The following is a 230686-nucleotide window of genomic DNA, read 5'->3' as shown; positions in this document are numbered from 1 at the left end:
TTGTAAATTTTCGATAATAGCTTGCTTCATACTGTCATCATCAGAAATTTTTTTGATAATAACAGGAATCTTATTTAATCCAGCTAATTTTGCTGCTTTTAAGCGCCTTTCTCCTGCAACCAAATCGTAGCCAAAAATATCAGATTTTCGAACAATAATGGGTTGAATTAAGCCATTTTCTTTAATAGATTGTGCTAACTCTTCCAATTCTTTAGTTTTAAATTGCAGTCGAGGTTGATAGGGATTTGGATTAATATCTTTAGTATTAAGATATTTTAATTGTTCAGTCATCATTTACTCCAATAATAAAAATAGAAGAGGTGGGATAAAAATCCTTCACTTAGATAAATTATCCCGCCCCTTCACAGTTGGTTAGAGACATTTAGGTTATCTCTATTATCTGCCTAATACTAAAAGTCAACGAAGTTGTCTTCATATCTCACCTCAAAGAATTTCTCGGACTTTTTGAACTTGCCGTACTCCAAGTATTGTTTTGTAAATTGTAGGCAGTTGTGATGTTATGGAGGACGAGATCAGTATTTGACAACGAACTAGTACTGTGGGCTAGGCAGAACATCTATACTAGCTGTCACTGGTTAATGTGGCGCTTAGAACCCATTAACTTTTCTACGTCTTAATCTATTTGATTTGTATTGACTATCAGTTATCATTTATAAAGAGCTGCTGTTTTATCTAAAAATAAGACTGGGATTATGGTTGTCCCAGACTTATTGTTGTATTGTATAGTTGTCCATTCTTAATGATTCAAATCTTGACTTGTTTTAGTTAATTGGATCTCAACTGTTTGTTTATCTTTTTCGCGATAGAAAGTGAGTTTAATTTTATCTCCCTTTTTGTGTTTGTAAAGAATACTTTGAAGATCGCTGATAGACGCTACCTTCTTCCCATCAATTTCTGTAATGACATCATATTTCTTCAGCTTCCCATCTGCTGGCATACCACTTTGTGTTGAAAGAACAACAATACCGCTTGTGACATCACTTGGTATTTTTAAAGTATCTCTTCCACTTGTTGAAGCTTCACTAAGATTAGCCATTGAAATACCAAGAGCGGGTCTAACAACTTCACCATTTTCTTCTAATTGATTAATAATAGAGACAACATCGTTTGAAGGAATTGCAAAGCCCATTCCTTCAACAGCAACGCCACTATTTGAGTTATTACTTGATGCAATTTTACTTGAATTGATACCAATAACTTGTCCTTTGATATTAATTAAAGCGCCACCAGAATTACCAGGGTTAATAGCTGCGTCTGTTTGAATAGCATTAGTTGAAATTGTTTCGCCATTTTCATTTTGTGAAGTTACTGTACGACTGAGACTTGAAACAATTCCTTCTGTTACAGAATTAGCATAATCACTGCCTAAAGGGCTACCAATAGCGATTGCTGGTTCTCCAACTTTTATTTTATCCGAATTAGCAAATTCAGCAACTGTCGTAACATACTTAGAAGAAATTTTAATAACAGCCAGATCAGAATAAGTATCAGAACCTACTAATTTACCGACAACTTTTTTACCATTAGCCATCATGATTTCTAACTTTTCTGCATCTTTAACGACATGATTGTTTGTAACTAAATAAGCACTATCGCCATCTTTTTTATAGATAACACCAGAACCTTCACCGTAGACTCCTAGACCATCCTCTGATTTATTTTTTTCTTGAGAACCGCTGTCATAATTGTAATAACTATTATCTGTTTTTTGATAATTGATGACAGATACAACTGTATTTTTGACATTTTTAACAGCCTTGGTAGTGTTAGATTTGGTATCATAAATGACATTACTAACAGTTGTTTTTCCATTGTTAGAAAACGATTTGTTACCAGTTATCCAATTAAAGGTAAGTGTTGATATGACCCCTAAAATAAAAGTTAAAAAAATAACTAAAAAAGGTATAAACCATTTTAAAAAAGGGTGAGATTTCGTATTATTCACTTTAAAGCCTCCAAAATTTATAATGACTAGTCTAAGTAATTTGACTTAATTATACCTTAAAATAATTAAAAAAGAAAGAATCCACAAGTTGTGGAAAACTTTCAGAAAATGTTGATTGCTATTTACAAAGAAGTATTTTTTAGAAAAATTTATGATTTAAAAAACTGTGGAAAAGTATATTAAAAAAGATGTTATAATAAATTATATGAAAGTCAAATTAATCACAGTTGGTAAATTAAAGGAAAAATATCTGAAAGATGGGATTGCTGAATATTGTAAACGTCTAAAGCGTTTTACTAAATTTGAACTGGAAGAATTACCCGATGAGAAAATTCCAAATAATGCTAGTCAAGCTCAAAATACTTATATTCTTGAAAAAGAGGGTCAGCGAATTCTTAATAAGATTTCTAATCGTGAGTTTGTTATTGTTTTAGCAATAGAAGGGAAGCAATTTTCTTCTGAGAAATTTAGCCAACTTTTATCTGCTACAATGTTGAAGGGATATTCTGATTTGACCTTCGTTATTGGAGGGAGTTTAGGATTATCACAGGAAGTTAAAAAAAGAGCTTCTATATTAATGAGCTTTGGGTTATTAACTCTTCCTCATCAGTTAATGCGTCTTGTTTTTGTAGAACAAATTTATCGAGCCTTTATGATTCAAGAGGGAAGCCCTTACCATAAATAAGGGAAAAAGGATCATTCTGAAATTATCAAACAGCATTAAGCATTAGTATTATGGTTTAGAAAAGTTTATAAAAGCTGATATTAATTGTGAATTACCCTAAAGTGAAAAAATCATGTTAAAATGATTTTTAAGAGGCTGGTTTTTGATTACGCCGTTTAGTAATTGACTAGCAATTGGTTATAAAAGAGCTATTGATTGGTCTTTACTATGATATTTTAAATTGATGATTGGATTCAACATTTATTAAGTATTAAGACTCATAAAGATGAGATAAATCGCTTATTTGCTTGTGAAACTAATAAATATCTTTAAAAAGTTTCACGTGAAACAAAAGGAGAAATTATGACAAAAGATTATCAAAATTTTGAAGGTTTAAGAGTAGCTATGCTTCTAACTTTTATGAGTGGTTTTATTGATGCTTATACATTTATTACACAAGGCGGGCGCTTTGCTAGCATGCAAACCGGAAATCTTCTGTATATGATGATGAAATTTGCAGATGGTCATTTTAAAGAAGCTTTTAGTTTTTTTATTCCGATTATTTTCTTTATTTTAGGACAATTTTTCTACTATTTTCTTAGAAAGTGGATTACACCTAAAAATTTAAGGTGGCATAAATCAAGTACTTATGTATTATTTATTTTATTATCTGTTATAGCTATTTTTAGTCCGATTTTACCCTCTATTTTTACGATTGCGGGATTAGCCTTTTTCGCTTCTATTCAACTAGCAACCTTCAAAAGAGTCAGAGGTTATCCTTATACTAATACTATGATGACTGGAAATATAAAAAATGCTGCTTATCTTTTTCTTAAGGGTAGTGTAGAAAAAAATGAGCAGATTAGAAAGCAGGCTTTTTATATTTTTATGGCTATTATTATGTTTATGATAGGCGTTTTACTATCAACTGTTATGTGCCGTTATTTAATCAAAAGTAGTTTATATTTTTTACTTTTGCCTATGTTAGCCTTAATTTATTTTTTAAATAAAGAAGAAGCCCTTTAGATGAGACTAAAAGACTTCTTTGATCCCAGCAGGATTCGAACCTGCGACCGTTCGCTTAGAAGGCGAATGCTCTATCCAGCTGAGCTATGAGACCTCATAACTCTATTATTCTAACAAAATTCATAGATGACTGTCAATCCTATTTTAAAGAACCTTGAGTTACTTTTATTATGTCCTGTTATAAATAAAAGTATAACTAAAAAACAAGTTAGTCTGACATGCTAGAGTTTCCCACTAAAAGTATAAAAAGTAAATAATATGTTTATTACCCATTATGTTATAGAAATATCTTACTTCTACCCTTCTGCTTTTGAAGGAGGATAAATTGAAATTTATTTAAAAAAGCAGACAAATATTATTATAATTTTTTGAAAAAAAGCTAGACAAATAAAAGATATTTGTTATAATAATAAGAGTGTTGATGAGACATCTATGGTCCGTTGGTCAAGGGGTTAAGACACCGCCTTTTCACGGCGGTAACACGGGTTCGAATCCCGTACGGACTATATATTCCGGCATAGCTCAGTTGGTAGTAGCGCATGACTGTTAATCATGATGTCGTAGGTTCGAGTCCTACTGCCGGAGTGATAAGACACTAATCTCGTAATAATATGGGATTTTAGATTGAAGAAAAGATCCATTGGATCTTTTCTTCAATCTTTTTTCTTTTCAAGATAAAAAACTCCTAGAAATACTGATACATCAATACTTCTAAGAGTTCTATTGTTTCCTCTTTTTGTAAAATTGACTGTTTTATAAAGTATGAGAGGTCTTATTTATATTCTGATCAATTATTTTAAATTAAATTTTTTGTAATAAAGTTGGTAAAATACAAAGAGAAAGATACCTAGACAGGTAAGAAGAATTCCTTGATATAGTCCTTGGGGCACAAAAGTCATTATAATCTTCCCACTACCTTTAGAAACATCAATTTTCATTAGTCCATTTTGTGCTTTAGATATTTTAATTGCTTTTCCATTTTGTTTAGCAAACCAACCTTTATCATATGGTAAAGTGTAAATCAAGGAAGTTCTCTTTTTGGCAACATAGGTAGTAAAAATTTTATTTTTCTTAGTTGTTGTTTTAACAGTTTGACTTTTTAATTGCTTTATACTTTTTTGATAGGCAGTTAAATCGAGAGCATAAATATGTGGTAAATCATAACTAACCGTTTTATTTTTTGGAAAACTAAGCTTAAATATTAATGTTTGAGTTTTTTTATAATTTCCTAAATTAAAAAGATAATAACTTTCGTCTATGATATAAGAACTTGTGTGCTTGTTAGTTGTTATAAAGACATTTTCGTCTTTATTATTAACTGTCAAGTTAGGAAGGCTGATATAAAGTTGACTATTTGCAGGACACTTTACAGTATAGTAAACTTGTGCCTTATTTCCTTTTGAACCATTAATAGTAACACGATTATCTAAAACTTGCATTCCGACACTTGAAATAATAGGGATTTCTTTGAAAAGTGTAAGATTTAGATCTGTCAATTCATTAACAAATTTTTGTTGATTATCAAGGGGATAAGAGTCAAACTTGACATCTTTGTAAATATGATTTGACATAAGTGCTAAAGGAAGAGAATAGAAGTTTTTGTAAAGTTGCAGCTTATTGTTTTTCTGTTTTAAATGGAATCCAAATTTATGAGGATTTTGATTATTAATATTGTATTTAATTGAAAAAAGACTATCCATCAAAATAGTATTATTAGGATAACTAATGGTAGAATGATTTCCTTGTGAATAGTAGCCTAGAGAATTCAATAATTGTGCTGATAAGTTATTTTTGACAGATGAGAACTGAGAAATGCTATTATAATTAAATTTCATACCATCATTGTAAGTTTGGGGAATTTGTTTTTCTGTTCGAAAAAATTCTAAGTTATCTTTTTTAGTTTTCTTAACATAGTTGTCAATTTCCTTTACATTATCTTCATAAACCTCTCTTGAAGGGAAATTCCAGTCAGTTTGAATTCCTTCAATTTGATAAAAAGTATTTAAAGCTATTTCAAAACTTGTAAAGATAAGTGTAAAGGAAATAATAACTTTATAAGAAACTAATTGATTAAAAAAAGTAAAAAGAATAATAAAATAACTAACTAAAAAGATAGTTGTTAATATAAAATTAACTTGTGTCAGATAATTATAATAGTCCTTGAATAAAAAAGTTGCTAAAAATCCTACTCCCAAGAAGGTAAAGGCTGGATAAAAATTTTTCAATTTTATATCCTTTATCCGAGTTAACGTTTCAGCTGCCATTATGACAATAACTAAGGAGAAAGCCCAAGAATAACGATGCAAAAACATATTAGGTGAATGCATTCCTTGCCAAAATAAATCAAGTGGTTGAAAGATAAAACTTGCAATAATAATAGCCAATAAAAGAAAATAAGCTACTTTAACTTGCCATTTTATAGATTTAACAAAGAAAAAAGTAATGGCAAAAATCAAGGGAAGTAAACCGATATAAATCGTTGGAATAGAGCCATATTTTGTCGTATCATAACTACCAAGAAGACTTTTAGCAAAAAAATCGAAATACCAAATGTCTGATGAAAATAGACTAATTTGTTCTGTTAATACTTCACCATGGCTCTTTAAATCAAGAAATGTTGGAAGCAGCATAAAAGCACTTGTCAGCGTTGCAAAGATTGATACGAGCACAAAATCACTTAATCGTTTCATTCTGTTTCTAATATCCCACGAGACTTGCGTAAAAAACCAAAGAGTTAAGAAAATAGCTGTCATGAAACCAAAATAGTAATTTTGAATAAATAAACAAGTAAGAGTTAGAAAATAAAGAAAAATCCCCCTTTTTTCTACTAAACGCTGTAAACCAAGCATAATAAGTGGTAGCAGGATAAAAACATCTAACCAATTGTTTAATTCTAACTGACTGCTAGTAAAGCTCATTAAAGCATAAGATGTTGACAGCATCAAAACGAGTGATTTAGAGATTTTAGTATAAATTTGCCCAAGACTGTAAAAAGCAGATAAACCTATTAGACCAAATTTGATTAAAGTGAAGAGATAAAAAGCATCTGCCATATTTTTTACATTAAAAAAGTAAGTAAAAGGTGTTAAAAAACTTCCCAAGTAATAACTTGTCAGAGCAAAAATATTAAAACCAAGCCCAGCCTTAAAAGAGTAAAACAAACTATCCGTTCCATGGAGAATATTACGAAAAAGAGCATCAAAAATCACATATTGATGAAAACCATCACTAGCTAAAATAGTTGTGCTACTCCCCCAATAAATATTTTTGGAGAATAGAACGAGAAACATTATAAAACTTGGTAGCAGAAAACTAAGACTATAGTAAAGAATACTTTGTTGGTGTTTTTTTATAAAAATTTTCATAGCAATTTAAAATGTAAAAATAAAAAGCGTTTCCGCTTTTTATTGCCAGAGTTGTGCTACTTTAGCCTGAACTTCTTCATTTTCAAGAAATTCATCATAAGTCTCATCAATACGATCAATGACACCATTTTTAGAGATAACCAAAATATGATTTGCTAATGTTTGGATAAATTCATGATCATGGCTAGCAAAAATAATAGATTCTTTGAAATCTTTAAGCCCATCATTTAAGCTTGAGATAGACTCTAAGTCTAAGTGATTAGTTGGATCGTCGAGTACCAGTACATTGGACTTGAGGAGCATAAGTTTAGCTAACATCACACGCACTTTTTCGCCACCTGATAGGACACTGACAGACTTGTTAACTTCATCACCAGAAAAAAGCATACGACCCAAGAACCCACGAAGAAAAGTATTATCATCATCTTCTTTGTTTGCAAACTGACGGATCCATTCAAGAATAGATTCTCCACTCGCAAAATCATTTGTATTGTCTTTAGGAAGATAGGATTGACTTGTTGTAACACCCCATTTAATGGTACCTTCATAGTCAATATCCCCCATAAGTGCACGAATAAGAGCTGTTGACTGAATATCATTTTGGGCAATAATAGCAGTTTTATCTCCAGAATTTAAAGTAAAACTGATATTGTCAAGAATGCTTTCACCATCAATTTTAACTGAAAGGTTTTCTACTGATAAAAGATCATTTCCAATTTCACGTTCCGCTTGAAACTTAATAAAGGGATACTTACGGCTTGAAGGTACAATTTCTTCTAACTCAATTTTATCAAGCATTTTTTTACGAGAAGTTGCTTGTTTTGATTTAGAAGCATTGGCTGAAAAGCGGGCAACAAATTCTTGTAATTCTTTGATTTTTTCTTCTGCTTTAGCATTACGGTCAGCTTGAAGTTTTGCTGCTAGTTCAGAAGATTCTTTCCAAAAATCATAATTACCCACATAGAGTTTAATTTTTCCAAAATCTAGATCAGCCATATGAGTGCAGACTTTATTGAGAAAATGGCGGTCGTGAGAGACTACAATAACAGTATTTTCAAAGTCTATTAAGAAATCCTCTAACCAATTGATAGATTGGATATCTAAACCATTGGTAGGTTCATCTAGTAAAAGAACATCTGGTTTACCAAAAAGTGCTTTAGCAAGTAACACTTTAACTTTATCACCGTTAGTGAGCTCACTCATGTTTTGATAGTGAAGTTCTTCAGGAATATTCAAATTTTGCAAGAGCTGAGAAGCTTCACTTTCAGCTTCCCAGCCATTTAATTCCGCAAACTGACCTTCAAGTTCAGCGGCGCGAACACCATCCTCATCTGAAAAATCAGGTTTCATATAGATAGCATCTTTTTCTTTCATGATGTTATAGAGATCTTGATTGCCCATAATAACAACATCAATAGCGCATTCTTCTTCGTAATCAAAATGATTTTGACGTAAAATAGATAAGCGTTCCTCTGGACCAAGAGAAACATGGCCTGTGGTAGGTTCAATATCACCTGATAGGATTTTTAAGAAAGTTGATTTTCCAGCACCATTAGCACCAATCAACCCATAAGTATTTCCCGCTGTAAATTTAATATTGACATTATCAAAAAGTTTACGATCGCTGAAACGCAGCGAAATATCTGATACAGTTAGCAATTTTCCACCTCATCTTTTAATACTCTTTCATTTTACAAGAAAACCCTTGATTTTTCAAACAGTTACCTAAGTTATCTATAGGATAAGAACAGAACTTAAACATGATTATTTTTTACTATTTTATTTCAAGGGTCAGTTAAAAATTATCCACTTAGTTAAGATTAGTTCATCCTTCAAAAGTTGATTAGAAATTGACATGTTTTTAGGATACTGGTACTGCTGACGTTATCGTATTGTTTGACAAAGAGACCAAGAGAATTCTACTTAGCATAGTTAATTGTGCTTATGTAATTTTAAAAAAAAGATGTAGGTATTTGTAAGTGGTTGCAGGACAATATGTATGCTTATCTCAAACTTATTAATTTTGTTTGTTCTGTTTGATGTTAAGAATTGTGTTATAATGAAGTAATCGTATTTCTAGGAGAGAACAAATATGTCAAAACCTATTATTTTAACAGGAGATCGACCAACAGGGAAATTACATTTGGGTCATTATGTTGGTAGTCTTAAAAATCGTGTCCTTTTACAAAATGAAAATAAATATGAAATGTTTGTTTTTTTAGCAGATCAACAAGCTCTCACAGATCATGCTAAAGAATCAGAAATTATTAAAGATTCTATTGCAAATGTTGCTCTTGATTATTTGTCAGTAGGTCTTGACCCTGAAAAGGTCACTATTTTTATCCAAAGTCAAATTCCGGAATTAGCTGAATTGACCATGTATTATATGAATTTAGTATCATTGGCTCGTTTGGAACGCAATCCAACTGTTAAAACTGAAATTGCTCAAAAAGGATTTGGCGAATCTATTCCAACAGGATTTTTAGTTTATCCTATTTCTCAAGCGGCTGATATTACAGCTTTTAAAGCAAATTATGTACCTGTTGGCAATGACCAAAAACCCATGATTGAACAAACGCGTGAAATTGTGCGTAGCTTTAATCATACTTATAAAACAAATTGTTTAGTAGAACCAGAAGGTATTTATCCTAAAAATGAGGCAGCTGGTCGTTTACCAGGTTTAGATGGTAATGCAAAGATGTCGAAATCACTTGGTAATGGTATTTTTCTTTCTGATGACGCTGATACCGTTCGTAAGAAAGTGATGAGCATGTACACAGATCCAAATCATATTCGTGTTGAAGATCCAGGCCAAATTGAAGGAAATATGGTTTTTCACTATCTTGATATTTTTGGACGTAAAGAAGACCAAACGGATATTGCAGCTATGAAAGAACATTATCAAAGTGGTGGACTTGGAGATGTTAAGACCAAACATTATCTTTTAGATATTCTTGAACGAGAATTAACACCAATACGTAGACGCCGTCTGGAGTATGAAAAAAATATGGATCAAGTTTTTGATATTTTAAAAAAAGGTAGTGAAACAGCACGTGAAACAGCTTCAGAAACCTTAAGTGGAGTTAAAAGGGCTATGGGAATTAATTATTTTTAGAATAGACCATTTGGGGGAGAACAGAAGACTAATGTTAATTAACTTCTGTTCTTTTTTGAAATTTTCTAGAATTCATTGACAAATGATTTTAGCGTGTTATTATAGTAACAATAAAAAGGCCAGTAGGCAAAATGTATAGAAAAGAGGATTATTTTAATGTCAAATTGGGACACCAAATTTTTGAAAAAAGGTTATACTTTTGATGATGTATTGCTTATTCCGGCTGAAAGCCATGTTCTTCCAAACGAAGTCAGTATGCAAACAAAATTAGCGAAAAATTTGACATTGAATATTCCAATTATTACTGCAGCTATGGATACTGTTACTGATAGTAAGATGGCTATTGCTATTGCGCGTGCAGGTGGTCTTGGTGTTGTTCATAAAAATATGTCAATCAAAGAACAAGCTGAAGAAGTTCGAAAAGTAAAACGCTCAGAAAATGGTGTTATTATTGATCCTTTCTTTTTGACACCAGAGCATAAGGTGTCTGAAGCCGAAGAATTGATGCAGCGTTATCGTATTAGTGGTGTTCCGGTCGTTGAAACCCTTGATAATCGTAAGTTAATTGGAATTATTACCAATCGTGATATGCGTTTTATTTCTGACTATGAAACCCCTATTTCAGAACATATGACTAGTGAAAAGTTGGTCACAGCTCCTGTGGGAACAGATCTTGAAACAGCTGAACGTATCTTACATGAGCACCGTATTGAAAAATTACCTTTGATTGATGAAAAAGGTCGCTTATCTGGTCTCATTACTATCAAAGATATCGAAAAAGTTATTGAATTTCCAAATGCAGCAAAAGATGAATTTGGCCGCCTTCTAGTTGCTGGTGCGGTTGGTGTCACATCAGATACTTTTGAACGTGCTGAAGCTCTCTTTGAAGCTGGAGCAGATGCTATCGTTATTGATACCGCTCATGGACATTCTGCAGGTGTACTTCGTAAGATTGCTGAAATTAGAGCTCATTTTCCAGATCGTACCTTGATTGCTGGCAATATTGCGACTGCTGAAGGAGCACGTGCCCTTTATGAAGCAGGTGTTGATGTCGTTAAGGTGGGTATTGGGCCTGGTTCAATTTGTACAACACGTGTAGTTGCTGGTGTTGGTGTTCCTCAAATTACAGCTATTTATGATGCAGCTAGTATTGCGCGTGAATATGGACGAACGATCATTGCTGATGGTGGTATCAAGTATTCAGGTGATATTGTTAAAGCCCTTGCTGCAGGTGGAAATGCTGTGATGCTTGGTTCAATGTTCGCTGGTACTGATGAAGCTCCAGGTGAAACAGAAATCTTTCAAGGTCGTAAATTTAAAACTTATCGTGGTATGGGATCAATTGCAGCTATGAAGAAAGGATCAAGCGATCGTTACTTCCAAGGGTCTATTAATGAAGCTAATAAACTTGTTCCAGAAGGTATTGAAGGGCGTGTAGCTTATAAGGGAGCTGCAGCTGATATTGTTTTTCAAATGCTTGGTGGCATTCGCTCTGGTATGGGTTATGTTGGTGCAGCTAATCTTAAAGAACTTCATGAAAATGCTCAATTTATTGAAATGTCAGGTGCTGGTTTGATTGAAAGTCACCCTCACGATGTTCAAATAACTAATGAAGCTCCAAATTATTCTGTACAATGATTTTAAGTAAAAAAACTAAAACAAAACTGTTTTAGTTTTTTTACTGTCAAGAATACATTTACAATATCTTTATTAAGAGATAGCTTATTTAAAAGTCTTAAGAGCTATTGATTGACAAAATCTTTTACTATAGAGTAAAAGACGTTGACAGTATTTTTACAATTATTCTGATAGCACTTTTCCTTGGTTGATAGTAAATAACTTTAGTTTCTTAGGGAGTTGTTGAAGATGTTCAAGGCTAGTTGTTGTTATAAAGGTCTGAACATTATCTTTGATGCCTTCTAAAAGTTTGATTTGTCTATAATTATCAAGTTCACTCATGACATCATCTAACAAGAGAATAGGATAATCCCCAGTGACTGTTTTTATAAGTTCAATCTCAGCCAGCTTTAAAGATAAAATAAGGCTGCGATGTTGTCCTTGACTACCAAAGTTAGCGTTCATTTGATTGATGAAAAAGGCTAAATCATCGCGGTGCGGACCAACACTGGTGTTCTTTTTGAAAATATCACCCTGCCGATTTTTTTGTAGCAGGTTTAAAAAGTTATCACGAATATTTTTTTTATGATCAAATTTAACAGAAGAAAGGTAGGAAATTTTTAAATGTTCCTGTTGATTTGAAATAGAGAAATGATATTTATCAGCTTCTTTAGTTAAATTTTGAATAAAATCAAGGCGATGCTCAATAACCTTACTACCATAATCTACCAATTGTTCATCTAGAACGAAAAGAAAATCAGTATCAACCTTCTTCTCTGATTTTAAATAGGCATTTCGTTGTTTAAGAACATGATTATAATTTGATAAATCAGATAAGTAAATAGGCTTGATTTGTCCTAAATCAATGTCAATAAACTTTCTTCTGAGACTTGGGGAGCCTTTTATTAGTTGAAGATCTTCTGGAGCAAAGAGAACAACAGTCATTGTTCCAATATAGTCTGAAAGTTTAGGTTGTTTGAGATAATTTATTTTTGTTGTTCGGCCTTTATTAGATAAGTTGATTTCCAGAGGAATTTTGCCATTGACACGATTAAGAAGGCCAGAAACATTTAATTCTTTTTGACCAAATTGAATAAGTTCTTTGTCAGATCGTGTTCGATGACTGCGGGTTAAAGATAAAAAATAAATAGCCTCTAGGAAATTGGTTTTTCCTTGAGCATTTTGTCCCACAAAAACATTAAGACTTTGGGAAAATTCAGATTCAATGGCTGTATAATTGCGATAATGTTTTAAATTAATTTTTTCTATCCACATAATTAAGTGCCAGGAAATTTAATAGTTTTTTTAGATTTGGTACTTGTTTTCTGTTTGCTTTGTTGTTTCTTCTTTTTGTTGAGTTTTTTGACAAAAGCTACCACTTGTTCTTTTTCAGCCAGATTTTTTAAGTAGTCTTCCCTTTCTTTTGAAGAAGGTTCAATAATAGTAATAATGATATCTAAATTTGGAATACTAATTTGGTCTCCTAGACGAAGTTTTTTGCCACGACGCGTTTCAGGTTGACCATTAAATAAGACCTCCGTATTGGCCAAATAAGATTTTATGGCTCCTCCACTTGGAATAACTCCCAAATTTTTTAAAAGAGCTTGTAATGTAATGTAGTCATTAAAGAGTTTATATTCCATAATTCCTCAACTTTCTCTTAGGATAATTATAGCATAAAATGATATAATTGAACGTAAAGGAAGACCTATGAAATTAGCCCAAGATGTGCAGTTACACTTGCTTAAAACAAGTCAATTTAAGACGAATCACATTACCTTTCGTTTTTCTGGTGAATTAGATAGTAAAACACTTGCTCGTCGTGTTTTAGTTGCTCAGATGTTGGCAACTGCTAATAATGTTTATCCAACATCTCAAACTTTTAGAGAAAAGTTGGCCAATTTATATGGTGCTCAGTTTTCGACCTGTATATCAAAAAAAGGAAAGGTTCATATTGTTGATATAGACATTTCTTTTGTATCTGATAAATTTATTTTGGAAGGAAAGTCAATCTTAGGAGAAATTATCCATTTCTTAAGAGCGGCACTTTTTAAACCTCTCATTTCAGTAGAGCATTATCAAAGTAAAAGTTTTGATCTTGAAAAAGAAAATTTAATGAGATATTTACAATCTGACAAAGAGGATTCTTTTTATTATAGTCACTTAGAGTTACAAAAACTCTTTTTTAAAGATGAAGTTCTAAAATATTCAAAATATGCTACTGCAGAGTTAGTAAGTGCTGAAAATTCCTATGCAACGTACCAAGAATTTCAAAAAATGTTAAAAGAAGATCAGATTGATATCTTTGTTTTGGGGGATTTCGATGAATATCAAGTTTTACAATCTATTGAAGAATTTCCCTTAGAAGATCGCCAAAAAACATTGATCTTTGATTACCAACAAGAATATTCGAAGATTGTTCAGGAAAAAGTTGAACAGCAAGAAAACCAACAGTCTATTTTACAACTAGGCTATCATTTTCCTATAGCTTATGGAGATCATAATTACTATGCCCTACTTGTTTTTAATGGTCTTTTAGGAGTTTTTCCTCATTCTAAATTATTTACTGAAGTTCGAGAAAAAAGAAGATTGGCTTATAATATTGGAAGTTATTTTGATATTTACACAGGTTTACTTCAAGTTTACACAGGTCTTGACAGTAACAAAAGACAACAGGCATTTCAGTTGATAACAAAGCAATTCAATGATTTAAAATTAGGCCGGTTTTCAAGCCATTTATTAGCTCAAACAAAAAAGATGTTAATAAACAATATGCAATTATTTGAGGACAACCCCAAAAATAGAATTGAAATGCATTATAATCATTGTGTTTTTGGAGATAAATGTTTAGAGCTGAAAGAATGGATTGACAGAATTGACAAAGTTAGTAAAGACGATATTGTCAAAGCAGCTAATCTCATTAAGTTACAGTCTATTTATTTTTTAGAAGGAGAGTAGTTTGGCAGCAACAAGATTAAAGAGACGAAAATTTCCAACTATTAATGAGGAATTTTACTATAATCAACTAGAAAATGGTATGACTGTTTTTTTGATACCTAAAGAATCATTTAAGGAAACACTTGCTGTAATGAGCAGTCGCTTTGGATCAATTGACACAAACTTCACAGTTAATGGTAAAAAGAAATCTTATTTAACAGGTATTGCTCACCTTTTAGAACATCAGTTATTTGAAATGAATAAACAAAAAGATGCTGCTTATGAATTTACAAAATTAGGTGCAGAAAGCAATGCTTACACAACTTTTGATAAAACAATTTATTACTTTTCAACAGCTGATAATATCAAGAAAAATTTAGATTTATTACAGGAGTTTACCAGTCAAATAAACTTTACAGATATGTCAATTGAAAAAGAAAAGAAAATCATAACTCAAGAATTTAATATGTATCAAGATGATTCTGATGATTATCTTTACCAAGTTATTTTATCTAAACTTTATCCTCAAACCTCTTTAGCAGAAGATATTACTGGGAATAGAGATAGTATTGATAAATTAACAAAAAATAACTTAGAGGAAAATTTTCATTATTTTTATCAACCTGAAAATTTAACTCTTTTAGTGGCAGGAGATTTTGATGTTAAAAGGGTTTATAAAGATATTGTTACTACTCAAAGGCAGTTACCAGACAGGCCCAAATTTGAAATCAAACGTTCTCCTTTAAAGTTACTACCAATAACTCCAACGAGTTCAATGCAAATGGATATTTCTATTTCAAAGTTAGCAGTAGGCTTTCGCTTTAATTTTATTAAGAAAAAACCGAAATCTTTGATAAAGGAAAGATTACTTTTAAAGCTCTTTTTTTTACTTTTGTTTGGTTGGACATCAGAGCACTATCAGCAATGGTATGAAGATAGAAAAATTGATGATTCTTTTGAATTAAAAATTGAAGTGTCAACTTCTTATCAATTTGTTGTCATTTTGCTTGACACTAAAGAGCCAATAGCAATGTCTAACAAGATTGGGCAAACAATTAAGAAGTTTAAGACAGATACCAATCTTTCTGCCTCACATTTACAAACAGTAAAAAAAGAGCTATATGGTGATTTTATTCGGAGTTTAGATTCACTTGAGGCTCTTTCTAGTCAATTTATAGATAATTTATGGGGAGAAGAAACTTATTTTGATTTTCCTACTGTTTTGCAAAATATAGAAATAAAAGATGTATTGGAATTTGGAGAAAAAATAACAAAGGAAATGCAGCTAACCGATTTTACATTATTTCCAAAATAAACAGAAAATCTATTTAAAATTTGTTATAATAAACAAGATTAGTATAGATAAAGGAACTGAGGTAAGGTAAATATGAACAAGATAGGTGATACTCTACGTGATGCTCGTATTGAAAAAAAATTGAGTTTTGATGATGTTGTAGATAAAACTGGAATTGCTCCTCACTATATACTGGCAATGGAGTTAGATCAACTTAAATTATTACCAGAAGGCAAAACAAATGAGTATTTAGAAAAATATGCTCATGCTGTTGGCTTAGATCCGGTTTCTATTATTCATGGTTATCGCAATCAGGAAATGAGCGATGAACTTATCCTACCTTCTTCTGCAGAATTGGCTGCTTCTTCAGATAGCAATATAGAAAAGAAAAATGAAGGAAAATCAATTGAAGAACCTCAAGAGTTAGCTATTGATAGTTTGGATGTTACTCAAAATATTACAGAAGAGACTCCCCAAATAGAAGATTTTAAGGTTGAATCAGAGGAGGCAAGTAAAAAAATAGAAAAAATACCATCTCGACTTAGTAAATATGATTATGATGAAGAACCGAAAAAGAAATTTCCATGGGCTTTAATTCTGCTAATTTTACTTGCTTTAACTATTATCAGTTATGTTGGATATGTGGTTTATAATCAGCTGCAAACTGATTCAAATAAGACCGAATTAAGTACCTCTACGAAAAAATCTAAGGATACTAAAAATGATGCCAATTCAACGACACAAAGTCAGACTAGCATAACAACAGACTTTGCTGATGGTGGAAATAATATCACCTTAAGTAATACTAATGGAAAAATAGAGGTTACCTTTACTTTGACAGGGGATGAGGAAAGTTGGGTTTCAGCAACTAACACTGCTGATGGAGAATCTGGAACAACTCTAACAGCAACAGATAAAACTTATACTGTTACTTTAGCAGAAGGTTCAACAACATCTATGCTGACAGTCGGATCACCTAGCGGTGTTGAAATTACGATCAATGGTCAAAAAGTGGATACTACAAACCTTGTTAATGCTGGTTTGACTAATATTAATTTGACAGTCCAATAAAGGAGTTTTGAATGGCTAAGAAGGAAAATATCCCTAATTTATTAACGTTAATCAGAATTTTATTAATTCCAGTCTTCTTGCTTTTAACTTCTCTGACTAGTAGTGTCACTTGGCATATTATTGCAGCCATTATTTTTGCTGTGGCAAGTTTAACTGACTATTTGGATGGTTACTTAGCACGTAAGTGGAAAGTTGTTACTAATTTTGGTAAATTCGCAGATCCGCTTGCTGATAAAATGTTAGTCATGAGTGCTTTTATCATACTTGTTGGTCTTAACTTAGCGCCAGCTTGGATTTCTGCTATCATTGTTTGTCGTGAATTAGCTGTAACAGGATTACGTTTACTTTTAGTTGAAACAGGTGGTGAAGTTTTGGCTGCTGCTATGCCAGGAAAAATTAAAACAGCTACTCAAATGTTTTCAATTATCTTATTGCTTTGCCATTTTGAATTTGTAGGAACTATTCTGCTTTACATAGCTCTCTTCTTTACGCTTTATTCAGGTTATGATTACTTCAAAGGAGCCGGCTTTCTTTTTAAGGATACCTTTAAATAAAAAATGACAGATAAAATAATTGAGTTAAAAAATGTTACTTTTCGCTATGATGAAAATCAAGAAAAACCAACCTTAAATAATATTTCGTTTCACGTGAAACATGGAGAATGGTTATCAATTATTGGCCATAATGGTAGTGGTAAATCAACAACAGTACGCTTAATTGACGGACTCTTAGAAGCTGAATCAGGACAAATTTTGATAGAAGGTCACAAACTATCAGAGGACAATGTTTGGGATATTCGCCATAAAATTAGTATGGTTTTTCAAAATCCTGACAATCAATTTGTTGGGGCAACTGTAGAAGATGATATTGCTTTTGGTCTTGAAAATAAAGGAATTCCTTTAAAAGAGATGAGAGAACGCGTTGTAGAAGCCTTGAATCTTGTTGATATGTCTGATTTCAAAACACGAGAACCAGCTAGATTATCAGGGGGTCAAAAGCAAAGGGTGGCTATTGCGGGTGCAGTGGCTATGCGTCCCAGCATTATCATTTTAGATGAGGCCACTAGTATGTTAGATCCAGAAGGTCGTTTAGAGTTAATTGGAACGATTCAAAAAATTCGTGAACAATATGGTATGACAGTCATTTCAATTACACATGATTTGGATGAGGTAACACTTAGTGATCGTGTTTTGGTGATGAAAAACGGACAAATTGAATCTAGCTCAAGTCCAAGAGAGCTCTTTTCGCGAGGAGATGAACTTTTAGATCTAGGGTTAGACATCCCTTTTACCTCAACTATTATAAAGGCATTGCGACAAATTGGCTTTACATTTGATAATCGTTATTTACTAGAAAAGGAACTGGAAGATAAGTTATGGGCATTAATCTCCAAGAAGTAAGTTACACTTATCAAGCGGGAACACCTTTTGAAGGTCGTGCCCTTTTTAACGTTAGTTTGGAGATTAAAGATGGCAGTTTTACAGCTTTTATTGGCCATACGGGTAGTGGCAAATCAACAATTATGCAATTGTTAAATGGACTGAATACACCAACTGAAGGAACAGTCCTTGTTGATGATGTTGCTATTAGGTCAGACTCTAAAAATAAAGATATTAAAAATATTCGTAAAAAAGTTGGTTTAGTCTTTCAATTTCCAGAAAGTCAACTTTTTGATGAAACAGTTTTAAAAGATGTTGCTTTTGGTCCACAAAATTTTGGTATTTCAAAAGAAGAAGCAGAAAAATTAGCACGGGAAAAACTAGCTATGGTAGGTATTTCTGAAGAGCTATTTGAAAAGAATCCTTTTGAATTATCTGGTGGGCAAATGCGTCGGGTAGCTATTGCTGGTATATTAGCAATGGAGCCTAGTATTCTCGTTTTGGATGAACCAACTGCTGGACTTGATCCTAAAGGACGGCGTGAACTAATGACCTTGTTTAAGGAGCTTCATCAAGGGGGAATGACTATTGTTTTAGTCACTCATTTGATGGATGATGTTTCTAATTATGCAGATTGGGTTTATGTCTTAGAAAAGGGACGAATTGTTCTATCTGGTAGTCCAAAATCAGTTTTTCAGGAAATTGAATTTCTGGAAAGTAAACAGTTGGGAGTTCCTAAAATTACCCAATTTGCCGCTCATTTGCGAGAAAGAGGAATAACTTTTGATGCTTTACCTATTACTTTAGAGGAATTTGTGGAGGCGATTAAGAATGGCTAATCTTATCCTTGGGCGATATATTCCAGGTGATTCTTTCGTTCATCGACTGGATCCGAGAAGTAAATTGTTATCAATGCTTATTTTCATTATTGTCGTTTTTTGGGCTAATAATGTTCTTACAAATCTTTTGATGTTCGTCTTTACGATGATTCTGGTCTTTCTATCACGCGTAAAAATTAGTTTTTTTCTAAAGGGATTGAGACCGATGATTGGTTTAATCCTCTTTACAACGCTTTTTCAAGTTCTTTTTACACAGAATGGCCATGTTTTATTTCATTTATGGATTATCAAAATAACTGATTCTGGTATTGGGCAGGCAGCTTTGATTTTTATGCGTTTTGTTTTAATCATTATTTTTTCAACGCTTTTAACTTTGACAACAACGCCACTCAGTTTAGCAGATGCAGTCGAATCACTTTTAAAACCTTTAGAACCCTTAAAAGTACCTGTTCATGAAATTGGTTTAATGCTATCATTAAGTTTACGATTTGTTCCAACCCTGATGGATGATACAACACGAATTATGAATGCTCAAAGAGCACGTGGTGTCGATTTTGGTGAAGGAAATTTGATACAAAAAATTAAATCTATCATTCCTATTTTAATTCCGCTTTTTGCATCTAGTTTTAAAAGGGCAGATGCTTTAGCAACAGCAATGGAAGCGCGTGGTTATCAAGGTGGTGCAGGACGTAGCAAATACCGTTTATTAAAATGGACTTATAAAGACAGCTTGGCTATTGTTGGTATTTGTTTGCTTGGTTTTATTTTATTTTTATTAAAAAAATGAGAAAATACTTCGATTCTATTAGAAGTCAATTTTTTTCAGATAAATAAGGAATTACTTTTCTTAAAAGGAAAAGAAGGCATTTACTTTTTCTAATCACAACTTAATTGTAATATTTTTAATACTACTCTAAAAAGCAAGTAATATAACTACTGTATCATGTATATATAATTTGTTTAAAGGAGTAACCAATGTCTATTAAAAATATTTTAGAAAACAAAACAACAACAATTAAAGTTAGTTTTGCAGGAATTGCAACAGCAGCTAGTTTAATTTTACCTATGGCAGTACAGGCAGAAACTACTTATACTGTGAAATCAGGAGATACTTTATCAGAGATTGCTTCAACACACGGAACAACTGTTGATAAACTTGCTAAGTTAAATAAAATTAATAATATCCATCTTATCCATGCTGGTCAAATTTTAGAATTAGATGCAGCAACAGAAGATACTGATGCAACGCCAGTACAAGAAAGTCAGATAAATGAAGCAGAAACCTCAGCATCTGCCAAAACTAGTCAAACGAGCGAAGTGACGACAACAGCACCGGTACAAGAAAGCCAAACAAGTGAAGTTATAACTTCAGCACCAGCTGAAACCAGTCAGACAAGCGAAGTGCCAACTGAAGCCAACCAAACAAATGAAGTAAGTTCAGCAGTATCGGTTGAAACCAGTCAAACGAGTGAGGCGACGACTTCAGCTCCAGTGGAAACTAGTCAGACAAGCGAAGCAACGACAGCGGAACCAACTGAGACCAAGACCAGCCAAACAAATGAAGTAGCAGCTTCAGCCGAAGAAAACCAAACAACATCTAATACTAGCGGTTTGAGCACATCTGATGCAGCTGCAAAAGAATTCATTGCTCAAAAAGAATCAGGTGGTAATTATAATGCTAAAAATGGCCAATATTATGGACGTTATCAATTGAGTGATTCTTACTTGAATGGTGATTTGTCAGAAGAAAATCAAGAACGTGTAGCAGATGCTTATGTATCAAGTCGTTATGGCTCATGGACTGCTGCTCAAGCTTTCTGGAATGCTAATGGTTGGTATTAAATAATTTTATAGATATAGGTGCAAAATACCCAAAATTTTAATATTTTGGGTATTTTTTATTTAATTTAAATGCCAATGTAATATTTTTAATATAAAAATAAAATGAAAGTAATATTTAATCGATATTATAGAAATTGAGGTAATGAAAGGAATTAAGTTTTATGTATAGTAGAGTCAAAAAATCGAAATTCAGAAAAATGCTGAAAAGTCAATTTTGGGTTTTACCTTTTTTTGTAGGGTTTGCCTCCTTTTTTACAGGTGAATCAGTTAATACAGAAGCACATATTAAAAAATCAGAATCTGTTCTTGCTCACACTGCACAAGCTCAAGAAGTAAGCCAAGATCAACAGACAACTTCCGCTGAACTGACCTCCGCTCCTTCAGAAGCAGCCTCTTCAGAAGCAATAACAGAGGTTGCAGCAACTGAACCAACTGATAATGTCAATTATAATACAGCTTATGCTTCTCAGGCAGCTCAAGTAGCTAATGTCAATCATAATGGTAATCTTGCTAATGGCAACACTGCTGGTGCAACTGGTTCAGAAGCAGCGGCTCAAATGGCAGCAGCAACTGGGGTTTCTCAGTCAACTTGGGAATATATTATTGCACGGGAATCAAATGGTCAAGTCACTGCAGCTAATGGTTCAGGAGCTTCAGGTCTCTTTCAAACAATGCCTGGTTGGGGTTCAACTGCAACAGTTCAAGATCAGGTTAATTCAGCTATCAATGCTTATAAAGCCCAAGGTTTATCAGCTTGGGGCATGTAATTTAGGAAAAGCACTTATTATAATCTGCACTCCAAAAGTTTTAGACATAAAATCTAACGGATGGGGTGCTTTTCTTATGAATATATGATATTTGATTTTCATGAGATGAAGAATATTATTTTTATCAATGCTTTGTCATATTATGGTATTTTATTTTATGTTATAATATGATTTGCGCTGATGCGCATTCAAAATCGACCTTCAAATCGATATTTGGATAACTAGACCCTTCAAGTCTATGTTAAAAAATAATTGAGCTTGAGCTAAGTCTTCAGAAAAAGACTATAGAAAATCCTGATTTTTTGGTATTTTCCTATTTTTTTGTTGGATTTTATGCACAAGTATCTTACATTTGATGGGGGAGGATTATCAATGACAGATAATTCAAAAACACGTGTCGTTGTTGGCATGAGTGGTGGTGTTGATTCGTCTGTAACGGCTCTGCTTTTAAAAGAACAAGGTTATGACGTGATTGGTGTCTTCATGAAAAACTGGGACGACACAGATGAATTTGGCGTTTGTACAGCTACAGAAGATTACAAAGATGTGGCTGCGGTAGCAGATCAGATTGGGATTCCTTATTATTCAGTCAATTTTGAAAAAGAGTATTGGGATCGTGTCTTCGAGTATTTCTTGGCAGAATATCGTGCAGGACGCACACCCAATCCAGATGTCATGTGTAACAAGGAAATTAAATTTAAAGCCTTTCTTGATTATGCCATGACCCTTGGTGCGGATTATGTGGCGACTGGACATTATGCGCAAGTGTCACGTGATGCAGACGGGACTGTCCATATGTTGCGCGGAGCAGATAATAACAAGGACCAAACTTATTTTTTAAGTCAGTTATCACAAGAACAGCTGCAAAAGGTAATGTTTCCTTTAGGTCATTTGCAAAAGCCGCGAGTTCGTGAAATTGCAGAAAAGGCAGGATTGGCAACAGCTAAGAAAAAAGACTCGACAGGAATATGCTTTATTGGTGAAAAGAATTTTAAAGAGTTTTTGAGTAACTATTTGCCGGCTCAAAAAGGTCGTATGATGACTATTGATGGTCGTGATATGGGAGAACATAATGGATTAATGTACTATACCATTGGTCAACGTGGCGGCATGGGAATTGGTGGGCAAAAAGGTGGAGATAATGCACCTTGGTTTGTTGTAGGGAAAGATTTGTCTCAAAATATTCTCTACGTTGGGCAAGGTTTCTATCATGACGCACTTATGTCAAACAGCTTGACAGCTAGTCAGGTTCATTTTACACAAAATATGCCAGATAAGTTTACACTAAATTGCACAGCTAAGTTTCGTTATCGTCAACCAGATAGTAAAGTAACTGTCAAGGTAAACGGTGATAAAGCAGAAGTTATTTTCGATGAACCTCAACGTGCTATCACACCTGGTCAAGCAGTTGTTTTCTATAATGGAGATGAATGTCTTGGTGGTGGTCTTATTGACAATGCCTATCAAGAAGAAAAAATTTGTCAGTATATCTAAATTGACAATATTGTCAATATACTAAAAATAGGGCCTACAAACAGATTGATAGGAGTTTGAAATGAAAATTGGTGTTATTCAAGCGAGTACAAGGACAGACCTCAATCAACTTCTTTTTGAGGCGGTCAAACAGGCAGCTGGAAATCAGCATGAAATTGTCAATTTTGGAGTCTTTCCGCAAGAAACTGAAAATTATTCCTATGTTGAAGTGGCTGTCATGATTAGTCTACTTATTGAAACTGGGGCTATTGATTTTATGGTTTCTGGTTGCTCGTCTGGTCAAGGAATGATGATGGCATGTAATAGTTTGCCTGGTTTACAAGCTGGTTTTATTCAGACACCACAGGATGCCTTTCTCTTTGGTCGTATCAATAATGGAAATGTTGCTTCACTTTCTCTGGGTTTAAATTTTGGTTGGGCTGGGGAGTTGAATTTGCAATATGCCTTAAATGAGTTATTTCATGGTGAATTCGGTATTGGTTATCCACCAGAAGTAGCTGAGCGAAAACGTGAAGAAGCACAACTTCTACTTACTTTAAATGATATAACTAAAAAAACATTTTTAGAAATTATTGATCAACTTGACGAAGCATTGCTTTTTAAGATTTTAAAAAGGAAAGATTTGACAGCTTATCTTTTTGAGCACGGGAGCAACTCTCTGCTATTAGAACGATTACAATTTTTTAGAAATTGACTTTTAAGATGAATTTGATAAAATAAATATAACAATAATCATGATGGTCAAAGCTCATGAGAATTGTTGGTCTTTTGACCTACAATTTTCGAGGGTTTTGGCTATTTTTGTGTTTGGGAGATAGAAATGACACACGAATTTACTGAAAACTATGATGTTATTGTCATCGGCGCTGGTCATGCTGGTGTGGAAGCCAGTCTTGCTACTAGTCGTATGGGCTGTAAGACTTTACTGGCAACTATTAATTTGGAAATGTTGGCTTTTATGCCTTGTAATCCTTCAATTGGTGGTTCTGCTAAGGGGATTGTCGTTCGTGAGATTGATGCTCTTGGCGGTGAGATGGGAAAGAATATTGATAAGTCCTATATTCAAATGCGAATGCTCAATACGGGTAAGGGTCCAGCAGTACGTGCTCTACGTGCACAGGCTGATAAGGCACTTTATGCTCGCAACATGAAACATACGGTTGAACAACAGGAAAACTTAACCTTACGTCAATCTATGATTGATGAAATTTTGGTTGAAGATGGTAAAGTTATTGGTGTTAGGACAGCGACGAATCAGAAATACAGCGCTCAGGCTGTCATTGTGACAACTGGTACGGCTTTGCGCGGTGAGATCATTTTAGGCGAATTAAAATATTCATCTGGGCCTAATAATAGTCTCGCTTCAGTAACTTTAGCAGATAATTTGAGAGATTTAGGTCTGGAGATTGGGCGCTTTAAAACGGGGACACCGCCACGAGTTAAGGCTAATTCTATTCATTATGATGAAACTGAAATTCAGCCCGGAGATAAGAAACCAAATCACTTCTCGTTTATGTCCAAAGATGAAGATTACCTTAAAGATCAGATCCCTTGTTGGCTGACCTATACCAATCAAAGTAGTCATGATATTATTAATAAAAATCTTTACAGAGCACCTATGTTTTCAGGTATTGTCAAGGGTGTAGGACCACGTTATTGTCCTTCTATTGAGGATAAGATTGTCCGTTTTGCTGACAAAGATCGTCATCAGCTTTTTTTAGAGCCTGAAGGACGTGAAACAGAAGAAGTCTACATTCAAGGTCTGTCAACGAGTTTGCCAGAAGATGTTCAAAAAGATGTGGTTCATTCGATTAAAGGACTGGAGAATGCTGAAATGATGCGGACTGGCTATGCCATTGAATATGATATTGTCCTTCCTCATCAATTGCGGGCGACTCTGGAAACCAAAAAAATCTCAGGACTATTTACGGCTGGTCAAACAAATGGGACGTCTGGTTATGAAGAAGCCGCTGGTCAAGGAATTGTCGCTGGTATCAATGCTGCCCTTAAGATTCAAGGAAAACCAGAATTGATTCTCAAACGTAGTGATGCTTATATTGGAGTTATGATTGATGACTTGGTCACGAAAGGAACCCTTGAACCTTATCGTTTACTAACATCGCGTGCGGAGTATCGTTTAATCTTACGTCATGACAATGCAGATTTACGCTTGACAGAAATTGGTCATCAGGTTGGTCTAGTGAATGAAGAACGCTATATGCGCTTCCAAATCCGTAAAAATCAATTTGACAATGAGTTGACAAGGTTGTCAAGTATAAAATTAAAACCAGTTGCTGAAATAAATAAACGTATTGAAGAACTTGGCTTTAAGCCCTTGACAGATGCTTTGACAGCAAAAGAATTTATGCGTCGACCAGAAATCAACTATGCCATTGCAACAAGTTTTGTTGGGCCTGCGGCGGAAAGCTTAGATGAGAAGGTCATTGAACTTCTAGAAACTGAAATCAAATACGAGGGATACATTAATAAAGCCCTAGATCAAGTCGCAAAAATGAAGCGAATGGAAGAAAAACGAATTCCTAAGAATATCGATTGGGATGCCATTGATTCTATTGCGACCGAAGCACGTCAGAAATTTAAGAAAATCAACCCAGAAACTATTGGTCAAGCTAGCCGTATTTCTGGTGTGAATCCAGCTGATATATCAATTCTTATGGTCTATCTTGAAGGAAAGAATAGAAGTCGTACAAGATAAAATGAAAAGAATTCCTCTTTGTTCCTTCTATATTTTATAAGAGTTTTATGATATAATTAGGGCTTAAGAGGTTTAGATAATGAAAAGATTTCGTTTTGCCACTAGCCATTTAATCATGATTGGAATGATTTTGTTTGGAATTTTGGCTATTAGTGCGCGTGTTTTTCCAGATTCACCACTGTTAATGTTTATTATTTTTTTGACCTGTGCAGCTGTAATCATACTGCTTTACTATCAAAAGAATATTTATGAAATTTCTGAATTAGAGCAGATTGAACTCTTAAATAGCCAAACTGAAGGTAAGCTGATTACTATGCTTGATCAGATGCCAGTAGGTGTTATTCAATTTGATCCTGAAACAGATAAAATTGAGTGGTTTAATCCTTTTGCAGAGTTAATTTTCACGAAAGAAGATGGTGAATTTGATGGTGAATTTATCAGCAGTGTCATTAAAAATAGAAAAGAAGGTTCTGTTGATCAAACGATGGAAGTTGGGGAGAATAAATATTCTGTTGATATAGATTTAGACAATGGTATTTTTTACTTTTTCAATTTATCCAGAGAAAGTGAGAATCAAAGGCAAGGATTAGATTTACAGCCTGTCATTGGTATTATATCTATTGATAATTATGATGATACGATTGAGTCTTTAGCAGATGCAGATGTTTCACAAATTAATGGTTTTATTGCTAATTTTATTTCTGAATTTGCTCAAAGTAGGGAAATTTTCTATCGCCGTGTTAATATGGATCGTTTTTATTTCTTTACAGATTATAGTGTCTTAGATCAACTCATTCAAGATAAATTTGAGGTGTTAGAACAATTTAGAAAAGAGGCTCAAGAGCGCCACCTTCCTTTAACTTTAAGTATGGGGATTTCTTATGGCAATGCAAATCATAGTCAAATTGGACAAATCGCTTTGAAGAATTTGAATATTGCTCTTGTCCGTGGTGGCGACCAAGCTGTTATCCGTGAAAATGACGAACATAAGAAACTGCTTTATTTTGGTGGAGGAACAGTTTCAACTATTAAGCGTTCACGTACTAGGACACGCGCTATGATGACTGCTATTTCTGATAAAATTAAAACAGTAGATAGTGTCTTTGTTGTAGGACATAAAAATCTTGATATGGACGCTTTGGGAGCTTCAGTTGGGATGCAGGCTTTCGCAAACAATATCATTGAACATGCTGCTTATGCTGTCTATGATGAAGATAGTATGAGTCATGATGTAGCAAGAGCTGTCAATCGTTTAAAGGAAGATGGGCATACTCAACTTTTAACAGTCAAAGAGGCTATAGAACAAGTAAGTGATAATTCTCTTCTTGTTATGGTGGATCATTCTAAATTGCAGCTAACGTTGTCAAGAGAGCTTTACAATAAGTTTACAGAAGTTATTGTGATTGATCACCACAGAAGAGATGATGATTTTCCAGAAAATGCTATTTTAACCTTTATTGAGAGTGGAGCAAGCAGTGCTAGTGAATTAGTAACAGAGCTCTTACAGTTCCAAAATGGGAAATACCATCTCAATAAAATTCAAGCTAGTATTGTTATGGCTGGGATTATGCTTGATACAAAAAGTTTCTCGACTCGTGTAACAAGCCGAACCTTTGATGTAGCCAGCTATTTACGTACGCTTGGCAGTGATAATGTTGAAATTCAAAATATTTCAGCTCTTGATTTTGATGAATACCGTTTAATTAATGAACTTATTTTACGTGGCGATCGTATTTTACCAAATGTTGTTGTTGCTACAGGAGCAGATGATATCAGTTATTCCAATGTTATTGCTAGCAAGGCTGCTGATACTATGTTAAATATGGCTGGGATTGAGGCTACCTTTGTTATTACTAGAAATGATGAAAGAACAGTTTGTATATCTGCACGGAGTCGCAATAAAATTAATGTTCAACGGATTATGGAAGAAATGGGAGGCGGCGGCCACTTCAACTTAGCAGCCTGTCAATTAAAAGGTACAAGTGTTAAAGAAGCCCGCAAACTCTTATTAGAAAAGATCAAAGAAGAATTTACAGGAAACGAGGAAGCTTAAGATGAAAGTTATTTTTTTAGCAGATGTCAAAGGTAAAGGTAAGAGAGGGGAAGTAAAAGAAGTTTCTACAGGTTATGCTCAGAATTTTTTAATCAAGAAAAATTTGGCTAAGGAAGCCACAAAACAAGCTATTAATGAGTTAAAGGGAAAGCAAAAATCTGAAGAAAAAGCTCAAGCCGAACTTTTAGCTGAGGCTAAAGCAGTTAAAGTTAAACTTGAACAAGAATCAACGCTTGTTCAATTCAGTGAAAAGGTTGGTCCAGATGGTCGTACTTTTGGTTCTATTACAAGTAAAAAAATTTCTGAAGAATTGAACAAACAATTTGGGATCAAACTGGATAAACGTTATATTAAATTAGATCATCCGATTCGAACAATTGGTTTAATTGAAATTCCTGTAAAACTTCACAAAGATATTGATGGCATCATTAAACTTCAAATTAAAGAAGCTTAAATGAGTTAGGAGGTGAAATTGTGCCAGAGACCTCAGAATTACGAGTACAGCCTCAAGATTTAATTGCGGAACAATCTGTTTTAGGTTCTGTTTTTATATCACCAGAGAAATTGATTGCTGTTCGGGAATATATTGATCCTGAAGATTTTTATAAATATGCTCATCGTGTTATTTTTAAAGCGATGATTAGTCTTAGTGATCAAAACGATGCCATTGATGCAACAACAGTTCGTGCTATTCTTGATAATCAAGGAGATCTTCAGAATATTGGTGGAATTTCCTATCTGGTTGAATTGGTTAATAGCGTGCCAACCAGTGCTAATGCTGAGTATTATGCTAAAATTGTAGCTGAAAAGGCTATGCTTCGGCGGATTATTTCACGCTTGACAGAAGCTGTTAATCAAGCTTACGAAGGCGCAATAAACTCTGAAGATATTATTTCAGGTGCGGAAAAAGCCCTGATTGATGTTAATGAGCGCAGTAATCGTAGTGGATTTCGTAAAATTTCAGATGTTCTTGCTGTCAATTATGAAAATTTAGAAGTTCGTTCTCAGCAAATAACAGATGTTACAGGACTGGCTACTGGTTTTCGGGATCTTGATAAGATTACAACAGGTTTACACCCAGATCAACTTATTATTTTAGCTGCTAGGCCAGCGGTAGGTAAGACGGCTTTTGTTCTTAATATTGCCCAAAATGTTGGCACTAAAATGAATCGTCCTGTTGCTATTTTTTCTCTAGAAATGGGAGCTGAAAGTCTAGTTGATCGTATGCTGGCTTCAGAAGGAATGGTTGATGCCCATAATTTACGAACAGGTCAGTTAACCGAACAGGATTGGCAAAATATAACGCTTGCGCAAGGGACTCTAGCTGATGCACCAATTTATATTGATGACACTCCGGGAATCAAGGTTACAGAGATTAGGGCACGTGCTCGAAAATTAGATCAGGAACTAGAGAAAGGATTAGGATTAATTGTCATTGACTACTTGCAATTAATCACAGGCACACGACCTGAAAATCGCCAACAAGAAGTTTCTGATATTTCGCGTCAGTTAAAAATTCTTGCTAAGGAACTTGGAGTTCCTGTCATTGCTCTTAGTCAGCTATCTCGTGGTGTTGAGCAGCGTCAAGATAAAAGACCTGTTCTTTCTGATATCCGTGAGTCGGGGTCTATAGAACAAGATGCTGATATTGTAGCCTTTCTTTATCGTGATGATTATTACGATAGAGGAGATAAAGATGAAGGGCAAGAACAATTGGTAGATAATACAATAGAGGTTATCTTGGAAAAAAATCGTGCTGGTGCTCGAGGAACAGTAAAATTAATGTTCCAAAAAGAATATAATAAATTTTCTAGTATTGCCCAATTTGAAGAGAGATAGGAGAAAAGAAACAATGAGTGACGCATTTGCAGATGTTGCCAAAATGAAAAAAATAAAAGAAGATATTAAGGCTCATGAAGGTCAAGAAGTTGAATTGACCCTTGAAAATGGGCGTAAGCGTGAAAAAAATAAAATTGGTCGTTTAATTGAAGTCTATTCATCTTTATTTATTGTAGAATACAAGGATAAAGCTTCTGTTCCGGGTGAGATTGATAATACTTATGTAGAATCATACACTTATTCAGATATTCTGACTGAGAAAACATTAATACGTTATTTTGATTAGTTTCAATAAATGAAATAAAATGTCTGCCCTTGAAAATGAACAAGAAATAATGTATGGCACAGTATATCTCGTTCTTAAAAAAGCTGAGATACATTCCTATGAAAAGTTTGGCTTTACAAAGCCTTTTTTCTATGTTACAATACTTTTTGTGTGAAATAGCAGCAGGAGAGTATGGAGCTCGTCAACAGGTGTCTTAGGATAAAGTAACCTTAGCTGTTTAGGCGAAGGGCATCTGCACGAATCAGGATTCTTCAAGTGACTATTTCCTCAATTATATTATTTTTTATAGGAGGACATGATATGTCACGTTATACAGGACCATCATGGAAAAAATCACGTCGCCTTGGCTTGTCTCTTACAGGCACAGGTAAAGAATTAGCACGTCGTAACTACGTGCCAGGTCAACATGGACCAAACAACCGCAGCAAACTTTCAGAATATGGTTTGCAATTAGCTGAGAAACAAAAGCTTCGTTTCTCATATGGACTTGGTGAAAAACAATTCCGTAATCTCTTTGTTCAAGCAACTAAAATTAAAGGTGGAATCCTTGGTTACAACTTTATGCTTCTTCTTGAACGCCGTCTTGACAATGTTGTTTACCGTCTTGGTTTAGCAACGACTCGTCGTCAAGCTCGTCAATTTGTAAATCACGGTCATATTCTTGTTGATGGTAAACGTGTTGATATTCCATCATACCGCGTTGAAGTTGGTCAAGTGATTTCAGTTCGTGAAAAATCAGCTAAAGTACCAGCTATTCTTGAAGCTGTTGAATCTGTAGTAGGACGTCCAGCATTCGTATCCTTTGATGCTGACAAACTTGAAGGTTCATTGACACGTCTTCCAGAACGTGATGAAATCAACCCAGAAATTAACGAAGCCCTTGTCGTTGAATTTTATAACAAAATGCTTTAATTCATTTATTTTATTCAAAAAGCCATTTCAAATGGCTTTTTTTAATGCATCATTTTAATAATGAAATTGGTCATTTGCCTAGGACTTTCTATCTTTCCTCGAGCAATCCACATTTGACAGACACCAAATAAAGCGTTAGTAACATACATAGTTCCATATTCTTTTTCGACATCTGTCAGTTTTTTATTGTGAAAGCTATTTTGAATAGTAATAGAAAGACCATATTGTAAATCTTGCGTAATTAGGATTTTAAATTTATTTTTAAGAAATTCTTGAATTTCTTTAGTGCCATTTTCTGAAAGTAAAGCAGCAAATAAGGGCTCTCGGTTAAGGAATTCAAATACTTCTAAAATAGCGCCTTCTTGGTTAGCTGAATTCTTATCAAAAATATATTCTAATTTACTAAAAAGTGTTTGTTGATAGATATCGATCATCTCATATTTATCTTTATAATGAGTATAAAAACCACTGCGACTGATATGAGCTGCTTTTGCTAGTTCAGTCGTTGTGATATCATTAAAATTTTCTCTCTCTAATAAATGTGCCATGGCTTTTTCAAGAGCTTGCTTTGTTTTTTCTTTTTTTGTGTTTTTCATCTTAAAGTCTCCTTTTGCACAAAATTATACACAGTGTCTAAAAATAGTTTTTTAATCTTGTCAAATAGATAATAACTAGTATAATTTATTATATCAAATATTTAGACAGAATGTATAAAAAAGGAGAAAGAATGTTAACGGAATTAAAAGCGGTTTTAAAAAAGCCTATGCTTTGGATTACGATGGTAGGAGTAGCCCTTGTCCCTGCCCTATATAATATTATTTTTTTGAGTTCTATGTGGGATCCTTATGGCAAAGTATCTGATTTACCTGTTGCAGTTGTTAATAAAGATAAAACGGCAACTTATGAAGGAAAGAAGATGACTATCGGTAAGGACATGACTGATAATATGGTTCATAATAAAAGTTTGGATTATCATTTTGTTGATAGCGAAAAAGCTCAAAAGGGACTTGAAAAAGGTGATTACTATATGATAATCACTTTACCAGAAGATCTTTCTCAAAATGCAGCTAGTGTTTTAACAGATGAGCCTAAAAAACTCACGATTCCTTACCAAACGTCTAAAGGACATAGTTTTGTTGCCTCCAAAATGAGTGAAACTGCTGCTAAGACTTTAAAAGAGTCTGTATCGAAAAACATTACAAGTTCTTACACCAAATCACTTTTTAAGAGTATGTCAACCCTAAAAACAGGTCTTGGCAGTGCGGCTAATGCTAGTCAAAAAATAGCGGTTGGTTCAAAACAGTTAGAAAATGGCAGTCAAGTGATGACTGATAATCTGAATTTACTTTCAAATTCAAGTCAAACATTTGCTCAAGGGACTAATACCTTATATTCGGGCTTAACAGCTTATACGGGAGGTGTCGGTCAGCTTTCTGCAGGTTTAAATAATTTAAACAATGGTTTGACAGCTTATACAAATGGAGTTGGTCAGTTAGCAAATGGCAGCAGCCAACTGAGCAATCAATCTCAGAAGCTTCTAGGAGGTGTTGCGCAATTAGGGAGTGGTTCTACTTCTATTCAACAATTGGTTAATGCTAGTAGTCAGTTGAATCAAGGACTTATTAAGCTGTCAACAGCAACAGGTCTTTCTGAAGAACAAGTTCAACAGTTTAGCTCATTGATTAATCAGTTGGGAACTTTGAATCAAAGTATTCAAAATTACAGTGATAATGGGACAGCAACGACTGCAAACAGTCCTGATCTTAGTACTTATCTATCTGCCATTACAACAGCAGCTCAAGCAATTGTTAATTCAGGAAATACAAGTACAAACCAGCAAACAACAACTAATCAGTCTAATGCATTGGCTGCGGTTCAAGCTACAGGTGCTTATCAAAGATTATCCGCTGAGGATCAATCAGAGATCGCTGCAGCTTTGGCCAACACTGGTAGTTCAACAACAACTACAGGTGCTGATGCAAACGCAGTGTCACAAGCCCAAGCTATCCTAAACAATGTCCAAAGTATTCAAAGTGCCTTATCTACTGTACAGACAACAACTGCTAATACACCAACAAGCCCATCAGCCAGCTTGACTCAAATTAAAAATACAGCTAATTCTGTATTACCTAGTGCAGCAACTTCCTTGACAACTTTGTCAAGTGGTTTGACACAAGCAAAAACAGCTCTTGATTCGCAAGTAGTCCCTGTCAGCACAGCCCTTGCTAATGGTACGGCTCAATTAGGCTCTACTTTTTCAACAGGCGCCAATTCCTTGATGACAGGAGTAGGCCAATACACTAATGCAGTTGATATTCTTAATGCAGGAGCTAATACTTTGGCCGCTAAAAATAACCAGATAACAGATGGTACAAGTCAATTGGTAAATGGTGCCAATCAATTAAATAGCAACTCTGGACAATTAACGAAAGGGACTGCACAGTTAGCAAATGGTGCTAATCAAATAGAGACAGGAGCTGGCAAATTGGCTGCAGGTGGAGAAAGTTTAACGGCAGGCTTGACAACTTTGTCAAGTGGTAGTGGAGAACTGTCGAAAGCATTGTCAACTGCTAAAAATAAATTATCATTAGTAGCAGTTGACAATGATAATGCTAAGACTTTGTCAAGTCCTGTCACTATCAAGCATACAGATAAAGATAATGTCAAAACAAATGGTGTTGGAATGGCTCCTTATATGATGTCAGCAGCTTTAATGGTAATGGCAATTTCAACCAATACTATCTTTAGAGCAGCTCTTTCTGGTAAGCAGGCTAAAACCTTACGAGAATGGATAGATCAAAAGTTAGCAGTCAATGGCTTGATTGCTGTTACTGGAGCTATTATTCTCTATTTTGGTGTTCATATTATTGGTTTATCAGCTAATTTTGAACTAAAAACTTTAGGATTAATTATTCTTACCAGTATCACTTTTATGGTCTTAGTGACAACTTTGGTAACTTGGCATGATAAATTTGGCTCTTTTGCTGCCTTAATTTTACTTTTACTACAATTAGGTTCCAGTGCAGGAACCTATCCCTTAGCTGTTACAGGTAAGTTTTTCCAAGTTGTCAATCCTTATTTACCAATGAGTTATTCGGTTTCTGGTTTACGAGAAACCATTTCTATGGCTGGTACAATTGGTAATCAACTACTAGCGCTGAGTTTATTTTTCCTTACTTTTGCTGCTTTAGGATTGCTAATCGCTCGAAGGAGGATTAGGTCTATCAAAGTAGCCTAAAAATTACTTTCTGTTACTTTTGTTTTTATTGGAGTCCTTCATCTCCATAGTAGGCAATATCTACTGCAGAGATGATAGGACTTTTTCTTTCGTTTCGAACTAAAGTTTTTAACACTAAGAAAAAAAATCACAAAAAAGTTTATGTTTGGTTTGAGTTTGGGAGATTTTTCAGATTTTAAATGAAATATCATTTTAATTTGAAGGAAGGTCTTCTTGTTTACTTAAAAATCGAAGATAAGAGTATAAAATGAATAAGACTAATATGCTAGCTAGTAATTCCTCTAGTTTAACTAATAACTGAAATAGAGGCTGTTGTAAATGCAGATAAGAACCTGCTGAATGAAGAGCAGTAGCAGAGATAGCAAAGGGAAAGGTAAAAGCTGAAAAGCCAGGATTAAACTCTCTTTTGAGAAGTACAGGAAGCTGAAGCACAACAAAAAAGTAAAGTAATTGGGAGGCTAAAAGCAAAAGCCAAACAAAATTAGTATTAGGGCTTTGTTCGGGAGAAAATGTCTTTAAATAGCCAGCCAATAAAAGAGACAAAGGAGCACAAAATGTGCAAATATTCGGTTTTGCTGTCTCAGGTAAACCAATACAATAGGCTTTAATAGTCATCAAAGGTAAAATCAGCAAAGTTAAAAGGAGACAAGTCCAAAAGATGATTTGACCCAAAATATATTGTCCACTGATGGGTGCTGTTAAGGTTGCTACTGCAATTCCAACGTATAAAACTGACCAAGATGGAAAAACATGTTCCCAATGAAAAGGGATGACGAACTTAATTGTAAAATAAGCAATCAGTCCTGCGTTGCCTAGAAAAGCGAGCCACCAAATCGTCAGGCTAATAAGAGTAACCCAATCTTCTAAAAAAGGAAAAGTTTGGATATAGCCTGCCAACAGCATACCTGACATAAAAAAGGTCGGAAAAATAGAAGCGATTAAAGGATGCTTTATTTGTTCTAAAGCTTGAGATAAATTTTTTAAAATACTGAGTATTAAAAACAGGTAGAGTAAGAGCGCTATAATACTTAGTAAATGCCGTAGAGAAGGATGATATAGTTTTAATAAATTACCTAGAGCAAACAATCCCAAAGTTAGTCCTGACATAACAAGGGGAGGGTTTCTGAAAATTTTCATCTCTATAAAGCTCCTTTTTTACTTATTTATCATCTTTATTCTATCATAAAATCTATTTACCTCTCTCGTAATTCTTGAACGAAGAAGAAACCTTTTTTACAAAAATGATAACTATCGAGTATTAGGCATTGAAAAAAATGTCTATTTATGGGAAAATATAGCAAATGACTTTAGTAAAGGAGCAGACAATGCGAGATGATATTAAAATAAATGACCGAGCTGCAGCGATTGGCGACCAACTGATTGAAAAACTTGAAAAAATTTATGATCCAGAGATTGAATTGGATATTTACAATCTTGGTTTGATTTATGAAATTGATTTAGATGAAGAAGGCTTCTGCAAGTTAGTTATTACATTTACTGAAGTCAATTGCGGTTGTGTTGATACTCTGCCTGCGGAAATTATTGATTCCCTGTCAGAGATAGAAGGGATCAATAAGGTTGGTGTTGAGGTTGTTTGGTCACCAGCTTGGAAGATGACACGGATTAGTCGATTTGGCAGAATAGCATTGGGAATCAGCCCTAAATAATAAATAAAAACTCTCAAAAAACTGCAATATGCAATAACTGTTTTTTTGAGAGTTTTTATTTTATCAAGCGAAAGAAAAAGATTAAAGAAAAGAGTGTTTAAATTAAACTTTTTCTTCAATCCAAATACTGATTCAAGCGGTCTTTTTCATGTTTGATTTCATTTTTTGACAGTTTCTTCAGGCTTCCAAAAGTCTGTTACGGCTCCCCTAGAAGCAGAAGAAACGATGTGAGCATATTTGCCAAGGACACCGCGTGAATAGAGCGGTGGCAATTCAATGGTCTCTTGGCGATGTTTTAACTCTTCATCGGAGATATCAAAGTGTAATTCCTTAGTGTCTTGGTCAATAGTGACTATGTCTCCTGTTTGCAGGTAGGCGATTGGACCGCCATCTTGTGCTTCAGGAGCGATATGACCAACGACAAGACCATAAGTACCACCTGAGAAGCGGCCATCTGTCAGAAGGGCAACTTTTTCACCTTGCCCTTTACCAACAATCATTGATGAAAGGGAAAGCATTTCAGGCATACCAGGACCGCCCTTTGGTCCTACAAAACGTACGACAACAACATCACCATCAACAATATCATCATTCAAGACAGCTTCAATGGCTTCTTCTTCAGAATTAAAGACCTTAGCAGGACCGACATGACGACGCACTTTTACGCCAGAAACTTTGGCAACGGCACCGTCTGGAGCCAAGTTACCATGGAGAATAATGAGCGGACCATCTTCACGTTTAGGATTTTCAAGCGGCATAATAACCTTTTGACCAGGTGTTAAATCATCAAAGGCCTTCAAGTTTTCAGCGACTGTTTTGCCAGTACAAGTGATACGGTCACCATGAAGGAAGCCATTTTTAAGGAGATATTTCATAACTGCTGGAACCCCTCCGACCTTGTAAAGGTCTTGGAATACATATTGACCAGAAGGTTTCAAATCAGCCAAATGAGGAACTTTTTCTTGGAAAGTATTGAAATCATCAAGTGTCAATTCCACATTAGCAGCATGGGCAATAGCTAAGAGGTGAAGGGTTGAGTTGGTTGAACCTCCCAGAGCCATAGTTACAGTAATAGCATCTTCAAAAGCTTCACGCGTTAAAATGTCAGAAGGTTTTAAGCCCATTTCGAGCATTTTGACAACAGCGCGACCAGCTTCTTCAATATCTGCTTTCTTTTCTGCGGATTCAGCCGGGTGAGAAGATGAACCCGGAAGGCTGAGTCCCAAAACTTCAATAGCTGTCGCCATTGTGTTAGCAGTATACATACCACCGCAGCCTCCAGGCCCGGGACAAGCATTACATTCCAAAGCTTTAACTTCTTCTTTGGTCATATCGCCGTGGTTCCAATGGCCGACACCTTCAAAGACAGAGACTAAATCGATATCTTTGCCGTCTAAATTACCAGGTGCAATTGTTCCGCCGTAAGCAAAAATGGCTGGGATATCCATGTTAGCCATAGCGATAACAGAACCGGGCATGTTTTTATCACAACCGCCAATGGCTACAAAAGCATCCGCATTATGACCTCCCATGGCTGCTTCAATAGAATCTGCAATAATATCACGAGATGTCAAGGAGAAACGCATTCCTTGGGTTCCCATGGCGATTCCATCAGAAACCGTGATTGTTCCGAACTGAACTGGCCAAGCACCAGCTTCCTTAACACCGACTTTGGCTAGTTTACCAAAGTCATGTAAGTGGATATTACAAGGTGTGTTTTCAGCCCAAGTTGAAATGACACCGACGATAGGTTTTTCAAAGTCTTCATCTTGCATACCAGTTGCACGCAGCATAGCACGATTAGGTGATTTAACCATTGAATCGTAAACAGAACTACGATTTCTTAAGTCTTTAAGAGTTTTTTTGTCAGTCATTTGACCGCTTCCTTTCATCACATCATATAATCATTCAATGTAGAAATTTTACACACCATCATTATAGCACAAATAATCCTTGTCATCATTATAATTATTGTAAAATTCTATCAATTTCTAATCATAATGGGAAATATCTATCAATGATAGCAAAATCTCCTAGACTCTGATTGAATCTAAGAGATTAACAGCTTAAAACTTTTTGGTTAGTTTATTGTTTGGGAATGAAAACTAAATGTTCATTGACAAAGGCATCAAATCCGAGATTGCTGAGCTCACGACCATAACCTGAATTTTTAATACCGCCAAATGGAACTTCTGGATAGGAAGACCAACCGGAATTGATAAAGGTCATTCCTGTTTCGATTTTAGCAGCAACAGCTTTTGCGTGTTCAAGGTCTTTAGAGAAAACTGTACCACCAAGTCCGTAACTAGAATCATTGGCTAAGGCAATAGCTTCTTCTTCTGTATCAACTTTGTAAATGGAAGCTACTGGACCAAAAATTTCTTGATTGTAGATTGGATTTTCCTTGGTAATATCGGTCAAAACGGTTGGAAAGACAAAGTTTCCTGGATGGTCAATTGGTTTATTACCGTAAACCACACGTGCTCCGTTGTCAGCAGCTAACTTGATTTGACCAAGAACTTCTTCCTTAGCTTCAGCTGATGACAAGGGCGCAAGCGTTGTTTCAGGATCCATCGGGTCACCCCACTTGGCTGTTTTGAAGGTTTCAACAACCATATCAAGAAATTTCTTGTAGTTTTCTTCACCAACAACAATGAAACGTTTGGAAGATGTACAGACTTGACCTGCATTGTAAAGGCGTGCAAAGAAAATAGTATCTTTTAAGAGTTCAAAGTCAGCATCTTCCAAAATGAGAAAAGCATCATTACCGCCGAGTTCAAGAGCAGATTTCTTAAGATTTGCTCCCGCTTCAGCAGCAATAGAAGCACCACCACGTTCAGAACCGGTTAAGGCCACCCCTTGAATACGAGGATCAGCAATAGCCTTGTTAACTTGGTCATAAGTAAGGAAAAGATTCTTAAATGAACCTTCAGGAGCGCCTGCTTCTTTAACCAAATTCTCAAAAGCCTGAGCAGAAGCAGGACAGATAGATGCGTGTTTCAAAACCGTTGGGTTGCCAATCATAAAATTAGGAGCAAAAACACGCATAATTTGATAGAATGGGAAGTTCCATGGTTCGACCATAAAGAGCACACCAACTGCTTGCTTAATGTAATAGGCATCACCATGAATAGGTTCAAATGCTTTTGGTTCTAAAAATTCTTCAGCCTTATCAGCAAAATAGTCAGCGATTTCTGCACACAGTTCAACCTCACCTTTAGCTTCTGTAAAGAGTTTTCCCATGTCCTTGGTCATGACTTCGGCGTATTTATCCACATCGCGACGAAGGATATCCGCAACTTTATGCAATTGAGCTTTACGCTCCTCTAAGCCTCCTTCAGCACGCCATTTTTTATAAAGCGCATGTCCAGTAACCAATGCTTTTTCCAAATCGGCATCGCTATTATTAGCAAATTCCTTCAAAACTTCATTAGTATAGGGATAAGTTGTCTTATAGGCCATAATTTTTCCTCCATTTTTCAGTTAAATTAATTATAGCATTTTTGAAACCGATTTCAAGGATTAAACTTATTTCATCCGCCTCTGCTTGCTTTGTTAAAGAACTACTTTAACACTATTTATGCCATTATAGCTAGTTATTAAGGCTATTTTATGATAGGATATTAAAAAGCTAGAATGGAGAAACAATGATTTTAAGTAACTTTGATGATGCAAAAAAAGCGATTATTAATCCAGAAGATTTAGTCGCAGCCATTACGGATTTCCCTGAAATAGTAGTATCTTGCTTTGCCAGAGCAACCTTCAAACGCATGTTAAAACGTTATAAATATCGCTTATTGACAAAAACTTCTGTGGCTAATCTTGATATTCCTATTTATGAACTTGATTATCATGGTCGTAAGTTGGCCGTTTTGGAAGACCTAGTTGCCATGGGAATGAAGAAGCTGATTCTTTTTGGAACATGTGGTATTTTGGAGGAACAGGTTAAGGAAACGTCTATTATTGTTCCGACAATTGCTGTACGCGATGAAGGAACCAGTTTTCATTATGCCCCAGCACAAAATGAAATCTCAGCTAATGACAGAACTTTAGCAAAATTTTTGACCTATTTACAAGCTGAAAATATCTCTTTTTCAAAAGGGAAAGTTTGGACAACTGATGGCATTTATCGTGAAATGATTACCAAGATGAAAGCTCGTAAACAAGAAGGTTGTCTAGCGGTTGATATGGAATGTTCGGCAGTCGCTGCTTGGGGACAATTTAGAGAAATTGCTGTCTGTCAGTTCTTTTATGCTGCAGATCATCTATCAGAAGAAAGATGGCATCCGAGGTCTTTAGGCAATGAAGCCGATTTAGATGAGAAAGATAAAATTGCTGAAATTGCTTTAAATTTTTCAACTTATCTTTGAGAAGTTTGAATTCTAAAGGAAGGTTTAACCTATAAATAAAGCTTTCCCCACTGATTAATTTGTTTTAAAAGGGGCATGAGGCTTTTACCTTTGCTTGAGAGTTGATGATATTTGACATGTAGTGGTAGGGTTTGAAAATCTACTTTTTCAACTAGTTCGTTTGTGATTAAAATATCTAAGGAACGTGTTAACATAATGGTAGTGATTCCGTTAACTTCCCTTTTTAATTGGTTAAAGCGAATGGACTGGTATTTGTTAATAACCCAGAGAACATTTAAGCGCCACTTCCCACCAACAACCTCCATAACCTGTGATATTTTACAATTCTAACCTTTATTACTGTTCAATGTTTTCTCTTTTTTGGCTTTATTGAAAAGTATACAATTATTGATTGTTGTTAAAAATGTTGCCATCTTTTTAACAACCAGATTGTTGATAAGATGATTGCCATTGACAAGGGTATTGGCTTTATACCTTGTCCAAAATAAGTACAGAGTATTTGCATCAGTCCAATAATTACTCCGCTGTATTTCCAAAGAGGATGGGGTAATAATCCGGACCATGAAATTATGAATAGTCCTAGTAAGATGTCACATAAATGCCAAGTTGCATAAATTTCGGCTAAAGTTGTCTGAAGGTTGTCACCTATGACGACAGATAAACCATTGATAGGATAGATAAGTCTGCCAGTTTCTACTACTATTAATAGCCATGATATTAATAATAGTGTAAAATTTGTCATTAGAAGTCCTGTTAGTATTTTTTTATTTTGAAAATATCGTTTGCGTATACTATAAAAAGTGCATCCAAAAAGGATAGTTGAGAGCATGAGTAATTCGTCCATGGCCATCAATAAACTTCTATGTTGATTTATGGTTTGGTGTAAGGAGTTTGTCAACTTTAGTTGTAAGCTGAAATATAAAAAGCCAAACCGAATCACCATATATAACAGAATACCAGCAAGAAACGCCCATGAGACTAGACAATCATCTCTATTTTGTTTAAAGATCTGATTTTTCATATTTTTCTCCTTTGTCAGCTTATTGTTGCTAAATCATCTAAAATATTAATTGACTAGTTACAAAAATGTGCCTACTATACAAGTCATTTTGTTAGTATTATACTATATATAATCGCTTGAATAAAGTTGCAGGAATGTTGTGGAAGTCAAGTTTTTCAGTCTCAGTTTTTTCAAGCAATTTTTATTTTTAAAAGGAGAAAATTATGTTTATCATCAATCTTACCTATCAAAAGAATCTAATAGAAGTTGAAAAACACCTTGAAGCTCATATTCAATTTTTGGATACATATTATGCTTCTGGTTATTTCATCGCTTCGGGCAGAAAAAATCCTCGAACAGGTGGTATCATCTTAGCAAAAGCTGCTGATTTGGCAGAAATTGAGAGAATTATTAGTGAAGATCCTTTTAAGATCAATGAGATTGCAAACTATGATATCATAGAATTTTGTCCGACGAAATTGTCAAAAGCTTTTGAAAAAGTCTTAAAGTAACCATCTTCATGTTATAATAAAGATTATGCTATCAAAAAAATTTAAACAAGTTATGGAAACAGATACCATTGCAACAGCCAAGGCTTTATTAGGAATGCAATTGTGTCTGGATGGTAAGCCCTTAGGGAGAATTGTTGAAACAGAAGCTTATTTAGGGAGCAAAGACAGTGCTTGTCATAGCGCAAATGATCGCAGAACTCCTAAAAATGAAGCCATGTATTTAGCGGCGGGGCATTGGTATGTTTATCAAATTTATGGACATCAAATGTTGAATTTAGTGACTAAGCCTCAAAATGTAGCTGAAGCCGTTTTGATTCGAGCACTTGAAACAGCTGACGGTCATTTATTAGCCAATGGACCTGGTAAACTGACAAAATTTGCGGGCATTGATAAAAGCTTTAATGGTGATTCTTTACAAGACTCTAGGCTGAGTTTACAAGAGGATTTATCACCCCAGCGTATTGAAGAACGTTCTCGCATTGGTGTGACTTGTACTGATGAGTGGAAAGATGCGCTGCTTTGTTTTTATGTTAGGGGAAATCAACATGTTTCAAAGATAGCTAAAAAAAGCCTCTTAACGGACAAAGAGACTTGGAAATCTTAATAAGATTTAATGATTAGTTTTTAAAAATTGCCTGCAAAAATCTTCTGCCTTTTAAGAGACAGAAGGTTTTTTAGTATTCCATTTATTGGTTAGTTGATATACCTTTGGGTTCTAGATAGCGTTGAATAATGCCAAGAATCAAATCAGAGACAACAGCCATAAAAGCAGTTGGTATAGAACCAGCCAAAATAATAGCACCGCCGTTAGTGGCATTGGTACCACGGATAATGATATCTCCGAGACCACCGCCACCAACAAAGGCGCCAATGGCTGTTATTCCTACAGCAACGACCAGAGCGTTGCGAATGCCGGCCATAATAACTGACAAAGATAAAGGCAGCTCAACCATCAATAATTGCTGTCTATTAGTCATTCCCATTCCTTTAGCAGCATCAACGAGATCACCATCAACATTTTTAATACCGGTATAGGTATTACCGATAATAGGCAGTAAAGAATATAAGAATACTGTTGCAATGACTGTTTTAGTGCCTAAGCCAAGTCCTAGCATGATAATAGAAATCATGGCTAGAGAGGGAATCGTTTGAATGACATTAGCAGCTCCCATGACAACCCCTTTGAGTTTCCCTCTTTTAGCAATTAGTATGCCCATTGGAATACCAACAAGAGCAGCAAGGAGTACACCATAAATGGATATTAAGAAATGCCGTAAAAATTGTGCCAAGACATAGGTACTATTATGGTTGAAATAATAAATTAATTGCTGTGCCATACTCATATGACTCATTAGTTATCACCCTTTCGGAAATAATCATGTTTTTTCAGAAATTGATGAGCAACTACTGATGGTTCAAGTAATTGGTCATCGACTTGATAGTTCAGTTTTTGCATGGTTTTAAGGTCAATCTTACCATCTAAACGGTGTAATAAGGTCTTTAGTTTTGGATATTTTCTTAAGATACGATTATTCACAACCATTGAGGCATCATAAGGAGGGAAGAAATGTTTATTATCTTCCAGTATTGTAAGATCGTAACTCTGAATACGACCATCTGTAGAATAGCCTAAAACGACCTGCATTTTATTATTTTCAACAGCATCATAGACAAGGCCAATCTGCATGGGGTAAATATGTTTAAATGAAAAACCATAAGCACGACTGAAATCTTTATAACCATCACCGACACGTTTCATCCAAGTGCTATCAACACCGGCTTTAGCTGTTGTTGATATCTTTTGTAAATCGGAAAAAGTCTTGAGATGATTTTGTTGAGCAAACTTGCTGGTGACCATGAAAGCATAGGTATCAGCAAAGCCATAACTTGGGAACCAAGTTTGGTCAAAGCGTTTGGCAAATGCCTTTTTGACAATTTTAGCGGCTTTAGTGTGATCCTTTTCAGCAGATAAATTGAGTGTGCCTGTTAAATCAGTTCCTGTATAACGAGTAGCTGCAATGTCTGCATCATTTCGTATCAAAGCTTGATGCACAACATTTGTAGAACCAAGGTTAGATACCAAGGTTGTTTTATAACCTAATTCGTGATTGATCAATTCACTGATCATATTGGCCATAATACTGGATTCTGTCGTACTCATGGCCGCAATTTTAATGTTGCCCGAAGTATTAGTGTTAGTTTTGGCCTTATTATTAGAATGACAACTTGTGAGCATAAGTATAGGAATCATCAAAGTAATGATTAAAAAATAAGTTATTTTTTTCATCTTATAAACTCCTCTTTTGTCGTGGTGTTAAATAATTTTCAAGGCGTCCTAGAAGATAGTCAACGATGAGAGAAAGGAGGATAACTGGAATTGTTCCACCGATAATAAGAGACGGTTGGAACAGACTTAAGCCGCTGAAAATCAAGTCTCCAAGCCCGCCTGCTCCAATATAAGAGGCTAAAGTTGCCCAAGCAATGACATAGATAGCTGATAATCTAATCCCTGTCATAATGACAGGAACTGCCAAAGGAAGCTCAACTTGAAAAATAGATTGGATTGGTTTCATTCCCATTCCCTTGGCACTGTCTTTTAAGATAGGATCCACATTGTTCATTCCGATATAGGTATTTCTCATGATTGGCAATAAAGAATAAACAAACAAAGCAATAATGGCTGGGGTTCTTCCGATGCCAAAAAAGGGAATCATGATAGCTAACAGAGCCAAACTGGGAATTGTCTGCAAGATACTGGCGATACCAATGAAAATTTTTGCTAATTTAGGAAATCTTGTCAAAGCCACTCCTATTGGAACAGCAACAATGATTCCAAGACAAAGTGCAATGGCGGAGATATAAATTTGCTCCCATGTTTTTATGAGCAGCTCACCACCATATTGTGCTAGAAATTCGCTCATAATGTTTCCTCCGTATCTTGATTGCCCCAAATAATATCATAAAGCATATCTACCAGAGATGATCGCGTCACGATTCCCTTTAAATGCCATTCTTTATCAATAACCGGTACATATTTAAGTCCGCGTTTTAAGATACGATGGGCTGTGTCGCGCAGCAGTTGATCTTCTTCCAAGTAGAAACTGATTTTATTTAAGATATCGGCAACAACAAGGTTTTGTTTGTAGTTATTATTTAAGGATTCAACATCAATCATGCCGAGTAGTTTATTATCCTTATCTGTAACTAAAAGAGAGTCAACACGTTTTTGACGCATGAGTGAGATAGCATCATTGAGAGATTTATCAGGTGCAATGGAAACGGGGTCTTTTAGCATGATGTTTTTAACCGGCGTTACATCAGCGCGTGCTTGAATGAGTCGGTCTTCACCAATCATCTTTTTAACAAATGCGGTTGCGGGGTGGCGTAACAATTCGGTCGGATTGGCTTGTTGAACCATATGACCTTTATCCATAACGACAATCTTGGTTGCTAGCTTTAGGGCTTCGTCTATATCATGAGTGACCAAGACAATCGTTTTTCCTGTTTTTTCTTGTAAAGATTTCACCAAATCTTGAAGCCCTTCGCGGGTGATAGGATCCAAAGCACCAAAAGGTTCATCCATCAAAATAATGTCTTGATCAGCAGCTAGAGCTCTGACAACACCAATACGCTGTTGTTGCCCGCCTGACAATTCGTAAGGGTAGCGATCCAAGAAATCTTCAGGCAATTCAACAAGCTTTATAAGTTCTTTGGCTTTAGCTTTTTTCTTATCTTCTGACCATTTTAATAATTTCGGAACCAGAGTAATATTCTCATAAATTGTCATATGTGGCATGAGACCGATATTTTGAATAACATAACCAATCTTGCGCCTGAGTTGAACAGGGTTGAGATCAGAAATTTCTTCCCCCTTGATAAAAATTTTCCCATTGCTTGGTTTTAACATACGGTTAATCATGCGTAGAATTGTTGTTTTACCGGATCCGCTGGTACCAATCAAGCAGACAAATTCACCTGCCATAATTTTTAAATTGATATGCTTAACAGCAACATTATCTCCATAAATTTTGTTAACCTCTTTAAATTCAATAACTGGATCTTTATCCATACTTTCCTCCTCAAGCATTCAAGTCTATTTTAATCTAAATAATATATAAAACTTAGAAAATTCTCTATTGCTTAATAGTATATCAAGTTTATATTACAAAAATAAGACAATCGTAATCTTATCAAACAACAGACACCTAGAAAGTGTACAAAAAGGCAATTATTGTATTCAATGCAATGAGTCGCAGAAGTACTATAGTAGGCAAGGTGAAGTCAATAACGTATAATCAGGAAAAGGCTGTCCGACTTTTTCTTACGGCAGACTTAAAAGGACTTTTCCTTGAACAGATTGCTTTGATAAAACAACAGTAAATTATCAAGAATAAAGCCTCACTAAGATGTTATCTCGGATCCTAATGAGGGTAATTTTTGTTTTCATAGACACTGTCAAGCAAGGTAAGTGTAGGCTTATTTTAGACTATCCGCATCAAATGCAGTTGCTGAAAAAAGAATCAGTGTTTAAACAGCGGCTCACTCAATTTAAAGTCGAAATCATTGATGTCTACTAATCCAACAATTTTATCACTATAGTATAATTCGATTAGAAAATCAGCCATTTCTTTACTAGTATGATAGGTGGTAAAATACTTGTCATAATCATAACTATCTGTATCAGCAGCAACCTGTCCAAATTCGCTTTTTGTTGCAGCAGGAGCCAAAACTTTGGCTTTTAAAGGACAGTGATTGGCTGCCAATTCCAGAGCCAGTCCTTCTGTGAAGGCACTGACGTAGAATTCACTGGCACAGTAAGTTACAGCATTTTTGACTAACATATAACCGCCTCTAGAAGAAAGATTAATCAACTGAGTACCTTCTACATTTTTATAGTCCTTTACATAAAGACTGGATAAAATAGTCAAGGACTCGATATTGAGATGAAGCATTTTAGTGATTTTATCAAGGTTTTGATGATCCACACTATCATAATTACCAAAACCAGCATTATTAATCCAAGTTAAGATCTGATACGATTTTAATTCCTGATAAAGTTTAAAGGCATTCTCGGAAATAGAAAGGTCGACTGATTTGACAACAATATCCAGCTTTGGGAAACTGAGAAGAAGCTCCTCTTTGAGTTTCTCTAATCGCTCCTGACGTCTGGCGACTAGAATAAGATTGTTTTCTAAACTTGCAAATGCTTTTGCAGTTTCTAAGCCGATACCAGAACTCGCTCCAGTAATACAAACGTAATTTTTTGAATACATCATATGTTCAAATACCTCCTTTTAAGATATAATGACTATAACATCTAGAGCGAACTAGAGGTCAAGCTTAAAGGAGAAATTATGCATTATTCCATTGGAAAATTTTCAAAATTAACGCGTCTTAGCGTTCATACTCTGAGGTACTATGAAAATGAAGGCTTATTGAGACCGCAAAGAGATGGCAGCAATAGGAGGTATTACAATGAAAGTGATTATCAATGGCTGCTCTTCATCTTACGCTTGAAAGCTGTTGGTATGCCCATAAAAGAAATAAAACATTATTCAGATCTTCGAGAAAAAGGGGAAAGTACTTATTTGGAGAGACTAATCCTTTTAGAGCATCATTTGCAGGTTTTAGACAATAATATTGCTGATTTATTGGACAACAGAGAAAAATTAATTGAAAAGATACATTTTTATCAAGAGAAGTTAACTTTGAAAAAAGACTTAAATTGATACATAATCGGTTTGAGTTCATAAGTTTTCAATACATCGCAGTTTAAAAAGTTTGTATGTTATAATACATCGCAAATAAAGTGTAAGGATATAATGCTATGAAATTCTATATCATTCGCCATGCAAAAGTTAATATGCGGTGGCCTAAAAAGTGTACTTCGGATGAATTTAATCAAGCCTGTAAAAAATATGATGGAGCAGATATTGTTGCTTTTCAAGGTTCCTTAGAGTTGCCCGTCTCTAATATATATACCAGTGAACTTATCCGAACCAAGCAAACAGCTCAGCAACTGTTTCCCTTGCAGTCTTATCAGATAGATAAAAGGCTCAATGAAGTTCCTTTAAAAGCAGCCTTTTCTTCTAAGATAAAGCTGCCCTTGATCTTTTGGAATATTCTAGGTAGATTGCAGTGGCTCTTTAATTCTAGTAAACAAGAAGGAATCAAAGCCAGCAAGGAAAGAGCAGAAAAGTTTTGTGATGATTTAATTTATAAGGGCGAAAATGCTATCCTTATCACTCATGGTTTTTTTATGATAACTCTATTAAAAGAATTGAAAAAGAGAGGGTTCATTGTAAAAGATAATGGCTTCAATTTTGACAATTTGCGAGTAATAGAAGTAAAAAAAGACTGTTAGTTTATTAATTTAGGAATAGATGCATCATGCTTTTGCGGCAATCCGGCTATAAGTTGAAATATTGTAGGTATTAAAAACTATCTTTAGTTTAGTATTTACATTAATTTTAAAAATGTTATAGTGGAAGTGTCATGTTGATTACTATTTTTTAAGGAGGTAAAATGATGAAAGAAAAGACACGTTTTAAACTGCACAAGGTTAAAAAGCAGTGGGTGGCGATTGCCGTGACTAGTCTAGCTCTAGCTGCGATATTGTCAGGAGCTCACTTGACTCAGGCTGAGGAACAATCCGGCGGCGGTACTGACAGTAAGCCAAGACTGACAGCAACTGTACAGGAAAGCTCAGAACAACCAATTACAGAAGCTCCAGCAGCTGATTCATCTGTAGAAAATAACAGTGCTAACGCTGTTAAAAGTTCTGAAACAGCAGAGGCAGCTGAAGTATCCGATGGAGGCAGAGCCAGCCAAACTGAAGCAGTAACAAACCAAACAAACTCTGGAGAGCACCATCCAGCAGAAAAAGCGACAGCCGTTTCTGGAGAAGCTCAGTCAGTGCAAAATGCTCCATCAGAAAATGCTGCCCAGCAGGAAACGGCTAAAACCGAGCCAGCGACTGCTGCAGAAAATAATAACGCTGCCCCGACCAATAGTTTCTTTGAAAAAGATGGTAAATGGTACTACAAAAAGGCCGATGGACAGCTGGCAACTGGTTGGCAGACAATTGATGGAAAGCAGCTCTATTTCAACCAAGATGGTAGTCAGGTCAAAGGAGAAATTCATGTGGAGACAGGGGATCAAATCATTTATCATCCTGTTTTCATAAGTGATTCACCTTCAGTTTTGGAAGTCAATAAGATTTACTACTTTGATCCTGATAGTGGTGAACTCTGGAAGGATCGTTTTGTCTATTCTAGTTATGCAGATCCCCTCCATTATGAAAATATTAAACATGAAGGCTGGTTCTATCTTGGAGAAGATGGAAAGGCTGCTATCGGCTGGAGAACTATTGGCGGCAAAAAATACTATTTTGACACTAATGGTGTTCAAGTCAAAGGAAAGCTAATTAGTACAGATGGCAATTATAATCTAATTAGCCAGAAGTATGGCAAGAAATCTTTCCTAGATCCTGACACCGGTGAAGCTTGGACTAATCGTTTTGTCAATGCAAAGTATTATTTCTACAACTTTGCAGGATACGTCTCTACGACAGACTGGTTCTATATGGGAGCCGATGGTATCGGCGTGACCGACTGGCAAAAGATCGATGGTATGGATTACTATTTCGAACCTTCCAGTGGTATTCAGGTTAAAGGCGACATTGCTGAGCGTGATGGCAAGGTCTATTATTTAGATGAAGACAGTGGACAAGTTGTTAAGAATCGTTTTGGCACAACACCTGCCGAGCGTATCAGTACAGTTGAGGCTCGTTTCCCTAAAACTTATTATTTTGGAGCGGACGGCAGCCGCAAAGATCTAACTGGTTGGCAGATTATTGATGGTAAAACTTATTACTTTAAGGATGATCACAGCATAAAAGCAAAGTCAGAGTATAGTCAAATTGGTGGTTCTGTGCCTGATGACGGTTTTGCAGAGATTGATGGTGATGGTTACTTTTTTGATACTCAAGGTCAATTCGTAACGAATAGATTTGTCAGAAAATACGACTACAGTAATATTTGGTATTATTATGGAAGCGATGGCAAACGTGTATCAGGCTGGCAAACTATCGACGGTAAGCGCTACTACTTTAGCCAAGATGAAAAGACAAAGGGCCGTCAAATTAAAGGACAAACCATCACTATCGATGGTAAAGAATATACTTTTGACAAAGACAGCGGTGAGGTTATTAATAGTAACTAGTCGTAAATCCCAATGGCATACAAAAACGAGCAGGTTTCATACTCTGTTCGTTTTTTCGCCTTAAAACTTATATATTTATAAATCGTCAATAAAGCGTTTATTAGAAAACGGTGAATACACCAAGCGTTAGACTGTTATCAATTAATGGGAAAATCTAACTCTTTTTAATATTCCATGAGTTTCTTAATTTTTTATTGTATGTCATCGTATGGCACCTTATTTAACAATCAAAAAAAGATTGCCTTCGAAGTTCCTTCATTTGTCGGTATTGCAGCCATGCAGCCTATTGTCAAAGAGTGGGCTGGTAAACGTTCCATTGTTCTCAGCCACTTGGACAAAGGTGTCTTGGTTTTTGATAAAGAATTGTCTCAAATAGCTTAAAAAAAAACGGTAAACTGAACTATGATAGAAGCAATAGCCTTTCCCAAAGTAAAGAAAAGTTGAAGAAAGCAATAGATAGATATGGCAACAAAGCCACCTATCTTTTGGCTGGTCAGCCTAATGATGTTGAGGCGATGAAAAAGTTTCTTGTTGAGAATAAAGGAATTGAGATTAAGCAAATCAAATTGGATAGATTTAAAGGATTGAAATAATGATTAGTGAAAAGAAGATATGTCAGAAACACTTTTAGATAATCTTTTAGATCGTATAAAAGTATCATTGAAAAAGAATAATTTTAAAAAAGGATTTCAGCATAAATTCAGCTGAAGTCCTTTTTATTTTGTTTTATTAGTCATTTTAAATGGTGTTAGTTCTTTTAAACTGAGAATAACTAGAACGATTGTAATTCCCCAGCCAATTCGGGTAGCCAATAATAGATTATTTGACCAAAGGTTTAAGCAAGTTGATCCAATGGCTGAACCAGCTGAAATAGCAATGTTTTGTACCATTCGTTGCAATGCTCCTGTGCTACCTTGCATTTTCATAGGACTAGCTAGCATAATACTAGCCATATTAGCGGGCTGAAAGTATCCTCCGCCAATACCATAAATAAATAATCCTAAAGTTAAGAATAAATAGGGCCAGCTAGGCGTGAGAAGTAGGAGGAAAATTAAGGATAAAATAATGATACCCAAACCAATATGGCTAAATGATTTATTTTTACTGCCATCATTGATTTTACCAGATATTCTTGAAAAAAGAACCAGACCTGCAGGTGCTCCTAGTACAAGAAAGCCTGTCTGCCCCACTCCTAAATGATATAATTGTTCAAAAATGAAGGGTGGAAGTAAGAATATCATTGCAGAGGCAAAACCAAAAGCGACCGTTTGAAAAAGATAAGAAAGTACTCGAGGATTCTCGCTCAGCCCCTTGACATTGACAAGAGCACTCTCTTTGCTGCATTCAAGACGGTAAAACCAAATCCCGATCAAGAAACTAATGATGATCAAAATAAGACTGATACCTAATAGGTGAGGCTTACTGAGTAAGGATAGTCCTAAGAGAAGACAAACCAACATAGAAGCATTGAGAACTGTTCCAAGAGAATCTAATGTCCACTCACTAGTTTGTTCGGAGACTTTAGTAAGGAGATAGTGATTACAAATGATGACAATAAGAGCAAAGGGAACATTAATCCAGAAAATAAAGCGCCAGAGATTTAAAGAAAGTAGTATGCCTCCTAAGGAAGGACCGAGGACAGGTCCTAAGCCAATCATAACTCCTAAAATACTAATAGCACTGTTTTTGCGGTCTTCGGAAACTAAAGTGGTAATCAGAGCTGCTGAAGTAGCTTGCAAAGCCGCCGCTCCCATTCCTTGAATAATCCGGCCAGTAATGAGCCAGCCAATACTATTAGCAAATCCACAAAATAAGGAGCTCAGTCCAAAAAGTACAAATCCTAAGTAGGAAATCTTTAACTTTCCAAATTTATCGCTTAATACTCCTAAAGGTAAGATAGAGATGGCTAATGCTAAAGTATATCCAGTTATTGTAAAAGAGGCAATGTTAGTTGTGGTTTGAAATTGTCCCCTCAAAAAGGATAATGCAACATTGATAATACCTGTATCAAGGGTGGATAATAACATTCCCATACCTGCGATAACTGTTATAAAAAAATCTTGTAAACGTTTCGTCATTTTTATCCCTTCTTTCATCTCAGATTATGATACAATGAAGGAAATCAATAATCAATCAATCTTAAAAATATCGAATCGTTTGGAGGGATAACATTTGGCGATTACCATTCAATTTAGCAATTATGCTCTGAAAACAGATGAAACGTTGACACAAAGAATACAATTTGTATATTCTCCTTTAAATGAACTGTTTAGAAGTTTACATGTCTTATTAAATCCACGTCATCATGGAACTAATATTGACTGGGTGATTAGGATACAAAATAAACTTACTAAGGAATTTTATGAAAATCTTCATTACTTTCAACTCTTTTATGAACTTGGTGTTTCTCCTATTTTGCTTTGCGATTTTCGTTATCATGCGACAACGATTGAAGAAGAGATACAAAATCTAAAGAAATTTCTTGATGAGTTATCTACTGCTCAGTTAATTGAGCATCTGGAAAAAGTGATAAGTGATCGAGAAAATTCCTTTATTCCGACATTAGCAAGGGGATTAGAATGGAAGAATTTTTCTTTGAATAAGGATAATCAGTTACTTAGTGACTTGAGGAAGGATGCCTCTAGTGTTTATCAACATCTTTTTTCTTTTGTTGATTGGTACCGACAAGAAATATTTGATGAAACTTGGAAAAGCAAAGATATTCAACGAAAACTTTTAACAGAAATCCAGCATCAAGCTTCCTTTTTAAGGGAAAGTGGTTTTAAAGCGATGTTTAACCATCTGCAAATTGACCGCATTCATTGGCGAAAGGACAGACTAGTCATTATTAAGCCGTTTAATAAAGATATTCAGTTAAAGGATAGTGATTCTATTATGTTATTACCAAGTTATTTTATTTGGCCTCATCTGTTTGTTGAATCTTTCAACCAAGGAATTGCTGTTACCTATGATATTACAGAGCAGCCAAGTTACTATAACGCTACACCGGAAAATTTGATTACCATTTTTAAAGCTTTAAGTGACCCTGTTCGTTTACAAATTATGAATTATGTTATTGATAAACCAAGTACAACACAATCTTTGGCTTAAATTTTAGTGATGAGTAATTCCAGTGTATCCAGACATCTGCAAATTTTAAAGGAGGCTAATTTATTAACAACAACAAAAGCTAAAAAATTCGTTCTTTATGAGCCAACACAGCTCATTACACAACTTATGCCAAATTTCTACCATTTCTTTAAAAATTGAGGTTTTAGTCATTAAAAAGTGGTGAATGACTATATCAACGTCACAAATTATCTCAGTTTTATCAGCTAATCGTTTTCTCACTCAAAGTGAGATTGTTTTTTTAAAAGCTAGTCCTGAAATAGTCTTATTTAACTTTTACGGACGAATTTATTATGAATTAAATAATAATGCCCCCATCAAAGAGCAAGGAAGACTAGTCATTGAAAAACTGTCTAGGTATCCTCAAGCAATTAAGCTTGGCAAATCACGGACATGTTTGCCATTTAGCAGGAAAAGTAGGGGTTACAATATTTGAGTAGTTTATTCAAATAAATTAATGAAACAAGAATCTTCTATCAACTGCTCTTTGACGCAAGCAGGGATTAATGCTATGCAGCAATGGCTGGGATGTCAACTGAGTCCCAATATAAAATTATGTTTAGATTTTTCCGAAAGAAAGTTTCATGTTGGCGGAGCATCAGGAGAAAAGATATTAGAAAAACTAATCCATGAGAGAAAATGTCAATTAACTCAAAATAGGCAGATTGTTTTAAAAATTGACTTAAATAATTTAATGAAGGATTTTTATAAGTAAATCTCTATCAATTTTTATTTAAATTTATGATTTATTGTGGAAGTATTGTGTTGTGCCAATTTTTTGATTTTTAATCAATAAAAGACGCTCTAGTTTTTATGGTTGACTAGAGCGTTTTTATTTGATTATCCGATTCAATTTCAATTTCAATTTTTGTTCTAAAAGGTAGAGCTTCAATCGACTTTTCCTGCAATCTTACTGATACTGAAAGCTCATCTTTCAAAAATCGCATAAAACCAAAGTCTTCAGCATGTGCTGAAATGTATTGAATCCTTATTTAACTTCAGTAAAAATCACGTGTTTACGCAATTTTGGTGAGTATTTTTTTAATTGAAGACGGTCTGGAGTGTTGCGTTTGTTTTTTGAAGTAAGGTACAAGCGTTCACCAGATTCTTTATGTTCAAGTGTAATATTTACGCGCATGGTATCTCCCTTCTGTTATTTCGCAGCGTTAGCTTTGGCGATTTTACGTCCTTTATAGTATCCTTTGAGGGATACGCGGTGAGAACGTGAGTAATCCCCGGTAGTTTCGTCAAATTTCACAGTTGGAGCTGTCAAATTATAGTGTGTGCGACGTTTGTTTTTTTTCGCTTTTGAAGTGCGACGTGCAGGTACTGCCATTTTTTCTTTCCTCCGTAAGATATAAAGGGCTTTTTAGCCCGTATTCATTTTTTGGGTTAATATGACTTGCGTCAACTTTAATAGTATATCAAAAGATTCTTGTAAAGTAAAGTTACTTGACAGATTTTTTATTTCTTAAGATGGAAGGAATAGCTGGAAATGATGATATCTTGGTTCCATCTGAGATAATATTTGAGACGGAGATTCATTTGATTATGCAGCAGAGTTTGCCAAGGCTTACGCGGAACGAATTGTGGTATTAGTACGGTTAGAGTGCTGTTATGAGCTTTTGCTTTCTGACTGGCTGCATTAACATAATTAACTGTTGGCTTAATGATATCACGGTAATCAGAGTAAACATTGACAAAGGTGATATTTGGGAAAAACTGTTTAAACTCTTCTTCAACTTCATGATCTTTGCTAAGTGTTTCTGTTGTTGAGACATGCAAAGCGATAACATCTTTACTGAGGGAATGTGCATAATTAACAGCTCCAATAGTAGCCTGTGTCATATTGCCGACGAGTACAAGGACTTTATTGTCAGAATAGCAGACGGCTTTATTTTTATCAGTAATACGCAGCTGCTCTGCGACACTATTGTAGTGGCTTTTTATTTTGTGGAACATGGCAATTAAAATAGCAATAATCGGGAAGAAAGGCCAAATATCATGCAGACGGAAGATCAAGAGAATCAAAATAATAGCATAGCAAATGATGGCACCAACGACATTTGCCAAAGCCTGTTTGAAAAAGTTTTTTTCTTTAAGGTTTTTCCAATAAATGATCATTCCTGTCTGTGCTAATGCAAAGGGGATAAAAACACCGATAGTATAAAGCGGTATCAGACGTTCAGTGGAACCGTTAAAAATAAAGAGTAAGCAAATAGCACCAATAGCTAATGTTAAAATACCATTAGAATACCCTAGACGAGCTCCCTTTTCCAAATAAAGATGAGGCATGTATTTGTTCTTTGCCATATTATAAGAAAGAATCGGAAAAGCTGAAAATCCAGTATTAGCAGCGACTGCTAAGATAAGGGCTGTTGCAATTTGGAAAAGATAAAAGAATACTTGTCCGATGAAGCTGTGGCCGAAAACTTTCTGAGCTATTTGTGCTAAGATAGTTACGTTATGATTGGGGATAATACCGAGCCAATAGTTGAGAAAAGTGATTCCGATAAACATAGCTCCGAGAATAGCAGACATCATGGTTAACGTTTTAACCGCATTTTTTGCTTTTGGTTTTTTAAAAAAAGGGACGGCGTTTGAAATGGCTTCAACTCCGGTCAAAGAAGCAGAACCGCTAGTAAAAGCACGCAGCAGCAAGACTAAAGTCAGGCCTGATATGGGCTGTCCAATATGAGCTGTTGCGGTGTAAGTGAGATTTCCAGTAACGATTTGGAAAAGTCCACAGATTAGTAAAAAGAGAATGGATATAATGAAAAAATAAACAGGGACAAAAAGTGCCGTAGCTGATTCACGCAGACCGCGTAGATTCATAAGCATTAAAATAAGAACCAAAACAATTGAAATTTCAAGATTGCTATCTTTAAATGCTGGGAAGGCTGACGTGATAGCATCTGCTCCAGATGAGACTGACACGGCAACTGTCAGCATATAATCAATCAGCAGACTCCCGCCTGCTAAGAGCCCCATAGAAGGAGACAGATTGTCTGATGATACCATGTAAGCACCACCGCCATTAGGGTAGGCGTGAATAATCTGACTGTAAGAAATTGTTAAACTAATCAATAAAACGAGTACTCCAATGCCAATTGGCAAAGACCACCAAATAGCTCCTTCTGATAAAGCTATCAAAACTAAAATAACTTGCTCGGGTCCGTAAGCGATAGATGATAAAGCATCGCTTGACAACATAGCCAATGCTTGCAATTTTGTTAATGCATGGCTATCTCCTTCTAATTCAGATTTTAAGGGTTCCCCTAATAGTAAAGTTTTTAAAGTTTTAAACACTTTTTTCCTCCTGAAATTTTATCAATAAGGCATTATAGCTCTATTTCTAAGGAAAATCAATACATTAATTTATTTTTAATAGACATTTTATAAAAAAGAAAGTAAAGCATTTTGGCTGTCTGCTCTGTTGTTTTTGTGGTAAAATAGAACAGAAATAGAAGTAAGGAATATAAGAAAGGATTCAAATTTGGCTTGAAGTCTGTGCAAAAGGATTCATTATTTTGTATATTAAAGATATATTATTGTAATGACACCTTTGCTTTGACTGTTAAATGCCTTTTTATATCATAATATGACATTACAAAAACCAAAAGGAACACAAGATATTCTGCCTCAAGAGACAGTTAAATGGCAGTATGTCGAAAACATTGCGCGTAAAACTTTTAAAAAATATCATTACGGTGAAATTAGAACGCCCATGTTTGAACACTATGAGGTCATTAGTCGTTCTGTTGGTGATACGACAGATATTGTAACAAAGGAAATGTATGATTTCCATGATAAGGGAGATCGTCACATCACACTACGCCCAGAAGGAACAGCTCCTGTTGTTCGTTCTTATGTGGAAAACAAACTTTTTGCGCCCGAGGTACAAAAACCTGTTAAAGTTTTTTATATTGGTTCCATGTTTCGCTATGAGCGGCCTCAGGCAGGACGCTTACGTGAATTTCATCAGTTAGGAGTTGAATGTTTTGGCTCTAACAATCCTGCCATTGATGCAGAAACCATTGCCATGGCTTATCAGCTTTTCAACGAGCTAGGTATCAAAGATGTCACTTTGCACCTTAATAGTTTAGGAAATAAAGAGAGTCGCAAGGCTTATCGTCAGGCTTTGATTGATTATCTGATCCCTATGAAAGACAAACTGTCCAAAGATTCACAGCGCCGCTTAGAAGAAAATCCCTTGCGGGTACTAGATTCTAAAGAAAAAGAAGATAAAGAAGCTGTTGAAAATGCACCGTCTATCTTAGATTATTTGGATGATGACTCACAAGCGCATTTTCAGGGTGTACGTGATATGTTAGAGGTACTTGACATTCCTTATGTTATTGATACCAATATGGTTCGTGGTCTTGACTATTATAACCACACGATTTTTGAATTTATTACTCAAGTTGATAAAAGTGAATTAACGCTTTGCGCTGGCGGTCGGTATGACAGTCTTGTCGAATACTTTGGTGGTCCTGCGACAGCTGGATTCGGATTTGGTCTTGGTTTGGAGCGACTTTTATTGGTTATTGACAAACAAAAGATTAATCTGCCAGTAGATAACAGTTTAGATGTCTATATAGCTGTACTTGGTGCAGCTGCTAATAGTACGGCTTTAGAACTTATTCAAGCTATTCGTAAACAAGGTTTTTCGGCAGAACGTGATTATCTTGGTCGTAAAATTAAAGCACAATTTAAATCGGCAGATGTTTTTAAAACGAAATTGATCATGACTTTAGGTGAGAGTGAAGTTGAAACTGGACAAGTTGCAGTTAAAAATAACTTCACACGACAAGAAATTGCTGTTAGTTTTGAGGAAATTAAAACAGATTTTGCTAGTGTTTTTAAACAATTAGGTTCAGACAGACCATAGAGCAATCCTGCTTAACCTTAAAAAGGCAGCTAAGGCTGGAAATATAATGTTGATAAACTCTTAAACTTGCTGTTGTGTCAGTATTTTTAAGAGTTTTTATTTTAGCTGGTTAAAAAGCTTGAAATCCTTTAATTATGCTTACTATTTTTCAGTGAAGCCACTTTTATTTAACGGTTTTTGTGCTAAAATAGATAGGGAAATAAAGTTAGAGAAAGGGAGTTATTATGAAACGTTCTATGTATGCTGGTGCTGTGCGTTCAGAACACATCGGACAAGAGTTAACCCTTAAAGGCTGGGTGGCTCGCCGGCGTGATTTAGGAGGTCTTATTTTTATTGATTTGCGCGATCGCGAAGGCATTGTGCAACTAGTCATTAATCCTAAAACTGCCAGTAATACTGTTGTTAAAAGTGCTGAAAGCTTGCGGAGTGAGTATGTTATCGAAGTGACAGGGATGATTGTGGAGCGTGATCAAGCTAATGATAATTTACCAACGGGTTGCGTCGAAATGCAGGTGACGCAGTTAACGATTTTAAATGCTTCACAAACACCGCCCTTTGAAATTAAGGATAAAATTGAGGTCAATGATGACACACGTTTGCGTTATCGTTACCTCGATCTTCGTCGTCCAGAAATGCTGAAAAATTTTAAGTTACGTGCTAAGGTCACACATGTTATCCGCAATTATCTGGATGATTTGGATTTCATAGATGTTGAGACACCTATGCTTGCCAAGTCAACACCAGAAGGAGCACGTGATTATTTAGTACCAAGCCGTATGAGTCGAGGGCATTTTTATGCTCTTCCTCAAAGTCCGCAGATTACCAAACAGCTTTTAATGAATGCAGGTTTTGATCGTTATTACCAAATTGTCAAATGTTTTCGTGATGAAGACTTACGTGGAGACCGTCAACCTGAATTTACACAAGTTGATTTGGAAACTTCCTTTTTATCTGAACAAGAAATTCAAGAAATCACAGAAAGATTGATTGCATGTGTCATGAAGGAAGTCAAGGGCATAGAGTTGCAATTACCACTTCCCCAAATATCTTATGATACAGCAATGAACAATTATGGTTCTGATAAACCGGATACTCGCTTTGAAATGACTTTACAGGACTTGACAGATCTTGTAAAGAATATTGATTTCAAAGTATTCTCACAGGCTCCTGCTGTAAAAGCTATTGTTGCTAAAAATGCTGCAAATAGCTATTCTCGCAAAGCAATTGATAAGTTGACAGATATTGTAAAGCCATTTGGTGCAAAGGGTCTTGCTTGGGTTAAATATAATGATGGCAAAATAGGTGGTCCTATTGCTAAGTTTTTGACAACTATTGAAGATGAGTTGATAGAACGTTTACAGCTTGAAGCAAATGATTTAGTGTTTTTTGTAGCAGATGATCTTGAAATAGCAAATGGTAGTCTTGGTGCTCTGCGTAACCACTTGGCAAAAGAACTAAACCTTATAGACCATTCGAAATTTAATTTCTTATGGGTTGTGGATTGGCCAATGTTTGAATGGTCTGAGGAAGAAAATCGCTATACAAGTGCTCACCATCCTTTCACTTTACCGCAAGAAGATACGGTTGCTGAACTTGAAGGTGATCTCAGCAAGGTTCGTGCTGTTGCATATGACATTGTTCTTAATGGTTATGAGCTTGGCGGGGGTAGTCTTCGTATCAATCAGAGAGAGACACAAGAACGTATGTTCAAGGCGCTTGGATTTACAAAAGAAAGCGCTCAAAAACAATTTGGCTTTTTACTGGAAGCTATGGATTATGGTTTTCCGCCTCATGGAGGACTAGCGCTTGGATTGGATCGATTTGTTATGCTTTTAGCAGGAAAAGAGAATATTCGTGAAGTGATTGCCTTTCCTAAGAATAATAAAGCTTCAGATCCAATGACACAAGCCCCAAGTTTAGTTTCTGATAAACAACTTGATGAGCTTTATTTGCAAGTAAACAAGAATGCAGTAAAGAACAATGAACAAGAATAAATTTACCCTCATTTTTAAGCATCGTATAAAGAATTTAGCGAAACGCTATCAGGTCATTAATGTCCTGTCCTCTATTTCAAGAGAGAAATATGGCGAGCGTATTTCTGGCTCTATTATTTATGCTTTGTTGTCATCTATTGCTGTTAATTTTTTCTTTCAGCCTGGGAATGTCTATGCCAGTGGTGCCACAGGTTTAGCTCAGATTGTCTCGACTCTGTCTGTTAAGTATTTTGGATTGGCTATTCCTGTTTCAGTAACTTTTTATGCTATCAATATACCCCTTTTGATTATAGCTTGGTATATGATTGGTCATAAATTTACTGTTTTTACTTTTATTACAGTAACTTTGAGCTCTCTCTTTATTCAGTTCATTCCTCAAATGACCTTAACACCCGATCCGATGATGAATGCCATTTTTGGTGGTTTGGTTATGGGAACGGGAATAGGTTTTGCCCTTCGCAATAATGTGTCTAGTGGTGGTACTGATATTATCAGTCTTTTGGTTCGTAAGAAAACAGGCCGTAAAGTTGGTACAGTTTCTCTGATTGTCAATATTTTGATTATGATAATTGCAGGAATGACTTTTGGTTGGCAGTATGCTCTTTATTCTATGGTGACCATTTTTGTATCCAGTCAGATGACTGATGCTGTTTTTGTTAAACAAAAGAAAATGCAGGCAATGATTGTCACTAGCAGGCCTGATCGAGTTATTCGGATGATTCATCATAAATTACACCGTGGTGTTACCATTATCAATGATGCTGAAGGAACTTACAATCATGAACATAAAGCTATTCTTGTTACTATTATCACACGTGCTGAATTTAATGACTTCAAATATATTATGAAGAAGACTGATAAAAATGCTTTTGTTTCTGTAGCAGATAATGTTAATATTATTGGCCGTTTTGTTGAAGAAGATTAAATATTAATGTCGATAATTTAAGGAGATACAATGAAAATAGATTATACTCTTCGTCTAAAAAATTTTATTTTTATTGCCTTAGGTGTAGCCATTTATGCTTTTGGTTTTGTCAATTTTAATATGACAAATCATATTGCTGAGGGAGGTATGGCCGGTTTAACTTTAGTTTTTCATGCCCTCTTTGGTATCAATCCAACTTATACTGGCTATCTATTTAACTTGCCTTTACTGTTGTTTGGAATTTATTTTTTTGGTCGCAAAATGATGGTTTACACCATTTATGGAACAACGTTGATGTATTTTTTTGTCTATATCTTTCAAAAAATCCCTCTTTATATTGATTTACAGCATGATTATCTAGTCGTCGCTTTAGTGGCTGGTATCTGTGCAGGTATTGGTAATGGAATTGTTTTTCGTTATGGGGGGACTACCGGCGGTTCAGATATTATTGCTCGTGTTATGGAGGATAAGTATGGTATTCAATTGGGTCAGGCTTTATTAATTTTTGATATTTTTGTTATGCTCTTATCTTTGACTTATGTCTCCATTCCTCAAATGATGTATGCTCTGATTGCTAGCTTTATGTTCAGTCAAGTGGTTATTTTAGTCCAAAATGGTGGCTATTCTGTTCGAGGAGTCTTGATCATTACTGATAAGCATGAAGAAGTGGCTGAAGCCATTCTTGAAGAACTCAATCGAGGCGCTACTTATTTAAAAGGTCAAGGTGCTTATTCAGGTAAAGAAAAAAATGTTCTATATGTTGCTTTAAATCCTACAGATGTTAGGTTATTAAAGGAAATGATGGAAAAACTTGATCCAGATGCCTTCATTTCGATTTTAAATGTTGAAGAAATTATTAGTCCTGACTTTATTGTTAGTAAGCGTGAACGCAAACTAGCCTATAAATAGAAAAAATAAGCTGTTGGAATATATATTCCAACAGCTTATTATAATGCTTACATTTCATTAGGTGCCTCAACACCCAGAAGGGCTAAGGCTTCTTTGAGAACAGTTGCGGTGGCATAACTAAGTGCAAGACGACTGTCACGTTCAGGGCTATCATCAAGAATGCGTGTGTGTGCATAATATTTGTTAAAGCTTTGTGCTAAGTGAATAGCAAATCTAGCGATAAGGGAGGGCTCAAAATTATCAGCTGCTTTAACGATGGTATTTGGAAAATCCTGAATGAGTTTAATAATCTCCCAACTTTCAGTGTCATTTAACTGATAGTTTTCTGCTGCCTGAGGCTGAAAATCAGCTTTTCTAAGGATAGATTGAATACGGGCATGAGCATATTGAACATAAGGACCTGTTTCGCCTTCAAAAGAGACCATAGCTTCAAGATCAAAATCATAGCCATTTGTTCGGTCTGTTTTAAGGTCATAGAATTTTATCGCTCCTACACCAACAGCATGGGCAACGGCTTCTTTATTAACTAAATCAGGGTTTTTAGTATCAATTTGCGCTAAAGAGCGTTTGACAGCTTCGGCAATTGTTGGCTCAAGTAAGATAACATTTCCTTTGCGGGTGGATAATTTTTGACCATTTTTAGTAACAAGGCCAAAAGAGACATGCTGGATATCTTTACTCCAAGCATAGCCCATTTCAGCTAATACAGCTTTTAATTGCTTGAAATGAGCAGTTTGTTCCTGACCGACAACATAGATAGCTTTAGCAAAGTCATAGGTACGTTTGCGATAAATGGCTGCTGCCAAATCGCGGGTAATATAGAGAGTAGCACCATCAGATTTCTTAATAAGAGCAGGGTGTTCAATGCCGTATTTTTCAAGGTTAACAACTTGAGCTCCTTTAGATTCTTCTAAAAGTCCCTTCTCGGCTAGTAATTGGACAACCTCTTCCATTTTATCATTGTAAAAAGCTTCACCATTGTAGCTATCAAAATCTATACCAAGCTCAGCATAAAGACGATTGAATTCCATTAAGCTTTCATCGCGGAACCATTGCCAAAGTGCAAGGGCTTCCTCATCATTGTTTTCGAGTTTACGGAACCATTCGCGAGCTTCTTCATCAAGTTCTGGATGGTTTTTAGTTTCAGCATTAATCCGAACATAGAGCTTTAAAAGTTCATCAATAGGATGGGATCTAACTGCTTCTTCACTGCCCCATTTTTTATAGGCAACAATAAGCATGCCAAACTGTTTGCCCCAGTCACCCAAGTGATTGATTTTAACGGTCTCATAGCCTAATTTTTGGAAAATATTAGATAAAGCATCGCCGATAACAGTGGAGCGTAGATGTCCAATAGAAAAAGGTTTAGCAATATTAGGACTAGAAAGATCAATAACAATATTGCGGCCTTGACCAATGGCTGCTTGAGCGTAATCTTCCCTTTTTTTAATGACTTCTTTTAATACTTGAGCTGAGATTTCTGACTTATTAAGAAAAAAATTAATATAAGGGCCGACAGCTTCGACCTTCTCAAAATAGCTATTATTAATTTGACCGACAAGTTCACTGGCAATGATTTGCGGAGCTTTGCGCATCGTTTTAGCTAAACTAAATGTTGGAAAAGCTAAATCTCCCATACTAGATTTCTTGGGTTTTTCCAGTAAATTTAAAATAGTTTCCTGCTCTAAAGCAGGAACGATTGCTGCAATTTCTTTTGCAATTAATCTGTTATGATTCATTTTTGTTTCTCCTAAATATAATTAATAAAGTGTTTATGGTATGAGTTGAAAATTTTAGATAATGAGTAAACAGGTTATTATAAAAATAGCTTAATAAATTTTATTCATTGCTGAAAAAGAACGGAGGAGTATACTGGCATAGATGGTCAAAACATTTAAGTGCTGTTTCCTTATCTTTACAAATAATAAGACAGGTATCATCACCACAAACTGTTGCTGTAATTTCAACTAACTGCATGGAATCTAGTATTGAGCCAAATGATTGGGTTAGACCCGGCAGTGTTTTCAATATCACTTGGTTTTGGACAGGCTTTAACATAACTAAAGCATCTTCCATATAAAATCGCAGCCTTTCTTCCCAATGGGTTGGAGAAATTTTATGAACCTTATATTGGGAGTGCTTGCCGGATGTTTTAATTAAATGTAACTCTTTAATATCTCTTGAAAGTGTAGCCTGTGTGACTACGACTCCATTTTTTAAGAGTTCAGATTGTCATTTTTGTTAAGTATTAATCTTTTTTTCAGAGATTAAAGAGAGAATTAATTTATGTCGGACTTCTTTTTTATTCAATTAATTCTGCCTCCTTATGTCATAAAACAGCCACTCCATTTTATTATATCATACAATATTGAATTGTTAAGACAAATATTGGCAATCTGTTAACCCACAGAAAAAGGATAGGTTTTTAATTTGCTCACGCTTAAAAACAAGTTATAATAAAGAAAAAGGAGATTGTTTTATATGCCAAAATTTATTGTTTCAGATTCATTTTGAGAATTGTTTCCACAAGCTAAAATTGGTATTGTCTTATTAAAAAAATTTCAATCTCAGAAACGATCACCAAAACCTATTATCGAATTACTTAAGGAAAGTAGTGAGCTGGCTAAGACTTACCTCGTTGAAGGTAACTTTAGTGATAATGTGGAAATACAGGTTTATAGAAAAGCTTATCAAAGATTTAAAACTAAAAAGAGCATATTCGAGTATTGAAGCATTACTAAAACGGGTCAGCAACAACAAACTGATAGGCAGTATAAATCCTTTAGTAGATATTTATAACGCTGCAAGTTTACTTACTAGTTGGAGCGGAGGACAGTGAACCTTTTGAAGTTGATTTGAGATTAGAAATGACAGAAGGTGGGGATAATTTTATTTAATTGAGAACTCGAGAAACTCTCTACTCTAGCTGGTGAATTATGCTATAGAGATGATAAAGGTGCTGTTTGTAGATATCTTAATTGGAGAGATGGCGAACGCATCATGATTATAATAAAACTAAAAATGCGTTTATTGTTATTGAATTATTGGATAGTGAGAAAATAACAGGTTTGCAGTCTGTATTAGATTTTATTGAGAATAACCGCTCAGAAATATTCAAAGGGTAGCAGCAACCAAACGATACTGGATAAAGTGCATCCATATTTAATGATTAATTAATAATAAGCTTGATAACAACGATAAGGAGAGTGATAAGATGTTAATATCTAAAAATGATTACCAAATGTTGCGAAATTTATAGTATTTTCAGTATTTGTCTATAGATCGCTTTGACCAATTAATGGAAGTGACGCGTTTAAGAAAAGCACCTAAAAATCATATTTTATTTTTTAAAGGAGATAATCGATATAGATTATCTGGTTATGTGAAGTTAGAAGATACGGATAGCTCCGGTTCTTTTTTATATACTGATTATATGAAGCATAATACAATGTTTCCATATGGCGGTATGTTTTTAAAAAAAATTTATGATTTTTCAGTAAGAGCTATTACTGATATTGAATACTTTTATATTCCTGTTGATTTATATGAGTCCTTTGTGGCTACTAACAGCGCACAAATAAAAATTTTATGTCAAAAGCTGTCGCGCTTATTAAGGCTTCACGAAATCCGTTTAAGAAATGTCGTCACTTCAAGGCACCAAAACATTCGGAGAAACCTTTCATGCGTTTGCCGTGTTTTGTTTATCTTATCAGTAGAACTATGTTAAAGAATTATGTTATAATGGACTAAATCATACTTATAGAGTTGAGAATATTTAGATTGTCAGAGTAAAAAGCTGTTCTGAAAGTAATATACCCTTTACGTTTTTCAATTATCTAATAGTTAAATCACTCATACAGCTTCGTATTGTGATCAAGCTAGGACATCTCATTGAGATATCATCAATAGGATAGTACCAGATACATTTTAAAGCAACATATCACATATTTTAAAGTATAAAAATCAATTGGGCTCTTATTTAAGAGTGCTTGATAATGTAAGTGGTTCATTTAGATGATTTCTGCATTTTTTCACTTGCAGTATAAGCTAAATGAACTTTTTTGTTAAAAAGAAATCATCATATTATTGAAGTATAGTATAAAAAATATATGTAGGAATTGTTATGAATAAATTATCACGTCAAAATAAAATAAAACAAATCATACGCTCAAAACATATAGGTACTCAAGAAGAATTGAAGCATCAACTTGAATTAGAAAAAGTTTTTGTTACTCAGGCGACATTATCACGAGATATGCGAGAATTAGGTCTTTTTAAATCACGTGATAAAGAAGGATACCTATATTATGAAATACCAGAAAATGGTTCGACTATTTTTACGCCTGCTGCGCTTTATTATATTAAGAAGGTTTTCCGAACAGATGCGCTTTTAGTTTTTCATACCAACTTGGGAGAGGCAGATGTTTTGGCAAATTTGATTGATTCGGAGTCTCATTCTGAAATTCTTGGAACTGTTGCTGGTGCAGATACCCTTTTGGTTATTTGTAAAAATGAAGAAATTGCCAGCCAGTTAGAAAGCGATGTTCTTTCAAACTTATGAGCCCATTTGAAGAAGCCTTAAATCAGTTAATAGAGCTTTTGCAGGAACATGACAGTGTGCAAGCTTTTCAAGCTGTTGAAAAAAAGATTAAAGCCTTACCGGAGTTAAAGAAAGTAGCACATGATATGAAAGGCTATCAACAAGACGCTGTTCTTTTTCAAAGGATTGAAAAAAGTAAAGCTCAAAAAGAAGCTGATCAAAAGGCGCAAAAAATGGGAGAGAGTTTGGATAAGCTTCCCATTGTCCAAGATTATCGAGCCAAAATGCAGGATGCCAGCGATCTTTTACAATATGTAACCAAGACTCTAGAAGAGAAAATAAATGAGGAGTTAGGAAATGACTAAGGAAAAACTCTCTCCAGGAATGCAGCAGTATTTGGATATCAAAAAAGACTATCCAGATGCTTTTTTGCTTTTCCGCATGGGAGATTTTTATGAACTATTTTATGATGATGCTATCAAGGCCGCTCAAATTTTAGAAATTAGCTTAACAAGTCGTAATAAAAATGCTGACAATCCTATTCCGATGGCTGGTGTCCCTTATCATTCAGCTCAACAGTATATTGATGTTTTGATTGATTTGGGTTATAAGGTTGCCATTGCTGAGCAGATGGAAGACCCTAAAAAAGCTGTTGGCGTTGTCAAACGTGAAGTGGTTCAAGTGATTACCCCGGGTACTGTTGTTGATTCAACTAAGCCAGACAGTGCTAATAATTTTTTAGTCTCTCTGGATACTGATGGCAGTCAGTTTGGCCTTTCTTACATGGATTTATCTACTGGGGAATTTTATGCGACAACATTAGCAGATTTGCCAGCAGTGAGAAGCGAAGTCCTCAATCTCAAGGCGCGTGAATTAGTTATTGGTTTTGAACTGAGTGAGAATGAAGAACAGCTTTTTCGTAAGCAGATGAACCTGCTCTTATCTTTTGAAAAAACTGTCTATGACGATGTACATTTATTGGATGATCAATTAAAAGCAATAGAACTTGCTGCAGCTGGCAAACTCTTGCAATATGTTCATAACACACAAAAACGTGAGTTGAGTCATTTGCAAAAGTTGGTGCATTATGAAATTAAAGATTACTTGCAGATGGCTTATGCTACAAAATCTAGCTTGGATCTGTTAGAAAATGCCAGAAGCGGGAAAAAACATGGCAGTCTCTACTGGCTTTTAGATGAGACAAAAACAGCTATGGGGACACGCCTTTTGCGAACTTGGATTGATCGTCCTTTGGTCAGTTCAAGCCTTATCAGTGAACGTCAAGATATTATTCAGACTTTTCTAGATCACTTTTTTGAGCGCAGTGATCTTAGTGACAGCTTAAAAGGTGTTTATGATATTGAACGTTTGGCCAGCCGTGTTTCATTTGGGAAGGCCAATCCTAAGGATTTATTGCAATTGGGTCAGACCTTAAGTCAAGTTCCTGTCATTAAGACTATTCTTGAAAGTTTTGCCAGTTCTAGTTTGGAAAGCCTAATTAATCAAATTGATACTCTTCCAGAATTGGAAGCATTGATTCGTTCGGCTATTGACTCTAATGCACCTATAACTATTACAGAAGGCGGTATGATTCGAGAGGGGTTTGATGAAACTTTAGATAAGTATCGAACGGTAATGCGCGAAGGGACGAGTTGGATTGCTGACATTGAGACTAAGGAACGTCAGAAAAGCGGCATCTCAACCTTGAAGATTGATTATAACAAAAAAGACGGTTATTATTTCCATGTCACCAACTCTAATTTGTCTTTAGTACCAGATTACTTCTTTAGAAAGGCAACGCTTAAAAATTCTGAGCGCTTTGGGACATCAGAGCTTGCAAAAATTGAAGGTGAAATGTTAGAAGCGCGTGAAGAATCAGCCAATTTAGAATATGATATTTTCATGCGTATCAGATCACAGGTTGAATCTTATATTGAGCGTCTTCAAAATCTGGCCAAGAGTCTAGCAACTGTTGATGTTTTGCAAAGTTTAGCAGTAGTAGCTGAGAATAATCATTATGTCAGACCTTCTTTTAATCATCAGCAGGAAATCAGTATTGAAAATGGTCGCCATGCTGTTGTTGAGAAGGTTATGGGAAGCCAAGAATATATTCCCAATACTATCAATTTTGACCAAAAGACTAGTATTCAACTGATTACTGGACCTAATATGAGCGGTAAGTCAACTTACATGCGGCAATTAGCTCTGACAGTTATTATGGCTCAATTAGGTTCTTTTGTAGCAGCTGATTCAGCTGATTTGCCGATTTTTGATGCTATTTTTACACGTATTGGTGCTGCAGATGATTTAATTTCAGGGCAGTCTACCTTTATGGTAGAGATGATGGAAGCCAATCATGCTATCAAGGCAGCGACACCTAATTCACTCATTTTATTTGATGAATTAGGACGTGGTACAGCAACTTATGATGGTATGGCTTTAGCACAGGCTATTATTGAGTATATTCATAATAAAGTTGGGGCTAAAACGCTATTTGCTACCCATTATCATGAGTTGACAGACTTGTCAACTAGATTGACAAGTCTTGTCAATGTACATGTTGCTACTCTTGAAAAAGATGGAGAGGTCACTTTTCTTCATAAAATTGCTGATGGACCAGCTGATAAATCTTATGGAATCCATGTTGCTAAAATTGCCGGCTTGCCTAAAGATTTACTTAATCGAGCTGATCACATATTAGTTGATTTAGAAAAAATGAGTGCAGCTGTCTCAGTCAATCTTAAAAACGAGACCAAAGAAAGCCAACCTGTGGAAGAGCAGTTGTCACTTTTTGCTATTGATAATAATTATGAAGAATTAATCAAAAAATTGAAACAGTTGGACCTTACCAATTTAACACCAAGAGAATCCATGAATGCCTTATTTGATTTGAAGGAACTATTATAAATGGCTCGTGTCAACTGTAGTGGGTGACTTATAGTGACAGTCAAAAGAGGACCTCTTAGTCTTCTCTTTTGTGATGTTCAAAATGAGGAAAATTCGTTTTTTAAAATTGTCCAAGTTCCTAAATCCAAAGGCATTGGCTTTGATATCTTTGATGAGCTTGTTGGTTGCTTCAAGTCTGGCATTTGAATAGGAAAGCTGGATGGTGTTGATGAGGTGTTTCTTGTAACGAAGAAAGGTGTTCAGAGTCGTTCTGAAGGTCTGATTGAGATGTGGCTATTATCGACAAGTTTTTAAAAAGCTGTCACACAAGCCTCATAGAATTCCGCAGACAAGCATCGATTTGAATGGTACAACGAGCACTCCAATCGGCCAACTTAGAAAATAGATTTAGGACTTTTGAAACCTTTCCGAGGAAAACTTGACACAAACAGAGTAATCTCAATTAAGATTGCTCTTTTAATTTATGGTATAATAAACACAATTTTAGTGAGGTGACTTATGTCAAAAATTATTGAACTGCCAGAAGTTTTAGCCAATCAAATTGCTGCTGGAGAGGTTATTGAAAGACCAGCTAGTGTCGTAAAAGAACTAGTTGAGAATGCTATTGACGCTGATAGCAGCCAAATTACAATAGAAATTGAAGAATCAGGACTGAAAAAAATTCAAGTGACTGATAATGGTCAAGGAATAGAACAAGCGGATGTAATTATGAGCTTACGTCGTCATGCAACTAGTAAGATTAAAAAACAATCCGATCTTTTTAGAATTAGGACCTTAGGTTTTAGAGGTGAGGCCCTTCCATCAATTGCTTCTATTAGCAGACTAACATTAAAAACAGCAACAAAAGGGGAAATATATGGCACTTTATTAATCGCAAATGGAGGTAAAATTGAAAAAGAAGAAGCCATTAGTACCCCTATTGGAACCAAAGTGAGTGTTGAAAATCTTTTCTTCAATACCCCTGCTCGCCTTAAATATATGAAAAGTTTGCAGGCAGAGCTTGCTCATATTATTGATGTCATTAACCGTCTTAGCTTGGCGCATCCCGAAATTGCTTTCACGCTTATTAATGATGGCCGTGAATTAACAAAGACGTCAGGTAAAGGCGATCTGCGTCAAGCTTTAGCGGGTATTTATGGGGTAACCACTGCTAAAAAAATGGTCGAAATTTCAAATGCAGATCTTGATTTTGAGGTATCTGGTTATATTAGTTTGCCTGAATTAACACGAGCTAATCGCAATTATATTACCATTCTTATTAATGGGCGTTATATCAAAAATTTTTTGCTCAATCGCGCTATTCTTGATGGTTATGGTTCAAAATTAATGGTGGGACGTTTTCCAATTGCTGTTATTGATATTCAGATTGACCCTTATTTAGCAGATGTTAATGTTCATCCAACTAAGCAGGAAGTTCGCATTTCTAAAGAAAAAGAGTTAATGAATCTCATTAGTTCGGCAATTGCAGATAGTTTAAGAGAACAAGAGTTAATTCCTGATGCTTTGGAAAATCTTGCTAAAACTAGCACAAACAAGAAACAAAAGTTTGAACAAACACAACTTCCTCTTAAACAATCAAATCTTTACTATGATAAGACTCAAAATGACTTCTTTCTCAAAGAAACGACAGTTTCAGAAGCATCAAGCGAGTTTACAGTAGTTGATAAAGCTGTAAATATTACTGATAATGTATCAGGACATAGCAGTGTAAAATATGCTCAACGTCAAATGAGAACTTGTGAAAACAAAGAGCATCCAAGTCTTACTATGACAAATAAGCAACAAAAGCGACAGCTTAGTAGAATTGTTGAAAGTCTAGAAAATGAAGAAAAGTCAACTTTTCCTGAGTTAGAATATTTTGGTCAAATGCATGGAACTTACCTCTTTGCTCAAGGTGAAGGGGGGCTTTATATCATAGATCAACATGCTGCTCAAGAACGTGTTAAATATGAATATTATCGTGATAAAATTGGAGAAGTAGACAATAGTTTACAGCAGCTTTTAGTACCTTATCTTTTTGAATTTCCTGCTAATGATTTTATGACCTTACAAGAAAAAATGAGCATTTTAAATGAGGTTGGAGTTCACTTAGAAAACTATGGAGAGAATACTTTCATTTTGAGAGAACATCCTATTTGGTTACAGGAAAAAGAAATTGAATCAGCCGTTTATGAGATGTGTGACATGTTGCTGTTGACAAATGAAGTCTCCATTAAGAAATATCGAGCGGAATTAGCTATTATGATGTCTTGCAAGCGTTCTATCAAGGCTAATCATACTTTGGATGATTATTCTGCCAGAAATCTCTTAATTCAATTATCACAGTGCAAAAATCCTTACAACTGTCCTCATGGACGTCCTGTGCTTGTGAATTTCACAAAAGCTGATATGGAAAAGATGTTTCGTCGCATTCAGGAAAACCATACTAGTTTGAGAGAATTAGGGAAATACTGAGATAAAGCTAGATTACTTATTTATGCTGTAAAGAATATGTCAATATATTGTAAACTTTTTTGGGGGTAAGTAAATGGCAAGTTCTTTTTACTTATTAGTAGATCAGCAAGTCAATATTTGTAACTGATTTTTCCTTTCGTATTAATTTGTGCTATACTATTATGCAATAAAGGGAGAAATGATGTACGATTATATTAAAGGTAATTTAACCAAAATTACAGCTAAATATATTGTTTTAGAAGCTGGCGGTTTGGGTTATGTAATTAATGTTGCCAATCCTTATAGTTTTTCTAATCAGATAAATCAAGCTATTCAAATTTATATTCACCATGTTGTCCGTGAAGATGCCCATCTTCTTTATGGTTTTCATACTGAGGATGAAAAGGCGGTTTTTCTTAATCTTATCTCTGTTTCAGGAATCGGTCCAACTTCAGCATTAGCTATTATTGCGGCTGATGATAATGAAGGTTTGGTTAAAGCTATTGACCACAGTGATGTAAACTATTTGATGAAATTCCCTAAAATTGGGAAGAAAACAGCTCAACAAATGGTGCTTGATTTAGCAGGTAAATTTGTAGATATTAATGAAGTCTCAACTGATAAAAGCAAAGTGAGCACTATTAATAATAATCAAGAACTTGAAGAGGCGGTTGAAGCACTTTTGGCTCTTGGTTACAAAACAAATGAACTTAAGAAGATAGAAAAATTTTTTGAAGGAACGACTGATACGGCAGAAAATTATATTAAATCTGCTCTAAAAATGTTGATGAAATAGTAGTTTTAGAGTATCTGTATCAATCTGCTCGTTTGAGAATAGATAATTTATAAAAACTCTATGTATATGAAGGGAATAATAATGGAGCGTTGCAGTTGGGTAAAAGAAAGCAATCCTTTGTATGTTGTTTATCATGATGAGGAATGGGGGAAGCCATTGCATGATGAGCAAAGATTATTCGAATTACTGTGTTTAGAAACTTATCAAGCTGGACTTTCTTGGGAAACTATTCTCAACAAACGTGAGGCTTTTAAATCTGTTTTTCATCATTATGAAATTGATAAAGTAGCTGCTATGTCTGATGAAGCATTGGAAGAGATTTTAAAAAATCCGAAGGTTGTTCGTAATCGCAGAAAAGTTTATGCAACACGTCATAACGCACAGGCGTTTTTAGCTATACAGAAAACATTTGGAAGTTTTGATCATTATCTTTGGTCTTGGGTGAACTTTACACCAATTGACAATTTTGTCAAGAACTGTCAAAGTATACCTGCTCAAACGAATTTATCAGCAAGGCTTGCTAAGGATTTAAAAAAGAAGGGCTTTAAATTTGTTGGTCCTGTTTGCATTTATTCTTATTTACAGGCAGCAGGTTTAATTAATGATCACGAAGTTGATTGTGATTTTAACCCTAAAAAATAAGACATTTTCACTAAGAGGCTTAACTAGCTCAATTTATTTGACAAACCAGTTCTGCTGTCCATTATTTGAAAACCCCTCTAAAAAATTTAGAGGGATTTGTGCTATAATATGGTCAATCTTTTACGAATATAATATTGAGGAGGTTAGAATGAAATCTGAGATCATTGCTGTTGGAACAGAAATTTTAACAGGACAAATTGTTAATACTAATAGTCAATTTTTATCAGAAAAATTCGCAGAATTAGGAATTGATGTTTATTTTCAAACAGCAGTTGGTGATAATGAAGAACGCCTTTTATCTGTTTTGAAAATTGCAAAGGAACGTAGTGATTTAATTGTACTTTGCGGTGGTTTGGGACCAACAGAAGATGATTTAACAAAACAAACCCTAGCAAAATTTTTGAAAAGAGAATTGGTATTTGATAAAACAGCTCAAGAACGTCTAGATGAATTTTTTGCATCACGTCCAACATCTATGCGCACACCAAATAATGAATGTCAGGCGCAGATTATAGCAGGAAGTCAGCCTTTATCTAATAAAACAGGCTTAGCAGTTGGGGGGCTTTTGGAGGCAGATGGAGTGACTTATGTTGTATTACCTGGTCCGCCTAGCGAATTGAAGCCTATGGTTAACAAAGAGTTACTCCCTTATTTATCAAAAACTTCTAAGAAGCTTTATTCTCGTGTGTTACGCTTTTTTGGTATTGGTGAGAGTCATCTAGTGACCTTGTTGCATGACTTAATAGCGGAGCAAACAGATCCCACAATTGCTCCTTATGCTAAGACAGGCGAGGTAACAATACGTTTATCAACAAAAGCCCATAGGCAGAAAGAAGCAGATAGTAAGTTAGATAAGTTGGAAAAGAAAATTGTAACTATTGATAACTTGGCTGATTATTTTTATGGTTATGGTGAAGAAAATTCATTACCACAGGTTGTATTTGATCTGCTTAAGGAAAAGGGTAAAACGATTACAGCAGCTGAAAGTTTAACAGCAGGCCTTTTTCAGGCAAGATTAGCAGATTTTGCAGGAGCATCTGATATCTTTAAGGGAGGTTTTATAACTTACAGTATAGAAGAGAAGGCTAGAATGCTAGGTATTCCCTTTGAAGATCTCCAACTTCATGGGGTTGTTAGTGCTTTTACTGCTGAAAAGATGGCAGAGCGCTCCCGCCAGCTGACTCAAGCAGATTTGGCTATTTCTTTAACAGGAGTTGCAGGTCCGGATAGCTTAGAAGGTCAGCCGGCAGGGACAGTTTTTATCGGTTTGTCAAGTTCCAAAAGAACAATGGCAATCAAAGTGTTAATTGGCGGACGCAGTCGGTCTGATGTGCGTTATATCGCTGTTTTACATGCTTTTAATTTAGTACGTCAAACTTTATTATCTCATAAAAATTTAGTATAATGAAAAGACGGCTTTAAAACATAGAATAGGAGAAAAAGATTGGCCAAAAGAATAAAAAAGACAGAAGAAATAACGAAAAAATTTGGTGATGAGCGTAAGAAAGCTCTTGATGATGCTTTGAAAAACATCGAAAAAGATTTTGGTAAAGGTGCAGTTATGCGTCTGGGTGAACGCGCTGAACAAAAGGTTCAGGTGATGAGTTCAGGAAGTCTGGCTCTTGATATTGCTCTTGGGGCAGGCGGTTATCCAAAAGGGCGTATCGTTGAGATTTACGGGCCAGAATCTTCTGGTAAGACAACTGTCGCTCTTCATGCTGTTGCTCAGGCGCAAAAAGATGGCGGTATTGCCGCTTTCATTGATGCAGAACATGCCCTTGATCCAGCCTATGCTGCTGCTCTTGGCGTTAATATTGATGAGCTTTTGCTTTCACAACCAGATTCAGGAGAACAGGGTCTTGAAATTGCAGGGAAATTGATTGATTCTGGCGCTGTTGATTTAGTTGTTGTTGACTCAGTGGCAGCTTTAGTACCACGTGCGGAGATTGACGGAGATATTGGTGATAGTCATGTTGGCTTACAAGCACGCATGATGAGTCAAGCGATGCGTAAATTATCAGCTTCAATCAATAAAACAAAAACCATTGCCATTTTTATTAATCAATTGCGGGAAAAAGTTGGTATTATGTTTGGTAATCCAGAAACAACCCCTGGCGGGCGTGCCTTGAAGTTTTATTCTTCTGTGCGTCTTGATGTCCGTGGCAATACTCAAATTAAAGGAACCGGGGAACAAAAAGACAGCAATATTGGTAAAGAGACCAAAATTAAAGTTGTTAAAAATAAAGTTGCTCCACCATTTAAGGAAGCTTTTGTAGAAATTATATATGGTGAAGGCATTTCTCGTACAGGTGAATTAGTTAAGATTGCCAGTGATTTGGGAATTATCCAAAAAGCTGGAGCTTGGTACTCTTATAATGGTGAAAAAATTGGGCAAGGTTCTGAAAATGCTAAAAAATTCCTAGCTGATAATCCAGAAATTTTTGATGACATCGATCATAAAGTGCGTGTTCAATATGGTTTAATTGAGGAAGATAATACTGAAGAAAAACAGTCTTCTAAAGAAAAAGAAACTGATGAGAAAGCTGACAAAAACCTTGTTTTAGAGCTGGATGATACAATTGAGCTTGAAGATTAAATAAAAATAGGTCCCAAGACCGACTCTTTATTTAATAAGCTATGCTAAGATAATATTATCCTGTAAGGAAAGAGAGATTTAAACATGATTAAAATTTATACAATTTCAAGCTGTACAAGCTGTAAGAAAGCGAAAACATGGCTTAATGCTCATCAACTCCCTTATAAAGAACAAAACTTAGCAAAAGATCCTTTAAGTAAAGAAGAAATTTTAAATATCCTTTCAAAAACAGAAAATGGAATTGAAAGCATTGTATCCTCTAAAAACCGCTATGCTAAGGCTCTCCATTGCAATATTGATGACTTGAGTGTCAATGAAGTTATTGATCTCATTCAAGAAAATCCGCGAATTTTAAAAAGTCCGATTTTAATTGATGACAAGCGTCTTCAGATAGGTTATAAGGAAGATGATATTCGAGCTTTTTTACCGCGTTCTATTCGTAATGTTGAAAACACAGCAGCTCGTTTACGGGCAGCTTTATAAGAATGTTCGAAGTAATGAAAAGTCATTTTATTAACATCAAATATTTCGTTCGAAAAACTCTAAGGATATTGCCATGTTCCCCAATCGTTGTTAGATAACTAAATCGGCAATTAGGGAATATGGTAATTTTATTGTTGTCGCGTTTTGAGATGTTATGTGATGACTAGAAGTTTATCTTGTGATTAAGTTTTTCACTTCTTGCTTAATTTTCCTTTAATATGCTATACTGAATAATAAGGAGAATAAGAATATGAAAAGAAGTGATAAGACAAAGATAGAAAAAAGGTTGGCTCCCTTTTGGCTATATTTTAAACTTATAACAGCATTAGGACTGATAGTCTCTTTGATTGTGCTTTATTTGCATTCGTCTCAATGGTTGTTCATTGTTCCCATTGCTTATTTGTTTGGTCTTTTACTGTTGCTCTCACGAACAAAATTAGAGGGTTGGCCCTTGGTCTTACTCAGCTTTGTTAGATATGTTATTATCTTTTTTACTTTTACTTATGGTGCTTTTGTTATTCTAGATGTTAAACAAGGCGTTGGTATAAAGGAAGCATTAACGGCTCCTTATCGTCTGTCTCTTCTCGTTTTTGAACCTACGATGCCTTTTTCAGGTATTTTAGTTGGAATAGTTATACTTTTGTTCTTTCTTTTTGCTTATAGAAAAAGAAAGTAACTTAAGCTTGTACTATAACTATAGTATGATGTTGAAAGGGGCTTGTCAGTCTGATACGCAGACTCCTTAGCTTATTAAGTTAAGGTGAGTAATTTTTTACGATTAACACGAGAATCATTTAATCTTATGTTAAGCAGCAGAAGAGAGAGAAAAATTTTAGTTTAAGGGAAGTCAAAAAGTTTAATCACCAAATAGATAATAATCCTGATATTCACAAACTAATAATACAAATGCTAGAGAAAATTTTGTGGGACTTTTCTTTACTTAATGAGATAACTGTTTGCCATCAAACTTGCATCTGCCTAATATTAAAACTAAAACAATTCAAAGATTATATTTGATGCAGCTTCTTATTGATTTTTTGAATGTTTTTTTTATTTTCAAAATAGCAGAATAAGTAAATGAGGATATAAATAATAGAAACCAAAAGGAAAGAAAAAACGAAATATTTCCGAGTCATGTAAAACCAGTGTAAATAAGATCCGGCTAAGAGAAGTGGTAGGACAATGAATAAATAGTGAATCAAGCTTGTGGTTAGTAGACTGAGTTTTTCATTTTTAAAGAGGCTGCTAGCAAATCCTTGTAAAACGCCTAGAAGAGCAAAAATGAAAAGTTGGACTGCTGTTGCCTGTGAAACTGATGAAAAAAGTTGAACAAAACTTGGGACACCAAGTGGATTACTATTTGGGAAAAAGAAGATGGCTATGAAATAATTCATTAAAGAACCGATTCCTATACCAATAAAACTGTAAGTAATAATCTGTTTGAGTATTTTCATGATGTGCCTCCATTAAAGATTTAATTGTTCTTTGAAGCGTTTCAAACTTCGCCTAGCCACGAAACTGACTGTTCCATTTTTGAAAGTCACTTCAATGCTGCCTCGGATGGTTAAATTCAATTGTTTAATATATTTGATATTGATGATTTCACCTTGGGAGATACGAATAAAAGGTGTTCCTAATTCTTGCTCAAAAAAGTAGAGTCTTTGTTTAGCTAAATAGGTATCGGTTGGTGTTTGAATTAAGACCTGTTTGTTTTCCGTGAAAATACGAATCACTTTTTCTAGTGGGATAAACTCTAAGCATTTATTTTTGTAACCATAAACGATATTAGGTCTTTGTTGAATAAAATCAATCACCCTCTGCGTTTGTTTATCAATATGACGTGTATAGATTTGGAGTAAGGGTTCCTTAAAGTTTGAATCCTTGATAATTTTTAATTTCATCAGTTATCATCCTTTCTTGATTTTAGTATATAGAATTTTGTGGGGAGTAACCAGACTTTTTGGATAAGCGGTACTTAATTTAAGATAAGTGGTTCTTCTTCTTGTGAAAATGCTTAAAATAAGATATAATGTAACATGATATTCCCTATGAGAAAGAAGGTGTTATTATGGGATTTACAGATGAAACGGTCCGTTTTAACCTTGACGATGGTAATAAGAAGGAAATTAGCGAAACCTTGACTCATGTCTATCGTTCTTTGGAAGAAAAAGGTTATAATCCAATCAATCAAATTGTGGGTTATGTCTTAAGTGGGGATCCTGCTTATGTGCCTCGCTATAATGACGCTCGAAATCAAATTCGAAAATATGAACGTGACGAAATTGTTGAAGAATTAGTGCGTTACTATTTGCAAGGGAATGGGATTGATTTAAAATGAGAATAATAGGACTGGATGTTGGTTCCAAAACAGTTGGTGTTGCTGTTAGTGACCCACTGGGGTTTACAGCACAGGGTCTTGAAATTATTCCTATTAATGAGGCTAAAGGAGAGTTTGGCTTTGATCGTCTAGCTGATTTGGTTAAGGACTACAAGGTTGAAAAGTTTGTAGTTGGTTTACCTAAAAATATGAATAATACAAGTGGTCCGCGTGTTGAGGCTAGTCAGGCTTATGGTAAGAAAATCAAAGAACTTTTCGATTTACCTGTTGAATATCAGGATGAACGTTTGACGACTGTTCAAGCTGAACGAATGCTAGTTGAGCAGGCTGATGTTAGTCGCGGTAAGCGAAAAAAGGTTATTGATAAGTTGGCTGCTCAGCTGATTTTGCAAAATTATTTGGATCGTATGTTTTAAAAGGCTTTAAGTTATACATTATTGTAGCTTATTGTCATAATTTTGAATAACTTATTAGAATGTGCAAACAGGAGGCAACTATGTCACATAATCATGAACAAGAGCATGATCTTATCACGCTTGTTGATGAACAGGGAAATGAAACTTTGTTCGAAGTTCTTTTGACTATTGATGGTAAAGAGGAATTTGGAAAAAATTATGTTCTCTTGGTTCCAGCGGGTGCTGAAGAAGATGCTGATGGTCAAATTGAAATTCAGGCCTATTCGTTTACTGAAAATGAAGATGGAACAGAAGGGGCTCTTCAACCTATTCCAGAAGATGCTGATGCTGAATGGATTATGATCGAAGAAGTCTTTAATAGTTTTTTAGATGAAGATTGATAGAAATGTCTGATAATCAGGCTTTTTCTTTTTGCCTTATTTACGAATAAATAAATAAGGGTGATATCATGAAAACAAAAGAAAGCTTAACACAGCAAGAAAAAAAGTTTTTGAAAGACTATGACAGGAAGTCTCTGCATCATTTTAGAGATATTTTAACTTATTGCTTTATCTTGGATAAATTGACTAATAAGTAGATTTTGTTATACTTTTAATAGGACATTTCAAGGAGAATGGGTTTGGATAAAAGACAAAACAATTATCGGAGAGAAACAACTAAAAAAACAAATGCTAACACTCACTTGAGTGCTGACCAAAACGCAGTTGAAGTGAGTTCTTTACATCGTTTTTATATCGTCATGTTTAGTATTTTTGTCAGTTTTTTTAGTGTGGCCATGCCCTTTTTTACTGATTTTGGCAATGCTCTTCAATCTCAAAATCTTTATACAGGTTTTATGATGACGCAAAATCATTTGCCCTATAGTGATATTTTTTCAACAGGCGGCTTTCTTTACTACGCGGTAATTGCACTTAGTTATCTTTTAGGAGGTAGTATTTGGCTGGTTTTAGTCCAGTTTGCTAGTTTTTACTTTTCGGGTATCTATCTTTATAAGATTGTTTATCATATGACTGGCAAAGAAGAGGTGACGATTAATACTATATTGCTCTTTTATTTGGCTAATTTTGCTCTGGGTTTTGGAGGGCTGTATCCTGTTCAATTTGCTATGCCTTTTGTGTTCTTGTCCCTTTGGTTTTTAACCAAATATTTTGTAGGTTTGACAAGAGATGAAGGATTTATTATTTATGGCTTGACAGGAGCATTAGCTTATTTAATCGAACCACGGACTCTTTTCTTTTGGTTGGTGTCTTTAGTAATTATCTGTATCTATAATGTGAAGCATCATCAGCATGCTCGTGGATTCTATCAGTTTCTTTGTATTGTTTTTGGTGGTATCCTAGTATTTTATATTTTGGGCTATTTTGTTTTAAATATGCAAATTCTGTCATCCTATATCGCTCAAGCTGGAACTTACTACTTTACTCATTTTGCTCTTGGGAAAGATGATATTTTACTGACAATTCTCTTTCAAATTTTTATTCTCTTTGCTTCAGGTTTACTGATGGGTGCTTTAACTTTTTTCAATCATATCAAGCGTGAAAATGATCGCGATGACTTGATTAAATCTATTGTCTTTTTAAGTTTTGTTTTTAGTTTGATTTTTATTTTATTATCACAGAGTTTTGCAACCTATCAATTTTTGCTGCTTTTACCTTTTGGTCTTGTCTTGACTGGTCTTTATCTTGATGATGAATATAAGGAATCTTTAAAGCGTAAATCACGTCGGCGAAAACAACATAGACGTCTATCGCATAAAGTTTTTGATCTTTTTTTACTTAGGCATTTCTACCTTCCTTGTCTTTTATTTGCTTATGGTTTAGCTCAGCCTAGTATTCACTACATTTTTTCTTATCATTTAAATCAGGAACGTGCTCAAATTGCTGATTATATTAGAGAAAATACAGATGAAAAAACAAGAATTTATGCATGGGATTCCAGTGCAAAAATTTACTTTGACGCTAGTCGGCGCTCTAGTGCACAATTCCCTTTGCCAATGGTTAATACGGCTAAACAATCAAATCGTAAAGCATTAGAAGATGAGCTTTTACAAAATGAAGCTACTTATGTTGCTGTTAATGAGAAATCGAAGCAATTCCCATCGGTTTTAAAACAGAATTTTTCAAATAATTATAAAGTTGTTTCCTTAAAGAATAGTTCAGATTTTACAGTTTATCAGAGAAAATAGGTTTTATATCAATATATTGTGTCTAAATTTTTTTTTACCACAATATATTGATTTTTTTCTTTCTTGTGTTATAATAGCTTCTGTAAGGAGAAAGACGTATGATTGCACTTGAGAAAGAAAATATTTTTGTAAAACCAGATGTCATCGTGATTAAACGTGATGGACGTCACGTTGCTTTTGATAAGGATAAAATTTATCAGGCTATTGTCAGGGCAAGTAATCAAGTGACAGAATTAACACCTTTTATTGAAGCAAAATTATCAGGTATTGCTGATCGTGTTGTCGCTGAGATTTATGAACGTTTTACTGAAAATATTAAAATTTATGAAATTCAAAATATTGTAGAGCATGAGCTGCTGCAGGCTGGAGAGTACGTTATCGCTCAGGAATATATTAATTACCGTGCGAAACGTGATTTTGAGCGTTCTCAGGCAACGGATATCAACTTTACCATTGATAAATTAATTAACAAGGATCAAGCTGTTGTTAACGAGAACGCCAACAAAGACAGTGATGTTTTCAATACACAGCGTGATTTAACAGCTGGTATTGTTGGAAAATCAATTGGGCTTAAAATGCTGCCAGAACATGTTGCCAATGCTCATCTTAAAGGAGATATTCATTTTCATGATTTGGACTACAGTCCTTATACACCAATGACTAACTGCTGCTTGATTGATTTTAAAGGTATGCTGCATTCGGGTTTTAAGATTGGTAATGCTGAGGTTGAAAGTCCTAAATCTATTCAAACAGCGACAGCTCAAATTTCACAAATTATTGCGAATGTCGCTTCCAGTCAGTATGGTGGCTGTTCAGCAGATCGTATTGATGAAACTTTAGCTCCTTATGCAGAATTAAATTATCAAAAGCATTTAAAAGATGCTGAAAAATGGGTCAGTGAAGATAAGCGTGAAGATTATGCGCGTGAAAAGACAAAAAAAGATATTTACGATGCTATGCAAAGTCTAGAGTATGAAATTAACACACTCTTCACATCAAATGGTCAAACACCTTTTACATCGCTTGGTTTTGGTCTTGGTAAGGATTGGTTTGAACGCGAGATTCAAAAAGCGATTCTTAACATCCGTATTAAAGGATTGGGCAGTGAACATCGTACCGCAATTTTTCCTAAATTAATTTTTACTTTGAAACGCGGATTGAACTTAGAACCAGAAACGCCCAACTATGATATTAAGAAACTAGCGCTTGAATGTGCTACTAAGCGTATGTATCCTGACATGCTGTCTTATGAAAAAATTATTGAATTAACAGGCTCGTTCAAGGTTCCTATGGGCTGCCGTTCTTTCCTTCAAGGATGGAAGGATGAAAATGGCGTTGAAGTTAATTCAGGTCGTATGAATCTTGGAGTTGTTACGGTTAATTTACCTCGTATTGCCCTTGAGTCAAATGGGAATATTGATAAGTTTTGGGATATCTTTAAGGAAAAAATGGCTATTGCTAAAGATGCCCTAGTTTATCGTGTTGAACGTGTCAAGGAGGCAACGCCGGCTAATGCTCCGATTCTTTATCAGTATGGAGCTTTTGGTAAGCGTCTTGGCAAGGATGATTCTGTTGATGAACTTTTTAAAGAACGTCGCGCCACTGTTTCACTTGGATATATTGGACTTTATGAAGTAGCGACAGTCTTCTATGGCGGTAACTGGGAATCAAATCCTGTTGCTAAGGATTTTACCATTGATATTGTTCGTCAAATGAAGGATCTTTGTGGCAAGTGGTCAAATGAATACGATTATCATTTTTCGGTTTATTCAACACCATCTGAAAGTTTAACGGATCGTTTCTGCCGTTTGGATACTGAAAAGTTTGGTATCATCAAAGATATCACTGATAAAGAATATTATACGAATTCTTTCCACTATGATGTTCGCAAAAATCCAACACCGTTTGAAAAGTTAGATTTTGAAAAAGACTATCCGGATGCAGGTGCCACAGGTGGTTTCATTCATTACTGTGAATACCCTGTTCTTCAACAAAATCCAAAAGCACTTGAAGCGGTGTGGGATTATGCTTATGATCGTGTCGGTTATCTGGGAACAAATACACCAATTGATCATTGCTATAAGTGTGATTTTGAAGGCGATTTTACACCGACAGAACGTGGTTTTATGTGCCCAAATTGTGGCAATACAGACCCTAAAACTGCTGATGTTGTTAAGAGAACGTGTGGTTATCTTGGCAACCCACAGGCTCGTCCAATGGTGAATGGCCGCCATAAGGAAATCTCAGCACGTGTCAAACACATGAATGGTTCAACCATTAAAAATCCGGGGCACAAGGCATAGGTTGTCCTAAAGGGAATAACATTATCTTTTGAAGCAAAGTCCGGTTGCATTTCAACTGGACTTTTATCTCACTTTCGTTTTTCAGAAGGGTAACCATGGGAAAATATCAATTAGATTATAAAGGAATGCAGCAAGTAGAAAGATTTCATGAGAAGCATTCGAATGTTAAGGATGATAAAAAAGCACGTGTGCAGGCTTTGTTGAAAAAAGTTAGAAAGAAAAAATAGATTTTTCAGCATAAAGAATTGAAGGGGATTCTTATGTTAAAATTACGTAGACCGACTTTAGGAGATAAAGAAGCCATTTTGGATATGATGGTAGAGTTTGAACAATTGCAAACAGCTCATGACGGTGGCTTTTGGGGAAAAACTGACTGTGATTGTTTTGATTATGATCAATGGCTGCAAAACAACCTAGATAAGGAGATGGGACTTAAACTGCCTAAAAATTTTGTACCTGCGATTCAATTCGTGTCATTTGATGATAGTGGCAGGGCAATAGGTTTTTTACATATTCGTTTGCGTCTCAACAATTTTTTAGTTAGTTGCGGTGGTCACATTGGTTATTCTATTCGTCCATCGGCGCGTGGTAAAGGCTATGCTAAAGAGCAGTTGCGCTTGGGCTTATTGGAAGCTAAAGCTAAGAATATTAAAAAAGTACTGATCACCTGTCATAATGATAATGCAGCTAGTCGGGCGGTTATTTTGGCTAATGGTGGTGTTTTAGAAGATATCAGAAATCAGATAGAGCGCTATTGGATAGATTTGGAGGGGAAGGATGACTTGGAACACACCGAAACCAGGAGAGTGGAAGAGTGAAGAACTAAGTAAGGGACGTATTATTGATTATAAGGCCTTTAATTTTGTTGATGGAGAAGGCGTGCGTAATTCTCTTTATGTAGCAGGTTGCATGTTTCATTGTGAAGGCTGTTATAATGTTGCAACTTGGTCTTTTGATGCAGGAATTCCTTATACACAGGAATTGGAAGAACAGATTATGGAAGATTTAGCACAGCCTTATGTTCAAGGTTTAACGCTTTTAGGCGGAGAACCCTTTTTGAATACGGGTATTCTTTTGCCTTTACTAAAAAGGATTCGTAAAGAGCTTCCGGAGAAAGATATTTGGTCTTGGACAGGCTATACTTGGGAAGAATTAATGCTGGAAACTCCTGATAAATTAGAAATGCTTAATTTGCTTGATATTTTGGTGGATGGACGTTTTGATAAATCCAAGAAAAATCTAATGCTGCAATTCCGAGGTTCTTCCAATCAACGTATCATTGATGTGCCAAAATCGCTAGCTTCAGGTCAAGTTGTGATTTGGGATAAACTCAATGATGGCAAACAAACCTATGAACAAATTGACAGAGATGGACTGATATAGAAAGAAAAAATCCTCCTAAACTTTGATCAAAGGAGTTGCAGTTTAGAAGGGCTTATTTTGTTTATATGATGATAGAATTTAACATTCATTTACTCTGCTTTATAAAAATCAATTTTAAGGGTTCCGATAGGTTATCCTGGTAGCTAAAACCGTTAAAACTGATTGTTTTCAGCTCATCTACCGTTTTTGTTTGTTGTTGAATGACCTGTGTTAAAAAGGCTCCGCGTGCTTTTTTGGAAATAGTGGAATGAGATTTTAACTGACCGTTTTGATTTTCCAAAAATCTAAGAGTTATCAATTGATTTCGTAATTTTGGTGAAAAAACAGCTTCAAATTCACTAGATAACAGTGACACAATACTAGGATTGTCCAAAACAAAGTTATCATAAGTTTTGCGCCAGTAGTTCTTTAGAGATTCTCCCTTGATTTTTACTTTAGTATTGAAGTCAAGGCGATGGGGAACAATGGGTTTCAGGGCAGGAATAATACCATAAAGCGCTGATGTGATAAAAACTTTCTCTTTAAGAAAGGCTTTTTCTTCTACAGTCAAATGCTGGCGCTTGATATGCCGATACATGAGTCCATTAAATAAGTAGAGAGCAGGGTAGGCAAGAGCCTCCCCGTTTTTTATGTCTTGCCATTTTAGTAGTTCTGTTTGAGCTATTTGCGGACTGACCTTGTAGCTCTTTTCGAGCTCTTCAATAGATAAGGCGTTCATATGATTAACAAGAATTTGACTTTTCTGAGATAAGTGCTGGGGATAAGGCTTGTTATCCTCTTTTATTTCTTTAGCAGTGGGAATTAAAAATTTCATCATTAAACATCCTTTTAAACGGTGTGTTAAATAAAAAGTAAGAGACTAACAGCCATGATAAGCATACCAGAAATAACTCCATAGATTGCAAGGTGATGTTTACCATACTCTTCTGCTGCTGGCAGTAACTCGTCTAGAGAAATAAAGACCATAATACCAGCAACAGCAGAAAAGATAGCCCCATAGACAATATTATTCATAATAGGCATAAGGAGAAACCAGCCAATAATGGCTCCTAAAGGTTCAGCTAGACCAGATAGAAAAGAATAAGTAAAGGCTTTTTTCTTAGAACCTGTTGCCTGATAAATCGGAACGGATACGGCAATTCCCTCAGGAATATTATGAATAGCAATGGCGATGACAATTGGAATAGCAACACTGGCATCTTGTAAACCAGAAATGAAAGTCGCCAGTCCTTCTGGGAAATTATGAATCCCAATAGCAATGGCTGTCATAAGCCCCATACGCATTAGTTTAGTTGGCTTTTGGTCTTCTTCTTCAATAGTTTTAATCTCGTGGGGATTCTCTTCAGATGGAATCAATTTATCAATAATAGCAATTAAAAGCATGCCTCCAAAAAAAGCTAAAACAGTTAACCAAGAGCCACTTTTTTTATCCATGGCTTTAGTCAAAATGGTTTGAGCTGTTGGAAAAATCTCAATCATAGAAACGTAAATCATGACACCGGCGGAAAACCCCAAACTAACAGATAAAAAAGTTTTATTCGTATGTTTGGTGACAAAAGCAATTAAACTACCAATTCCGGTCGAGAGTCCAGCAAGAGCAGTAAGTATAAAGGCAGTAAATAAATGTTGAGACATCAATAATGGTTCCTTCTGATTTGTACTAATGTTTTTATTATAATATGAACACCCTTATTCATCAATGAAAATTATTGTTTGTACAAGGCTAACCTTTAAGGTGCTGACTGACAAAGAGCTAAACGTTATTAATGCTTTTTAGAAATCAAAATGATAGGTTGTTGTACTGATGATACTAGCTTTATTGACTTTATTCCTAGCTCCAAAAGTATAGGAATTTTTTTGAGCTTGCCTTATCCAATATGTCTTTAGGCAGTTGTGCCGTGAGGAGGTGAAAGCGATACACATTTCGTTGACGAACTAGTAAGGTCTTTAACCAAGTCTTCTTAGAACGTGATACAGAAAACTCAGTGTCGGCAGATTTTCTTAAGCTATTGCCTAGACTATTTTTGAGTATAAGAATGAACACGATTGTTAGCTTGTAAGTTCGTTAGTGATATTTGTTGTTTTCAAATAGTCTAAAAGGTAGGTGAGAGATATAGGTATTTTAAGGCAGAATTTTAAAAGCCTCGAAAAGTCTTTTAAATTGTGGTAAAATACAATTGATTGCTGTCATTTTTGGCTTTAAGATAATTAATAAGCAGATAATTATTGGGAAGGATTTGTATGAAACTGTCAATCGTCGTCGCTTTTTATAATGAAGAAAAAATGATTGAGAAGACCCACAGTGAAATTTCCAAACAGCTGCAGTTAATGCAGCCAGATACTATTGATGAGTATGAGTTGGTTTATATCAATGATGGTAGTAAAGATAAAACCTTAAGTTTAATGAAACAGATGGCTCAAAACGATCATCATGTACGGTTTATCAGTTTTAGTCGTAACTTTGGTCGTGAAGGAGCTATTTTATCAGGACTAAAGTATGCAACTGGTGATGCTGTTATGTTGATGGATGGCGATTTGCAGCACCCTCCTGCTCTCATTCCAAGCTTTGTTGCAGCTTTTAAGGAAGGTTATGATGTTGTCAGCGGTCAGCGTGACCGTAAGGGAGAACCTAAACAAAGCACTTTTTTTGCAAGGTTGTTTTACCGTTTTGCTAATCATTTGATGGATGTGCAGTTAACAGATGGCATTTCTGAGTTCAAACTTTTTAGCCGTAAGGCGGTTGATACTATTTTAGCCTTACCTGAGTATAATCGTTTTTCTAAAGGAATTTTTTCATGGATTGGTTTCAAAGAAAAGATTATCCCTTATCAAAATCAAGTTCGTGAAGCAGGAGAAAGTAAATTTGGTTTTAGGCGTTCCATGAATTATGCTTTTCAAGGAATCATTTCTTTCAATGATAAACCTTTACGTATCTGTATTCAGTTTGGGCTAGCCTGCGTTGGCTTTGCTCTCTTATATCTTTTAGTGATGTTTATTGCTTATTTTGTGAAGCCAGAAATTTTAGTCAGCGGTTATTTTACAACTTTAGCAGCTATTATTCTTTTTAGTGGTGTACAGTTGATTTCCATAGGTGTTCTGGGTGAATATATTGGGAAAATTTATTATGAAGTGAAACGGCGGCCGCATTATATTGTAGATGAAACAAATATTAAGAAAGCGAAAGAGGATTTAGTGGGATGAGACATTCAAGAAAACAAGAAAGCCAAAGATCATCTTTTAAGAAAGCTGGGAAATTTAAGGTTCTTCTAGCAAGTACCTTGCTTCCAATGATGATTATGTTGGTTGTCTGGTATTTTATGGATACGTTTCCTTTTGGAAGAAATACTTTAATGGCAGTTGACTTTGGACAGCAGTATATCGGTCTTTATGGCTTTTTGAAGGCAACGGTTTTAACGGGTGATTGGTCAGGACTCTTTTATTCTTTTTCTAAGTCTATTGGCGGTGCTATGATTGGGATTTGGGGCTTCAATTTAATTAGTCCTTTTAATCTTTTTTATATTTTATTTCCTTTGACGCAGTTTAAATGGGCAGTCTTTTTAACCATCTGGTTACGCTATGGAGCGATGGGCTTGAGTTTTGCTTATCTACTCGTAAAACGTTACAAGGCGCTCTCTTATAATCCTTGGCTAGTTCCTCTTATGGCAACGGCCTATGCTCTTTCAGGTATGATTGTCTCTTATCAGATGAATCCTATCTTTTATGATGCGATGATCATGCTTCCTTTAGTTATTATTAGTCTTGAAGAGTTGATAGATGGTAGGAAACCGTTTAAATACATTATAGTGTTGGCTCTGACCATGCTTTTGCATTTTTATATGGGCTACATGATTTGTTTGTTCGTTGCCCTTTATACTTGTTATTATGCAGCATCGAAGTTGGCAGAAATCGGTGATTGGAAGATCAAAATAACTGCTTTCTTTAAACCTGTTTTACGTGTGATTTGCTATTCAATTTTGGCAATTACTTCAGTGTTCTTCCTGCTCTATCCTATCTTTTTAAATCTGTTACGCAGTAAAGGTGCTTACGATAATCCTTTAACTTTTAGCTTTGCTCTCCAAATTAATCCTTTTGATATCTTATCAAAATTGATGATAGGTGGTTTTGACAATGAATCCTCTTGGTCAGCGGGGCCCAATTTACCTAATATTTATGTTGGGGCGCTTGCTTTGGTCGGCTTTTTCCTTTATTTTGTTCAGGCTAAAGCGCACAAATATAGCAAGGTTGTTGCTGCTTTTATTAGTCTTCTTTTCTTTGTTTCTATTGTTAATGAATTTGCTAATAAAATTTGGCATATGGGACAAAATCCAGCAGGTTTCTTTTATCGTTTCTCATGGATTTTATCTTTCTTTATGGTTCTTTTGGCTTACCAAGCTCTTAGAGAAAGGAAGTATCTGGGCTGGAAAGGTCTTATAGTAGGGATTATCTTGAGCTTTGCTTCGGCTTATTATGTTATCAGTCATGATTATACCTATATCGCGAAAAAACAACCTAAGATAGTGACAGATTTTGTGACTTCACATGAAGCTTTCATACTTCTTTTAGTCTTTGTTTTTTTCGCTGGTCTCGCTGTTTATGCTTGGAAGCGGCTTGACCAATACAAAGAAGCTCGTTTGTGTGCGATTGCTGCTAGTTTATTAGCTATTCCAGTCTCGCTTTATTTGTTAAATAAGGGTCTCTTATTGACACAAGTTTGCCTTACTCTCTTAACTTGGCTTTTTGTTTTGATTTATCTGGCTCTTCGTCCTAAAAGCAAGCTTGTCTGGTCTCTTCTAGCCCTTGTTACGGTGCTTGAGTTGGGCTACAATGCCTACCTTTCTCAAGTGACTCTGGGCTATGCTGATGCTTATAAATTTACGGATGTCACTAAGAGTATGAAAGAATTATCAGATGTCATCAAGAAGAAAAATAAGGCAGGATTTTACCGTGTAGGCTCTAGTTTTCTCTATTCTAAAAACGATCCTTTCTTGGTTTCCTATCCCGGTTTAAGTACCTTTAGCTCCAATATGGAAAAATCAACTATTAATCTGTTTAACTCGATGGGAGATGTTGGTGGTAATGCAGCAACCTTTTATGCCAACGGAACGGCTTTAACAGATGCTCTTTACAGCGTTCGTTACTATATTGATCGTAAAGATTACAGTGCAACGGACATTGAAAAACACCCTAACTGGCAGTTCTTCAATCGAAATGCGACACGTTCAGATCTTAAAGAGTATTACAAACCTATTTATGAGAATAAACGCTTTATCATTTATGAAAATCCTGATGTCCTCTCACCAGCCTTTGGAACAAATACCTTGACACATAATATTAAGTTTGGGATTAATAATCCTGTTTCTAATCAAAATATTATTCTCTCTTCAATGTCTGGCAAGAAGCAAAAGTATTTTGAATATATCGGTATTCCTAAAATTGAGTTGATTAATATGCAGGAAGTTAATGAAAATGGGCACCGTATTTTCAAACGAATTGATAAAAAACAAGCTGGTACGATTAGGATTACCTTTACACCGCAAACGGATGATACTTATTATTTCCAAGCTCCTTATAGTTTACGCAAATCAATGGGAAATGTTTCCATTATGCTCAATAATCAATGGTATCATTACTCACAAAGCTATGATCAAGTACAGCTTTGGAATTTAACCAGTAAGACACCAAATCAAGAGATGGTTTTACAGCTGCAAACTTCGCAAGATGATCAGCTTGACTTGACTAACATGGCCCTTGTCAGAGCTAATCAGACAGCTATTAAAAAAGTTATCGATGACCGCTTAAAACAAGATATGACAGTGACTAAGTGGACAAATACCTTAATTAAAGGACATGTTCAAATTACAGATAAAAGCAATGTCATGATGACCAGTATTCCTTATAATCCGGGTTGGACAGTGAAAGTAGACGGTAAAAAAGTCAAGACTGATGAGGCTTGGGGAAGTTTATTATCCTTTCCAATTACAAGTGGCAAACATCGTATTGAAATGTCCTTTATGCCTCAAGGTTTTGTTGTGGGAATTGCTGTTTCAGTGATTTCTGTTGCCCTTACTATTTTGTTAAAGTGGCAGGATTCTAGATCAGAAAAAAGAAGTTCTATTTCTTAAGAAGGGTTTTTGCTAGAAAAGAGGAACTATTGTAATGACGAAAATTCTAGTAACAGGGGGCGCTGGTTATCTGGGTTCTCATACTTGTGTTGAATTATTAAACCAAGATTATCGGCTTGTTGTTGTGGATAATTTGCTGCATTCTAGTTTCAAAAGTTTAACAGCCATTAAAGAGATTACTGGCAAAGACTTTACTTTTTATCAGGCAGATATTAGAGATAAGAAAAGTCTTGAAGCCATTTTTGAAAAGGAAGCCATTACTGCGGTCATCCATTTCGCAGGACTTAAAATTGTGAATGAATCTACTTCTATTCCGCTTGATTATTATGCTAACAATTTTTCGGGAACCATTACACTCTTACAAGTTATGCAGCAGTTTTCCTGTAAAAATTTTATCTTTTCATCCTCAGCCAGCGTTTATGGAAATAAAGCACCTGCTCCAGTTTCAGAAGAGGCGCCACGTTCGGTGATGACCCCTTATGGTCGTACAAAGATGATGATTGAAGATGTGTTAATGGATGTGTCTGTTTCAGATAGTGCTTGGAATATTGTCATTTTGCGCTATTTTAACCCCATTGGTGCTCACAGTTCAGGTGAGTTAGGCGAAGATCCTCAAGGTTTGCCAACTAATCTTTTACCTTATATAAGCCAAGTTGCTCTTGGAAAATTAGATAGGGTGCGGGTTTTTGGTGGTGATTATGATACCAAAGATGGGACTGGTATTCGTGATTATATTCATGTTGTCGATCTTGCTAGAGGCCATGTTGCAGCTTTACAAAAACTAATTGCTGGTTCGGGTCTTTCAATTTATAATCTAGGAACTGGAAAAGGAACTTCTGTTTTAGAGCTTATTCAAGAAATGGGAGAAATTGTTGGACATCCCATTCCTTATCAAATCGTTGGCAGGCGTGCAGGAGATATTGCTGTTTCTTATGCTGATGTTTCTAAAGCTGAGAAAGAGCTGAATTGGCATGCCCAATATGATTTAAAACGGATGTGCCAAGACTCTTGGCGCTGGCAAAAAAAGTACCCTAATGGATTTAGAGAGTAAAAAAGTCGGGATAGGTAATGCTGATTTATCGGTAGCTATTCCGATTTTATGATATACAGTTAGAGGTACATTAACAAAGCTTTTGAATTATGTTACAATGAAAACGATTAGTGAAAGTAAACTGGAGATGTGATGGTATCAAGAGAAGAAAAAGACAACAAGGCAGTAAATGAAAGAACTCAAGATATGAGGCAGGAACCTTTGGAACATTTCAGTCGCAGTCGTGCGCATCGTTCACAAGCGCGTCATCGGGAGACTGTTGCTTCTGAAAAAGAAGAGCAAAAGAATACAGAAAAGGATCCTTTTAAGAATACCTTAGGATTTTTGGCTGCTTTCTGCCTGCCTATGTTAGTGATGGCAGTCGTTTTTGCTGTCATGAAGCTTTATCCTTTTGGTAAGGAAACTTTGATGAGCGGTGATTATACTTTACAATACATCCCCCTTTATCGTGCCTTAGGACATGCTTTTAGACATATGGATATTGGTGCTCTCTTTTGGTCTTGGTACAAAGGGGTTGGTGGTGTGATGCCATCTGTTTGGGGCTTCAACAGTCTCAGTCCCTTTAGTCTAGCTATTGGTTTGGCACCTGCTAAATATCTTAATTTATCAGTTTTTCTGGTAACCTTGCTGCGCCAAGGTTTTTCTGGTCTTAGCTTCTATTATTTCCTTCACAAACGTTATGAAGCCCATTGTCACCGTTTATTGGCTGTCTGTATAGCTGCTATCTATGGTTTGAGCGGTTTTCTTATTGTTAATCAGGTCAATCCTAATTTCTTAGATAATATTATTCTTTTACCGCTTTTGCTGATTGGTGTGGAAAAAATTCTAGATGGCAAAGTCAGTATCAAGTATACCTTGGTTTTGGCTCTTATGTTTGTGGTTCAATTTTACACGGCTTATATGGCCTGTATCTTTGTTATTTTCTACAGCTTTTATTATATCCTAGCTCAAAAATCAGCTTTTCTTTTTAAAGCAAAGCAGTTGCTGCGTTTGCTAATCTATTCTCTTTTGGGAATAGGTTTGAGTGCGATTTGGCTTTTACCGGTTTTTTATTCTCTCTTAGATACAAAGGCTGCAGGCGGAGAGGTTGATCCTTGGGCTTTTACGTTTCTTTATAATCCCATCAGACTTTTAATTAAGTTCTTTCCCGGTGCGGCCAGTGGTGAAGAATGGGGAGATTTTACTGCTCTGCCTAATTTTTATGTTGGTGTTCTTGGCTTTCTTGGCTTGTTTAATTTCTTTTTCACTAAGGGCATCGCTTTACGTAAGAAAATCAGCGGTCTCTTATTATTGATCTTTCTTGTTTTAGCTTTTTCGAATGCAGCTGCTATCCGTTTTTGGCATATGGGACAAATGCCGGTTGGTTTTTACTACCGTAATGCTTGGCTGTTGAGTCCTGTTTTCTTAATCTTAACTTATCAAGCTTTGCAAAAGGTAAAATCTTGGAGTCGTCTGCAAATGATTGCGACTTTCGTCCTTGCTCTTTTGGCCAATGTTTATGTTTATTTTGCTGTTAAGGAAAAAACTTACACTTTGGTCACCGTTTGGCAGGAATTGGGCATGATCATTACTTTAATTTTACTCTTGTTCTTGATTTGGTTCCAACTGTCTAAGTCCTGGCAGCTTGCTTTTGTTATTTTAGTAAGCATGGTTGATATGGGGATCAATGCTAAAATAACGATTGACAGAAATTTATGGCATAGCCCAAGCTCTGTTTTGGCTGCTGAAAGTAAGCAGGAGGCGTTTTACAAAAACTTGAAGCTGCCTAAATCAGGTTTGGCACGTCTTGAAAAAAGCAGTGCCAATACTTGGAATGATTCTCTGACTTATAATTATTATGGTGTTAACCATTTTACATCTAGTGTTGAATATAAGAATTTAGAATTTTTAGGAAGACTTGGTCTGCCTTCTTCAACAGCTATTTCCATGTATGTTGGCGGTACGCCCTTAACAGATGCTTTGGTTAATTTACGTTATTATGTGGATAATGCTACTTGGACTTACTCTGCCAGAAAAGATTTGTCTAATTATTATCATCCTATTCAAACTCTGGGAAATGCTAAACTGTTAGAAAATACTTCTGTTTTTGGCTTGGGTTTTTCGGGTGATGGTGCTATGCTAAGGGAAAAATTAGATAAGGAAGATGTTGTTGCTAATCAAAATCAGATTTATCATGGTCTTTCGGACAATCTTGAAAATCTTTTTGATCCTTATCAAGCAGCTAATCTGTCTTTAGATAATGTTGCTTTGGCTGATGATGCTAATGGACAGCAAATTTATAAACGTCAGTCTTCAGACCGTCCGGGTACTATCCGTTTGACTTGGACACCACAGGATAATAATTCATATTATTTGTATTCTTCACAAATTCATTCGACAGATTTAAATCATCTTAAATTCACTTTGAATGGGCAAGCTTACACGGTTTTTGATCGTTACCGTAACCCACAGCTTTGGAGCCTTGCTTCCAACAGCAAAGACCAAGAACAAACCTTTGAAATCAGTTTAACAGATAATAGTTCTCTTAACTTAACAGGTTTGCAACTCTATCGCTTCAATGACGATAGTTTCACAAATTTCGTGAAGCAAGGTCATATTGCTAAATGGAATCCTGAAAAAGTAACTTCACTATCTCTTTCAGGAGAAGTAAAACAAGTTTCAGGTAAGAATTATTTATTTACTTCTATTCCTTATAATGCTGGCTGGCACGTAAAAGTAGATGGCAAAACGGTCAAAACGCAGGAAGTTTGGAATGCTATGTTAGCCTTTAAGCTGCCGTCAGGTAAACATCAGATAAAACTTTATTATATCCCACAAGGACTTATCTATGGCAGCCTTATTACCTTACTTTCTTTAATATTTGTCATTAGTATTTTAAGAAAAAGTCGTCAATTAAGAAAAAAGCAGGAAGAAGAAAGAGAACCTATTTAAAAAGAAATCTTGGTAAAGGTGATGATTCATCAAAAATGCTTATTTTAGAAAATTCAAGGAAAGATAAATTCTCTTATGTCTCAACAAAAAATCGGCGTTTTACTGGTTAACTTAGGGACACCTGAGTATCCAACTGCGCCAGCCATTCGTAAATTTCTCAAACCCTTTTTAGCGGATTCCCGAGTTATTGACTATCCTAAATTTTTATGGAAGCCTATCTTGTATAGCTTTATCCTTCCCTTTCGTCTCAGGAAAGTAAAACCTCTTTACCAACATGTTTGGACAAATGAAGGTTCCCCTCTTTATGCCAATACCATCGGTCAAGAAAAAGCTCTACAAGCTCATTTTGATCAGAGTGAACATGGGGTTTTAGTTAGAGCTACTATGGCTTACAGTAAGCCTTCTATTTCAGATGTGGTTGATGAATTTCTAAAGGAAAAAGTAGCTAAAATGATTGTTTTACCACTTTTTCCACAATATTCCTCAACAACAACGGCCGCCATTTTTGACGCCTTTGCCCAATCTTTGAAAAAGAAAAAAGATATACCTCCTTTTGACTTTATTCATCACTATTATGAAAGACCTTCCTATATTCAAGCTCTGGCCCAGACTATACGCTTACAGGAAAATGAGCACCTGCTCTTTTCCTTTCATGGCATTCCGCAAAGATATGTGATAGAAGGGGATTATTATACAGAGCACTGCCAGCAGACAGCTCAATTAATTGCGGTTGCTGCTGGCTTATCTGAGGAGCAATGGCAGGTATCCTATCAATCACGTTTTGGACCTGAGGAGTGGACGCGTCCTTATACCGATGAAACCCTTATTCAGCTTCCTAAGCAAGGCAAGAAAAAGCTTGCTGTTATTTGTCCGGGTTTTGCTGCTGATTGTTTGGAAACGTTGGAAGAAATTGATATAACCAATCGTAAGCATTTTATGGCTGCTGGAGGACAAGCTTACCGTTATATCCCAGCTTTAAATGCTAGTCCTGCCCATATTCAGTTATTGGCAGAACTGATTTCAGAAAGATTGTAAGAAAATTAAACAGACCTGAGATGATTTTTTCAGGTCTGTTTATTATTTATGCGACTTTTAGGTTCTGACTGGTGATATGATCTTATGGTTTAATCACCCACCCATTTGACTTGACAAATGGCCAGATTTTACTTAAAGAGCAGTGCTGCCCTCAAACAGTTGGACAAAAAAAGCAACTGTTTAAGAGCACTTATTTTGGCTCTGCATTTTTTATTTGAAATAAAGGTATTTTGAATTTGGGGTCATGTAGTAAAGGTCGCTATCACCATTAAAGATAAGCTGTACTTTGCCACCTTGATAACTAAATAAGACGTAATGAGAGCTGTTGTTTATTTTAGTAGTTTGAGCTAGATCAACAGCAACAGCATAGAAAGCTTTGCCCTGTTCTTCTGTCAGGCTTCCACTATTGATAAGCTCATTTATATTTTCTAATTCTTTTTCCTTAAAACCATTTTGAATAGCATTTTGGTCTGTTGAAATACTATCTGGCTTGCCTAAAATTTTTTTAACCTTATCTTGGTTATAACCTTTGAAGTCTGAAATCTGAGCTTCAAAACCATCGTTTTCATTGGAGTAGTAAACTTTGGCATCTCCTGTAGCATAAATTTTGTCTGTCTTAGCATGGTTAGCGTCTTTTGGAAGTCCTTTAGCTTTTTTAGATGAACCCGAGTTTTGGGCTTCAGTGGACTTTTCTGTTTTTGCGTTGCTTGAGGAGCTTTCGCTTTGCTCTTTCTTAAATTTAGAATGTTCCTTAGCGATTTTTTCTTGGATTTTATCCGTATCAATCTTGGAATGCGATTGGCAAGCTACTAAAATCAGAGACATTGATAAAGTCAGTAAAATAAGGATCTTTCTTTTCTTCATATTACCCTCCTAGTAATTATCATTATATCACGACATAGTTGTAATATATAGATGAATTGCTATATCTGTTAGGCATAAGTCCTAATCAAATCCAAAACTTCCTTATATTCTTCCTCAAAAAAACTATTTTTATTCCAAACAAAGGTGAAATCATGATAAACGGGAAACTCCTCCAACTTTAATTCTATTAAACTGCCTTCTTCCAGCTCCTTTTGAACAACACTGCGATAGAAAAAGGAGATTCCTAAATTACGACTAACGAGTTGTTTAATCGTGTTTAAATTACTGATTTCACTGACCTTTTGAAAATCTGACTTAGCCAAGTTTTTTTCTTTCAAAATAGTATCTAAAACTTCGCGCGTGCCAGACCCTTCTTCACGAATGATTAAGGGTTCTGCTAGTAAGTCAGTTAAGCCTAGCTTTTGATTTTTCAGGGGACAAGCAGGAGAAGCCACTGCAATAAAAGGTTCATGTTTATAAATGGAACTGTCGTATTGTTCTTGAGAAAAGAAGCCTTCAATAACAGCAAAGTCAATCTCTCCTCGGTCAATTTCTCCCAGTAATTTTTGAGTGTTAGCGATGCTCATTTTCAATTCTAAACGTGGATGACTTATCATCAGTTGAGCTAAGGACTCTGTCAGAACGTATTCTCCAATAGTCATTGTAGCACCAAAGTGCAGCTGAGTTATTGTTTCATGAACTCTTTGTTTAAAATGCTTAATATCATTAGTCATGGATGTCAGCATCAAAAAAAGTTTCTGCCCTTCGGCAGTCATTTGACATTGCTTGCCTTTAAAAAGAAATAAAGAACAAGCGTACTCAGCTTCCAAAGCCTTAATGTGTTTGGTAACTGCTGGTTGTGTAATGTGTAAGTCCTGAGCTGCTTTGGTAAAATTCAAGGTTTCACAAACTTTAATAAAAGTCTTAACACGATAGTCTAGCATAAGATAGCATTCCTTTTTATTATTGTATCATAATAAATCATAATTTTACATTATGGTGTAAAATCAGTATAATAAGAACATCATTTAGTGATAAGGAGATTGAAATGTCGCTTAAATTTCAAAAATTATCAGGACTTGTTCTCTGTTTCTTAATTGCTCTGCCAGCTTGGTTTTTAGGACAAAGTTTTCCTCTTGTTGGGGCACCGGTTTTTGCCATCTTTTTAGGAATGTTGCTCGCTATTTTTTATAAAAATCGTGAGCATACAGAAGCTGGCATTGCTTTTACGTCTAAATATATTTTGCAATTTGCCGTTGTTTTGCTCGGTTTTGGCTTGAATTTGTCACAGGTTTTAACAGTCGGCAAAACATCCTTACCCATTATCGTAGCAACGATTAGTTCTTCCTTGCTTTTGGCTTTCCTATTACAAAAATGGTTCAAACTGGATGTCAATACAGCAACTTTGGTTGGAGTCGGTTCTTCCATTTGTGGCGGCTCCGCTATTGCAGCAACAGCACCTGTTATTCAAGCAGATGGTGATGAAATTGCCCAGTCCATTTCAGTGATTTTTCTTTTTAATATTTTAGCTGCTTTAATTTTTCCAACCTTAGGAGATATGATTGGCTTGTCCAACCATGGCTTTGCCCTTTTTGCAGGAACAGCAGTCAATGATACTTCATCCGTTACTGCAACAGCAGCAGCTTGGGATGGACTGCATCATTCGAACACATTGGATGGAGCAACCATTGTTAAATTGACACGAACATTGGCTATTATTCCTATTACCTTAGGTTTGTCTTTTTATCAAGTTTATAAGACTAAAAAAGTAGGGAAAAATCAACAACATACAGTCAAATTAAAGAAGGTCTTTCCTATGTTTATTCTTTACTTTATTTTGGCTTCTATTATCACAACTATTTTAACAGCTTTAGGAGTCAATCCTATTTTCTTCACTCCTTTGAAAACTCTGTCTAAGTTTTGTATTGTCATGGCCATGGGAGCTATTGGCTTAAATACTAATATTGTTAAGCTGGTTAAAACCGGCGGTCAGGCTATTGTGCTTGGCGCTTCCTGCTGGATAGTTATCACCTTGGTTAGTCTTGGGATGCAACATCTCTTAGGCATTTGGTGATGGATAAGTGAGCTAAAACTTAAGTCTTGATCGGTATTTGGACATTTCCTTACATTTTCATGTGAATAAATAAAAACGCTTGAGAAAACTATAAATTAAAAGATAAGAAAACCCTTCGTAAACCAGAAACGAAGGATTTTTCAAGTTCTATTATTGAGATTTATATGTTTACCTTTTATTATCAACAACGTATTGCATTTCTAAATGTGGTTGTGATAATTGATAAGGACTTTCAAAGGTTTCTAAGATTAAAAATTCATTGATAGACTCCTTTTGATGCAGTTCTTTTATTTTTGGTTGAATGCGGTCTTTGGTTAGGTGTTGAGCATGAATATGACGATGATTGAGGCATAGACTTAAAAAATTTGTCTTATCTTCTTGACATTCTTTGATTTTAATAGCAATAAAGCTGTTTACTTGTTGATCATCATACTTAAAATAACAGCCAACGCGGTCATCAAAAGTCATTTGACATTTTTCAATCTCGGCCAGAGCACACCTAACAGCTTCATAATATTTTGCTGACAGCATTTCCCCTGTAAAAGGCAGCAGAAAATAGTCTTTATTTCCTTGTTCAATATGCAGATTTGTTGTTTTATCAAGCTTTTGGGAGAAGTTGATTTGCTCAGAAAAGAAGCGAAGATAGCGCTCATCAGACTGCAGCTGTCTTTCTTTTTCCTCAATTTTAAGCTGAGCTTCCTTTAAAATAGCATTCATATCAATGCTGCCATCATCTAAAATGTAATGAGTAAATTGTTTTAAAGGCAGACCATAATTAGCACAAATTTTAATCATGTTCACATAAGGAATGTGAGCATAAGAATAATAGCGATAACCATTTTGTTTATCTATAGCAGTCGGATTTAAAATTCCGATTTTTTCATAATAACGTAATGCTTTGACATGAAGACCTGAAAACTTAGCCAGTTGTCCAATTGTTAATAACTGTTGCGTTTTTTTCACAAATAGCTTGACCTTCCCTTTAAGGTATAGTTTATAGTTAAACTATAACAAGGTTTGCTAAAAAATGCAATGATTTCAAATGTCTAGGGAATTCCATGTTAAGTATAAGGTCTCAAATCTTCCGAGTGGCAGGAACATTAACGTTTCTACCACTTTTTTCATGACGGGAAGTCTCGTTTAGGGCTCACTTTGCTCGATGATAAAAAGTAATAAACCTGAAATCTGCAGCGCTAAAAAATTTTTTACCTTGAAAAATAGATTTATCTATATTCTAATCGTTGTATTGAAAAAAGCTCATCATAACTAAACTATATCGTTATGGTTATGTCATGACCTTCATTTTTATATTGCTTTTGCAATATTAACATTAACCTCCTAAACTTGAAGAGAATTTTAGCAGATAGGACGATTATTATAAAAAAGCAAAACGTTATTGTCATTTTAAATTGCCGCTATGTTACGTAGCAAATGCTTTAAAACGCCTAATACAACGACATTTTGCTCTTTGTCATCTTTCATAATATTTTAATTTCATCACTTACCTTGCATTCTATTACATCACTTAAAAGCACAAAATGTAACGGAAAGTAGCGAAAAATATTAGTAAAGTCAATAAATTTTGACAGTTTACATCTTAATATAATGTTATACTCAAAAAGCTATTATAAATTAAAGGTAGGTTCTTATTATGGATAAACAAACTATTATCTCAGCTCGCCATTTAAAAAAATGTTTTGGGAAAGGCGATAGTATGCAAACAATCTATTCCGACTTAGATATTAATATCTATAAAGGTGATTTTACAGTTATTATGGGATCCTCAGGAGCAGGTAAATCTACTCTAATGTACTCTCTTTCAGGTATGGATAAACCAGATTCCGGACAAATTATGTTTGATGGTGAGGATATAACACAATTAACAAGCGATCAACTTGCTAAATTTCGAAGGAAACAATGTGGGTTTGTCTTTCAGCAAATCTATTTAATGAATCAATTAAGTCTGATGGATAATGTCATTACGGCTGGAATACTGACAAGTAAACACCGCAAAGAGGTTGTTAAGAGGGCCGAAGAACTTTTTTCACTGGTTAATCTCCCTAAACAGACACAAGAAAAGCTGCCATCTTTAATTTCGGGTGGTGAAGCACAGCGAGCCGGCATTGTTCGAGCAGTCATTAATACTCCTAATGTACTATTTGCAGATGAACCAACAGGGGCTTTAAATTCCGCCAATTCAAAAGCTGTACTTGATGTTTTTTCTTCACTGCACAATAGAGGGCAGAGTATTGTCATGGTTACACATGATAAAGAGTCTGCTCTTCGAGGGAACCGCATTGTTTATGTAAAAGATGGTCAAATATCTGGTGAATGCAATCTTGATGATCATACTGCCCCGCTTAAGCGTAAAGCAACATTTGAAACATTTCTCTTAGAAATGGGGTGGTAAAATGAGACTTGCTATTCAAAATCTTAGGAAACATAAAAAACAATATGTTTCTTTCGGGATTATGCTATTTATTGCAGCATTTATCATCAATATTGCCCTTGTTCTTAATTCTCAAAATTCGGATGCTTATGATAAGCAATTCAAAAAGCTCAAAACTGCAGATATCAACATTCTTATTCCACTTGCGCAGGATCATGACAATCTGTTAAACGAAATAGACAATTTAAAGGATATTATTCTCACAGAAAGGCATGAAGGCCTATATTCAAAAGCAACAATTCATGACTTTGCCGGAACGAACTTTGAAATGAACACTGTTTTTTACAGGATTACTGACAAAAGAGATATCAATCTGCTGAATGTATCCAATACTGTTAAAAATTCTAAAGAGACTATTTATATCCCAGAATATGTATCAAAGCTGGGAGGATTCTCTACCGGTAATACGATGACTTATTCTATAGGTAAGCGAAACTATTCCTTTTCTGTTGGTGGCACTGTCAGCGAAATGGAGTATGGGAACTATGGTACAAATCTAATTGGCGCTTACTTATCAAAGAAGACTTATAAAACACTAGTTTCAAAACACAGATCCGATCTTGTTGCTGAATATTCCGTAAAATTAAAAAATAATGCTAATCTAGATACTGTAAAAAAACGTATCAGTTCACTACTTGCTGACAAGAAAATAGCACTGCTGACTATCAATAATCGCAAAACCACCAAACAAGCGCGGTCTATGATTTCCAATCTTTTAATTGCTATTTTTATTGTTATTGCATCTATTATCTTTTTAATTAGCTTATTTCTAAGCAGTTTCCGAATTCGAAATCATATCGAAAATGAACTGATTAATATGGGGGTCTTAAAAGCCACGGGATATACCAGTTCAAATATTATCATGTCAGAAATTATCCCTTATATATTGACAGCAGCCTTTGCCAGCATAGCTGGAACTCTCATTTCTTATACCGTTCTGCCATCAATTGCTGATTTCTTGGCAACCCAATCAGGCTTTTCCTTTACACCCGTTTTTGATTGGTCTGCTATTTTACTCAGCACAGGTATTATGATTATAGTCACCGGAGTTTGCACTTATTTTTGTGCTAGAAAAATTCGCAGGCTAGAGCCTATTAATGCTATCAGAGGAATTGATCACAAACGCACAACTAAAAATCATTTCCCATTGGCAACGTCTAAATTCAGTGCTAAATTTTCACTTATATTGAAACAAATTTTTGCATCATTAGGGCAAAATGTATTGCTTTTCATACTGACTTTTGGCATTATGACCTTATTGGCCTTTTCGGGAACCTTGCTTTATAATGTCAATTTTAAACCTGACAATTTTTTAAAAACTATTTCAGATGAGATGCCATCTGCAATCTTTACCGTTAACAACCAAGATGATCTAAAGCAACTGAAAACCACTCTCCAAAATAATGATAAGGTTAAAAAGGTTTTGGGTTATACTTCTGTTTCCTTAAATTATGCAAATGGTGCTATAACTTCTTTTGTATCTGAAGACTTTTCACGTGTTAACAATAATATAGTATATAAAGGTAAAAACCCCGTAAAAAGCGATGAAGTTGCCGTTGGAAGTGCTCTGTCTAAGCAATATAAAATTGGCAGTAAGATAAAAATTACCAATGATAACCGGAGTTATAACTATACTGTGACAGGCTACATTCAAAGTATAAACAACCAAGGAATCGTTTGTGAGCTAACTGATGTTGGATATCAAAAAATTAGTCAAACGACGCCAAAAAGCCTTAATGTTTATCTGAAAAAAGGGACATCGGCGAAAGATCTGATTAAAAAATACAAAGAGAAATTTCCAAATATGACGTCGGTTAACTATGAACAGCTCTTAGCAAATAGCAGCAAAATGTATGGTGGTATTGTTTCGTCAGTCACTGTCATCATTTTCATTATCGCAGCTTTGGTCATATTATTAGTGATGTACATCATTATCAATGCTCTAATTACTACTCGAAAACAGGAATTTGGTATTTATAAAGCCTTAGGTTGGTCAAATAGACAGCTCATCTTGCAATTAGCTCTTAGTTTTACTCCTATTATTTCAATAGCGGCAATCTTTTCTGCAATAATTGATCTTAATCTGGTGCCGATAATGAATAATGCAGTTTGGAGCATGCTAGGAGCTAATAAGAATCATTTTGAAGTATCATTGGCTGTCTTATTAGCTTTTGCTTTTATGCTTATTATCATTAATTTTATTATCAGCGTTATTCTTGCAAGACCAATAAGAAAAATCAATCCTTATTCTCTTTTGAAAGAATAAGTACACTACAGATGAGTTCCTGTTAAAGAATCTTCTAAAAGTTTAAACAAAAGAGATTTTAAACTCAAAAAATCAAAGCTAAATGAGCAAAGAACTACAGACTGTATTTTTACGGCAAAGTATGTTAAGTAATTTGTTTGGGTTTTGAAAACAGTTCCAAAAGAAAGGATAATCTGAAAGCCCTATATGCAAAAACAATACTATTCTAGTATTAAAGGAGAATTAATGACTGGTTTTATATTTGGTTTATTTGTTCTTCCGGGTTATGCCCTTTCTTCCTTTGAAACGGTAACAGCCTATCCATTTTATGTACTTCAATTAATGCTGTTTTCTGTTTTTATCGCATTTGTTATGAATCAGACACGTGGCAATGTACTATTCTTTGTTTTCTGCTTTTGGTTGGTTGCATCAGGCAGTAAACTTCAATTTTATAATTTTATAATGGGAGTGCAGATTTTAGAAATAGGATTTTTTCTTATCATTGTTATCGGAATGTACCTCTACTATCGACTTGTTAAAAATAAAGATTTAAATACCTATGCCCTGTGTCTTTTCCCAGATTTTCTTGAAAATTAAAGGAGACTTCCATGAGTGAGATGTTTTATGCAATCGGTGAAAGCAAATGTCCAATTCAAATTATTATGTTTCCTTATTTAGGAGGAAGTGGGACCTCTGTCATGTCCCTAGCTAATGAAATCTGTGCGAAAATCCCTGTTGATATTAGAGTTGCTTTTCCGCCGGGACATGTAGGATCTGATTATGCACTTTGCGATAATTCTGTCCAGCTGATTGATTTATACTATAAAAACCTCATCACTATTTTGAAAAAAGATAGTATACTTTTTGGTCATAGTATGGGTGGAACAATTGCATATTTTTTGGCTAAGAAAATAGCAGAGAAAAATCCTGAGTTGACTCCGAAGAAATTGATATTTTCAGCAGCGGCAGCGCCGGATCATATGAAAAACAAACGATTGTCGGATAAGGAAAATGAGATTATCTTCAAAGAAATCAAGAGAATCGGAACCATGCCAAAAGAATTGACAGACAATCAGGAATTAGTGGATTACTTTGCGTCAATACTGAGGGCTGACTATAAGATTCTTGAAGAAATATCAGAAATTGAAGTACAGAAAATTGATATTCCTACCTTTTTCATCATGTGCCATAAAGACAGTCTAACTTCATGTCAAACTATTTTGAAGTGGAAGGATTATCTTGATTCGAAAATAAGTTTTTACATGATGCCTGCTGATGCAGGGCATATGTATTTGAAAAAGTATAAAGAGGTAGTAGCCGACAAAATAGTGAGTTTTTTAGATTTAAATTCGGAGGAAGAAAATGATCAGTAAAAGTAGATTTAAGTATTTTTTAGTAATATGGGTAGGACAATTAATTTCCAGTATCGGAAGCGGACTTACTTCTTTTGGCTTGAATGTTTACGTCTTTGAAAAAACAGGCAGTGCTTTATCCTGTTCCTTAGTCACTTTATGTGCATTCTTTCCCTTAGTTTTCTTTACTCCTATTTCGGGAACAATTGCTGATAAGTTTAGCAGGGCTAAATTAATGTTAATAGGAGATTTCTTTTCTGCTATGTGCTTAGGAGGCATGTTTATAATGATTAGCATGGGAATAAATAATATTCCTGCAGTCTGTATCTGGGTATTTCTGAGTTCATGTTTTGCGGCTATACTTGATCCAGCCTATAAAGCAGTCGTGACAGATTTACTGACACCAGAAGAATACTCCAAAGCTGGCGGACTTGTTCAGCTAGCATCATCGGCTAAATTTCTCCTATCACCGATATTTGCCGGTTTGATTTATCAAATTTTTGGTATTTATCTAATATTAATAATAGATATGTGTACTTTCTTTACAACCTTATTTACCGTAGCCTATTCAGGCAAGGTGATGAATGAATGCCAAAAAATTAAAGATTCAAAAGTGCAAGTTATAAAAGACATTGTTGAAGGTTATAAAGAATTGACTCAGACTAAAGGAATAAAATTACTGCTAATCTTGTCTATTGTAATTACATTTTATGTAGGTATTATAGAGACGATGATAAAACCCATGTTATTGGAACTAACTGATTCTTCTACACTAGGTGTCATACTATCTCTCAGTGCCATTGGAATGCTCATTTCAAGCTTGGTGCTAGGTGTGAAGGGAATCAAAAAGAATTACCTTAAGGCCCTTTCATTATCATTTTTATTCATGGGCATCACGATAGCTGTTATTGGCTGCACGACGAACATCATATGGATAGCTGTTATTGCTTTTCTGTTCTTTTTAACAATTCCTGTCTCAAATGTATGTCTAGATGTATTAATGAGATGTAATATCAGTAAAGATACTCAAGGGAGAGCTTGGGGATTAATTTCCTTTATTTCTCAGCTTGGCTATATTATTGCATATGCTATTTCTGGAGTGTTGGCAGACTACGTTTTTAATCCTTTATTATATAAAAATGGAGCTTTAGCGGATTCAGTCGGGAAAATCCTAGGAACAGGATCTGAAAGAGGAATTGCGCTGATGCTTGTGATTTGCGGTATTTCCATGGTTATTCTAAGCCCGCTTCTTAAAAGCGGTAAGAGTTTAAAACAGATGGAAACAAACTGCCTTGACTATAATGTGGAGGACTAAAAGATATATGAAAAGAAGAATTATCTGGAAGGAACTACGAAAAGGTAAAATTATCTGCATCACACTGATTGTTTTCATTGCAATGGCTTCTGGACTATTTGCATCAGCAACAAATCTTTTATATTCACTAAATAACTCACTTAATACATTTAGTGCGACAGCAAAGACTTCACATCTCTTGCAAATGCATTCTGGAAATTTAGATGCGAATGCTGTCAAGGAATTTGCCAAAAATAATAACTCTGTTGAAAAATATGAGATTGTTAATATGTTAAATATTGCTGGCGAAGATTTGTACATTAATAGTGATGGAAGTAGTGAAAGCAAAAGTGTCATAGATTGCGCCTTGGTGGCACAGAACAGTCAATTCGATTTTCTGCTAAATTCAAAAAACAACATCGCTTCTGTTAAAGAAGGTCAAGCGCTTGTTCCAGTATATTATAAGATTAAATACAATCTTAGAATTGGAGATCCCATTAAGATAAAAGTCGGAAGTGACTATATTACCTTTAAAATCGCAGATTTTGTTAAGGATTCTGAGATGAATTCCTCGTTTGTCTCATCAAAGCGTATATTGGTCAATCGGAAGGACTGGAACCAAGTGGCCCGTAAGACTGGAACGTTAGAATATTTAATAGAGTTTCGTATAAAAGATACGAATGATATTGATGCTGTTGAAACAGCTTATCGGGACGCAAAATTGCCTTCCAGTGGGGCCACTATTACGTATTCCGAGATGAAACTTTTAAATGCTCTGACAGATATACTGACAGCCTCCCTGCTGATAGTAGTTGTAGTATTCCTGGTTATTATCTCAGTGCTTTGTGTGAGATTTGCGATGCTATCGAGTATCAATCAGGACTATATGGATATCGCTATCATGCAAGGATTGGGAATTCCTAATAAGTATATAGAGAGTATTTACTTCATCAAGTACTCATTAATTACTGTGATTGGCTGTACCATCGGATATCTGGTATCTTTCAAATTAACTCCGGTAGTAGAACAGAACCTTGAACTATATATGGGTGTTGCCGATAAAGGAATTGTTGATTATGGTCTCCAAATATTAGCGATTGCCTGTATAGGCTGCGCTATTGTTCTATTATGCCAAAAGAGTATCAAAAGAATTGAGAAAGTTAATACTATCAAAGCGCTGCAAGATAATAATGAAATTTCCAGCGATAAAGTCATCAAGCGTCCTTCATTATTTGGAAGAGGCGGTGCTTGGGCTAATTTTAAACTAGGCATTAAATACCTGCTAAGTTATAAGAAGCCTTATATTGTTCTTCTTCTTATCTTTACGTCTCTAGCTTTTCTAGTTTTACTACCTGTTCAGATTACGAGCACTTTTAAATCAAATCAGTTTACGTCTTATATGGGAGTAGCTTCATCTGATCTCAGAGTTGATTTTCAGCAAGGTGGGGTTGCTGAGAACGCTGTAAAGTCAGCTCTTGCTAATGATGATAATATTACTGATTATCAAATTTTCAATACTTACTTGGCTAAAACTGACAACTCTGATGGCAAACCAGTAACAGTAAATTTTGAAACGGGTGATTATTCAATTTTCTCTTTATCTTGTATAACGGGAAGCCTTCCGAAAGAGACAAATCAAGTAGCGGTCTCCTACTTGCTAGCCAACGATTTAGGCGTTAAAGTTGGTGATAAGATTACTTTCACAATATCAGATCACACATACACTTATAAAGTAAGTGGTATCTATCAAGATATTACAAACGGCGGGAAAAGTGCTAAGTCTATTGGCAGCATTTCAAATGCCAATGTCAGCAGAAGTGTTGTTAACGTTAACGTTTCATCAGAAAAGAAAAAACAGTCAGTAGAAGACAAATTAAAATCTGATTTTCAGGCTGGAAAAGTAACAGATATTTCTGAATATGTTAATCAAAGCATGGGGGATATCATTGCACAGTTTAGTCTAATTACCATGATAACTATCATCATTGCAATTTTGGTTACTATATTGACAATTACTATATTTATGAGAACTTTGATTGTCAGATACAAAGCAGATATTGCTGTTATGAAAGCTCTTGGTTATAAAAACAATGATATCAGATCTCAGTACAGAACACGTATAATCATTCCGCTGATTATTGGATTAATCATTGGTTCTGTCTTGGTACTTATAGCAGGGCAGCCTTTAGTAAGTGTATTTGCATCATCTTTGGGAGCTCCTCAGATAGTCTTTATCAGCAATCCGTTTATCGTTTATGGTTTGTTCCCAATAAGTATTTTAGTTGTAGCGATAGTTACTATATATCTATCTAGCAATCTGCTAAATGGCATAAAACTTACTCAAAAATAGTGTAAAGGAAGATAATAATGAGAACAATATTAAGTGTTAAAAAATTAAGGAAACAGTTTGATGATGGCAAGCAAAAGATAACAAATGTTCTTAATGATATCAGTTTTGATGTTGAAGAAGCAGATTTTATAGCAATTATGGGACCTTCTGGTTCAGGAAAGTCAACATTACTCTATAATATTAGCGGTATGGATCAGCCTTCAAGCGGTGATGTCATTCTTGAAGAAAAAAATATCGGTGAATTAAGTCAGGTAGAACTGGCAAATATAAGATTGCGTAAATTTGGCTACGTTTTCCAACAACCGCATTTAATCAATTCTTTAACAGTAAGAGAAAACATCATATTAGCAGCTTCTGTACTCAATAAGCAGGTAGATGCGACTATTGCTGATAAAGCAAATGAATTGATGAAACTAACTGGAATTATTGAGTTAGCAGATAGGAATACGATGTCTTTATCTGGCGGGCAAGCACAAAGAGTTAGTATATGCCGTAGTTTTATGAATGATCCTAAACTAGTTTTTGCGGATGAACCCACGGGGTCACTAAACTCTAAGTCTTCAGAAGAAATCATGGATTTATTTGTTGACATTAATCATAAAGGAAGTACTATCATGCTTGTTACGCATGACCCCTTAGTAGCTGCAAAGGCTAATCAAGTCTGGTTTTTACTAGATGGAGTCATCTACCAAAAAGAGTTTCTCGGACCGTGGGATAAATCACAGATGTCCATTATTAATAGAAAAAATAAGATTAATGACATTATGTCTGAGATAGAGATTTAAATAGACAGGAGGCGATAAGAATGAAGCCGAAAATAGGAATTATAGGTGCAGGTGTAATGGGAAAAGGCGTTGCGGAGCGTTTTGCTAACTATGGTTATCAAGTCATTATCCTTGATAATGATGATAAAGTAGCAAGCAAGGTGATTTCCGACATTACAAGAAGTATAAAAATGAAAAAAATGTTTGATAAAACCTTGAATGAAGATGATATTATAGCAAATATTAAAGTGGCAAGAGACTATTCAGATTTCAAAATGGTTGATTTTATAGTTGAAAATATTGTTGAACAAGAAGAAGCCAAAAAATCGGTTTATAAACAAGTAGACGAAGTGGTTGCTGGAAATTGTATTTACTTAGCAAATACTTCATGTATACCGATTACAAGGTTAGGTTCTTATACCAAAAGATCAGATAAGGTAATTGGCGTTCACTTTATGAATCCAGTTCCAGTAAAAAACTTTGCGGAAGTTATTTTGGGCTGCCAAACATCAAAGGATACACAAGAGAAAGTTTTTGAATTATTAACTCATGTTGGAATTGAGTTTGAAGCCATTCATGACAGTGCAGGTTTTGTATCTAACCGATTGTCACATTTATTTATGAATGAAGCGGCTTTTCTAGTATATGAAGGTGTAGCCGAGCCTAAACAGATTGATAACATTTTTAAAAAAGCATTCGGTCATAAAATGGGACCGTTAGAAACCGCAGAAAACGATTTGATTTACGGACCGAATTAATTTTGAAGAAAATTAGTTTCCGAACAAGTCTAGTCTTTGTTTCCTCCGAAAGGAGTTACTGTCATGAAATGCAGCAGTAAAGCCTATCTTCAGTTAAATCTGGTTCTTATTTTTCTTGTCTTCTTTTGGTTTTTGACCAGTCTTTTCTTTAAAAATCCTATCTTCTGATCCAAGAAAAGGAACATTTCCGAAAACTCTTTTGGGCAGAGAGGTGGGGAAAATAGCTTTTGCTCTTGTTTCAGTTTCTTGCTGGATCTGGTGCTGGGGATTTTCAACCTCATTTTGGCAAGAGTCCCCATTAGCCTGTCGACCCTCTTTCAGTTTTTCAGTCTTTCTCAATGTTGTGCGGGCAGGTGTTTTTGAAGAAGTGGCCTTTAGACTGTTTTTTATGTCTGTCCTTATCCGTATTACTAAAAAGGAAACTTTTTCAAAGTGAAGAATCTCTTGGTATACAGTATTCTGACCTTGCCTCATACCCTGCTTCATTTCATCTTAGGAAACATTGATACCCTTTGAAAATCAAACTTTGACTGTGTTAAACTTCGATTTTCTTAGTATGATTTAGCCAGTGTGCTTGTCCTTAGCCTCCTCTTTGGTTTGCTTTTACTATCCTGTTTCGGAAATGGAGCCTGCTTAGTGCCATGATTGTCCATGCACTTGTTGATTTGATTCGCTTTGTTTTTTTTTAGGATTTTTAGGAAATTTAAATAAAAATATAAATGGCAACTCTTTGACTATTTGAGAAAACTATCATAAAATGACAGAGGAAGATAAAAAAGAGAAAAGCCTTGGAATTAGAAGTATTTGTCGGATAAGAAAAAAGTGAACTTTCCATGATTGAAGTGGCGCGCTATTCTTGAGTAACGGGGTCGCAACATGAAATGTATTTTAGCAATCTTGTAAATGAAATCCAGAACTATCTTGAAAAGTCAAACAGTGACATTCAGGAAGCTCTGTCTCTCTTTTAATATAGACGGCAGTTTCATTCCGCTGGAAGACAATAAATGGGGGCTGTGTTCTTGGTATACTATTGACGAAGAAATCGACGACGTTGAGAGCGAAGAGGAAAAAGAATAAGCTAGATTAAGGAGCGAAGCTGGAGGTTTTGCTCTTTTCTCAAAAACTGAGCCACAAGGAAGCCATTATTAGAAAAAGGAGAGCTAATTGTCTTGAAAAATCTAAATACGCAAAAATCCATGGAGCTAGGGGAGCTTTATCGAGAACTGAGAATAGCCAGAGGTCTGAAACTCAAAGATGTTGTTAGGGATAATCTATCTCTATCTCAGCTGTCTAGGTTTGAAAATGGGCAGACTATGCTGTCAGCTGATCGTATGCTGTTGGCTATTTCTGGTATCCATATGAGTTTTGCAGAATTTGGTCATGCTCTTAATAATTACAAGGAAACGCCTTATTTTGCTGCAGGTAAAAAGATTATGGAATTATATGGAAAGCAGGATGTAGAAGGTCTGAAAGGTTTGCTTGAGGAATATAAGAATTATGAAAGCCGTGAAATATATAACCGTCTGAACCTCTTGGTCATTAAGGATTGTATCCATTCTTTGGAGAGTTCTTATACTATTGATCAAGAAGAAATCAATTTGTTGACCAAATATCTTTATGATATTGAAGAATGGACGGAGTATGAACTCTATCTTTTTGGTAATACGCTAACGCTTTTATCGACAGAAGATCTTCTTTTCTTAGGGAAGGCCTTTGTAGAGCGAGACAAGTTTTATCGCTCCATTCCTAGTCATGATAATGCGGCTAAGCTGGCCTTGTTGAATATCATATCTGTTCTATTGGAACGGAAACAGACCTATTATGTCAGTTATTTTATGGAAATTTTAGAGAAATTGCTAACTCACCAAGACATGTATTTTATCGCCATATTGAATTTCTTTAAATTGGTTATCAAATGTACAAAGGGAGAGAAGCAGGCGGACCAAGAATTGGAAGATTTTCTTTCGGCCTTGGAGCTAATAGGCAACCCAGCATTGGTAGAGACTTTAAAAGCCAAACAGAAACAATTGCTGTCTGCTTAGGATTAAACCAATAAAAACACCCTAACGAGTTTATCGATAAACTCGTTAGGGTGTTTTTATTCTGTTCAAAATATCGGTTCTTATAGCCACATACAGCCGACTAAAATTAATTATCGTCTTCCAGACTGTCTGAGGTAGAGCAGGAAAGGTTTTTCTTGTATTCATCTAAGTGAAATAAGAAGATCTTTTTAAAATGGTGACAAAAAGACGATTTTTAAGAATGAAATAAACATATAATCAATCCCTTTTCTATCTATAAGTTTGATGTACTCATTATAGCATCAAAATATTAGCGATAAGCAGAATTGTAAATTTGCAATTTAAAATAAAATAAGCTGCAGATTTGGAAAAAAACGAAAATAGTAAAAATGTGATGTAAAATAAGCAATAATAACTAAAAACAAGATGATGTAATTAATTGGGGAATGACATCAGGGTTGCGCTATTTAACAGAAGCCACCCCAATGGCTTTAGTTGCAGCTAAAATGGCAAAAGAAAATGCCAAGGTAGAAGATCTAGTTCCTGAACGTAGCGGAGTTGTCGTCGCCACGAACCTTTCCTCAATGTCAACGATTGTGGATTTTAGTTCCACGTTTGCCCCTGCTTTAAATATAGCAAAAGGGACTTTGGCTTTTCTGTGGTTTGGCTTGTTGGGTTTAAATATGTTGAAAAAAAGCAAGCGGGATTTTGAAAGTCCAGAGTAATTGCTGGCGAAGAAGAGAATACATCATCTCGCTGGCTGGAAGCAGTCATTTTATGCAAGGGATAGCTGTCTTGGGCTGAAGTTGCCCGCGCTAGAACTTAAAAAGTCTGTGGATACAGCTAACAAAATCGTTAATTAATATTACACAAAAATGTTTAAAGAGAAATATAATGCTTTTATCATTTAGTTTAGATTATGCTACTATTGATACAGACATGTTTACAGGGATGTGTCGCTAAATAAAATAAAAGGAGTGTGCCATGACAGAAGCGCTATTAGAAGCTAAATCAATCAGTAAAAAATATGAGGACAGGTATGTCCTGCAGAATACGGACCTAAAAATTGATCATCAGCAGTTTGTAGCAATCTTGGGTCACAGCGGCTCAGGAAAGTCAACTATGCTTAATATCTTATCGTCTCTACTGAAACCAAGTTCTGGACAGGTCTTATACAAAGGAAAGGAGATAGGTCAGCTGAGCAAATCGGCAGTGGCTAAGTTTAGGAGAGAAGACATTGGTTTGGTCTTTCAGCACTATATGTTAATTCCTAATCTAACAGTGGAGGAGAACATTCAGATGGGTAGCAAGTATGCCCTTGAGGCAGCAGACCTAGAAGAATTGGTCTCTCTACTGGGAATTGAGAAACTTTTGAACAAATATCCTCATCAGCTGTCGGGCGGTGAGCAACAGAGGGTCTGCATTGCCAGAGCCGTTATCAAGAAACCGGCTGTCTTATTTTGTGATGAGGCGACGGGCGCTCTGGACAGCGAAAACAGTAAGAACATTATTGTTTTATTGCATGCTATCAAGCAAACCTACGGAACCAGTATCCTTTTTACGACACATAATCGAGAAATTGCGAGAACAGCTGACCGAATACTGCTCTTAGAAGATGGCCGTATTGTTAGGGACGACATGAATAGGGAGAAGCTGTCGCCGGATCAAATGAGTTGGGAGATTTAATATGGGGTTGCTATTTAAATATCTATTCAGAGACTTTTTGGCCAAGAGGACTATGGTGTCTATTCTATCTCTGATTATAATCTTCACTTCCTTTATGTACTTCTTCGTTCATTTCGCGAGTGATGCCAATTTACTTCGCTTAGGTGGAGAGCAATTATCAGGCAATGAGGCTAATTATTTCACAGCTTTGAAAAGTAATCAACTCTTAATCAGAAACATTACTGTCGCCATGGTAGCCATCTTCTCCCTAATTTTATTCTTATTCATCAGAGGGACGCTTCAAAGAAATCGAGTGCAGCTAGCCCAGCTGATGTCCCTTGGCTTTTCTTTCTCCAGTGTGCTGGCAATCTATGGTCTATTAATCAGCGGATTGTCCTTGGTCAGTTCATTGCTTGGATTAGTCTTGGGTTTCTGGGGGTCTGACATCCTTCTTTCTGCTAATAGCTAGACCTACCTAGTTCAAGGATTGAGTAAAGGGCTTTCTCTGCAGTCAATTATGACAGGAACCCTCTTCCTAAGCCTTTTCCTAGGAGCTATTGTCTATCTGGCAGGACTGACAGTGAGAAAGACAGATGTTGCTCTAATGATGAAACAGACAGACGGTAAAGCCATCCGTCCTGGTTTGATAGAGAAGATCATTCAAAAGCTACCGATGAAGCATAAGTTTAAATTTAAGCTGACTTTAAATCATTTCAGCACCTTAGGTCTCTTGTTGATTGCTATCGTTACGTTTAGTATCATGTTTGTCTTAAGTCTGTCTCTAACCTTTAGCTCTTCTAAAATCCTTGAATCCCAGAAGAACGGCCGGCACTATTCTTATGATATCAGCTATGATAACTACCAAAAGGAAGAGGTTAACCTTGCTTCAGATTCTGTAACTTATCTTAAATATGATGTTGACCTAATGATTAAAGGCGAAGCTATAGCTTATCAAGCCCTTTCATTTACCAGTCAAAATGACTTATTTCAGCTGATTGACAGTAAGGGAGAAATGCTAGATCCCACTCAGGGGGTCTATGTAAACCCTGAGTTGCGGGAGAATTATGGACTTAAAGTTGGGGATACTCTAGAGCTAAGAGTAAAGGGAAAGCGACATCAGATAAAGATAGCTGGATTTGCGGAGAATGCCGATTTAAAGACAATATATATTCCAAGAGACCAGGCATCAGCTATGGTAAATGAAGCTGATGATCGTTTTAATGGCAGATTGACCAATCAGTCTCAAGAAAAAGGTGAAGGAAAAGTTCGCTCCCTAGAGGAAAAATTATCCGATGTCCAAAGAAGTCAGACTTCTAACAGAGCAAGTGCCATTATTAACCAAAGTATCGGTGTCATAACGGGTTGCCTATTGATTTATCTAGCCGTGTTTATCGGCTTGAATGGGAATATTCAGACCCTATTAATGTTCGATTTGCTAGGATATGAGGAGAGAGAGGTCTACCGTATCCTGCTTAACCCCTACATTGTGATAAGCAATCTGCTTTTCTTCCTCACTCTGCCTGTGGCTATCTATGCTGCAAGAAATATACAGATTATGACTTCTCTTCAGACAGGGGACTATATGCCATTCCAGCTCAACTGGATTACCTTTGTTTATATGTTTGCCATCTTAAATGTCCTCATTTTAGTCATCAGATTTTTATTTATTCGAAAGGTTAAAAAAATCAGGGATGATAATCGACAGGCAGAATTCTTATCAGAATGGTGAGAAGCTGTATGAAGATTTTTAAGATAAGGAGTCAGAAGCCTTTAGAAGACAGAATGTTTTTCTCCCTTCTGGAACTGATTGAGGAAGAGGACCGAAAACAGATTTTACGTTATCAATTTTGGCAAGATCGTCAGCGGTCGCTTCTGGGGCATCTCTTGTCTAGGTACGCAATTATACAGGAATATGCTCTGACCAATAAAGAGATCCAGATTAGGAGACATGCTTATGGAAAACCATACATAAAAGACTATAGTCAGATTCATTACAATATTTCTCATTCAGGGGAATGGGTAGTGGTAGCTATCGGAAAGTCACCAATTGGAATAGATGTTGAAAATAGAAGAGAAGATTGGGATTTGATTGGCGAACGAGTTTTTTCTGAATCTGAAAAATACTGGAGTCAAAATAGCTATAAAAGAAAAGCTATCTTATGGACTATAAAAGAGGCTTATGTAAAATATCTAGGTATAGGTCTTAGCAAAAGTCTGAACTCTTTTTCAATAGATATAAAAAGGAAAATCATCACAGAAGTTCAAAAACCATTCCAAACTAGTTTTGATTACTTTGTTCTGGATAACGACTATGTCTGTTCAGAATGCGGATATACTAAAGGTGCTTATTATAGCAGAAAAGTTTGTCAAGCTGAACTAGATACTTTCATTACATCAGTTTTAGATATTTCTTATTAAATTATCAAAAACGTATTCAAATTTGCAAAATAATCAACTGCTTTTATCAAGTAATCTTTGAAGGCTCAATCCGTTCATAATAAAATTGGCTGACCTGCTCCGTTACGTACTTGGTGATAGGTTGTTAATTTCTGAATTTGTGGCAAAGTTATCTGTATATTGTGATTTGCATAGATAAAATAGATTATAACCAAGTAGCCTTACAGAGAGATTGTTTTCCTTGTTAAATATATTTGTGATAATATGGTTTTCTAAATGATAAATAGTTTCTTTTAGATTCTGGTACAGTTGGTTTATAGGAATTATATTTTACCTCCTATGATGAGTTTCTCTTACTAATTAATAGCAACATAATTCTACTCATAAAAAAGTTCCCTGTTTTATTCAAAGAAATTCTGACTTTCTGAATTTAAGCAAAATAAAAAAGCGTAGACATTTGGAACTACACACATTCAAATCTATTCAAGTGCCTAGTCGTAAACCAGATTTTAAGAAAGCGCGTAAAGCTTAAAATATTAATCAATATAATTAGAACAATGTTTCAAGATATTCAAGAGTTATCTCTTGGATGTCTTTTTTTGATTGAGTTTGAACAGTTTCACTGAGCATTTCCCTAATTTTTCTCTGTTCCATTTATTACTAGGTTATAAGCAATTTTACCAGCTGTTAAGTTGATTGTCTCAGGAATATTCATATATACTCTAGTGCTCGTGGCACTAATTAATTTTAAATATAGACCATAATTAGCACAAATTTTAATCATGTTCACATAAGGAATGTGAACATAAGAATAATAGCGATAACCATTTTGTTTATCTATAGCAGTCGGGTTTAAAATTCCGATTTTTTCATAATAACGTAATGCTTTGACATGAAGACCTGAAAACTTAGCCAATTGTCCAATTGTTAATAACTGTTGCGTTTTTTTCACAAATAGCTTGACCTTCCCTTTAAGGTATAGTTTATAGTTAAACTATAACAAGGTTTGCTAAAAAATGCAATGATTTCTGTATTGGAAAGGAGCCAATCATGTCTAAAGGTGATAAACAAAAGAAAAGGCTTCAAAAAAATGACTTGGCTTTCAATATGCCAGTAACCTTTTTCTTTTTAGGGTTAATATTATTTATTGCGGGACTTTTGCCCAATTTTACTCCTGAGGTCAAAAATAGTCTAACTATCTTGGCCTTGCTGACTGCTGGTTATCATGTTATCTGGGAGGGTGTTGAAGACACTGTTGAGCAATCCAAAAAAGCCAACTGTTTTGTTCCTAACACGCATATATTGATGGCGTTGGCAGCTTTAGGTGCTGTTTTATTGGGAGAAACAACAGAAGCAGCTCTTCTTATCTTCATCTTTGCTGGTGCACACTTTTTAGAAAAGTATGTTGAAGGTTGTAGTCAACGTGAAATCACAAAACTATTAGAGCTTAATCCAACAGAAGCCAGACGTTTGACAAATACCAATGAAATTGAAATGATTTCTGTTGATCAGCTTAAGATTGGGGACTGTGTTCAGGTTTTAAATGGCGGACAGGTGCCAGCGGATGGAAAAATTCTAGAAGGATACACTAGCATTGACGAATCAACGATTACTGGAGAATCCATTCCATACGAAAAAACAGTTGGTGATGAAGTTTATGCCTCAACGATTAATGGATCTGGAACGATTATTGTAGAAGTCAGCAAAGACAGTTCACAGACTGTATTTGCCAAAATTTTACAGTTAGTTGAAGCTTCTCAGGGTCATTTTTCACCTGCTGCTAAGCGTCTTAATCGCTTTGAACCCATTTATGTTAGCATTGTTCTCCTCGCTTTTATTGGTTTACTTATTTCAGGACCTTTATTTTGGAATTGGGCTTGGACAAAAACAATTTCGATTAGTTTGACTTTTTTAGTATCAGCTTCTCCTTGTGCCTTGGCAGTATCAGTCATCCCAGCAACATTAGCTGGCATTTCAAATTTAGCACGGCAAGGTGTCTTATTTAAAGGTGGCTGTTTCCTTTCTGATTTAACGGCTATCAAAATGATTGCCTTTGATAAAACAGGGACTTTGACAGAAGGGAAACCAAAAGTGGTCACTAGTCAATTTCTTCTTTCTGATATTTCCAAAGAAAAATTCGAAGCAGTCTTAGTAGCTATGGAAAGTCAATCCAATCATCCATTGGCAACTGCTATTGTAAATTATTTCAATCCTGAGCCCTCACAGAAAAGATTGAATATCAGTGTTGAGCACTACTTAGGGCAGGGACTTCTGGCAACCTATGATGGTTTATCGTTCAAGATTGGAAAGCCTCAATTATTTCATCAAGTTGATAAGCACTGGTTAGAAAAAAAAGAAAAAGAGGAAGCTAATGGGAGGACTGTTGTTTTTGTTGCTCTCAATGAAACAGTTGTTGGATTCATTTCCATTCAAGACAGACCACAAGCTAATGCTGTGAAAGCTATTAATTATTTTAAAGCTGCTGGTGTCAAAACGCTGATGCTTACTGGTGATGCCAAGGCAGCGGGACAGGCTGTTGGGCGTGAATTAGGAATTGATGAGGTCGTCACTAATGTTTTGCCAGAACAAAAAGCAAAAATCATTGCGAAATATCAAAGTCAATATGGACTGACCGCCATGTTGGGAGACGGTGTTAATGATGCTCCTGCCCTAGCTACAACGGATCTAGGAATTGCTATGGGAGATGGCACCGATATTGCTATAGAGACAGCTGATATCGTCCTGATGAAAAATGATTTAACCAAGTTAGTCAAAGCTCATAAACTATCCAAACGTTTACAAATTATTACCCGACAAAATATCAGCTTTGCTCTATTTGTGATTGTCCTTCTCATCAATCTTACTTTCTTTGGACATCTTTCAATGGTTACCAGTGTGACCCTACATGAAGGTTCTACCCTAATTGTTTTGTTTAACAGCCTCAGACTTTTACTAGATTACCATTAAAATTGTTGGTAGGAACGCATTTTAAAAAGAAAAAGCCCACACTGAGGGGCTTTTTCTTTTTTTTATAGCTATCCTCCCTGTAGGGCTCGAACCTACGACCCATGGATTAAGAGTCCACTGCTCTACCAACTGAGCTAAGGAAGGAAAATGCTGTATTGGCACCGATGATTCACGTTTTGTATTGAACCCGCACGCTTAAGCAGGTGGGCAACTCGCTCTGACTTTAGTTGCTTCCGCGTGAAACGGCCTGCATACTGTCAGAAGACTTTTGTTTCCCGATAATACAAAAAAATAGTCGGTCAACACTTAGATGTGAATTCGTATGCCACAGCAATTCTTCTTTAAATATGATACCATAATGTTAAAAAAATTCAAGTTAAAAATCCATTTTTTATAAAGGGCATCATTATGAAAGTTTATCAATCTTGTCTTTGTTAGCCCCCAGTGCCCGTTCGTATTTACCTGTTTCATTGGCAGTAAAATAGTGAGCTCCTTTGAGTTTGTCTGGTAAATATTGCTGCTTAACCCATTTTTCCGGATAGGCATGCGGGTAGAGATAATCTTGGGCATTGCCCAATTCTTTACTGCCAGTGTAATGACCATCACGTAAGTGGCGAGGAATAGGGATCGTGCCGCTTTTATGAAGATCTGCAATGGCCTTGTCCATAGCAACATAAGCGGAATTAGACTTAGGTGAGAGTGCTAAATCAATAACAACATTGGCAATTAAAATGCGGGCTTCAGGAAAACCAATTTTTTGGGCTGCTTCCAGCGCTGTCACTGTATGAATCTGTGCATCAGGATTGGCTAAGCCGATATCTTCGTAAGCAATAATGGTTAAACGTCTAGCTAGACTTGGCAGATCACCAGCTTCGATTAATCTGGCAGCATAGTGAAGGCTGGCATTGACATCTGAACCGCGAATAGATTTTTGTAAGGCGGACAAGACATCATAGTGGCCATCACCATCCTTGTCCATGGTAATGTAGCTGCGCTGTAGGCTGTTTTCAACAGTGTCTAAGGTGATGTGGCGACTACCATTGTCATCTGGCTGGGTGGACATGATGGCTAAATCAAGAGAATTATAGGCAGAGCGCAAGTCGCCATTGGTGGCTTGCGCAATGAAGTCAAGAGCATCATCATCTAATTTGACTTCAAAATCAAAGCCGCGCTCTGTATCTGTCAGAGCTGCTTGCATAGCTTTTTTGATATCCTCATTTGATAATGGCTCTAACTCAAAAATCTGAACACGCGAGCGAATGGCAGGGGTGACAGAGAAAAAGGGATTTTCAGTGGTTGCGCCAATCATGATAATTTGTCCGTTTTCCAACAAGGGGAGAAGAAAATCTTGCTTAGTTTTATCTAGACGATGAATTTCATCTAGGAGCAAGACCAAACCACCTGAAAATTTAGCTTCTTCAGCAATTTCCTGCAGGCGTTTTTTAGTGTCGGTTGTTGCATTGAAGGTACGAAAGGCAAATTTGGTTGTACCAGCGATGGCAGAAGCGATTGAGGTTTTTCCAATTCCGGGAGGGCCATAAAGAATCATGGAAGACAGACGGTTAGCAGTGACCATTCGCGAAATAATCTTGCCTTGACCGACTAGATGCTTTTGTCCGATAACTTCAGAGATATCTCGAGGGCGCATACGAAGTGCGAGGTTATTTGGCATAGGCAGCCTCCAAATCATAGCTGTAGATGAGGTCGTCAACATATTGTCCCTTGAGGAAAAATTGTTTTGTTAAACGTGCTTCTAAATCAAAACCTAATTTTTTATAAAAAAGGACAGCTTCTTGGTTGGAGCTTAAGACATGGATTAAAACCTTTTGATAATCGCTTTTGACTTCATTTAAAAAGATTTGGACTAAAGCTCTCCCAATCCCCTTCCTACGCTCTTTCTCAGCAACAGCAATACCAAATGTCACAATATGTTGACCGCTGGGAAAGGGGTAGAGAGAACTGTAATCAAGAACACCAACAATCTTATCTTTTATTTTAGCAACTAAAAAATGAGTGTTGCTCTCAAACTTCTGAATGATTTGATCCTTACTAGCAACGGGTAGGGGGACTGGTGTATTTTGCTCGGACCAAGTCTTATTCTCCAGTTCAACAACTTGATCAATATCGCTCAGCGTCATAGGGCTTATTTTCATTTTCTTTGCTCCTCTAAGTCTGTTAAGGTTATTGTAACACAAATTTGGTAAAAGTTTGCTAACAGGCATGTACATTGTGACAAGATGACTCGTCGCCTTGCGATGAAAATGCTATAATAGAAGAAAAAGATTTTAGGTAGGATGATTATGTCCAAGTATGGTTTTTTATCAGTGTTGAAAGAAGAAATGGATAAGCATTTTCATTACGACTATGCTCTAGATTGGAATAAGAAAAATCATGCAGTGGAGTTGAGCTTTGTGCTGGAGGTTCAGAACGCTGACAGCGTGGAAACCATTGATGACAAGGGCGAGGTGAGCAATGAGGACATCATTTTTGAGGACTATGTGCTGTTTTACAATCCTGCCAAGTCTAAGTTTGATGCAGATGACTATCTGGTAACTGTTCCTTATGATCCCAAGAAGGGGCTGTCGCGTGAGTACTTAGCCTATTTTGCCCAAACCCTCAATGATGTAGCAATCCAAGGTCTTGATGACCTCATGGATTTCCTGACCGACGAGACTGCCACCGACTTTAGCCTTGAGTGGGACACTGAAACCTTTGACAATGGTAGAGCAGAGTTGGAAGAAACAGAGTATTACGGGTATCCGAGGTATTGATAGGAGAGCAATATGAAGAAAAATTTGAAACGTTTTTATGCCCTTGTTTTAGGGTTTATTATTGGCTGTCTTTTTGTTAGTATCTTGATTTTTATTGGTTATTACCACGCCAATGCGATCTCGGTAAAATCCTATACTGTAACCTTTTTAGGTCTGCCACTGTATGACATTGTACTAAATGATAAGATTTATGCAGGAACAGCAATTGGTTCCAACATTGGAACTCTTTGTAGCTTCTTTGCTTTCGTTGCTTTAATGATCGAAGAAGTCTGGCTGCGTTTGGTGAGAAGAAGACAAAAATGCTCGTGATAATGGTGTAGCATAGTTGGCAAAAAGAGATTGTTAGATAACTAAAAGATCAAAGTATTAGAGGCACATTCAAAATTACACGTCTAAGGCGATTGTTCAAAGTTTGCATACAAAGTTATTACTCATTTATGGTGAATTTTTTAGATAATAGTTTAGCTTACACCGATAATCGTTTTGTGTTCCTCATCGTCTAAAGCAACTATCAAAAAGAAAAAAAGGAAAAACAAAATGGACAAATGGCAAGAATTAACCATCACAGTCAATCGTGAGGCAGAAGAAGCGGCCTCCAATATTTTAATCGAATATGGCAGTCAGGGTGTGGCCATTGATGATAGTGCGGACTACCTTGGTAAGGTTGGTAAGTATGGCGAAGTTTTTCCAGAGGTGGAACAAGTGGAAATGGTTACCATTACTGCCTACTATCCTGAATCTGCTGATATGACAGTCATTACCGCACAGGTCAATGAGCGCTTAGCAGAATTAACCGATTTTGGTTTGCAGACGGGTGCTGTTCAGTTATCAACACAAGAGCTGGTTGAAGAAGATTGGGCAGAGAATTGGAAGAAGTACTACGAACCTACTCGTATCACCCATGACTTGACTATTGTGCCAAGCTGGACTGATTATGAAGCCCAAGCAGGTGAGAAAATCATCAAACTTGACCCCGGCATGGCTTTCGGCACAGGTACCCATCCGACAACAAAGATGAGCCTCTTTGCTTTGGAGCAAGTCTTGCGAGGTGGCGAAACGGTTATTGATGTCGGTACTGGAAGTGGGGTACTTTCCGTTGCTAGCTCACTTCTGGGTGCCAAGGAGATCTTCGCTTACGACTTAGATGATGTAGCGGTGTGCGTGGCTCAAGAAAATATTGATCTCAATGTTGGGACTGAAAACATTCATGTGACAGCGGGTGATCTACTCAAGGGTGTTGCGATTGAAGCGGACGTTATTGTAGCTAACATTTTGGCAGATATACTGGTCAATCTGACGGATGATGCCTATCGTCTTGTTAAGGACGAGGGTTATCTCATCATGTCCGGTATTATTTCAGAAAAATTAGATATGGTTCTTGAAGCGGCTCACAGCGCAGGCTTTTTCCTTGAAACCCACATGATTCAAGGCGAATGGAATGCCCTTGTCTTCAAGAAAACCGATGCTATTTCAGGCGTGATTGGAGGATAAATGCAGCAGTATTTTGTAAATGGCAAAGCTGACAAGCTGGTCACGATTACCGATAAGGATACTATCAAGCATATGTTTAATGTCATGCGCTTGACTGAGGATGACGAAGTGGTGCTGGTTTTTGATGATGGGATCAAACGTTTGGCGCGTGTGACCAATGTCCAAGAACACACTTTTGAAATTGTAGATGAGCTATCTGACAATGTGGAATTACCTGTCCAAGTCGTTATCGCTTCAGGATTCCCCAAAGGAGATAAATTGGAATTTCTTGCCCAAAAGACGACTGAGCTGGGTGCGTATGCTCTCTGGGCCTTTCCAGCTGATTGGTCTGTCGTTAAATGGGATAGTAAAAAATTGCTCAAAAAAGCCGATAAGCTGACTAAGATTGCCCAAGGAGCGGCTGAACAGTCCAAACGCAATATCATTCCGCAAGTCAAATTTTTTGAGAAAAAGTCTGACTTTCTGACTCAGTTGGCCGTATTTAATAAAATCTTCGTTGCCTATGAAGAATCTGCTAAAATCGGTGAAAGCGCAGCTCTGGCGCGTGAACTAGCACAACTGAGCGCAGACCAGCAAATTCTTTTCATTTTCGGTCCGGAAGGCGGCCTTTCACCAGCGGAGATAGCAGCCTTTGAGAAAGCTGGGGCTGTTAAAGTTGGACTAGGTCCCCGCATCATGCGAACAGAAACAGCTCCGTTGTTTGCTTTAAGCAGTATTAGTTATGTTCTGGAATTAGCAAAATAAGTAGGAATTGCTATCTGTTATAGTATCCTCAAGGGTAAAGTTAAATAGAATGAAAATTATAATGGCTGCAATAAAAAATGTTGCTAAATTAGCAGGAATTTCACCTTCTACTACATCCCGTGCTTTACATGACATGATTAGTCAGACAACAAAGGAGCGCGTGCGTCAGGCAATGAAAGAACTTAATTATTCTCCTAATTACTCCGCTCAAATGTGGTTAAAAAGCAAACCAATATTGTTGGAATTATTCTGCCTGTTCGTAAAAATCAAGAGATTTAGCTCTCACAATCATTTCAGGAGAGAACTTCTGCTTAAGGTAATGCAGGATTTGATTTTCTCCTGTGTTTCTTTATCATAAGTCACAGGCTTTACAGATTGCTTACGGTTAGTGTTGTAGGGATGTTGAGCATAGTCGGCTGTCAGCTTGGTACATCTTTTCAAACTTTCCGCTACGTCTTTGTTGTATGATTAAGCCACGTTTGATTTCGTTATGAATCGTTTGCAGAGCTTTCTTAAAAGTTTGGCAATAGCACCATTGCTTTTTCCAGCCTTCAATTAATTGAAGTTCCGTTATTGTCAAGTGTCCTCCTTTTGAGCTATAACGGTTTTGCATCTCAGAGTTTTTCTAATGTGGTTGTGATGAATAACATTATATCTCTCTGAGGTGTTTTTTAATATCTTCAAATGGCTAATTCATTTTAGAATTTTCAACTGCCTATTTTTTTGTTTATTTTCTTAAATTTTTTTTAAAATGCTCTTTACAAAATAAAAAATCATGATATAATAGAACCATAAAATGCAAACGTTTGCATGAAAAAGATGTTTGCTGGGAGGTAAAAATGAAAAATTATAAACAACTTTTTAGCTTCGAATTTTGGCAAAAATTCGGAAAATGTTTAATGGTTGTTATTGCTGTTATGCCTGCAGCAGGTTTGATGGTTTCTATTGGGAATTCATTAGCCTTGATTGACCCTAAGTCAACCCTTTTAGTGACTGTTGCTAATATCATTGCCCAAATTGGTTGGGGTGTTATCAACAACCTTCATATTTTATTTGCTGTGGCTATCGGGGGTAGCTGGGCTAAGGAACGTGCAGGTGGAGCTTTCGCTGCAGCCCTTGCCTTTATTTTGATTAACCTTATTACTGGTAACTTTTATGGCATATCGCTTGAGATGATTGCGGATAAAACAAGTTATGTGCACAATATCTTTGGCGGTAAGATGCACGTTGCTGATTACTTTATCAATGTACTTGGCCAACCTGCCTTGAACATGGGAGTTTTCGTTGGTATTATCTCTGGTTTCGTTGGCGCAACAGCTTATAACAAGTATTATAATTTCCGTAAACTTCCAGATGTTTTATCGTTCTTTAACGGAAAACGCTTTGTACCTTTTGTCGTTATTGTTCGTTCAACAATTGTTGCTTTAATTCTTTCTGTATTTTGGCCAATTGTACAATCTGGTATTAATGGTTTTGGTATGTGGATTGCTTCTTCACAACATACCGCACCGTTTCTTGCACCATTCCTTTATGGTACTTTAGAACGTTTACTGTTGCCATTTGGTTTACACCATATGTTAACGATTCCAATGAATTATACCCAACTCGGTGGTACTTATGTTGTCTTGACAGGTGCTCAAGCAGGAAAACATGTGCTTGGACAAGATCCACTTTGGTTAGCTTGGGTGCAAGACCTTATCCATCTTAAAGGTGCAGGTCATATGTCTCAATACCATCACTTGTTAACATCTGTAACTCCTGCTCGTTTCAAGGTAGGACAAATGATTGGTTCATCAGGTATTCTTATGGGACTTACATTGGCGATGTACCGCAATGTTGACCCAGATAAAAAAGAAAAATATAAAGGGATGTTCCTTTCAGCAGCTGTTGCCGTATTCTTAACAGGGGTAACAGAACCACTTGAATACATGTTTATGTTTGCAGCTTTACCGCTCTATCTTGTTTACGCTGTTGTTCAAGGTTTGGCCTTTGCATCAGCCGATTTGATTCACCTTCGTGTGCATTCATTTGGTAATATTGAGTTTCTGACGAGAACGCCAATGGCTATCAAAGCCGGTTTAGCTATGGATATTGTCAACTTTATCGTTGTTTCAGTTGTCTTTGGTGTTGCTATGTACTTCATTACCAACTTTATGATTAAGAAGTTTAATTTGGCAACTTCAGGACGTAATGGCAATTATGATACAGGTGACGATGCTTCTGACGAAACAGCTTCAAATAGTAATGCAGGAACAGCAAATGCTAATTCACAAATTGTAAAAATTATCAATCTTTTAGGTGGTAAAGAAAATATCTCTGATGTTGATGCTTGTATGACCCGCCTGCGTATTACTGTGACCGATGTTGCTAAAGTGGGTGATGAAGCTGCTTGGAAAAAAGCAGGAGCTATGGGCTTAATTGTCAAAGGCAATGGTGTTCAAGCCGTTTATGGTCCTAAGGCAGATGTCCTTAAATCTGATATTCAGGATTTATTAGATTCAGGAGTGGACATTCCTAAGACAGATATTACAGCTCCAGAAGAAGATAAGACAGCAGATGTCAGCTTCAAAGGAGTTACAGAAGAAGTAGCAACTGTGGCAGATGGTCAAGTACTTCCAATTACACAAGTACATGACCCAGTCTTCTCACAAAAAATGATGGGTGATGGTTTCGCTGTTGAGCCAGAAAATGGCAATATCTACTCTCCAGTAGCTGGTTTAGTAACTAGTGTCTTCCCAACCAAACATGCTCTTGGTCTTTTAACGGATGATGGACTTGAAGTTTTAGTTCATGTCGGTTTAGATACTGTTGCTCTTAATGGAGCTCCATTCTCTGCTAAGGTGAAAGATGGCCAACGTGTTGCATTAGGAGACTTACTTCTAGTTGCTGATTTGGAAGCTATCAAATCTGCAGATCGTGAAACAACTGTTATTGTTGCCTTTACAAATACAGCAGAACTTAAGTCTGTAACGCTTGAGAAAACAGGTCAACAAGCTGCTAAAACAGTTGTCGCCAAAGTAGAACTTTAAAAAGATTAAAAAGGAGTAGGCTAGAATCTAAAAAGTCTTTGCTTGAGATTCTAGATTCCGCTCCTTTTCTTGATTGATAAAGGAGGAACAATGGTTAAGTTATTAACAATCAATAGCCATAGTTGGATGGAAGAAGACCCACAAAAGAAATTAGAGATTTTAGGAAAAACAATTCTTGAAAATGATTATGATGTTATTTGCGTTCAAGAGGTGAATCAGCTTTTGCATTCAGAACCTGCTAAAGATTTGCCTAATTATTGTCAGGTGGCAGGAACTCCAGCCATTCATAAGGACAATTATGCTCTACAATTGGTGACTTTTTTATTGGAACAAGAGAGAGTTTATTATTGGTCTTGGGCTTATAATCATATCGGCTATGATCGTTTTCAAGAAGGCGTAGCTATTTTATCCAAAACACCGCTTGTCAGTCAGGGGATCCTCATATCAGATGTAGATGATGAGCATGACTACCATACGAGACGGGCTCTTTTAGGAAAAACGAAAATTGATCAGGAGGATATCGCTATTGTCAGTCTTCATATGTCTTGGTGGAACAAGGGGTTTCAAGGAGAATGGAACAAATTGGAAAGAGCACTGTCCAACCTAAAGCTTCCCTTACTTTTAATGGGGGATTTTAACAACCCTTATGAAAATGAAGGGTATCAAGCAATTCTAAAAAGTTCACTGAAGTTACAAGATAGCCACCAGTCAGCTAAAATTACTTATGGCAAAGCCACTATCCAAAAGGAAATTGATGGTTGGCAAGGCAATCAAGAAGCCCTCAAAGTTGATTATGTTTTCCTAAGTTCAGATTGGCAGGTGGAAAAATCAGAAGTTATTTTTGATGGGAAACATTACCCAATGATTAGTGATCACTGTGGTTTAGCCTGCCAAGCAAATTTGAATAAATAAGCAAAGACTCCTTATCTGTCAAAGATAGGAGCTTTTTTATTTGACGACTAAAAGTTTAGCTGCTAAGCGTATCATCAGGTATTCTCCCTTTTTCTTTTTAACCTAAAGTGTTAGAATAGGAATAAGATATTTTTAGAGAGGCAAAAGATGGCGAAAGATGCAAATTTAACAGGTCAAGAGGTTATTGATATCTGCTCAATGTATATGAATAAAGCAGATATTGCCTTTGTTCAAAAAGCTTTAGATTATGCCACGGAATGCCATAGCGGTCAATTTCGTAAGTCAGGGGAACCTTATATTATTCATCCTATTCAGGTTGCAGGAATTTTAGCCGACTTACATTTGGATGCTATTACAGTTTCCTGTGGCTTTTTGCATGATGTCATTGAAGATACCGAAGCAACTTTAGATCATTTAGAAGCGAAATTTGGCAGTGATGTTAAGAATATTGTTGATGGTGTCACAAAGCTAGGGAAAGTTGAGTATAAATCGCATGAAGAGCAGCTAGCAGAAAATCACCGTAAGATGTTGATGGCTATGTCCAAAGATATTCGTGTCATTCTGGTTAAATTAGCTGACCGTCTTCATAATATGCGGACGCTGAGGCATTTACGCAAGGATAAGCAAGAACGTATTTCACGCGAAACCATGGAAATTTATGCTCCCTTGGCGCATCGGCTGGGGATTAGTCGCATCAAATGGGAATTAGAAGATTTAGCTTTTCGTTATCTTAATGAAGTTGAATTTTATAAAATTTCGCATTTAATGAACGAAAAGCGTCGTGAACGTGAAGCATTAGTTGATGATATTGTTGATAAAATTAAAGCTTATACTGAAGAGCAGGGCTTACATGGTGAGATTTACGGACGTCCCAAACACATTTATTCCATTTATCGGAAGATGCGTGATAAGAAGAAACGTTTTGATCAAATTTATGATTTGATCGCTATTCGTTGTATTTTGGATACACAAAGTGATGTTTATGCCATGCTGGGTTATATTCATGAGCTTTGGCGTCCTATGCCCGGTCGTTTTAAGGACTATATTGCTAACCCTAAAGCAAATGGTTACCAATCCATTCATACAACTGTTTATGGACCCAAAGGGCCAATTGAAGTACAAATTCGGACGCATGAAATGCATCAAGTGGCTGAATATGGGGTAGCAGCTCACTGGGCTTATAAAAAGGGAATCAAAGGTAAGGTTAACAGTCAAGAATCAGCTCTAGGAATGAACTGGATTAAGGAACTTGTTGAGTTGCAAGACGCTTCCAATGGCAATGCGGTTGACTTTGTTGATTCTGTCAAAGAAGATATCTTTGCAGAGCGTATTTATGTTTTCACACCTAATGGTGCTGTTCAAGAATTGCCTAAGGATTCTGGTCCTATTGACTTTGCCTATGCCATTCATACACAGGTTGGAGAAAAAGCAACAGGCGCTAAAGTTAATGGTCGCATGGTCCCTTTAACAGCTAAGCTCAAAACAGGTGATGTGGTTGAAATCATCACAAATTCCAATTCTTTTGGTCCCAGCCGTGACTGGATTAATATTGTTAAGACCAATAAAGCTCGTAATAAAATTCGTCAATTTTTTAAAAACCAAGATAAGGAACTCTCTATCACAAAAGGCCGTGATTTGCTGGTTGATTATTTTCAAGAGCAGGGCTATGTGGCCAATAAATATTTGGATAGAAAACATATAGAGGCTGTTTTGAATCGTCTCAACTACCGTAATGAAGGAGCTCTTTATGCGGCTGTCGGTTTTGGTGAATTGTCGCCTGTTACCGTCTTTAATAAATTGACAGAAAAAGAACGCCGTGAACAAGAACGTGCCAAAGCTAAAGCGGAGGCTGAGGAACTTATGAAGGGCGGTGAAGTTAAGCACGACAATAAAAAAGAAGTCCTTAAGGTTAAAAGTGAAGGCGGTGTTATTGTCCAAGGTTCTTCTGGTCTCTTGATGCGGATTGCTAAGTGCTGTAACCCTGTCCCAGGCGATCCTATTGAAGGCTATATTACCAAAGGTCGTGGCGTTGCTATTCATCGTGCTGACTGTCATAATATTAAGAGTCAAGAAGGTTATGAAGAGCGTTTGATTGATGTCGAATGGGAAGATGATTATTCCACCAAGGAATATATGGCAGAAATTGATATTTATGGTCTCAACCGTGCCGGTCTCTTAAATGATGTTCTGCAAATCTTATCGAATCAAACAAAGAATATCTCAACGGTCAATGCCCAGCCAACTAAGGATATGAAATTTGCCAATATCCATGTGACTTTTGGCATCCCTAACTTAACCGTTTTAACAGCTGTTGTTGATAAAATTAAGGTCATTCCAGATGTTTATTCTGTTAAAAGGACAAATGGGTAAGTGCTGATGAAAATTGTCATTCAACGCGTTATGAAAGCCAGTCTGACTGTTGAAGGTAAGAGCAGGGCTTCCATTAACCAAGGCCTAGTCTTATTAGTCGGGATAGGTCCAGATGATGTTCAAGAAGACCTAACTTATGCTGTTCGGAAAATTACTAATATGAGAATTTTTTCGGATGAAGAAGGGAAGATGAACCTTTCCGTTCGAGACATTAAGGGGGAGGTTCTTTCTGTGTCTCAATTTACTCTCTTTGCTAATACGAAAAAGGGGAACCGTCCGGCCTTCACAGGAGCAGCGCAAGCGGATTTAGCCAGTTATTTGTATGATCAATTTAACCAAGAGCTAGCTCAGTTTGTTCCTGTTCAAACAGGAATATTTGGCTCTGATATGCAGGTATCTCTTACTAATGATGGCCCTGTGACGATTCTATTGGATACAAAAAATAAAGAGTAGACTTGTTCAGAAATAGCCACTGCGTCAGACTATTATGGCTATTTTATATGACAATCTCAGGATTTCTTATTCGTAATCTGATAGATTCACACTATTTTGTGGATAATTGCACAGCAATCATAGAAGTTTATCTCACTTTCATTGGCCTTTAAAAGTCTTCTTACAGTGACCATTTGATGCATTCAATCTTGCTTATCATCAATAATCTTATATGAAAAAGTTTGGAAATTTTTCATGAAACTCTCATTGAAATTTTGTAATATTTTTGATAAAATACAAATTTATATTGTTAATATTAATATTATATGACAAAATGAATACTTGGAGTTAAAAAATGAAAAAGAATGAGCAAAAAATGATTAAGATGTTTTTATCCTCTGTTGTAACCATACTGCTTTTTACAAATGGTATGGCAGTATTGGCTGATGATAGTTCAACAGACATGACAGGTATGAGCGATGTAACTCAAAAGGCGCCTGCTGAGGATATGGAACAGTCAAATAGGCAAACGGCTGAACCAGCTATTAGGTCAGCTGAAACGGTGGATTCGACCATTAACTCTTTTCAAGAGACAGACCTTAAGGTGCAAGAGAAGGAGGATGCTGCGGCTGCAGTACAGACAGAACCGGCGTCAATAGATTCTAATGAACAGGGACAATCGGTCTCTGCAAATACTAACACACAATCTCAAGCGAAGAAACTTTCTAACAATTCCCATCAGGAGCCAATGCAAATGGCATCTGCCGCCAATAAAGAAAGGGTTGTGCTAGAAACTGCACAGAATCAAAAGAATGGCAACATGATAAATCTGACAACAGATAAAGCAGTCTACCAGGCGGGAGAGGCTGTTCATTTGAACCTTACTTTAAACAATACAACATCTTTAGCCCAAAATATTACAGCTACTGCTGAGGTTTATTCCCTTGAAAATAAATTAAAGACACTTCAGTATACGAAGTATCTTCTGCCTAATGAAAGTTATACAACTCAAAAAGGTGAATTCGTTATTCCTGCAAACTCCTTAGCTAATAATCGCGGTTATCTTTTGAAGGTTAACATATCAGATAGCCAAAATAATATTTTAGAGCAGGGCAATCGGGCTATTGCGGTTGAGGATGACTGGCGTACCTTTCCGCGTTATGCTGCTATTGGAGGATCTCAAAAAGACAATAACAGTGTCTTGACTAAGAACTTACCAGATTATTATCGCGAATTAGAGCAGATGAAAAATATGAACATTAATTCCTATTTCTTCTATGATGTTTATAAGTCTGCTACAAATCCTTTCCCTAATGTTCCTAAGTTTGATCAGTCTTGGAATTGGTGGAGCCATTCGCAGGTTGAAACAGATGCTGTTAAAGCCTTGGTCAATCGTGTCCATCAAACTGGCGCTGTTGCCATGCTCTATAATATGATTTTAGCACAGAATGCTAATGAAACGGCTGTTTTACCAGATACTGAGTACATCTATAATTATGAGACTGGTGGTTATGGTCAAAATGGTCAGGTCATGACTTACTCTATTGATGATAAGCCGCTGCAATATTATTACAATCCTTTGAGTAAAAGTTGGCAAAATTATATTTCTAATGCCATGGCTCAAGCTATGAAAAATGGCGGTTTTGATGGCTGGCAGGGAGATACAATTGGAGATAATCGTGTTCTTTCCCATAACCAAAAGGACAGTCGAGATATTGCTCATTCCTTTATGTTATCTGATGTCTATGCTGAATTTCTCAATAAAATGAAGGAAAAACTGCCTCAGTATTATTTAACACTCAATGATGTTAATGGTGAAAATATCAGCAAACTCGCCAACAGCAAACAAGATGTGATTTACAATGAATTATGGCCTTTTGGAACTTCAGCTTTGGGGAACCGTCCCCAAGAAAGTTATGGTGACTTGAAAGCTCGTGTTGATCAAGTTCGCCAAGCGACAGGGAAATCTTTGATTGTCGGAGCTTATATGGAAGAGCCTAAATTTGATGATAATAGGATTCCTCTCAATGGTGCAGCGCGTGACGTTTTAGCTTCAGCAACTTACCAAACAGATGCGGTTCTGCTGACAACTGCGGCCATTGCGGCAGCAGGAGGATATCACATGTCTCTGGCTGCTCTGGCTAATCCTAATGATGGGGGTGGTGTCGGTGTCTTAGAAACAGCTTATTATCCAACACAAAGCCTCAAGGTTTCGAAAGAGCTCAATCGTAAAAACTATCATTACCAACAATTTATTACGGCTTATGAAAATCTTTTGCGTGATAAAGTTGAAAATGATTCTGCTGAACCTCAGACTTTCACTGCTAACGGTCGGCAGCTATCGCAAGATGCTTTGGGGATCAATGGCGATCAGGTTTGGACTTATGCCAAAAAGGGAAACGATTTCAGAACGATTCAATTGCTCAACCTTATGGGAATTACATCCGACTGGAAAAATGAAGATGGTTATGAAAATAATAAAACACCTGATGAGCAAACCAATTTATTGGTTACTTATCCTTTGACTGGTGTGTCTATGGCAGAGGCTGATCGAATAGCTAAACAAGTCTATCTGACGTCACCAGATGATTGGCTGCAATCTAGTATGATTTCTCTAGCGACTCAGGTAAAAACGAATGAGAATGGCGATCCTGTTCTTTATATTCAAGTGCCAAGACTGACGCTTTGGGATATGATTTATATTAATGAAACCATTAAACCAGAAACGCCTAAAGTTCCAGAACAGCCCCAACATCCTGCTAGGACACTTGAACCAGCAATTCCGCAAACTCCAGAAGCAGTCAACCCTCTCCCAGTAGCTAATAAGCAGGCAGTAGATGAAAATAAAAATGAGATTGTTTCAGCCTTAACCGGTGAAGAAAATGACTTGCAGTTGCCAACTCTTTCCAAACAATCATTGCCAATCTCCCAAGCAGAGTTACCGCAAACAGGAGATAACAATGAAACGCGCTCCAATCTCCTCAAAGTGATAGGTGCTGGTGCGCTTCTAATCGGCGCTGCAGGATTATTAAGCTTGATAAAGGGTAGAAAAAAAGATTGATTGTAATAGTGCGATAGTTTCATTGTAAGTTTTATTATGTGACAAGAAACCTCAGATAATTGTATCTGAGGTTTTTGCATATCACAAATTAATCACTCGATTATTCTCTTTTAGAAAACGCACAATATTAACTTTCAACTCTTTAAAATCATCTTGAAAAGCAGCAATCTTAATCGTTTTTTCTAGCCACTTTAAATGAGGTGTCCGACTGATAGCCATTCATAGACAGAAAAAAGATGCAATACAAGCAGTGCTGTGCACTTGTTAGCATTGTAAAATAGGTGCTTTTTGATAATTATTTATCCAGATGATAGCCTCTTTTTATTTTGTACTTTCCTTGTTGTCTTAATCACGATGCCGTCTGGCAAAGTCAACAAAACGGAACTTTTCCAGTTTGTGCCGGCTTTCAGTGAATTGAAATTGCTGCTGATTACTGAGATAAACTTTAGATTTAACCGAAACGACATGATTTTCAGAATCCAAATCAAGCAAAATTTTATCTTTTTGCGATACTTGATCTATGGTAATAATCTTTTGAGCATAGGCAATGTCCAGCTTAAGTTGATTTTCAAGATAATCATAGATAGAATGTTCAGCGATTTCTCTGGTCATATGAGGAATCAATGCTTTATCCAAATAATCCGTATCTAAAATGGAAGCAACGCCGTCTATTACGCGCTGTCTTGTAATGCGCCAGACAAGACCTTTATTTTCAAAACCGGTTAGTTTGGTGAGTTTCTCATCAACAATCAGTTTATCAATAGCAATAACATTTGTCTTGACATTCATCTGCAATTGTTTAACCAATTCTTGATAGCTGGTTAGTTGAGAAACAGGAAAGTTAATGCGCTCACGCTTGATAATTTGGGATCCTCTTCCCTGTACTGTTTTAATAAAACCTGCCTTAGTCAAGAGCTGTAAAGCCTTTCTAACAGTATCTCGGCTGCTGGCATAGATCTGGCTAAGTTCCATTTCAGGGGGAAGATAGTCACCCATTTGATAGTGTCCTTTGAGAATATCTTCTTCTAGTTTTTTAAAAATAATTTCATATTTTTTCATAAGCAATTCAATCTAATTTGTCTAAAAAAATGCATACAACTGACCTTATTTTAACAAAAATTGCGCTTTTTTTCTATGGACAACTTGCCAACAAATTTGTAATCGTTTACAATGAAAAAGTAAACATACTGTTATCATATTAAAGGAGGACTAGGTTAACCTAGGAAAAATTTATGGGAAAATTTGAAAAAGATGCCAAGGTATTACTAGATGCTATTGGCGGCAAAGAAAATGTTTCTGCTGTTACACATTGTGCAACACGTATGCGCTTTGTTTTAAATGATGAAAGTAAAGCCGATGTTAAGACAATTGAAGCTATTCCGGCTGTAAAGGGAACTTTTACCAATGCGGGGCAATTCCAAATTATTATTGGGAATGATGTTCCTTTGTTTTATAATGATTTTACAGCTGTTTCAGGTATTGAAGGGGTCTCTAAGGAAACCGCTAAGTCGGCTGCTAAAAGCCATCAGAATCCTATTCAGCGTGTGATGACTCTGTTAGCAGAAATTTTCACCCCTATTATCCCAGCTATCATTGTTGGGGGGCTGATTCTTGGATTTCGTAATGTCATTGATCAGGTTCAATGGGGATTTCTAGATGGACAAACAATCGCACAGCATTCACAATTTTGGAGTGGTATCAGTTCATTTCTATGGCTGCCGGGCGAAGCCATCTTCCAATTTTTACCTGTAGGTATTGTTTGGTCTGTCAGCCGTAAGATGGGAACGAGTCAAATTTTAGGTATTGTACTTGGAATTTGTTTGGTTTCACCGCAGCTGCTGAATGCCTATAATGTAGCTAGTACACCCGCAGCTGAAATCGCTAAAAAATGGGTTTGGGATTTTGGTTTCTTTACGGTGAGACGTATTGGTTATCAAGGGCAAGTTATCCCAGCTTTACTAGCTGGACTTTCTCTTTCGTATCTTGAGATCTTTTGGCGCAAGAAAATTCCAGAAGTGGTTTCCATGATTTTTGTTCCCTTTTTATCTCTTATCCCAGCATTGATTTTAGCCCATACTGTTCTGGGGCCAATTGGCTGGACTATTGGACAATGGATTTCAACAATTGTATATGCAGGTCTAACCGGTCCTGTTAAGTGGCTTTTTGGAGCTATCTTTGGAGCTCTCTATGCGCCATTTGTTATCACTGGTCTACATCATATGACTAATGCTATTGATACGCAATTAGTAGCAGATACAGGAGGTACAGGACTATGGCCAATGATTGCTCTTTCTAATATTGCTCAAGGATCAGCAGTATTTGCTTATTATCTTATGAACCGTCATGAAGAACGTGAAGCACAAGTTTCACTTCCAGCCACTATCTCAGCTTATCTTGGTGTGACAGAACCAGCACTTTTTGGGGTGAATATCAAATATGTTTATCCTCTTGTAGCTGGAATGATTGGCTCTTCTATTGCAGGCTTCCTTTCAGTCACATTTAACGTAACAGCTAATGCTATTGGTATTGGTGGTCTTCCAGGAATTTTGTCTATCAAAGTTAAATATATGCTTCCATTTTTCATCATTATGTTAGTGGCTATCGCAGTTCCTATGGTTTTAACAGTTTTCTTCCGTAGGATTAACTTTCTCACTAAATCTGAAGATGAAGCTCATCAAGAAAAAACAGAAACTGCTGAAATATCAGCATCAGAAAAGACTAATGAACCTGCTGTAGGAACAACGTTTGAGATTAAAAGTCCTTTAAAGGGTCAAGTCAAACCTTTGTCTGAAGCGGTTGATCCTGTTTTTGCCCAAGGTGTCATGGGACAAGGTGTTTTGATTGATCCAAGTGAAGGTCTCTTAACGTCTCCTGTTAATGGTGTGGTTTCTGTTCTCTTTCCAACAAAACATGCTATTGGTCTTGTAACAGATCAAGGACTTGAATTATTGATCCATATTGGTATGGACACGGTCAATCTGGAAGGAAAAGGTTTTGAAACATATGTCAAACAAGGAGATACGATCAAGGTCGGAGACAAATTGATTCGTTTTGATATTGATGCTATCCATCAGGCAGATTATACTACAGAGACACCTGTTATTGTCACCAATCAAAATGACTACCAGCCTGATGTCGTTGGAAACCTTCCTCGTGAAATTGAACGCGGTGAGGTCCTCTTAACAGCAAGCAAAATATAGGATCAATTATTGTAAGGAGAATAAAATGACATTAGACAAAAGGAAAGTTGTCTATCAAATTTATCCCAAATCGTATAAAGACACAAGTGGAAATGGGGTCGGAGATCTTCAGGGAATTATTGAAAAATTACCTTATTTAGAAGAATTGGGAATTGATGTCATCTGGCTCAATCCATTCTATCCCAGTCCCCAGCGTGACAATGGCTATGATGTGTCTGACTATACTGCTGTGAATCCTTTATTTGGGAGCATGGCCGATTTTGAAGAACTATCGCGTAAAGGAAGAGAGCATGGCATTGAGATCATGCTGGACATGGTTCTTAATCACTGTTCCACAGAACATGAGTGGTTCCAAAAGGCCTTGGCTGGAGATAAGTATTATCAGGATTTCTTTATTTTAAGAGACAGGCCTACTGACTGGGTTTCTAAATTCGGGGGCAATGCTTGGGCACCTTTTGGAGAGACAGGGAAGTATTACCTGCATCTGTATGATGTCACGCAGGCTGATTTAAATTGGCGCAATCCTCACGTTCGTGAGGAACTGTTTAAGGTGGTCAATTTCTGGCGCAACAGGGGAGTCAAGGGCTTTCGCTTTGATGTTATCAATGTGATTGGGAAAGACGAGGTCCTAAAGGATAATCCTCATTTTGATGGGAAACCTGAATATACAGACCGTCCCATTAATCATGATTATTTAAAAATGCTCAATAAAGCCAGCTTTGGTCAGGATGAAAATGGTATGACTGTTGGCGAGATGAGTTTTACAGACATTCCTAACTGCATACAATACAGCAATCCTAACAATCATGAGTTGGATATGGTCTTTAATTTTCATCATCTTAAAGTGGATTATGAAAATGGTCAAAAATGGACACGCAAAACGTTTGATTTTGAAGAACTGAAACATCTCTTTCATACTTGGGGTGAAGGGATGAGTCAAGGTAACGGCTGGTCTGCTCTCTTTTGGAATAATCACGATCAGCCACGAGCGCTTAATCGCTTTGTTGATATTAAGCAGTTTCGCAATGAAGGAGCGACCATGCTTGCAGCCTCGATTCATTTATCTCGTGGTACGCCCTATATTTATATGGGGGAAGAAATTGGCATGATTGATCCAGACTATGATTCTATGGCTGATTATGTTGATGTGGAAAGCCTGAATGCCTATCAAGAATTAATAGATAAAGGCAAATCTTCTGAGGAAGCCTTTCACATTATTCGAGCCAAATCGCGTGATAATGCACGTACCCCTATGCAATGGGATGCTAGCAATAATGCAGGTTTTTCAACTGGCAGGCCGTGGCTGAAGGTTGGAAAGAGCTATCCGCAAATCAATGTGGCTAATGAAAAACAAGGTAAGATCTTTCCTTTTTATCAAAAATTGATTCGTTTGCGAAAAGAAATGCCGCTAATTGCTCAAGGCAGTTATCAAGCAGCTTTGACAGACAGTGATAAAATCTATGCCTTTGAACGAGAGTACGAAGGCCAAAAGCTGCTGGTTCTCAATAATTTCTTTGCTGAAACAGTTGAGCTAGACTTGCCTTCCCTTTATCAAACAGGGACCGTTCTCATTAGTAATTACAATGATGTTATCTTAGATAAACGGATTTCCTTAAAACCCTATCAGACAGTAGCGATTTTAGCAGAAGTCTGATAAGAATCTATTACTATAAGGAGGAATAAAAGGAAGCTTATGGAGTCAATGTCATTAAGTTAATCTAAGTTGATAACATTGCCCTACTACAGTCGTTTATAATTCAGCTCCGCTTTATATTCCTGCTATTGTTTATCTTGGCAATAAAGTTTATGAATCTCTTCGTAAAGATTTTGATTTGCCTTCAAATAAAGCAGAAGCAAAGAAAACGATAGCAGATATTAAGAGTGATCAAAGGTAATTTACGGGAAACGTTATTAGAATTACAACACAAAAAGATTGGCTAAACAACATTGCTCGTAATTTAGGTGCAGTTTATTTAGGCAAAGAACATATTATTATCAATTCTGGGGGTCATGATTTGCAGGGTATTGTAAATGATATGAAGCAAGTTGCTAATGTGAAGGCATTGGTTAGTATCTAGCAAAGAAAAAAACTTCAAAGTCCGACACTGCTTAAATCGGACTTTTTTGTTACAATAGAAAGCGTATAGAAATGGAGAATAGTTATGGTACGTTTACAAGATGATTTTTATAACGCAGTCAATGGTCAGTGGGAAGAGGCAGCGGTCATTCCTGATGATAAACCACGGACGGGTGGCTTTTCTGACTTGGCTGATGATATTGAAGATTTAATGTTAGAAACTACTGACAAGTGGCTGGATGGGAAAGATGTTCCTGATGATAGTATTTTACAAAATTTTGTGAAGTTTCATCGTCAGGTGGCGGACTATGATGCGCGTGAAGAGGTGGGTGTTAAGCCAGTGCTGCCTCTCATTGAAGAATATAAGAGTTTAACTTCTTTTGCTGATTTTGCTTCCAACATAGCCACTTATGAAATGGCTGGCAAGCCTAATGAGCTTCCTTTTGGTGTGGCACCGGATTTTATGAATGCACAAATGAATGTGCTTTGGGCCGAGGCTCCAAATCTTATTTTACCAGATACCACTTATTATGCTGAAGGTAACGACAAAGGTAAGGAACTGCTTGCTAAGTGGCGTACGATGCAAGAGGAACTTTTGCCTAAGTTTGGTTTTGAAGAAGCAGAAATTAAAGATCTTCTAGATAAGGTGCTTACTTTAGATGCCAAATTGGCTCAATATGTTCTTTCCAGTGAGGAATCATCAGAATATGTGAAGCTTTACCATCCTTATGATTGGGCTGATTTTACCAAATTAACGCCAGAACTGCCTTTAGATGCGATTTTTACACAGATTTTAGGTCAAAAACCTGATAAAGTTATCGTTCCTGAAGAGCGTTTTTGGACAAATTTTGCAGCTGAATTTTATTCAGAAAAAAATTGGCCTTTCTTAAAAGCTACCTTAGTTTTAGCTGCAGCAAGTTCTTATAATGCTTACCTGACAGATGATATTCGTATCCTTTCAGGAAGCTATAATCGTGCTCTTTCAGGGACACCTCAAGCTATGGATAAGAAAAAAGCCGCTTTTTATCTGGCTCAGGGCCCTTATAATCAAGCACTCGGTCTTTGGTACGCTGGCGAGAAATTTTCTCCTGAAGCAAAGAAAGATGTGGAAGCTAAAGTGGCAACTATGATTGAGGTTTATAAAGAACGTTTGCATAAGACGGACTGGTTGGCTCAAGAAACGCGTAATAAGGCTATTACCAAACTCAATGTCATAACGCCTCATATTGGTTATCCAGAACAATTACCCAAGACTTATGCTCAAAAGATTATTGACGACAATCTCAATCTAGTGGAAAATGCTCAAAATTTGGCTAAAATCTCAATTGCCTATAATTGGAGCAAGTGGAATCAACCAGTTGATCGCAGTGAATGGCATATGCCAGCTCACATGGTTAATGCTTACTATGATCCGCAGCAAAATCAAATTGTCTTTCCAGCGGCTATTTTGCAGGCACCATTTTATTCATTGGAGCAATCTTCATCTGCTAATTACGGTGGCATTGGTGCTGTCATTGCCCATGAAATCTCTCACGCTTTTGATACGAATGGCGCTTCCTTTGATGAAAATGGCAGTCTTAACAACTGGTGGACTGATGAAGATTATGCGGCTTTTAAAAAGCGTACAGACAGAGTTGTTGAACAGTTTGAAGGACTTGATTCTTATGGTGCTAAGGTCAACGGTCAGCTAACTGTTTCGGAAAATGTGGCTGATCTTGGTGGCCTTGCCTGTGCTCTTGAAGCTGCCAAACGTGAAGCAGATTTTTCTGTCCGTGATTTCTTTATTAATTTTGCAACGATCTGGCGCATGAAAGCACGCGACGAATATATGCAAATGCTAGCAAGTATTGACGTTCATGCTCCAGCTAAATGGCGGACCAATGTTACAGTTACCAACTTTGACGAATTCCACCAAGAATTTGCGGTTAAAGAAGGTGATGGCATGTGGCGTGATGAAGATAAACGTGTTATTATTTGGTAGATATCTAGTTTATATTTATGATGTGTTAACTCGCTTTATTATATTAAAAATCTAAAATAAAACGCTTGAAAATTTTAATTCAAGCGTTTTTTCATTGACACTAGATAACCGATTAGACAAAATTTGTTCTAATTCAATCTTAATTTATGTTGTTTTAAATTGAATAGCTCTGGAAATGGTATCAATAGTGACCTTAGCGCCGATAGTAAAGGTAAACAAAGGCTGTGTATGAGCAAAATCAAGGTCATACATGACTGGAATTTGTTTTAGAACAGGATGTTTATCAAGGATGAAATGCCAAATTTTCTCGGTCATTTGACACTCTTTTGGAAAACGTCCAAAAATAATGGCTTGAGGATTAGAGTAGGTTTGTAGGACAGCAGCTAAATGGCGAGAAATTTCGGTAGGATTTTCTTCTTCAGATCCCTCTAAGAAAAGGATATAATTTTCAGGATTAGGAGCAAATTCAGTTCCACGTAGAAGACCAAAGGTGGCTAAATGGCCGCCGATGGCTATCCCTTCAGCCTTGCCATTATTATAAATTTTCCATTCTGTAGGCATAAAATGACGTGGTTGGCTAGGATCGTACCAAGGGTCGCTGGACCATTTATCACTAGGGACTAAGTTGTAAATGTGTCTAGTAACGGCATTTAGCCACATTCTGCTTTGATAGTCCTGACCTTCTTCCATCTTAAAACTAGAGTAAGACGGTCCCATGTAAGTTTCCATTCCAGTTTTGGCATAAATCGCATTTAAAAGAGCCGTTGTATCTGAATAACCACAGATAATTTTAGGGTGACTTTTAATGAGTTTATAGTCCAAATAAGGTAAGATTTCATTAGCATTAAAACCACCGATTGTTGAGAGAATGGCATTGACATGTTCTTCTCTGAAAGCGTCATGAATATCAGAAACACGGCTGGCGATAGAACTGGAATTGAGCAGATCATTTTCCATATAGTTATTAGAAAAAGAAACTGTAAAGCCTAACTTTTCAAGTCTTCTCTTAGCCGATAAATTGGCATTGAATCCACCTAAACTTTCAATAGAATTTGATGGACTAAGCACTCTGATATGATCACCATATGTTAGTTTTTTCATTCATCTTTCCTCCCCATAAGTAATCCCCTAAATGTGACATTTTTTCTAGGTTATTGTTAGCAATGTTTTTCAACAGTATTAAAAGGTCTCTATACAGATTCAAGAAAATCTTCTTTTAAGGCTTTCCTTAGATGATAAGAACAGTAGCGACTTCTTTTGAAATTCCATACCTAAGATTTGAAACTCTTCCAAGTGGCAGAAACATCAACGGTTCTGTCACCTTTTCTCACAGCGAGAAGCCTCTTTTAAAGCTTATTCCGTTCGTTAATAAAAGAAATAATCTTGAATTCTGTAGAGCTTAAAATAGGCTTGTTTACAGTAACATCTTTCTATTACTTATTTTATCATTTTGATTACTGTTTGAGGACAAAAATAACAATTATTTTAAAATATTTCGTTTCGATACAAAAAATCCCCTAGTTGGACTAGGAGATTTTTTACAAAAGGCGGTAGACGGATTTGAACCGACGATCAAGCTTTTGCAGAGCCGTGCCTTACCACTTGGCTATACCGCCATAACATTCCTTATTTTACCTTAAAAAATCAGTCAGGTCAAGTTTTTTCCTATCACTACCGTCTTAATTGCTGATAGGGTAAATGCGGTTATAATTATACAGGTAAAAAACCAGATAAAATCTAAAATAAGCATTTTTAATTTTTATAATGTGCTATAATATTAGAAGTTAATTCTTGAACAAGATGCGGATAAGGAAATCGATTGAAAGGTTGGCAATCATCTGCATAAAAATTATAAAGTTATGAAGAGAATGTTACAGCGATCCAATGGAGAAAAATGATAAAAGATTTTCGGTTACGTTTTTTAGATAATTTAAAAAGCAATAAAGAAATTAAAAATTCAAGTAACGATTCCAATGACAATTCTTTAATGCTTAGCAGTTATTTATCATATAGTATTGTTTTTTTAATCTATGCCATAATAATAACTTATATATCATATATTTCTATAAACCGCGGTAGCTGGATGTATGATTATTCGTTTCATATGTCTAGAATAGTCGGCTTAGCTCAATCTCTAAAAAATGGAGACTGGCTCCCTAATTTAAATTATGTAATAGCTAATAACTCTGGCTATGCTGTAACCATGTTTTATGGGAATTGGCAGCTTTATATTCCGGCCCTTGTATTTTTAGCAACAAAAACGGCCACGTTTGCATACTCAGTGTATGCTTTTCTGCTCATCTACAGTTCCTCTCTGACAGGTTTTTATTCCTTATATCAGATGAGTAAAAGTAAAAAGCGAGCTTTTATTTTTGCCTTGATACTGCCTATTACCATACCATTTTTTGGATATGGGATGGTGGCTGCTATTCCTTTGATACCATTATTATTTTATAGCCTGTATAAGGTCATATATAGTGAACGCTACAATCCTATGTTGCTAGCGGCAGTTATATCTTTGCTCATTCAAACACATGTGATATCAACAATAGTGCTAGGAATTGCTTCTGCTATATTTGTATTATTAAATAGTAACCAGCTAACACGACAAAAACTTTTTTCATTCTCCTTGTCTTTAGTTATAGGTCTTATTATGACTAGTGGCTATATTTTTCAATATGTAGAGCAAACTCAATCTCAAACTTTTTTTGTATCTTGGATAATAAGAGATTTTCCATTTCCAGCTAAGATTTTAATGCTTCCAAATAGTGTTGGAGATGCTATTATCAACTATCAATTTCCAATTGCTATAGTTATTATCGTTATAGGATTGGTATCTAGTTTTTGGATTAAAAGCGTTTCTCGAAAGCTTATTTTGATGTCACTCTTATTGCTTTTCTCAACCACTACATTAATTCCGTGGAAAATATTAAAGTATAGTTTTTTAGGTGTTTTTCAATATACAAATAGATTGGTGTATTTTCTTCCAATATACGTCTTGATGGCAGCGTGTATTTCTTTTAATAAATACCTTGTTATTTCAATCTGTATCTTTCAATTTGGTTATTATATAGTAACACAGCCTTATAAATATAGTTATGAAGAATATCGAGAAAGTATAGAATATTTAAAAAACACCAATACCTTTGCTGTAAAGGCATTTAAAAATCCGCTTCAGCTATCTTATGATACTAGTGGAGATGAATATCTCAACCTTTCTGTCAATCATGATGATATGCGAAATGGTTTAAGCCTCAATCAGTTTCTTTATAATCAGCAGGAGGTAGTTATTGAGAATGTTCGGCAAAAATATAATGATTTAGAATTTGATGTTTCGCTTAAAAGCAATCAACCTCAGACAATTGTTGTACCGAGAATTTGGTATAAGGGTTATAAAGCGTACTATAGCGACAAAGCTGTCGGAACACAGCCTAAAATAATCTATCAAAAATTATCGAAAGAAGAGCTAGCTCAATATTCTAAGGCCAAAAAACCTAAGGTGACAGAAAAAGCCTTATATAATGGTTTTGCTACGATTTCTGTATCACATTCAGGACATGTTCAAATAGCTTACAAAAAGACATTTGTACAGTGTATTGGATACACTATAGAAATTCTAGCTTGGCTTCCTAGGAAGGTTCGACAGCAATTATGGATGGTTTTATCTAAAATAGGAGAAACTATCATCCTATGTTCGAAGAAAATCAGACAGTATGTTGATGAAAATCTAAAGCAAAAAATAAGCTAATAAAAAAGTATTTAATCTGTATGCAGTAATAATAAACGGACTTGTCAAAATTCAATTTTTTTGTTATGCTAATAGAGCTGTGTAAGCAGCAAATACTCATCTTAGATGAATTGTGATCTCGTTGCCTTTTGGGTTAGATTGCAAGTTGAAGTCTGAGAGAGGCAAAAAAACATAAAAGGAGAAATACTCATGGCAGTTATTTCAATGAAACAACTCCTCGAGGCTGGTGTGCACTTTGGTCACCAAACGCGTCGTTGGAATCCTAAGATGGCTAAGTACATCTTCACAGAACGTAATGGAATTCACGTTATTGACCTTCAACAAACTGTAAAATTAGCTGATCAAGCTTACGACTTCGTTCGTGATGCTGCAGCAAATGATGCTGTTATCTTGTTTGTTGGTACGAAAAAACAAGCTTCTGAAGCGATTAAAGAAGAGGCAGAACGTGCTGGTCAATACTATATCAACCACCGCTGGTTGGGTGGGACTTTGACAAACTGGGATACAATTCAAAAACGTATCGCACGTTTGAAAGAAATCAAACAAATGGAAGTTGATGGTATTTTTGATGTTCTTCCTAAAAAAGAAGTTGCTCTTCTTAATAAGCAACGTGCGCGTCTTGAAAAATTCTTGGGTGGTATCGAAGATATGCCTCGTATTCCAGATATTATCTACATCGTTGATCCGCACAAAGAACAAATTGCAGTTAAAGAAGCTAAGAAACTTGGAATTCCAGTTGTCGCTATGGTTGATACTAATGCTGATCCAGACGATATTGATGTTATTATCCCAGCAAATGACGATGCGATCCGCGCCGTTAAATTGATTACCAGCAAATTAGCTGATGCTGTGATTGAAGGTCGTCAAGGTGAAGACAGTGTTGAAGCTGTTGAAGCAGAACTTGCAGCTGGAGAAACACAAGCAGATTCAATTGAAGAAATTGTTGAAGTTGTTGAAGGCGCAAACGAAAATTAATGATTGAAAAAATCCTAAAGGGCAGGGCTAAGCCCTCCCTTTTTATTAAAATTTGGAGGAATTATCATGGCAAATATTACTGCAGCTCTTGTTAAGGAATTGCGTGAAAAAACTGGTGCTGGTGTCATGGACGCCAAAAAAGCCTTGGTTGAAGTTGAAGGCGATATGGAAAAAGCAGTTGAACTTCTTCGCGAAAAAGGTATGGCCAAAGCAGCTAAAAAAGCTGACCGTGTTGCCGCTGAAGGTTTAACAAGTGTTTATGTTGATGGCAATGTTGCCGCTATTGTGGAAGTTAATGCCGAAACCGATTTTGTTGCTAAAAATGCTCAATTTGTTGACTTAGTCAATGAAACAGCTAAAGTTATCGCTGAAGGTAAACCTGCTAACAATGAAGAAGCCCTTGCTTTAAAAACAGCAGCTGGAGATACTTTAGAGGCTGCTTATGTCAATGCAACAGCAACCATTGGAGAAAAAATTTCTTTCCGCCGTTTTGCTCTTGTTGAAAAAGCTGATAAACAAGTTTTCGGTGCCTACCAGCATAATGGTGGTAAGATTGGCGTTGTCACGGTCCTTGAAGGTGAAAATACGGATGAAGCTCTTGCCAAACAACTTGCCATGCATGTTGCTGCAATGAACCCAAGTGTTCTTTCATACAAAGAATTGAGCGAAGAATTTATTCATGATGAATTGGCTCAAATGAACCATAAAATTGAACAAGATAATGAAAGCCGCGCTATGGTTGATAAACCAGCTCTTCCGCTTCTTAAATACGGTTCACAAGGTCAATTAACTGATGAAGTCGTTGCTCAAGCTGAAGAAGATATCAAGGCAGAGCTTAAAGCTGAAGGCAAACCTGAAAAAATTTGGGATAAAATCATTCCTGGTAAAATGGCTCGCTTCTTCTTGGACAATACGAAGGTTGACCAACAATATACTTTGTTATCACAAGTTTACATTATGGATGACAGTAAGACTGTTGAAGCTTATATGGAATCCGTAAATGGGAAAGTGATTAGCTTTGTTCGTTTTGAGGTCGGCGAAGGTATTGAAAAAGCAGCTAACGATTTTGAAAATGAAGTTGCTGCAACCATGGCAGCTGCTCTTAATAAATAAAATAAAAAGCGACTTTTTGAACAGTACTCCAAAGTTAGAATGTTGTCTCTAACATTAGAGTGCTGTTACTGAAAGTCGTTTTTATTGTACTGTTTTAAACTTTTAAAGATTTAAATTCTTTATACTTTGTTGTAAAGTACATGGTAGACTTTTTATCCAAAATATGAATCAGTAAACGACATATTTTTTAAAACTAGATTTCCTTTGGCTTTCCAAAAAAACAAATTTTCGATATAATAAGGTCAGTTATAGTCAAAGTGACTGGGAAGGAGTTGGAAGCATGACGTCAAAAAATACTTCAGACAGTATTGAAGAATATATTAAAAAAATCTTAGCACAGTCGGGCTTCGCGGAAATCAAAAGAAGTGTTCTGGCAGATAATTTTAGTGTTGTTCCCAGTCAGATTAATTATGTCATTAAGACGCGTTTCACAGAGAGCCGTGGTTATGCCGTTGAGAGCAAACGTGGTGGTGGCGGTTATATTAGGATTGCTAAAATCCGTTTTTCAGACCAACACCAGATGCTCAATGATTTAGAAGCGACTATTGGTGAACAAATTAGCGAGCAAGTTTTTACAGATATTATTCAACTTCTCTTTGATGAGAAAATTATTAGCGAGCGTGAAGGGAATATTATTTTGGCGAGTTCAGGAGATGATGTTCTTGGAGAAGAGAGCTCTCGAATTCGTGCCCGTATGCTTCGCAAAATATTACAACGTTTAGATAGAAAAGGATACCATCTATGACCGATTACTCATTAAAAATGCAGGAAGTCTTTCGATTGGCGCAGTTTGAAGCAGCTCGTTTTGAAAGTTCCTATTTAGAAAGCTGGCATGTCCTTCTTGCAATGGTAGAGATTGATTCCTCAGTGGCTGGTTTAAGTTTTGCGGAGTTTGAAGCAGATGTCCGTTTTGAGGATTATCAGGCTGCTGCTATTTTGGCGATTGGTAAAAAGCCTAAGTCCTCGAGTAATGATATTATGCTTTTAGAGCAATCACATGCTTTAAAACGAACCCTAGCAGAGGCCGCTGCTATTAGTCAGGTGACACACGCTAAAGAAGTCGGCACAGAACATGTTCTCTTTGCTATGTTACTGAATCCTAATCTTTTGGCGACTCGCATTTTAGAATTAGTTGGTTTTCACGCCAAAGATGATGGAGAGTCCATCCGTCTTTTGGATCTGCGAAAAGTGATTGAACGTTATGCTGGCTTTTCCAAAGAGGACATTAAGGCCATCTTTGAAATGCGTAAACCTAAAAAGGTCAAAAATAGCAGCAGCTTTTCTGATTTAATGAAGCCACCTAGCGTTACAGGTGAACTAGCTGATTTTACACGGGATTTGACGGAGTTGGCAAGACAAGGTCGTTTAGAACCTGTTATTGGCCGTGAACAAGAAATTTCACGGATGGTTCAAATTTTAAGCCGTAAGACAAAAAATAACCCTGTTTTAGTTGGCGATGCTGGTGTTGGGAAGACGGCCTTGGCTTACGGCCTTGCTCAACGTATTGTGGATAGTGCCGTTCCTTTTGAATTGGCAGATATGAAAGTACTAGAGCTCGATATGATGAGTGTTGTTGCAGGGACTCGTTTTCGTGGCGATTTTGAGGAACGAATGAATCAAATTATTGCAGACATTGAAGCAGATGGTCACATTGTCCTCTTCATTGATGAGCTGCATACCATTATGGGTTCAGGAAGTGGTATTGATAGTACGCTGGATGCTGCTAATATTCTTAAACCAGCTTTAGCGCGCGGCAGTCTTAGAACGATTGGAGCGACTACTCAAGAGGAGTATCAAAAGCATATTGAAAAAGATGCTGCTCTTTCTCGCCGTTTTGCTAAGGTAACTATTGAAGAACCAAGTGAAGAAGAAGCTTATCAGATCTTGCTTGGTTTAAAGAAGAGTTATGAAACTTATCATCATGTTATTATTTCTGATGCAGCCGTAATGGCGGCAGTCAAAGGAGCACATCGTTATTTAAGTGGTAAAAATTTACCTGATTCGGCTATCGATCTTTTAGATGAAGCTAGTGCAACTGTTCAAGGCTTAGTGAAAAAAAAGGCACCAGCTTATTTGACAGATTTAGATCATGCTCTTATCACTAACGATTACCAATTAGCTAAGCGTTTGCTGAAAAAGGAGAAGAAGCCTCTACTTAAAAAACGAGCTGAAGTCAAGGAAGAAGATATCCTAGCTACTCTCAGCAAACTTTCAGGCATCCCTGTCAAAAAATTAACACAGGCTGACAGTAAAAAGTACCTTAATCTCGAAAGGGAATTACATAAGCGTGTAATTGGTCAAGACGATGCGGTGTCCAGTATCAGCCGTGCTATTCGCCGCAATCAATCCGGAATTCGGGTTGGCAAACGTCCCATTGGCTCTTTCATGTTTTTGGGGCCGACAGGTGTTGGTAAAACAGAGCTTGCTAAGGCTTTGGCAGAAGTGCTTTTTGATGATGAGTCAGCTCTTATTCGTTTTGACATGAGCGAATATATGGAAAAATTTGCAGCTTCTCGCCTTAATGGAGCTCCTCCGGGCTATGTGGGGTATGAAGAAGGCGGTGAGTTGACGGAAAAGGTTCGTAACAAACCTTACTCTGTTCTTCTTTTTGATGAGGTGGAAAAAGCTCATCCAGATATTTTCAATATCTTACTTCAAGTACTTGATGATGGTGTTTTGACAGATAGCCGTGGTCGCAAAGTTGATTTTTCAAATACGATTATTATCATGACCTCTAATTTGGGTGCGACTGCGCTTCGTGATGATAAAACCGTTGGTTTTGGAGCTAAAAGCTTTTCCCAGGATTATAAGGCCATGGAAAGTCGTATTTTAGAGGAATTAAAAAAGGTTTACCGACCTGAATTTATTAATCGTATTGATGAAAAAGTTGTCTTTCATAACCTTGGTCAAGAAGACATACGCCATGTTGTTAAAATTATGGTTGCTCCATTGATTGCCCATTTGGCTGATCAGGGGATTACACTTAAGTTTCAGCCTTCAGCTTTGAAACATTTAGCTCTGGCAGGTTATGATGCTGAAATGGGGGCACGTCCTTTGCGTCGGACACTTCAGACAGAAGTGGAAGATAAGTTAGCAGAGCTTATTCTTTCGGGAAAACTAGCTAGTGGACAGACTCTGAAAATAGGTATTCAAAAAGAAAAATTAAAATTTGATATTGTATAATTATCTAGTCTATTTTTCATAAATTTGTTAGCTCGCTTTACCCTACTTCAGTGTCCCCAATATTAAAAGATTATAAAAAAATATCTCTTGTTTTTTGGTTCAAGAGATATTTTTAATTTCAGCTTAATCTAATATGTGAATTTGTTTTTATGTCATGAAAATGAGATGAAATTTATGAAAAAACGATTTTTTCATAAATAAAGTTTCTAAAAATTAACATAAATGATATCGTGTTTGTTATAAATTAGGATTATAATGTAACAATAATAAAAAAGGAGGTTTGCTAATGGAAACTAAAGTTAGAAAAAAGATGTATAAGAAAGGGAAATTTTGGGTGGTAGCCACCATCACGACTGCTATGCTGACTGGAATTGGGCTCTCTTCTGTTCAGGCAGATGAAGCCAATTCAACTCAAGTTTCTTCAGAATTGGCTGAAAGAAGTCAGGTTCAAGAAAATACAACTGCTTCATCATCAGCAGCAGAAAATCAGGCTAAGACTGAAGTTCAAGAAACACCATCAACAAATCCCGCAGCTGCTACTGTTGAGAACACTGATCAAACAACTAAGGTGATAACAGATAATGCTGCTGTTGAATCAAAAGCAAGTAAAACTAAGGATCAAGCAGCTACCGTAACTAAAACAGCAGCTAGTACACCGGAAGTAGGTCAAACAAATGAAAAGGCTAAGGCAACTAAAGAAGCTGACATAACTACGCCAAAGAATACAATAGATGAATACGGCCTAACAGAACAGGCTCGTAAGATTGCTACTGAAGCTGGTATTAATTTAAGCAGTTTGACACAAAAGCAAGTTGAAGCATTAAATAAAGTTAAATTAACGAGTGATGCTCAAACGGGTCATCAAATGACCTATCAAGAATTTGACAAGATTGCTCAAACGTTGATAGCTCAAGATGAACGCTATGCTATCCCTTATTTTAATGCAAAAGCAATCAAAAATATGAAGGCGGCTACAACGCGTGATGCCCAAACGGGTCAAATAGCTGATTTGGATGTTTGGGATTCTTGGCCAGTTCAGGATGCTAAGACTGGTGAAGTTATTAATTGGAATGGTTATCAGCTTGTTGTTGCTATGATGGGCATTCCAAATACTAATGATAATCATATTTATCTTCTTTATAATAAATATGGAGATAATAATTTTGATCATTGGAAAAATGCAGGTTCTATCTTTGGTTATAATGAAACACCCCTAACTCAAGAATGGTCAGGTTCAGCTACCGTAAATGAAGATGGAAGTTTGCAGTTATTCTACACCAAGGTTGATACTAGTGACAAAAACAGTAACAATCAACGTTTAGCAACAGCGACTGTAAATCTTGGCTTTGATGACCAAGATGTTAGAATTCTTTCTGTTGAAAATGATAAAGTTTTAACGCCTGAAGGCGGTGATGGCTATCATTATCAAAGTTATCAACAATGGCGTTCAACCTTTACAGGTGCTGATAATATTGCTATGCGTGATCCACATGTCATTGAAGATGAGAATGGAGATCGCTATCTTGTCTTTGAGGCTAGTACAGGTACAGAGAATTATCAAGGTGAAGATCAGATTTACAACTTTACTAACTATGGCGGCAGCTCTGCTTATAATGTTAAAAGTCTTTTTAGATTTTTAGATGATCAAGATATGTATAACCGTGCAAGCTGGGCCAATGCAGCTATTGGTATTTTAAAACTTAAGGGCGATAAAAAAACACCTGAGGTAGATCAATTTTACACGCCTTTACTAAGTTCAACAATGGTTTCGGATGAACTCGAGCGACCCAATGTGGTTAAATTAGGAGATAAGTACTATCTTTTTACAGCTTCACGTCTTAATCACGGAAGTAACAACGATGCTTGGAATAAAGCAAATGAAGTTGTTGGTGATAATGTCGTTATGCTAGGTTATGTTTCTGATCAATTGACTAACGGCTACAAACCCTTAAATAATAGTGGTGTGGTTTTAACAGCTTCAGTTCCAGCAGATTGGCGAACGGCGACTTACTCTTATTATGCTGTTCCAGTAGCTGGATCATCTGATACCCTGTTAATGACGGCTTATATGACCAATCGTAATGAAGTCGCAGGTAAAGGTAAGAATTCAACCTGGGCACCTAGTTTTCTGATTCAGGTTTTACCAGATGGGACTACAAAAGTCTTAGCAGAAATGACACAACAGGGTGATTGGATTTGGGATGAACCAAGTCGCACGACAGACACTGTTGGCACGCTGGATACAGCCTATCTTCCAGGTGAAAATGATGGTTATATTGATTGGAATGTTATTGGTGGCTACGGTTTGAAGCCACATACACCGGGACAATATCAACCAACTGTTCCATCAACACCAATTCATACAGATGACATTATTTCTTTTGAAGTCTCTTTTGATGGTCATCTCGTTATTAAACCTGTCAAAGTAAATAATGACTCCGCTGGTCGAATTGACCAATCAAGGAATTCAGGTGGGTCTCTTAATGTTGCCTTTAATGTCTCTGCGGGCGGAAATATTTCTGTCAAACCTTCTCAAAAATCGATTAATAACACAAAAGAAACAAAGAAAGCTCATCATGTTTCAACAGAAAAGAAACAGAAAAAAGGAAATTCTTTCTTTGCAGCTTTATTAGCTCTTTTCAGTGCTTTCTGTGTAAGCATTGGTTTTAAATAAAGCATTTCTTTATATATACAAAACAAAAGACTTTATAATATCTGAAGTGGGTGAACTCCTTTCTGATGATTTATAGAGTCTTTTTGATTGCATGAAAAAAACCTCATAGTTTAGATCTTTTGTCTAACTTGTGAGGTGTAACTCAGTAAATTCTTTTGTACTTTTTATTATTCAAGTTTACGCAGAGTCATTAGCCTTCAAGGGGGATAAAATTTCCTACAATTAATCCAATGATTCGAGGATTTTCATCATAAGGAGCAAATTTATCAGCGTATTTCTTGTTGAGAGAAACAAGACGAAGGCCCGTTTCTTCACGGTAGACCTTTTTTATATAGGTTTGTCCATCCCAATCAATCGCATAAATGGCGCCATCATAATCAAATCCTGTTTGTTTAATAAGGGCAACTTCACCATTGAGAAAAATAGGTTCCATTGAATCTCCAAAGATCCAAGACGCAAAATCGTGATCAATTTCTTCGTCATAAAAAACGGTATCAAAATTGCCATCACCAAAATAGGAATAGCCTGTGCCTGCTGATAATTTTTCGTAAACTCTGTAGGGATAACGTTTATTTTTCATTAGATTCCTTTCCTTATCTTGTTGTTCTAGTAAATGCTGTGAGTATTTTAAGGTTTTAGTTTTATTGCTTTCATTCAAACGGGTATAAATTTCGACAATATCGTGCTGTGATAAAAAGTAAGCAGAATCAACCTTTAATAAGTGAGCCAATTTATCTAAGTTTTTTTGATTTGGTTTTGTTTTGCCAATTTCCCAGTTAAAATAAGAAGGTCGGCTAATTCCTAATTTATCAGCTGTTTGTGCTTGCGAAAGACCAAGTTTTTTTCGTCTTTCTTTTAATTTTTGACTTGAAAACATATACTCCTCATAATTAGTTTATAAACTAATTATGAGTTTATCATTTTTAACTAGTAAAAGCAAGTAAGAATGACTTTTATTTATATCATTGTTTTTGTCTGATTAACACTTTAAATTGAAATTCAGAGTTTTTTATAAAAAACGTCGAAATGGCCTTGCAATAAAAAGGTTTATTTGTTATACTGATTTGGTGCTGTAAAAATCAGCCTTTAGCTTTGATACAAGAGGTTGCGATACGCTCGGTTGCATTGCCACGCAAAAGCCTGTCGGTTTTCTTGTGGAGCTAGCCTATTATTTTAAATAGACGAGAGGAGAAAAGATGGCAAACAAAAAAATCCGTATCCGTTTGAAAGCTTACGAACACCGTACACTTGACACAGCGGCAGAAAAAATCGTAGAAACAGCGACTCGTACAGGTGCAAGCGTTGCTGGTCCTGTACCACTTCCTACTGAACGCAGTCTTTACACAGTTATTCGTGCGACTCATAAATACAAAGATTCTCGCGAACAATTTGAAATGCGTACTCACAAACGTCTGATTGATATTGTGAACCCAACGCAAAAGACAGTTGATGCGCTTATGAAGCTTGATCTTCCAAGTGGTGTAAACGTAGAGATTAAACTTTAATCAAATATTAAGAACCAGTTCAAACGGAATTGAACACGGGCTAAACTCTACGTAAAAAAAGATAAAATCGCCTAGGCTTGTCGAGCCGTCATCGATTTTCCTATTTTCACATTGAGTTTGACGCTCTTAGTATCTTGATTTTGAGCACAAAAAACGCTCGTTAAAAACTTTTTTGAGCATAAAAAACGCTCATAAAAAACTTTTTAAATAATTTAAGTAAAGGAAATATTTTCTCATGACAAAAGGAATCTTAGGGAAAAAAGTGGGAATGACTCAAATCTTCACTGAATCTGGTGAATTTATCCCTGTTACTGTCATCGAAGCAACTCCAAATGTTGTGCTTCAAGTTAAGACTGTTGAAACAGACGGTTACGAAGCAGTTCAAGTTGGTTTTGATGATAAACGTGAAGTATTGAGCAACAAACCTGCCAAAGGCCATGTGGCAAAAGCCGACACAGCTCCTAAGCGCTTCATTCGTGAATTTAAAAACATTGAAGGCTTAGAAGTTGGACAAGAAATTACAGTCGAACAATTCGAGGCTGGTGATGTTGTTGATGTTACTGGTACAACTAAAGGTAAAGGTTTCCAAGGTGCCATTAAACGCCATGGTCAGTCACGTGGCCCTATGGCTCATGGTTCTCGTTATCACCGCCGTCCAGGTTCAATGGGACCTGTAGCACCTAACCGTGTATTCAAAGGTAAAAACCTTGCTGGACGTATGGGAGGTAACCGCGTAACGATTCAAAACCTTGAAATCGTTCAAGTTGTTCCAGAAAAAAATGTTATCCTTATCAAGGGTAATGTGCCAGGTGCTAAGAAATCTCTTATCATCATCAAATCAGCAGTTAAAGCTGCTAAATAATAAAGAAAGGGGAAATCAGTTAACATGGCAAACGTAAAACTATTTGACCAAACTGGTAAAGAAGCTGGTGAAGTAACACTTAACGACGCTATCTTCGGTATCGAACCAAATGAATCGGTAGTATTTGATGTTATTATTAGCCAACGTGCTAATCTTCGCCAAGGTACTCACGCGGTTAAAAATCGTTCAGCAGTATCAGGTGGTGGACGTAAACCATGGCGTCAAAAAGGAACTGGACGTGCACGTCAAGGTTCTATCCGTGCACCGCAATGGCGTGGTGGTGGTGTTGTTTTTGGACCAACTCCACGTTCATATGGCTATAAACTTCCACAAAAAGTTCGCCGTCTCGCCTTAAAGTCAGTTTATTCAGCAAAAGTTGCTGATGAAAAATTTGTAGCTGTAGATGCTCTTTCTTTTGAAGCTCCAAAGACCAAAGAATTTGCTACAGTACTTGCTGCACTTAATGTTGATTCAAAAGTACTTGTTATTCTTGAAGAAGGTAATCAAGCTGCTGAGTTGTCAGCTCGTAATCTTCCAAATGTCAAGGTTGCTACCGCAGCAACTGCAAGTGTTCTTGATATCGTAAACAGCGACAAACTTCTTGTTACTAAAGAAGCAATCTCTAATATCGAGGAGGTTCTTGCATAATGAATTTGTACGATGTAATCAAAAAACCTGTTGTTACTGAAAAATCAATGCATGCTCTTGAAGAAGGTAAGTATACATTTGAGGTTGACACTCGCGCTCATAAACTTTTAATTAAACAAGCTGTTGAAGCGGCCTTTGATGGTGTCAAAGTGGCAAGTGTCCGTACAGTAAACGTAAAACCAAAGCAAAAGCGCGTTGGCCGTTATACAGGTTTTACAAGCAAAACGAAAAAAGCTATCATCACTCTTACAGCTGATTCTAAGACAATTGACTTGTTTGCAGCTGCTGAGGCAGAATAATCTAAGGAGGAAATAACGTGGGTATTAAAGTTTACAAACCAACGACAAATGGCCGTCGTAATATGACTTCTTTGGATTTCGCTGAAATTACTACAAGCACACCTGAGAAATCATTACTTGTTTCATTAAAAAACAAGGCTGGCCGTAACAATAACGGTCGCATTACTGTTCGTCATCAAGGCGGCGGACATAAACGCCATTACCGTCTAATTGATTTCAAACGTAATAAAGATGGCGTTGAGGCGGTTGTTAAGACTATTGAATACGATCCAAATCGTTCGGCTAACATTGCGCTTATTCACTATACGGATGGTGTAAAATCCTATATTGTTGCTCCGAAAGGTCTTGAAGTAGGCCAACGTATCATTTCAGGCTCCGAAGCTGATATCAAAGTGGGGAACGCTCTTCCGCTTGCTAATATTCCAGTTGGTACATTCATTCATAACATTGAATTGAAACCGGGTAAGGGTGCTGAACTTATTCGGGCAGCTGGAGCTTCTGCTCAAGTGCTTGGACAAGAAGGCAAGTATATTCTTGTTCGTTTGCAATCAGGTGAAGTTCGTATGGTTCTTGGTACTTGTCGTGCTACAGTTGGTGTTGTTGGAAATGAACAACATGGGCTTGTTAATCTTGGGAAAGCAGGACGCAGCCGTTGGAAGGGTATTCGCCCGACAGTCCGTGGTTCTGTAATGAACCCTAACGATCACCCACACGGTGGGGGTGAAGGTAAGGCACCGGTTGGACGTAAAGCGCCATCTACTCCTTGGGGTAAACCTGCGCTTGGTCTTAAAACACGTAACAAGAAAGCTAAATCTAACAAACTTATTATTCGTCGTCGTAACGAAAAATAGGTTAATCACTTAAAAAATTTAAACATCCGCCAGCTCGGTAATCTGTATTTCTAATACAGATAGGCCGCTGTGGTACTATATTTAAAGGAGAAAATTACAAAATGGGACGTAGTCTTAAAAAAGGCCCTTTCGTTGATGAGCATTTGATGAAAAAAATCGAGGCTCAAGCTAATGACGAAAAGAAAAAAGTAATTAAAACTTGGTCACGTCGTTCAACGATTTTTCCAAGTTTCATTGGATACACAATCGCAGTTTATGACGGACGTAAACATGTTCCTGTTTACATTCAAGAGGACATGGTAGGTCACAAGCTTGGTGAGTTTGCACCAACTCGTACTTACAAAGGTCATGCAACTGATGATAAGAAAACACGTCGTTAATTAGGAGGAGGACACAATGGCAGAAATTACTTCAGCTAAAGCAATGGCTCGTACAGTCCGTGTTTCACCTCGTAAAACACGTCTTGTGCTTGATCTTATTCGTGGTAAGAACGTTGCTGACGCAATCGCAATCTTGAAATTCACTCCAAACAAAGCTGCTCGTATTGTTGAGAAAACTCTTAACTCTGCTGTCGCAAATGCAGAAAATAACTTTGGTTTGGAAAAAGCTAATTTGGTCGTATCTGAAACTTTCGCAAACGAAGGACCAACGATGAAACGTTTCCGTCCGCGTGCGAAGGGTTCAGCTTCACCAATCAATAAACGTACAACTCACGTTACTGTAGTTGTAGAAGAAAAATAAGGAGGTAAAATCGTGGGTCAAAAAGTACATCCAATTGGTATGCGTGTCGGTATCATTCGTGATTGGGATGCAAAATGGTATGCTGAAAAAGAATACGCGGATTACCTTCATGAAGATCTCGCAATCCGTAAATTCATTCAAAAAGAGTTGGCTGACGCCGCAGTTTCAACTATTGAAATTGAACGTGCAGTCAATAAGGTAAATGTTTCCCTTCATACTGCAAAACCTGGTATGGTTATCGGTAAAGGCGGAGCAAATGTCGATGCTCTTCGTGCTCAACTTAACAAATTGACTGGAAAACAAGTTCACATTAATATTGTTGAGATCAAATCACCAGATCTTGATGCTCACCTTGTTGGTGAAAATATTGCTCGTCAGCTTGAGCAACGTGTTGCTTTCCGTCGTGCTCAAAAGCAAGCAATCCAACGTACTATGCGTGCAGGAGCTAAAGGAATTAAAACTCAAGTATCGGGTCGTTTAAATGGTGCGGACATCGCACGTAGCGAAGGATATTCAGAAGGAACTGTTCCACTTCACACACTTCGTGCGGATATCGATTATGCTTGGGAAGAAGCTGATACGACTTATGGTAAGCTTGGTGTTAAAGTTTGGATTTACCGTGGCGAAATTCTTCCAGCTCGTAAAAACACTAAAGGAGGGAAATAACAAATGTTAGTACCTAAACGTGTTAAACATCGTCGTGAATTCCGTGGAAAAATGCGTGGTGAAGCTAAAGGCGGTAAGGAAGTAGCTTTTGGAGAATATGGTCTGCAAGCTACAACTAGTCACTGGATTACTAATCGTCAAATTGAGGCTGCTCGTATCGCTATGACGCGTTATATGAAACGTGGTGGTAAAGTTTGGATTAAAATCTTTCCTCATAAGTCCTACACTGCTAAGGCCATCGGTGTACGTATGGGATCTGGGAAAGGTGCTCCAGAAGGCTGGGTCGCACCAGTTAAGCGTGGAAAAATCATGTTTGAAATTGCTGATGTTCCAGAAGAAGTTGCCCGTGAAGCTCTTCGCCTTGCAAGCCACAAATTACCAGTTAAAACTAAATTCGTAAAACGTGAAGCAGAATAAGGAGAAAACATGAAACTTCAAGAAATTAAAGATTTTGTTAAAGAGCTTCGTGGTCTTTCTCAAGAAGAACTTGCTAAGAAAGAAAACGAACTTAAGAAAGAACTTTTCGATCTTCGTTTCCAAGCTGCAGCAGGTCAACTTGATCAAACTGCCCGTTTGAACGAAGTGAAAAAGCAAATTGCACGTGTTAAAACCGTGCAAGCAGAAACGAAAGAATAGATTGGGAAAGGAAAAATCTAATGGAACGTAAACAACGTAGAACGCTAGTTGGTCGTGTTGTGTCTGATAAAATGGACAAAACAATCACAGTTGTAGTTGAAACTAAACGTAACCACCCAGTCTATGGTAAACGTATTAACTACTCAAAGAAATATAAGGCTCATGATGAAAACAATACTGCAAAAGCAGGCGATATTGTTCGTATCATGGAAACTCGTCCGCTTTCAGCAACAAAACGTTTTCGTCTTGTTGAAGTGGTTGAAGAAGCTGTCATTATTTAATTAAGCCTGAAAGGAGAAAAACTTAAATGATTCAATCAGAAAGTCGTTTAAAAGTCGCTGACAACAGTGGTGCCCGCGAAATCCTGACTATCAAAGTTCTTGGCGGTTCAGGTCGTAAATTTGCGAACATCGGTGATGTTATCGTTGCTTCAGTAAAACAAGCTACTCCTGGTGGTGCGGTTAAAAAAGGTGATGTGGTGAAAGCCGTTATTGTTCGTACTAAATCAGGTGCTCGTCGTGCTGATGGTTCATACATCAAATTTGATGAGAATGCAGCTGTTATTATCCGTGATGATAAAACACCTCGCGGAACTCGTATCTTTGGTCCTGTTGCTCGTGAATTGCGTGAAGGTAACTTCATGAAGATCGTGTCACTAGCGCCAGAAGTACTTTAATTTAAAACTCACAAACAATAGTACTCAAAAAATCAACGTTAGACAAATCAGAGTGACAAAGGCCTAACTAAGGTTCAGTGAGAAGCTCTAACGATAGATGTGAGTATAGTCCCCTGGTTTTGTCAGGGTGCCTCAGGGCGTAAGAAAGAATAGGAGAAAATCTTAATGTTTGTAAAAAAAGGCGATAAAGTTCGCGTTATTGCTGGAAAGGACAAAGGTGTTGAAGCTGTAGTTCTTAAAGCTTTTCCGAAAATTAATAAAGTTGTTGTTGAAGGTGTGGCCATTGTTAAAAAACACCAAAAACCTAACAATGAGAACCCTCAAGGTGCTATCGTAGAAAAGGAAGCACCTATCCACGTATCAAACGTACAAGTTCTTGATAAAAATGGAGTTGCGGGTCGTGTTGGCTATAAAGTTGTTGATGGTAAAAAAGTTCGCTACAACAAAAAATCAGGCGAAGTACTTGATTAATCACGAAGGAAAGGAGAAGTATAATGGCAAATCGCTTAAAAGAAAAATATCTTAATGAAGTAGTTCCTGCATTGACAGAAAAATTTAATTACACATCTGTAATGGCCGTTCCTAAGGTTGATAAAATCGTCCTTAACATGGGTGTTGGTGATGCTGTGTCAAATGCAAAAAATCTTGAAAAAGCAGCTGCTGAATTAGCGCTTATTTCAGGTCAAAAACCACTTATTACTAAAGCTAAGAAATCAATCGCCGGCTTCCGTCTTCGTGAAGGTGTTGCTATCGGTGCGAAGGTTACTCTTCGCGGACAACGCATGTATGAATTCTTAGACAAATTGGTGACAGTTTCACTTCCACGTGTCCGTGACTTCCATGGTGTCCCAACAAAATCATTTGATGGACGCGGTAATTACACACTTGGTGTGAAAGAACAATTGATCTTCCCAGAAATCAATTTTGATAATGTTGATAAAGTCCGTGGTCTTGATATTGTTATCGTTACAACTGCTAACACTGATGAAGAATCGCGTGAATTGCTGACAGGCCTTGGAATGCCTTTCGCAAAATAATAAGGAGGTTTAAATTGGCTAAAAAATCTATGGTTGCTAAGAGCAAACGCCCAGCAAAATTCTCTACGCAAGCTTACACTCGTTGTGAAAAATGCGGTCGACCACACTCTGTTTACCGCAAGTTTAAACTTTGTCGTGTTTGCTTCCGTGAATTAGCATACAAAGGACAAATTCCGGGCGTAACAAAAGCTTCTTGGTAGTTTGAAAAGAGTTTTCAGCTTTTTTCAAACTTATCGGTGAGCACTAGCGAGCCAAGACTGATACTTTTTGTTAAGGTGAAAAGATTGATAAGTGGTTAGCTTATCAATCAAGAAAGGTTTTGAACCTATAGGCTCAAACATTAGTCATGAAACGCTGTAGACGGCTGCTGATGTCTTTTGTCATTCTAAAAAGTATCAAAAGAAAAATAACTAGCAAGTGAATGATTCAAACTACTAGTAAAAGGAGAAAAAATTAATGGTTATGACTGATCCGATTGCAGACTTCTTAACTCGTATTCGTAATGCTAATCAAGCAAATCACAGCGTAGTTGAAGCTCCTGCATCAAACATCAAAAGAGGAATTGCTGAAATCCTTAAGCGTGAAGGTTTTGTAAAAGATGTTGAAGTTATTGAAGATGACAAGCAGGGTATTATCCGTATCTTTCTTAAATATGGTCAAAATGGTGAAAGAGTTATCACTGGCTTAAAACGTATTTCAAAACCGGGTCTTCGTGTCTATACAAAACGCGAAGATGTTCCAAAAGTTCTCAATGGGCTTGGGATTGCAATTATTTCAACTTCTGAAGGTCTTTTGACTGATAGAGAAGCCCGTCAAAAAAATATTGGCGGAGAAGTTATTGCTTACGTTTGGTAATATTAAGATACAAAGCTTGTAAAGAACAAAGCAAATTAGGAAGTTGGAGCAGTTTGTTTACAAAAAAAGTCCACTTATCTATTTTGCACAGTTCTCAGAGCGTGTTCAGTTTAACTATTAAACTAAATAGTTATTTAATATCATTGAAGAACTAATTGAATACGGGTAAAATACTGTGTTTAAATCAACGTAGTTTAATTTGAACAGTATCTTGAAAACGTAATAGATAAACAACTATACTCATTTGAACATAGGTTAAAACCTGTGTGAAAAAGATAAATTTTCCTAGAAACCTGTGTTTCTTCGTCAAGTTATCTATTTTCACTTTGGTTTTTGACTCCTTTGTATCATGAGTACCCCGTGAAAACTAGTCGCTCAGGCGGCTTGATAATTTAACAGGAGAAGAATAAATATGTCACGTATTGGTAATAAAGTAATCACGTTGCCTGCTGGTGTAGAAGTCACTAATAAAGATAATGTTGTTACTGTAAAAGGCCCTAAAGGAGAGCTTACACGTGAGTTCCCAAAAGTTATTGAAATTAAAATTGAAGGAACAGAAGTAACACTTCATCGTCCAAATGATTCCAAAGAAATGAAAACAATCCATGGTACAGCTCGTGCTAACTTAAACAATATGGTTATTGGTGTTTCTGAAGGGTTCAAAAAGGAACTTGAAATGCGTGGGGTTGGTTACCGTGCTCAACTTCAAGGGAAGAAACTTGTTCTTTCAGTCGGTAAATCTCATCCAGATGAAGTTGAGGCTCCAGAAGGTATTACGTTTGAAGTACCAACTGCTACAGCCATCGTTGTTAATGGAATTAATAAAGAGGTTGTTGGTCAGACAGCAGCTTATATTCGTGGTCTTCGTGTTCCAGAACCTTATAAAGGTAAGGGAATTCGTTACGCTGGTGAGTATGTACGCCGTAAAGAAGGTAAAACAGGTAAATAAGATTGATCTAATAATGTTTGTCTATTTTACAAACACTATTAGATCATCCCTGTCAATTTGACAATTATAAAATTTAAGAGGTGAAAATTGTGATTTCGAAACCAGATAAAAATAAAATCCGCCAAAAACGCCATCGTCGTGTTCGCGGAAAACTCTCTGGAACTGCTGATCGCCCACGTTTGAACATTTTCCGTTCTAATACAGGCATCTACGCTCAAGTGATTGATGACGTAGCGGGTGTAACGCTCGCAAGTGCTTCAACTCTTGACAAAGAAGTTTCAAAAGGGACTAAAACTGAACAAGCCGTTGTTGTTGGTAAACTCGTTGCTGAACGCGCAGTAGCTAAAGGTATTTCTGAAGTGGTGTTTGACCGCGGTGGATATCTCTATCACGGACGTGTTAAGGCCTTGGCTGATGCAGCTCGTGAAAACGGATTGAAATTCTAATAGGGAGGACACTTAATAATGGCATTTAAAGATAATGCAGTAGAACTTGAAGAACGCGTTGTTGCGATTAACCGTGTTACAAAAGTTGTTAAGGGTGGACGTCGTCTTCGCTTTGCTGCTCTTGTAGTTGTTGGTGATCGTAATGGCCGTGTTGGTTTTGGTACTGGTAAAGCTCAAGAAGTACCAGAAGCTATTCGTAAAGCAGTAGAAGCTGCTAAGAAAAACATGATTGAGGTACCAATGGTTGGCACAACAATTCCTCACGAAGTTCGTTCAGAATTTGGTGGTGCTCGTGTCTTGTTGAAGCCAGCAGTAGAAGGTGCTGGGGTTGCTGCTGGCGGTGCTGTTCGTGCTGTTGTTGAATTAGCCGGTGTAGCAGATATTACATCAAAATCATTAGGTTCAAATACTCCAATCAACATTGTTCGTGCAACTGTTGAAGGATTGAAACAGCTTAAACGTGCTGAAGAAGTCGCTTCACTTCGCGGTGTTTCAGTCTCTGATTTGGCATAAGAAAGGAGAAGTCATGGCACAGATTAAAATTACTTTGACTAAGTCTCCAATCGGTCGCATTCCTGCACAACGTAAAACAGTTGTTGCCCTTGGACTTGGTAAATTAAATAGTTCAGTTATCAAAGAAGATAATGCCGCTATTCGTGGTATGGTTAATGCAGTTTCACATTTGGTAACTGTAGAAGATGTCAAGTAAGCAGAAAGTTAATTGAGTCTTGCAAGTAAGATGGATTAATAGGTGCTTGAGCGAATAAGCTCTTTGCAAATCCTGAAAGCTTGATTTTTTGACACAGTTGCTTTCTTGAAAGGTAGGCAAGACTGATTCATCAGTAGATAATCAGTAGCTTATATCTTATAGGTTTAAGTCGCTTTGTGTCTGACACTTGGCGACTTAAAAGTAATAAACATTAGTATAGGCGAGTTTTTATAGGGAACACCTTTTCCCTTATAAAGGCGCTAGCATTTTACAAATAAGGAGAAACTATAAAATGAAACTTCATGAACTTAAACCTGCTCAAGGTTCTCGTAAAACTCGTAACCGTGTGGGTCGTGGCTCATCTTCTGGTAATGGTAAGACTGCAGGTCGTGGACAAAAAGGGCAAAAAGCTCGTAGTGGAGGTAATATCCGTTCGGGCTTTGAAGGTGGACAAACGCCACTCTTTCGTCGTCTTCCAAAACGCGGTTTTACTAATATCAATGCTAAAGAGTATGCATTGGTTAATCTTGATCAGTTAAATGTCTTTGAAGATGGTGCAGAAGTAACACCAGTTGTTCTTGTTGAAACTGGTATCGTAAAAGCTGAAAAATCAGGAATTAAAATTCTTGGTAATGGCGAATTAACTAAAAAATTAACTGTTAAGGCAGCTAAATTCTCAAAATCTGCTGAAGCAGCCATCATTGCTAAAGGTGGTTCAATCGAGGTGATCTAATGTTTTTTAGACTTTTAAAAGACGCCCTAAAGGTGAAAAGTGTTAGAAAAAAGATTTTCTTTACTATTTTTATCATCTTTGTATTTCGTGTTGGTACACACATTACCGTACCAGGCATCAATGCTAAAAGTCTTGAACAACTAAGTGATCTACCATTTTTAAATATGCTTAACCTTGTTAGTGGTAATGCTATGAGTAACTTTTCCGTTTTTTCCATGGGGGTTAGTCCTTATATTACCGCTTCCATTGTTGTTCAACTTTTACAAATGGATATTTTACCTAAGTTTGTTGAATGGGGAAAACAAGGGGAAGTCGGGCGTCGTAAGCTGAATCAAGCAACGCGCTATATTTCACTAGTCCTTGCTTTTTTCCAATCTATTGGTATTACAGCAGGATTTAGTGCTCTATCAAGTGTTTCTCTTGTGAAGACACCAAATGTCCAGACATTTCTTTTAATTGGTGCTATTTTAACCGCAGGAAGTGTGGTTGTAACTTGGCTAGGAGATCAGATTTCGGATAAAGGTTTTGGTAATGGTGTTTCAATGATCATCTTTGCGGGGATTATTTCATCTATACCAGGGACTATCAAATCCGTTTATGAAGATTATTTTGTCAATATCCGTTCAAGCGAAATGAAGAATTCCCTTATTTTTGTGGGACTTTTGATTTTAGCTAGTCTCATCATTATTTTCTTTACAACTTTTGTTCAACAAGCAGAATATAAGATTCCAATTCAATATACTAAGTTGGCGCAAGGTGCTCCGACGAATTCTTATCTTCCTTTGAAGATAAATCCAGCTGGAGTTATTCCTGTTATTTTTGCAAGTTCTATTACAACTATTCCAAGTACTATCTTGCCATTTTTCCAACATGGTCGCGATATTCCTTGGATGACAACCTTGCAAGAATGGCTTTCTTATACTAATCCAACAGGAATGGCAGTTTATGCTGTTCTCATTGTACTTTTCTCATTCTTTTATACTTTTGTGCAAGTCAATCCTGAAAAGACAGCAGAGAATTTACAAAAAAATGCTTCTTATATTCCTAGTGTTCGACCTGGTCGTGAAACAGAGGAATACCTTTCATCGCTTCTGAAAAAATTGGCAACGATTGGTTCCATTTTCTTGGCCTTTGTTGCTTTGAGTCCAATTGTAGCTCAACAACAATTTGATTTGTCATCAAGTGTTGCTTTAGGAGGTACCAGTCTGTTAATTGTTATTTCTACAGGCATTGAAGGAATGAAGCAATTGGAAGGCTATCTGTTGAAGAGAAAATATGTTGGTTTTATGAATGTTACAGAATAGAATATAAAGCGATAGAATTTCTTAAACTTTGTAGTAAGGCGTTATCAAGCGCAGAAGTTATTATTTTTACAAGAAAGAATTTCTATAAAAGTAATGGCTATGCGGGGGTAGGACAGTAAATTCAATGATTTAATTTCTTTGGGTTTTGGTCTTACTCCCTTCTATTTTGTTTTTTAATAAGTTTGCCAATCTGGTAGATTTATTTAAAAATAAAATTAAGGAGAATATCATGAATCTTTTAATCATGGGATTGCCAGGTGCTGGCAAAGGGACTCAGGCAGCTAAGATTGTTGAAAAATTTGGCCTTGCTCATATTTCAACGGGAGATATGTTTCGTGCAGCTATGGCTAACCAAACAGAAATGGGAACCTTGGCAAAGAGTTTTATTGATAAGGGAGAGCTTGTTCCTGATGAAGTAACCAATGGTATTGTTAAAGAGCGTCTTTCAGAATCAGATATTACTAAAAAAGGTTTCTTGCTAGATGGCTATCCACGTACCATTGAACAAGCTCATGCTTTGGATGAGATTTTATCAAAACTTAATCTTAAGCTAGATGGCGTTATCAATATTGATGTTGATCCAGCTTGTTTGGTGGAGCGTTTGAGTGGTCGTATTATCAATCGTAAGACAGGTGAAACTTATCATAAAGTCTTTAACCCACCAGCAGATTATAATGAAGATGATTATTATCAACGTGAAGATGATAAACCGGAAACAGTAAAACGTCGCTTAGATGTCAACATTGCTCAAGGGCATCCAATAATTGAATACTATCGTAATAAAGGTCTTGTTTATGATATTGAAGGAAATCAAGATATCAATTTAGTTTTTGAGACAATTGCTAAAGTTTTAGCAAATTTGTCATAAATTCCTGTCACCGTGCTTGATTTTTATTGCAAAGAGTGATAAAATAAGCTAGTCTGGCTTATAATTGTTACCTCTGTGCTCAGAGGACATCAAATCGAAATTTAGGGGGTACTTTTGCGTGGCAAAAGAAGATGTGATTGAAATTGAAGGTAAAGTTGTCGAAACAATGCCAAATGCAATGTTTACAGTTGAATTGGAAAATGGACACCAAATTTTGGCAACCGTATCTGGAAAAATTCGGAAAAACTATATTCGTATTTTAGTAGGAGATAAGGTTACTGTCGAAATGAGTCCGTATGATTTAACACGTGGACGTATCACATACCGCTTTAAATAATCGAAATAAATGGAGGGATTAAAACATGAAGGTAAGACCATCTGTTAAACCAATTTGCGAATATTGTAAGGTTATTCGTCGTAACGGTCGTGTTATGGTAATTTGTCCTACAAATCCAAAACACAAACAACGCCAAGGATAAAAAGTAGAAAGGAGAAAAAATGGCTCGTATTGCTGGAGTTGATATTCCAAATGACAAACGTGTAGTCGTATCACTTACTTATGTATATGGTATCGGTTTGCCAACTTCTAAAAAAATTCTTGCAGCAGCAGGTGTTTCTGAGGATATCCGTGTCAAAGATTTAACATCTGATCAAGAAGATGCTATTCGTCGTGAAGTTGATGCAATCAAGGTTGAAGGAGATCTTCGTCGTGAAGTTAACTTGAATATTAAACGGTTGATGGAAATTGGTTCATATCGCGGAATCCGTCATCGTCGTGGACTTCCTGTCCGTGGACAAAATACCAAAAACAATGCTCGCACTCGCAAGGGTAAAGCTGTAGCGATTGCAGGTAAGAAAAAATAAAATAGGAGGTAAAAAAATTGGCTAAACCAACACGTAAACGTCGTGTCAAGAAAAATATTGAATCTGGTATTGCCCATATTCACGCAACATTTAATAACACTATTGTTATGATTACAGATGTGCATGGTAACGCTCTTGCATGGTCATCAGCTGGTGCTCTTGGATTCAAAGGTTCACGTAAATCTACTCCATTTGCTGCTCAAATGGCTGCAGAAGCCGCTGCTAAGTCTGCACAAGAACACGGTCTTAAAACAGTTGAAGTTACTGTAAAAGGTCCAGGTTCAGGTCGTGAGTCTGCTATTCGTGCGCTTGCCGCTGCTGGTCTTGAAGTAACGTCAATTCGTGATGTGACTCCTGTACCACATAATGGTGCTCGTCCTCCAAAACGTCGTCGTGTATAATCATAAGTTAATAGTACACAGGATTGTTTTAGAGGGGTAAAATAGATGATTGAGTTTGAAAAACCAATAATAACAAAAATTGATGAAAATAAAGATTACGGCAGATTTGTCATTGAACCACTTGAACGTGGCTATGGTACAACTCTAGGGAATTCCCTTCGTCGTGTGCTGTTGTCTTCACTTCCGGGTGCAGCTGTTACATCAATTAAGATTGATGGAGTACTACACGAATTTGATACTATCCCAGGTGTACGCGAGGATGTTATGCAAATCATCCTTAATATAAAAGGACTTGCTGTAAAATCTTATGTCGAAGAAGAAAAGATTGTTGAATTAGATGTTGAAGGACCTGCAGAAATTACTGCTGGAGATATTTTAACAGACAGTGATATTGAAATAGTTAATCCTGATCATTATCTCTTTACTATTGCTGAAGGTGCTAATTTAAAAGCAACCATGACTGTTGCAACTAATCGTGGTTATGTTCCAGCAGAGAAAAATAAAAGAGATGATGCACCAGTTGGGACGCTCGCGATAGATTCTATCTATACGCCAGTTAAAAAAGTTAATTATCAAGTTGAGCCAGCTCGTGTGGGCAGCAATGATAACTTTGATAAATTAACAATTGAAATTATGACCAATGGCACAATTATTCCTGAGGATGCTCTTGGGTTATCTGCTCGTGTTTTGATTGAGCATTTAAATCTTTTTACTGATTTAACCGAGGTAGCCAAGGCGACTGATGTCATGAAAGAAACAGAACAAGTTTCTGATGAGAAAGTACTTGATCGTACGATTGAGGAACTTGATTTATCAGTGCGTTCTTATAACTGTCTTAAACGCGCTGGTATTAATACAGTCTATGATTTAACTGAAAAGTCTGAATCTGAAATGATGAAAGTTAGAAATCTTGGACGTAAAAGTCTTGAAGAAGTTAAAGTAAAGCTTGCAGATCTTGGTTTAGGCTTGAAAAATGATAAATAATAATACAGGGAGGAAATAATGGCTTACCGTAAACTAGGACGTACTAGCTCGCAGCGTAAAGCAATGTTTCGTGATTTGACGACTGATCTTCTTATCAACGAATCTATTGTGACAACAGAAGCTCGTGCAAAGGAAATCCGTAAAACAGTTGAAAAAATGATTACTCTTGGTAAACGTGGCGATCTTCATGCTCGTCGTCAAGCAGCAGCATTTGTTCGTAACGAAATTGCATCTGAAAGTTATGATGAAGCTAAAGATGAATACACATCAACAACTGCTCTTCAAAAGCTTTTTTCAGAAATTGCACCGCGTTATGCAGAACGTAATGGTGGTTATACACGTATTCTTAAAACTGAACCACGTCGTGGTGATGCTGCCCCAATGGCAATTATTGAATTAGTATAAGATCATCAATTTTGTTGAGTGTTATGATGTTGGAATTATAATAATTCTTAGTCTAGCTCTGGTCTACCACTAGGAGAGGCTCCTAGTGGAACACTCATCATGTTGAAAAAGACAGCGTTTATTTAGGAAATACTTTTAATAGTAGAAGCATTTCCTAAATAAACGCTTTTTGATTTTTTTACAAAATTTGCTATAATTGTTTCAAATATTTTAGGAGAAAAGGGTATGGCTAAAGCAGTAGACTTATTAAAAAAGCGCTATCTTGATAATATTCAAGATAAACCAGAGTCTTATATAGGAGTTGAATTAGAGTTTCCAATAGTTAATTTAAGCCATCAGGCAACTGATATAACAGTAACAAAATCTGTAATGTTTCATCTTAAGGAATCTCTATTTTTTGAAGTGGAAAGATATGATCAGGATGGTTGCCCTGTGCAATTGATTGATAGAAAATCAGAGGATAGAATTCTTTTTGAAGTTTCTTATAATACAATAGAATTTGCTTTTGGGAAAGCAAAAAAGATTCAGGATATTGAAGAACGCTTTAATCAATATATGAAAGTCATACAAGCCTTTCTCAAACCTTACAACCATGCTATACAGGGATTTGGAGTGCATCCTTATTGGTATTTAAATGATAATAGAGCTGTTAAATTACCTCGTTATCAAATGCTTTTAAATTTCTTGGCTTTATCGGGAAATAAAAAAGATTCTTTTTTTCATGGTTTTCCTCAATACGGTTCTTTTATTTGTGGCAATCAAGTACAATTAGATGTCAGCAAGAGCAATTATTTAAGAGTTATCAACGCTTTTAATAAGATTGAAGCTGTGAAAGCTTACCTTTTTGCTAACTCAGAATTTTGGGGACAAAATTGGTCAACTAAAATTTCACGAGATATTTTTTGGGAAAATTCTATGCATGGGGTTTTTGAAGAGAATGTCGGTGTTAATAAGATATCTTTTGAAACAGAAGAAGATTTTTTTAATTATCTTGCCAATTCAGCTCTTTTTACAGCCGAAAGAGAAACAGAAATCCTCTATTTTGAACCCATTCGTGTAAAAGATTATTTGGGACAGGAAGAAATCTCAGCTTGGGATTTAAGTGGTCAACAGCACTATATTCTTCCAGATGAGGCAGATTTTGCTAATCATAGAAGCTATCAATATCAAAATTTAACAAAACGGGGGACTGTTGAGTTTAGAAGCGTCTGCACGCAACCACTGGAGAAAACCTTTGTTCCTATTGCTTTTCACGTTGGGCTTTTGGAGAACTTAGATGAATTAGAGAAGCTTCTTGAAAAAAGTGATTTTCTGCAATTTTATAATCATGATTATAAATTCATCAGACGGCAATTCTCGCAAAAAGTTATCACTCAAGAAGCCAAGAGGTTCATCAGTGTATTTTCGGAGGCAGTGCTAGAGTGTTGCGAAAGGGGACTAAAAAGGCGTGGTTTAGGGGAAGAGAGGTATATAAAGGAAATAAAACAGAAAAAAAGCGAGAAAAGCTATTGACAAAGGGGGGAAGAGCTGGTAGAATAAAGAAGTTGTCTCAGAAAGAGGCAGAGCCCTTTGAAAACTGAACAAGAAGACGAACCAACCAAAGTGCAGGGTGACATAAAGAAATGTGACCTGTCAAAGAACGAAACATAAATCTGTCAGTGGACAGTAATGAGAAAGAACTCAAACGATTAAATGAGAGTTTGATCCTGGCTCAGGACGAACGCTGGCGGCGTGCCTAATACATGCAAGTGGGACGCAAGGGAACACACTGTGCTTGCACACCGTGTTTTCTTGAGTCGCGAACGGGTGAGTAACGCGTAGGTAACCTGCCTATTAGCGGGGGATAACTATTGGAAACGATAGCTAATACCGCATAATATTAATTATTGCATGATAATTGATTGAAAGATGCAAGCGCATCACTAGTAGATGGACCTGCGTTGTATTAGCTAGTTGGTAAGGTAAGAGCTTACCAAGGCGACGATACATAGCCGACCTGAGAGGGTGATCGGCCACACTGGGACTGAGACACGGCCCAGACTCCTACGGGAGGCAGCAGTAGGGAATCTTCGGCAATGGACGAAAGTCTGACCGAGCAACGCCGCGTGAGTGAAGAAGGTTTTCGGATCGTAAAGCTCTGTTGTAAGTCAAGAACGTGTGTGAGAGTGGAAAGTTCACACAGTGACGGTAGCTTACCAGAAAGGGACGGCTAACTACGTGCCAGCAGCCGCGGTAATACGTAGGTCCCGAGCGTTGTCCGGATTTATTGGGCGTAAAGGGAGCGCAGGCGGTCAGGAAAGTCTGGAGTAAAAGGCTATGGCTCAACCATAGTGTGCTCTGGAAACTGTCTGACTTGAGTGCAGAAGGGGAGAGTGGAATTCCATGTGTAGCGGTGAAATGCGTAGATATATGGAGGAACACCAGTGGCGAAAGCGGCTCTCTGGTCTGTCACTGACGCTGAGGCTCGAAAGCGTGGGTAGCGAACAGGATTAGATACCCTGGTAGTCCACGCCGTAAACGATGAGTGCTAGGTGTTAGGCCCTTTCCGGGGCTTAGTGCCGGAGCTAACGCAATAAGCACTCCGCCTGGGGAGTACGACCGCAAGGTTGAAACTCAAAGGAATTGACGGGGGCCCGCACAAGCGGTGGAGCATGTGGTTTAATTCGAAGCAACGCGAAGAACCTTACCAGGTCTTGACATCCCGATGCTATTCTTAGAGATAGGAAGTTACTTCGGTACATCGGAGACAGGTGGTGCATGGTTGTCGTCAGCTCGTGTCGTGAGATGTTGGGTTAAGTCCCGCAACGAGCGCAACCCTTATTGTTAGTTGCCATCATTAAGTTGGGCACTCTAGCGAGACTGCCGGTAATAAACCGGAGGAAGGTGGGGATGACGTCAAATCATCATGCCCCTTATGACCTGGGCTACACACGTGCTACAATGGTCGGTACAACGAGTTGCGAGCCGGTGACGGCAAGCTAATCTCTGAAAGCCGATCTCAGTTCGGATTGGAGGCTGCAACTCGCCTCCATGAAGTCGGAATCGCTAGTAATCGCGGATCAGCACGCCGCGGTGAATACGTTCCCGGGCCTTGTACACACCGCCCGTCACACCACGAGAGTTTGTAACACCCGAAGTCGGTGAGGTAACCTTTTAGGGGCCAGCCGCCTAAGGTGGGATGGATGATTGGGGTGAAGTCGTAACAAGGTAGCCGTATCGGAAGGTGCGGCTGGATCACCTCCTTTCTAAGGAAAAACGCAAAGCACATTAGGGGGAACTTCTTGTTTAGTTTTGAGAGGGTAAGTGGGGCCTTAGCTCAGCTGGGAGAGCGCCTGCTTTGCACGCAGGAGGTCAGCGGTTCGATCCCGCTAGGCTCCATTAAAACAGGATACTAACAGACGGTTCGCTTGCGAATACTTCTGTAGAAGATTATCTATTTTTCTAAGAAGTCAGTCTGGAGTTCAACTTCATATCTTGTTTAAGACAAGGAAGTCTATAAAATCCACTTAGGATATGTTAAGTATCCTAGAGATGGTTCATTGACAATTGAATAGCTAGTAAAAGCCCTATAGCGCAGCTATAGGGAAACAAAAAAGAAACCGAGACGCTGAAAAGCCAGAGAAACGAGAAATAAGGTTAAGTTAATAAGGGCGCACGGTGGATGCCTAGGCACTAGGAGCCGATGAAGGACGTGACGAACGACGACATGCTTTGGGGAGCTGTAAGTAAGCCTTGATCCAGAGATATCCGAATGGGGGAACCCAACAGGTAATGCCTGTTATCCATAACTGTTAAGGTTATGAGAAGGAAGACGCAGTGAACTGAAACATCTCAGTAGCTGCAGGAAGAGAAAGCAAGAGCGATTGCCTCAGTAGCGGCGAGCGAAGAGGCAGGAGGGCAAACCAGAGTGTTTACACTCTGGGGTTGTAGGACTGCGATAAAGCAGCCAAGGGAATAGAAGAAGACTCTGGGAAGAGTCGCCAGAGAGAGTAAGAGCCTCGTATTTGAAATTCACTTGATGCCAAGCAGGATCCTGAGTACGGCGGGACACGAGGAATCCCGTCGGAATCTGGGAGGCCCATCTCCCAACCCTAAATACTCCCTAGTGACCGATAGTGAACCAGTACCGTGAGGGAAAGGTGAAAAGCACCCCGGAAGGGGAGTGAAAGAGAACCTGAAACCGTGTGCTTACAAGAAGTTCGAGCCCGTTAATGGGTGAGAGCGTGCCTTTTGTAGAATGAACCGGCGAGTTACGTTTACGTGCGAGGTTAAGTTGAAGAGACGGAGCCGTAGGGAAACCGAGTCTGAAAAGGGCGGTTAAGTACGTAGATGTAGACCCGAAACCAAGTGACCTACCCATGAGCAGGTTGAAGGTGCGGTAAAACGCACTGGAGGACCGAACCAGGACACGTTGAAAAGTGTTTGGATGACTTGTGGGTAGCGGAGAAATTCCAAACGAACTTGGAGATAGCTGGTTCTCTCCGAAATAGCTTTAGGGCTAGCGTCGGTCGCGAGACTCTTGGAGGTAGAGCACTGTTTGATTGAGGGGTCCATCCCGGATTACCAATCTCAGATAAACTCCGAATGCCAACGAGTTAAGACCGGCAGTCAGACTGCGAGTGCTAAGATCCGTAGTCGAAAGGGAAACAGCCCAGACCACCAGCTAAGGTCCCCAAATAATTGTTAAGTGGAAAAGGATGTGGGGTTGCACAGACAACTAGGATGTTAGCTTAGAAGCAGCTATTCATTCAAAGAGTGCGTAATAGCTCACTAGTCGAGTGACCCTGCGCCGAAAATGTACCGGGGCTGAAACAATTTACCGAAGCTGTGGATCCCTTAGGGGATGGTAGGAGAGCGTTCTATGTGCGCAGAAGGTGTACCGCAAGGAGCGCTGGAGTGCATAGAAGTGAGAATGCCGGTATGAGTAGCGTAAGACAGGTGAGAATCCTGTCCACCGTAAGACTAAGGATTCCAGGGGAAGGCTCGTCCGCCCTGGGTTAGTCGGGACCTAAGGAGAGACCGATAGGTGTATCCGATGGGCAACAGGTTGATATTCCTGTACTAGAGTATTGAGTGAAGGAGGGACGCAGCAGGCTAACTAGAGCGTGCGATTGGAAGAGCACGTCCAAGCAGTGAGGTGAGGACTGAGTCAAATGCTTAGTTCTGCGCCACCAAGCTGTGACGGGGAGCGAAGTTTAGTAGCGAAGCTAGTGATGTCACTCTGCCAAGAAAAGCTTCTAGCGTTAATGAATACTCTACCCGTACCGCAAACCGACACAGGTAGTCGAGGCGAGTAGCCTCAGGTGAGCGAGCGAACTCTCGTTAAGGAACTCGGCAAAATGGCCCCGTAACTTCGGGAGAAGGGGCGCTGGCGATAAGTCAGCCGCAGTGAAAAGGCCCAAGCAACTGTTTATCAAAAACACAGCTCTCTGCGAAATCGCAAGATGAAGTATAGGGGGTGACGCCTGCCCGGTGCTGGAAGGTTAAGAGGAGCGCTTAGACGTTTGTCGAAGGTGTGAATTGAAGCCCCAGTAAACGGCGGCCGTAACTATAACGGTCCTAAGGTAGCGAAATTCCTTGTCGGGTAAGTTCCGACCCGCACGAAAGGCGTAATGATTTGGGCACTGTCTCAACGAGAGACTCGGTGAAATTTTAGTACCTGTGAAGATGCAGGTTACCCGCGACAGGACGGAAAGACCCCATGGAGCTTTACTGCAGTTTGATATTGCGTATCTGTTACACATGTACAGGATAGGTAGGAGCCAAGGAAGAGTGAACGCTAGTTTACTTGGAGGCGATGTTGGGATACTACCCTTGTGTGATGGCTACTCTAACCCGGTAGGTTGATCATCTACGGAGACAGTGTCTGACGGGCAGTTTGACTGGGGCGGTCGCCTCCTAAAGTGTAACGGAGGCGCCCAAAGGTTCCCTCAGACTGGTTGGAAATCAGTCGCAGAGTGTAAAGGTATAAGGGAGCTTGACTGCGAGACAGACAAGTCGAGCAGGGACGAAAGTCGGGCTTAGTGATCCGGTGGTACCGTATGGAAGGGCCATCGCTCAACGGATAAAAGCTACCCTGGGGATAACAGGCTTATCTCCCCCAAGAGTTCACATCGACGGGGAGGTTTGGCACCTCGATGTCGGCTCGTCGCATCCTGGGGCTGTAGTCGGTCCCAAGGGTTGGGCTGTTCGCCCATTAAAGCGGCACGCGAGCTGGGTTCAGAACGTCGTGAGACAGTTCGGTCCCTATCCGTCGCGGGCGAAGGAAATTTGAGAGGATCTGCTCCTAGTACGAGAGGACCAGAGTGGACTTACCGCTGGTGTACCAGTTGTTCTGCCAAGAGCATCGCTGGGTAGCTAAGTAGGGAGGGGATAAACGCTGAAAGCATCTAAGTGTGAAGCCCCCCTCAAGATGAGATTTCCCATAACGTTCAGTTAGTAAGAGCCCTGAGAGAAGAACAGGTAGATAGGTTGGGAGTGGAAGCGTTGTGAGACGTGAAGCGGACCAATACTAATCGCTCGAGGACTTATCCAAAAATAAGTGACTAAGGGCGTAAAATCCGCCTGAAAAATAGGAAATGGGTGCAGTGTTTGATGGACACCAGACCATTTCTCTTTTTTCCAAGGATTTAGCCCGAGTACCATTTTTTAAAGAAAGCAGGCGCAGCGTCGGTTTCAGTGGCTAGCTATTCAATCGTGAGTGAGCGATCACGCTTGTTAAGTGATGATAGCCTAGGGGAGACACCTGTACCCATGCCGAACACAGCAGTTAAGCCCTAGCACGCCTGAAGTAGTTGGGGGTTGCCCCCTGTGAGATAGGGTCATCGCTTAGCAAGAGGGAGTTTAGCTCAGTTGGGAGAGCATCTGCCTTACAAGCAGAGGGTCAGCGGTTCGAGCCCGTTAACTCCCATCTAAGCGGGTGTAGTTTAGTGGTAAAACTACAGCCTTCCAAGCTGTTGTCGCGAGTTCGATTCTCGTCACCCGCTTTTCTTTTATAAAAGATAAACCAAGCATAGGCTTGGGCGCGTAGCTCAGCTGGTTAGAGCGCACGCCTGATAAGCGTGAGGTCGGTGGTTCGAGTCCACTCGTGCCCATATAATATATTGGTCCGTTGGTCAAGGGGTTAAGACACCGCCTTTTCACGGCGGTAACACGGGTTCGAATCCCGTACGGACTATTATATTTATTGGAGGATTACCCAAGTCCGGCTGAAGGGAACGGTCTTGAAAACCGTCAGGCGTGTAAAAGCGTGCGTGGGTTCGAATCCCACATCCTCCTTTATAGACATATCGCGGGATGGAGCAGTTAGGTAGCTCGTCGGGCTCATAACCCGAAGGTCGTAGGTTCAAATCCTGCTCCCGCAATAAGAGGAAGGCTCGGTAGCTCAGTTGGTAGAGCAATGGATTGAAGCTCCATGTGTCGGCGGTTCGATTCCGTCTCGCGCCATCATATATGTACATTGGAAGGGTAGCGAAGAGGCTAAACGCGGCGGACTGTAAATCCGCTCCTTCGGGTTCGGGGGTTCGAATCCCTCCCCTTCCATACCTTACGGGCATAGTTTAAAGGTAGAACTAAGGTCTCCAAAACCTTCAGTGTGGGTTCAATTCCTACTGCCCGTGTTAATATGTTTTGGCGGGTGTGGTGAAGTGGTTAACACACCAGATTGTGGCTCTGGCATGCGTGGGTTCGATCCCCATCACTCGCCTATATTATTATATTATTGGGGTATAGCCAAGCGGTAAGGCAAGGGACTTTGACTCCCTCATGCGTTGGTTCGAATCCAGCTACCCCAGTTGTTATTATATTAGCCGGCGTGGCGGAATTGGCAGACGCGCTGGACTCAAAATCCAGTGTCCGCAAGGACGTGCCGGTTCGACCCCGGCCGCCGGTATAGTATTTAGCTCTTCAAACGTTGATTGGTTTTTGAAGGCTTTTTTATTTGTTTTGGTCAACTCTCATCTTTTTAATTTAAATGTTGTAAAAGATTTCTCACTTTATTATTTTCTTCTTCTGCCTTTTCCGCAACCAAATGACCATAAGTCTCAGTGATTTGCTTGATATCTATATGACCCATCAATTTAGCAACCGCCCAAATATCTACTCCTTTAGCCAACAATAAGCTGCAATAACTATGTCTCAAACCGGTACTACTCATGTTTTTAGGAGCAATATCAAGTTCTTTCAAAATACTCCTCAAGCGTTTATTAACACCATTATTACTCTGAATACCATAAAAAAGATCTAAAAAAATGACATTGTCATCATTTATTATATAATACAAATCTAAGTACTCTTTTTGAATAGCATGAAGATCATCTAGAACTTTTATTACTTTTGAATCAATCGGAACTTTTCTAACAGATTCTTCTGTTTTTGGTTTTGTCCATCTCCTTCTTACAGTATCGTAACGACGATAAGTTTTAATGGCCTGTTGTTCCCAAAGGACACAGTCCCAAGTCAAACCTGCTATTTCGCCCGTTCGTAATCCAGTTTTTAACTGCACATACAATTGATAAGGAACAATAGACTTTCTATAATCAAGATGATTTTCTAAATAAAGAGCTAATTTGGCATAATCTTTTAAACTATGGATATACCTTTCTTGTTTTTTCTTTGGAGAAGGACGACCAGATAAAACTACCCCTTCAACAAAATTAGTAACATTAATTTTATCACGTCTAGCAAAAACGAGAACCTTTTTAACCTCTGCATTTAAACGACTGACATTATCTCGACAATTCGTCTTTGCATAGGTATTGATAAACTCTTGATAATTACTGGCTTTAATATCACTAACCGGTTTATCTTGGAAATAGTTTTGTATAAATCTTCCACGCAGTTCATGTTAATTTAAAGTTGAATCAGATTTTCTTAACGGTTTAATTTGAAGAGTCATCCACTTTTCCTATAGCTGGTATAAAGTAATATTTCTATCAATGATAGTTCCATTTTTTAGTTTCATTTCTAAATAAAGTGCCTCCGATTCAGCTTCTTTTTTCGTTTTAAAGCCAGAATTAGAGGCAATTACTTTTTTGTTACTATCAAAGACTCTATAATCCCATAATTTCTTTTTTCCTCGCTGTCTATAGGAAATTGCCATTGTTTACCTCTTTCTAAAAGCGATAATCAAGACTTGCCTTGATTAGTATATCATACGTCAATCATAATTTCTCTAAAATGGCTTTTAAAATATTCTTTAGTCTTAGAAGCTAAAAATAAATATTTGCCACCTTGAGAATTAGGATATTTCACAAAACCTTCTGGATTTTTCTCAATATCAATTTGAGCTTTAATTTCCGGTTTATAGAGAACATTTTCTATGAACCAAGGACCGACTGACTGAAAGAAGCTCTAAAAGCTCATTCATGGACATATAACGACCTTGAGTGTCCCGTTTTTTCAAAGCATCATATTCAGACTTTTCTATAATGATTTTATCTTCTGGTAGAGCAATAACAACATTTTCTAAATACCTATGATATTCCTTTTCAAACAACTCTAAAATATCATCTGCTATCGTAATACTGATTTTCCCATAATCAGCAATATCTTTTATCACATTATAAGCATTTACAACACAAATGCTTATATCACTAGCTAGAAACATTTCAATAACATTTGTTTCATTTCCAAAAGATACAGTATAATCACAAGCGACGTGATTCTTTATGAATGTAATGGCATCTCCCTTATTAGCATTTGGGTGCTTTACTTTGAACCAATATAAAGAATTAATATAGCCATCCTGATTAATTTGGATATCAGTTATTCCAATCTTTAGAAGTTCTTTTTCGATTTTTTCAATATTTTGAATGCAATCAACGAATGAAATAAACAACGTATCACCTCAAAAGAATTCTTCTTTATTTGTCACTTCATAAAATCTCTTATCTTTAGGTCGTTTAGAAAAATATTGATATGTACCCGTGGTGCTAGTAAAAAAATCCTAGGTTATAGGCAAAGATAGTCTGCTCTAACCAAAGCTTCAACCCCTTTAAACTTCTCGCTAATGGCCTTTCGATGTCAAACTCAGAACATAAAACTGAAAATCGCGTTTCAATGGTTCTCCTTTCAGCCTTGAGCCTCCAATGATTATGTTGTTTAGCCTTTACCATGACCATGTTGCGCCTCAAGGGTGTCCAAAAACGGTAGTCTTTCCGGGTTAAATGCTGTTTCAAAACCTTACTGAGGTAACCTAAGTCCGCTAAAACAACAGGGAAAGTTGTGTTCTCAAGCAGGTCTTCGGCTACCTGACGATCATGTACAGAGGCTGGCGTCACACCATAATTGACAATAAATCCTGACAAGGTCACCAGCATATGGGCTTTAAAGCCGTAAAAGCACATCTTTTTTGGAGGATTGTAGGCCACAGTTACTTGATCTCTAAAACTACGAACCTTGTCGTTGCGAGCTGGTAAACAAACAGGTATGGGAAAGCTATCCCTGATCACCATATCATCCTGATGGAATGGCTCGGTCATGCCTTGATGAATAAGCTTCAATAAGGGAATCAAATACCGAGCTCTTCAATAAAATCGGGTTCTCTCTAAGCCAGTTTTTACAAGAAATATCTGGCATAGCTGATAGAATTGACGTTGAGATTTGAGGCCGAGTTCAGCCTGAAGTACTAGAAGAACAAGAATGGCATTGTCATTAACTTTACAATAGTTGAATTTCGACGGTGCGTCAGTTCTTTAGGTGCATAACGCCGATAATAGAACACATGGTTTTTAATCGTTCCACACTGTATTGCAAGTGATGATGTTTAGCGGTATCATTTAAGTCGTTCATTTGGATGTCTCCTGTTCGTTTGATCACTAACAGCATAGTCCAAATGGACTTTTTTGTGGACTAAAAGATTAACTAGCACCACGGGTTTTTAATTGAATTTTTATGAAAGATGAGTAATATGAAGATCGTTATAACGATAAGGAATAAGAGCCAGTTCAGTTAATGCTTCTTTTTATACACGCAACAAGCTCTATAATCTCTATAGTGAGTAATTACTCTTTAGAGATTATAGAGCTTATTTTTGTTTTATGTGACTTTCAGTTCTTCAGTCCATCTCGCTCCTAACGGAGCGAGACAAATAAATCACCCGCTATGTAAGTGCTCAATCTGCGGTTGTATCCAAAAATTTCATAAGTATAGACGAAAGGTCATTTATAATCAATATTGGAGCAGTTTAGGTGAGATATTCTGCATATATTCATATATTATAATAAGTAAGTTGTTGCAACTGGATTGTTAAGATTATTATCCTCTAAAGTTGGCGGTATAAAGGAAACAACAACAATGAGCTAATCTTACCAAATAAATGGGAAAAGGCGATATTTAACCTTTTGACAATAATCTTGATATATCCTGCCGAAATGTTGTTCGAGAACCTCTTCTTCAGTTCGGATGCGGATAGCGTAACCAATACTTAAGATGATAAAAACTATTAAAATATTAAAAATATTTAAAGTTATAAAGGCTAAACCAAGAATCGAAATAATAGTACCAGTATAAGCAGGGTTACGGACAATACTATAAGGTCCGCTGCTGATTAATTTCTGATTGTCGGTAGCTTGAACAGTTAACGTAAATGCTTTACCAAGATAATTGATAGTATATACCCTAAAGATAATACCAAGGATCATTAACAAAATGCCTAGATAAATTCCCCATTCTGGTAGAAGTATATTAATGTTAAAAGGATTATTTAACATAGCTATAGAAAGCACAACACTGGCAATAATAACATATCTTGTTCCTTTATCCTGAGAACTATTAGAGACATTCTTTTTGGTCCTGCTTTTAATAAACCATTCTGTTAATCCCCACAGAACTAATAAACAGTAGATGATGGTGCTTTGATGATGGATCATTCTAAACCTCCTACTTTTATCATTTTACAAGAATTTAAGGTAAAAGTCCAACTCTCTTTTGAAAGTAGCTGTATAAAATTTAAATTGTACATCTACATCAATTTCATTATGCTTTAGTGCCATTAACGTTCGCTGATTAGAATTTTTGCCTTTTAATTTTTAACAGTTCACCTAATCTGTTAAAATATTTCTTGCTAAGTAAGTTGTAGGCAACCTATTTCAATGTGAAGAAAACTGGTTTGACAATAGTGGGTTAATGACTTGTTAAGCAAGATAAACAAGCTATCTCTTGATATTTAGGAAAGATAATCTATACACCTATATTTTTACAAGGTTTCTATATTATGGTAAAATAAACTGATAAAAACTTTTTGAGGTAGCAAAATGACGGTAAAAATTAATACAAAAGATGGTCAAATTGAATTGTCTAATGATGTGATCGCGACAGTCGTTGGCGGTTCAGCTAATGAGATCTTTGGAGTTGTTGGCATGGCAAGTAAAAGTGCCCTCAAGGATAATTTTCAAGCACTTCTGCGTAAGGAAAACTATTCTAAAGGTGTTGTCATAAAGTCGACAGATGCTGGTATTTCAGTTGATGTTTATACTGTGATGAGTTATGGTGTCAAAATTAGCGAAGTGTCAAAGAATATTCAAGAACGTGTTAAGTTTAACCTTGAAAATCAGTTAGGCATTACGGCTGATATGGTTAATGTTTATGTACAAAATATTAAAGTTGTGGGAGAAGATTAGTGGCTAATATTACAACAAGTTTATTCCAAGGAATGGTTCAGGCAGCAGCAACCCGTCTTGGTAAACAAGCAGAGTATGTCAATTCACTGAATGTCTTTCCTGTCCCAGATGGTGATACAGGTACTAATATGGGCATGACCATGGATAACGGTGCTAAGGAAGTTTCAGACAAACCAGCTTCTACGGTGGGTGAAGTTGGACAAATTCTTTCCAAAGGTCTTTTAATGGGGGCACGGGGAAATTCAGGTGTTATCACTTCTCAACTTTTCCGTGGTTTTGGTCAAAGCATTAAAAATAAGGAAGAATTAACGGGTAAAGATTTAGCGCAGGCTCTACAAGCAGGTGTTGAAGTCGCATATAAAGCAGTCATGAAGCCAGTTGAAGGGACTATCTTAACTGTATCGCGTGGTGCTGCGACGGCAGCTATTAAAAAATCTGAAAATACAGATGATACGGTTGAAGTGATGCAGGCGGCATTGGATGGAGCTAAAGCAGCACTAGCTAAGACACCGGATTTGCTTCCGGTTTTAAGGGAAGTTGGTGTTGTTGATTCAGGAGGTCAAGGTCTTGTATTCATTTATGAAGGCTTCCTATCAGCCTTGACAGGTGATTACATTATCTCAGAAGATTTTCAAGCGACACCTGCTAATATGACAGAAATGATTAATGCCGAACATCATAAATCTGTTGCCAGCCATGTTGCAACAGAAGATATTACTTTTGGCTACTGTACAGAAATTATGGTAGCGCTAAAACAGGGTCCTACCTATGTTAAAGATTTTAATTACGAAAATTTTCGTAATTATTTAAATAATTTAGGAGATTCTCTTTTAGTTGTCAATGACGATGAAATTGTTAAAGTTCATGTTCATACCGAAGATCCTGGACTTGTCATGCAAGAAGGCCTTAAGTATGGTGCCTTGGTTAAAGTTAAAGTGGATAACATGCGAAATCAACATGATGCTCAGGTGCAAAAGGAAAATACCACTGCTGATTTACCGCGAGAAGCGAAGAAATTTGGTATTATTGCAGTTGTCGCCGGTGAAGGTTTGGCAAAAATCTTTAAGTCACAAGGCGTTGATTATATCATCTCAGGTGGTCAGACAATGAACCCTTCTACAGAAGATATTGTTAAAGCGATTGAATCTGTTAAGGCTGAAAGTATCATTATTCTACCTAATAATAAAAATATTTTTATGGCTGCGCAGAGTGCAGCAGATGTTGTTGATGTTCCTGCAGCAGTTGTTGAGACTCGAACCATTCCACAAGGATTAACAAGTCTCTTGGCCTTTAATGCCGCAAATTCTCTTGAAGATAATCTTGTGGCTATGACAGAAAGTTTGACTGATGTTGTCAGTGGTAGTGTTACTAGAGCTGTTCGTGATACGACGATTGATGGCCTTGATATTCATAAAGATGATATTTTAGGTATGGTCAATGGAAAAATCCTTGTATCAAATCCAGATATGGATCAGGCCTTACATCAACTGTTTAAAAAAATGATTGCTGAAGATAGTGAAATTGTCACCATTTATGTTGGTGAAGAAGGTAGTCAAGAACAAGCGCAAAAATTAGCTGAAGATTTTGAAAATCAGCATGAAGAAATAGAAGTCGAGATTCATCAAGGAGATCAACCCGTTTATCCTTATTTGATGAGTGTAGAATAAGGAATCAAGTCGTTTGCTGACGGCTTTTTTTCTTTTGGAAAAAGTAATGAAAATTAAGAGAATAATTGCCAAATTGACTTGCAAAATTTTTCAAAAGTGTTATGATATAAACTAAGTGATTTGAATTTTTTGAAAATTTGAACAATAATTGAAAAGGAGGTCTCTGTGGAAAAAATATATCTTGAAAATCCTAAATCAGGATCAGAAATTCTTCTTGATACTTTGGCAAATTTAGGAGTAAAAACTATTTTTGGTTATCCTGGCGGTGCCGTCTTACCACTTTATGATGCTATTTATAAACAAGACAATATTCGTCATATTTTAGCGCGTCATGAACAAGGAGCAGTGCATGAAGCGGAAGGATTTGCAAAGTCAACAGGGAAACTTGGTGTAGCTATTGTTACCAGTGGTCCTGGAGCGACTAATGCCATTACCGGAATTGCTGATGCTATGAGTGATAGTGTCCCAATGTTGGTTTTTACTGGGCAGGTTGCAACTCCGGGTATTGGTAAAGATGCCTTTCAAGAAGCTGATATTATTGGTATTACAATGCCAATTACTAAATATAATTATCAGATTCGCGAAACAGCTGATATACCAAGAATTGTAACAGAGGCTGTTCATATTGCGACAACAGGACGTCCTGGGCCAGTTGTTATTGATTTACCTAAAGATGTTTCTGAGAAAAGAGTAAGTTCTTTTAATGAAACGACAATTAAAATTCCGGGTTATCAACCAACTATTGAGCCAAATAATTTACAAGTCAAGAAAATCTTGAGCCAATTAAAAAAGGCAAAGAAACCTTTGATTCTAGCAGGTGGCGGTGTCAATTATGCAGGAGCTTCTGCAGAACTTATTGCTTTTGCAGAACGTTATAAGATTCCTGTTGTCTCAACGCTTTTGAGTTTGGGAGTTATGCCAATTGAACATCCTTTATCATTAGGAATGGGAGGCATGCATGGTTCATATGCTTCCAATATGGCTTTGACGGAATGTGATTTTCTCATCAATTTTGGTTCGCGATTTGCGGATCGTTTGACAGGAAATCCTAAGACTTTTGCCCAAAAGGCTGTTGTGGCTCATGTTGATATAGATCCTGCTGAAATTGGCAAGGTTGTTAAGACGGCTATTCCAGTTGTGGGAGATGCCAAGAAAACCTTAAAACAGCTCTTAGAGTCTGATAAAGTATCCACAAGACACAGAGAATGGACGGATAAGGTCTTGCAAGATAAAGCTAAGGCTCCATTTAGTTATAAGTTTGACCAAGAAGTTATCAAACCGCAACATGCTATTGAAACAATTGGTAAATTAACAAAAGGTGATGCCATTATTATTACGGATGTTGGTCAGCATCAAATGTGGGCAGCTCAATTTTATCCTTATAAAAATGAGCGTCAGATTATCACATCAGGTGGTCTAGGAACAATGGGATTTGGTATTCCTGCAGCTGTGGGAGCCAAATTGGCTAATCCTGGTAAAGAGGTTGTTCTTTTTGTTGGTGATGGCGGTTTTCAAATGACTAATCAAGAATTGGCTATTTTAAATGGTTATGGCGTCCCAATTAAGCTTGTCTTAATTAATAATCATTCTTTAGGAATGGTTCGTCAGTGGCAGGAATCTTTTTATGATGAACGTCGCAGTGAGTCAACCTTTGATGATGAACCTAATTTCCAACTTTTAGCTGAATCTTATGGGATTAGCCATTATAAATTGGACAATCCTTTGACTTTAGAAAAAGATTTGGAAGTTATTTTGGAAAACAAGCCTATGTTGATAGAAGTTGATATTTCTAACCGTGAGCATGTTTATCCAATGGTACCATCAGGAAAGAGTAATGCGGAAATGTTGGGGGTGACTTTTAATGCGTAGAATGTTAACAGCCAAACTTCAAAATTCCACAGGAGTCCTGAATCGTTTTACAGGAGTTCTTTCTCGTCGGCAAGTTAATATTGAGTCTATCTCAGTAGGTCATACTGAAATTCCCAATATTTCAAGAATTACCATTATTATTGATGTTGACTCCTTGGAGGAAGTTGAACAGATTATGAAGCAGCTTAATCGTTTAATTGATGTTGTTCGTGTTCGAGATATTACAGATAAACCTCACTTGGAACGCGAAGTCATCTTGATTAAGGTTGCTGCCCCAACGAGTAAGCGTGCGGAGATTTTGGCTATTATTCAGCCTTTTCGTGCCAGTGTTATTGATGTCGCACCAAAGTCCATTACCATTCAAATGACTGGTGATGCAGATAAAATTGAAGCTCTTATTCGAGTCATTCAGCCTTACGGGGTGAAAAATATCGCTCGTACGGGAGCGACAGGCTTTACTAGAGATTTATCCTAATACTTTAATTTTGTTAACCCTTGCCTTAATGGCAATAAAAAATATTTTAGAAAAGAGATTTTAATTATGGCAGTAGAAATGTTATATGAAGCAGATGTAAAAGTAGCAGCACTTGATGGCAAGAAGATTGCTGTTATTGGTTATGGATCACAAGGACATGCTCATGCCCAAAACTTGAGAGATTCAGGACACGATGTTATCATCGGTGTGCGTCATGGGAAATCGTTTGACAAGGCTAAAGAAGATGGTTTTGATACCTATGAAGTGGGTGAAGCTACTAAATTGGCTGATATTATCATGGTTTTAGCACCGGATGAAATTCAAAAAGATATTTACAAAGATGAAATTGCTCCTAATTTAAGTGCTGGTAAGGCTCTTGGTTTTGCTCATGGTTTTAATATCCATTTCGGTTATATTAAGGCACCAGAAGATGTAGATGTTTTCATGGTTGCCCCTAAGGGACCGGGTCATCTTGTACGTCGTACTTACACAGAAGGATTTGGAGTACCTTCTTTATATGCTGTTTATCAAAATCCAACTGGTAATGCTGAAAATATTGCTTTAGATTGGGCTAAGGGTATTGGTTCTGCGCGTGTAGGTCTCCTTGTAACCACTTTCAAAGAAGAAACGGAAGAAGACCTTTTTGGTGAACAAGCGGTTCTTATGGGTGGTTTAACTCACCTTATTGAAGCAGGTTTTGAAGTGCTTACTGAAGCAGGGTATGCTCCACAATTGGCTTATTTTGAAGTGCTTCATGAAATGAAATTGATTGTAGACCTTATCTATGAAGGTGGTTTCAAGAAAATGCGTCAATCATGTTCAAATACCGCTGAATTTGGTGACTTTGTGACAGGCCCACGTGTTATCGGTCCAGAAGTAAAAGAAAACATGAAAGCTGCTCTTGCTGATATTCAATCAGGTAAATTTGCCCGTGAATTCGTGGAAGATCATGATGCTGGCTTCCCACGTTTGAAAGCTTTCCGTAAAGAAGCTGAAGGACTCGAAATTGAAAAAATTGGTGCAGAACTTCGTAAAGCAATGCCATTTGTTAATCAAAACGATGACGATGCTTTCAAAATCTATAACTAAAATAAATGACATGAAAAGTTGGATGTGTTCCAGCTTTTTTTATGTTTTTAAAGGATGCAGCAGTGGCATTTGAAGTCTACTTATCAATTTTTTGGTTTGCAGTTTGTTCCTGTTTCGTATAAAACACTTAATATTGCTTGTTAAGTGTTTTTAATGTCAAACAGACTCCCATATATCATTTTAGCGATTTTTTTGTTATAATAAATAGATTGAATATTTTGAAAAAGAGGACTGTTATGATTTCAGCTAAAGATGTGGTTGCTGCTAACAAAGTCTTAAAAGATGTTGTTGTTCAAACACCACTTGATTTTGATCGCTATTTGTCAGAAAAATATGGAGCGACAATTTATTTAAAACGTGAAAATATGCAAAAGGTGCGTTCTTTTAAAATTCGTGGCGCTTATTATGCTATTTCACAATTATCAGATGAAGAAAAGGCTAGAGGAGTTGTTTGTGCTTCTGCCGGAAATCATGCTCAAGGAGTTGCTTATACCTGTAATGAAATGAAAATTCCTGCAACTATTTTCATGCCTGTAACGACTCCTCATCAAAAGATTGGGCAAGTTCAATTTTTTGGAGGCTCCTTTGTAACTATCAAATTGGTAGGTGATACTTTTGATGCTTCTGCTCAGGCAGCCCAAGATTATACGAAAGCTGAAGGAATGACCTTTATCGATCCCTTTGATAATGACATGGTACAAGCGGGTCAAGGAACAATTGCTTATGAAATTTATGATCAGGCTCAAGAAGATGGTTTGAGCTTTGATGCTATTTTAGTACCTGTTGGTGGTGGCGGTCTTATTTCAGGTGTATCAGCCTATGTTAAAGATGTGGCTCCTGAAATTGAGGTTATTGGCGTTGAGGCAATGGGAGCGCGCAGCATGCGGGCAGCTTTTGATAAAGGACACCCTGTTAAATTAGAGCATATTGATAAATTTGCAGATGGCATAGCTGTTCAAAAGGTTGGGCGTTCTACCTATGATGTTGCTAGAAAATATGTGGATTGCTTGATTGGTGTAGATGAAGGTCTCATTTCTGAAACCTTGATTGATATGTATTCTAAACAAGGTATTATTGCAGAACCAGCAGGAGCAGCTTCTATTGCAGCTCTGGAAGAAATGAAAGATGATATTAAAGGCAAAACTATTGTCTGTATTATTTCTGGTGGAAATAATGACATTAACCGTATGCAAGAAATGGAAGAACGTGCACTTATTTATGATGGTGTGAAGCATTATTTTGTTGTGAATTTTCCACAACGCCCAGGAGCTCTGCGGGAATTTGTTAATGATATTTTAGGACCAAATGATGATATCACCCGTTTTGAATATATTAAACGTGCCAATAAAGGAACAGGTCCAGTCCTAATCGGCATTACTTTAGCGGATAAAAATGATTATCAGGATCTAATTGATCGTTTGGGTGCTTTTGACCCAGGTTATATCAATCTTCATGGCAATGAAAGTCTGTATAATATGCTCGTCTGATTATTCTTGTCAAAAAATTTGAAATAGTCTATAATATGAAAAAAGGAGATTATCATGGGAGTTTTTATTTTTTTGTGTTTCATACTGTTTTTGGTCATCCTTTTGATTGCCAGTGGACTTTATGTTGTTCGCCAACAAACAGTTGCTATTATTGAACGCTTTGGTAAATATCAATTGACTTCCGCTAGTGGGATTCATTTACGTTTACCTTTTGGAATTGATAAAATTGCTGCGCGTATCCAATTACGTCTGCTTCAATCGGAAATTATTGTCGAAACTAAGACAAAGGACAATGTTTTTGTAACGCTTAATGTTGCTACGCAATATAGGGTTAATGAGCAAAATGTTACTGATGCTTATTACAAACTCATGAGACCAGAAGCGCAAATACAATCTTATATTGAAGATGCTCTGCGTTCGTCTGTTCCTAAATTAACTTTAGATGAATTATTTGAGAAAAAAGATGAAATTGCTCTTGAAGTACAGCATCAAGTTGCGGAAGAAATGTCAACTTACGGTTATATCATTGTTAAAACCCTGATTACTAAGGTTGAACCTGATGCCGAAGTTAAACAATCAATGAATGAGATTAACGCTGCACAGCGTAAGCGCGTTGCTGCGCAAGAATTGGCAAATGCTGATAAAATTAAAATTGTCACTGCTGCAGAAGCTGAGGCTGAGAAAGATCGCCTCCATGGTGTTGGTATTGCACAACAACGTAAGGCGATTGTGGATGGTTTAGCTGAGTCTATCATGGAATTAAAGGGTACTAATGTATCATTGACAGAAGAGCAAATCATGTCTGTTCTTTTGACCAATCAATATCTAGATTCTCTTAATACCTTTGCGCAACATGGCAATAGCTCCATTTTCTTACCTGCTAATCCTGAAGGAGCAGAAGACATTCGTACACAAGTCATGTCTGCCTTAAAAGCAAGATGATTTATTTTAAACAGATGTTTGATTATCTGATAGCAGAAAAAACTCCCAACTTTCATATTTGTGGAAATTGGGAGTTTTTTTCTAGTCTAGTTTCAGGACTAAATAGAAGACTTATAGATCTTTTAATGTGTATCAAGTATCAGCAAAGTTAAAATTTGTTTTTCAATTAGAAGTAAATCCTTTTGTTCTGATGGTGTTGGAATATTTAAAATAAAACGCTGTGTGAAGTAAGCAAAGAGTAAGCCAACGTTGGTTCTGATAACCTCAATACCACTGAGATTAGGATTAATTTGAGGATTAATCTGTTTTAACGTTTGCCAATAAGCCATGAAATCTTTTGAGATTGTAAGTTGAATATTGGTTAACAGTGTTTTTCGTAATTTTACATTGACAAGAGCTTCTTGGATAAGAATTTTGATAAGGTCAGCATTCTGAGCCAAAAATTGAAAACGATCCTGAACAATAAAGTGAACAACTTCTTCAAGTTTAGTATAAGTTTGCAATTTTGGGAAAAAATCTCTTTTTAGTTCAGGAATCATAGGCTGCATAATTTCTGATAGGAGGTCACTTTTGGTTTTAAAATATTTAAAAATCGTTGCTTGGCTAATTCCAGCCTTTTCTGCAATTTGGGCAGTTGAAGTCCCATTATAGCCTTGCTGAGAAAAGAGCTCAATAGCAGCGACCAATGTTTTCTTTTTCCCCGCAGGCATTTTGTGATGTTCTAGCCAATCCTGATAGTTGTTTAAAATCGTGTTGTTTTTCATAATTACCTCACTCTTATCTCTTTTATTATACCTTGCGGTAGCGTTTTAGTCCAATAACATTAAGCGCCGTTAAAATGGCTAAGAAGATAAGAAGGGCAAACAAGTCGGGTTCAAGTTCAAAAATACTAGTACCATTTAAAATAATTTTTGATAGAGCATGTCCAGCGTAATAGAGAGGTAAAATTTTACCGAGAGATTGTACCCAGTCTGCCATGGAATCTAGAGGAATAATGCCTGAAAAAAAGATTTGTGGAACAATAACAATAGGAATAAACTGCATCATTTGGAATTCTGACTGGGCTAAGGTGGACAGCAAAAGACCAAAGGATAGGGCAACGAGAGCAAAGAGAATATTGACAACAATAACATCTCCCATACTACCAAGAACGTCTAAGTCTAAAAGCCAGATAGTTGACAAAACAATAACTGTTGTTTGCAGTGCTGCGATGAAACTATAAGATAGCATATAACCAAAGACAATATCAGATCGTTTAACTGGTGTAGCTAAGAGACGATCAAGTGTACCTGTCGTGCGCTCTTTAAGAAGAGCCATGCCTGAGATGAGGAAGACGAAGAAGAAGACAAAGAAGCCCATAAGAATTGGCGTCATCTTAGTAAAGAAAGTGGTATCCTTATCTCCATAAATGTAATTTTCAGACAAATCAAATTTGGTTTGTTTGGTATTGACTTTAGTTTGTTTATCTCCAGTGTTACTTGCGGCTTGTGCCTGTATTCCGCTATTAATTCCGGACTGTGCAGGATTGCCTTGAGCTTGAGCAGCTTTGGCCTGTGCTTCCTGTACTTTCTTAGCGGCCTGAGCACTTGCTTGCTGTGCTTTTTTGAGATTTTGAACCAATTCTTGAACCTGCGTCTGTTTTAGAGTGCTTTTAATAGCTTGCCGCGTTAAACTAGTTTTACTGGGGTCAGTGTTGGCATAAGTTACCTTATAATTTTCCTTATCTTTGTAAATAAGGATGGCATCAACTTTTTCATCTTTTAAAGCTTTTTTAGCAGCTTTTTCAGTTTTATAATCCTTGCTACTAATATGTTTGACATCATCTAGTGATTTTGTGACAGTATCAGAGACATTAACAGAAGCTATCTTAACATGGGTATCTGTACTGGCAGAAAAGGCAGTATTCATCAGCCACATGATGAAAATGGGTGCTAAAAACAAAAGTATCAGAGACCGTTTATCACGTAATAATTCTAGTAGTACTTTTTTTGAAATGGCTAAAATTCTCATCATAATTCTCCTTCTGCCTTCAAGAAAACATCTTCAATAGTATCAACAGCATAGATGGATTTTAAATTATTTGGACTATCAAAAGCCATAATTTTTCCATCTAGTAATAAGCCAACCTTATCTGTTAATTCAGCTTCATCCATAACGTGTGTTGTAACTAAAATACCTACACCATCTTTTTTTAATTGGCGTAGCTCTTTCCAGACTTTGCGACGCAATGCGGGATCAATACCAACAGTTGGTTCGTCAAGAATAAGGAGTCTGGGATTTCCCAGAAGGGCAATGGCTAAAGATAGACGGCGCTTCATTCCTCCCGAATAACCCGCAACTGACTTATTAAGATGTTCGGATAAATCAACAACTTGGGTAGCGTGATCAATGGCTTGGGGAATCTCTATTTTAGTTAAGCCCTTCATTTGAGCAAAAAATTCCATATTTTCCAAACCAGAAAGTGTTTCGTAAAGCGCATCGGATTGTGCCATGTAGCCGATTTCTCCTAAGATATGCCGATTTGGCATATGATGGTTGAGAACAAGTGCTTCCCCTTCATCTGCTTTTTCCATTCCAAGCATGGTTTTAATCATAGTTGATTTTCCGGCACCGGATGGACCAATCAAGCCAATAATTTCACCAGCATCCAAACTGAAATTAATATTGTTAAGGATAACTTGATGACCAAAATTTTTTCGAATAGCTTGTAAATCTAGTAATTTTTCCATAAAGACTTCTTTCTAAAAAATAAAGTGAGTGAGTGCTTACTTATGTACTTAACTCATTATAGTAAGTGTTCACTCACTTGTCAAGAAAAATTAACTCATTTTACAAAAATTTTTAAACGAAACAAAAATACAAGAGTAAGGCGATAATGGCTCTTCTTACTCTTGTAGTATTTTAAAAACAAAATTTTCTTAAATTTAATTGCTTCTATAATTTTTTATCCATTTTTGTAACTGGAAATGCAAGGTATTGCCAATAGCAATGCTAAGAAGGTTTAAGGTGACATCACCCAAATCAAGTGTTCCCAAATGAAACATATATTGACAACTTTCTATTAATAAAAGTCCCAACAAAGAGAAAGATAAATTGGTTTTTGACAGAGGAAACAGAAGACCTAAAGGGATGAACATAAGTAGATTCATGACGGGGACAAATTTACTGCCATTAGCTATTTCGGTAATAAAGGAAAGAGGATTAAGCGAGAGTCCTTGAGCACCAATGTCTTTTAGAAAGATAACATAAATGAGCATCAAAATGTAAATTAAGTAACAGATCATGATGCTTGTGTTTCGGATTTGCTGTGTCTGGCAAAACTTTAGAAAAACAAAAGTAAAATAAGTTAAGATAAAGGTAATAATGATATTAAGCCTTAAGGCAAAACTCATGCCGTAATTAGCAATATAGTGAGCATAAGAAATGAGAAAGTGATCGTAAATCCATTTTGATATTACAAAGGAAAAAAAGAAAAGAGGTAAATTTTGCAATCCATTTTTTTGTGAAGTTATCATAGTTAGACCTCCTTTTTGATTCTCCGTTAATACTCACTAAAGAAAAGTTTGTTACTAATTTAAAGAGTATCAATTCAAATGAAACCCATTAAGTCTTTTCTTTTGACTTTGGTATATTTCGTTTGAATTTGCTTGACTATGATTATAAAGATATAATCTTAATCTTTCTTTAAGTGGGTTATTATGTGTTTCAAGAGCTGATTGATGATGTCTATTTAATAAAGCAGTTTCTTAATTATTACGGCGAAAATTGTAAAACTAAAAAACCTGCTAAGTTTGCCTAGCAGATTTTAGATAAGTTTACTTCAAAAAACGCTGTAAGAAAACTTTAGTGCGTTCTTCTTGAGGATTTTCAAAGATTTGTTTAGGTTTTCCGCTTTCTGCAATGACACCTTGATCCATAAAGATAACGCGGTCTGATACATCGCGGGCGAAGTCCATTTCGTGAGTAACAATCAGCATGGTCAGTCCTGATTTGGCTAGATCTCTGATTGTTTTTAAAACTTCACCGACCATTTCAGGATCAAGAGCAGATGTCGGTTCGTCAAAGAGAATGGCCTCTGGATTTACAGACAGGGCGCGCGCGATAGCAACCCGCTGTTTTTGCCCGCCTGAAAGCTGACTGGGTTTTGCCTTCCAATACTGTTCAGTCATACCAACTTTGTTGAGGTTGTCTTTAGCGATTTTTTCTGCTTCTGTACGATTGCGCTTGAGGACGGTTGTTTGGGCAACTATGGCATTTTCAAGAACATTAAGATTGTTAAAGAGATTGAAAGATTGGAACACCATCCCTAAATTCTCACGATATTTGGTTAAGTCATAATTTTTTTCAAGCACATTTTGTCCGCGATAGAGAATCTTACCTCCAGTAGGTTTTTCAAGGAGGTTAATAGAGCGTAAAAATGTTGATTTACCAGATCCTGAAGATCCAATGATAGAGATGACCTCCCCTTTTTTGACTGTTAGAGAAATGTCTTTGAGAACCTCATTTTTGCCGAAGGATTTTTTTAAATGGTCAATTTCTAAAATAATGTCAGTCATTAGTTTGTTTCTCCTTCAATTTTGGTGTAATTATCTTGGTCCATTTTTCTTTCAACCAAACGAAGAATACGCGTTACTGTGAAGGTTAAAATGAAGTAGATGACAGCGATAATAAAGAAGGTTTGGAAGTATTGATAAGTCTGGGTTGCAACAGTATTACCTGAAAAATAGAGTTCTACAACAGAAATGACATTCAAAACAGAGGTATCCTTGATGTTGATGACAAATTCGTTACCTGTCGCAGGGAGAATGTTGCGGACAACTTGCGGAAGAACAATCTTTCTCATGGTTTGTCTGTGGGTGAAACCAAGTGCTGTTGCAGCCTCAAACTGTCCTTTGTCAACGGCGAAGATGCCGCCACGAACGATTTCACTCATATAAGCACCTGTATTGATAGAGACAATAAAGATAGCAGCAAGTGTGCGATCAAGAGAGACCCCAAAAGCTTGAGCCGTTCCGTAGTATATAACCATGGCTTGTACAATCATAGGTGTTCCTCGGAAGACTTCAATATAAACCGTGAGTAACCAGCCAAAAATCTTTTGTAACCAAGCTAAGATAAGATTGGATGCTTTTGGAGCAGTACGATAAACACCAATAAGAAGGCCGATAATCAAACCGGCAATTGTACCAATAATTGAAATGAGTAAAGTAACACCTGTCCCACGAAGAAGAGCTTTCCAATTGTTTTTGACAATTTTGCTGACTTGGTCGAAAAAGTTAGATTTGCTTTCTTTTTGATCACTGTTATTTTGACTAGGCTGCATTGGGATGATCTTATCCATTAAAGATATTTGCTCTTTTAGAGGAAATTGATCCAAGGCAGCGTTGACTTGTTCTATTCGTGGATCACCTTTACGCATACCAACAGCAATAGTAACATCGGATTTGCTTACTTTAAAACCGTTTTTTAAAGAGACCATTTTAAAGTTTGAATTTGCTTTAGTTGATGACAGCGCTTCAGGACGTTCGGAGACATAAGCATCAATAACATTAGAAGCTAAGGCCTGTCTCATCTGAGAGAAGTCTCCCATAGCTGTTTGCCGAGATACTTTAGGAATCTGATTAATCAAATTATAAAGATAAACACCTTGTTGGGAGGTCACCTTTGCGCCTGAGAAGTCATTGAGATTTTTGGCTTTGGCATACTTACTGTCTTTGCGTACAACAAGAACAGGCTCGCTAGTATAGTAGCTATTAGAAAAGGCAATTTCTTTTTTGCGTTCTTTGGTTGGACTCATTCCAGCGATAATCAGATCAATTTTTCCGGATGTTAGGGCTGGCACAAGTCCTTCCCATTTTGTTTTAACAATGAGTGGTTTTTTGCCCAGAACTTTAGCAATTTTTTTGGCTGTTTGAACATCGTAGCCGTTTGCGTATTGCTTTGTTCCTTCAATAGGTACAGCCCCATTGCTGCTATTGTCTTGGGTCCAGTTGAAAGGCGCATAAGCTGCTTCCATTCCAACACGTAGGTAGTTGTCTGCCTGAGCATTTGTCACACCAATAAACAGCATGAAAAGGGCAGCCAGACAGCTTAAAATTGTCTTTTTCATTCAGAAGACTCCTGTATAAAATTTTTTACTTTATCATTTTACAGCAAAAAGTAGCGTATTTCAATATCACTATCTAAAAATAGAAGGTTTATCTTTGACTGGGTTTTATGATAAAATAAAAAAAGAATTCTTGATATACTGAGGTTTATAAATGAAGAAATTACTGCTTTTCTTAGCAACTTGTTTATCTTTGGTAACAACTAGCTTTGTTTCAGCTAAGGATGTTGATTATAATATCAGACTTTATTGGGGAAGGCTGACACTTAATAAAGATAATACAGCGACTTTTCAACAGGATCTTGTTTATGATTTTGCTTCATCCTACAATGGCCAATACGTTACCTTGGGTTCAGCAGGTAATGTACCTAAAGGATTTAAAATTAATAGCAATCCTGAAGTGAAAGCCTATGAGGTTAACGAGCAGGGAAAATTGACAAAACGCCCGATAAAGACCAAAATAGAACAGCTGTCAGATGGCTATCGCGCTAAAGTCTATAATGGCGGACATAGCGGTGATCGTGTTGTCCTTTCTTTAAAGTGGAAACTTCACCATGTCACAACTATTTATTCTGATATTGCTGAACTTAATTGGACACCAATTAGTGATTGGGATGCTCCTTTGGATAAGGTTGTCCTGACAGTTAAGGGACCTTCAAATTTTCTGGCTGTAAGCAGGTTCCATGCTCATACAGGCTACTTTAAAAAGCAGCCTAAAGTCACTCAAAAAAATGGAAACTATGAAGTTAATATTGAGGGTCTTGGCAAGAATAAAAAGTTGGAACTGCATGCTTATTGGAAACGTTCGGATTTTGCTGCTGCCACCGACAAGTCAAGCAAGAGATTATCAAAGTTTCAAGCTCTTGAAGCTAAAATTGCCAGACGTCAGAAATTTTATCCTCTTTTAGTCGGCTGGCTGTTTCCGATGGTCAGCGCCATCCTTATTTTTATTTCTATTGTTCTCTATGCTACTTGGAAAGTGGTATTAGGACAGAGAAAAGCAGCAAGGCATATGCATTTATTCAATCCGCCGGCTGACTTACCCCCTTTGATTCTTTCTCGTTATGTTTATGATTTAGAAATTCAAGAGTTATCTCCTTTGAAAACTAAGCGGAAGCGATATGATTTAGGTTTTAAACAGCTGATTCAAGCTAGCCTCTTAGATTTGATTGATCAAGGAAAACTAGTCATTGCAGATGATCATAAATCTTTTTTTGTTCCTGATTGGAATAGACTAGAAAGCTATGAAAAGAGATTTCTTATTTTTGTTTATGGTGATAATAAAAAGACCATGCCTATTGATGGTGCTTTTGATGATTATAAAATTGACAAAAGCATTTTCAAGGGCAGCAATGAGACAGAAATTCGCAGACGGGGCGGTGATATTCTCCATTTGTTTGAAAATCGTATGGAGAAGTTAGATAAGGCTGTTAAAAATAAAATAAGCTCTTTGAGTTTGAATGATATTCATCGCGAGAGAACGGGCGAAGAAAAGACTCAGCTTATCTTGGTTTATTTCTTTGCATCTACTGCCATGTTGTTTGCCTTTTTTGTAGGAGCTTTTGCTCTTGTCAAGGGTTATTGGCTGGGGCTTGGGACCAATCTGTTATTGCTTATTGTAGCCAGTCTTTTTCTGATTTTCTATCGTCGAAAAGATGATTATTATAATGTTTCAAGTCTTCTTACGCAAGAAGGCCTTGCTATCAAACAGGGTTGGGATTCTTTTGAGAATATGATTCGTGACATTAAGAGATTTGATGATGTCGAACTTGAAGGGGTTATTATCTGGAACCGTATTTTGGTCTATGCCACCCTTTACGGATATGCTGAACGTGTTCAAAATTATTTGAAAGTTAAAAATATTCATTTGCAGAACCCACAAATGAATACTTATCTTGAGATCAACCCGAGTTACTATGTGGGACAGTCAACCGCAGATTTATCAACCTATACCTCAACTGCTACGAGTGCTTCAAACTTTTCGGTATCGTCTGGCGGCTCAAGCGGCGGTGGTTTCTCCGGAGGCGGAGGCGGTGGAGGCGGCGGAGCCTTCTAACTTAGTAAACAAGTAAAGTAAATTTGACTCATAAGAAGTAAATAAAAGGGAGAAAAGATGTTGTTTTTTGAAATCATTAAGGCTATTATTTTTGGGATTGTGGAGGGAATTACCGAGTGGCTTCCTATCTCAAGTACTGGGCATTTGATTTTAGTGGAAGAATTTATTCACTTTAACAATGCCAATGCAGCTTTTACCAATATGTTTAATGTAGTGATACAGCTCGGTGCTATTTTAGCGGTTGTTGTTATTTATTTTGATCGTTTAAATCCTTTTAAAAGCGGTAAAACAGCGCGTGAAGTGCAGATTACTTGGCAGCTTTGGGCAAAGGTTATTTTATCAGCTTTGCCAGCAGCTGTGATTGGCCTCATATTTGATGACTGGCTGGATGCACATTTCCAAAATTTCTTTAGCGTTGCTTTGATGCTGATTCTTTATGGTATTGCCTTTATCTACGTTGAAAGACGCCATCAAGGTGTTGAACCGCAGGTAACTCATTTGGTAAGTTTGCCTTATAAAACGGCCTTTTTCATTGGTCTGTTTCAGGTGCTGTCATTAATTCCGGGAACAAGCCGATCAGGAGCAACTATTTTAGGTGGTATTTTGCTGGGAACCAGTCGGCAAGTCGCAACAGAATTCACTTTCTTTCTCGGAATACCGATTATGTTTGGTGCTAGCCTTGTAAAGGTGCTTAAATTTATTGTATCAGGCACGATTCTAACTGGTAGTCAACTTTTCATTTTACTAGTGGCTATGTTAGTTGCCTTTGCAGTCAGCCTTTACGTTATTCGCTTCTTAACAGATTACGTTAAAAACCATGATTTTACTTTCTTTGGGAAATACCGTATTGGTTTGGGGATATTTCTTTTATTTTATGGCTTAATGAAGGTCTTATTTGGCTGAAATTTGTTTGTCATTTTTGCCTGCTCTAAAATTGAAAAAAATGGGCTTTTCTTGTATAATGAAATAACTACTCGTATGAGGTAAAGACTATGGAAATGAAACAAATCAGCGAAACAACATTAAAAATCACCATCAGTATGGAAGATTTAGAAGAAAGAGGCATGGAATTAAAAGATTTCTTGATTCCGCAGGAAAAGACGGAAGAATTTTTCTATACTGTTATGGATGAGCTGGACTTGCCTGAAAATTTCAAGGACAGTGGGATGTTAAGCTTTCGAGTAACACCAAGGAATGATCGCATTGATGTTTTTGTCACTAAGTCAGAAATCAATAAAAATCTTAATTTGGAGGATTTGTCTGATTTTGATGATATTTCAAAAATGTCCCCGGAGGATTTCTTTAATACCTTGGAGGAAACCATGCGTGAAAAAGGGGATGCTGCAGCTCTGGATAAATTGGCTGAAATTGAAAAAAGAGAAGAAGAGAAGACTCAGCAGGAAAAAGGTGAAACTAAGGAAAAAAGAGATTACGTTCACTTTGTGCTGGATTTTCCTAATATTCAGCAAGTCATAAGTTTTGCTAAGACAGTTGACTATGATGTAGAGGCTTCAGAACTTTTTAAGGAGTCTGACGCTTATCACATGACTGTTCTGCTTAATCTCGAAGATAAACCTGACTATTATGCTGATCTTATGTTTGCAAGAATGTTGGAGCATGCTGGTAGAGGAACAAAGACACGTGCTTATCTATTAGAACATGGAGTTCAGCTCATTAAAGCAGATGCTCTGCAAGAATTACAAATGATTGGATAAGCTAGATGATACCAATTACCTTAAAATTTGTTCTTGTACTAATTGCGACGCTTTTGACTTCACTTGTTTTGACTCCTTTAGTTAGATTTTTCGCTTTTAGGGTGGGGGCAGTTGATAATCCAAATGCGAGACGGATTAATAAGGTCCCTATGCCTAGTGCTGGCGGACTTGCCATTATTATTTCATTTGTGATTGCAACATTGGCTCTTATGCCCATGATTCTAAAAACGCAAATCGGAGGAAAATCCTATTTTGAATATATCTTACCAGTTGTTCTTGGTGCCTTAGTGATTGCCTTGACAGGTTTTATTGATGATGTTTATGAACTCTCACCTAAAATAAAATTCTTAGGTATTTTGCTTGGTGCTGTTATTATTTGGATTTTTACAGACTTTCGATTTGATAGTTTTAAGATTCCTTTTGGTGGTCCCATGCTCCACTTTAATCCTTTCTTGAGTTTCTTCTTAACGATTTTGTGGGTTGTTGCCATTACTAATGCTGTTAATTTGATTGATGGTTTGGATGGTTTGGTTAGTGGTGTTTCGATGATTAGTCTGACCACTATGGGATTGGTATCTTATTTTTTTCTCTATGATACCGATATTTTTTTAACACTTACTATTTTTGTTTTGATCTTTGCTATTGCTGGTTTCTTTCCTTATAATTACCATCCTGCTATTATCTATCTTGGTGATACTGGTGCTTTATTTATTGGTTTTATGATTTCGGTTTTATCTCTTCAAGGGTTAAAAAATGCAACGGCGGTTGCTGTTGTCACCCCTATCATTGTCTTAGGAGTTCCTATTGTTGATACGACGGTCGCCATTATCAGACGAACCTTATCAGGTCAGAAATTTTACGAAGCTGATAATATGCACTTACATCATAGATTGCTTGCTATGGGATTCACTCATCGCGGAGCTGTTTTAGTCGTCTATGGCATTGCTATGTTCTTCTCTTTGGTATCTCTGCTTTTAAATGTATCCAGTCGTCTGGGTGGGATCCTTCTTATGATTGGTGTTGCCTTTGCTTTGGAAATTTTTATTGAAGGTTTAGAGATTTGGGGACCTAAAAGAACACCACTCTTCAGACTATTGGCTTTTATTGGCAATAGTGATTACCGTCAAGAAGTAGTAGCTAAATATCGCCGTAAGAAGAAAAAGTAATTTTTAGACAAGAAGAAAGTCCAATTGGACTTTTTTTGTTATAATGAATAATGATAAATGAAAGGAGCGTACAATGTCTGTACTCGAAATAAAAGATCTTCATGTCTCTATTGAAGATAAAGAAATTTTAAAAGGTGTTAATCTGACCTTGAAAACAGGTGAAATTGCAGCCATTATGGGGCCTAACGGGACTGGGAAATCAACGCTTTCAGCAGCTATTATGGGAAATCCCATTTTTGAAGTGACACAAGGAGAAATTTTACTTGACGGTGAAAATATTTTGGAAATGGAAGTTGATGAGCGAGCTCGCTTAGGGCTTTTTCTTGCCATGCAATATCCGTCTGAAATTCCAGGAATTACTAATGCAGAATTCATCCGTGCGGCAATGAATGCTGGTAAGAAAGATGATGAGAAGATTTCTGTTCGTGATTTTATCATGAAACTGGATGAAAAAATGGAATTGCTGGGGATGAAAGAAGAAATGGCAGAGCGCTACCTTAACGAAGGCTTTTCTGGTGGTGAGAAAAAACGCAATGAAATCTTGCAATTACTGATGTTAGAGCCTAAATTTGCCCTTCTCGATGAAATTGACTCTGGCCTTGATATTGATGCCCTTAAGGTCGTTTCTAAGGGAGTTAATGCCATGCGTGGTGAAGGCTTTGGTGCTATGATTATTACCCACTACCAACGTCTGCTTAATTACATCACACCAGATATTGTTCATGTTATGATGGATGGTCGTGTTGTATTATCTGGCGGACCAGAGCTGGCAGCTCGACTCGAAAAAGAAGGTTATGCCCAAATCGCTGAAGAACTCGGTCTTGAATACAGCGAAGAAGTCTAATTTGTAACTTCTTAACAAGAAAGAAAGGGAGTAACAAATGACAAAAGAATCTATTTTAACATTTTCACAATCTAAGGCAGAGCCTGCTTGGCTACAAGAAAAACGCTTAGCGGCCTTTGATAAGATTGATGACTTAGAGCTTCCAAGAATTGAACGTGTTAAATTTCAACGTTGGAATTTGGGGGACGGTACGATTACTGAAAGTCCAATTTCGGCTAATGTTCCAGACTTCACTTCCTTTGGAGAGAATCCTAAGTTGGTTCAGCTTGGCACACAAACGGTTTTGGAAAGCTTGCCGGCAAAGCTTGTAGAACAAGGCGTCGTTTTTACAGATTTTCATTCAGCTCTAGAAGAAATTCCACAGGTCATTGAGAAGTATTTTGCCACTGCTCTTAAATTTGATGAAGATAAGTTGTCGGCCTATCATACAGCTTATTTTAACAGTGGAGCCGTTCTTTATGTGCCTGACAATGTTGAAATTGACCTGCCTTTAGAAGGGATTTTTCTGCAGGACAGTACTAGCAATGTTCCGCTGAATAAGCATGTTTTAATCATTGCTGGACGCCATGCCAAGGTTAATTATTTGGAGCGTTTTGAGACGATTGGGGATAGCGATGTAAAGGCTACTGCCAATATTGCAGTTGAAGTTTTAGCACAGGCAGGCAGTCAAGTGAAATTTGCTGCTATTGATCGTTTGGGTAATAATATAACAACTTATATAAGCCGTCGCGGGCGTCTTGATAATGATGCCAGCATTGATTGGGCACTTGGTGTCATGAATGAAGGCAATGTTATTGCTGATTTTGACAGCGATCTTATCGGTAATGGCAGTCATGCTGAGTTGAAAGTTGTTGCGGCGTCAAGCGGTCGTCAAATTCAAGGAATTGACACTCGAGTGACCAACTACGGCAATAACTCTATCGGGCATATTCTCCAACACGGGGTTATCTTGGAACGTGGAACGCTAACTTTCAATGGTATTGGTCATATTATCAAGGGAGCTAAAGGAGCAGATGCTCAGCAGGAAAGTCGTGTCCTCATGCTTTCTGATAAAGCCAGAAGTGACGCTAATCCTATTCTTCTTATTGATGAAAATGAAGTCACAGCAGGGCATGCCGCGTCTATTGGACAAGTTGACCCAGAAGATATGTATTATCTAATGAGTCGCGGCATTGATAAAGAAACAGCAGAACGTTTGGTTATTCGTGGTTTCCTTGGAACAGTCATTACTGAAATTCCTGTTAAAGCTGTTCGTGACGAAATGATTGCTGTTTTGGATGAAAAATTGGATAAGAGATAAAATCATGACATTAGATACTCAAAAGATGAAACAGGATTTCCCCATTTTAAAACAAATTGTCAATGATGAACCTTTGGTGTATCTTGACAATGCAGCTACAACTCAAAAGCCAAAACAGGTTTTAGCTTGTTTGAATGATTACTATAGACAGGATAATGCTAATGTCCATCGTGGCGTCCATAGCTTGGCTGAAAGAGCAACAGCTGCTTACGAAGCTGCTCGTGAAAAAGTCCGTCGTTTTATCAATGCTGACTCAACTAAAGAAATTCTTTTTACGAGGGGGGCAACAACAGGTTTGAATTGGGCTGCTCGTTTTGCTGAGGAAGTGTTACAAGCAGATGACGAAGTTCTTATTTCTGTCATGGAACATCATTCTAATATCGTTCCATGGCAGGAAGCTTGCCGGAAAACGGGTGCTAAGTTAGTTTATGCTTATTTAAAAGATGGGCAGCTTGATTTAGAAGATCTTAAAAATAAAGTTTCTGCTAAAACAAGATTTATTAGTTTAACCCATATTTCTAATGTGCTAGGCTGTATCAATCCTATCAAGGAAATTGCACAGCTGGCTCATCAGCACAATGCCTACATGGTTGTTGATGGGGCACAATCGGCACCTCATATGACTATTGATGTTCAAGACTTAGACTGTGATTTCTTTGCTTTTTCAGGTCATAAGATGCTAGGACCTACTGGTATTGGTGTTCTTTATGGTAAAGAAGACATTCTTAAGCAAATGAGTCCTGTTGAATTTGGCGGTGAAATGATTGATTTTGTCTATGAACAAAAGACCACTTGGAAGGACTTGCCTTGGAAGTTTGAAGCAGGAACACCAAATATTGCAGGAGCCATTGCTCTTGGTGCAGCACTTGATTATTTAGCAGAATTGGGAATGGAACAGGTACAGGCTCATGAGCAAGAATTAGTGGCTTATGTTTTGCCTAAGTTGCAAGCTATTAAAGAGTTGACAGTCTATGGACCTGAGAATCCTGCAAAGCATATCGGGGTCATTTCCTTTAATTTGGAGGGTCTTCATCCTCATGATGTAGCAACAGCACTTGATTATGAAGGTGTTGCTGTTCGTGCAGGACATCATTGTGCACAGCCACTGATCAATTATTTAGGTCTTCATTCAGCAGCACGTGCAAGTTTTTATATTTATAATACAAAAGAAGACTGTGACAAATTAATAGAAGCGATTCTTAAAACAAAGGAGTTCTTTAATGGCACTCTCTAGATTAGATAGTCTTTATATGGCAGTTGTCGGGGATCATTCGAAAAATCCTCATCATCATGGTTTTTTAGAAGATGTGGAACAGGTTAATCTTAATAATCCCACTTGCGGTGATGTCATCAGTTTATCGGTTAAATTTGATGGTGATAAAATATCAGATATTGCCTTTGCAGGTGATGGCTGTACGATTTCAACCGCTTCATCCAGTATGATGACAGACGCTGTCATTGGCAAGACTAAAAAAGAAGCCCTTGAATTAGCAGATATCTTTTCTAAAATGGTTCAAGGGGAAAAAGATGATAGACAAAAGGAATTGGGAGATGCAGCATTTCTTGCGGGTGTTTCCAAATTTCCTCAACGTATCAAATGCTCAACCTTGGCATGGAATGCCCTTAAGAAAGCTATTGAGCGACAAGAAAATTAAAGAATTAAGGAAAGGGTATTATGCCAGAAAACGAAAGAGTAGAACCAAAGCCAATTGACATAGGAGACTATCAATTTGGCTTTCATGATGATGTTAAACCGATTGCATCAACTGGAAAAGGTCCGACGAAAGAGGCTGTTCGAGAAATATCCCGTATCAAAGGTGAACCAGAATGGATGTTGGACTTCCGTCTTAAATCGCTGGAGATATTTTATAAAATGCCTATGCAAGAATGGGGTCCTGACTTAACAGGTATTGATTTTGATGATATCATTTACTATCAAAAACCAACTGATAAACCAGCACGTTCATGGGAGGAAGTTCCAGAAAAAATCAAAGATACTTTTGAAAAGATTGGTATTCCTGAAGCGGAACGTGCTTATTTAGCTGGAGCTTCAGCTCAGTATGAATCAGAAGTTGTTTATCATAATATGAAAGAAGAATATGATAAACTTGGTATTGTTTTTACGGATACTGATTCAGCTCTTAAAGAATATCCTGAACTTTTCAAAAAATATTTTGCAAAATTGGTGCCGCCAACTGATAATAAATTAGCAGCTTTAAATTCAGCTTTTTGGTCAGGTGGAACCTTTATCTATGTGCCAAAAGGTGTTAAAGTAGATATTCCATTGCAGACTTACTTTCGTATCAATAATGAAGGAACGGGACAATTTGAACGGACCTTGATTATTGTTGATGAAGGTGCCAGCGTGCATTATGTGGAAGGCTGTACAGCACCGACTTATTCAACGGCCAGTCTGCATGCTGCTATTGTCGAAATTTTTGCCCTTGATGGTGCTTATATGCGTTATTCAACCATTCAAAACTGGTCAGATAATGTTTACAATTTGGTCACTAAGCGAGCCAAAGCTATGACAAACGCAACGGTGGAATGGATTGATGGTAATCTGGGAGCCCATACAACCATGAAATACCCATCTGTTTATCTTGACGGAGAAGGTGCGCGAGGCACCATGCTATCCATTGCTTTTGCCAATCGTGGTCAGCATCAGGATACAGGAGCTAAGATGATTCATAACGCTCCTCATACCAGTTCTTCTATTGTCTCCAAATCTATTGCTAAAGGTGGAGGAAAGGTAGATTATCGTGGGCAAGTATCTTTCAATAAGTCATCTCAAAAATCTGTTAGTCATATTGAATGTGATACCATCATTATGGATGATATTTCAGCATCTGATACCATTCCTTTTAATGAAATCCACAATTCACAAGTTGCTCTGGAACATGAAGCTAAGGTTTCAAAAATTTCAGAAGAACAGCTTTACTATCTCATGAGTCGTGGGTTAACGGAGTCAGAAGCTACTGAAATGATTGTCATGGGCTTTGTTGAGCCTTTTACCAAGGAACTTCCGATGGAGTATGCGATTGAACTCAATCGTTTGATTTCCTATGAGATGGAGGGTTCAGTTGGTTAATTAAAACGTTATGATTAAGTTTTAAAAACAATGATAGCTCATTGTTTTTAAAGCTTTTTTATTTACATTAAAGTAAGCTTTAAATCAAGTAGGAAGCCAGCAGATTGATAAAATAACTAAAGGTAAAGGGGCAGATGAATGGTAACTTCAAAATTTTGTTCTGCAGTCCTTAACAAATTAATCTATTCTTTCACTAAACTCACAAGGGAGAGATAGTGGATTTGAAAGGGGTTTCAAAAAATGTTAGAATAAAAGAAATAAGAATTTATTTTTAGTTGTAAAGGGAGACAAGATGAAAAGAAAGTTTATCATTCTTATAAGCCTCTTTGTTAGTCTTTTGATAGTGACAGCTTGTGATCTTCAAAATGTTAATCAGTCTATTAAAAAAGCGCAGCAAGCAGTGAACAAACGAGATGATAAGATGACTGTCAGCGATTTCTTTAAGAAAGTCAAAAGAGCCAATCGTTCTGTAGAAACGGTGCATTTTGATATGACGACTGACGTAGAATCACGTACTCGAAAACATCAGACCATGACAGCTGATATTGGGTATGATTCTTATGCTGCTAGTATTAATAGAGCTAACATTATTATTGAAGAAACAATTAATGGTGTGGATAGTTATCAAGAGTTAGTTGGTAACCAAAACAGTTCTCAATCACGGACTTCTAAAGACGGCAATTGGACTAAGTCAAACGCTGCAGGCAGTTATCGGGTTCATCCTAGTTATTTTAATTTTTTAAAAGTACTCTATACCATGAAGGACGATTTAGTTCTTAAGCAAAGTGGCAATGTTTATAGGCTTGGCTTACGCAGTCAGAATGTAGATATCGTTTCTTTGTTTAAGGAAGAGTTGAATCTCTATTTGAGGGGGGTTAGTCAGTCAGAGTTGAAGAAAGGATTTGAAGTTACCTTTGACAAGAAAACTTTTCATTTAAAAACATTTAAGTTGAGCTTATCTTATGCTGGTAGCAGGGGACAGCTTGATATGATAGCCAAAGGTAAATTTTCGAGGTGGAATAAGCTTTCAGATTCTCAATTTTCTGTATCTGATTCGGATGCTTAGATAACTTGTTCGTCTTACTGATTGAGCTTTAGGTTTTGTAAACTGAAAAAGAATAAAACTCCTCAGCTTGTTTTAGCAGTAATCAGAGAATGGAACAGAAGGATTATAATTCCATACATCAGCACATCAGCCAGCGCCTAAAGATGCTGGCTGATAATTTGGGCTTATAGCCCTAGTGCAGACCACCCGTTTAACGGGTGGTTATGATTCAAGTCTCACTGCTTTTGATTTGTCACCAGACTCTTTTTCATTATAACTTCTCATTGACGTATCTGACAAAATGATTCCACCAGACTTTAAGAAAGAAGCTGCGCTTCACTTCTTTTTTAGCAACTAATGGGATACTCGGTGGTGTCTCTAGGTAGCCTTGACCAACGGGATTGTCATCTTTAAAAGTAGCCTTTGCGATTAGTTGTCCTTTTTTAATAACTGCTGTGTAACCATTTTTTTTAGAAGCGATGGAAACAGTATTTTTTTTATGAGATAGTTTATTTTGAATGACGGTAAAATTCTTTTTAGCGACAGCAGGAACAGTTGTTCTTTTGCCATCAATCACCTTGACCTTGCTTCCTTGATACGTCTGACCTTTGTGAATAAGTGTGATGGGTTCATAGGTATTGTTGACATAGTTTAATAAATTATTAGTTGCTTGAAAACGTGCGGCGTCATCATCACTATCAGACTTGTCGGCATTTAAAACGACAGAAATCAGGCGCATACCATTTTCCTTTGAAGTAGCTACAAAGCAAGCACCTGCTAATTCGGTTGTTCCTGTTTTTAGACCATCAACACCTTCACGCGCATAAGGCATATTTGGCAGCATATAATTATAGGTTTCCATTTTATTTCCTGAAAAATCACTGTTTGTTTTTTCCGTGATTTTTAGAACTTGCGGAAATTCTTTGATTAGGTGATGAGCGACGATAGCAACATCTCTGGCACTCATCATGTTTTCATCTTCAGAGCTGGAGTCGGGATAGATATGATCGCCCAAAGTTTTATTGTTAAGACCAGAAGCATTAACTAGCTTGGCATCTGTAATTCCCCATTCTTGTAGTTGCTTTTTCATCATATCAACGAATTTAGGTTCAGTACCGCCAACTTTTTCAGCCAAAGCGATAGCAGCGCTATTGGCACTAGCAATCATAGAAGCTTCTACTAATTCTTTTACTGTATATTCTCTAGCATCCATGGGGACATTGCTGGCGCTGTAATCCTTTGTCAAACTATAAGGATAGTCAGAAATCTTAACCTTGCTAGACCAGGTGAGATCACCAGATTTAATTTCCTTATAAACCATATAAACAGTCAGCATTTTAGTAATAGAAGCAATACCGGCAGTGGTATCGGCATCCTTTTCATAGAGAATCTTTCCTGTATTAGCTTCAACAGCAATGGCATGCTTAGCAGAGACATCAAAGTTCTCTTCAGCCTTTACCCCAAAGCCGATTAGGGATATTAAAATAAATAGTAAGCATACAATCTTTTTCATCATAAATTTAATTATAGCATAATTTTAAGAGTGAATATGCTTTTCCTAAAAAATCTAATACCCTTAAATAGAGAAGAGAAATTGGACTATTTTTTTAGGAGTAGGACGATAAAACTGATTTTTAGGAGATCGCGATTGTATTTTAAATTTATTTATATATCGTTCATAAATTGGAAGATTCAAAACCAATTTTTTCCTTGACAGAAGCTTGCTAAAAGGGAAGAAATGCGCTAAAATAAAAATGATATTAGTTTCAATTTTCAGATTATTGAAAAGTAAAGAGGAGACATTATGATAGCAATAAAGAAAAGTCCATGGAAACGTGTTGGTTTAGGGCTGGTAACTGTTACTTCAGCAGCTATTTTAGCAGCCTGTGGAAACGGGAACAAACAAACTTCAAAAGATGAGATTAATTGGTATACCCCAGTTGATATCAATTCTTTGGATATTTCAAAAAGTACAGATACTTATTCTGGTATCGCGATTGGAAATTCAGGAAGTAATCTGTTGCGTGTTGATGATAAAGGCAAACCAGCCCCTGACCTTGCTAAAAAAGTGGAAGTGTCAAAAGATGGCTTAACTTACACAGCAACATTGCGCAAGGGCATCAAATGGTCCGATGGTAGTGCCATTACAGCTAAGGATTTTGTTTACTCATGGCAGCGTATGGTTAATCCAAAGACAGCTTCAGAATATTCAGGTCTTGCTGTTGAGTCTCATGTAAAGAATGCCAAAGCCATTAATAGCGGTGACATTAAAGATCTTAATGAACTCGGAGTTAAGGCTGATGGAAATAAAGTTATCTTCACCTTAGAATCACCGACTCCTCAGATGAAATATCTGCTTGCTTTCACAAGCTTTATGCCACAAAAACAATCCTTTGTTGATAAAGTCGGTAGTAAATATGGGACCAATGCCAAGAGTCAAATTTATTCAGGACCTTACACTTTAAGTGGCTGGAATGGCACCAACGGCAGTTTTAAACTGAAAAAGAATAAATATTACTGGAATGCTGACAAGGTCAAAATTGATACCATTAATTTCCAAACGGTAAAAAAACCTGAGACAGCTGTTCAAATGTATAAGCGTGGTGAATTAGATACAGCTAATATTTCAAATACTCCAGCTCTTTTCAAAGCTAACAAGGGCAACAAAGATGTCGTTGATGTCTTTGAAGCAACAACTGCTTACATGCAGTATAACCAAACAGGCACTAACAAAGCTCTAGCTAATAAGAAAATTCGCCAAGCACTGAATTATGCAACTAATCGTAAGGCTTATGTAGAAACAGCGATACCAACAGGTTCACGCGCAGCAACTGGCGTAGCACCTTATAAATTGGCCAAAGTGGATGGTAAGGATCTTTCTAAGTATGTGGCACCGGGCTATACTTATAATGCCGCCAAAGCAAAACAACTCTTTAAGGAAGGTTTGCAAGAGATTGGCGAAACATCAGTGAAATTTACAGTGACTTCCGATGCTGATTCACCTGTAGCTAAATCTGGTCTTGACTATATTAAAGGAGCTTGGGAAAAGGCGCTTCCAGGTTTGACAATTGAAGAAAAATTCGTGCCGTTCAAACAGCGTATTCAAGATACACAAAATCAAAACTTTGAGATTGTCATGTCTCTTTGGGACGGCGACTATCCAGAAGGTTCGACCTTCTACAGTAATTTCACGACAAGTTCACCTTATAATGGTGGAAAATTCGTAAATTCTACTTATGATCAGGCCTATGAAAAAGCAATTACAACGGATGCCTTAAATCCTACAAAGGCAGCTGAAGATTATAAAGTAGCAGAAAAAGCCTTATTTGATGAAGCAAATGTTAATCCAATTTACTTCCGCAGTACGAAGTCATTGCAAAATCCAAGTATCAAGGGTCTGATTCGCAGTTCTACAGGTTTGAATGTGGACTTCACCTATGCTTATAAGAAATAACTTTTAAGATAACAACACTTTTACACATGGCAAGGATTGGCTTGATGCCAGTTCTTGTTTTTATTGGAGAGCTTTCGCCGATAAAAACAAAGAAAAGGAATCATTATGCTCAAATATATTCTTAAACGTTTGGGAATTCTTTTGCTGACTTTATTTATAGTTGTCACTATTACTTTCTTTCTCATGAAAGCGATGAAAGGAACTCCCTTTAACAATCCCAAATTAAGTCCGGATGCTATTGCTGCTCTGAACGTTCAATATGGTCTAGATAAACCTCAATGGCAACAATATTTGCTCTATTTGAAAAATGTCTTCACAGGTGACTTAGGAACTAGTTTTCAATATACCAATCAATCTGTGACGACACTTATTGTTCAAAGGCTAGGTATTTCTGCCCAACTTGGTTTACAAGCACTTGTCTTAGGTGTTGGAATGGGTTTGATTGTAGGTGCTCTTTCTGCGCGTCATCAAAATGATAAAATAGATGGCCTCCTAAGTGTCATTTCAACACTTGGTTATTCTGTTCCTTCTTTCATTTTGGCTGTTTTCTTGTTGAATACATTTGGCTATCGTCTGCAATTCTTACCTGTATCTGGTTGGGGCTCTTTTGCTCAAACCATTCTGCCGACCTTGGCGTTATCATTTAATCCATTTGCAGTAACAACTCGTTTTGTTAGAAGTGAGATGATTGAAGCTTTGAACTCTGATTACATTCAACTGGCGCGTGCTAAAGGTTTGACAGAACGTCAGGTTGCCAATCATCACGCCTATCGCAATTCAATGATTCCTGTTTTGACCTTAGTGGGTCCTATGGCTGCTAATCTTTTAACAGGTTCTGTGTTGATTGAGAGAATTTTTTCGATTCCGGGTATCGGGGAGCAGTTTGTGAATTCCATCCCTTCCAATGATTATCCTGTTATCATGGGAACGACGATTGTTTATGCTGTTATGTTGATGAGTATGATCTTATTGACAGATATCGTTACCAGCATTGTTGATCCGCGCGTTCGTTTGCAGTAAGGAGAGTGACATGTCAGATAAAAATAGAGAGTTTGTGCTCATTGGGGCAGGAAGTACCAAAGCACAAGAAAAAATTGAAAAGCCGGCTCTATCTTTCTTACAAGATGCTTGGCGACGGTTAAAGAAAAATAAGTTAGCAGTTGTTTCACTTTGGTTTTTAACCTTATTAATCTCTTTTTCTTTGGTATCTCCTTTGTTTGTATCACAAAAAGATGCTAATAGTTTTGATTCGGACAAGGTATCAACTTATAGTAATTTGCCGCCTAATAGCGGTCTTGGTATTCCGGGTTGGAATGGTGTTTTTCAGATGCCAGGCTCTAGCAAGGCATCCAATGTCTATGAAGATCAAGCCGTTCCAAAAGGGAAAACATTCCTTTTGGGAACCGATAGTTTGGGACGCAGTCTAGGTAAGCGGATTATTGTTGGTGTTCGTATTTCGCTTTTAGTAGCAGTCGCTGCTACCTGCATTGACTTACTTATTGGGGTTGTTTATGGTCTGACTTCGGGTTATGTTGGCGGTGCTGTTGATATCATTATGCAGCGGATTATTGAAATTATTTCTTCTGTTCCAAATCTAATTATCGTAACCATGTTAGGGCTTTTATTAGGGAATGGGATTATTGCAATTATCTTGTCCATTGCTTTAACGGGTTGGACTTCAATGGCAAGGCAGGTTCGAAACATGACCTTATCATATAAGGAAAGGGATTTTGTTTTAGCTGCCAGAACTTTAGGTGAAAGCAGTCCTAAAATTGCTTTTAAACATATTTTACCCAATATTTCTGGTGTTATTATTGTGCAAATTATGATGACGATTCCTTCTGCCATTATGTATGAAGCTATTCTTTCAGCTATCAATTTAGGAGTAAAACCACCAACGTCTTCTTTGGGTTCTCTTATTTCTGATGCTCAAGAAAATTTACAATATTACCCTTATCAAATCATCTTACCGGCTCTTGCTTTAGTCTTTATTTCTTTAGCGTTTATTTTACTTGGAGATGGTTTACGTGATGCATTTGATCCAAAATCAGGACAAGACTAGGAGGAAAATATGAGTAAGGAAAAAATTTTACAAGTCAATAACCTCCATGTCAATTTTCATACCTATGCAGGTGAAGTAAAAGCTATTCGCGATGTTAGTTTTTATTTAGAAAAAGGGGAAACACTGGCTATTGTTGGCGAATCTGGTTCTGGAAAGTCGGTAACCACACGAACTTTAATGGGGTTGTCAGCAAAGAATGCTGAGATTTTCGGAGATATTGAGTTTAAGGGACGCAATCTAAATGATTTGAAGGAAGAAGACTGGGTTCATATTCGCGGAAATGATATTTCCATGATTTTCCAAGATCCTATGACAAGTTTGGATCCAACCATGCGTATTGGCCTTCAAATTGCTGAACCTATTATCAAGCATGAAAAAGTAACTAAAAAAGAAGCTCTCAAGCGGGCTCTTGACATGATGGAAAAGGTTGGTATTCCCAATGCGCAAGAACACATCAACGATTATCCTCATCAGTGGTCAGGCGGTATGCGCCAGCGCGCTGTCATAGCTATTGCTTTGGCAACTAATCCTGAAATCCTTATTGCAGATGAACCAACGACGGCTCTTGATGTTACCATTCAAGCACAAATTCTTCATTTAATGAAAGAAATCCAAAAGAATACTGACTCTTCCATTATCTTTATCACTCATGATTTGGGTGTCGTTGCAGGTATGGCAGACCGTGTTGCTGTTATGTATGCAGGCAAGATTGTGGAATATGGTACAGTAGATGAGGTTTTCTACAACCCACAGCATCCCTACACTTGGGGGCTTCTCAATTCGATGCCTACAACTAATACAGCTTCAGGCAGTTTGCATTCAATTCCCGGAACACCGCCTGACTTGTTGCAGCCCCCTCAAGGAGATGCTTTTGCTCCAAGAAATGAATTCGCTCTTGATATTGATCTTAAGGAGGAGCCGCCATTTTTTAAAGTTAGTGATTCACATTATGCTGCTACTTGGCTGTTAGATGATCGTGCTCCTAAGATTACTCCGCCGGAAAGAATTTTGCAGCGTTGGGAAAAATGGAAGAGCTTACAGGGAGAAAAGCATAATGACTGAAAATCGTAAAAAACTAGTTGAAGTCAAAAATGTTTCTTTGACATTCAATAAAGGAAAAGCCAACCAAGTAAAAGCAATAGATAATGTCAGCTTTGATATCTATGAAGGAGAAGTTTTTGGACTTGTTGGGGAATCTGGCTCAGGTAAGACGACAATTGGCCGTGCTATTTTAAAACTTTACAATATTGATAAAGGAGAAATTGATTTCGAAGGTGAAACGATTTCAAAATTAAAGGGAAAATCATTGTTTAATTTTCGTAAGAAAGCGCAAATGATTTTCCAAGATCCTCAAGCCAGCTTGAATAGTCGCATGAAAGTTAGGGATATTATTGCTGAAGGACTTGATGTTCATAAATTGGTTAAAAATAAGGCAGACCGTGACGCAAAAGTTCAGGATTTACTGGATCTGGTTGGGTTAAATAAGGATCATTTAACACGTTATCCGCATGAATTTTCAGGCGGTCAGCGTCAACGGATTGGGATTGCTCGTGCTTTGGCGGTTGAGCCTAAATTCATTATTGCTGATGAGCCCATCTCTGCTTTGGATGTCTCTATCCAAGCTCAGGTTGTTAATCTCATGCAAAAACTGCAGCATGAACAGGGACTAACGTACCTGTTCATTGCTCATGATTTATCAATGGTTAAGTATATTTCGGATCGCATTGGTGTGATGCATTGGGGAAAAATTGTGGAAATTGGGACATCTGATGAGGTTTACCATCACCCCATTCATCCTTATACTCAAAGTCTCTTATCAGCTGTTCCTGAACCCGATCCAGTTTTAGAACGTCAACGTATTCATAAAGTTTATGACCCAGTTGATGAGTTAGATGGGCAGGAACGAGAAATGAGAGAAATTACACCGGGGCATTTTGTTTTATCAACAGAAGAAGAGGCAAAAGCCTATAAGAAAAAATAAAGCTGAGCTGAAAGCCCTATTTTAACTGTACTAATGACAAAATCTCATTTTTGAAATAGCTGAATTAATTCATTTGATACAGCGTGTTTTCTTGTTTTTAAGTGATATTTAATATCAGACCATTTTAATCCTAATAATCATTTGTTTTTTATGTTTGATGGTATCGTAACTTTTAGAATTTGTATTCCTAACTTTTTTGAGTGGTTAAGGAACCTGTCAATATTCTTTTTACTACAGCAGAAATTATTCTTACATGAAGAGTGAGCCAAAATTGGTAATTGTAATGAATTGCGATTTCGATTTTGTCGGTTCACTCTTTTTTACTAAGCTAGCATTATCTCATAAATAAAATCGTTTATTATTGACTTTTGAGATAATACATAAGAGAAATCATTATATGTGGTTTAGTGAAAGTTATTGGCGTCTGCTTTTTGTTTCTTTGTAAATGTTAATAATAAGATAAAACGTGCTCATAATTTGTCTAGTTTATTTTTTGTTTTTTATTGAGTATGAAACCTTTTGGGAATCATACTTACTATTTGTTTCATTTATTTTAGAATTTTTAATAAAATAAGCAAAACATTTGTCACTAATTAGTAGTAATGTTATTATATTAGCATAATGACAATGGAGGTAATTATTTATGTCAAATTTTTTAGATTTACAAAAACAACGTCGCAGTATCTATGCCTTAGGCAAAACTGTTGATTTATCAAAGGCTGAATTAGTTGCATTAATTCAAAATGCCATTAAGCAGGCGCCGTCAGCTTTTAATTCGCAAACCAGTCGTGCTCTCGTTCTTTTTGGGCAGGACTCTCAAGATTTTTGGAATAAAATTGCTTACAGTGAATTAGAAAAAGTCACACCAGCAGAAGCCTTTGCAGGGACAAAAGCGAAGTTGGAAAGTTTTGCTGCTGGAGTTGGAACCATTCTGCTATTTGAAGATCAAGCTGTTGTCAGAAATTTAGAAGAAAACTTTCCGCTTTATGCGGAGAATTTCCAGCCTTGGTCTGAACAAGCACACGGTATTGCTCTTTATGCTATTTGGTTAGCACTAGCTGAACAAAATATTGGTATGAGTGTTCAGCACTACAATCCGCTTGTTGATGCTCAAGTTGCTGAAAAATATGATTTACCAGCTAACTGGAAATTGCGTGCACAAATACCTTTTGGTTCAATTGAAGCATCTGCTGGTGAGAAAGAATTCATGGCAGACCAAGAACGTTTCAAAGTATTTGGTGACTAGTCATTGAAAATTTTATTTTAACAAGTAATAAGATAAGACGAAAATGCCTTGAAAGAGGTATTTTTTCTTGCACACAATTTTAATGACGATGCTATCCACCGAAAGCTAACTGGCAAAAAAGAAGTCAATCAATAAATAAGAATAACTTCTCCAACAAGTCTAATGTCAAAAGAAGCAAAGGATATTTTATCTTGTCAGTTTAGGAATATTTCCAATTTACGGGTGTTCTGCAAAATAGTCTTTGTACAAGGAAAAGAATTGTTCTCGTTTATTGATGGCCATCTTGATATAAATATTGTGAATGTGAGTTTTTACTGTGCCAACAGAGAGGTAAAGTTCCTTAGCAATCTCTTGATTTTGTTTATGTTCCAGCAAAAGTTGGCAAATGTCTTGTTCTCGTTCTGTCAAGTGGTAATAGTCAAAAAAGTCTTGAATAGCATCTTTAGATAAAGCCTTTGTTTGTAAAGCTTGGTTTCTTTTTTCCAAGAGAGGATAATCTTTTAAAAAATAATAAAGAAGAAGCCAGCAGGCAATGATGGAAAAGAGATCTTCTGAAACATTTCGATTCATAATTTTTGTATTAAAAATACTGTATTGATCAACAGTGAAAATAACAAAAGTGTCCTCAATTAAAATAGCAACACTGGCAATCATAGCTAGCAAAGCGATTAATTTTAAATATTTTTTACCTAACTTGCTTACATTTTCCTTCTTACTATTGAAAAAGGCTATCAAGCCTGTATAAAACAGAAGCAATTGATTTGGTAGGTAATAGAGGTATACCTTTGTAGCTGTATTGGGCAGTGATGGTAGTGATGGTAAGAGCATAAAGAGAAAAATAGCTAGTAAGATGAGGTATTCCCACCAAGGCATTTTCCGTTTACTTAAATAATGAACAATCCATAACTGACAAAAGTTGTTAACGAGAAAAACAGTTGTTTTAATGAAAGAAGTTCCTTGAAAGGAACTGTTGTAATTGGAAGCAAAACTTGAAATAATTTCAGTCATTGAAATAACAGAATTATCTAAGATAAAAAAGAGCAGATAAAGAGAAGTGACTAAGTAAAGTGTCTTCTTTTTTTTATTTTTTTCTCTTATAAAGAAGCTTACAGAAAAGGCCATGGTAATGGCATAAAGCATCATTAATAATAGATTATAGATATAGATGAGTTCAATTTTCATGGAAGAACCCTCCTTTAATTTCTCTTTAATATCTATAGTAATTATATCATTCAAATAAACTTTTATTGAAAAGGCTTTGTAAAAAAGGCCTAAACCTTGGGTTTATTTTTTAAAAACGGTTTATTTCATAAGGTTTAGTTAGCTAAACCTTTGTTTGTAATCGTTTACAGCTCAAAGTTTATAGTAAACTGCCCTTTAAAAAAATATGATGGAAATGAAAAAAATAGAGGAGGCTTCTATGATGAAAAAAACAGATTATATTACGACAGAGGATTTTTCTAAAGAAGAATTGCTAAAATTGGTAGATTTATCTTTAAAAATCAAGGCCTGTATCAAAAATGGCTACTATCCCCCCTTATTGGAACACAAAAGTTTAGGGATGATTTTTCAACAAACCTCAACACGAACACGTGTTTCCTTTGAAACAGCCATGAGCCAACTTGGAGGTCATGCACAATATTTAGCACCGGGACAAATTCAGCTTGGAGGTCATGAAACGATTGAGGATACGTCAACTGTTCTTTCCCGATTGGATGATATCTTAATGGCCCGTGTTGAACGTCACCAAAGTGTAGTAGACTTGGCTAGATGTGCTTCTATTCCAGTTATTAACGGGATGTCTGATTATAATCATCCAACTCAGGAACTTGGAGATCTCTGTACAATGATAGAACATTTGCCAGCTGGTAAAAAGTTAGAAGATTGCAAAGTTGTCTTTGTTGGAGATGCGACACAGGTTTGTTTTTCTCTTGCTCTAATAACGACTAAAATGGGAATGGAATTTGTTCACTTTGGACCTAAAGGATTTCAATTAAACGACATGCATAAGGAAAAGTTAGATAAAATTTGTGAACGATCTGGTGGAAAATACACTGTAACTGATAATGAAGATGCCATTGAAGGTGCTGATTTCCTTTATACAGATGTTTGGTATGGTCTATACGAAGCAGAATTATCTGAGGAAGAACGGATGCAAATTTTCTTCCCTAAATATCAAGTCGATAGTCAAATGATGGCTAAAGCTGGTGCGGACTGCAAATTCATGCATTGCTTGCCAGCAACTCGTGGTGAAGAGATTACAGATGAAGTGATGGACGGTCCTCATTCTATTTGCTTTGACGAAGCAGAAAATCGTTTGACTTCCATTAGAGGATTGCTCGTTTATCTTTTAAGGGATTATAGGGAAAAGAATCCTTATGATTTAGTGAAGCAGGAAAAGGCTAAGGAAGAATTAGAAACTTTTTTGAAGCCGGAATAGGTAATTATGTGAGAATGGGACAGACTACCATGCTTGATACGCAATCATGTCTGTCCTAAACTCCTAACTTCCCTATTTAAAAGAAAGGAAGATACCTATGGAAGGAAAGAAAAAATTTAGTTTATTTAGTGCAGTACTTTCTGTTATTTGTGTCGTCTTTGTTGCTGAAGCGGCTGCTCCGGTAGCTGCTATTGGGAATTCTCAATTCTTTTGGTGGCTCTTTTTATTAATTGCCTTTCTTCTACCTTATGGTTTGATTTCATCTGAATTGGGAACAACTTATATTGGTGATGGTGGTATCTATGATTGGGTGACCAAGGCTTTTGGTCATAAATGGGGCTCTCGAGTGGCTTGGTATTATTGGATTAATTTTCCACTCTGGCTAGCTTCTCTGGCAGTTATGACACCGGGTTTATTAACAACAGTTACTGGACACAACTTTTCAACTGTTACAGCTATTATTGTTGAACTCATTTTTATTTGGCTGGTTATTTGGATTAGTTTTTATCCCGTGAGTGATAGTATTTGGATTTTAAATGGTGCAGCTGTCATTAAAATGTTATTGGCCTTACTTGTTGGTGGCTTGGGCCTTTATGTGGCCCTGACCAAGGGCATGGCAAATGAAATGACCTTAAAGTCACTGTTGCCTTCTTTTAATCTGAACAGTCTCTCTTATATTTCAGTTATTATTTTTAACCTGCTCGGTTTTGAGGTTATTTGTACTTTTGCAGGAGATATGGAAAATCCTAAAAAGCAAATTCCTCAATCTATTATTGTTGCAGGTCTGGTAATTGCAGCTATCTATATTTTTTCTGCTTTTGGTATTGGCGTCTCAATTCCAACGGATAAGATTTCAACCAGCAGTGGTATGATGGATAGTTTTAAATTATTAACAGGCTCAACGGGCGGTTGGTTTATCATGACCATGGCTTTTCTATTTTTATTGACCTTGTTTGGCAATATGATTTCTTGGTCTCTCGGTGTTAATAATACAGCTTCTTATGCTGCAGAAAATGGAGACATGCCCCAATTTTTTGCTAAAAGAAGTCGCAAAAGAGATATGCCAATTGGTGCTGCTCTTGCTAATGGTATTGTTGCTAGCATTGTGGTTGTTATTGCCCCATTTTTGCCCAATCAAGATTTATTCTGGGCTTTCTTCTCCTTAAACTTAGTCATGTTTTTATTGTCTTATGTTCCTGTATTTCCAGCATTTTTCAAGTTGAGAAAAATAGATCCGGATACACCGCGTCCTTTTAAGGTTAGTGGCAATGATAGTTTTTTGAGATTACTTGTTATTTTACCAATGATTTTAATTATCATTTCCTTGATTTTTACTGCTCTACCACTGGCTTTTGATTCTGAAACTTTAGCTTCAAAATTACCAATAACAATTGGTTCTCTTATTTTTATAGGGATAGGTGAACTTATTATTATCATCAAAAAAATAAAGAAATGAGGTAAGAAAATGGCAAAACGTATTAAAAATACAACTCCAAAACAAGATGGCTTTAGAATGCCAGGTGAATTTGAAAAACAAAAACAAATTTGGATGCTTTGGCCTTGGCGCAATGATAATTGGCGGTTGGGAGCTAAACCTGCTCAAAAGGCTTTTTTAGAAGTAGCTGAGGCTATTAGTGAGTTCGAGCCTGTCTCTCTTTGTGTTCCGCCACTGCAATATGAAAATGCTTTGGCTCGCGTATCAGAATTGGGTAGTCATAATATTCGAATTATTGAAATGACCAATGATGATGCTTGGATTCGTGACTGTGGTCCAACATTTCTGGTGAATGACAAAGGAGATTTGCGTGCGGTTGATTGGGAATTCAATGCCTGGGGAGGCTTAGTCGATGGTCTTTATTTTCCTTGGGACCAAGATGCTTTAGTAGCACGTAAGGTTTGTGAAATAGAAGGTGTGGATTCTTACAAAACGAAAGATTTTGTTCTTGAAGGAGGTTCTATCCATGTGGATGGCGAAGGAACCGTTTTGGTAACAGAAATGTGTCTGTTACATCCTAGTCGTAATCCGCATCTGACCAAAGAAGATATTGAAGATAAATTGAAGGACTATCTTAATTGTGAAAAGGTTCTTTGGGTCAAGGATGGCATTGATCCTTATGAAACGAATGGTCATATTGATGATGTTGCCTGCTTTATTCGTCCGGGGGAAGTTGCCTGCATCTATACAGATGATAAGGAACATCCTTTTTATCAGGAAGCTAAAGCAGCTTATGACTTCTTGTCTCAACAGACAGATGCCAAGGGACGTCCTTTAAAGGTTCATAAAATGTGCGTGACCAAGGAACCCTGTTATCTGCAGGAAGCTGCAACCATTGACTATGTTGAAGGCAGTATTCCACGTGAAGAAGGAGAAATGGCGATTGCCTCTTATTTGAATTTCTTGATTGTTAATGGAGGGATTATTTTACCGCAGTATGGGGATGAAAATGATCAACTAGCTAAACAGCAGGTACAGGAAATGTTTCCAGATAGAAAAGTCGTTGGTGTGAGAACAGAAGAAATTGCTTACGGTGGTGGCAATATTCACTGTATTACACAACAGCAACCTGCAACTTAAACTAATTAATCAGTGAAAATGGAGAAAATGTATGGCAAAAAGAAAAATTGTCATTGCATTAGGGGGAAATGCAATTTTGTCTAGAGATGCTTCTGCCAAAGCACAGCAGGCAGCATTGGCTCAGACTGCCAAATATCTGGTCCAATTCATTAAAAATGGTGATGATTTAGTCATTACTCATGGGAATGGTCCGCAGGTAGGTAATCTGTTATTGCAACAAACAGCTGCTGATTCTTATGACAATCCAGCGCTTCCCTTGGATACCCTAGTGGCCATGACAGAAGGTTCCATTAGTTATTGGTTACAAAATGCCTTAATCAATGAGTTAAGGAAACAATCCATTGATAAGGAAGTTGTGTCTATGGTAACAGAAGTACTTGTATCAGCTGAAGATCCCGCTTTTGACCATCCCAGTAAACCCATCGGTCCTTTTCTTAGTGAGGAAGAAGCCTATTTGCAAGAAAAGATGACTGGTGCTACTTATAAAGTAGATGCAGGCAGAGGTTGGCGAAAAGTAGTTGCTTCTCCCAAGCCAATTGCCATTCAGGAAATAGCAACGATAAAATCTTTGCTTAATACAGGAGCTGTTGTTATTACAGCAGGTGGCGGTGGCATTCCGGTTATTGAAGACCCTAAAACAAAAGAATTAATGGGTGTGGAAGCTGTTATTGATAAAGATTTTGCCAGTCAATTATTGGCCGAAAAAATCAAAGCTGATTTATTTATTATTTTGACTGGTGTTGATCATGTTTATATTCATTATGGTCAACCTAATCAAGAAAAATTAGAAAAAGTAACAGCAAGTCAGCTAAAAGCATGGAAGGATCAACAACAATTTGCAGCAGGTAGCATGCTACCAAAAGTAGAAGCAGCAATTGCCTTTGTTGAAGCACATCCCAGTGGAAAAGCCATTATTACTTCTTTAGAAAATATAGCAAATGTTATTTCAGAAGGAAGTGGCACACAAATTACGGCTAATTAAGATGATGTTTGGAAACAAACTATTCTGGCCTGTCGACCATTGAAGACTAACTGACAAAAAAGAAGTCAATCAAGTAGATGGGAAATAGGTTTTCGAACGAGTCTTTTATAAAATAGTTTGATGCAGTGGTTGGGAGTAAGACTGGAACTGGCTTTGTTAGTTCTAGTCTTACTCCTCTTTTGCTTTATTCTTCAAATGATAATTGCGCAGCAATCTTGCTATCTGTCTCACTCTTTAATATACTAGTCTCAGAATTAATGGAATCAGGGAAATCTTTGAATATTACATTTGGTATTATCAAAAAAATCAGCTAAATGTAAGTTTACATTTGACCATCATTTAAAAAATCCACCCAAATGTAAGTTTACATTTGGATGAAAAATAAAAAAATGAGGCTGGGACAGCAATCATGCGTATCTGTTCCAGCCTCTTACAGTGTAAAAATGAAAGGAAGCCTATGCAATAATAATTATATCTTGGTGCTTATTTCAGGAAAGAGCTTGGCTAGAATTTTGCCTGTGATAACTTGTCCCGGTCCTTGGTAGCAATAGGTATGCATATACATGGATGGATTGAAATTGAGCTCAATGCAGGTACAGTTTGGCTTTCCCTTGCTGGCTTTTAAGTTGGTATCTGGAATGATCAAATCCACCCCACAAACCCAAGCTCCCATTGCTGTCGCCATATTAGCTGCTAGTTTTTTGTAGCTAGGATCCATGGTTTCTGTCACATCAATCGAATCGCCGCCAGTTGAGATATTGGAATTACCACGAAGATTCACCTTCTTGCCCTTTGGTAAGATGTCTTCTGGGGTATAACCTTCTTGCTGCAGCATCAGTAATTCAATATCACCGAGATCAATGATTTCAAGTGGAGAGCGATGCTCCCGACCACGAAGAGGATCCCTATTTTTTTGTGCCACGAGCTGCCGAACAGTACTATGGCCGTCTCCAACGACGTTGGCCGCAACCCGCAAGAGAACAGCCTCACATTTACCGTCCAGAATGAAGAAACGGTATTCTGTTCCTGGTATAAATTCTTCCACAAGGACCGAATAGTCTTCAATAAAGGCAATGTCAAGTGCTTTTTCGTAATCATTGTGACTGGCTGCTGTTTCAAAAATAGAAATCCCAAGTCCGAAATTGGTTGTCTTAGGTTTAACAACAATAGGTTTATTTTTGATTTGGGAATAATAGCGGAGGGCCTCGTCTTTATTGTCAAATTCAGCTCCTGCTGGGACAGGGTAGCCGTTTTCTCTTAGTATTTTTTTAGTCACCACTTTATTGGCCATGGCTAGGGGGATAACGTAGTTATCTTTAGAAGTCATGTTGCCATTTTTGACATATTCAATATGGTCATTATGCCACAGTTTGAGAAATTGATCATTTTCATCTAAAATTTCAAAATGAATTCCTTTTTGGATGGTATCAAAAAGCAGCATTTGTGTTGACAATTCCATGTTTTCATAGCCCTTGAGGGCATAATAATCTTGCCAAGCGTAATTATGATAATTTTGCCCTTTTTTCTGTCCAAAATGCTCCAATGAGGCATGCTTAATATGCTCAAAAAGACGGCCGCTTAGAGTTAACTTAGGATTTTCAACTTGTTTTTTGATAGCAATTAGTAAATCATCATAGTAACTTGGTAATTTAAAGTGTTTAATTAAGGCTTCCATTGCTTCTATAATAAGGGAAGCAGAGTTCTCCTTTGGTAATTTTTTCAGAGGATGGCTTAATGCAATTTTATCATTAAGTTTTTGAGCCTTATCAAGTGCTTGATTCAGTTTTTTTGGTGTGTCAAGCCAGAGCATGGCCAAGATAAAGAGATGGACACTGTCAATGGTTTCTTGCGTAATGCCGCGATTATTGAAGGGATTAAGATCAAAACAGCGAAATTCTAAATAAGTGATTCCTTTAGTAAGATAGTCACGATTATGCTTACTGCCACGCAAACGAACAGCTGAATAGAATTCTTTTTCAGCTGATAGAGCACCGCTTTTAACATAATGCTCAATACTTGAGATATAATTTTCGAGACTGTCGAAAGGAACCTTGACATCATCAGTATTGACATAGCCTAAATGACTGTTTCGGATTGAGCGAACAGTTTGGCTGAGCTCTTCATTTAAAAATCCTTTTTCAGCCAAGGGACTAGCCCCATAAAGGTAGGTCAGGAACCAACGATAGTTTAAGAAATTCTGAGCCACTTTTAAGTAGAGGTCATTTTTAAAGTCAATGAAAGACTGATAACCGCTAAGTTCAAAAAGTTCATTCATTAAATCAGCACCTAGCTCCATGTTATAATGAATGCCAGATATAGATTGCAGGATTTTTCCATATTTTTTATCTAAATACTGACGATAGGAAAATTCAAAGTCATCTTCTAACTGGGCAATTTCAATTTCGTCTTCTGTAATTTGAGGTGGCATAGACAAAGGCCAAAGGTATTGGTTTTGGTCAATACTGCGCTCTGCAACATCAGTAATAGCCCCTAAAAAACGAAGGACTTCCTTGCTGGAATGAGCGACAGGCGTGATTAGTTCCATCTGAGACTCACTGTAATCTGTTTGAATATAAGGATGAAACTGGCGAGAACCCAGTACTGTTGGATGAGGTGTCTGAGCTAGCCGGTGGTCTGTTTTATTGATACGGAGACTTTCTCTTTCTAAACCAAAATTAGCTTGAAGAAGGGGTAAGTCAGAATTTGCATGCTGTAATAATTGATTGATGTGCATAGGCTGCCTCGCTTCATTGTAGATAGTAATAGTGTACAATAAATTCCCTCCTTCTGACAATTCTTTGCTACGTTTCTTGAAAAATAGTCGGAAATTTCATATACTTTATAAGTAAGATATTCTTGCGGGTGAAACTCCTGCCATGTCTATTGAGAAAGGATGTGGAGCTGTTTATTGACAGCTCAGTATCAAGAATTATGACTTCAGTTGTTGTTGTTGGAACCCAGTGGGGAGATGAAGGTAAAGGAAAAATTACCGATTTTTTATCTGCTGATGCAGAAGTGATTGCACGTTATCAGGGCGGAGATAATGCAGGGCATACCATTGTTATTGATGGGAAAAAATTTAAACTGCATTTAATTCCGTCAGGAATTTTCTTTCCTGAAAAGGTTTCTGTTATTGGTAATGGGATGGTTGTCAATCCCAAATCATTGGTTGAAGAATTAGATTATCTTCATCAAGAAGGTGTTGCAACAGATAATCTTCGTATTTCTGATCGTGCCCATATTATTTTGCCTTATCATATTAAACTTGACCAATTACAAGAAGCGTCCAAGGGGGATAATAAAATCGGGACTACTAATAAAGGAATCGGCCCTGCCTATATGGATAAGGCTGCACGCGTTGGTATTCGGATTGCTGACTTGCTTGATAAGGACATTTTTGCAGAACGTCTAAAAGCAAATTTGGCAGAAAAAAATCGCCTTTTTGAAAAAATGTATGAGTCGGCTCCAGTAGCCTTTGATACTATTTTTGATGAGTACTATGCTTATGGTCAAAAGATTAAAGATTATGTCACTGATACCTCTGTTATCCTAAATAAGGCTCTTGATAAAGGGAGACGGGTTCTCTTTGAAGGAGCTCAAGGAGTTATGCTTGATATTGACCAAGGAACCTATCCATTTGTAACTTCATCAAATCCAGTTGCAGGTGGCGTTACCATCGGATCTGGTGTTGGACCAAGTAAAATCAATAAGGTTGTTGGTGTCTGCAAAGCCTATACCAGCCGTGTAGGTGATGGTCCTTTCCCCACAGAACTTTTTGACCAAACGGGAGAGCGCATTCGTGAAGTTGGGCATGAATACGGGACAACAACAGGGCGTCCGCGTCGAGTTGGTTGGTTTGACTCAGTTGTTATGCGTCACAGCCGCCGTGTATCAGGCATTACCAATTTATCTCTTAACTGTATTGATGTACTTTCAGGTCTTGATATCGTAAAAATCTGTGTAGCCTATGATTTGGATGGAAAACGGATTGATCACTACCCTGCCAGTCTCGAACAACTCAAACGCTGTAAACCTATTTATGAAGAATTGCCGGGCTGGTCTGAAGATATTACAGGGGTTCGCAGTTTAGAAGATCTTCCTGAAAATGCTCGTAATTATGTCCGCCGTGTAAGTGAATTAGTTGGTGTTCGTATTTCTACTTTCTCGGTTGGTCCAGATCGTGATCAGACTAATATTTTGGAAAGTGTCTGGGGATTGTAAAGTTAATAATTTTTATGCTATAAAAAAGAAGTTGCTTGTGTGACTTCTTTTTCATTTGGTGCGATTTTAACCATTTGTATAACTGCAAATAAAATTCCTTCTATGTTGAATTCCAAGAAGCTTTCTTTTAATGTTTAAAATTTAATTGGATAAAAATTAAGAATATCTTCTAAATTTCGACTCATTTAAAAAGCAGAAAATTATAGTCCAATTGTGAACACTTGTATGTGTGATTATTGGTCTTGTTGTTAGCATTTTCAAGAATTATAATAAAACTATAAAAAAACTTCAAATCTTTTTAGAAAAGAGGAAAACATATGAATATTCTTATTAATATTCTAACTTGGTTCTCGCAAAATATTTTGCAAAAACCGGCCTTTTTTGTAGGTATCTTAGTATTAATTGGATACTTGCTCCTCAAAAAACCATTACACGATGTATTTGCTGGTTTCATTAAGGCAACTGTTGGATATATGATTCTGGATGTTGGTGCTGGCGGTCTAGTGACAACCTTTCGTCCCATTTTAGCAGCACTTAATTATAAATTCAAAATTGGTGCGGCGGTTATTGACCCATATTTTGGACTGACAGCAGCAAATGAAAAGATTGCTCAAGAGTTCCCTAGATTTATTGGTACAGCAACAACAGCACTCTTGATTGGCTTCTTCTTCAATATTCTTCTGGTTGCCCTTCGTAAGATTACTAAAATTCGTACCTTGTTCATTACAGGTCACATCATGGTACAACAAGCTGCGACAGTTACCTTGATGGTTATCCTTTTAATTCCAGCTTTTCGCAATCAGTTCTGGGGAACTTTAGCTGTAGGGATCATCTGTGGTCTTTATTGGGCGGTTAGTTCTAATATGACTGTTGAGCCAACACAGCGCTTAACTGGCGGCGGTGGTTTTGCTATCGGACACCAACAGCAATTTGCTATTTGGTTTACGGATAAGATTGCTCCAAAACTTGGTAAAAAAGAAGAAAATTTGGACAACTTGAAATTGCCAGCTTTCTTAAATATCTTCCATGATACAGTTGTTGCCTCAGCAACCTTGATGCTCGTCTTCTTTGGTGCTATCTTGGCTATCCTTGGTCCGGATATTATGTCTAATCCAAAGGTGATTACAACGGGTACCCTGTTTGATCCAACCAAACAAGCCTTCTTTATGTACGTTGTTCAAACGGCCTTTACTTTTTCTGTTTATCTTTTTGTCTTGATGCAAGGTGTGCGGATGTTTGTCGGTGAACTGACCAATGCTTTCCAAGGTATCTCTAACAAACTTCTCCCTGGTTCTTTCCCAGCAGTTGACGTTGCGGCGTCCTATGGTTTTGGATCACCTAGTGCAGTCCTCTTTGGTTTTGCAACTGGACTTATTGGACAGTTAATTACAATCGTGTTATTGATTGTCTTTAAGAATCCAGTCTTGATTATCACAGGTTTCGTTCCAGTATTCTTTGATAATGCTGCGATTGCTGTTTATGCCGACAAACGCGGAGGTTGGAAAGCAGCAGTTGTTCTGTCATTCTTATCAGGTGTGCTTCAAGTGGCACTTGGTGCAGTTGCAGTTGCTCTTCTAGGTCTGGCAGGATTTGGCGGTTATCATGGCAACATTGACTTTGAAATTCCATGGGTGCCATTTGCTTATCTTTTCAAATATGCAGGAGTTATCGGTTATGCTCTTGTGGCAGTCTTCTTACTTGCTATCCCGCAAATTCAATTTGCTAAAGCAAAAGATAAGGAAGCCTACTATCGTGGAGATGCTCAAGCAGAATAATCAGCTAATATGAATTTAGCCTATCATTGTGTTATAATAGGCACGATCATTTATAGGAGGAAAATTATGGTTAAAGTTCTTACAGCATGCGGAAATGGCATGGGCTCATCAATGGTTATTAAAATGAAGGTTGAAAATGCTTTGCGTCAATTAGGTGTATCGGATATTGAATCAGCATCATGTTCAGTTGGCGAAGCCAAAGGTTTAGCTTCAAATTATGATATTGTTGTCGCTTCGAACCACCTCATTCATGAATTGGACGGCCGTACGAATGGTAAATTAATTGGTCTTGATAATTTAATGGATGATAATGAAATTAAGACAAAATTGGAAGAAGCATTGAAATAAAAAGCGTAGTGGGTGTCTTCAATTTTGCTGAAGGCACCTATAGTTTTTAAGAAAGGAAGGATACGATGAACTTAGCACAAGCCTTTAAAGAAAATCATTCAATCCGATTAGGGTTAACAGCCAAAGATTGGAAAGAAGCTGTTAAACTGTCTGTCACCCCTCTTATTGAAAGCGGTGCAGTAAAACCTGAATACTATAATGCTATTATTGAGTCAACTGAAAGTTATGGACCTTATTATATCTTAATGCCGGGTATGGCTATGCCTCATGCTCGTCCAGAAGCAGGCGTACAGCGCGATGCCTTTTCATTAGTGACATTGACAGAGCCTGTTACCTTTACAGATGGCAAAGAAGTTCAAGTTCTCCTTGCTCTTGCAGCGACTAGTTCAAAAATTCATACATCAGTAGCTATTCCCCAAATCATTGCACTTTTTGAATTAGATCATTCCATTGAACGCCTTGTTAATTGCAAAACGCCAGAAGAAGTGCTTGCTATGGTAGAAGAATCTAAAAGCAGTCCCTATCTTGAGGGGCTTGACCTTGATTCATGAGAAGAAATGAGTTAGTACGTAGAAAGAAGGAGATATAAATGACAAAACAATTGCCAAATTTACAGGTTGCACTGGACCATTCTAACTTGAAAGGCGCTATTACAGCAGCGGTTTCTGTAGGAAATGAAGTAGATGTTATAGAAGCAGGAACTGTCTGTCTCCTTCAAGTTGGCAGCGAATTGGTAGAAGTCTTACGCAGTCTTTTTCCAGATAAAATCATCGTTGCCGATACAAAGTGTGCTGATGCTGGCGGTACAGTTGCTAAAAATAATGCTGTGCGTGGCGCTGACTGGATGACCTGTATCTGTTCAGCTACTATTCCAACCATGAAAGCAGCCCGTAAAGCTATTGAAGACATTAATCCTGATAAAGGTGAGATTCAGGTTGAACTCTATGGTGATTGGACCTATGATCAGGCTCAACAGTGGTTAGATGCCGGTATTTCACAAGCGATCTATCACCAATCACGCGATGCTCTGCTTGCAGGTGAAACTTGGGGAGAAAAAGACCTTAACAAGGTTAAAAAACTTATTGAAATGGGTTTTCGTGTTTCAGTAACCGGTGGTCTTAGTGTTGACACCTTGAAACTCTTTGAAGGAGTTGATGTTTTCACCTTTATCGCAGGACGTGGGATCACTGAGGCGAAAAATCCTGCTGGGGCAGCACGTGCATTTAAAGACGAAATCAAACGGATCTGGGGGTAGAGCTTATGGCACGTCCAATTGGTATTTATGAAAAGGCAACACCTAAACACTTTACTTGGTTGGAACGCCTCAACTTTGCCAAGGAACTTGGTTTTGATTTTGTCGAGTTGTCCATTGATGAGAGCGACGAACGTTTGGCACGTTTGGATTGGTCCAAGAAAGAACGTCTAGAATTGGTTAAAGCTATTTTTGAGACAGGTGTGCGGATTCCCACCATTACTTTTAGCGGACATCGCCGTTATCCACTGGGATCCAACGATTCTGAAAAAGAAGCGCGTGCTCTTGAAATGATGGAAAAATGTATCGAGTTTGCACAGGACATTGGTATTCGTAATATCCAGCTGGCTGGCTACGATGTTTACTACGAAGAGAAGTCTCCTAAAACACGTGCACGCTTCCTTAAAAATTTACGTCAGGCCTGTACTTGGGCTGAAGAAGCGCAAGTTATCTTATCAATTGAAATCATGGATGATCCTTTCATCAATTCGATTGAAAAATATCTAGCTGTCGAAAAAGAAATTGACTCTCCTTACCTCTTTGTTTATCCTGATGCAGGAAATGTCTCAGCTTGGGGCAATGATCTTTGGAGTGAATTCTACATTGGGCACAAATCTATCGCAGCCCTTCACTTAAAAGATACTTATGCCGTCACAGAAAGTTCAAAAGGTCAATTTCGTGATGTGCCATTTGGTCAGGGCTGTGTAGATTGGGAAGCCATGTTTGATGTTTTGAAGAAAACAAATTATAATGGCCCATTTTTAATTGAAATGTGGTCTGAAAATTGTGAAACGGTAGAAGAAACGCGTGCAGCCATTAAAGAAGCACAAGATTTCCTCTATCCTTTAATTGAGAAAGCGGGGTTACGCTAAATATGTTAGTACCTGAACTGCGCGAACGCGTCTACAAAGCTAATATGGAACTGCCAGAACATGGTCTGGTTAAGTTTACTTGGGGAAATGTCTCAGCTATTGACCGCGAAGGTGGCTATATTGCCATTAAACCATCTGGAGTTGCTTATGACAAATTATCGGCGGAAAATATGGTCATTACAGATCTTGATGGAAATATCCTTGAAGGAGACTTGAATCCTTCATCAGATTTGCCAACGCATGTCGAATTGTACAAAGCTTTCCCGGAAGTTGGCGGTATTGTCCATACACACTCAACGGAAGGCGTGTCTTGGGCACAGGCCGGCCGTGATATTCCTTGTTACGGAACAACACATGCAGATACCTTCTACGGGGCAATTCCATGTGCGCGTGCTTTGACTCCGG

Annotated in this window: 206 protein-coding genes, 18 tRNA genes, 3 rRNA genes, 1 other RNA gene and 12 pseudogenes (2 of these 240 only partly in view); 182 read left to right on the top strand and 58 right to left on the bottom strand. The window is 36.9% G+C overall.

Annotation, left to right across the window (positions count from 1 at the left end; genetic code table 11):
* Both FNL60_RS10320 and FNL60_RS10315 read right to left on the bottom strand, forming a co-directional pair.
* Positions 1-291, bottom strand: partial view of a ParB/RepB/Spo0J family partition protein gene (locus FNL60_RS10320; RefSeq protein ID WP_002269456.1) — the start only. The gene continues 480 nt to the left of window position 1, outside the view; only the first 291 of its 771 coding nucleotides appear in the window; it begins with the start codon at positions 289-291; its stop codon lies beyond the left edge, outside the window.
* A gap of 466 nt (positions 292-757) precedes the next feature.
* On the bottom strand, positions 758-1966 hold the full coding sequence (locus tag FNL60_RS10315) for a S1C family serine protease (RefSeq protein ID WP_002262650.1): 1209 nt from the start codon (positions 1964-1966) through the stop codon (positions 758-760).
* A 205-nt stretch (positions 1967-2171) separates the two neighbouring features.
* Here FNL60_RS10315 and rlmH point away from each other — a divergent pair, with 205 nt between their 5' ends.
* Together rlmH and FNL60_RS10305 are read left to right on the top strand one after the other, a co-directional pair.
* Complete coding sequence (rlmH, locus tag FNL60_RS10310) at positions 2172-2651, top strand: 23S rRNA (pseudouridine(1915)-N(3))-methyltransferase RlmH (protein ID WP_002262651.1); 480 nt, start codon at positions 2172-2174, stop codon at positions 2649-2651.
* A 342-nt stretch (positions 2652-2993) separates the two neighbouring features.
* A complete protein-coding gene (locus FNL60_RS10305; protein ID WP_002262652.1) occupies positions 2994-3656 on the top strand; it encodes a YoaK family protein in 663 nt (220 codons plus the stop codon).
* Positions 3657-3676: 20 nt separating this feature from the next.
* Here FNL60_RS10305 and FNL60_RS10300 read toward each other — a convergent pair.
* A tRNA-Arg gene (locus FNL60_RS10300) sits at positions 3677-3750 on the bottom strand.
* Positions 3751-4090: 340 nt separating this feature from the next.
* Here FNL60_RS10300 and FNL60_RS10295 point away from each other — a divergent pair.
* Together FNL60_RS10295 and FNL60_RS10290 are read left to right on the top strand one after the other, a co-directional pair.
* Positions 4091-4162, top strand: a tRNA-Glu gene (locus tag FNL60_RS10295).
* A gap of 5 nt (positions 4163-4167) precedes the next feature.
* A tRNA-Asn gene (locus tag FNL60_RS10290) sits at positions 4168-4241 on the top strand.
* 206 nt (positions 4242-4447) lie between these two features.
* On the opposite strand, the gene FNL60_RS10285 is transcribed toward FNL60_RS10290, so the two are convergent.
* The gene (locus FNL60_RS10285) at positions 4448-7021 is read right to left on the bottom strand and encodes a YfhO family protein (protein WP_018110248.1); all 2574 of its coding nucleotides are present in this window, start codon (positions 7019-7021) and stop codon (positions 4448-4450) included.
* A 39-nt stretch (positions 7022-7060) separates the two neighbouring features.
* On the bottom strand, positions 7061-8680 hold the full coding sequence (locus FNL60_RS10280; RefSeq protein ID WP_002279894.1) for an ATP-binding cassette domain-containing protein: 1620 nt from the start codon (positions 8678-8680) through the stop codon (positions 7061-7063).
* A 433-nt stretch (positions 8681-9113) separates the two neighbouring features.
* On the opposite strand from FNL60_RS10280, the gene trpS reads away from it, so the two are divergent.
* Together trpS and guaB are read left to right on the top strand one after the other, a co-directional pair.
* Positions 9114-10136 carry a tryptophan--tRNA ligase gene (gene trpS, locus FNL60_RS10275; RefSeq protein WP_002264241.1) on the top strand — a complete coding sequence of 341 codons (1023 nt, stop codon included), beginning with the start codon at positions 9114-9116 and terminating at the stop codon, positions 10134-10136.
* Between the two features lie 156 nt (positions 10137-10292).
* Entirely contained in the window at positions 10293-11774 is a 1482-nt protein-coding gene (gene guaB, locus FNL60_RS10270) for an IMP dehydrogenase (protein ID WP_002279893.1), read from the top strand.
* A gap of 162 nt (positions 11775-11936) precedes the next feature.
* On the opposite strand, the gene recF is transcribed toward guaB, so the two are convergent.
* Together recF and yaaA (FNL60_RS10260) are read right to left on the bottom strand one after the other, a co-directional pair.
* Positions 11937-13028 carry a DNA replication/repair protein RecF gene (gene recF, locus FNL60_RS10265; protein ID WP_002264240.1) on the bottom strand — a complete coding sequence of 364 codons (1092 nt, stop codon included), beginning with the start codon at positions 13026-13028 and terminating at the stop codon, positions 11937-11939.
* Positions 13029-13030: 2 nt separating this feature from the next.
* Complete coding sequence (gene yaaA, locus FNL60_RS10260; RefSeq protein ID WP_002267087.1) at positions 13031-13396, bottom strand: S4 domain-containing protein YaaA; 366 nt, start codon at positions 13394-13396, stop codon at positions 13031-13033.
* A gap of 67 nt (positions 13397-13463) precedes the next feature.
* On the opposite strand from yaaA (FNL60_RS10260), the gene yfmF reads away from it, so the two are divergent.
* The 17 genes from yfmF to rpsD all read left to right on the top strand — a co-directional run bounded on the left by yfmF (position 13464) and on the right by rpsD (position 31182).
* Entirely contained in the window at positions 13464-14711 is a 1248-nt protein-coding gene (yfmF, locus tag FNL60_RS10255) for an EF-P 5-aminopentanol modification-associated protein YfmF (RefSeq protein WP_002279892.1), read from the top strand.
* A gap of 1 nt (position 14712) precedes the next feature.
* Positions 14713-16005 carry an EF-P 5-aminopentanol modification-associated protein YfmH gene (gene yfmH / locus FNL60_RS10250; protein WP_002264239.1) on the top strand — a complete coding sequence of 431 codons (1293 nt, stop codon included), beginning with the start codon at positions 14713-14715 and terminating at the stop codon, positions 16003-16005.
* A 72-nt stretch (positions 16006-16077) separates the two neighbouring features.
* Complete coding sequence (locus FNL60_RS10245; protein ID WP_002267085.1) at positions 16078-17055, top strand: helix-turn-helix domain-containing protein; 978 nt, start codon at positions 16078-16080, stop codon at positions 17053-17055.
* Positions 17056-17066: 11 nt separating this feature from the next.
* Complete coding sequence (gene pgsA / locus FNL60_RS10240) at positions 17067-17609, top strand: CDP-diacylglycerol--glycerol-3-phosphate 3-phosphatidyltransferase (RefSeq protein WP_002267084.1); 543 nt, start codon at positions 17067-17069, stop codon at positions 17607-17609.
* A gap of 3 nt (positions 17610-17612) precedes the next feature.
* Complete coding sequence (locus FNL60_RS10235; protein ID WP_002262450.1) at positions 17613-18455, top strand: energy-coupling factor ABC transporter ATP-binding protein; 843 nt, start codon at positions 17613-17615, stop codon at positions 18453-18455.
* The gene (locus FNL60_RS10230) at positions 18431-19273 is read left to right on the top strand and encodes an energy-coupling factor transporter ATPase (RefSeq protein WP_002262449.1); all 843 of its coding nucleotides are present in this window, start codon (positions 18431-18433) and stop codon (positions 19271-19273) included. The genes FNL60_RS10235 and FNL60_RS10230 overlap by 25 nt, the downstream gene beginning before the upstream one ends.
* Positions 19266-20060, top strand: a complete 795-nt coding sequence (locus tag FNL60_RS10225) for an energy-coupling factor transporter transmembrane component T family protein (RefSeq protein ID WP_002262448.1) — start codon at positions 19266-19268, stop codon at positions 20058-20060. The genes FNL60_RS10230 and FNL60_RS10225 overlap by 8 nt, the downstream gene beginning before the upstream one ends.
* Before the next feature lie 188 nt (positions 20061-20248).
* Positions 20249-21115: an aggregation-promoting factor gene (gene apf / locus FNL60_RS10220; RefSeq protein WP_002262447.1), complete on the top strand. Its 867-nt coding sequence runs from the start codon at positions 20249-20251 to the stop codon at positions 21113-21115.
* 161 nt (positions 21116-21276) lie between these two features.
* On the top strand, positions 21277-21882 hold the full coding sequence (locus tag FNL60_RS10215) for a transglycosylase SLT domain-containing protein (RefSeq protein WP_002262446.1): 606 nt from the start codon (positions 21277-21279) through the stop codon (positions 21880-21882).
* Between the two features lie 372 nt (positions 21883-22254).
* Entirely contained in the window at positions 22255-23376 is a 1122-nt protein-coding gene (gene mnmA / locus FNL60_RS10210) for a tRNA 2-thiouridine(34) synthase MnmA (protein ID WP_002279890.1), read from the top strand.
* A 61-nt stretch (positions 23377-23437) separates the two neighbouring features.
* Complete coding sequence (locus tag FNL60_RS10205) at positions 23438-24070, top strand: RpiB/LacA/LacB family sugar-phosphate isomerase (RefSeq protein ID WP_002278181.1); 633 nt, start codon at positions 23438-23440, stop codon at positions 24068-24070.
* Between the two features lie 126 nt (positions 24071-24196).
* Positions 24197-26092 carry a tRNA uridine-5-carboxymethylaminomethyl(34) synthesis enzyme MnmG gene (mnmG, locus tag FNL60_RS10200; protein ID WP_002279889.1) on the top strand — a complete coding sequence of 632 codons (1896 nt, stop codon included), beginning with the start codon at positions 24197-24199 and terminating at the stop codon, positions 26090-26092.
* A gap of 79 nt (positions 26093-26171) precedes the next feature.
* The gene (locus FNL60_RS10195) at positions 26172-28145 is read left to right on the top strand and encodes a DHH family phosphoesterase (RefSeq protein ID WP_002279888.1); all 1974 of its coding nucleotides are present in this window, start codon (positions 26172-26174) and stop codon (positions 28143-28145) included.
* A 1-nt stretch (position 28146) separates the two neighbouring features.
* The gene (gene rplI / locus FNL60_RS10190) at positions 28147-28599 is read left to right on the top strand and encodes a 50S ribosomal protein L9 (RefSeq protein WP_002262441.1); all 453 of its coding nucleotides are present in this window, start codon (positions 28147-28149) and stop codon (positions 28597-28599) included.
* 20 nt (positions 28600-28619) lie between these two features.
* On the top strand, positions 28620-29984 hold the full coding sequence (gene dnaB / locus FNL60_RS10185) for a replicative DNA helicase (RefSeq protein ID WP_002262440.1): 1365 nt from the start codon (positions 28620-28622) through the stop codon (positions 29982-29984).
* A gap of 13 nt (positions 29985-29997) precedes the next feature.
* A complete protein-coding gene (gene sprV, locus FNL60_RS10180) occupies positions 29998-30270 on the top strand; it encodes a transcriptional regulator SprV (RefSeq protein ID WP_002265623.1) in 273 nt (90 codons plus the stop codon).
* A 300-nt stretch (positions 30271-30570) separates the two neighbouring features.
* Positions 30571-31182, top strand: a complete 612-nt coding sequence (gene rpsD / locus FNL60_RS10170) for a 30S ribosomal protein S4 (RefSeq protein ID WP_002262437.1) — start codon at positions 30571-30573, stop codon at positions 31180-31182.
* 41 nt (positions 31183-31223) lie between these two features.
* Here rpsD and FNL60_RS10165 read toward each other — a convergent pair whose 3' ends face one another.
* Positions 31224-31778 (bottom strand): TetR/AcrR family transcriptional regulator, encoded by a 555-nt coding sequence (locus tag FNL60_RS10165; RefSeq protein WP_002262436.1) that lies wholly within the window; start codon positions 31776-31778, stop codon positions 31224-31226.
* 131 nt (positions 31779-31909) lie between these two features.
* Here FNL60_RS10165 and FNL60_RS10160 point away from each other — a divergent pair, with 131 nt between their 5' ends.
* The gene (locus tag FNL60_RS10160; protein ID WP_002267075.1) at positions 31910-34420 is read left to right on the top strand and encodes a YhgE/Pip domain-containing protein; all 2511 of its coding nucleotides are present in this window, start codon (positions 31910-31912) and stop codon (positions 34418-34420) included.
* Between the two features lie 192 nt (positions 34421-34612).
* On the opposite strand, the gene FNL60_RS10150 is transcribed toward FNL60_RS10160, so the two are convergent.
* Positions 34613-35557: a TDT family transporter gene (locus FNL60_RS10150; RefSeq protein ID WP_002267074.1), complete on the bottom strand. Its 945-nt coding sequence runs from the start codon at positions 35555-35557 to the stop codon at positions 34613-34615.
* A gap of 188 nt (positions 35558-35745) precedes the next feature.
* On the opposite strand from FNL60_RS10150, the gene FNL60_RS10145 reads away from it, so the two are divergent.
* Positions 35746-36087 (top strand): metal-sulfur cluster assembly factor, encoded by a 342-nt coding sequence (locus FNL60_RS10145; protein WP_002262432.1) that lies wholly within the window; start codon positions 35746-35748, stop codon positions 36085-36087.
* Positions 36088-36245: 158 nt separating this feature from the next.
* Here the strand turns inward: FNL60_RS10145 and ilvD are convergent, their stop codons facing one another.
* Together ilvD and FNL60_RS10135 are read right to left on the bottom strand one after the other, a co-directional pair.
* Complete coding sequence (gene ilvD, locus FNL60_RS10140) at positions 36246-37961, bottom strand: dihydroxy-acid dehydratase (RefSeq protein ID WP_002268685.1); 1716 nt, start codon at positions 37959-37961, stop codon at positions 36246-36248.
* Positions 37962-38172: 211 nt separating this feature from the next.
* Positions 38173-39549 carry an NAD-dependent succinate-semialdehyde dehydrogenase gene (locus tag FNL60_RS10135; protein ID WP_002262430.1) on the bottom strand — a complete coding sequence of 459 codons (1377 nt, stop codon included), beginning with the start codon at positions 39547-39549 and terminating at the stop codon, positions 38173-38175.
* A 185-nt stretch (positions 39550-39734) separates the two neighbouring features.
* On the opposite strand from FNL60_RS10135, the gene FNL60_RS10130 reads away from it, so the two are divergent.
* Positions 39735-40457 (top strand): nucleoside phosphorylase, encoded by a 723-nt coding sequence (locus FNL60_RS10130; protein WP_002279886.1) that lies wholly within the window; start codon positions 39735-39737, stop codon positions 40455-40457.
* A gap of 29 nt (positions 40458-40486) precedes the next feature.
* Here FNL60_RS10130 and FNL60_RS10125 read toward each other — a convergent pair whose 3' ends face one another.
* Both FNL60_RS10125 and FNL60_RS10120 read right to left on the bottom strand, forming a co-directional pair.
* Entirely contained in the window at positions 40487-40762 is a 276-nt protein-coding gene (locus tag FNL60_RS10125; protein ID WP_002279885.1) for a winged helix-turn-helix transcriptional regulator, read from the bottom strand.
* Positions 40763-40854: 92 nt separating this feature from the next.
* Positions 40855-41478 (bottom strand): hypothetical protein, encoded by a 624-nt coding sequence (locus FNL60_RS10120; protein WP_002274279.1) that lies wholly within the window; start codon positions 41476-41478, stop codon positions 40855-40857.
* A gap of 203 nt (positions 41479-41681) precedes the next feature.
* Between FNL60_RS10120 and FNL60_RS10115 the strand changes: the two genes are divergently transcribed.
* A complete protein-coding gene (locus FNL60_RS10115; protein WP_002269584.1) occupies positions 41682-41969 on the top strand; it encodes a YciI family protein in 288 nt (95 codons plus the stop codon).
* Between the two features lie 25 nt (positions 41970-41994).
* Complete coding sequence (locus tag FNL60_RS10110; protein WP_002265632.1) at positions 41995-42573, top strand: DNA-3-methyladenine glycosylase; 579 nt, start codon at positions 41995-41997, stop codon at positions 42571-42573.
* An 82-nt stretch (positions 42574-42655) separates the two neighbouring features.
* On the opposite strand, the gene FNL60_RS10105 is transcribed toward FNL60_RS10110, so the two are convergent.
* The 5 genes from FNL60_RS10105 to FNL60_RS10085 all read right to left on the bottom strand — a co-directional run bounded on the left by FNL60_RS10105 (position 42656) and on the right by FNL60_RS10085 (position 47245).
* Positions 42656-43321 carry an ABC transporter permease gene (locus FNL60_RS10105; protein WP_002262425.1) on the bottom strand — a complete coding sequence of 222 codons (666 nt, stop codon included), beginning with the start codon at positions 43319-43321 and terminating at the stop codon, positions 42656-42658.
* Complete coding sequence (locus FNL60_RS10100) at positions 43321-44256, bottom strand: osmoprotectant ABC transporter substrate-binding protein (protein WP_002262424.1); 936 nt, start codon at positions 44254-44256, stop codon at positions 43321-43323. The genes FNL60_RS10105 and FNL60_RS10100 overlap by 1 nt, the downstream gene beginning before the upstream one ends.
* Before the next feature lies 1 nt (position 44257).
* Positions 44258-44890: an ABC transporter permease gene (locus FNL60_RS10095; RefSeq protein WP_002262423.1), complete on the bottom strand. Its 633-nt coding sequence runs from the start codon at positions 44888-44890 to the stop codon at positions 44258-44260.
* On the bottom strand, positions 44887-46038 hold the full coding sequence (locus tag FNL60_RS10090) for a betaine/proline/choline family ABC transporter ATP-binding protein (protein ID WP_002279884.1): 1152 nt from the start codon (positions 46036-46038) through the stop codon (positions 44887-44889). The genes FNL60_RS10095 and FNL60_RS10090 overlap by 4 nt, the downstream gene beginning before the upstream one ends.
* 451 nt (positions 46039-46489) lie before the next feature.
* A complete protein-coding gene (locus FNL60_RS10085) occupies positions 46490-47245 on the bottom strand; it encodes an SDR family NAD(P)-dependent oxidoreductase (protein WP_002279883.1) in 756 nt (251 codons plus the stop codon).
* A gap of 78 nt (positions 47246-47323) precedes the next feature.
* Here FNL60_RS10085 and FNL60_RS10080 point away from each other — a divergent pair, with 78 nt between their 5' ends.
* From FNL60_RS10080 to FNL60_RS10530, 4 genes and pseudogenes are all read left to right on the top strand, one after another.
* Positions 47324-47698, top strand: a complete 375-nt coding sequence (locus FNL60_RS10080) for a MerR family transcriptional regulator (protein ID WP_002262420.1) — start codon at positions 47324-47326, stop codon at positions 47696-47698.
* Positions 47699-47796: 98 nt separating this feature from the next.
* On the top strand, positions 47797-48333 hold the full coding sequence (locus tag FNL60_RS10075) for a histidine phosphatase family protein (protein ID WP_002279882.1): 537 nt from the start codon (positions 47797-47799) through the stop codon (positions 48331-48333).
* A 164-nt stretch (positions 48334-48497) separates the two neighbouring features.
* The gene (gene gbpA / locus FNL60_RS10070; RefSeq protein WP_002279881.1) at positions 48498-50192 is read left to right on the top strand and encodes a glucan-binding protein GbpA; all 1695 of its coding nucleotides are present in this window, start codon (positions 48498-48500) and stop codon (positions 50190-50192) included.
* A gap of 198 nt (positions 50193-50390) precedes the next feature.
* Positions 50391-50785: pseudogene (locus tag FNL60_RS10530) on the top strand (hypothetical protein).
* Positions 50786-50908: 123 nt separating this feature from the next.
* Here FNL60_RS10530 and mdeA read toward each other — a convergent pair.
* On the bottom strand, positions 50909-52270 hold the full coding sequence (mdeA, locus tag FNL60_RS10060; RefSeq protein ID WP_002279878.1) for a multidrug efflux MFS transporter MdeA: 1362 nt from the start codon (positions 52268-52270) through the stop codon (positions 50909-50911).
* A gap of 94 nt (positions 52271-52364) precedes the next feature.
* On the opposite strand from mdeA, the pseudogene FNL60_RS10055 reads away from it, so the two are divergent.
* From FNL60_RS10055 to FNL60_RS10045, 3 genes and pseudogenes are all read left to right on the top strand, one after another.
* Positions 52365-53462, top strand: a pseudogene (locus FNL60_RS10055) (ArsR/SmtB family transcription factor).
* A gap of 25 nt (positions 53463-53487) precedes the next feature.
* Complete coding sequence (locus tag FNL60_RS10050; protein WP_002268696.1) at positions 53488-53757, top strand: hypothetical protein; 270 nt, start codon at positions 53488-53490, stop codon at positions 53755-53757.
* 21 nt (positions 53758-53778) lie between these two features.
* Complete coding sequence (locus FNL60_RS10045; RefSeq protein ID WP_018110245.1) at positions 53779-54036, top strand: hypothetical protein; 258 nt, start codon at positions 53779-53781, stop codon at positions 54034-54036.
* Positions 54037-54309: 273 nt separating this feature from the next.
* Here FNL60_RS10045 and rpmG read toward each other — a convergent pair whose 3' ends face one another.
* The 3 genes from rpmG to FNL60_RS10025 all read right to left on the bottom strand — a co-directional run bounded on the left by rpmG (position 54310) and on the right by FNL60_RS10025 (position 56630).
* Positions 54310-54459, bottom strand: coding sequence for a 50S ribosomal protein L33 (gene rpmG, locus FNL60_RS10035; protein WP_002262412.1), 150 nt, complete (start codon positions 54457-54459; stop codon positions 54310-54312).
* Positions 54460-54474: 15 nt separating this feature from the next.
* A complete protein-coding gene (gene rpmF / locus FNL60_RS10030) occupies positions 54475-54657 on the bottom strand; it encodes a 50S ribosomal protein L32 (RefSeq protein ID WP_002262411.1) in 183 nt (60 codons plus the stop codon).
* A 128-nt stretch (positions 54658-54785) separates the two neighbouring features.
* Positions 54786-56630, bottom strand: a complete 1845-nt coding sequence (locus FNL60_RS10025; protein ID WP_002262410.1) for an APC family permease — start codon at positions 56628-56630, stop codon at positions 54786-54788.
* Between the two features lie 292 nt (positions 56631-56922).
* Here FNL60_RS10025 and hisS point away from each other — a divergent pair, with 292 nt between their 5' ends.
* The 4 genes from hisS (at position 56923) to FNL60_RS10005 (ending at position 62040) form a co-directional block, all read left to right on the top strand.
* Positions 56923-58212, top strand: a complete 1290-nt coding sequence (gene hisS / locus FNL60_RS10020; RefSeq protein WP_002267709.1) for a histidine--tRNA ligase — start codon at positions 56923-56925, stop codon at positions 58210-58212.
* A gap of 224 nt (positions 58213-58436) precedes the next feature.
* The gene (gene aspS / locus FNL60_RS10015) at positions 58437-60206 is read left to right on the top strand and encodes an aspartate--tRNA ligase (RefSeq protein ID WP_002264214.1); all 1770 of its coding nucleotides are present in this window, start codon (positions 58437-58439) and stop codon (positions 60204-60206) included.
* A complete protein-coding gene (locus FNL60_RS10010; RefSeq protein ID WP_002264213.1) occupies positions 60193-61131 on the top strand; it encodes a YitT family protein in 939 nt (312 codons plus the stop codon). Before aspS ends, FNL60_RS10010 begins: the two co-directional genes overlap by 14 nt.
* Before the next feature lie 30 nt (positions 61132-61161).
* Positions 61162-62040 (top strand): YitT family protein, encoded by an 879-nt coding sequence (locus tag FNL60_RS10005; RefSeq protein ID WP_002264212.1) that lies wholly within the window; start codon positions 61162-61164, stop codon positions 62038-62040.
* Between the two features lie 47 nt (positions 62041-62087).
* Here FNL60_RS10005 and argS read toward each other — a convergent pair whose 3' ends face one another.
* Positions 62088-63779, bottom strand: coding sequence for an arginine--tRNA ligase (argS, locus tag FNL60_RS10000; protein WP_002264535.1), 1692 nt, complete (start codon positions 63777-63779; stop codon positions 62088-62090).
* Positions 63780-63879: 100 nt separating this feature from the next.
* Positions 63880-64350 (bottom strand): annotated as a pseudogene (locus FNL60_RS09995) (arginine repressor).
* A 304-nt stretch (positions 64351-64654) separates the two neighbouring features.
* On the opposite strand from FNL60_RS09995, the gene FNL60_RS10425 reads away from it, so the two are divergent.
* The 5 genes from FNL60_RS10425 to mutS all read left to right on the top strand — a co-directional run bounded on the left by FNL60_RS10425 (position 64655) and on the right by mutS (position 69487).
* On the top strand, positions 64655-64879 hold the full coding sequence (locus FNL60_RS10425; protein ID WP_002266969.1) for a hypothetical protein: 225 nt from the start codon (positions 64655-64657) through the stop codon (positions 64877-64879).
* Positions 64880-65311: 432 nt separating this feature from the next.
* Positions 65312-65767 carry a cyclic nucleotide-binding domain-containing protein gene (locus FNL60_RS09985; protein ID WP_226705521.1) on the top strand — a complete coding sequence of 152 codons (456 nt, stop codon included), beginning with the start codon at positions 65312-65314 and terminating at the stop codon, positions 65765-65767.
* A gap of 396 nt (positions 65768-66163) precedes the next feature.
* Positions 66164-66601, top strand: a complete 438-nt coding sequence (argR, locus tag FNL60_RS09980; protein WP_002262400.1) for an arginine repressor — start codon at positions 66164-66166, stop codon at positions 66599-66601.
* Positions 66598-66945 (top strand): YlbF family regulator, encoded by a 348-nt coding sequence (locus FNL60_RS09975; RefSeq protein ID WP_002264540.1) that lies wholly within the window; start codon positions 66598-66600, stop codon positions 66943-66945. The genes argR and FNL60_RS09975 overlap by 4 nt, the downstream gene beginning before the upstream one ends.
* Complete coding sequence (gene mutS, locus FNL60_RS09970) at positions 66938-69487, top strand: DNA mismatch repair protein MutS (protein WP_002268464.1); 2550 nt, start codon at positions 66938-66940, stop codon at positions 69485-69487. Before FNL60_RS09975 ends, mutS begins: the two co-directional genes overlap by 8 nt.
* Here mutS and FNL60_RS09965 read toward each other — a convergent pair.
* Positions 69482-69760: pseudogene (locus FNL60_RS09965) on the bottom strand (transposase); the annotation flags it as partial. The gene mutS and the pseudogene FNL60_RS09965 sit on opposite strands and share 6 nt — an antisense overlap.
* 225 nt (positions 69761-69985) lie before the next feature.
* Between FNL60_RS09965 and mutL the strand changes: the two are divergent.
* The 8 genes and pseudogenes from mutL to FNL60_RS09925 form a co-directional block, all read left to right on the top strand.
* Positions 69986-71941 (top strand): DNA mismatch repair endonuclease MutL, encoded by a 1956-nt coding sequence (gene mutL / locus FNL60_RS09960; RefSeq protein WP_002280015.1) that lies wholly within the window; start codon positions 69986-69988, stop codon positions 71939-71941.
* 181 nt (positions 71942-72122) lie between these two features.
* Positions 72123-72716: a Holliday junction branch migration protein RuvA gene (gene ruvA, locus FNL60_RS09955; RefSeq protein WP_002266975.1), complete on the top strand. Its 594-nt coding sequence runs from the start codon at positions 72123-72125 to the stop codon at positions 72714-72716.
* A gap of 81 nt (positions 72717-72797) precedes the next feature.
* Positions 72798-73358, top strand: a complete 561-nt coding sequence (locus FNL60_RS09950; RefSeq protein ID WP_002266114.1) for a DNA-3-methyladenine glycosylase I — start codon at positions 72798-72800, stop codon at positions 73356-73358.
* A 148-nt stretch (positions 73359-73506) separates the two neighbouring features.
* Positions 73507-74763, top strand: a complete 1257-nt coding sequence (locus FNL60_RS09945; protein ID WP_002280016.1) for a competence/damage-inducible protein A — start codon at positions 73507-73509, stop codon at positions 74761-74763.
* 39 nt (positions 74764-74802) lie between these two features.
* Positions 74803-75954 (top strand): recombinase RecA, encoded by a 1152-nt coding sequence (gene recA / locus FNL60_RS09940; protein WP_002262392.1) that lies wholly within the window; start codon positions 74803-74805, stop codon positions 75952-75954.
* Between the two features lie 84 nt (positions 75955-76038).
* Positions 76039-76437: a transcriptional regulator Spx gene (spx, locus tag FNL60_RS09935; RefSeq protein WP_002262391.1), complete on the top strand. Its 399-nt coding sequence runs from the start codon at positions 76039-76041 to the stop codon at positions 76435-76437.
* Positions 76438-76687: 250 nt separating this feature from the next.
* The gene (locus FNL60_RS09930; protein ID WP_002271571.1) at positions 76688-77113 is read left to right on the top strand and encodes a hypothetical protein; all 426 of its coding nucleotides are present in this window, start codon (positions 76688-76690) and stop codon (positions 77111-77113) included.
* 140 nt (positions 77114-77253) lie between these two features.
* A pseudogene (locus FNL60_RS09925) lies at positions 77254-77454 on the top strand (hypothetical protein); the annotation flags it as partial.
* On the opposite strand, the gene brsM reads toward FNL60_RS09925, so the two are convergent.
* Together brsM and brsR are read right to left on the bottom strand one after the other, a co-directional pair.
* On the bottom strand, positions 77445-77891 hold the full coding sequence (brsM, locus tag FNL60_RS09920) for a bacteriocin genes regulator BrsM (protein WP_002262388.1): 447 nt from the start codon (positions 77889-77891) through the stop codon (positions 77445-77447). The pseudogene FNL60_RS09925 and the gene brsM sit on opposite strands and share 10 nt — an antisense overlap.
* Positions 77892-77903: 12 nt before the next feature.
* Positions 77904-78338: a bacteriocin genes transcriptional regulator BrsR gene (gene brsR / locus FNL60_RS09915; RefSeq protein WP_002280017.1), complete on the bottom strand. Its 435-nt coding sequence runs from the start codon at positions 78336-78338 to the stop codon at positions 77904-77906.
* Between the two features lie 167 nt (positions 78339-78505).
* Here brsR and FNL60_RS09910 point away from each other — a divergent pair, with 167 nt between their 5' ends.
* From FNL60_RS09910 to nrdG, 8 genes are all read left to right on the top strand, one after another.
* Entirely contained in the window at positions 78506-78775 is a 270-nt protein-coding gene (locus tag FNL60_RS09910) for an IreB family regulatory phosphoprotein (RefSeq protein WP_002262386.1), read from the top strand.
* Entirely contained in the window at positions 78772-79191 is a 420-nt protein-coding gene (ruvX, locus tag FNL60_RS09905; RefSeq protein WP_002262385.1) for a Holliday junction resolvase RuvX, read from the top strand. The genes FNL60_RS09910 and ruvX overlap by 4 nt, the downstream gene beginning before the upstream one ends.
* 80 nt (positions 79192-79271) lie before the next feature.
* On the top strand, positions 79272-79571 hold the full coding sequence (locus FNL60_RS09900) for a DUF1292 domain-containing protein (RefSeq protein WP_002262384.1): 300 nt from the start codon (positions 79272-79274) through the stop codon (positions 79569-79571).
* Between the two features lie 233 nt (positions 79572-79804).
* Complete coding sequence (locus FNL60_RS09890) at positions 79805-81376, top strand: glycosyltransferase family protein (protein WP_002280018.1); 1572 nt, start codon at positions 79805-79807, stop codon at positions 81374-81376.
* Positions 81377-81474: 98 nt separating this feature from the next.
* Positions 81475-83679 (top strand): anaerobic ribonucleoside-triphosphate reductase, encoded by a 2205-nt coding sequence (gene nrdD, locus FNL60_RS09885; RefSeq protein WP_002280019.1) that lies wholly within the window; start codon positions 81475-81477, stop codon positions 83677-83679.
* Between the two features lie 95 nt (positions 83680-83774).
* Positions 83775-83906 carry a hypothetical protein gene (locus tag FNL60_RS10585; RefSeq protein WP_002262380.1) on the top strand — a complete coding sequence of 44 codons (132 nt, stop codon included), beginning with the start codon at positions 83775-83777 and terminating at the stop codon, positions 83904-83906.
* 33 nt (positions 83907-83939) lie between these two features.
* Positions 83940-84497: a GNAT family N-acetyltransferase gene (locus FNL60_RS09875; RefSeq protein WP_002262379.1), complete on the top strand. Its 558-nt coding sequence runs from the start codon at positions 83940-83942 to the stop codon at positions 84495-84497.
* Complete coding sequence (gene nrdG, locus FNL60_RS09870; RefSeq protein ID WP_002262378.1) at positions 84457-85062, top strand: anaerobic ribonucleoside-triphosphate reductase activating protein; 606 nt, start codon at positions 84457-84459, stop codon at positions 85060-85062. Before FNL60_RS09875 ends, nrdG begins: the two co-directional genes overlap by 41 nt.
* An 85-nt stretch (positions 85063-85147) precedes the next feature.
* Here nrdG and yaaA (FNL60_RS09865) read toward each other — a convergent pair whose 3' ends face one another.
* Both yaaA (FNL60_RS09865) and zupT read right to left on the bottom strand, forming a co-directional pair.
* Positions 85148-85876 (bottom strand): peroxide stress protein YaaA, encoded by a 729-nt coding sequence (gene yaaA / locus FNL60_RS09865; RefSeq protein WP_002262377.1) that lies wholly within the window; start codon positions 85874-85876, stop codon positions 85148-85150.
* A gap of 26 nt (positions 85877-85902) precedes the next feature.
* Positions 85903-86697 carry a zinc transporter ZupT gene (zupT, locus tag FNL60_RS09860; protein ID WP_002268332.1) on the bottom strand — a complete coding sequence of 265 codons (795 nt, stop codon included), beginning with the start codon at positions 86695-86697 and terminating at the stop codon, positions 85903-85905.
* Between the two features lie 606 nt (positions 86698-87303).
* Here zupT and pgfS point away from each other — a divergent pair.
* From pgfS to hemH, 5 genes are all read left to right on the top strand, one after another.
* Positions 87304-88263 carry a glycosyltransferase PgfS gene (gene pgfS / locus FNL60_RS09855; RefSeq protein WP_002266120.1) on the top strand — a complete coding sequence of 320 codons (960 nt, stop codon included), beginning with the start codon at positions 87304-87306 and terminating at the stop codon, positions 88261-88263.
* Complete coding sequence (gene pgfM1 / locus FNL60_RS09850; RefSeq protein WP_002279935.1) at positions 88260-91184, top strand: glycosyltransferase PgfM1; 2925 nt, start codon at positions 88260-88262, stop codon at positions 91182-91184. The genes pgfS and pgfM1 overlap by 4 nt, the downstream gene beginning before the upstream one ends.
* A gap of 34 nt (positions 91185-91218) precedes the next feature.
* The gene (pgfE, locus tag FNL60_RS09845; protein ID WP_002279936.1) at positions 91219-92235 is read left to right on the top strand and encodes a UDP-4-glucose epimerase PgfE; all 1017 of its coding nucleotides are present in this window, start codon (positions 91219-91221) and stop codon (positions 92233-92235) included.
* A 132-nt stretch (positions 92236-92367) separates the two neighbouring features.
* Positions 92368-95166: a glycosyltransferase PgfM2 gene (gene pgfM2 / locus FNL60_RS09840; protein WP_002279937.1), complete on the top strand. Its 2799-nt coding sequence runs from the start codon at positions 92368-92370 to the stop codon at positions 95164-95166.
* Positions 95167-95241: 75 nt separating this feature from the next.
* The gene (hemH, locus tag FNL60_RS09835) at positions 95242-96201 is read left to right on the top strand and encodes a ferrochelatase (RefSeq protein ID WP_002279938.1); all 960 of its coding nucleotides are present in this window, start codon (positions 95242-95244) and stop codon (positions 96199-96201) included.
* Positions 96202-96411: 210 nt separating this feature from the next.
* Here hemH and FNL60_RS09830 read toward each other — a convergent pair whose 3' ends face one another.
* Together FNL60_RS09830 and FNL60_RS09825 are read right to left on the bottom strand one after the other, a co-directional pair.
* Positions 96412-97065 (bottom strand): DUF4947 domain-containing protein, encoded by a 654-nt coding sequence (locus tag FNL60_RS09830; protein ID WP_002277477.1) that lies wholly within the window; start codon positions 97063-97065, stop codon positions 96412-96414.
* A 68-nt stretch (positions 97066-97133) separates the two neighbouring features.
* On the bottom strand, positions 97134-98009 hold the full coding sequence (locus FNL60_RS09825) for a LysR family transcriptional regulator (protein ID WP_002266126.1): 876 nt from the start codon (positions 98007-98009) through the stop codon (positions 97134-97136).
* Between the two features lie 104 nt (positions 98010-98113).
* On the opposite strand from FNL60_RS09825, the gene FNL60_RS09820 reads away from it, so the two are divergent.
* Positions 98114-99139, top strand: a complete 1026-nt coding sequence (locus tag FNL60_RS09820; protein WP_002262368.1) for a YeiH family protein — start codon at positions 98114-98116, stop codon at positions 99137-99139.
* A gap of 168 nt (positions 99140-99307) precedes the next feature.
* Here the strand turns inward: FNL60_RS09820 and FNL60_RS09815 are convergent, their stop codons facing one another.
* Complete coding sequence (locus FNL60_RS09815) at positions 99308-100102, bottom strand: MerR family transcriptional regulator (protein WP_002277479.1); 795 nt, start codon at positions 100100-100102, stop codon at positions 99308-99310.
* 688 nt (positions 100103-100790) lie between these two features.
* Here FNL60_RS09815 and FNL60_RS09810 point away from each other — a divergent pair.
* The 8 genes from FNL60_RS09810 (at position 100791) to FNL60_RS09775 (ending at position 110351) form a co-directional block, all read left to right on the top strand.
* On the top strand, positions 100791-101549 hold the full coding sequence (locus FNL60_RS09810) for an ABC transporter ATP-binding protein (protein WP_002267851.1): 759 nt from the start codon (positions 100791-100793) through the stop codon (positions 101547-101549).
* Position 101550: 1 nt separating this feature from the next.
* A complete protein-coding gene (locus FNL60_RS09805) occupies positions 101551-103854 on the top strand; it encodes an ABC transporter permease (RefSeq protein ID WP_002267370.1) in 2304 nt (767 codons plus the stop codon).
* A 225-nt stretch (positions 103855-104079) separates the two neighbouring features.
* Complete coding sequence (locus FNL60_RS09800) at positions 104080-104430, top strand: hypothetical protein (protein WP_002265881.1); 351 nt, start codon at positions 104080-104082, stop codon at positions 104428-104430.
* Between the two features lie 11 nt (positions 104431-104441).
* Positions 104442-105206, top strand: coding sequence for a thioesterase II family protein (locus FNL60_RS09795; protein WP_002280408.1), 765 nt, complete (start codon positions 104442-104444; stop codon positions 105204-105206).
* Positions 105196-106500, top strand: a complete 1305-nt coding sequence (locus tag FNL60_RS09790; RefSeq protein ID WP_032505339.1) for an MFS transporter — start codon at positions 105196-105198, stop codon at positions 106498-106500. The genes FNL60_RS09795 and FNL60_RS09790 overlap by 11 nt, the downstream gene beginning before the upstream one ends.
* Positions 106501-106507: 7 nt before the next feature.
* Positions 106508-108829: an FtsX-like permease family protein gene (locus tag FNL60_RS09785; RefSeq protein WP_002267848.1), complete on the top strand. Its 2322-nt coding sequence runs from the start codon at positions 106508-106510 to the stop codon at positions 108827-108829.
* Between the two features lie 17 nt (positions 108830-108846).
* On the top strand, positions 108847-109614 hold the full coding sequence (locus tag FNL60_RS09780) for an ABC transporter ATP-binding protein (RefSeq protein ID WP_002274550.1): 768 nt from the start codon (positions 108847-108849) through the stop codon (positions 109612-109614).
* Between the two features lie 20 nt (positions 109615-109634).
* Positions 109635-110351 carry a 3-hydroxyacyl-CoA dehydrogenase family protein gene (locus FNL60_RS09775; RefSeq protein ID WP_002267847.1) on the top strand — a complete coding sequence of 239 codons (717 nt, stop codon included), beginning with the start codon at positions 109635-109637 and terminating at the stop codon, positions 110349-110351.
* A 93-nt stretch (positions 110352-110444) separates the two neighbouring features.
* Here FNL60_RS09775 and FNL60_RS09770 read toward each other — a convergent pair whose 3' ends face one another.
* Positions 110445-110837, bottom strand: a complete 393-nt coding sequence (locus FNL60_RS09770; RefSeq protein WP_002280407.1) for a hypothetical protein — start codon at positions 110835-110837, stop codon at positions 110445-110447.
* A 347-nt stretch (positions 110838-111184) separates the two neighbouring features.
* Between FNL60_RS09770 and rpoE the strand changes: the two are divergent.
* The 6 genes and pseudogenes from rpoE to FNL60_RS09740 form a co-directional block, all read left to right on the top strand.
* Positions 111185-111425 (top strand): annotated as a pseudogene (rpoE, locus tag FNL60_RS09765) (DNA-directed RNA polymerase subunit delta); the annotation flags it as partial.
* Positions 111426-111520: 95 nt separating this feature from the next.
* Positions 111521-112393: a helix-turn-helix domain-containing protein gene (locus FNL60_RS09760; protein WP_002280406.1), complete on the top strand. Its 873-nt coding sequence runs from the start codon at positions 111521-111523 to the stop codon at positions 112391-112393.
* A gap of 464 nt (positions 112394-112857) precedes the next feature.
* Entirely contained in the window at positions 112858-113097 is a 240-nt protein-coding gene (locus FNL60_RS09755; protein ID WP_002280271.1) for a hypothetical protein, read from the top strand.
* Positions 113098-113356: 259 nt separating this feature from the next.
* Complete coding sequence (locus FNL60_RS09750; protein WP_002280270.1) at positions 113357-114058, top strand: ABC transporter ATP-binding protein; 702 nt, start codon at positions 113357-113359, stop codon at positions 114056-114058.
* Between the two features lies 1 nt (position 114059).
* Positions 114060-115766: pseudogene (locus FNL60_RS09745) on the top strand (FtsX-like permease family protein).
* An 8-nt stretch (positions 115767-115774) separates the two neighbouring features.
* Complete coding sequence (locus FNL60_RS09740) at positions 115775-116455, top strand: 4'-phosphopantetheinyl transferase family protein (protein ID WP_002267363.1); 681 nt, start codon at positions 115775-115777, stop codon at positions 116453-116455.
* A gap of 724 nt (positions 116456-117179) precedes the next feature.
* Here FNL60_RS09740 and FNL60_RS10420 read toward each other — a convergent pair.
* A pseudogene (locus FNL60_RS10420) lies at positions 117180-117386 on the bottom strand (MerR family DNA-binding transcriptional regulator); the annotation flags it as partial.
* Between the two features lie 98 nt (positions 117387-117484).
* Between FNL60_RS10420 and FNL60_RS09730 the strand changes: the two are divergent.
* The gene (locus FNL60_RS09730; RefSeq protein ID WP_002312133.1) at positions 117485-119401 is read left to right on the top strand and encodes a heavy metal translocating P-type ATPase; all 1917 of its coding nucleotides are present in this window, start codon (positions 117485-117487) and stop codon (positions 119399-119401) included.
* Between the two features lie 71 nt (positions 119402-119472).
* Here the strand turns inward: FNL60_RS09730 and FNL60_RS09725 are convergent.
* The 4 genes from FNL60_RS09725 to FNL60_RS09710 all read right to left on the bottom strand — a co-directional run bounded on the left by FNL60_RS09725 (position 119473) and on the right by FNL60_RS09710 (position 121554).
* Positions 119473-119545 (bottom strand) — tRNA-Lys (locus FNL60_RS09725).
* A non-coding RNA gene (gene ssrS, locus FNL60_RS09720) (6S RNA) lies at positions 119545-119738 on the bottom strand. The genes FNL60_RS09725 and ssrS overlap by 1 nt, the downstream gene beginning before the upstream one ends.
* Positions 119739-119807: 69 nt before the next feature.
* A complete protein-coding gene (locus tag FNL60_RS09715; RefSeq protein WP_002279982.1) occupies positions 119808-121073 on the bottom strand; it encodes a replication-associated recombination protein A in 1266 nt (421 codons plus the stop codon).
* Positions 121063-121554, bottom strand: a complete 492-nt coding sequence (locus tag FNL60_RS09710; protein WP_002266873.1) for a GNAT family N-acetyltransferase — start codon at positions 121552-121554, stop codon at positions 121063-121065. The genes FNL60_RS09715 and FNL60_RS09710 overlap by 11 nt, the downstream gene beginning before the upstream one ends.
* Before the next feature lie 147 nt (positions 121555-121701).
* Between FNL60_RS09710 and FNL60_RS09705 the strand changes: the two genes are divergently transcribed.
* The 5 genes from FNL60_RS09705 (at position 121702) to FNL60_RS09685 (ending at position 124765) form a co-directional block, all read left to right on the top strand.
* Entirely contained in the window at positions 121702-122172 is a 471-nt protein-coding gene (locus FNL60_RS09705) for a DUF3013 family protein (RefSeq protein ID WP_002262363.1), read from the top strand.
* 12 nt (positions 122173-122184) lie between these two features.
* The gene (locus FNL60_RS09700; protein WP_002268478.1) at positions 122185-122481 is read left to right on the top strand and encodes an LlsX family protein; all 297 of its coding nucleotides are present in this window, start codon (positions 122185-122187) and stop codon (positions 122479-122481) included.
* Positions 122482-122709: 228 nt separating this feature from the next.
* Complete coding sequence (gene prmA / locus FNL60_RS09695; protein WP_002279983.1) at positions 122710-123663, top strand: 50S ribosomal protein L11 methyltransferase; 954 nt, start codon at positions 122710-122712, stop codon at positions 123661-123663.
* Positions 123664-124407, top strand: a complete 744-nt coding sequence (locus tag FNL60_RS09690) for a 16S rRNA (uracil(1498)-N(3))-methyltransferase (protein ID WP_002279984.1) — start codon at positions 123664-123666, stop codon at positions 124405-124407.
* 61 nt (positions 124408-124468) lie between these two features.
* Positions 124469-124765 carry a LacI family DNA-binding transcriptional regulator gene (locus FNL60_RS09685; protein WP_002269405.1) on the top strand — a complete coding sequence of 99 codons (297 nt, stop codon included), beginning with the start codon at positions 124469-124471 and terminating at the stop codon, positions 124763-124765.
* A 27-nt stretch (positions 124766-124792) separates the two neighbouring features.
* Here the strand turns inward: FNL60_RS09685 and FNL60_RS09675 are convergent, their stop codons facing one another.
* Positions 124793-124987, bottom strand: a complete 195-nt coding sequence (locus FNL60_RS09675) for a hypothetical protein (protein WP_002312123.1) — start codon at positions 124985-124987, stop codon at positions 124793-124795.
* Between the two features lie 259 nt (positions 124988-125246).
* On the opposite strand from FNL60_RS09675, the gene FNL60_RS09670 reads away from it, so the two are divergent.
* From FNL60_RS09670 to dexA, 5 genes are all read left to right on the top strand, one after another.
* Complete coding sequence (locus FNL60_RS09670; RefSeq protein ID WP_002271948.1) at positions 125247-127436, top strand: PTS transporter subunit IIBC; 2190 nt, start codon at positions 125247-125249, stop codon at positions 127434-127436.
* A 90-nt stretch (positions 127437-127526) separates the two neighbouring features.
* Positions 127527-128348, top strand: a complete 822-nt coding sequence (locus FNL60_RS09665) for an endonuclease/exonuclease/phosphatase family protein (RefSeq protein WP_002265242.1) — start codon at positions 127527-127529, stop codon at positions 128346-128348.
* Positions 128349-128495: 147 nt separating this feature from the next.
* Positions 128496-130718 (top strand): RelA/SpoT family protein, encoded by a 2223-nt coding sequence (locus FNL60_RS09660; protein WP_002266259.1) that lies wholly within the window; start codon positions 128496-128498, stop codon positions 130716-130718.
* A gap of 6 nt (positions 130719-130724) precedes the next feature.
* Positions 130725-131171 (top strand): D-aminoacyl-tRNA deacylase, encoded by a 447-nt coding sequence (gene dtd, locus FNL60_RS09655; RefSeq protein ID WP_002269409.1) that lies wholly within the window; start codon positions 130725-130727, stop codon positions 131169-131171.
* Between the two features lie 487 nt (positions 131172-131658).
* Complete coding sequence (gene dexA / locus FNL60_RS09650) at positions 131659-134211, top strand: dextranase DexA (RefSeq protein ID WP_080036121.1); 2553 nt, start codon at positions 131659-131661, stop codon at positions 134209-134211.
* Positions 134212-134292: 81 nt separating this feature from the next.
* Here the strand turns inward: dexA and FNL60_RS10390 are convergent, their stop codons facing one another.
* Both FNL60_RS10390 and treR read right to left on the bottom strand, forming a co-directional pair.
* The gene (locus tag FNL60_RS10390; RefSeq protein WP_002279987.1) at positions 134293-134430 is read right to left on the bottom strand and encodes a hypothetical protein; all 138 of its coding nucleotides are present in this window, start codon (positions 134428-134430) and stop codon (positions 134293-134295) included.
* A gap of 126 nt (positions 134431-134556) precedes the next feature.
* Complete coding sequence (treR, locus tag FNL60_RS09645) at positions 134557-135270, bottom strand: trehalose operon repressor (RefSeq protein ID WP_002274633.1); 714 nt, start codon at positions 135268-135270, stop codon at positions 134557-134559.
* Positions 135271-135443: 173 nt separating this feature from the next.
* Between treR and treP the strand changes: the two genes are divergently transcribed.
* The 4 genes and pseudogenes from treP to FNL60_RS09625 all read left to right on the top strand — a co-directional run bounded on the left by treP (position 135444) and on the right by FNL60_RS09625 (position 141469).
* Positions 135444-137411, top strand: a complete 1968-nt coding sequence (gene treP / locus FNL60_RS09640; protein ID WP_002279988.1) for a PTS system trehalose-specific EIIBC component — start codon at positions 135444-135446, stop codon at positions 137409-137411.
* 25 nt (positions 137412-137436) lie between these two features.
* Positions 137437-139065, top strand: a complete 1629-nt coding sequence (treC, locus tag FNL60_RS09635) for an alpha,alpha-phosphotrehalase (protein WP_002279989.1) — start codon at positions 137437-137439, stop codon at positions 139063-139065.
* A gap of 85 nt (positions 139066-139150) precedes the next feature.
* Positions 139151-139489: pseudogene (locus tag FNL60_RS09630) on the top strand (lipase); the annotation flags it as partial.
* 84 nt (positions 139490-139573) lie between these two features.
* Positions 139574-141469, top strand: coding sequence for a M13 family metallopeptidase (locus tag FNL60_RS09625; protein WP_002279990.1), 1896 nt, complete (start codon positions 139574-139576; stop codon positions 141467-141469).
* 144 nt (positions 141470-141613) lie between these two features.
* On the opposite strand, the gene FNL60_RS09620 is transcribed toward FNL60_RS09625, so the two are convergent.
* Together FNL60_RS09620 and FNL60_RS09615 are read right to left on the bottom strand one after the other, a co-directional pair.
* Positions 141614-142570 (bottom strand): S66 family peptidase, encoded by a 957-nt coding sequence (locus FNL60_RS09620; protein WP_002270977.1) that lies wholly within the window; start codon positions 142568-142570, stop codon positions 141614-141616.
* Between the two features lie 444 nt (positions 142571-143014).
* Positions 143015-143085, bottom strand: a tRNA-Cys gene (locus tag FNL60_RS09615).
* A 278-nt stretch (positions 143086-143363) separates the two neighbouring features.
* On the opposite strand from FNL60_RS09615, the gene FNL60_RS09610 reads away from it, so the two are divergent.
* From FNL60_RS09610 to FNL60_RS09585, 6 genes are all read left to right on the top strand, one after another.
* A complete protein-coding gene (locus tag FNL60_RS09610; RefSeq protein ID WP_002279991.1) occupies positions 143364-145217 on the top strand; it encodes a hypothetical protein in 1854 nt (617 codons plus the stop codon).
* Positions 145218-145406: 189 nt separating this feature from the next.
* Entirely contained in the window at positions 145407-146192 is a 786-nt protein-coding gene (gene rpsB / locus FNL60_RS09605; protein WP_002262347.1) for a 30S ribosomal protein S2, read from the top strand.
* A gap of 66 nt (positions 146193-146258) precedes the next feature.
* Positions 146259-147305: a translation elongation factor Ts gene (gene tsf / locus FNL60_RS09600; protein ID WP_002266891.1), complete on the top strand. Its 1047-nt coding sequence runs from the start codon at positions 146259-146261 to the stop codon at positions 147303-147305.
* A gap of 280 nt (positions 147306-147585) precedes the next feature.
* Positions 147586-148050 carry a transcriptional regulator CtsR gene (gene ctsR, locus FNL60_RS09595; RefSeq protein WP_002262345.1) on the top strand — a complete coding sequence of 155 codons (465 nt, stop codon included), beginning with the start codon at positions 147586-147588 and terminating at the stop codon, positions 148048-148050.
* The gene (locus FNL60_RS09590; RefSeq protein ID WP_002279992.1) at positions 148047-150488 is read left to right on the top strand and encodes an ATP-dependent Clp protease ATP-binding subunit; all 2442 of its coding nucleotides are present in this window, start codon (positions 148047-148049) and stop codon (positions 150486-150488) included. The genes ctsR and FNL60_RS09590 overlap by 4 nt, the downstream gene beginning before the upstream one ends.
* A gap of 286 nt (positions 150489-150774) precedes the next feature.
* Positions 150775-153162 carry a glycoside hydrolase family 68 protein gene (locus tag FNL60_RS09585; RefSeq protein WP_002279993.1) on the top strand — a complete coding sequence of 796 codons (2388 nt, stop codon included), beginning with the start codon at positions 150775-150777 and terminating at the stop codon, positions 153160-153162.
* A 190-nt stretch (positions 153163-153352) separates the two neighbouring features.
* Here the strand turns inward: FNL60_RS09585 and FNL60_RS09580 are convergent, their stop codons facing one another.
* The gene (locus tag FNL60_RS09580; RefSeq protein ID WP_002266894.1) at positions 153353-154039 is read right to left on the bottom strand and encodes a helix-turn-helix domain-containing protein; all 687 of its coding nucleotides are present in this window, start codon (positions 154037-154039) and stop codon (positions 153353-153355) included.
* Positions 154040-154358: 319 nt separating this feature from the next.
* Here FNL60_RS09580 and rpsJ point away from each other — a divergent pair, with 319 nt between their 5' ends.
* The 46 genes from rpsJ to FNL60_RS09345 all read left to right on the top strand — a co-directional run bounded on the left by rpsJ (position 154359) and on the right by FNL60_RS09345 (position 177492).
* Positions 154359-154667: a 30S ribosomal protein S10 gene (rpsJ, locus tag FNL60_RS09575; RefSeq protein ID WP_002262341.1), complete on the top strand. Its 309-nt coding sequence runs from the start codon at positions 154359-154361 to the stop codon at positions 154665-154667.
* 235 nt (positions 154668-154902) lie between these two features.
* The gene (rplC, locus tag FNL60_RS09570; protein ID WP_002269600.1) at positions 154903-155529 is read left to right on the top strand and encodes a 50S ribosomal protein L3; all 627 of its coding nucleotides are present in this window, start codon (positions 154903-154905) and stop codon (positions 155527-155529) included.
* Positions 155530-155553: 24 nt separating this feature from the next.
* Positions 155554-156177: a 50S ribosomal protein L4 gene (gene rplD, locus FNL60_RS09565; RefSeq protein WP_002262339.1), complete on the top strand. Its 624-nt coding sequence runs from the start codon at positions 155554-155556 to the stop codon at positions 156175-156177.
* Positions 156177-156476, top strand: a complete 300-nt coding sequence (locus FNL60_RS09560) for a 50S ribosomal protein L23 (RefSeq protein ID WP_002262338.1) — start codon at positions 156177-156179, stop codon at positions 156474-156476. Before rplD ends, FNL60_RS09560 begins: the two co-directional genes overlap by 1 nt.
* A gap of 17 nt (positions 156477-156493) precedes the next feature.
* Positions 156494-157327: a 50S ribosomal protein L2 gene (gene rplB / locus FNL60_RS09555; protein WP_002262337.1), complete on the top strand. Its 834-nt coding sequence runs from the start codon at positions 156494-156496 to the stop codon at positions 157325-157327.
* A gap of 101 nt (positions 157328-157428) precedes the next feature.
* Complete coding sequence (rpsS, locus tag FNL60_RS09550; RefSeq protein WP_002262336.1) at positions 157429-157707, top strand: 30S ribosomal protein S19; 279 nt, start codon at positions 157429-157431, stop codon at positions 157705-157707.
* 16 nt (positions 157708-157723) lie between these two features.
* Positions 157724-158068 (top strand): 50S ribosomal protein L22, encoded by a 345-nt coding sequence (gene rplV, locus FNL60_RS09545; RefSeq protein WP_002262335.1) that lies wholly within the window; start codon positions 157724-157726, stop codon positions 158066-158068.
* 12 nt (positions 158069-158080) lie between these two features.
* Positions 158081-158734: a 30S ribosomal protein S3 gene (rpsC, locus tag FNL60_RS09540; RefSeq protein ID WP_002262334.1), complete on the top strand. Its 654-nt coding sequence runs from the start codon at positions 158081-158083 to the stop codon at positions 158732-158734.
* A gap of 3 nt (positions 158735-158737) precedes the next feature.
* Complete coding sequence (gene rplP / locus FNL60_RS09535) at positions 158738-159151, top strand: 50S ribosomal protein L16 (RefSeq protein WP_002262333.1); 414 nt, start codon at positions 158738-158740, stop codon at positions 159149-159151.
* Positions 159152-159160: 9 nt separating this feature from the next.
* Complete coding sequence (gene rpmC / locus FNL60_RS09530; RefSeq protein WP_002262332.1) at positions 159161-159370, top strand: 50S ribosomal protein L29; 210 nt, start codon at positions 159161-159163, stop codon at positions 159368-159370.
* Between the two features lie 20 nt (positions 159371-159390).
* A complete protein-coding gene (gene rpsQ, locus FNL60_RS09525) occupies positions 159391-159651 on the top strand; it encodes a 30S ribosomal protein S17 (protein WP_002266286.1) in 261 nt (86 codons plus the stop codon).
* 26 nt (positions 159652-159677) lie between these two features.
* Entirely contained in the window at positions 159678-160046 is a 369-nt protein-coding gene (rplN, locus tag FNL60_RS09520) for a 50S ribosomal protein L14 (protein ID WP_002262330.1), read from the top strand.
* 165 nt (positions 160047-160211) lie between these two features.
* Positions 160212-160517, top strand: a complete 306-nt coding sequence (rplX, locus tag FNL60_RS09515; protein ID WP_002262329.1) for a 50S ribosomal protein L24 — start codon at positions 160212-160214, stop codon at positions 160515-160517.
* Between the two features lie 23 nt (positions 160518-160540).
* Complete coding sequence (rplE, locus tag FNL60_RS09510; protein ID WP_002262328.1) at positions 160541-161083, top strand: 50S ribosomal protein L5; 543 nt, start codon at positions 160541-160543, stop codon at positions 161081-161083.
* A 14-nt stretch (positions 161084-161097) separates the two neighbouring features.
* Positions 161098-161283 (top strand): type Z 30S ribosomal protein S14, encoded by a 186-nt coding sequence (locus FNL60_RS09505; protein ID WP_002262327.1) that lies wholly within the window; start codon positions 161098-161100, stop codon positions 161281-161283.
* Between the two features lie 256 nt (positions 161284-161539).
* Positions 161540-161938: a 30S ribosomal protein S8 gene (rpsH, locus tag FNL60_RS09500; protein ID WP_002265068.1), complete on the top strand. Its 399-nt coding sequence runs from the start codon at positions 161540-161542 to the stop codon at positions 161936-161938.
* Positions 161939-162350: 412 nt separating this feature from the next.
* A complete protein-coding gene (gene rplF, locus FNL60_RS09495; RefSeq protein WP_002262325.1) occupies positions 162351-162887 on the top strand; it encodes a 50S ribosomal protein L6 in 537 nt (178 codons plus the stop codon).
* Between the two features lie 89 nt (positions 162888-162976).
* Positions 162977-163333 (top strand): 50S ribosomal protein L18, encoded by a 357-nt coding sequence (gene rplR / locus FNL60_RS09490; protein WP_002262324.1) that lies wholly within the window; start codon positions 162977-162979, stop codon positions 163331-163333.
* Between the two features lie 18 nt (positions 163334-163351).
* Positions 163352-163846, top strand: coding sequence for a 30S ribosomal protein S5 (rpsE, locus tag FNL60_RS09485; protein WP_002262323.1), 495 nt, complete (start codon positions 163352-163354; stop codon positions 163844-163846).
* A 13-nt stretch (positions 163847-163859) separates the two neighbouring features.
* Positions 163860-164042, top strand: coding sequence for a 50S ribosomal protein L30 (gene rpmD / locus FNL60_RS09480; protein ID WP_002262322.1), 183 nt, complete (start codon positions 163860-163862; stop codon positions 164040-164042).
* Between the two features lie 292 nt (positions 164043-164334).
* The gene (gene rplO / locus FNL60_RS09475) at positions 164335-164775 is read left to right on the top strand and encodes a 50S ribosomal protein L15 (protein ID WP_002262321.1); all 441 of its coding nucleotides are present in this window, start codon (positions 164335-164337) and stop codon (positions 164773-164775) included.
* On the top strand, positions 164775-166079 hold the full coding sequence (gene secY / locus FNL60_RS09470) for a preprotein translocase subunit SecY (RefSeq protein ID WP_002262320.1): 1305 nt from the start codon (positions 164775-164777) through the stop codon (positions 166077-166079). The genes rplO and secY overlap by 1 nt, the downstream gene beginning before the upstream one ends.
* A 229-nt stretch (positions 166080-166308) precedes the next feature.
* Positions 166309-166947 (top strand): adenylate kinase, encoded by a 639-nt coding sequence (locus FNL60_RS09465; RefSeq protein ID WP_002262319.1) that lies wholly within the window; start codon positions 166309-166311, stop codon positions 166945-166947.
* Between the two features lie 118 nt (positions 166948-167065).
* A complete protein-coding gene (gene infA, locus FNL60_RS09460) occupies positions 167066-167284 on the top strand; it encodes a translation initiation factor IF-1 (RefSeq protein WP_002262318.1) in 219 nt (72 codons plus the stop codon).
* A gap of 25 nt (positions 167285-167309) precedes the next feature.
* Positions 167310-167426 carry a 50S ribosomal protein L36 gene (gene rpmJ, locus FNL60_RS09455; protein ID WP_000868345.1) on the top strand — a complete coding sequence of 39 codons (117 nt, stop codon included), beginning with the start codon at positions 167310-167312 and terminating at the stop codon, positions 167424-167426.
* Between the two features lie 19 nt (positions 167427-167445).
* On the top strand, positions 167446-167811 hold the full coding sequence (gene rpsM / locus FNL60_RS09450) for a 30S ribosomal protein S13 (protein ID WP_002262317.1): 366 nt from the start codon (positions 167446-167448) through the stop codon (positions 167809-167811).
* Between the two features lie 17 nt (positions 167812-167828).
* Positions 167829-168212 carry a 30S ribosomal protein S11 gene (gene rpsK, locus FNL60_RS09445; RefSeq protein WP_002262316.1) on the top strand — a complete coding sequence of 128 codons (384 nt, stop codon included), beginning with the start codon at positions 167829-167831 and terminating at the stop codon, positions 168210-168212.
* Between the two features lie 45 nt (positions 168213-168257).
* A complete protein-coding gene (locus FNL60_RS09440; RefSeq protein ID WP_002262315.1) occupies positions 168258-169196 on the top strand; it encodes a DNA-directed RNA polymerase subunit alpha in 939 nt (312 codons plus the stop codon).
* A gap of 18 nt (positions 169197-169214) precedes the next feature.
* Positions 169215-169601: a 50S ribosomal protein L17 gene (gene rplQ, locus FNL60_RS09435; protein WP_002265066.1), complete on the top strand. Its 387-nt coding sequence runs from the start codon at positions 169215-169217 to the stop codon at positions 169599-169601.
* Between the two features lie 225 nt (positions 169602-169826).
* The gene (locus FNL60_RS09430; RefSeq protein ID WP_002310640.1) at positions 169827-171113 is read left to right on the top strand and encodes a glutamate-cysteine ligase family protein; all 1287 of its coding nucleotides are present in this window, start codon (positions 169827-169829) and stop codon (positions 171111-171113) included.
* Between the two features lie 176 nt (positions 171114-171289).
* Positions 171290-172846, top strand: a 16S ribosomal RNA gene (locus tag FNL60_RS09420).
* A gap of 60 nt (positions 172847-172906) precedes the next feature.
* Positions 172907-172979: transfer RNA gene (locus tag FNL60_RS09415), tRNA-Ala, on the top strand.
* Positions 172980-173235: 256 nt separating this feature from the next.
* Positions 173236-176136: ribosomal RNA gene (locus tag FNL60_RS09410) — 23S ribosomal RNA — on the top strand.
* A gap of 182 nt (positions 176137-176318) precedes the next feature.
* Positions 176319-176434: ribosomal RNA gene (gene rrf, locus FNL60_RS09405) — 5S ribosomal RNA — on the top strand.
* The 16S, 23S and 5S rRNA genes sit together here with 13 tRNA genes alongside, the layout of an rRNA operon.
* Positions 176435-176438: 4 nt before the next feature.
* Positions 176439-176511, top strand: a tRNA-Val gene (locus FNL60_RS09400).
* A 5-nt stretch (positions 176512-176516) separates the two neighbouring features.
* Positions 176517-176587 (top strand) — tRNA-Gly (locus tag FNL60_RS09395).
* A 34-nt stretch (positions 176588-176621) separates the two neighbouring features.
* Positions 176622-176695 (top strand) — tRNA-Ile (locus FNL60_RS09390).
* Between the two features lie 11 nt (positions 176696-176706).
* Positions 176707-176778: transfer RNA gene (locus FNL60_RS09385), tRNA-Glu, on the top strand.
* Between the two features lie 11 nt (positions 176779-176789).
* Positions 176790-176879 (top strand) — tRNA-Ser (locus tag FNL60_RS09380).
* Positions 176880-176891: 12 nt separating this feature from the next.
* Positions 176892-176965 (top strand) — tRNA-Met (locus FNL60_RS09375).
* A 9-nt stretch (positions 176966-176974) separates the two neighbouring features.
* Positions 176975-177047: transfer RNA gene (locus tag FNL60_RS09370), tRNA-Phe, on the top strand.
* Positions 177048-177062: 15 nt separating this feature from the next.
* Positions 177063-177143, top strand: a tRNA-Tyr gene (locus FNL60_RS09365).
* 6 nt (positions 177144-177149) lie between these two features.
* Positions 177150-177220: transfer RNA gene (locus FNL60_RS09360), tRNA-Trp, on the top strand.
* A 13-nt stretch (positions 177221-177233) separates the two neighbouring features.
* A tRNA-His gene (locus FNL60_RS09355) sits at positions 177234-177306 on the top strand.
* Positions 177307-177322: 16 nt separating this feature from the next.
* Positions 177323-177394 (top strand) — tRNA-Gln (locus tag FNL60_RS09350).
* A 14-nt stretch (positions 177395-177408) separates the two neighbouring features.
* Positions 177409-177492 (top strand) — tRNA-Leu (locus FNL60_RS09345).
* 72 nt (positions 177493-177564) lie between these two features.
* Here the strand turns inward: FNL60_RS09345 and FNL60_RS10635 are convergent.
* The 4 genes and pseudogenes from FNL60_RS10635 to FNL60_RS09320 form a co-directional block, all read right to left on the bottom strand.
* Positions 177565-178701 (bottom strand): annotated as a pseudogene (locus FNL60_RS10635) (tyrosine-type recombinase/integrase).
* A 50-nt stretch (positions 178702-178751) separates the two neighbouring features.
* The gene (locus tag FNL60_RS10580) at positions 178752-178877 is read right to left on the bottom strand and encodes a DUF771 domain-containing protein (protein WP_229297552.1); all 126 of its coding nucleotides are present in this window, start codon (positions 178875-178877) and stop codon (positions 178752-178754) included.
* A gap of 25 nt (positions 178878-178902) precedes the next feature.
* Entirely contained in the window at positions 178903-179439 is a 537-nt protein-coding gene (locus FNL60_RS09325; protein WP_002280405.1) for a DUF771 domain-containing protein, read from the bottom strand.
* Between the two features lie 94 nt (positions 179440-179533).
* A pseudogene (locus FNL60_RS09320) lies at positions 179534-180392 on the bottom strand (IS982 family transposase).
* A gap of 352 nt (positions 180393-180744) precedes the next feature.
* On the opposite strand from FNL60_RS09320, the pseudogene FNL60_RS10660 reads away from it, so the two are divergent.
* Positions 180745-180825: pseudogene (locus FNL60_RS10660) on the top strand (IS200/IS605 family transposase); the annotation flags it as partial.
* 82 nt (positions 180826-180907) lie between these two features.
* Here FNL60_RS10660 and FNL60_RS09310 read toward each other — a convergent pair.
* Positions 180908-181471 carry a methyltransferase family protein gene (locus tag FNL60_RS09310; protein ID WP_002269691.1) on the bottom strand — a complete coding sequence of 188 codons (564 nt, stop codon included), beginning with the start codon at positions 181469-181471 and terminating at the stop codon, positions 180908-180910.
* A gap of 384 nt (positions 181472-181855) precedes the next feature.
* Here FNL60_RS09310 and FNL60_RS09305 point away from each other — a divergent pair, with 384 nt between their 5' ends.
* From FNL60_RS09305 to FNL60_RS09275, 7 genes are all read left to right on the top strand, one after another.
* Positions 181856-182221: an Asp23/Gls24 family envelope stress response protein gene (locus FNL60_RS09305; RefSeq protein WP_002262764.1), complete on the top strand. Its 366-nt coding sequence runs from the start codon at positions 181856-181858 to the stop codon at positions 182219-182221.
* A complete protein-coding gene (locus FNL60_RS09300; RefSeq protein ID WP_002269692.1) occupies positions 182221-183888 on the top strand; it encodes a DAK2 domain-containing protein in 1668 nt (555 codons plus the stop codon). Before FNL60_RS09305 ends, FNL60_RS09300 begins: the two co-directional genes overlap by 1 nt.
* Positions 183889-184053: 165 nt before the next feature.
* A complete protein-coding gene (locus FNL60_RS09295) occupies positions 184054-185757 on the top strand; it encodes an acetolactate synthase large subunit (RefSeq protein ID WP_002262762.1) in 1704 nt (567 codons plus the stop codon).
* Positions 185750-186232, top strand: a complete 483-nt coding sequence (gene ilvN / locus FNL60_RS09290) for an acetolactate synthase small subunit (protein WP_002262761.1) — start codon at positions 185750-185752, stop codon at positions 186230-186232. The genes FNL60_RS09295 and ilvN overlap by 8 nt, the downstream gene beginning before the upstream one ends.
* A gap of 66 nt (positions 186233-186298) precedes the next feature.
* Positions 186299-187321 carry a ketol-acid reductoisomerase gene (gene ilvC, locus FNL60_RS09285; RefSeq protein ID WP_002262760.1) on the top strand — a complete coding sequence of 341 codons (1023 nt, stop codon included), beginning with the start codon at positions 186299-186301 and terminating at the stop codon, positions 187319-187321.
* A gap of 236 nt (positions 187322-187557) precedes the next feature.
* Complete coding sequence (gene ilvA / locus FNL60_RS09280; RefSeq protein ID WP_002280009.1) at positions 187558-188808, top strand: threonine ammonia-lyase IlvA; 1251 nt, start codon at positions 187558-187560, stop codon at positions 188806-188808.
* Between the two features lie 54 nt (positions 188809-188862).
* Positions 188863-189750, top strand: coding sequence for an SPFH domain-containing protein (locus FNL60_RS09275; protein WP_002280008.1), 888 nt, complete (start codon positions 188863-188865; stop codon positions 189748-189750).
* A gap of 122 nt (positions 189751-189872) precedes the next feature.
* Here the strand turns inward: FNL60_RS09275 and FNL60_RS09270 are convergent, their stop codons facing one another.
* The 6 genes from FNL60_RS09270 to FNL60_RS09245 all read right to left on the bottom strand — a co-directional run bounded on the left by FNL60_RS09270 (position 189873) and on the right by FNL60_RS09245 (position 195859).
* Positions 189873-190514 (bottom strand): TetR/AcrR family transcriptional regulator, encoded by a 642-nt coding sequence (locus FNL60_RS09270; protein WP_002275849.1) that lies wholly within the window; start codon positions 190512-190514, stop codon positions 189873-189875.
* Positions 190515-190539: 25 nt separating this feature from the next.
* Entirely contained in the window at positions 190540-191763 is a 1224-nt protein-coding gene (locus FNL60_RS09265; protein ID WP_018110183.1) for an ABC transporter permease, read from the bottom strand.
* Complete coding sequence (locus FNL60_RS09260) at positions 191760-192479, bottom strand: ABC transporter ATP-binding protein (RefSeq protein ID WP_002262755.1); 720 nt, start codon at positions 192477-192479, stop codon at positions 191760-191762. The genes FNL60_RS09265 and FNL60_RS09260 overlap by 4 nt, the downstream gene beginning before the upstream one ends.
* 195 nt (positions 192480-192674) lie before the next feature.
* The gene (locus tag FNL60_RS09255) at positions 192675-193265 is read right to left on the bottom strand and encodes a VanZ family protein (protein WP_002266995.1); all 591 of its coding nucleotides are present in this window, start codon (positions 193263-193265) and stop codon (positions 192675-192677) included.
* Positions 193266-193565: 300 nt separating this feature from the next.
* Positions 193566-194306, bottom strand: a complete 741-nt coding sequence (locus FNL60_RS09250) for an amino acid ABC transporter ATP-binding protein (protein WP_002280006.1) — start codon at positions 194304-194306, stop codon at positions 193566-193568.
* On the bottom strand, positions 194306-195859 hold the full coding sequence (locus FNL60_RS09245; RefSeq protein ID WP_002280005.1) for an ABC transporter substrate-binding protein/permease: 1554 nt from the start codon (positions 195857-195859) through the stop codon (positions 194306-194308). Before FNL60_RS09245 ends, FNL60_RS09250 begins: the two co-directional genes overlap by 1 nt.
* Before the next feature lie 151 nt (positions 195860-196010).
* Here FNL60_RS09245 and FNL60_RS09240 point away from each other — a divergent pair, with 151 nt between their 5' ends.
* The 10 genes from FNL60_RS09240 to FNL60_RS09195 all read left to right on the top strand — a co-directional run bounded on the left by FNL60_RS09240 (position 196011) and on the right by FNL60_RS09195 (position 207094).
* On the top strand, positions 196011-197912 hold the full coding sequence (locus FNL60_RS09240; protein ID WP_002280004.1) for a DUF2207 domain-containing protein: 1902 nt from the start codon (positions 196011-196013) through the stop codon (positions 197910-197912).
* Positions 197913-197969: 57 nt separating this feature from the next.
* Positions 197970-198815 (top strand): undecaprenyl-diphosphate phosphatase, encoded by an 846-nt coding sequence (locus FNL60_RS09235; protein ID WP_002275187.1) that lies wholly within the window; start codon positions 197970-197972, stop codon positions 198813-198815.
* 89 nt (positions 198816-198904) lie between these two features.
* Positions 198905-199627, top strand: coding sequence for an adaptor protein MecA (gene mecA / locus FNL60_RS09230; RefSeq protein WP_002263984.1), 723 nt, complete (start codon positions 198905-198907; stop codon positions 199625-199627).
* A 5-nt stretch (positions 199628-199632) separates the two neighbouring features.
* Positions 199633-200793 (top strand): rhamnose-glucose polysaccharide biosynthesis protein RgpB, encoded by a 1161-nt coding sequence (rgpG, locus tag FNL60_RS09225; RefSeq protein ID WP_002262748.1) that lies wholly within the window; start codon positions 199633-199635, stop codon positions 200791-200793.
* 73 nt (positions 200794-200866) lie between these two features.
* Positions 200867-201637, top strand: a complete 771-nt coding sequence (gene sufC / locus FNL60_RS09220; RefSeq protein WP_002262747.1) for a Fe-S cluster assembly ATPase SufC — start codon at positions 200867-200869, stop codon at positions 201635-201637.
* A 37-nt stretch (positions 201638-201674) separates the two neighbouring features.
* On the top strand, positions 201675-202937 hold the full coding sequence (sufD, locus tag FNL60_RS09215; RefSeq protein ID WP_002263985.1) for a Fe-S cluster assembly protein SufD: 1263 nt from the start codon (positions 201675-201677) through the stop codon (positions 202935-202937).
* Between the two features lie 4 nt (positions 202938-202941).
* On the top strand, positions 202942-204171 hold the full coding sequence (locus FNL60_RS09210) for a cysteine desulfurase (RefSeq protein WP_002271229.1): 1230 nt from the start codon (positions 202942-202944) through the stop codon (positions 204169-204171).
* Positions 204158-204592, top strand: coding sequence for a Fe-S cluster assembly sulfur transfer protein SufU (sufU, locus tag FNL60_RS09205; RefSeq protein WP_002262744.1), 435 nt, complete (start codon positions 204158-204160; stop codon positions 204590-204592). Before FNL60_RS09210 ends, sufU begins: the two co-directional genes overlap by 14 nt.
* A gap of 20 nt (positions 204593-204612) precedes the next feature.
* Positions 204613-206028: a Fe-S cluster assembly protein SufB gene (sufB, locus tag FNL60_RS09200; protein WP_002262743.1), complete on the top strand. Its 1416-nt coding sequence runs from the start codon at positions 204613-204615 to the stop codon at positions 206026-206028.
* A gap of 292 nt (positions 206029-206320) precedes the next feature.
* Positions 206321-207094 (top strand): hypothetical protein, encoded by a 774-nt coding sequence (locus tag FNL60_RS09195; RefSeq protein WP_002263987.1) that lies wholly within the window; start codon positions 206321-206323, stop codon positions 207092-207094.
* A 250-nt stretch (positions 207095-207344) separates the two neighbouring features.
* Here FNL60_RS09195 and pbp3 read toward each other — a convergent pair whose 3' ends face one another.
* Positions 207345-208586, bottom strand: coding sequence for a D-alanyl-D-alanine carboxypeptidase PBP3 (gene pbp3, locus FNL60_RS09190; RefSeq protein ID WP_002263988.1), 1242 nt, complete (start codon positions 208584-208586; stop codon positions 207345-207347).
* Between the two features lie 291 nt (positions 208587-208877).
* Here pbp3 and FNL60_RS09185 point away from each other — a divergent pair, with 291 nt between their 5' ends.
* The 6 genes from FNL60_RS09185 to FNL60_RS09160 all read left to right on the top strand — a co-directional run bounded on the left by FNL60_RS09185 (position 208878) and on the right by FNL60_RS09160 (position 215816).
* Positions 208878-210527, top strand: coding sequence for a peptide ABC transporter substrate-binding protein (locus FNL60_RS09185; RefSeq protein WP_002280003.1), 1650 nt, complete (start codon positions 208878-208880; stop codon positions 210525-210527).
* Positions 210528-210632: 105 nt separating this feature from the next.
* The gene (locus FNL60_RS09180; RefSeq protein WP_002262739.1) at positions 210633-211547 is read left to right on the top strand and encodes an ABC transporter permease; all 915 of its coding nucleotides are present in this window, start codon (positions 210633-210635) and stop codon (positions 211545-211547) included.
* Positions 211548-211557: 10 nt separating this feature from the next.
* Positions 211558-212589, top strand: coding sequence for an ABC transporter permease (locus FNL60_RS09175; protein ID WP_002280002.1), 1032 nt, complete (start codon positions 211558-211560; stop codon positions 212587-212589).
* A 9-nt stretch (positions 212590-212598) separates the two neighbouring features.
* Positions 212599-213651, top strand: a complete 1053-nt coding sequence (locus FNL60_RS09170) for an ABC transporter ATP-binding protein (RefSeq protein ID WP_002268461.1) — start codon at positions 212599-212601, stop codon at positions 213649-213651.
* Positions 213644-214570 carry an ABC transporter ATP-binding protein gene (locus tag FNL60_RS09165; protein ID WP_002280001.1) on the top strand — a complete coding sequence of 309 codons (927 nt, stop codon included), beginning with the start codon at positions 213644-213646 and terminating at the stop codon, positions 214568-214570. Before FNL60_RS09170 ends, FNL60_RS09165 begins: the two co-directional genes overlap by 8 nt.
* Positions 214571-215213: 643 nt before the next feature.
* On the top strand, positions 215214-215816 hold the full coding sequence (locus FNL60_RS09160; RefSeq protein ID WP_002269742.1) for a nitroreductase family protein: 603 nt from the start codon (positions 215214-215216) through the stop codon (positions 215814-215816).
* Between the two features lie 216 nt (positions 215817-216032).
* Here FNL60_RS09160 and FNL60_RS09155 read toward each other — a convergent pair whose 3' ends face one another.
* Positions 216033-216998 (bottom strand): helix-turn-helix transcriptional regulator, encoded by a 966-nt coding sequence (locus tag FNL60_RS09155; protein WP_002263993.1) that lies wholly within the window; start codon positions 216996-216998, stop codon positions 216033-216035.
* A 238-nt stretch (positions 216999-217236) separates the two neighbouring features.
* Between FNL60_RS09155 and ptcA the strand changes: the two genes are divergently transcribed.
* The 4 genes from ptcA to arcC all read left to right on the top strand — a co-directional run bounded on the left by ptcA (position 217237) and on the right by arcC (position 221813).
* On the top strand, positions 217237-218256 hold the full coding sequence (gene ptcA, locus FNL60_RS09150) for a putrescine carbamoyltransferase (protein WP_002282737.1): 1020 nt from the start codon (positions 217237-217239) through the stop codon (positions 218254-218256).
* 97 nt (positions 218257-218353) lie between these two features.
* On the top strand, positions 218354-219712 hold the full coding sequence (locus FNL60_RS09145; RefSeq protein ID WP_002262732.1) for an APC family permease: 1359 nt from the start codon (positions 218354-218356) through the stop codon (positions 219710-219712).
* 9 nt (positions 219713-219721) lie between these two features.
* Complete coding sequence (aguA, locus tag FNL60_RS09140; protein WP_002270783.1) at positions 219722-220831, top strand: agmatine deiminase; 1110 nt, start codon at positions 219722-219724, stop codon at positions 220829-220831.
* 31 nt (positions 220832-220862) lie between these two features.
* On the top strand, positions 220863-221813 hold the full coding sequence (arcC, locus tag FNL60_RS09135; protein ID WP_002262730.1) for a carbamate kinase: 951 nt from the start codon (positions 220863-220865) through the stop codon (positions 221811-221813).
* Between the two features lie 469 nt (positions 221814-222282).
* Here arcC and gshAB read toward each other — a convergent pair whose 3' ends face one another.
* On the bottom strand, positions 222283-224586 hold the full coding sequence (gene gshAB / locus FNL60_RS09130; RefSeq protein ID WP_018110182.1) for a bifunctional glutamate--cysteine ligase GshA/glutathione synthetase GshB: 2304 nt from the start codon (positions 224584-224586) through the stop codon (positions 222283-222285).
* A 158-nt stretch (positions 224587-224744) separates the two neighbouring features.
* On the opposite strand from gshAB, the gene FNL60_RS09125 reads away from it, so the two are divergent.
* The 7 genes from FNL60_RS09125 to FNL60_RS09095 form a co-directional block, all read left to right on the top strand.
* Positions 224745-226034 carry an adenylosuccinate synthase gene (locus tag FNL60_RS09125; protein WP_002267835.1) on the top strand — a complete coding sequence of 430 codons (1290 nt, stop codon included), beginning with the start codon at positions 224745-224747 and terminating at the stop codon, positions 226032-226034.
* Between the two features lie 317 nt (positions 226035-226351).
* Entirely contained in the window at positions 226352-227809 is a 1458-nt protein-coding gene (locus FNL60_RS09120) for a PTS ascorbate transporter subunit IIC (RefSeq protein ID WP_002262727.1), read from the top strand.
* Between the two features lie 66 nt (positions 227810-227875).
* The gene (locus FNL60_RS09115; protein WP_002262726.1) at positions 227876-228157 is read left to right on the top strand and encodes a PTS sugar transporter subunit IIB; all 282 of its coding nucleotides are present in this window, start codon (positions 227876-227878) and stop codon (positions 228155-228157) included.
* Between the two features lie 65 nt (positions 228158-228222).
* Entirely contained in the window at positions 228223-228708 is a 486-nt protein-coding gene (locus FNL60_RS09110; RefSeq protein WP_002262725.1) for a PTS sugar transporter subunit IIA, read from the top strand.
* Positions 228709-228746: 38 nt separating this feature from the next.
* A complete protein-coding gene (locus FNL60_RS09105; RefSeq protein WP_002262724.1) occupies positions 228747-229412 on the top strand; it encodes a 3-keto-L-gulonate-6-phosphate decarboxylase UlaD in 666 nt (221 codons plus the stop codon).
* 5 nt (positions 229413-229417) lie between these two features.
* The gene (locus FNL60_RS09100; RefSeq protein WP_002263995.1) at positions 229418-230281 is read left to right on the top strand and encodes an L-ribulose-5-phosphate 3-epimerase; all 864 of its coding nucleotides are present in this window, start codon (positions 229418-229420) and stop codon (positions 230279-230281) included.
* Between the two features lie 2 nt (positions 230282-230283).
* Positions 230284-230686 carry the 5' portion of an L-ribulose-5-phosphate 4-epimerase gene (locus tag FNL60_RS09095; protein WP_002267005.1) on the top strand. 308 nt of this gene lie beyond the right edge of the window, so the window shows 403 of its 711 coding nt (coding positions 1-403); it begins with the start codon at positions 230284-230286; its stop codon lies beyond the right edge, outside the window.

Origin of the sequence: Streptococcus mutans (assembly GCF_006739205.1) — a bacterium.
In the GTDB taxonomy this organism is placed as follows: Bacteria; Bacillota; Bacilli; order Lactobacillales; family Streptococcaceae; genus Streptococcus; species Streptococcus mutans.
Note: the sequence above shows the minus strand (reverse complement) of the source record. Positions and strands in the feature narration are given on the sequence as shown.

Coding starts and splice junctions, on each gene's coding strand:
- aspS (WP_002264214.1), top strand. CDS start 58,437: ATGAAACGTTCTATGTATGCTGGTGCTGTGCGTTCAGAACACATCGGA.
- FNL60_RS09770 (WP_002280407.1), bottom strand. CDS start 110,837: ATGAAGCAGGGTATGAGGCAAGGTCAGAATACTGTATACCAAGAGATT.
- rplQ (WP_002265066.1), top strand. CDS start 169,215: ATGGCTTACCGTAAACTAGGACGTACTAGCTCGCAGCGTAAAGCAATG.
- hisS (WP_002267709.1), top strand. CDS start 56,923: ATGACATTACAAAAACCAAAAGGAACACAAGATATTCTGCCTCAAGAG.
- FNL60_RS09910 (WP_002262386.1), top strand. CDS start 78,506: ATGGGATTTACAGATGAAACGGTCCGTTTTAACCTTGACGATGGTAAT.
- mecA (WP_002263984.1), top strand. CDS start 198,905: ATGGAAATGAAACAAATCAGCGAAACAACATTAAAAATCACCATCAGT.
- FNL60_RS10135 (WP_002262430.1), bottom strand. CDS start 39,549: ATGGCCTATAAGACAACTTATCCCTATACTAATGAAGTTTTGAAGGAA.
- rplI (WP_002262441.1), top strand. CDS start 28,147: ATGAAAGTTATTTTTTTAGCAGATGTCAAAGGTAAAGGTAAGAGAGGG.
- rplO (WP_002262321.1), top strand. CDS start 164,335: ATGAAACTTCATGAACTTAAACCTGCTCAAGGTTCTCGTAAAACTCGT.
- mdeA (WP_002279878.1), bottom strand. CDS start 52,270: ATGACGAAACGTTTACAAGATTTTTTTATAACAGTTATCGCAGGTATG.
- aguA (WP_002270783.1), top strand. CDS start 219,722: ATGGCAAAACGTATTAAAAATACAACTCCAAAACAAGATGGCTTTAGA.
- FNL60_RS10115 (WP_002269584.1), top strand. CDS start 41,682: ATGTTTATCATCAATCTTACCTATCAAAAGAATCTAATAGAAGTTGAA.
- FNL60_RS10245 (WP_002267085.1), top strand. CDS start 16,078: ATGAACAAGATAGGTGATACTCTACGTGATGCTCGTATTGAAAAAAAA.
- FNL60_RS09185 (WP_002280003.1), top strand. CDS start 208,878: ATGATAGCAATAAAGAAAAGTCCATGGAAACGTGTTGGTTTAGGGCTG.
- guaB (WP_002279893.1), top strand. CDS start 10,293: ATGTCAAATTGGGACACCAAATTTTTGAAAAAAGGTTATACTTTTGAT.
- pbp3 (WP_002263988.1), bottom strand. CDS start 208,586: ATGAAAAAGATTGTATGCTTACTATTTATTTTAATATCCCTAATCGGC.
- FNL60_RS10045 (WP_018110245.1), top strand. CDS start 53,779: ATGAAACAAGAATCTTCTATCAACTGCTCTTTGACGCAAGCAGGGATT.
- FNL60_RS09785 (WP_002267848.1), top strand. CDS start 106,508: ATGAAAAGAAGAATTATCTGGAAGGAACTACGAAAAGGTAAAATTATC.
- brsM (WP_002262388.1), bottom strand. CDS start 77,891: ATGAAAATACTCAAACAGATTATTACTTACAGTTTTATTGGTATAGGA.
- rplC (WP_002269600.1), top strand. CDS start 154,903: ATGACAAAAGGAATCTTAGGGAAAAAAGTGGGAATGACTCAAATCTTC.
- FNL60_RS10390 (WP_002279987.1), bottom strand. CDS start 134,430: ATGGCTATCAGTCGGACACCTCATTTAAAGTGGCTAGAAAAAACGATT.
- rpmD (WP_002262322.1), top strand. CDS start 163,860: ATGGCACAGATTAAAATTACTTTGACTAAGTCTCCAATCGGTCGCATT.
- yaaA (WP_002262377.1), bottom strand. CDS start 85,876: ATGAAATTTTTAATTCCCACTGCTAAAGAAATAAAAGAGGATAACAAG.
- arcC (WP_002262730.1), top strand. CDS start 220,863: ATGGCAAAAAGAAAAATTGTCATTGCATTAGGGGGAAATGCAATTTTG.
- FNL60_RS09110 (WP_002262725.1), top strand. CDS start 228,223: ATGAACTTAGCACAAGCCTTTAAAGAAAATCATTCAATCCGATTAGGG.
- FNL60_RS09105 (WP_002262724.1), top strand. CDS start 228,747: ATGACAAAACAATTGCCAAATTTACAGGTTGCACTGGACCATTCTAAC.
- rpsS (WP_002262336.1), top strand. CDS start 157,429: ATGGGACGTAGTCTTAAAAAAGGCCCTTTCGTTGATGAGCATTTGATG.
- FNL60_RS09820 (WP_002262368.1), top strand. CDS start 98,114: ATGTCGCTTAAATTTCAAAAATTATCAGGACTTGTTCTCTGTTTCTTA.
- FNL60_RS10225 (WP_002262448.1), top strand. CDS start 19,266: ATGGCTAATCTTATCCTTGGGCGATATATTCCAGGTGATTCTTTCGTT.
- ilvC (WP_002262760.1), top strand. CDS start 186,299: ATGGCAGTAGAAATGTTATATGAAGCAGATGTAAAAGTAGCAGCACTT.
- FNL60_RS09660 (WP_002266259.1), top strand. CDS start 128,496: ATGGCGAAAGATGCAAATTTAACAGGTCAAGAGGTTATTGATATCTGC.
- ptcA (WP_002282737.1), top strand. CDS start 217,237: ATGATGAAAAAAACAGATTATATTACGACAGAGGATTTTTCTAAAGAA.
- FNL60_RS09245 (WP_002280005.1), bottom strand. CDS start 195,859: ATGAAAAAGACAATTTTAAGCTGTCTGGCTGCCCTTTTCATGCTGTTT.
- FNL60_RS09730 (WP_002312133.1), top strand. CDS start 117,485: ATGTCTAAAGGTGATAAACAAAAGAAAAGGCTTCAAAAAAATGACTTG.
- FNL60_RS09800 (WP_002265881.1), top strand. CDS start 104,080: ATGACTGGTTTTATATTTGGTTTATTTGTTCTTCCGGGTTATGCCCTT.
- brsR (WP_002280017.1), bottom strand. CDS start 78,338: ATGAAATTAAAAATTATCAAGGATTCAAACTTTAAGGAACCCTTACTC.
- FNL60_RS09810 (WP_002267851.1), top strand. CDS start 100,791: ATGGATAAACAAACTATTATCTCAGCTCGCCATTTAAAAAAATGTTTT.
- FNL60_RS09180 (WP_002262739.1), top strand. CDS start 210,633: ATGCTCAAATATATTCTTAAACGTTTGGGAATTCTTTTGCTGACTTTA.
- pgfM2 (WP_002279937.1), top strand. CDS start 92,368: ATGGTATCAAGAGAAGAAAAAGACAACAAGGCAGTAAATGAAAGAACT.
- FNL60_RS09440 (WP_002262315.1), top strand. CDS start 168,258: ATGATTGAGTTTGAAAAACCAATAATAACAAAAATTGATGAAAATAAA.
- rplX (WP_002262329.1), top strand. CDS start 160,212: ATGTTTGTAAAAAAAGGCGATAAAGTTCGCGTTATTGCTGGAAAGGAC.
- gbpA (WP_002279881.1), top strand. CDS start 48,498: ATGAAAGAAAAGACACGTTTTAAACTGCACAAGGTTAAAAAGCAGTGG.
- FNL60_RS09560 (WP_002262338.1), top strand. CDS start 156,177: ATGAATTTGTACGATGTAATCAAAAAACCTGTTGTTACTGAAAAATCA.
- FNL60_RS09740 (WP_002267363.1), top strand. CDS start 115,775: ATGAAGATTTTTAAGATAAGGAGTCAGAAGCCTTTAGAAGACAGAATG.
- FNL60_RS09620 (WP_002270977.1), bottom strand. CDS start 142,570: ATGAAAAAACTAACATATGGTGATCATATCAGAGTGCTTAGTCCATCA.
- rgpG (WP_002262748.1), top strand. CDS start 199,633: ATGATACCAATTACCTTAAAATTTGTTCTTGTACTAATTGCGACGCTT.
- ilvD (WP_002268685.1), bottom strand. CDS start 37,961: ATGACTGACAAAAAAACTCTTAAAGACTTAAGAAATCGTAGTTCTGTT.
- FNL60_RS09465 (WP_002262319.1), top strand. CDS start 166,309: ATGAATCTTTTAATCATGGGATTGCCAGGTGCTGGCAAAGGGACTCAG.
- sufD (WP_002263985.1), top strand. CDS start 201,675: ATGACAAAAGAATCTATTTTAACATTTTCACAATCTAAGGCAGAGCCT.
- FNL60_RS10215 (WP_002262446.1), top strand. CDS start 21,277: ATGTATAGTAGAGTCAAAAAATCGAAATTCAGAAAAATGCTGAAAAGT.
- ilvN (WP_002262761.1), top strand. CDS start 185,750: ATGCGTAGAATGTTAACAGCCAAACTTCAAAATTCCACAGGAGTCCTG.
- pgfE (WP_002279936.1), top strand. CDS start 91,219: ATGACGAAAATTCTAGTAACAGGGGGCGCTGGTTATCTGGGTTCTCAT.
- rpmC (WP_002262332.1), top strand. CDS start 159,161: ATGAAACTTCAAGAAATTAAAGATTTTGTTAAAGAGCTTCGTGGTCTT.
- mutS (WP_002268464.1), top strand. CDS start 66,938: ATGACTAAGGAAAAACTCTCTCCAGGAATGCAGCAGTATTTGGATATC.
- ruvX (WP_002262385.1), top strand. CDS start 78,772: ATGAGAATAATAGGACTGGATGTTGGTTCCAAAACAGTTGGTGTTGCT.
- FNL60_RS10585 (WP_002262380.1), top strand. CDS start 83,775: ATGGGAAAATATCAATTAGATTATAAAGGAATGCAGCAAGTAGAAAGA.
- sufC (WP_002262747.1), top strand. CDS start 200,867: ATGTCTGTACTCGAAATAAAAGATCTTCATGTCTCTATTGAAGATAAA.
- FNL60_RS09195 (WP_002263987.1), top strand. CDS start 206,321: ATGAAAAGAAAGTTTATCATTCTTATAAGCCTCTTTGTTAGTCTTTTG.
- FNL60_RS09875 (WP_002262379.1), top strand. CDS start 83,940: ATGTTAAAATTACGTAGACCGACTTTAGGAGATAAAGAAGCCATTTTG.
- FNL60_RS10285 (WP_018110248.1), bottom strand. CDS start 7,021: ATGAAAATTTTTATAAAAAAACACCAACAAAGTATTCTTTACTATAGT.
- pgfS (WP_002266120.1), top strand. CDS start 87,304: ATGAAACTGTCAATCGTCGTCGCTTTTTATAATGAAGAAAAAATGATT.
- rpsH (WP_002265068.1), top strand. CDS start 161,540: ATGGTTATGACTGATCCGATTGCAGACTTCTTAACTCGTATTCGTAAT.
- FNL60_RS09710 (WP_002266873.1), bottom strand. CDS start 121,554: ATGAAAATAAGCCCTATGACGCTGAGCGATATTGATCAAGTTGTTGAA.
- rpsJ (WP_002262341.1), top strand. CDS start 154,359: ATGGCAAACAAAAAAATCCGTATCCGTTTGAAAGCTTACGAACACCGT.
- ruvA (WP_002266975.1), top strand. CDS start 72,123: ATGTACGATTATATTAAAGGTAATTTAACCAAAATTACAGCTAAATAT.
- FNL60_RS09430 (WP_002310640.1), top strand. CDS start 169,827: ATGGCTAAAGCAGTAGACTTATTAAAAAAGCGCTATCTTGATAATATT.
- spx (WP_002262391.1), top strand. CDS start 76,039: ATGATTAAAATTTATACAATTTCAAGCTGTACAAGCTGTAAGAAAGCG.
- FNL60_RS09625 (WP_002279990.1), top strand. CDS start 139,574: ATGGTACGTTTACAAGATGATTTTTATAACGCAGTCAATGGTCAGTGG.
- treR (WP_002274633.1), bottom strand. CDS start 135,270: ATGAAAAAATATGAAATTATTTTTAAAAAACTAGAAGAAGATATTCTC.
- dexA (WP_080036121.1), top strand. CDS start 131,659: ATGGAACAGTCAAATAGGCAAACGGCTGAACCAGCTATTAGGTCAGCT.
- tsf (WP_002266891.1), top strand. CDS start 146,259: ATGGCAAATATTACTGCAGCTCTTGTTAAGGAATTGCGTGAAAAAACT.
- FNL60_RS09705 (WP_002262363.1), top strand. CDS start 121,702: ATGTCCAAGTATGGTTTTTTATCAGTGTTGAAAGAAGAAATGGATAAG.
- FNL60_RS09260 (WP_002262755.1), bottom strand. CDS start 192,479: ATGGAAAAATTACTAGATTTACAAGCTATTCGAAAAAATTTTGGTCAT.
- FNL60_RS10110 (WP_002265632.1), top strand. CDS start 41,995: ATGCTATCAAAAAAATTTAAACAAGTTATGGAAACAGATACCATTGCA.
- FNL60_RS09270 (WP_002275849.1), bottom strand. CDS start 190,514: ATGAAAAACAACACGATTTTAAACAACTATCAGGATTGGCTAGAACAT.
- FNL60_RS09165 (WP_002280001.1), top strand. CDS start 213,644: ATGACTGAAAATCGTAAAAAACTAGTTGAAGTCAAAAATGTTTCTTTG.
- FNL60_RS09275 (WP_002280008.1), top strand. CDS start 188,863: ATGGGAGTTTTTATTTTTTTGTGTTTCATACTGTTTTTGGTCATCCTT.
- FNL60_RS09795 (WP_002280408.1), top strand. CDS start 104,442: ATGAGTGAGATGTTTTATGCAATCGGTGAAAGCAAATGTCCAATTCAA.
- FNL60_RS10095 (WP_002262423.1), bottom strand. CDS start 44,890: ATGAGCGAATTTCTAGCACAATATGGTGGTGAGCTGCTCATAAAAACA.
- FNL60_RS10145 (WP_002262432.1), top strand. CDS start 35,746: ATGCGAGATGATATTAAAATAAATGACCGAGCTGCAGCGATTGGCGAC.
- rpsE (WP_002262323.1), top strand. CDS start 163,352: ATGGCATTTAAAGATAATGCAGTAGAACTTGAAGAACGCGTTGTTGCG.
- FNL60_RS09175 (WP_002280002.1), top strand. CDS start 211,558: ATGTCAGATAAAAATAGAGAGTTTGTGCTCATTGGGGCAGGAAGTACC.
- FNL60_RS10085 (WP_002279883.1), bottom strand. CDS start 47,245: ATGATGTATTCAAAAAATTACGTTTGTATTACTGGAGCGAGTTCTGGT.
- FNL60_RS09775 (WP_002267847.1), top strand. CDS start 109,635: ATGAAGCCGAAAATAGGAATTATAGGTGCAGGTGTAATGGGAAAAGGC.
- FNL60_RS10075 (WP_002279882.1), top strand. CDS start 47,797: ATGAAATTCTATATCATTCGCCATGCAAAAGTTAATATGCGGTGGCCT.
- FNL60_RS10005 (WP_002264212.1), top strand. CDS start 61,162: ATGAAAATAGATTATACTCTTCGTCTAAAAAATTTTATTTTTATTGCC.
- FNL60_RS09700 (WP_002268478.1), top strand. CDS start 122,185: ATGAAGAAAAATTTGAAACGTTTTTATGCCCTTGTTTTAGGGTTTATT.
- FNL60_RS10090 (WP_002279884.1), bottom strand. CDS start 46,038: ATGGATAAAGATCCAGTTATTGAATTTAAAGAGGTTAACAAAATTTAT.
- FNL60_RS10080 (WP_002262420.1), top strand. CDS start 47,324: ATGCATTATTCCATTGGAAAATTTTCAAAATTAACGCGTCTTAGCGTT.
- sufU (WP_002262744.1), top strand. CDS start 204,158: ATGGCACTCTCTAGATTAGATAGTCTTTATATGGCAGTTGTCGGGGAT.
- FNL60_RS09305 (WP_002262764.1), top strand. CDS start 181,856: ATGACGGTAAAAATTAATACAAAAGATGGTCAAATTGAATTGTCTAAT.
- trpS (WP_002264241.1), top strand. CDS start 9,114: ATGTCAAAACCTATTATTTTAACAGGAGATCGACCAACAGGGAAATTA.
- nrdG (WP_002262378.1), top strand. CDS start 84,457: ATGACTTGGAACACACCGAAACCAGGAGAGTGGAAGAGTGAAGAACTA.
- FNL60_RS10160 (WP_002267075.1), top strand. CDS start 31,910: ATGTTAACGGAATTAAAAGCGGTTTTAAAAAAGCCTATGCTTTGGATT.
- FNL60_RS09210 (WP_002271229.1), top strand. CDS start 202,942: ATGACATTAGATACTCAAAAGATGAAACAGGATTTCCCCATTTTAAAA.
- secY (WP_002262320.1), top strand. CDS start 164,775: ATGTTTTTTAGACTTTTAAAAGACGCCCTAAAGGTGAAAAGTGTTAGA.
- FNL60_RS09665 (WP_002265242.1), top strand. CDS start 127,527: ATGGTTAAGTTATTAACAATCAATAGCCATAGTTGGATGGAAGAAGAC.
- FNL60_RS09685 (WP_002269405.1), top strand. CDS start 124,469: ATGGCTGCAATAAAAAATGTTGCTAAATTAGCAGGAATTTCACCTTCT.
- FNL60_RS10125 (WP_002279885.1), bottom strand. CDS start 40,762: ATGGAGGTTGTTGGTGGGAAGTGGCGCTTAAATGTTCTCTGGGTTATT.
- FNL60_RS09945 (WP_002280016.1), top strand. CDS start 73,507: ATGAAATCTGAGATCATTGCTGTTGGAACAGAAATTTTAACAGGACAA.
- rlmH (WP_002262651.1), top strand. CDS start 2,172: ATGAAAGTCAAATTAATCACAGTTGGTAAATTAAAGGAAAAATATCTG.
- rplE (WP_002262328.1), top strand. CDS start 160,541: ATGGCAAATCGCTTAAAAGAAAAATATCTTAATGAAGTAGTTCCTGCA.
- FNL60_RS10165 (WP_002262436.1), bottom strand. CDS start 31,778: ATGAAAAACACAAAAAAAGAAAAAACAAAGCAAGCTCTTGAAAAAGCC.
- rpsQ (WP_002266286.1), top strand. CDS start 159,391: ATGGAACGTAAACAACGTAGAACGCTAGTTGGTCGTGTTGTGTCTGAT.
- yfmF (WP_002279892.1), top strand. CDS start 13,464: ATGAAATTAGCCCAAGATGTGCAGTTACACTTGCTTAAAACAAGTCAA.
- yaaA (WP_002267087.1), bottom strand. CDS start 13,396: ATGGAATATAAACTCTTTAATGACTACATTACATTACAAGCTCTTTTA.
- FNL60_RS09250 (WP_002280006.1), bottom strand. CDS start 194,306: ATGACTGACATTATTTTAGAAATTGACCATTTAAAAAAATCCTTCGGC.
- FNL60_RS09100 (WP_002263995.1), top strand. CDS start 229,418: ATGGCACGTCCAATTGGTATTTATGAAAAGGCAACACCTAAACACTTT.
- hemH (WP_002279938.1), top strand. CDS start 95,242: ATGTCTCAACAAAAAATCGGCGTTTTACTGGTTAACTTAGGGACACCT.
- FNL60_RS10105 (WP_002262425.1), bottom strand. CDS start 43,321: ATGAGTCATATGAGTATGGCACAGCAATTAATTTATTATTTCAACCAT.
- FNL60_RS09255 (WP_002266995.1), bottom strand. CDS start 193,265: ATGATAACTTCACAAAAAAATGGATTGCAAAATTTACCTCTTTTCTTT.
- FNL60_RS09240 (WP_002280004.1), top strand. CDS start 196,011: ATGAAGAAATTACTGCTTTTCTTAGCAACTTGTTTATCTTTGGTAACA.
- sprV (WP_002265623.1), top strand. CDS start 29,998: ATGAGTGACGCATTTGCAGATGTTGCCAAAATGAAAAAAATAAAAGAA.
- FNL60_RS09235 (WP_002275187.1), top strand. CDS start 197,970: ATGTTGTTTTTTGAAATCATTAAGGCTATTATTTTTGGGATTGTGGAG.
- rpsD (WP_002262437.1), top strand. CDS start 30,571: ATGTCACGTTATACAGGACCATCATGGAAAAAATCACGTCGCCTTGGC.
- FNL60_RS09805 (WP_002267370.1), top strand. CDS start 101,551: ATGAGACTTGCTATTCAAAATCTTAGGAAACATAAAAAACAATATGTT.
- FNL60_RS09170 (WP_002268461.1), top strand. CDS start 212,599: ATGAGTAAGGAAAAAATTTTACAAGTCAATAACCTCCATGTCAATTTT.
- FNL60_RS09125 (WP_002267835.1), top strand. CDS start 224,745: ATGACTTCAGTTGTTGTTGTTGGAACCCAGTGGGGAGATGAAGGTAAA.
- FNL60_RS10230 (WP_002262449.1), top strand. CDS start 18,431: ATGGGCATTAATCTCCAAGAAGTAAGTTACACTTATCAAGCGGGAACA.
- FNL60_RS09930 (WP_002271571.1), top strand. CDS start 76,688: ATGAAAAGAAGTGATAAGACAAAGATAGAAAAAAGGTTGGCTCCCTTT.
- rpsB (WP_002262347.1), top strand. CDS start 145,407: ATGGCAGTTATTTCAATGAAACAACTCCTCGAGGCTGGTGTGCACTTT.
- rplF (WP_002262325.1), top strand. CDS start 162,351: ATGTCACGTATTGGTAATAAAGTAATCACGTTGCCTGCTGGTGTAGAA.
- treC (WP_002279989.1), top strand. CDS start 137,437: ATGACATTAGACAAAAGGAAAGTTGTCTATCAAATTTATCCCAAATCG.
- mnmA (WP_002279890.1), top strand. CDS start 22,255: ATGACAGATAATTCAAAAACACGTGTCGTTGTTGGCATGAGTGGTGGT.
- recF (WP_002264240.1), bottom strand. CDS start 13,028: ATGTGGATAGAAAAAATTAATTTAAAACATTATCGCAATTATACAGCC.
- pgfM1 (WP_002279935.1), top strand. CDS start 88,260: ATGAGACATTCAAGAAAACAAGAAAGCCAAAGATCATCTTTTAAGAAA.
- FNL60_RS10010 (WP_002264213.1), top strand. CDS start 60,193: ATGAACAAGAATAAATTTACCCTCATTTTTAAGCATCGTATAAAGAAT.
- FNL60_RS10235 (WP_002262450.1), top strand. CDS start 17,613: ATGACAGATAAAATAATTGAGTTAAAAAATGTTACTTTTCGCTATGAT.
- mnmG (WP_002279889.1), top strand. CDS start 24,197: ATGACACACGAATTTACTGAAAACTATGATGTTATTGTCATCGGCGCT.
- rplP (WP_002262333.1), top strand. CDS start 158,738: ATGTTAGTACCTAAACGTGTTAAACATCGTCGTGAATTCCGTGGAAAA.
- argS (WP_002264535.1), bottom strand. CDS start 63,779: ATGAATCATAACAGATTAATTGCAAAAGAAATTGCAGCAATCGTTCCT.
- FNL60_RS09160 (WP_002269742.1), top strand. CDS start 215,214: ATGTCAAATTTTTTAGATTTACAAAAACAACGTCGCAGTATCTATGCC.
- argR (WP_002262400.1), top strand. CDS start 66,164: ATGAATAAATTATCACGTCAAAATAAAATAAAACAAATCATACGCTCA.
- ilvA (WP_002280009.1), top strand. CDS start 187,558: ATGATTTCAGCTAAAGATGTGGTTGCTGCTAACAAAGTCTTAAAAGAT.
- prmA (WP_002279983.1), top strand. CDS start 122,710: ATGGACAAATGGCAAGAATTAACCATCACAGTCAATCGTGAGGCAGAA.
- treP (WP_002279988.1), top strand. CDS start 135,444: ATGGGAAAATTTGAAAAAGATGCCAAGGTATTACTAGATGCTATTGGC.
- FNL60_RS09975 (WP_002264540.1), top strand. CDS start 66,598: ATGAGCCCATTTGAAGAAGCCTTAAATCAGTTAATAGAGCTTTTGCAG.
- dtd (WP_002269409.1), top strand. CDS start 130,725: ATGAAAATTGTCATTCAACGCGTTATGAAAGCCAGTCTGACTGTTGAA.
- FNL60_RS09265 (WP_018110183.1), bottom strand. CDS start 191,763: ATGATGAGAATTTTAGCCATTTCAAAAAAAGTACTACTAGAATTATTA.
- rplV (WP_002262335.1), top strand. CDS start 157,724: ATGGCAGAAATTACTTCAGCTAAAGCAATGGCTCGTACAGTCCGTGTT.
- FNL60_RS09120 (WP_002262727.1), top strand. CDS start 226,352: ATGAATATTCTTATTAATATTCTAACTTGGTTCTCGCAAAATATTTTG.
- FNL60_RS09750 (WP_002280270.1), top strand. CDS start 113,357: ATGACAGAAGCGCTATTAGAAGCTAAATCAATCAGTAAAAAATATGAG.
- FNL60_RS09585 (WP_002279993.1), top strand. CDS start 150,775: ATGGAAACTAAAGTTAGAAAAAAGATGTATAAGAAAGGGAAATTTTGG.
- FNL60_RS10120 (WP_002274279.1), bottom strand. CDS start 41,478: ATGAAAAATCAGATCTTTAAACAAAATAGAGATGATTGTCTAGTCTCA.
- rpmF (WP_002262411.1), bottom strand. CDS start 54,657: ATGGCAGTACCTGCACGTCGCACTTCAAAAGCGAAAAAAAACAAACGT.
- FNL60_RS10150 (WP_002267074.1), bottom strand. CDS start 35,557: ATGAAAATTTTCAGAAACCCTCCCCTTGTTATGTCAGGACTAACTTTG.
- FNL60_RS09690 (WP_002279984.1), top strand. CDS start 123,664: ATGCAGCAGTATTTTGTAAATGGCAAAGCTGACAAGCTGGTCACGATT.
- zupT (WP_002268332.1), bottom strand. CDS start 86,697: ATGTCTCAACATTTATTTACTGCCTTTATACTTACTGCTCTTGCTGGA.
- FNL60_RS09590 (WP_002279992.1), top strand. CDS start 148,047: ATGACCGATTACTCATTAAAAATGCAGGAAGTCTTTCGATTGGCGCAG.
- FNL60_RS10130 (WP_002279886.1), top strand. CDS start 39,735: ATGATTTTAAGTAACTTTGATGATGCAAAAAAAGCGATTATTAATCCA.
- FNL60_RS10305 (WP_002262652.1), top strand. CDS start 2,994: ATGACAAAAGATTATCAAAATTTTGAAGGTTTAAGAGTAGCTATGCTT.
- FNL60_RS10050 (WP_002268696.1), top strand. CDS start 53,488: ATGACTATATCAACGTCACAAATTATCTCAGTTTTATCAGCTAATCGT.
- FNL60_RS09900 (WP_002262384.1), top strand. CDS start 79,272: ATGTCACATAATCATGAACAAGAGCATGATCTTATCACGCTTGTTGAT.
- rpmJ (WP_000868345.1), top strand. CDS start 167,310: ATGAAGGTAAGACCATCTGTTAAACCAATTTGCGAATATTGTAAGGTT.
- FNL60_RS09670 (WP_002271948.1), top strand. CDS start 125,247: ATGAAAAATTATAAACAACTTTTTAGCTTCGAATTTTGGCAAAAATTC.
- rpsM (WP_002262317.1), top strand. CDS start 167,446: ATGGCTCGTATTGCTGGAGTTGATATTCCAAATGACAAACGTGTAGTC.
- FNL60_RS10205 (WP_002278181.1), top strand. CDS start 23,438: ATGAAAATTGGTGTTATTCAAGCGAGTACAAGGACAGACCTCAATCAA.
- apf (WP_002262447.1), top strand. CDS start 20,249: ATGTCTATTAAAAATATTTTAGAAAACAAAACAACAACAATTAAAGTT.
- FNL60_RS09155 (WP_002263993.1), bottom strand. CDS start 216,998: ATGAAAATTGAACTCATCTATATCTATAATCTATTATTAATGATGCTT.
- FNL60_RS09950 (WP_002266114.1), top strand. CDS start 72,798: ATGGAGCGTTGCAGTTGGGTAAAAGAAAGCAATCCTTTGTATGTTGTT.
- FNL60_RS09715 (WP_002279982.1), bottom strand. CDS start 121,073: ATGCCAAATAACCTCGCACTTCGTATGCGCCCTCGAGATATCTCTGAA.
- FNL60_RS09825 (WP_002266126.1), bottom strand. CDS start 98,009: ATGCTAGACTATCGTGTTAAGACTTTTATTAAAGTTTGTGAAACCTTG.
- FNL60_RS09830 (WP_002277477.1), bottom strand. CDS start 97,065: ATGAAGAAAAGAAAGATCCTTATTTTACTGACTTTATCAATGTCTCTG.
- rplD (WP_002262339.1), top strand. CDS start 155,554: ATGGCAAACGTAAAACTATTTGACCAAACTGGTAAAGAAGCTGGTGAA.
- FNL60_RS10100 (WP_002262424.1), bottom strand. CDS start 44,256: ATGAAAAAAATAACTTATTTTTTAATCATTACTTTGATGATTCCTATA.
- nrdD (WP_002280019.1), top strand. CDS start 81,475: ATGATTGCACTTGAGAAAGAAAATATTTTTGTAAAACCAGATGTCATC.
- sufB (WP_002262743.1), top strand. CDS start 204,613: ATGCCAGAAAACGAAAGAGTAGAACCAAAGCCAATTGACATAGGAGAC.
- FNL60_RS09610 (WP_002279991.1), top strand. CDS start 143,364: ATGATAAAAGATTTTCGGTTACGTTTTTTAGATAATTTAAAAAGCAAT.
- rpmG (WP_002262412.1), bottom strand. CDS start 54,459: ATGCGCGTAAATATTACACTTGAACATAAAGAATCTGGTGAACGCTTG.
- FNL60_RS09755 (WP_002280271.1), top strand. CDS start 112,858: ATGGCTTTAGTTGCAGCTAAAATGGCAAAAGAAAATGCCAAGGTAGAA.
- FNL60_RS09145 (WP_002262732.1), top strand. CDS start 218,354: ATGGAAGGAAAGAAAAAATTTAGTTTATTTAGTGCAGTACTTTCTGTT.
- FNL60_RS09780 (WP_002274550.1), top strand. CDS start 108,847: ATGAGAACAATATTAAGTGTTAAAAAATTAAGGAAACAGTTTGATGAT.
- FNL60_RS09310 (WP_002269691.1), bottom strand. CDS start 181,471: ATGATCCATCATCAAAGCACCATCATCTACTGTTTATTAGTTCTGTGG.
- FNL60_RS09790 (WP_032505339.1), top strand. CDS start 105,196: ATGATCAGTAAAAGTAGATTTAAGTATTTTTTAGTAATATGGGTAGGA.
- ctsR (WP_002262345.1), top strand. CDS start 147,586: ATGACGTCAAAAAATACTTCAGACAGTATTGAAGAATATATTAAAAAA.
- FNL60_RS09890 (WP_002280018.1), top strand. CDS start 79,805: ATGGGTTTGGATAAAAGACAAAACAATTATCGGAGAGAAACAACTAAA.
- FNL60_RS09115 (WP_002262726.1), top strand. CDS start 227,876: ATGGTTAAAGTTCTTACAGCATGCGGAAATGGCATGGGCTCATCAATG.
- mutL (WP_002280015.1), top strand. CDS start 69,986: ATGTCAAAAATTATTGAACTGCCAGAAGTTTTAGCCAATCAAATTGCT.
- FNL60_RS09580 (WP_002266894.1), bottom strand. CDS start 154,039: ATGTTTTCAAGTCAAAAATTAAAAGAAAGACGAAAAAAACTTGGTCTT.
- pgsA (WP_002267084.1), top strand. CDS start 17,067: ATGGCTAAGAAGGAAAATATCCCTAATTTATTAACGTTAATCAGAATT.
- rplN (WP_002262330.1), top strand. CDS start 159,678: ATGATTCAATCAGAAAGTCGTTTAAAAGTCGCTGACAACAGTGGTGCC.
- FNL60_RS10195 (WP_002279888.1), top strand. CDS start 26,172: ATGAAAAGATTTCGTTTTGCCACTAGCCATTTAATCATGATTGGAATG.